The sequence below is a fragment of the Allorhizobium sonneratiae genome (assembly GCF_023700755.1).
GTDB classification, from domain to species: Bacteria; Pseudomonadota; Alphaproteobacteria; order Rhizobiales; family Rhizobiaceae; genus Allorhizobium; species Allorhizobium sonneratiae.
The window spans coordinates 57672-288357 of sequence record NZ_JAMKOJ010000006.1 but is presented as its reverse complement, the minus strand read 5'-3'; the positions used below and the strand labels follow the sequence as shown (position 1 = coordinate 288357).

182 protein-coding genes, 1 tRNA gene and 3 pseudogenes (1 of these 186 running past the window's edge) are annotated in these 230686 nt (G+C 57.1%); 107 read left to right on the top strand and 79 right to left on the bottom strand.

The features are described 5' to 3' along the window. On the top strand, positions 1-547 hold the 3' portion of the coding sequence (locus tag NAC44_RS13305) for a glycosyltransferase family 4 protein (RefSeq protein WP_250941457.1). The gene continues 530 nt to the left of window position 1, outside the view; 547 of the gene's 1077 nt are visible here — the last part of the coding sequence; its start codon lies off the left edge, out of view; its stop codon occupies positions 545-547. A gap of 3 nt (positions 548-550) precedes the next feature. Here the strand turns inward: NAC44_RS13305 and NAC44_RS13300 are convergent, their stop codons facing one another. The 6 genes from NAC44_RS13300 to NAC44_RS13275 form a co-directional block, all read right to left on the bottom strand. Further along, positions 551-1582, bottom strand: coding sequence for a glycosyltransferase family 2 protein (locus tag NAC44_RS13300; RefSeq protein ID WP_250941455.1), 1032 nt, complete (start codon positions 1580-1582; stop codon positions 551-553). Beyond that, positions 1579-3237 (bottom strand): Wzz/FepE/Etk N-terminal domain-containing protein, encoded by a 1659-nt coding sequence (locus NAC44_RS13295; protein WP_250941453.1) that lies wholly within the window; start codon positions 3235-3237, stop codon positions 1579-1581. The genes NAC44_RS13300 and NAC44_RS13295 overlap by 4 nt, the downstream gene beginning before the upstream one ends. Beyond that, entirely contained in the window at positions 3234-5291 is a 2058-nt protein-coding gene (locus NAC44_RS13290) for a glycosyltransferase (protein WP_250941452.1), read from the bottom strand. The genes NAC44_RS13295 and NAC44_RS13290 overlap by 4 nt, the downstream gene beginning before the upstream one ends. Next, positions 5288-6739, bottom strand: a complete 1452-nt coding sequence (locus NAC44_RS13285; RefSeq protein ID WP_250941450.1) for a hypothetical protein — start codon at positions 6737-6739, stop codon at positions 5288-5290. The genes NAC44_RS13290 and NAC44_RS13285 overlap by 4 nt, the downstream gene beginning before the upstream one ends. A 158-nt stretch (positions 6740-6897) precedes the next feature. Further along, the gene (locus tag NAC44_RS13280; protein WP_250941448.1) at positions 6898-7590 is read right to left on the bottom strand and encodes a class I SAM-dependent methyltransferase; all 693 of its coding nucleotides are present in this window, start codon (positions 7588-7590) and stop codon (positions 6898-6900) included. A gap of 84 nt (positions 7591-7674) precedes the next feature. Beyond that, entirely contained in the window at positions 7675-8400 is a 726-nt protein-coding gene (locus NAC44_RS13275) for a sugar transferase (RefSeq protein ID WP_250941446.1), read from the bottom strand. A 308-nt stretch (positions 8401-8708) separates the two neighbouring features. Between NAC44_RS13275 and NAC44_RS13270 the strand changes: the two genes are divergently transcribed. The 3 genes from NAC44_RS13270 to NAC44_RS13260 all read left to right on the top strand — a co-directional run bounded on the left by NAC44_RS13270 (position 8709) and on the right by NAC44_RS13260 (position 11928). Further along, entirely contained in the window at positions 8709-9917 is a 1209-nt protein-coding gene (locus NAC44_RS13270) for a glycosyltransferase (protein ID WP_250941505.1), read from the top strand. Further along, positions 9887-11269, top strand: a complete 1383-nt coding sequence (locus tag NAC44_RS13265) for a polysaccharide biosynthesis/export family protein (protein ID WP_250941444.1) — start codon at positions 9887-9889, stop codon at positions 11267-11269. The genes NAC44_RS13270 and NAC44_RS13265 overlap by 31 nt, the downstream gene beginning before the upstream one ends. Before the next feature lie 323 nt (positions 11270-11592). Next, a complete protein-coding gene (locus NAC44_RS13260) occupies positions 11593-11928 on the top strand; it encodes a hypothetical protein (protein ID WP_250941442.1) in 336 nt (111 codons plus the stop codon). Positions 11929-11959: 31 nt separating this feature from the next. On the opposite strand, the gene NAC44_RS13255 is transcribed toward NAC44_RS13260, so the two are convergent. Beyond that, positions 11960-13150: an ROK family transcriptional regulator gene (locus tag NAC44_RS13255; protein WP_250941441.1), complete on the bottom strand. Its 1191-nt coding sequence runs from the start codon at positions 13148-13150 to the stop codon at positions 11960-11962. 208 nt (positions 13151-13358) lie between these two features. On the opposite strand from NAC44_RS13255, the gene NAC44_RS13250 reads away from it, so the two are divergent. Continuing rightward, complete coding sequence (locus NAC44_RS13250) at positions 13359-14483, top strand: ABC transporter ATP-binding protein (RefSeq protein WP_250941439.1); 1125 nt, start codon at positions 13359-13361, stop codon at positions 14481-14483. Between the two features lie 70 nt (positions 14484-14553). Continuing rightward, complete coding sequence (gene nagB, locus NAC44_RS13245; protein WP_250941436.1) at positions 14554-15294, top strand: glucosamine-6-phosphate deaminase; 741 nt, start codon at positions 14554-14556, stop codon at positions 15292-15294. Positions 15295-15357: 63 nt separating this feature from the next. Here nagB and NAC44_RS13240 read toward each other — a convergent pair whose 3' ends face one another. Next, positions 15358-17115 (bottom strand): GH116 family glycosyl hydrolase, encoded by a 1758-nt coding sequence (locus NAC44_RS13240; RefSeq protein ID WP_250941434.1) that lies wholly within the window; start codon positions 17113-17115, stop codon positions 15358-15360. Between the two features lies 1 nt (position 17116). Beyond that, a complete protein-coding gene (locus NAC44_RS13235) occupies positions 17117-18106 on the bottom strand; it encodes an ROK family protein (protein ID WP_250941432.1) in 990 nt (329 codons plus the stop codon). Positions 18107-19133: 1027 nt separating this feature from the next. Between NAC44_RS13235 and NAC44_RS13230 the strand changes: the two genes are divergently transcribed. The 4 genes from NAC44_RS13230 to NAC44_RS13215 all read left to right on the top strand — a co-directional run bounded on the left by NAC44_RS13230 (position 19134) and on the right by NAC44_RS13215 (position 24006). Further along, a complete protein-coding gene (locus tag NAC44_RS13230) occupies positions 19134-20630 on the top strand; it encodes an ABC transporter substrate-binding protein (protein WP_250941429.1) in 1497 nt (498 codons plus the stop codon). A gap of 12 nt (positions 20631-20642) precedes the next feature. Further along, positions 20643-21593 carry an ABC transporter permease gene (locus NAC44_RS13225; RefSeq protein WP_250941427.1) on the top strand — a complete coding sequence of 317 codons (951 nt, stop codon included), beginning with the start codon at positions 20643-20645 and terminating at the stop codon, positions 21591-21593. Continuing rightward, positions 21590-22408, top strand: coding sequence for an ABC transporter permease (locus tag NAC44_RS13220; protein ID WP_420839933.1), 819 nt, complete (start codon positions 21590-21592; stop codon positions 22406-22408). Before NAC44_RS13225 ends, NAC44_RS13220 begins: the two co-directional genes overlap by 4 nt. A gap of 149 nt (positions 22409-22557) precedes the next feature. Beyond that, positions 22558-24006, top strand: a complete 1449-nt coding sequence (locus NAC44_RS13215; protein ID WP_250941423.1) for an aldehyde dehydrogenase — start codon at positions 22558-22560, stop codon at positions 24004-24006. Between the two features lie 38 nt (positions 24007-24044). Here NAC44_RS13215 and NAC44_RS13210 read toward each other — a convergent pair whose 3' ends face one another. Beyond that, positions 24045-25313 (bottom strand): D-amino acid dehydrogenase, encoded by a 1269-nt coding sequence (locus NAC44_RS13210; RefSeq protein WP_338022087.1) that lies wholly within the window; start codon positions 25311-25313, stop codon positions 24045-24047. Further along, the gene (gene alr / locus NAC44_RS13205; RefSeq protein ID WP_250941419.1) at positions 25313-26431 is read right to left on the bottom strand and encodes an alanine racemase; all 1119 of its coding nucleotides are present in this window, start codon (positions 26429-26431) and stop codon (positions 25313-25315) included. Before alr ends, NAC44_RS13210 begins: the two co-directional genes overlap by 1 nt. A 123-nt stretch (positions 26432-26554) precedes the next feature. On the opposite strand from alr, the gene NAC44_RS13200 reads away from it, so the two are divergent. The 3 genes from NAC44_RS13200 (at position 26555) to NAC44_RS13190 (ending at position 30475) form a co-directional block, all read left to right on the top strand. Beyond that, positions 26555-27007, top strand: coding sequence for an Lrp/AsnC family transcriptional regulator (locus tag NAC44_RS13200; protein ID WP_250941503.1), 453 nt, complete (start codon positions 26555-26557; stop codon positions 27005-27007). A 337-nt stretch (positions 27008-27344) separates the two neighbouring features. Beyond that, a complete protein-coding gene (locus tag NAC44_RS13195) occupies positions 27345-28736 on the top strand; it encodes an NAD-dependent succinate-semialdehyde dehydrogenase (RefSeq protein WP_250941417.1) in 1392 nt (463 codons plus the stop codon). Between the two features lie 257 nt (positions 28737-28993). After that, positions 28994-30475, top strand: a complete 1482-nt coding sequence (locus NAC44_RS13190) for a S10 family peptidase (RefSeq protein ID WP_250941415.1) — start codon at positions 28994-28996, stop codon at positions 30473-30475. A 9-nt stretch (positions 30476-30484) separates the two neighbouring features. Here the strand turns inward: NAC44_RS13190 and derI are convergent, their stop codons facing one another. From derI to NAC44_RS13155, 7 genes are read right to left on the bottom strand one after another with little or no spacing between them, the layout of a single operon-like run. Beyond that, the gene (derI, locus tag NAC44_RS13185; protein WP_250941413.1) at positions 30485-30940 is read right to left on the bottom strand and encodes a D-erythrulose-4-phosphate isomerase; all 456 of its coding nucleotides are present in this window, start codon (positions 30938-30940) and stop codon (positions 30485-30487) included. A 10-nt stretch (positions 30941-30950) separates the two neighbouring features. Then, positions 30951-31721 carry a triose-phosphate isomerase gene (locus NAC44_RS13180; RefSeq protein ID WP_250941411.1) on the bottom strand — a complete coding sequence of 257 codons (771 nt, stop codon included), beginning with the start codon at positions 31719-31721 and terminating at the stop codon, positions 30951-30953. Between the two features lie 5 nt (positions 31722-31726). Next, entirely contained in the window at positions 31727-32674 is a 948-nt protein-coding gene (locus NAC44_RS13175) for a sugar-binding transcriptional regulator (protein ID WP_250941409.1), read from the bottom strand. 31 nt (positions 32675-32705) lie between these two features. Next, a complete protein-coding gene (locus NAC44_RS13170; protein WP_250941407.1) occupies positions 32706-33854 on the bottom strand; it encodes an iron-containing alcohol dehydrogenase in 1149 nt (382 codons plus the stop codon). 11 nt (positions 33855-33865) lie between these two features. Continuing rightward, positions 33866-34801 carry a sugar phosphate isomerase/epimerase family protein gene (locus NAC44_RS13165; RefSeq protein WP_250941405.1) on the bottom strand — a complete coding sequence of 312 codons (936 nt, stop codon included), beginning with the start codon at positions 34799-34801 and terminating at the stop codon, positions 33866-33868. Positions 34802-34812: 11 nt separating this feature from the next. Then, entirely contained in the window at positions 34813-36321 is a 1509-nt protein-coding gene (locus NAC44_RS13160) for a glycerol-3-phosphate dehydrogenase (protein ID WP_250941403.1), read from the bottom strand. Between the two features lie 45 nt (positions 36322-36366). Beyond that, positions 36367-38001 carry an FGGY-family carbohydrate kinase gene (locus NAC44_RS13155; protein ID WP_338022086.1) on the bottom strand — a complete coding sequence of 545 codons (1635 nt, stop codon included), beginning with the start codon at positions 37999-38001 and terminating at the stop codon, positions 36367-36369. 835 nt (positions 38002-38836) lie between these two features. On the opposite strand from NAC44_RS13155, the gene NAC44_RS13150 reads away from it, so the two are divergent. The 7 genes from NAC44_RS13150 (at position 38837) to NAC44_RS13120 (ending at position 47477) form a co-directional block, all read left to right on the top strand. Beyond that, on the top strand, positions 38837-39529 hold the full coding sequence (locus tag NAC44_RS13150) for a DUF2291 family protein (RefSeq protein WP_420839932.1): 693 nt from the start codon (positions 38837-38839) through the stop codon (positions 39527-39529). Positions 39530-39542: 13 nt separating this feature from the next. Next, complete coding sequence (locus NAC44_RS13145; protein ID WP_250941402.1) at positions 39543-41090, top strand: sugar ABC transporter ATP-binding protein; 1548 nt, start codon at positions 39543-39545, stop codon at positions 41088-41090. Positions 41091-41125: 35 nt separating this feature from the next. Further along, positions 41126-42133: an ABC transporter permease gene (locus NAC44_RS13140; RefSeq protein WP_420839937.1), complete on the top strand. Its 1008-nt coding sequence runs from the start codon at positions 41126-41128 to the stop codon at positions 42131-42133. A gap of 210 nt (positions 42134-42343) precedes the next feature. Then, positions 42344-43291, top strand: a complete 948-nt coding sequence (locus NAC44_RS13135) for a D-ribose ABC transporter substrate-binding protein (protein WP_250941398.1) — start codon at positions 42344-42346, stop codon at positions 43289-43291. A gap of 126 nt (positions 43292-43417) precedes the next feature. Continuing rightward, positions 43418-44263, top strand: a complete 846-nt coding sequence (locus NAC44_RS13130; protein ID WP_250941396.1) for a DeoR/GlpR family DNA-binding transcription regulator — start codon at positions 43418-43420, stop codon at positions 44261-44263. A gap of 14 nt (positions 44264-44277) precedes the next feature. Next, on the top strand, positions 44278-45780 hold the full coding sequence (locus NAC44_RS13125; RefSeq protein ID WP_250941394.1) for an FGGY-family carbohydrate kinase: 1503 nt from the start codon (positions 44278-44280) through the stop codon (positions 45778-45780). 20 nt (positions 45781-45800) lie between these two features. Then, positions 45801-47477 (top strand): glycerol-3-phosphate dehydrogenase/oxidase, encoded by a 1677-nt coding sequence (locus NAC44_RS13120; protein ID WP_250941391.1) that lies wholly within the window; start codon positions 45801-45803, stop codon positions 47475-47477. Between the two features lie 3 nt (positions 47478-47480). On the opposite strand, the gene pcaF is transcribed toward NAC44_RS13120, so the two are convergent. From pcaF to NAC44_RS13105, 3 genes are read right to left on the bottom strand one after another with little or no spacing between them, the layout of a single operon-like run. After that, positions 47481-48686, bottom strand: coding sequence for a 3-oxoadipyl-CoA thiolase (gene pcaF / locus NAC44_RS13115; RefSeq protein ID WP_250941389.1), 1206 nt, complete (start codon positions 48684-48686; stop codon positions 47481-47483). A 9-nt stretch (positions 48687-48695) separates the two neighbouring features. Then, a complete protein-coding gene (locus NAC44_RS13110) occupies positions 48696-49385 on the bottom strand; it encodes a 3-oxoacid CoA-transferase subunit B (RefSeq protein WP_250941387.1) in 690 nt (229 codons plus the stop codon). After that, the gene (locus tag NAC44_RS13105) at positions 49382-50089 is read right to left on the bottom strand and encodes a 3-oxoacid CoA-transferase subunit A (RefSeq protein WP_250941385.1); all 708 of its coding nucleotides are present in this window, start codon (positions 50087-50089) and stop codon (positions 49382-49384) included. Before NAC44_RS13105 ends, NAC44_RS13110 begins: the two co-directional genes overlap by 4 nt. A gap of 147 nt (positions 50090-50236) precedes the next feature. Between NAC44_RS13105 and NAC44_RS13100 the strand changes: the two genes are divergently transcribed. Then, positions 50237-51004 (top strand): IclR family transcriptional regulator, encoded by a 768-nt coding sequence (locus tag NAC44_RS13100; protein WP_250941498.1) that lies wholly within the window; start codon positions 50237-50239, stop codon positions 51002-51004. On the opposite strand, the gene NAC44_RS13095 is transcribed toward NAC44_RS13100, so the two are convergent. Next, entirely contained in the window at positions 50910-51887 is a 978-nt protein-coding gene (locus NAC44_RS13095) for a helix-turn-helix domain-containing protein (protein WP_250941383.1), read from the bottom strand. The genes NAC44_RS13100 and NAC44_RS13095 overlap by 95 nt on opposite strands. Before the next feature lie 111 nt (positions 51888-51998). On the opposite strand from NAC44_RS13095, the gene pobA reads away from it, so the two are divergent. Then, on the top strand, positions 51999-53171 hold the full coding sequence (gene pobA, locus NAC44_RS13090) for a 4-hydroxybenzoate 3-monooxygenase (protein ID WP_250941382.1): 1173 nt from the start codon (positions 51999-52001) through the stop codon (positions 53169-53171). Here the strand turns inward: pobA and pcaQ are convergent. Continuing rightward, positions 53165-54082 carry a pca operon transcription factor PcaQ gene (gene pcaQ, locus NAC44_RS13085; RefSeq protein WP_250941379.1) on the bottom strand — a complete coding sequence of 306 codons (918 nt, stop codon included), beginning with the start codon at positions 54080-54082 and terminating at the stop codon, positions 53165-53167. The genes pobA and pcaQ overlap by 7 nt on opposite strands. Positions 54083-54173: 91 nt before the next feature. On the opposite strand from pcaQ, the gene pcaD reads away from it, so the two are divergent. From pcaD to NAC44_RS13060, 5 genes are read left to right on the top strand one after another with little or no spacing between them, the layout of a single operon-like run. Continuing rightward, positions 54174-54962, top strand: coding sequence for a 3-oxoadipate enol-lactonase (pcaD, locus tag NAC44_RS13080; protein ID WP_250941377.1), 789 nt, complete (start codon positions 54174-54176; stop codon positions 54960-54962). A 17-nt stretch (positions 54963-54979) separates the two neighbouring features. Beyond that, on the top strand, positions 54980-55396 hold the full coding sequence (gene pcaC, locus NAC44_RS13075) for a 4-carboxymuconolactone decarboxylase (protein ID WP_250941375.1): 417 nt from the start codon (positions 54980-54982) through the stop codon (positions 55394-55396). A 53-nt stretch (positions 55397-55449) separates the two neighbouring features. After that, on the top strand, positions 55450-56190 hold the full coding sequence (gene pcaH, locus NAC44_RS13070; RefSeq protein ID WP_338022085.1) for a protocatechuate 3,4-dioxygenase subunit beta: 741 nt from the start codon (positions 55450-55452) through the stop codon (positions 56188-56190). A gap of 1 nt (position 56191) precedes the next feature. Then, positions 56192-56809, top strand: a complete 618-nt coding sequence (pcaG, locus tag NAC44_RS13065) for a protocatechuate 3,4-dioxygenase subunit alpha (RefSeq protein ID WP_250941373.1) — start codon at positions 56192-56194, stop codon at positions 56807-56809. 7 nt (positions 56810-56816) lie between these two features. Further along, complete coding sequence (locus NAC44_RS13060; protein WP_250941371.1) at positions 56817-57869, top strand: 3-carboxy-cis,cis-muconate cycloisomerase; 1053 nt, start codon at positions 56817-56819, stop codon at positions 57867-57869. Between the two features lie 16 nt (positions 57870-57885). On the opposite strand, the gene NAC44_RS13055 is transcribed toward NAC44_RS13060, so the two are convergent. Further along, positions 57886-58881, bottom strand: a complete 996-nt coding sequence (locus NAC44_RS13055) for an MDR family oxidoreductase (protein ID WP_338022084.1) — start codon at positions 58879-58881, stop codon at positions 57886-57888. Here NAC44_RS13055 and NAC44_RS13050 point away from each other — a divergent pair. From NAC44_RS13050 to NAC44_RS13040, 3 genes are read left to right on the top strand one after another with little or no spacing between them, the layout of a single operon-like run. Then, entirely contained in the window at positions 58869-59168 is a 300-nt protein-coding gene (locus NAC44_RS13050; RefSeq protein ID WP_250941369.1) for a hypothetical protein, read from the top strand. The two genes, NAC44_RS13055 and NAC44_RS13050, sit on opposite strands and share 13 nt — an antisense overlap. Before the next feature lie 55 nt (positions 59169-59223). Further along, positions 59224-62238 carry a DNA translocase FtsK gene (locus NAC44_RS13045; protein WP_250941367.1) on the top strand — a complete coding sequence of 1005 codons (3015 nt, stop codon included), beginning with the start codon at positions 59224-59226 and terminating at the stop codon, positions 62236-62238. Continuing rightward, positions 62222-62380: a hypothetical protein gene (locus NAC44_RS13040; protein ID WP_250941365.1), complete on the top strand. Its 159-nt coding sequence runs from the start codon at positions 62222-62224 to the stop codon at positions 62378-62380. Before NAC44_RS13045 ends, NAC44_RS13040 begins: the two co-directional genes overlap by 17 nt. A 13-nt stretch (positions 62381-62393) precedes the next feature. Here NAC44_RS13040 and NAC44_RS13035 read toward each other — a convergent pair whose 3' ends face one another. Further along, on the bottom strand, positions 62394-64619 hold the full coding sequence (locus tag NAC44_RS13035; RefSeq protein WP_250941363.1) for a mechanosensitive ion channel family protein: 2226 nt from the start codon (positions 64617-64619) through the stop codon (positions 62394-62396). A gap of 315 nt (positions 64620-64934) precedes the next feature. Then, complete coding sequence (locus tag NAC44_RS13030) at positions 64935-65345, bottom strand: BA14K family protein (protein ID WP_250941361.1); 411 nt, start codon at positions 65343-65345, stop codon at positions 64935-64937. A 549-nt stretch (positions 65346-65894) separates the two neighbouring features. Between NAC44_RS13030 and NAC44_RS13025 the strand changes: the two genes are divergently transcribed. Continuing rightward, entirely contained in the window at positions 65895-67706 is a 1812-nt protein-coding gene (locus NAC44_RS13025) for an ABC transporter ATP-binding protein (RefSeq protein ID WP_250941358.1), read from the top strand. A 39-nt stretch (positions 67707-67745) separates the two neighbouring features. Here the strand turns inward: NAC44_RS13025 and NAC44_RS13020 are convergent, their stop codons facing one another. Both NAC44_RS13020 and NAC44_RS13015 read right to left on the bottom strand, forming a co-directional pair. Beyond that, positions 67746-69026 carry a HAMP domain-containing sensor histidine kinase gene (locus tag NAC44_RS13020; protein ID WP_250941356.1) on the bottom strand — a complete coding sequence of 427 codons (1281 nt, stop codon included), beginning with the start codon at positions 69024-69026 and terminating at the stop codon, positions 67746-67748. Positions 69027-69056: 30 nt separating this feature from the next. Further along, positions 69057-69740: a response regulator transcription factor gene (locus NAC44_RS13015; RefSeq protein WP_250941354.1), complete on the bottom strand. Its 684-nt coding sequence runs from the start codon at positions 69738-69740 to the stop codon at positions 69057-69059. 39 nt (positions 69741-69779) lie between these two features. Between NAC44_RS13015 and NAC44_RS13010 the strand changes: the two genes are divergently transcribed. Continuing rightward, on the top strand, positions 69780-70115 hold the full coding sequence (locus NAC44_RS13010; protein WP_250941351.1) for a DUF1275 family protein: 336 nt from the start codon (positions 69780-69782) through the stop codon (positions 70113-70115). A 156-nt stretch (positions 70116-70271) separates the two neighbouring features. Further along, positions 70272-70361 (top strand) — tRNA-Ser (locus NAC44_RS13005). Positions 70362-70515: 154 nt separating this feature from the next. Here the strand turns inward: NAC44_RS13005 and efeO (NAC44_RS13000) are convergent. The 10 genes and pseudogenes from efeO (NAC44_RS13000) to cyoA all read right to left on the bottom strand — a co-directional run bounded on the left by efeO (NAC44_RS13000) (position 70516) and on the right by cyoA (position 81375). Then, complete coding sequence (efeO, locus tag NAC44_RS13000) at positions 70516-71301, bottom strand: iron uptake system protein EfeO (protein WP_250941492.1); 786 nt, start codon at positions 71299-71301, stop codon at positions 70516-70518. Positions 71302-71485: 184 nt separating this feature from the next. After that, positions 71486-72808 carry an iron uptake transporter deferrochelatase/peroxidase subunit gene (efeB, locus tag NAC44_RS12995; RefSeq protein ID WP_250941349.1) on the bottom strand — a complete coding sequence of 441 codons (1323 nt, stop codon included), beginning with the start codon at positions 72806-72808 and terminating at the stop codon, positions 71486-71488. Continuing rightward, positions 72805-73887: pseudogene (gene efeO, locus NAC44_RS12990) on the bottom strand (iron uptake system protein EfeO); the annotation flags it as partial. The pseudogene efeO (NAC44_RS12990) and the gene efeB, both read right to left, overlap by 4 nt. A gap of 156 nt (positions 73888-74043) precedes the next feature. Next, positions 74044-74856 (bottom strand): annotated as a pseudogene (gene efeU / locus NAC44_RS12985) (iron uptake transporter permease EfeU); the annotation flags it as partial. 333 nt (positions 74857-75189) lie between these two features. Continuing rightward, entirely contained in the window at positions 75190-75999 is an 810-nt protein-coding gene (locus NAC44_RS12980) for a class I SAM-dependent methyltransferase (protein ID WP_250941347.1), read from the bottom strand. Positions 76000-76388: 389 nt separating this feature from the next. Continuing rightward, entirely contained in the window at positions 76389-77135 is a 747-nt protein-coding gene (locus NAC44_RS12975) for an SURF1 family protein (protein WP_250941344.1), read from the bottom strand. Between the two features lie 46 nt (positions 77136-77181). Beyond that, positions 77182-77565: a cytochrome o ubiquinol oxidase subunit IV gene (cyoD, locus tag NAC44_RS12970; RefSeq protein WP_250941342.1), complete on the bottom strand. Its 384-nt coding sequence runs from the start codon at positions 77563-77565 to the stop codon at positions 77182-77184. Further along, on the bottom strand, positions 77562-78179 hold the full coding sequence (cyoC, locus tag NAC44_RS12965) for a cytochrome o ubiquinol oxidase subunit III (protein ID WP_250941341.1): 618 nt from the start codon (positions 78177-78179) through the stop codon (positions 77562-77564). Before cyoC ends, cyoD begins: the two co-directional genes overlap by 4 nt. A 4-nt stretch (positions 78180-78183) precedes the next feature. Then, a complete protein-coding gene (cyoB, locus tag NAC44_RS12960; RefSeq protein ID WP_250941339.1) occupies positions 78184-80187 on the bottom strand; it encodes a cytochrome o ubiquinol oxidase subunit I in 2004 nt (667 codons plus the stop codon). A gap of 36 nt (positions 80188-80223) precedes the next feature. Further along, entirely contained in the window at positions 80224-81375 is a 1152-nt protein-coding gene (cyoA, locus tag NAC44_RS12955; RefSeq protein ID WP_250941337.1) for a ubiquinol oxidase subunit II, read from the bottom strand. A 406-nt stretch (positions 81376-81781) separates the two neighbouring features. Between cyoA and NAC44_RS12950 the strand changes: the two genes are divergently transcribed. Next, complete coding sequence (locus NAC44_RS12950) at positions 81782-82528, top strand: NnrU family protein (protein ID WP_274706888.1); 747 nt, start codon at positions 81782-81784, stop codon at positions 82526-82528. Positions 82529-82615: 87 nt separating this feature from the next. Here NAC44_RS12950 and NAC44_RS12945 read toward each other — a convergent pair whose 3' ends face one another. Then, a complete protein-coding gene (locus NAC44_RS12945) occupies positions 82616-83947 on the bottom strand; it encodes a dicarboxylate/amino acid:cation symporter (protein ID WP_250941333.1) in 1332 nt (443 codons plus the stop codon). A gap of 233 nt (positions 83948-84180) precedes the next feature. Here NAC44_RS12945 and NAC44_RS12940 point away from each other — a divergent pair, with 233 nt between their 5' ends. Continuing rightward, complete coding sequence (locus tag NAC44_RS12940) at positions 84181-86031, top strand: sensor histidine kinase (protein WP_250941331.1); 1851 nt, start codon at positions 84181-84183, stop codon at positions 86029-86031. Next, on the top strand, positions 86028-87413 hold the full coding sequence (locus NAC44_RS12935) for a sigma-54-dependent transcriptional regulator (RefSeq protein ID WP_274706886.1): 1386 nt from the start codon (positions 86028-86030) through the stop codon (positions 87411-87413). Before NAC44_RS12940 ends, NAC44_RS12935 begins: the two co-directional genes overlap by 4 nt. 43 nt (positions 87414-87456) lie before the next feature. On the opposite strand, the gene NAC44_RS12930 is transcribed toward NAC44_RS12935, so the two are convergent. The 4 genes from NAC44_RS12930 to NAC44_RS12915 form a co-directional block, all read right to left on the bottom strand. After that, entirely contained in the window at positions 87457-88173 is a 717-nt protein-coding gene (locus NAC44_RS12930) for a TetR/AcrR family transcriptional regulator (protein WP_250941329.1), read from the bottom strand. A 521-nt stretch (positions 88174-88694) separates the two neighbouring features. Further along, positions 88695-89606 (bottom strand): ROK family protein, encoded by a 912-nt coding sequence (locus NAC44_RS12925; protein ID WP_250941327.1) that lies wholly within the window; start codon positions 89604-89606, stop codon positions 88695-88697. Beyond that, positions 89603-90799: an N-acetylglucosamine-6-phosphate deacetylase gene (gene nagA / locus NAC44_RS12920; RefSeq protein ID WP_420839931.1), complete on the bottom strand. Its 1197-nt coding sequence runs from the start codon at positions 90797-90799 to the stop codon at positions 89603-89605. The genes NAC44_RS12925 and nagA overlap by 4 nt, the downstream gene beginning before the upstream one ends. Before the next feature lie 181 nt (positions 90800-90980). Further along, positions 90981-91730, bottom strand: coding sequence for a GntR family transcriptional regulator (locus NAC44_RS12915; RefSeq protein WP_250941325.1), 750 nt, complete (start codon positions 91728-91730; stop codon positions 90981-90983). Positions 91731-92120: 390 nt separating this feature from the next. On the opposite strand from NAC44_RS12915, the gene NAC44_RS12910 reads away from it, so the two are divergent. The 5 genes from NAC44_RS12910 (at position 92121) to NAC44_RS12890 (ending at position 97540) form a co-directional block, all read left to right on the top strand. Then, the gene (locus tag NAC44_RS12910; RefSeq protein WP_250941323.1) at positions 92121-93299 is read left to right on the top strand and encodes a Gfo/Idh/MocA family protein; all 1179 of its coding nucleotides are present in this window, start codon (positions 92121-92123) and stop codon (positions 93297-93299) included. An 8-nt stretch (positions 93300-93307) separates the two neighbouring features. Further along, positions 93308-94189 carry a carbohydrate ABC transporter permease gene (locus NAC44_RS12905; RefSeq protein ID WP_250941321.1) on the top strand — a complete coding sequence of 294 codons (882 nt, stop codon included), beginning with the start codon at positions 93308-93310 and terminating at the stop codon, positions 94187-94189. Then, on the top strand, positions 94186-95043 hold the full coding sequence (locus tag NAC44_RS12900) for a carbohydrate ABC transporter permease (RefSeq protein WP_250941319.1): 858 nt from the start codon (positions 94186-94188) through the stop codon (positions 95041-95043). The genes NAC44_RS12905 and NAC44_RS12900 overlap by 4 nt, the downstream gene beginning before the upstream one ends. Before the next feature lie 72 nt (positions 95044-95115). After that, positions 95116-96339, top strand: coding sequence for an ABC transporter substrate-binding protein (locus tag NAC44_RS12895; protein WP_250941317.1), 1224 nt, complete (start codon positions 95116-95118; stop codon positions 96337-96339). A 67-nt stretch (positions 96340-96406) separates the two neighbouring features. Further along, a complete protein-coding gene (locus NAC44_RS12890) occupies positions 96407-97540 on the top strand; it encodes an ABC transporter ATP-binding protein (protein ID WP_250941315.1) in 1134 nt (377 codons plus the stop codon). Between the two features lie 118 nt (positions 97541-97658). On the opposite strand, the gene NAC44_RS12885 is transcribed toward NAC44_RS12890, so the two are convergent. The 3 genes from NAC44_RS12885 to NAC44_RS12875 are packed head-to-tail and all read right to left on the bottom strand — an operon-like array spanning position 97659 to position 100720. Continuing rightward, positions 97659-98747 carry a D-TA family PLP-dependent enzyme gene (locus NAC44_RS12885; RefSeq protein ID WP_250941313.1) on the bottom strand — a complete coding sequence of 363 codons (1089 nt, stop codon included), beginning with the start codon at positions 98745-98747 and terminating at the stop codon, positions 97659-97661. Beyond that, a complete protein-coding gene (locus NAC44_RS12880) occupies positions 98744-100219 on the bottom strand; it encodes a M81 family metallopeptidase (RefSeq protein WP_250941312.1) in 1476 nt (491 codons plus the stop codon). The genes NAC44_RS12885 and NAC44_RS12880 overlap by 4 nt, the downstream gene beginning before the upstream one ends. A gap of 12 nt (positions 100220-100231) precedes the next feature. Further along, positions 100232-100720 carry a hypothetical protein gene (locus NAC44_RS12875; RefSeq protein ID WP_250941311.1) on the bottom strand — a complete coding sequence of 163 codons (489 nt, stop codon included), beginning with the start codon at positions 100718-100720 and terminating at the stop codon, positions 100232-100234. Between the two features lie 137 nt (positions 100721-100857). Between NAC44_RS12875 and NAC44_RS12870 the strand changes: the two genes are divergently transcribed. The 9 genes from NAC44_RS12870 to NAC44_RS12830 all read left to right on the top strand — a co-directional run bounded on the left by NAC44_RS12870 (position 100858) and on the right by NAC44_RS12830 (position 110800). Beyond that, on the top strand, positions 100858-101244 hold the full coding sequence (locus NAC44_RS12870; RefSeq protein WP_250941310.1) for a RidA family protein: 387 nt from the start codon (positions 100858-100860) through the stop codon (positions 101242-101244). Next, on the top strand, positions 101241-102125 hold the full coding sequence (locus NAC44_RS12865; RefSeq protein ID WP_250941309.1) for a MurR/RpiR family transcriptional regulator: 885 nt from the start codon (positions 101241-101243) through the stop codon (positions 102123-102125). Before NAC44_RS12870 ends, NAC44_RS12865 begins: the two co-directional genes overlap by 4 nt. Before the next feature lie 2 nt (positions 102126-102127). After that, entirely contained in the window at positions 102128-102907 is a 780-nt protein-coding gene (locus NAC44_RS12860; protein WP_250941308.1) for an SDR family oxidoreductase, read from the top strand. 11 nt (positions 102908-102918) lie between these two features. Continuing rightward, a complete protein-coding gene (locus NAC44_RS12855) occupies positions 102919-104838 on the top strand; it encodes a beta-N-acetylhexosaminidase (RefSeq protein ID WP_250941307.1) in 1920 nt (639 codons plus the stop codon). Between the two features lie 17 nt (positions 104839-104855). After that, a complete protein-coding gene (locus NAC44_RS12850; protein ID WP_250941306.1) occupies positions 104856-106304 on the top strand; it encodes a M81 family metallopeptidase in 1449 nt (482 codons plus the stop codon). A 30-nt stretch (positions 106305-106334) separates the two neighbouring features. Further along, positions 106335-107552, top strand: a complete 1218-nt coding sequence (locus NAC44_RS12845; RefSeq protein ID WP_250941305.1) for an MFS transporter — start codon at positions 106335-106337, stop codon at positions 107550-107552. Beyond that, entirely contained in the window at positions 107549-108277 is a 729-nt protein-coding gene (locus NAC44_RS12840; RefSeq protein ID WP_250941303.1) for a copper homeostasis protein CutC, read from the top strand. Before NAC44_RS12845 ends, NAC44_RS12840 begins: the two co-directional genes overlap by 4 nt. Before the next feature lie 82 nt (positions 108278-108359). After that, positions 108360-110273 carry a methyl-accepting chemotaxis protein gene (locus NAC44_RS12835; RefSeq protein WP_250941301.1) on the top strand — a complete coding sequence of 638 codons (1914 nt, stop codon included), beginning with the start codon at positions 108360-108362 and terminating at the stop codon, positions 110271-110273. A gap of 53 nt (positions 110274-110326) precedes the next feature. Beyond that, on the top strand, positions 110327-110800 hold the full coding sequence (locus NAC44_RS12830) for a chemotaxis protein CheW (protein WP_250941299.1): 474 nt from the start codon (positions 110327-110329) through the stop codon (positions 110798-110800). 58 nt (positions 110801-110858) lie between these two features. On the opposite strand, the gene NAC44_RS12825 is transcribed toward NAC44_RS12830, so the two are convergent. The 8 genes from NAC44_RS12825 to NAC44_RS12790 form a co-directional block, all read right to left on the bottom strand. After that, positions 110859-111242 carry an acyl-CoA thioesterase gene (locus NAC44_RS12825; RefSeq protein ID WP_250941297.1) on the bottom strand — a complete coding sequence of 128 codons (384 nt, stop codon included), beginning with the start codon at positions 111240-111242 and terminating at the stop codon, positions 110859-110861. 71 nt (positions 111243-111313) lie between these two features. Continuing rightward, positions 111314-112450: a Gfo/Idh/MocA family protein gene (locus NAC44_RS12820; protein ID WP_250941295.1), complete on the bottom strand. Its 1137-nt coding sequence runs from the start codon at positions 112448-112450 to the stop codon at positions 111314-111316. Beyond that, the gene (locus tag NAC44_RS12815; RefSeq protein ID WP_250941293.1) at positions 112447-113475 is read right to left on the bottom strand and encodes an ABC transporter permease; all 1029 of its coding nucleotides are present in this window, start codon (positions 113473-113475) and stop codon (positions 112447-112449) included. Before NAC44_RS12815 ends, NAC44_RS12820 begins: the two co-directional genes overlap by 4 nt. 43 nt (positions 113476-113518) lie before the next feature. Beyond that, positions 113519-115057: a sugar ABC transporter ATP-binding protein gene (locus tag NAC44_RS12810; protein WP_250941292.1), complete on the bottom strand. Its 1539-nt coding sequence runs from the start codon at positions 115055-115057 to the stop codon at positions 113519-113521. A 93-nt stretch (positions 115058-115150) separates the two neighbouring features. Further along, positions 115151-116080, bottom strand: a complete 930-nt coding sequence (locus tag NAC44_RS12805; protein WP_250941291.1) for a sugar ABC transporter substrate-binding protein — start codon at positions 116078-116080, stop codon at positions 115151-115153. 253 nt (positions 116081-116333) lie between these two features. Then, complete coding sequence (locus NAC44_RS12800; protein WP_250941290.1) at positions 116334-117665, bottom strand: sensor histidine kinase; 1332 nt, start codon at positions 117663-117665, stop codon at positions 116334-116336. Continuing rightward, positions 117665-118324, bottom strand: coding sequence for a response regulator (locus tag NAC44_RS12795; protein ID WP_250941289.1), 660 nt, complete (start codon positions 118322-118324; stop codon positions 117665-117667). The genes NAC44_RS12800 and NAC44_RS12795 overlap by 1 nt, the downstream gene beginning before the upstream one ends. A gap of 337 nt (positions 118325-118661) precedes the next feature. Beyond that, positions 118662-119267 carry a DUF1003 domain-containing protein gene (locus NAC44_RS12790; protein ID WP_250941288.1) on the bottom strand — a complete coding sequence of 202 codons (606 nt, stop codon included), beginning with the start codon at positions 119265-119267 and terminating at the stop codon, positions 118662-118664. Between the two features lie 586 nt (positions 119268-119853). Between NAC44_RS12790 and NAC44_RS12785 the strand changes: the two genes are divergently transcribed. The 6 genes from NAC44_RS12785 to NAC44_RS12760 all read left to right on the top strand — a co-directional run bounded on the left by NAC44_RS12785 (position 119854) and on the right by NAC44_RS12760 (position 126870). After that, a complete protein-coding gene (locus NAC44_RS12785) occupies positions 119854-121680 on the top strand; it encodes a bifunctional diguanylate cyclase/phosphodiesterase (RefSeq protein WP_250941287.1) in 1827 nt (608 codons plus the stop codon). Positions 121681-121851: 171 nt separating this feature from the next. Next, the gene (locus tag NAC44_RS12780) at positions 121852-122094 is read left to right on the top strand and encodes a PilZ domain-containing protein (RefSeq protein WP_250941286.1); all 243 of its coding nucleotides are present in this window, start codon (positions 121852-121854) and stop codon (positions 122092-122094) included. A gap of 31 nt (positions 122095-122125) precedes the next feature. Continuing rightward, a complete protein-coding gene (locus tag NAC44_RS12775; RefSeq protein WP_250941285.1) occupies positions 122126-122689 on the top strand; it encodes a DNA-3-methyladenine glycosylase in 564 nt (187 codons plus the stop codon). Positions 122690-122724: 35 nt separating this feature from the next. Continuing rightward, positions 122725-123381 carry an ABC transporter ATP-binding protein gene (locus NAC44_RS12770; RefSeq protein WP_250941283.1) on the top strand — a complete coding sequence of 219 codons (657 nt, stop codon included), beginning with the start codon at positions 122725-122727 and terminating at the stop codon, positions 123379-123381. Then, positions 123381-125789, top strand: coding sequence for an FtsX-like permease family protein (locus NAC44_RS12765; protein WP_250941280.1), 2409 nt, complete (start codon positions 123381-123383; stop codon positions 125787-125789). The genes NAC44_RS12770 and NAC44_RS12765 overlap by 1 nt, the downstream gene beginning before the upstream one ends. A gap of 40 nt (positions 125790-125829) precedes the next feature. Then, a complete protein-coding gene (locus NAC44_RS12760) occupies positions 125830-126870 on the top strand; it encodes a lipocalin-like domain-containing protein (RefSeq protein ID WP_250941484.1) in 1041 nt (346 codons plus the stop codon). A gap of 46 nt (positions 126871-126916) precedes the next feature. On the opposite strand, the gene NAC44_RS12755 is transcribed toward NAC44_RS12760, so the two are convergent. Then, positions 126917-127774: a 5'-nucleotidase, lipoprotein e(P4) family gene (locus tag NAC44_RS12755; RefSeq protein ID WP_250941278.1), complete on the bottom strand. Its 858-nt coding sequence runs from the start codon at positions 127772-127774 to the stop codon at positions 126917-126919. 223 nt (positions 127775-127997) lie between these two features. On the opposite strand from NAC44_RS12755, the gene NAC44_RS12750 reads away from it, so the two are divergent. The 7 genes and pseudogenes from NAC44_RS12750 (at position 127998) to NAC44_RS12715 (ending at position 137134) form a co-directional block, all read left to right on the top strand. Beyond that, on the top strand, positions 127998-129392 hold the full coding sequence (locus NAC44_RS12750) for an ethanolamine ammonia-lyase subunit EutB (RefSeq protein ID WP_250941275.1): 1395 nt from the start codon (positions 127998-128000) through the stop codon (positions 129390-129392). Continuing rightward, the gene (gene eutC / locus NAC44_RS12745; RefSeq protein WP_250941273.1) at positions 129389-130153 is read left to right on the top strand and encodes an ethanolamine ammonia-lyase subunit EutC; all 765 of its coding nucleotides are present in this window, start codon (positions 129389-129391) and stop codon (positions 130151-130153) included. The genes NAC44_RS12750 and eutC overlap by 4 nt, the downstream gene beginning before the upstream one ends. A 128-nt stretch (positions 130154-130281) precedes the next feature. Next, positions 130282-131013, top strand: coding sequence for a ParA family protein (locus NAC44_RS12740; RefSeq protein ID WP_250941271.1), 732 nt, complete (start codon positions 130282-130284; stop codon positions 131011-131013). A gap of 579 nt (positions 131014-131592) precedes the next feature. After that, entirely contained in the window at positions 131593-132849 is a 1257-nt protein-coding gene (gene repA, locus NAC44_RS12735; RefSeq protein ID WP_250941269.1) for a plasmid partitioning protein RepA, read from the top strand. Further along, positions 132846-133934, top strand: coding sequence for a plasmid partitioning protein RepB (repB, locus tag NAC44_RS12730; RefSeq protein WP_250941267.1), 1089 nt, complete (start codon positions 132846-132848; stop codon positions 133932-133934). The genes repA and repB overlap by 4 nt, the downstream gene beginning before the upstream one ends. Positions 133935-134939: 1005 nt before the next feature. After that, entirely contained in the window at positions 134940-136136 is a 1197-nt protein-coding gene (gene repC / locus NAC44_RS12725) for a plasmid replication protein RepC (RefSeq protein ID WP_250941265.1), read from the top strand. A 439-nt stretch (positions 136137-136575) separates the two neighbouring features. Then, positions 136576-137134: pseudogene (locus NAC44_RS12715) on the top strand (NADPH-dependent FMN reductase). A gap of 252 nt (positions 137135-137386) precedes the next feature. On the opposite strand, the gene NAC44_RS12710 reads toward NAC44_RS12715, so the two are convergent. Continuing rightward, on the bottom strand, positions 137387-138208 hold the full coding sequence (locus NAC44_RS12710; RefSeq protein ID WP_250941263.1) for a bifunctional allantoicase/(S)-ureidoglycine aminohydrolase: 822 nt from the start codon (positions 138206-138208) through the stop codon (positions 137387-137389). A gap of 419 nt (positions 138209-138627) precedes the next feature. On the opposite strand from NAC44_RS12710, the gene NAC44_RS12705 reads away from it, so the two are divergent. Further along, entirely contained in the window at positions 138628-140310 is a 1683-nt protein-coding gene (locus NAC44_RS12705) for an ArnT family glycosyltransferase (RefSeq protein ID WP_250941262.1), read from the top strand. Between the two features lie 326 nt (positions 140311-140636). Here NAC44_RS12705 and NAC44_RS12700 read toward each other — a convergent pair whose 3' ends face one another. Both NAC44_RS12700 and NAC44_RS12695 read right to left on the bottom strand, forming a co-directional pair. Beyond that, positions 140637-141602 (bottom strand): mannonate dehydratase, encoded by a 966-nt coding sequence (locus NAC44_RS12700; protein ID WP_250941260.1) that lies wholly within the window; start codon positions 141600-141602, stop codon positions 140637-140639. Between the two features lie 117 nt (positions 141603-141719). After that, positions 141720-142652 carry a LysR family transcriptional regulator gene (locus tag NAC44_RS12695; protein WP_250941259.1) on the bottom strand — a complete coding sequence of 311 codons (933 nt, stop codon included), beginning with the start codon at positions 142650-142652 and terminating at the stop codon, positions 141720-141722. A gap of 251 nt (positions 142653-142903) precedes the next feature. Between NAC44_RS12695 and speB the strand changes: the two genes are divergently transcribed. From speB to NAC44_RS12675, 4 genes are all read left to right on the top strand, one after another. Further along, on the top strand, positions 142904-143905 hold the full coding sequence (gene speB, locus NAC44_RS12690) for an agmatinase (protein ID WP_250941258.1): 1002 nt from the start codon (positions 142904-142906) through the stop codon (positions 143903-143905). 127 nt (positions 143906-144032) lie between these two features. Continuing rightward, positions 144033-145013, top strand: coding sequence for an ABC transporter substrate-binding protein (locus NAC44_RS12685; RefSeq protein ID WP_250941257.1), 981 nt, complete (start codon positions 144033-144035; stop codon positions 145011-145013). An 18-nt stretch (positions 145014-145031) separates the two neighbouring features. After that, on the top strand, positions 145032-145826 hold the full coding sequence (locus NAC44_RS12680) for an ABC transporter permease (protein ID WP_250941255.1): 795 nt from the start codon (positions 145032-145034) through the stop codon (positions 145824-145826). A gap of 14 nt (positions 145827-145840) precedes the next feature. Further along, on the top strand, positions 145841-146605 hold the full coding sequence (locus tag NAC44_RS12675) for an ABC transporter ATP-binding protein (RefSeq protein ID WP_250941253.1): 765 nt from the start codon (positions 145841-145843) through the stop codon (positions 146603-146605). A gap of 155 nt (positions 146606-146760) precedes the next feature. Here NAC44_RS12675 and NAC44_RS12670 read toward each other — a convergent pair whose 3' ends face one another. The 4 genes from NAC44_RS12670 to NAC44_RS12655 are packed head-to-tail and all read right to left on the bottom strand — an operon-like array spanning position 146761 to position 150301. After that, a complete protein-coding gene (locus NAC44_RS12670) occupies positions 146761-147738 on the bottom strand; it encodes an ABC transporter substrate-binding protein (protein WP_250941483.1) in 978 nt (325 codons plus the stop codon). 16 nt (positions 147739-147754) lie between these two features. After that, positions 147755-148630: an ABC transporter permease gene (locus NAC44_RS12665; protein ID WP_250941251.1), complete on the bottom strand. Its 876-nt coding sequence runs from the start codon at positions 148628-148630 to the stop codon at positions 147755-147757. Next, positions 148627-149520 carry an ABC transporter permease gene (locus NAC44_RS12660; RefSeq protein ID WP_250941249.1) on the bottom strand — a complete coding sequence of 298 codons (894 nt, stop codon included), beginning with the start codon at positions 149518-149520 and terminating at the stop codon, positions 148627-148629. The genes NAC44_RS12665 and NAC44_RS12660 overlap by 4 nt, the downstream gene beginning before the upstream one ends. After that, the gene (locus NAC44_RS12655) at positions 149510-150301 is read right to left on the bottom strand and encodes an ABC transporter ATP-binding protein (protein WP_250941248.1); all 792 of its coding nucleotides are present in this window, start codon (positions 150299-150301) and stop codon (positions 149510-149512) included. The genes NAC44_RS12660 and NAC44_RS12655 overlap by 11 nt, the downstream gene beginning before the upstream one ends. Positions 150302-150663: 362 nt before the next feature. Here NAC44_RS12655 and NAC44_RS12650 point away from each other — a divergent pair, with 362 nt between their 5' ends. The 6 genes from NAC44_RS12650 (at position 150664) to NAC44_RS12625 (ending at position 157108) form a co-directional block, all read left to right on the top strand. Next, the gene (locus NAC44_RS12650) at positions 150664-152190 is read left to right on the top strand and encodes an ABC transporter substrate-binding protein (protein ID WP_250941247.1); all 1527 of its coding nucleotides are present in this window, start codon (positions 150664-150666) and stop codon (positions 152188-152190) included. A 26-nt stretch (positions 152191-152216) separates the two neighbouring features. Further along, the gene (locus NAC44_RS12645) at positions 152217-153545 is read left to right on the top strand and encodes a GH1 family beta-glucosidase (RefSeq protein ID WP_250941246.1); all 1329 of its coding nucleotides are present in this window, start codon (positions 152217-152219) and stop codon (positions 153543-153545) included. Positions 153546-153559: 14 nt separating this feature from the next. Next, the gene (locus NAC44_RS12640) at positions 153560-154501 is read left to right on the top strand and encodes an ABC transporter permease (protein ID WP_250941245.1); all 942 of its coding nucleotides are present in this window, start codon (positions 153560-153562) and stop codon (positions 154499-154501) included. Continuing rightward, positions 154501-155373, top strand: coding sequence for an ABC transporter permease (locus tag NAC44_RS12635; RefSeq protein WP_250941244.1), 873 nt, complete (start codon positions 154501-154503; stop codon positions 155371-155373). The genes NAC44_RS12640 and NAC44_RS12635 overlap by 1 nt, the downstream gene beginning before the upstream one ends. Then, positions 155374-156579 (top strand): amidohydrolase/deacetylase family metallohydrolase, encoded by a 1206-nt coding sequence (locus tag NAC44_RS12630; protein WP_250941243.1) that lies wholly within the window; start codon positions 155374-155376, stop codon positions 156577-156579. Positions 156580-156640: 61 nt separating this feature from the next. Next, positions 156641-157108, top strand: a complete 468-nt coding sequence (locus NAC44_RS12625) for a RidA family protein (protein WP_250941242.1) — start codon at positions 156641-156643, stop codon at positions 157106-157108. 7 nt (positions 157109-157115) lie between these two features. Here the strand turns inward: NAC44_RS12625 and NAC44_RS12620 are convergent, their stop codons facing one another. Next, entirely contained in the window at positions 157116-157925 is an 810-nt protein-coding gene (locus NAC44_RS12620) for an IclR family transcriptional regulator (protein WP_250941241.1), read from the bottom strand. A gap of 97 nt (positions 157926-158022) precedes the next feature. On the opposite strand from NAC44_RS12620, the gene NAC44_RS12615 reads away from it, so the two are divergent. Both NAC44_RS12615 and NAC44_RS12610 read left to right on the top strand, forming a co-directional pair. Continuing rightward, complete coding sequence (locus NAC44_RS12615; protein WP_250941240.1) at positions 158023-159219, top strand: aminotransferase class V-fold PLP-dependent enzyme; 1197 nt, start codon at positions 158023-158025, stop codon at positions 159217-159219. Positions 159220-159636: 417 nt separating this feature from the next. Then, entirely contained in the window at positions 159637-163629 is a 3993-nt protein-coding gene (locus tag NAC44_RS12610) for an amino acid adenylation domain-containing protein (RefSeq protein ID WP_274706884.1), read from the top strand. A gap of 321 nt (positions 163630-163950) precedes the next feature. On the opposite strand, the gene NAC44_RS12605 is transcribed toward NAC44_RS12610, so the two are convergent. Then, positions 163951-164214 carry a hypothetical protein gene (locus NAC44_RS12605; protein WP_250941236.1) on the bottom strand — a complete coding sequence of 88 codons (264 nt, stop codon included), beginning with the start codon at positions 164212-164214 and terminating at the stop codon, positions 163951-163953. A gap of 779 nt (positions 164215-164993) precedes the next feature. Continuing rightward, positions 164994-165992: a bile acid:sodium symporter family protein gene (locus NAC44_RS12600; RefSeq protein WP_274706883.1), complete on the bottom strand. Its 999-nt coding sequence runs from the start codon at positions 165990-165992 to the stop codon at positions 164994-164996. Positions 165993-166400: 408 nt separating this feature from the next. Between NAC44_RS12600 and NAC44_RS12595 the strand changes: the two genes are divergently transcribed. The 9 genes from NAC44_RS12595 to NAC44_RS12555 all read left to right on the top strand — a co-directional run bounded on the left by NAC44_RS12595 (position 166401) and on the right by NAC44_RS12555 (position 177964). Then, a complete protein-coding gene (locus NAC44_RS12595) occupies positions 166401-166637 on the top strand; it encodes a hypothetical protein (RefSeq protein WP_250941232.1) in 237 nt (78 codons plus the stop codon). 163 nt (positions 166638-166800) lie between these two features. Continuing rightward, positions 166801-168918: a LuxR family transcriptional regulator gene (locus NAC44_RS12590; RefSeq protein WP_250941230.1), complete on the top strand. Its 2118-nt coding sequence runs from the start codon at positions 166801-166803 to the stop codon at positions 168916-168918. A 103-nt stretch (positions 168919-169021) separates the two neighbouring features. After that, positions 169022-170050 (top strand): ABC transporter permease, encoded by a 1029-nt coding sequence (locus NAC44_RS12585; RefSeq protein WP_250941229.1) that lies wholly within the window; start codon positions 169022-169024, stop codon positions 170048-170050. Further along, a complete protein-coding gene (locus NAC44_RS12580) occupies positions 170050-170910 on the top strand; it encodes an ABC transporter permease (RefSeq protein WP_420839936.1) in 861 nt (286 codons plus the stop codon). The genes NAC44_RS12585 and NAC44_RS12580 overlap by 1 nt, the downstream gene beginning before the upstream one ends. Before the next feature lie 2 nt (positions 170911-170912). Beyond that, positions 170913-172580, top strand: coding sequence for a nickel ABC transporter ATP-binding protein NikE (gene nikE, locus NAC44_RS12575; RefSeq protein WP_250941225.1), 1668 nt, complete (start codon positions 170913-170915; stop codon positions 172578-172580). A 21-nt stretch (positions 172581-172601) separates the two neighbouring features. After that, positions 172602-174152, top strand: a complete 1551-nt coding sequence (locus tag NAC44_RS12570) for a hydantoinase/oxoprolinase family protein (protein ID WP_250941224.1) — start codon at positions 172602-172604, stop codon at positions 174150-174152. After that, positions 174152-175276: a DUF917 domain-containing protein gene (locus tag NAC44_RS12565; RefSeq protein WP_250941223.1), complete on the top strand. Its 1125-nt coding sequence runs from the start codon at positions 174152-174154 to the stop codon at positions 175274-175276. Before NAC44_RS12570 ends, NAC44_RS12565 begins: the two co-directional genes overlap by 1 nt. Before the next feature lie 2 nt (positions 175277-175278). Beyond that, positions 175279-176358, top strand: coding sequence for a DUF917 domain-containing protein (locus tag NAC44_RS12560; protein WP_250941222.1), 1080 nt, complete (start codon positions 175279-175281; stop codon positions 176356-176358). Positions 176359-176389: 31 nt separating this feature from the next. After that, positions 176390-177964 carry an ABC transporter substrate-binding protein gene (locus tag NAC44_RS12555; protein ID WP_420839930.1) on the top strand — a complete coding sequence of 525 codons (1575 nt, stop codon included), beginning with the start codon at positions 176390-176392 and terminating at the stop codon, positions 177962-177964. Positions 177965-178015: 51 nt separating this feature from the next. On the opposite strand, the gene NAC44_RS12550 is transcribed toward NAC44_RS12555, so the two are convergent. Genes NAC44_RS12550 through NAC44_RS12540 form a run of 3 tightly spaced genes read right to left on the bottom strand, consistent with a single transcriptional unit; the run spans position 178016 to position 181750 of the window. Beyond that, the gene (locus tag NAC44_RS12550) at positions 178016-179233 is read right to left on the bottom strand and encodes a c-type cytochrome (RefSeq protein ID WP_250941220.1); all 1218 of its coding nucleotides are present in this window, start codon (positions 179231-179233) and stop codon (positions 178016-178018) included. Then, on the bottom strand, positions 179230-180996 hold the full coding sequence (locus NAC44_RS12545; protein WP_250941219.1) for a GMC family oxidoreductase: 1767 nt from the start codon (positions 180994-180996) through the stop codon (positions 179230-179232). Before NAC44_RS12545 ends, NAC44_RS12550 begins: the two co-directional genes overlap by 4 nt. Before the next feature lie 4 nt (positions 180997-181000). After that, positions 181001-181750: a gluconate 2-dehydrogenase subunit 3 family protein gene (locus NAC44_RS12540; protein WP_250941217.1), complete on the bottom strand. Its 750-nt coding sequence runs from the start codon at positions 181748-181750 to the stop codon at positions 181001-181003. A gap of 729 nt (positions 181751-182479) precedes the next feature. On the opposite strand from NAC44_RS12540, the gene NAC44_RS12535 reads away from it, so the two are divergent. The 4 genes from NAC44_RS12535 to NAC44_RS12520 all read left to right on the top strand — a co-directional run bounded on the left by NAC44_RS12535 (position 182480) and on the right by NAC44_RS12520 (position 191329). Then, positions 182480-183421 (top strand): dihydrodipicolinate synthase family protein, encoded by a 942-nt coding sequence (locus tag NAC44_RS12535; protein ID WP_250941216.1) that lies wholly within the window; start codon positions 182480-182482, stop codon positions 183419-183421. 269 nt (positions 183422-183690) lie between these two features. Next, positions 183691-185118, top strand: coding sequence for an efflux RND transporter periplasmic adaptor subunit (locus tag NAC44_RS12530; RefSeq protein WP_250941215.1), 1428 nt, complete (start codon positions 183691-183693; stop codon positions 185116-185118). After that, positions 185115-188225: an efflux RND transporter permease subunit gene (locus NAC44_RS12525; RefSeq protein ID WP_250941214.1), complete on the top strand. Its 3111-nt coding sequence runs from the start codon at positions 185115-185117 to the stop codon at positions 188223-188225. The genes NAC44_RS12530 and NAC44_RS12525 overlap by 4 nt, the downstream gene beginning before the upstream one ends. Beyond that, positions 188222-191329, top strand: coding sequence for an efflux RND transporter permease subunit (locus NAC44_RS12520; protein ID WP_250941213.1), 3108 nt, complete (start codon positions 188222-188224; stop codon positions 191327-191329). The genes NAC44_RS12525 and NAC44_RS12520 overlap by 4 nt, the downstream gene beginning before the upstream one ends. Here NAC44_RS12520 and NAC44_RS12515 read toward each other — a convergent pair. Continuing rightward, the gene (locus NAC44_RS12515) at positions 191277-194378 is read right to left on the bottom strand and encodes an alpha-mannosidase (RefSeq protein WP_250941212.1); all 3102 of its coding nucleotides are present in this window, start codon (positions 194376-194378) and stop codon (positions 191277-191279) included. The genes NAC44_RS12520 and NAC44_RS12515 overlap by 53 nt on opposite strands. A gap of 42 nt (positions 194379-194420) precedes the next feature. After that, positions 194421-195686 carry a Gfo/Idh/MocA family protein gene (locus NAC44_RS12510; protein ID WP_250941211.1) on the bottom strand — a complete coding sequence of 422 codons (1266 nt, stop codon included), beginning with the start codon at positions 195684-195686 and terminating at the stop codon, positions 194421-194423. Between the two features lie 682 nt (positions 195687-196368). On the opposite strand from NAC44_RS12510, the gene NAC44_RS12505 reads away from it, so the two are divergent. Genes NAC44_RS12505 through NAC44_RS12480 form a run of 6 tightly spaced genes read left to right on the top strand, consistent with a single transcriptional unit; the run spans position 196369 to position 202736 of the window. Further along, complete coding sequence (locus NAC44_RS12505; RefSeq protein WP_250941210.1) at positions 196369-197652, top strand: ABC transporter substrate-binding protein; 1284 nt, start codon at positions 196369-196371, stop codon at positions 197650-197652. Positions 197653-197656: 4 nt separating this feature from the next. Further along, positions 197657-198622, top strand: a complete 966-nt coding sequence (locus NAC44_RS12500; RefSeq protein WP_250941209.1) for a carbohydrate ABC transporter permease — start codon at positions 197657-197659, stop codon at positions 198620-198622. Then, on the top strand, positions 198615-199496 hold the full coding sequence (locus NAC44_RS12495; RefSeq protein WP_250941208.1) for a carbohydrate ABC transporter permease: 882 nt from the start codon (positions 198615-198617) through the stop codon (positions 199494-199496). The genes NAC44_RS12500 and NAC44_RS12495 overlap by 8 nt, the downstream gene beginning before the upstream one ends. Before the next feature lie 22 nt (positions 199497-199518). After that, positions 199519-200541, top strand: coding sequence for a Gfo/Idh/MocA family protein (locus NAC44_RS12490; RefSeq protein WP_250941206.1), 1023 nt, complete (start codon positions 199519-199521; stop codon positions 200539-200541). A gap of 12 nt (positions 200542-200553) precedes the next feature. After that, positions 200554-201624, top strand: a complete 1071-nt coding sequence (locus NAC44_RS12485; protein WP_250941204.1) for a Gfo/Idh/MocA family protein — start codon at positions 200554-200556, stop codon at positions 201622-201624. Positions 201625-201668: 44 nt separating this feature from the next. After that, positions 201669-202736, top strand: a complete 1068-nt coding sequence (locus tag NAC44_RS12480; RefSeq protein ID WP_250941202.1) for an ABC transporter ATP-binding protein — start codon at positions 201669-201671, stop codon at positions 202734-202736. Positions 202737-202814: 78 nt separating this feature from the next. Here NAC44_RS12480 and NAC44_RS12475 read toward each other — a convergent pair whose 3' ends face one another. The 5 genes from NAC44_RS12475 to NAC44_RS12455 form a co-directional block, all read right to left on the bottom strand. Then, on the bottom strand, positions 202815-203801 hold the full coding sequence (locus NAC44_RS12475; protein WP_250941201.1) for an ABC transporter ATP-binding protein: 987 nt from the start codon (positions 203799-203801) through the stop codon (positions 202815-202817). Further along, a complete protein-coding gene (locus NAC44_RS12470) occupies positions 203798-204772 on the bottom strand; it encodes an ABC transporter ATP-binding protein (RefSeq protein ID WP_250941199.1) in 975 nt (324 codons plus the stop codon). The genes NAC44_RS12475 and NAC44_RS12470 overlap by 4 nt, the downstream gene beginning before the upstream one ends. Beyond that, complete coding sequence (locus NAC44_RS12465; protein WP_250941197.1) at positions 204762-205736, bottom strand: ABC transporter permease; 975 nt, start codon at positions 205734-205736, stop codon at positions 204762-204764. Before NAC44_RS12465 ends, NAC44_RS12470 begins: the two co-directional genes overlap by 11 nt. A gap of 2 nt (positions 205737-205738) precedes the next feature. Continuing rightward, the gene (locus NAC44_RS12460; RefSeq protein WP_250941195.1) at positions 205739-206773 is read right to left on the bottom strand and encodes an ABC transporter permease; all 1035 of its coding nucleotides are present in this window, start codon (positions 206771-206773) and stop codon (positions 205739-205741) included. A gap of 129 nt (positions 206774-206902) precedes the next feature. Further along, positions 206903-208555 (bottom strand): ABC transporter substrate-binding protein, encoded by a 1653-nt coding sequence (locus NAC44_RS12455; protein ID WP_250941193.1) that lies wholly within the window; start codon positions 208553-208555, stop codon positions 206903-206905. 290 nt (positions 208556-208845) lie between these two features. Here NAC44_RS12455 and NAC44_RS12450 point away from each other — a divergent pair, with 290 nt between their 5' ends. From NAC44_RS12450 to NAC44_RS12420, 7 genes are all read left to right on the top strand, one after another. Then, a complete protein-coding gene (locus NAC44_RS12450; protein WP_250941191.1) occupies positions 208846-209751 on the top strand; it encodes a proline iminopeptidase-family hydrolase in 906 nt (301 codons plus the stop codon). 485 nt (positions 209752-210236) lie between these two features. Continuing rightward, positions 210237-212135 carry an FUSC family protein gene (locus NAC44_RS12445; protein ID WP_250941189.1) on the top strand — a complete coding sequence of 633 codons (1899 nt, stop codon included), beginning with the start codon at positions 210237-210239 and terminating at the stop codon, positions 212133-212135. 265 nt (positions 212136-212400) lie between these two features. Continuing rightward, positions 212401-213069 (top strand): amino acid ABC transporter permease, encoded by a 669-nt coding sequence (locus NAC44_RS12440; protein WP_250941187.1) that lies wholly within the window; start codon positions 212401-212403, stop codon positions 213067-213069. 10 nt (positions 213070-213079) lie between these two features. Beyond that, entirely contained in the window at positions 213080-213730 is a 651-nt protein-coding gene (locus NAC44_RS12435; RefSeq protein WP_250941185.1) for an amino acid ABC transporter permease, read from the top strand. 31 nt (positions 213731-213761) lie between these two features. Then, positions 213762-214592 carry a transporter substrate-binding domain-containing protein gene (locus NAC44_RS12430; RefSeq protein ID WP_250941482.1) on the top strand — a complete coding sequence of 277 codons (831 nt, stop codon included), beginning with the start codon at positions 213762-213764 and terminating at the stop codon, positions 214590-214592. 13 nt (positions 214593-214605) lie between these two features. Beyond that, positions 214606-215370, top strand: coding sequence for an amino acid ABC transporter ATP-binding protein (locus tag NAC44_RS12425; protein ID WP_274706881.1), 765 nt, complete (start codon positions 214606-214608; stop codon positions 215368-215370). Between the two features lie 42 nt (positions 215371-215412). Further along, on the top strand, positions 215413-216282 hold the full coding sequence (locus NAC44_RS12420; protein ID WP_250941183.1) for a shikimate dehydrogenase: 870 nt from the start codon (positions 215413-215415) through the stop codon (positions 216280-216282). A 9-nt stretch (positions 216283-216291) separates the two neighbouring features. Here the strand turns inward: NAC44_RS12420 and NAC44_RS12415 are convergent, their stop codons facing one another. Next, a complete protein-coding gene (locus NAC44_RS12415) occupies positions 216292-216990 on the bottom strand; it encodes a TetR/AcrR family transcriptional regulator (protein ID WP_250941181.1) in 699 nt (232 codons plus the stop codon). Positions 216991-217084: 94 nt separating this feature from the next. Here NAC44_RS12415 and NAC44_RS12410 point away from each other — a divergent pair, with 94 nt between their 5' ends. Next, the gene (locus tag NAC44_RS12410) at positions 217085-218980 is read left to right on the top strand and encodes a bifunctional sugar phosphate isomerase/epimerase/4-hydroxyphenylpyruvate dioxygenase family protein (protein WP_250941480.1); all 1896 of its coding nucleotides are present in this window, start codon (positions 217085-217087) and stop codon (positions 218978-218980) included. Here the strand turns inward: NAC44_RS12410 and NAC44_RS12405 are convergent, their stop codons facing one another. Further along, the gene (locus NAC44_RS12405; RefSeq protein WP_250941179.1) at positions 218981-220159 is read right to left on the bottom strand and encodes a PLP-dependent transferase; all 1179 of its coding nucleotides are present in this window, start codon (positions 220157-220159) and stop codon (positions 218981-218983) included. A 45-nt stretch (positions 220160-220204) separates the two neighbouring features. Further along, positions 220205-221320 (bottom strand): GNAT family N-acetyltransferase, encoded by a 1116-nt coding sequence (locus tag NAC44_RS12400; RefSeq protein WP_250941177.1) that lies wholly within the window; start codon positions 221318-221320, stop codon positions 220205-220207. A 233-nt stretch (positions 221321-221553) separates the two neighbouring features. Between NAC44_RS12400 and NAC44_RS12395 the strand changes: the two genes are divergently transcribed. The 4 genes from NAC44_RS12395 (at position 221554) to NAC44_RS12380 (ending at position 228222) form a co-directional block, all read left to right on the top strand. Next, positions 221554-225507, top strand: a complete 3954-nt coding sequence (locus NAC44_RS12395; RefSeq protein WP_250941176.1) for an amino acid adenylation domain-containing protein — start codon at positions 221554-221556, stop codon at positions 225505-225507. Between the two features lie 38 nt (positions 225508-225545). Next, on the top strand, positions 225546-226865 hold the full coding sequence (locus NAC44_RS12390) for a lysine N(6)-hydroxylase/L-ornithine N(5)-oxygenase family protein (protein WP_250941175.1): 1320 nt from the start codon (positions 225546-225548) through the stop codon (positions 226863-226865). Between the two features lie 253 nt (positions 226866-227118). Further along, positions 227119-227715: a sigma-70 family RNA polymerase sigma factor gene (locus NAC44_RS12385; RefSeq protein WP_250941174.1), complete on the top strand. Its 597-nt coding sequence runs from the start codon at positions 227119-227121 to the stop codon at positions 227713-227715. Positions 227716-227760: 45 nt separating this feature from the next. Next, complete coding sequence (locus tag NAC44_RS12380; RefSeq protein WP_250941173.1) at positions 227761-228222, top strand: GNAT family N-acetyltransferase; 462 nt, start codon at positions 227761-227763, stop codon at positions 228220-228222. 144 nt (positions 228223-228366) lie between these two features. On the opposite strand, the gene NAC44_RS12375 is transcribed toward NAC44_RS12380, so the two are convergent. Beyond that, the gene (locus NAC44_RS12375) at positions 228367-230559 is read right to left on the bottom strand and encodes a TonB-dependent siderophore receptor (protein ID WP_250941172.1); all 2193 of its coding nucleotides are present in this window, start codon (positions 230557-230559) and stop codon (positions 228367-228369) included. Positions 230560-230686: the final 127 nt, after the last annotated feature.

Here is a 230686-nt window from a genome sequence, read left to right as displayed (position 1 = left end):
TGTGTTTGTTGGCGGCCTGCATCCACGCAAAGGCCTGCCATTTCTGATTGAGGCCTTCAATCAGGTTTATCAGATCTATCCGCAGGCCAATCTCTACATCATCGGGGAAGGGCCGCATGAGCAGGATTATCGCCAAATGGCGTCGGGATTGCCATCGTCTTCGGCCATTCATTTTCTCGGGGCGAAAGAAGATCCGTTTGTCTGGATGGCGGCGGGCGATATTTTCGTGCTGCCATCTTTGGCCGATCCGGCCCCTCTGGTCATCTGCGAGGCCCGCGAGGCAGGCTGCGCGGTGATCGGCTCTTCTGTTGGCGGTATTCCGCAACTGCTGGAGCATGGAGAGGCCGGAATCATCGTGCCGGCGGAAAATGCTGGGGCCCTTGCCGAAGCGCTTGCTCTGCTTTTGTCAAACAATGCCGTTCTCAATGAGTGGAAACAGCGTAGCCAGACCCATATCGAGCGATTGACCATCCGGCGGGTGGCAGAGGAGACGCTGGTTGTCTATCGCGAGGCCTGCAAGGCACGCGGTCAATCCGTTCCGGGATAATCCTCACGGACCGTCGTGCTGAACGCGCAACATTGCCATGATCAGGCCGTGGCCGGATCTTTGTCCGGCCTTCAGCCGATAGGCAAGGCCGCTCCTTGCGTTGCGGTTGGGCAGCAGCGCCGTCAGCAAAAAGAACAGTGTGATGAACAGCCGTGTTCGGCTGGAAAAACGCTGTCGCCAGAGAGCCTTGAGAAGCTGAAACAGCATGATGCTCGAGATGCGCCTGCCTTCGGCCACGCTGAGATAGAGGCTGCGTTCAAGGTGAAAATAGGCTCTTTCGCTTTCGACCAGTTGATGATCCATACCCTTGCTGGACAGGAAGTGGCGCAGATGGGTCATTCTCTGCTCAAACCGCAACAGATCCCGCCTGAGGGAGCGTGCATCCAGTGGGCGGCCAAGGCCGGAATCATTGCGATCATGTACCCGATAGCGCACCAGCGTCCTGCTGAGACTGACGATGTCGCCGAAAAACGGGGCGGCAAACAGGATGACACCGTCTACCGCGCGATCGTAATCGACCTCATATAGCAGGTCGAGAACATCGCGACGGAAAACATTGCCGGAGGTTGGCGGTGTAGCATAGGTGCCATCGCGCAAGACGCTGTCCATAACGTTTTTGCGGTTGCGAAAATCGTCAAATGTGAGCGGTGCCAGCGGCAGGAGATGTCCGTTCTTGTCGATGCGGTTCATGGAAAACTGCAATTTGGCGACATCATCATCCAGCGTTTCGAGAAGCACGGCAATCGAACCCGGCTCCATCACATCATCAGCATCGAGAAACAGGATGAACGGTGCCGTGGTCTGTTTCAAGCCTTCGAGACAGGCGGAAAGCTGGCCACCATTCTCTTTCCTGACGGCGGGAATGCCGTAGCGGCAGATGATATCCCAGGATCCGTCCGTCGAACCATCGTCGATCACGATAAGCTCGCAACCGGCCTGTTTCTGGTCAAGTACACTTTCGATGGCCTCGCCGACATAGGCCGTATAATTCCAGCAGGTGATGATCACGGCCAGTCGCGGGGGCGTTGCTGTCATGCTTTGGCGTCCGCCATATCGGTCGTGCCGATCACCGTGCCAATGACATTGGCGCCGACATGACGGTAGCGCTGCATCACATCGATGACATCGTCTCGCGTCGTTTGTCCGGCAATGGCAACAATGATCACGGCGTCAGCCTGCACCGCGAGCGCCAGACCGTCAGCCGTATGCTCAAGCGGGGGCAGTTCGATCAGGACATTACCCTGCTGGCTGGCCGTATCCATGATGCGCCGGGCAAAGGAGCTGCGAAAATCGGCATAAAGATTGGCTTCGGCATTGTTGGAATGGATCGGCACCACGGTGATCTGGCTGTTGCTTCTGAAAACCACGTCGGAGAAGGGCGTGCGGTTGACGATCATATCGGCAAGCGTGGCGGCAAAGCCGGAAATCTTGTGCTGGCCTCGGGCGTTTTCCAGCATCACCGTAACATGTCTGCCGCTGCGGTTCACCAGTTCGGCAAGGCCGATGCAGACCGTTGAGGCTGCACTGGTGTCATCGCATCCGGCAATCGCAATAATGGTATTGCCCTCCCGGTCCTTCTGTGTTGTGGCAAGATCGACAGCGGTGCGCAGATCGCGAATGGCGGAAAGATATTTTGAGCCCTGCTGTTCTGAAAACAGGGCGACAATATCCTTCGGGCTGGCAGCAGAAAAATTACCATCCATGGGCGGCAGTTGAACGATGCCGAGGCAAGGCAGGCCAGTTTCTTGCGCAAGTTCCTGCCAGTCGCCCACCCGGCGATCGAAACTTGTCTTGAGCACGGCGGCACCGATCCCGGCAAACAGACCGATAAAGGCACCAAGGGCAACAATCAGGTTCCTGCGCGGTGCAGAAGGTCCAAGCGGCAATTGCGGCGCCCCGATCACCCGGGCATCCGCATCCGGTGTCGCCTGGGTGGGCAGTGTACCGCTTTTCAGCGCAGCCGTGGCGGTTTCCACTTCGCCCGCCAGGGCATCGATCCGCCCCTGCAGGGCCACCGCTCCGGCCACAGCCATGCGGTATTTGCTCTCGATGGCCTGAAGTAGATAGGCCGAAACGATGGCATTCGTCACCTTCTGCGCCATGGCCGGATCGGATGATGAATAGGAAATGGCAATGACATAGGACTGGCCGATCCGGTCTGCCGAAACATGCTGGGCAAAATTGGCAAAGGCCAGTTGCCGTTCGATATCGTTGGTGCGGGCAACGGCTTCACGCTTTTGCGAAAAAAGCCGCAGTTTCAAGCTTTGCAACAACCCGCTCAGGCCGCTCATCGGGCCGCGCGATTGTGTCTGCACATCCCGGTTGCCATAGAGATTGAGGCCATTGAAGACCGTTAACAGCAGCCGTTCCGAGCGAATGACGACCAGTTCGCTATCAACCCGGGCAAGATCAAGATCGCGTGGTGACGTATTCACGCCTGCCGTATCGAGCTGCCTTGCAGGCTCCAGCAGCAGTGTCGCTGTCGATTGGTAGACCGGCGGCAATGTCAGGGCATAAAGGGCCGACAGAATGATCCCTGCCAGGGTAAAACCCCCAAGGATCAGCCGGTGCCGCAGAACGAAACCAAGCGCAATGCGCAAGGGCGGCTCCTGATGATCCGGATCGAAGCCATCGATCTGACCATTCTTTCTGGCGGAAGGTTCATGCGGGGAAAACCGTGTGTCATTCATTTTTGCTGCTCCACCGCAGGACGATGTCCTTTGTCTTTATCCATGAAGAGTTTTGCTGCTTTTTCCGGTTGCAGCGTGCCGCGTAGCACATCGGCAAAGCCGGTCAGGTTGCCCTTGAGCCGACCGATCCGGTCGATATAAGGTTCTGGCTTCAGCGACAGGACGAGATTGCTGGCCACATTGCGGAAGATCTGTCCGCCTGCCTCCTGAAGCGAAATCGTGCCTTTGCCCAGCATGTAAAGCGGATTGATAATCTGTGAATAGCCAAGCCGCAGACCGCTGACGCGGCCCGACTTGCTGCCCATATGCACGCCAAAGGCCTGGCCGCATTGCACCAGAAGGCCGCCCTGTCGGGCAAGGGCGGCACCGAAATCGCGATCTTCCAGCCAGCCATAGAGAACCAGACGCTCATCGAAACGGAGCGATCCGATTGCAGCGTGGCGAAAGGCCATGTTGCAGCCGTAAGGACTGTAGGACGGCATCCATAATGCGTCTTTGGAGCTGGATTGTTCCAGAATGGATATGGCTTCGGCAAAGCTTAGACCCGGTCCCTTGATGCCATCGGCAACGACGAGGCCGGTAAAGCCGGCAAGACGGTTTTCATCCTGAAATGCCCGCACGGCAGCAGCAAGCCAGTTGCGGTCAGCGACGAAATCATCATCGAAGAACACGACGATATCGGTCTCGGACGAAAGGGCCGCAAGCGCCGTGTTGCGTTGGGCGGCAAGGCCGCCGGGGCCGGTGATGATCTCGACTTCGTCCAGTTGGCAGAGGTCTCCGGCATCGGCAGGATCGACTGTCGATAGAACCACGCGCTGTGGTTTCAGCGTCTGATGGGCAAGAAGATGGCGAACCGTTTCACTGACAACGGCAGGACGTCCGCGTGTGGCAATGGCGACACTGACCGACAATGCCGGGGCGGTCGCATAGTTGGCCAAGGCAGAAGGTGTTGCTTGTGAAAGCCTTTTGCCCGGCGTTTCGCACAGCGCGAGATAACCTTCTGCGGTTGTGCGCCAGGAGAAGTTTTTCATCTGGCGTCGCCCCTTTTCGATGAGGTCTTGTCGCAGATCCTGCGCGCCAAGCAGGGCCTTGATATGATCGAGCCATGGCTTCGCATCGAAAGGCGAGGCAAGCAGGGCAGCATCGCCGCAGACGTCCGGCATGCTGGCGAGATGGGATGAAATGATCGGGCAGCCTCTTGCCATGGCCTCGACCAGCGGCAGGCCAAAACCTTCCGTGAGGGAAGGAAAGACAAGGCAGAGGGCCCGGTCGAGAAGAAAGGCAAGGTCATCGTCACTGACCCGGCCAAGCAGGCTGACATTCGCATGTTGCTGCATCTGTGCCGCCGGGAAAATATCGCTGCCGCCGCCGGCAACCACCAGATCGATCCCCAGACGGTCAAGATCATCGGCCAGCGCCAGAAGCAGTTGCAGATTTTTGTGCTTTGCGCGTGAGCCGAGCAGAAGAATGAACTGACGTCCGGTCGCGGCGATCCGACGATCGTAAAAGGTGCGGGCAAGCTCTGCCCTCTCCGGGGACCAGGTCAGGGCATGTTCGTGTCCATTGGGCAGAATGGCGATATCACCGAGAGGTATCTGCAGATGGCGGGCAATCTGCCGCGCCGAGGATTGAGAGACGGTGGCAACCCGCAGGCTGCGTTTTGCGATCCATGGCTGGAGAAGGCGATAATAGGCCCTGAAGCCGCGGCTATAGCTTTCCGGCATGGTGAAGACATTGGCGTCATGAATGCACACGATCTGATTGCGGATGACGACAGGGGCAGTGTTGCACAGATTGAGCAGTCTGCTGCCATGCAGCTGTGCGGGGAGGACTGATTGTTCCCAGGCGTGACCGGAAAGCGGTCCCGTCTTCAGAACTGGAAACTGAGGCGCCTGTACCTGAGGCTTCTGGCGCGGCGCAATGATGCGGACGGTGTCTTTTTCTGTAACCAGACTTTCCATGGCTTTGAGCGTATGAAAGGCATAGCGCTGCACGCCGGTCTGGTTTTGCGACAGAAAACGTCCATTGATGGTAAGACCATGGTGCTTCGTCATCGCAATGCTCCTGCAGGTCGATGGCTTTGCCGATAGAGAATGTGTCGCGCATGAAAGGTGCTGGCGCTGCCAAGCCCCGCCAGAATGAAGAAAAACAGTCCCTGATCGATGGTGGGGCTTAAGACGAGATCGCCGATCAGCAGACCGAGGCAGCCATTGCGGCAGGCGATGTGCATAACATTTCTGTGGGTCGCTTGATCGGGATTGTCCGTGCGCTGTGCCGTTCTTTTGGTGCTGGCGACATGCAGCAGCGGCCGGCCGATCGCGCCATAGAGAAACGCCAGATAGAACAGGGTGCCGGGAATGCCGACACCTGCGAGGAGGGCGAGCGCAAAGCTTGAGGTGCGCACGGTGCCGAGACCGACTCCCATGCCAAAGCTGTCGAAAAAATTCTGCAGAGCGTAGTTGTTCCAGGAGCTGCGCTCCACCCCGGAATCCGACTGGGCCTTGTTGAGGATGACCATATCGATATAGTTGTAGATCGTCTGCCAGATCCTGGCGTCCAGCGCCAGGACGAGCCCGACCACGACGATCAGAACGGGTACGGCCAGCAGTGTCAAAAACCCGTAGGTCCGCAACCGTCTTTGCCAGATCAGTTCAAGGCCGGTTGCCATCAGCACAGCCAGCATCACCGGCAGACCTGCCACCCCGGTGGAGGAGGTGGACAGGACCAGCATCACCGCAGCCGAACCGGCCAGCAGGCCTGTCAGAGCGGGGCGGTATCCCGCCAGCCACAAGCTTCCGCAAAAGCCGAGAACACCAAGTGTCGAGCGGGAAAAAGACGAGGTCTCCGGAAAGGCGCCGACAATCCGCTTCAGACCGGCAATCGTTTCTTGCGTGTGCATCGTGTAGGTAGCATTGCGGATGATGGAGAGCAGATCCTGATGGCCAGTGTAAAAGCTTGCAAGGTCGAGCAGGGCGAAGATCAGATTGGCGAGGCTGTAGGCGAGAAGGCCTTTGATCACGGCAGCGCGTCCGGTTTCAGAGGTGGCAAGAGCAGCCGTAATGCCAAAACAGATCAGATCGGCAGTCATGTAGAGGCTTTGCGTCACATTGCTGGAAACAGGCGCCAGAGGAACCGTGGAGCCGGTATCGGCATAGATCGTCGTGCCAAGCGGCAGGATGTCGGTTGCGCCAGCCAGCAGGCGGGGGACAAAAAACGCGCTCAGAATACCGTAGAGGGCCAGCAGGAGCAGCCAAAATCCAGGTTTGCCCATCTCGAATTGACGAAAAAAACAGGCCAGGGCGCGCCGGTTCACAAGCAGCGGGATGACGAGAAATCCGAGCAGCAGATGACCGGGCAGAATATTGGCTGCACCGATCAGCATGGCGGAGGCAGACCCCAGAATACAGGTGATACAGAACCAGACGAAAAGAACAGACATGCTGCTGTTCAATCCGATCAGCCCGGCCAGGATCGTCAGGACACCAATGAACGCGACACTCATGAAATTTCCCTGACTGAAAACACGTTCGGATCAGGCCCTCTTCTTTGTGGCCTGGATGCCTTGCTGACGATTGCCCCGATTTGGACCGTCCTGTTCTTGCTGGTCCGCATGATGCGGCATGGACATCGCATAGCGCACCTGTCGTTTGAGATCCCTGTTCACTCGGCCAGAACAAGCAGGGAATATCCCCCCAGACTGCGCACCGTCAGATCTGGAAACAAACGGAAGAGAATTTTTCGCGGCCAGCGCATGATCTGGCTGGAGAGGGCCTGATTGGGCAATTCCAGTCGGCTTGCGGTATATTGATAATCGATAATGGAATAGCCGCAGTCCACCAGTGTCGCCAGAGCCGTGTCCTTGAAGAAGTAATGAAGATGACCGACCTGTTTTCGCAGATTGGTGATCGGCCATCCCCGCAGCACGGACTGCGCCGACAGATCCAGCGGGATATGAAAAATCTTGTAACGGCCAAGGGGCTTCACCCCTTTGATGAAGCCCAGATAATCGTCAACATGCTCGATGACATCAGCGAGCAGGACAACATCGGAATGAATGTCCTTTTCTTGAAGAACGTCACCGAAGTTGAAGCAGACCGACGCATTCTCCTTCAGTTTCGCCCTTTGAAACGCATGGGGAGAAATTTCATATCCGGTGAAATCAACATCAGGATAGTGTTTGTGCAAATTCAGCAAAATTTCACCCGTTCCGCAGCCGACTTCGAGAAAACTCCGGAAATCAATCCGGTTGCGCGATAGAATGTCGGCGACCCTGCCGGCTTTCCACGGTGAATCTTCCTCGTGCCAGCTTGGGTTGAGCTCGGCATACTGATCGGAGATATAAATATCCTGCACTTGAAACTCCCTACTGGCAAGGTATTGCTTTTGTTCATGCGGGGGGTAAGCGATATGATCGGGCCAAGCAAAAAACTTTGAAGATCAGTAACTTCCGTGACTTGCAAGAACAGCCGGCACCGTCTTTATGATGATCTGTATGTCACGCCAGAAATTCTGCTCCTCGACATAGCGCACATCCAGGGCAACGCGCTCGGCATAGCTGACATCGTTGCGGCCGCTGATTTGCCACAAGCCGGTCAATCCTGGCCGGACTTTCATGTAATCAGCAAATTTTTCGCCATAAAGGTCCGCTTCGGATACAGTAATCGGTCGAGGTCCAACGATACTCATTTCGCCACGAAGGATGTTAAACAACTGTGGCAGTTCATCAATGCTTGTTTTTCGAAGAATGGAACCAAGAGGAGTGATCCGCGGATCCTCTTTCAGCTTTCGTGTTGCATCCCATTCTGCACGGGCAGCGGGATTTGTAGCAAGATGCTTTTTTAATGCTTCATCGGCATCTCGCACCATGGTCCGGAATTTCATGCACGGAAACAGGACGCCATTCTGGCCGATGCGACGGTGAGAAATGAAGATGGGGCGTCCTTGAAGCGTCAGCAACAACGCACACATCATGATCATGAAGGGGCCTATAGCAATCAGCCCTAACACAGAAAAACTTATATCTAGCAGGTATTTCGCACTGAAAAACTTTCTGGAACGCGCAGCTTTCAACGTAAGCCCACGCGAAGAAATATTATCTTGCGAATTATAAATTCCGCTCCCTAAAATTGCATTTATTCTGCGGTCAATATCCAGCTCACTCATAGCAAACGTACCCCCGAAATCCCCACTATACACAACCTTAATATAGAAATTCCGCATTGCACATAGGATTTTACAAATAATTAACTATTTGACAAGCGGTAAATGTATGATTATGAATCAATTCGATAGTAGAATGCATGATATGCATGCGTTTGTGAGTTGGATTCGCTTTTTATATTGCGTGGGTTAGCTCATGCTGCAGCTGCGAGATGCATGGGTGGTGCCAAGGTCGTGAGGGCGCCCCTCACTTCGCAAATACCGTAGAATTGTTGGCGAAATGTTCTTTCTTGTTATGAACTGGGTTGATGATGCGTGTTGCGTTGGTTCATTATTGGCTGCTGGGCATGAGAGGAGGCGAAAAGGTTCTTGAGGCTCTCTGCGAACTCTTTCCGCAAGCCGATATTTACACGCATGTTTATGATAAAACTTCTGTTTCTCCGGTCATAAAACGTCACAAGGTGACGACATCTTTTATCGATCGACTACCCTATTCCCGAAAATACTACCAGAAATACCTGCCGCTGATGCCCATGGCGCTGGAACATCTTGATCTTGGCGATTATGATCTCGTCATCAGCAGTGAATCCGGACCGGCAAAAGGTATCATTCCGAATTCGTCAGCGGTCCATATCTGCTATTGTCATTCGCCGATGCGGTATCTGTGGAACATGTATCGCCAGTATCATGACGGAACCAGCGGGCTGACACGTTTGATGATGCCACCTCTTGCGCATTATCTACGCACCTGGGATGTGACCACCGCCCAGCGTGTCGACGCGTTCGCGGCCAATTCGCACACGGTTGCCGCACGAATCCGCCGTTATTATCGCCGTCCGTCAACGATCATTCATCCTCCTGTCGACACGGTTGGTTTTCAGCCGGTGCCGTCTTCCGAAATTGGCGATTATTATTTGATGGCAGGTGAACTCGTAGCCTATAAGCGCCCCGATATTGCCATTGAAGCCTTTAACCGGATGAAGGCGAAGCTGGTTGTCATCGGTAAGGGCGAGGAGTTGAGGCGTCTCACAGCGCTGGCGGGGCCGACCGTCACGTTGATGGGGGCGCAGCCTTTCGAGGTGCTGAAACATCATTATGCCCGCTGCAAGGCTCTTATTTTTCCTGGCGAAGAAGATTTCGGCATCGTTCCGGTTGAAGCCATGGCCAGTGGCCGACCTGTTATTGCCTTTGGCCGTGGCGGCGCGACGGAGACGGTCGTTCATGACAAGACCGGACTGTTTTTCGATGAGCAGTCGGTGGAATGTCTGATCGATGCGGTCGAGGCCTTTGAACGATGGTCCTTCAATCCTGCCGATGCACTTCAGCGCGCCTCGCTTTTCGCCGCAGGACAGTTCAAGCAGAATTTCAGTGCCTTGGTGGACAGTGTCATGCAGGGCGAACCGCACGTATATGACCATGCCGGCGGCCCTGTGACGGGGCAGGATGCAGGGCATGCCTGCAAAATTCAAGCAAGCTCGGGAGTGGAACCATGGCCGGATCCTTTGTCGCTCATGCACTGATGCGTTGGGGCAAAGTGCCTCAAGCTGGCTGGCTGGCGCGGTTAGCGATGGTTGTTCCGCTTTTTGCTGGTCTGTGGTTTCCCTGTGCGGCGTTTGCCCAGGATTATCTGGTCGGTCCTCAGGACAAGCTGAAGATCAGCGTCGTCGAGTGGCGGCCTGTGACGGCCACAGCTTACGAATGGCAGCCCCTGACGGGCCAGTTCATGGTGTCTGCGGCGGGCAATCTTTCCCTGCCGATCATCGGTATCGTTCCGGTTTCGGGCAAGACTGTCGAAAAGATAGCCGCTGAGATCAGCGAGCGTCTGCAAAAGCAGGTTGGCTTGCAGAAATCGCCGAGCACCTCCGTGGAAGTTGCTGAATATCGTCCCTTTTACGTTGTCGGCCTTGCTGCACGGCCCGGTAAATATCCTTTTGTTCCGGGGATGAGCGTGATTGAGGCGTTGAGCATTGCTGGCGGTGTCGCCGGTCCGGTCAATGGCGATCTGCTGGCCATCCAGCGTCAGGTTTTGACGGAGCGTGGAGAATTGCGGTCGCTTGATGTGGAGCGCCTGTCCTTGCTGGCGCGGGAGGCGCGGCTGAAGGCGGTTGTCGATCGTGCCGACAAGGTAACCTTTCCCAAGGAGCTTCTGGACAAGGCGAAACGGGCCGATATTGCCTCGATCCTTCAGAATGAAGAGAGCCTGTTCAAGAGCACAAAGAGCAATATGGACAGTGAAATTCAGACTCTGAAAAAAGCAAAGACTTTCGCCAGTTCGCAAATTCAGGTGCTGAAATCGAAGGAGGCGACGCTCAAGAACCAGTCTGATATGGCGGACAAGGAATTGGGCAGTGTCAACAAGCTTATTGCCCAGGGTGTTGCATCCGCCAATCGTCAATATGGTGCAGCGCAATATGTCTCCGAACTGCATAGTCGCTCGCTTGATGTCTCCATGGCATTGATTTCGGTTCAGCAATCGATGGAAAAGAGCGATTGGGAAATGAACACCGTGCAGGACAAATATCGTGTCGAGGCATTGGGACAATTGTCGCAGGTGCGTGACCAGCTCGCCGCCAATCTGCAGAAGAGCGAGACCGCGCGGGCTTTGCTGGCCAATCTCGAGGCCCATGCGCCGCAAATTGCGGCCACGGCTGAAAACGATATGGAAAGGCCGCTGATCACCACGATTTTGCGAACGGTTGATGGTGAAATGCGCAAGATCGCCGCCACGGAAGCAACGCCGATCCAGCCGGGCGACGTTATTCAGATCGAGCGGGAAAAGAGCGATCCGGCACAGTCCGGTATGACGATTGCACCCGCAGGCGATAAGGACGCTGCCGCCGATACAGCGCAGCCCGCCGTCAAACGGTTCTGATCGCCATGCGGTATATAAAAAATATGATAAGGCCTGCATTGCATTGTGCGGGCAACGGGTAGGGATGGATGTGGCAGATTCTGTCAGCGCTATCCCGCGTCCTTTCAGGCTTGGGCGCTGCTGCCGCCAAAAATACAGCTTTTACGGGTATTTTTGTTTGAGGCGCTTGAGTTAGCCTGCCTTGTCGCCTATGATGTTCCTGGAGCATAAGGCGAAAAAGCGGGAGCCGATTTTCGCCTGGTTGGAACCGTATTCTATCCTTGGCAAGGGTGGGGCTGGCGGTTGATACGAGGGGAAGCACGCTATTGGTTATCGCGAGTCTGATGATCGCCTTTGCGATCGGGATAGTCAGTTCATTGCGGTTCCCAGTGCTTGTTTTTGCCTTGATCGTGTTTTTGAGCATCTGCGTTTATGCTGTTATCCGACTCAGTCAGGGGGATGGTGTCTTATCGGTTATCCTCTGGTCGCTCCTTTATGAGTGTGCATTCGCTGCCGGGGTTATCGCCGTTGTGATGATACGGTTTTTCACTGCGCGTCTGAGGAGCGGACGGACCGGAGAGGGCAGAGTGAAATCGGAAAACGAGATCGGCTTGCAGCCATTTTTCACGATGGACATGCTGCTGATCCTGGGCAGCGCTCTGCTTGGGTTTTGGGATTGAAACCTTGCAGACCATGCGTTTCATCTGCGGCCTATTTGGGCAGGCGCATTTCGCCGGGCAGATCCTGTGGAGAAAACAGGGCGTTATGAGCCTGATTGAGAGCAATTGCGACCGCGCCGATCAATGTTGCGCGTGTTCCCAGCCTGCTGGTTTCCAGATCAATCCTGCGGCGGCTGAGCCTGGGCAATTCTTTTTCGATCAGATTGAAGATCAGAGGATGACGGCCCGTATTGCCCCCCAATACGATTTTTTCCGGATTGATCATCGCATCGACCGAGACAACGAGAAGAGCAGCAAGACGCGCTGCTGCAGTGATGACGGATAAAGCCGGCTCCTGACCAATCTCAGCTTCTGCCAGAAGGTCGCGTAAATTATCAGCCCTGCCGCCTTCCGCAGTGTAGCGGGCAAGAATGGCCTTTGCCCCCAGCGCGGTTTCGATCGCGCCACGCTCAAGGCTTTCTCTGGCGTAGGGGTCGAAACCGAAAGGCAGATAGGCAATTTCACCAGCTGCTCCTGTCGCGCCCTTGATCAGCTTGCCATCGATCAACATGCCAAGTCCAATCCCGGTGCCAAGGGAAAGGAAGGTGGAATTGGTCAATCCGGCGCTGCACCCTTTCCAGGATTCGCCAAGCGCTGCGGCGTTGATGTCGTTTTCGATCACAACATCACATCCCAGCGTTTCGCTCAGCCGATGGGTGATGTTGAGGCTGCCAATTTCGCCCATATTGGGCGCAAGCGACAGATGCCCGGTTACCGGATCGACAACGCCCGGCAGGCCAATGGCGGCCAGAAGAATTTTTTCACGGGGGATCTCCTGCTGCTTTAGGCCATCTTCAACCATGGTCTGCATGAGTTCGATCAGCGCTTCGCCTGTTCGCTTGTCTGAAGGATGTTCGCTTTCATAAACGATCGTGCCGGACATCGAGACGATGGCAATGCGCACCGTCGTCGCGCCAAGATCAATGCCAAGGGCATAACCACCGGTTTCTGCGACTTCATAGGTCACGGCGCTGCGTCCGACCTTGCCGCTGATGACCCCTTTGACCCTGACCCAGCCTGCGGCTTCCAGATTGCGGATCACTTCCGACATGGTCTGTTTGGAAAGACCTGTCTTTTTGGCGAGAGAGGCGCGGGAGGTTGGACCTTCCTGAAGCAGGACATCCATGACGGCGCGCACGGAAATCTGGCGAAGGACGGGAGGCTGCTGGCTGCGTTGCGTCATGAAAGATCCGGCTGGCGAGGCTATATGATTCGGTGGCTCGACAATCTCTCCTATGTAGCGCCGAACGCAAAGCTTGCGAAGCCTCTGCGTTTTGTCTACGGATGGTCTTACTATTTATGTTCGGCAGCTTGACGAACTATAATAATGCTCGCTACTGTCATGTCTATGATGGGCGTCCTGTCCTGCGGTTTGAAAAGAGGGGTTTTCCATGGCTGAGCTGACGCTCTCCGGTCTCAAGAAAAGCTATGGCACACATCAGGTCATTCACGGCATTGACTTGAGCGTCAGAGACGGTGAGTTCGTTGTTTTCGTGGGCCCTTCCGGTTGCGGAAAATCGACGCTTTTGCGCATGATTGCCGGTCTCGAAAGTGTCAGCGAAGGACGGCTTGCGATTGGCGGCGAGGATGTGACCGAGCGTGATCCGGGCAAGCGCGGCATTGCCATGGTGTTTCAATCCTACGCCCTTTATCCGCATATGACGGTCAGGCAAAATCTGAGCTTCAGTCTGGAAAACCTCAAACTGCCCAAGGCAGAGATCGAAGCGCGCGTGGCTGAAGCTGCACGAATGCTGGCGATCGACACGCTGCTGGAGCGTCGTCCGATGCAGCTTTCGGGTGGCCAGCGCCAGCGTGTGGCCATTGGCCGTGCCATCGTCCGCGATCCGAAAGTCTTTCTGTTCGATGAGCCCCTCTCTAATCTCGATGCGGCGCTGAGAGTTCAGACCCGCGGTGAGATCAGCCGTCTGCACAAGCGCTTGGGTTCCACGATGATTTACGTGACCCATGATCAGATTGAGGCCATGACCATGGCCGACCGGATTGCGGTGTTGAATGGCGGTCGGCTTGAGCAGTTCGGCGCTCCGCTCGAACTGTTCGAATATCCGGTCAACACCTTTGTCGCCGGCTTTATCGGCTCGCCGCGGATGAATTTTTTCGATGGTGTGATCGAGGCCGCAACGCAGGAGAGCGTAACAGTCCAAGTGCCTGGTTTTTCCCCGGTGACCGTGAAGGTCGATGGCAGCATGGCGAAGCCGGGCCAGAAGGTCATTTTCGGATTCCGCCCCAATCATGTGCGCTTGACGGGTGAGGCGAATGACGATTGCCTGCGTCTGCGGTTCTCCATTGGTTATACGGAATGCATCGGAACGGAAACCTATCTTTTCGGCCAGGTTGACGGCAATGACAAGGATACGGTTCTGCATCTGGCCGATCATCTGAGCGTGGCCGAGGGAGGGATGATGGATGTCCTGATCGATCCCGCCCGTTGCCATGTCTTTGACGCCGAAACCGGGTTGGCTTTTGCAAGGCGAAGAGCGGACGGAACCTTATATTAAGCCTTATAAACACGGTTTCCGTATCCATTGGCCCATGCCGTAGACCACCAGCCTCAAGGATCGATATCCCATGAGAATTGAGATTGCCAAGACACCGCAAGCGGCAGCCGAAAGCATTGCCGCGCGCATCATAAAGGTGCTGACGGAAAAGCCGGATGCGGTGCTGGGTCTTGCCACCGGCGCTACCATGGAGCCGGTCTATCAGGCATTGATTGCCGCGCATCGCCGCGGTGAGGTCAGTTTTGCCCAGGCCATGAGCTTCAATCTCGATGAATATTGCGGCCTTTCGCCGACCCATCCCGGCTCCTATCGGGCAACAATGAACCGGCTTCTTTTCGATCATGTCGATATCGATCACAGCCGCACCTTCGTGCCGGATGGAGCAATGGCCGATCCGGTTCTTGCTGCCGCTGATTACGAAGAACGGATCGCCGGGGCTGGCGGCATCGATCTGCAATTGCTGGGTATTGGCCGCAATGGCCATATCGGGTTCAATGAGCCGGGATCGGCTTTTGACAGCCATACGCGGCAGGTGAGCCTGCATCCGGAAACGCTCAAGGCCAATCAGGGCTTTTTTGCCGATGGCTCTGTGCCGCATCACGCCATCACCATGGGCATTGCCACCATCCTTGCGGCAAGATCCATTCTGGTTCTGGCAACCGGCGGCGCTAAAAGCACGGCGGTGTCGCAAGCGATCGAAGGGCCGGTTTCGGCAGAGTGCCCGGCTTCTGCCCTGCAGCAGCATGGCGATGTGTGCTGGGTGATGGACACAGCCGCTGCTGGGGGATTGAGCCGCGCAAAAGCATCCTGATCACAATTTGAATACGAGGGCAAAAGGACCGGGGTGACGTAGTTCACACCCGGTCTTTTTCTGTCACAGATCGGCCTTGCCGGCAGAAATTGCCGCTTCAATCGCGGCGCGGTGGCTGAGAATGACGGCGGCGTGCATCCCCGTCCAGCCTTGCAGCAGAGAGCCTCTGGCAAAGGGCGGCGAAAAATATTCGACCGATCCCATCCAGCCGTTCTCCAGACTGGTCTGCCACCAGCGCAGCATCGGATAGGTCCAGCCATCAAGACCGTATTTCAGCCGCTGTTCGGCATAAAGCGCCGAGAGATAGGGCCAGTCTGCACCATTGTGATAGCGATAGGCAAAGGCCGATTTGGCCCGCGTATCGGCAGGTCGTTTGAAGGGGGGCCAGGCGCACATCACGCCCCAGTCGCCATAGGGCTGACGGCTGTTGTTGCGGCTTTCCAGCAGGGTGGCGACGTGATCGAGCACGATCTTTGCCCGCTCCGGGCTCACTGCGTTGAAACGAAGCAGCGTCAGGCTGTCGAGTGTCAGGTGATCCTCGACGAAATCGCCCTTGACGCCATAATCGGCATACCAGCCCTGCGGCGTTAGCAGCACGTCATCGAGAGAGGCCCGAGCCTGCTCTGCCACTTTTGCGGCCTCTTCGGCCAGCGCCGGATCGCAATCGGAACCGTATTTCACCAGGCAATCGAGCGCGCCGATCCACAGGCCGATATTATAGGCGACGTAACCGTGGCGATAGACATTATCGGCCCAGTCGCGGTCGGTGCGCGGCTTTTGCGGCAGGCCGTTTCCGGCTGTGTCGAAGCGGCGATAGCGGCGATAGATCGTTTCCACCGTTTGCCAATGATCTTTCATCGGGCTGCGGTCTCCGGTGGCGTCGATATAGTCGCCGATGCACAGGATGAGAAACAGCGGACTGTCGAAATGGTCGCTCCACCAGTCGGTGGGGCGCAGATGTTCTTCCTTGTAAGTCTTGTTGGTGGTGCGGTATTTTTCCCATTCCAGCCCCTGTGCCGGACCGGTGAGAATGACGCCGCTCGGGGCCTCGCCGTCGGGTTGCACGCCTTTGGCCAAGAGGTCGATCTCATCGCGCACCGCCTGCGGTTCCAGCATCAGCAGTGCCTGAAGCGTCCAGTATCCATCGCGGAAATAGGTACGCGTGGGCGCGCTATAGGCCTGTCCGGCGGCAAGACCGAGAAAGCTGCCGTCTTCGGCCCGGCGAATGGAGGAGAGCGCCGCATGGGTGCTTTGCAGGGTCATGGAGCGCATCAGGGGCGGTGCGGCGGGCAGAAGGTCGCAGCGGGCGACATAGGCATTGCATTCCGCGATGATTGTTTCGCTGGACAGCGAAAGGCCGCGTTCGGCCTCCGTCATGCTCGCGCCTGTGGCAATGACGATGTCACCATCCTGACGGCTTTCCACCAGCGTGACACCCCAGGGCGTGGTGGCGATACGACGCTTGCCCTTGCGCTCCACTTTTTGCGGCGCGGTCAGTGCGCCCCACCAGGCACAGCGGCGACTGGGCCGCAGCGATTTGAGCTTTGCGCCGCGCAGCAGCACGGCGGGCGCCGATTGAGCCACATAGAGGCCTTTGTCACCAGCCAAGACGCGGTTCGGCGCATAGAGAAACGGACCGCTCCATGGTTCCAGAGAGAGATTGGCCATGCGGCCTGAACCCCAAAGAGAAATTTCCAGACGGCCCTCGGGGAAAAAATCGCCTTGCAGGCGAGGGGCCATGAAAGCGAGCTGTAAGGGCAGGGTGCTCTCGGCCTGCCCATCGGGGCGGGCAAGGGCGGTTTCAATGTGTGTCGCGGTCATGTCAGCCTCCCTGCTGATGAAGGACATTCGTCTGTTGGCATGCGTCCAAGGCTAGATATATGGCTCCGACCATGCCTGCTTCCGCGCCGAAAGCGCTCGGCTCCAGGCGACAGTCAAAGGGCAGAAGCGGGGTGAGATAATGCCTGAGCCGCTCAAGAAAGACCGGCTGGGAGCCGATGCCGCCGCCGATCACCGTCACGGCCGGATCGAGCAGAACGGCAATGGCGGCAAGGCCGAGAGAGGCGGTTTTGGCCAGCCGTTCGATATCCCCCTGACAGGCAGCGTCCCCTGCCGCCGCATGGGCAAACAGCTCGGCAACGCTGGACGCCCGGCCTTGATGCTGAGCCAGAATGCCGACGGTGCCAACCTGATCCTCGTAAAGCCCGTTTTCAGAATCGGGTGCGCGATCATGGGCGGCTTCACCCATCGGCAGGAAGCCGATTTCGCCTGCTCGGCCAAGGGCGCCGCGTAACAGTTGCCCTTCAATAACCGTGCCCATGCCAACTCCGGTACCGTAGGACACAAAGACCAAAGACTGCTCCCCTTGACCGGCACCCGCAACGGCTTCGCCATAGGCAGCAAGGTTGACGTCGTTTTCAACCGAAACCGGGAAAGGCAGGTGAGAGGATAAAAGCTCTGCAAGCGGCCGGTCAGTCGGCAAAGCGAGGTTTGGCGAGAGCGATGCAAGCCCTGTCTGCGGTGAAACCGTGCCAGGAACGCCGACCACCATGTGTGCCACATCCTTTGGCTGAAGACCGGTCTCGGCAATCAATGCCAGGGCCAGATCGGCAATCTGGCGGATCACCGGCACTTTGGTACCGTGACGGGTCGGTTCCTGACGCCTTGCCAGCACCTGTCCCCGTGCGTCTGCCAAACCGCCCAAAAGTTTGGTGCCGCCAAGATCAATGCCGATGACATAAGGATTGGCATGGGATGGCGCAGCCAGATCCGATGCCTGAACACGAATGGCGGCTGCGGTTTTGAGGGTCACGAGAATGGTCTCTCCATATTTGTTCGGCACGTTGACAAATTTAGTAGGAGACACCGGCTATCGCTGTCAAGCACTTGATGACGGTGAATTATGCCATAACGCATCCCGTGTGGGCTTTAGTGAAATCGTTGAAAATGGAGCGCTTGCGCTCCTGCCTACGTCCTGAATTGGCTCTTTTCAGCGTGTTCAGGACTTACGGTATCCGTTGAGCATTTCAGAACGTCTGCGCCATGCTATCATTGCTGCGATAAAAATCATGGTTGTGTAAACACTGACAAATTGCCAATCTTCAAGAAAATCATGCTAGAGCGGTTCCTGGAAACGTATGAAACGGTTTTCCGTCCGGACATGCGGAAAAACAAAGAGTTAGAGCATTTGAATGTTTCCGCGAAACAGTGAAGTGCTCTAGGGTCAAAACTCAATCAGGATGGGTGTTCTGTTGAACGGGATGGGATTGTATGGCAGCGAACAAGCGCTCGACAAGGCCGGTTGGCCTTGTCGAGCATTGTTCGCAATCAGGCGGCCCATCCCGTTCAACCCTTTGGGCAAGGCGTATTTTGTGCCTGCGGGCGTCGGAAAGGTTTGAAAATGGGGAGCATGTCCTGCACCTTTCCTTCTACTCAGACACAAAATACGCCTTGCAGAACAACCATCCTGATTGAGTTTTGACCCTAGTGGTTTGATTGTGACATTTGCTACCCGTTTGCGGAACGGTTGAGAGCAAATGTCACAATCATGAAAAACACTCTTAACTTTATGATTCTCCTGCATTATTCCTGAAATCGGGTAGGATTGAAGGAGAAAATGATGCAGCAGATGAAAAGTGTTACCGCGAGTTTTGTGCGCCATATTGGACGCACGGCGCTCTATTGGAATTGAAGGAATTTGACGCTTAACTCAAGCGCGTGAGGAAGCCGGGACACAAATGACACATACATTCCAATAGAGCCTTTGAGGAAAGTGAAGTGGCGGTTGTGCCGCCGGAAATGCCGATGGAAATGCGTCTTCTGAAAAAGGGACATCACATATGACGTTTTGGGCTGCCTTCAGAGTGCTCCTGTCTACGGTTTTCGGGTTTTGTCTGGTGACAGCGGCGATGGCTGCGCAAAAACCGCTGGTCATCGGCATGGCGACCGAGCCGACTGGTCTTGATCCGACCATTGCCGCGCCGGTGGCCATTGGTCAGGTCACGTGGCAGAATATTTTTGAAGGTCTTGTGACGATTGACGAACATGGCACAATTCAGCCACAGCTCGCAAAAAGCTGGGTCATTTCCGACGATGGTCTGACCTATCGATTCACATTGCGTCAGGATGTGCGGTTTCACGATGGAGAGGTTTTTAATTCGGCGGTAGCAAAAGCATCGCTTGACCGCGCACGAGGCGATGGATCGGTCAATCCGCAGAAACGGTTCTTTGCCACGATCACTGCAATTGAGGATCCGGATCCGGCAAGCCTGATTATACGACTGTCGAAGCCGACGGGAAATCTGCTTTACTGGCTGGCCTGGCCATCCTCATCCATCCTCGGCACCAAAAGTGCAGCCAATGACAGGACGGATCCCATTGGCACCGGACCCTATCAATTTGTGCGCTGGGACAAGGGTGACAAGGTCGTGCTTGCACCCAATCGCGATTATTGGGACAAGGCCCATATGCCGAAGCTGTCGGGAGTCACGTTCCGCTTCATCAGCGATCCTCAGGCCGAAGCCGCGGCGTTGAAGGCTGGCGATGTCGATGCCTTTCCTGAATTCATGGCGCCGGAACTGTTTGACAGTTTCAAGACCGATCCGAAACTGGTGACGGTGATCGGCAATACCGAACTCAAGGTGGTTGCGGCCATGAACAGTGATCTCAAGCCCTTTTCCGACAAAAGGGTGCGTCAGGCACTGATGATGGCAGTAGACCGCAAGACCCTGGTGGACGGGGCGTGGTCAGGCTATGGCACCGCTATTGGCAGCCATTATACCCCGAACGATCCCGGCTATATCGACACGACGAAAGTTCTGGCCTTCAATCCGGCGAAAGCCAGGGCGCTTTTGTCGCAGGCCGGCTATCCGAACGGGTTCTCCTTCACCCTGAAGATGCCGCAAATGACCTATGCCACCCGCTCGGCACAGATCCTGCAGGCGCTGTTTGCCGATATCGGCGTGACAATGACCATCGAGCCGACGGAATTTCCCGGCAAATGGATCAATGATGTGTTCAAGGCCCATCAATACGAAATGACGATCATTGCCCATGCGGAGCCGATGGATATCGATATCTATTCAAGACCCGATTATTATTTCAACTATCATAATCCGGCCTTCGACAATGTGATGAATGCAGTCGAGGCGACTTCGGATCCTGCCCGGCAGAAATATCTTTATGGCAAGGCGCAGACTATACTGGCCGAAGACGTTCCGGCACTCTATCTCTTCGTCATGCCCAAGCTCGGTGTATGGAACAAGAACCTGACGGGGCTTTGGAAGAATGAGCCTATCCCCTCCAATGTCCTGAGAGACGTTTCCTGGCAGGATTGACAGATATCAGCCATGCTGACCTTCATCATCAAGCGCATCGTCAGTCTGGTGCTGACGCTTGCGGTGGTCTCGCTTTTGATTTTCACGATCATGTCGGTGCTTCCGGGCGATCCGGCGGCCATCATGCTTGGCACCTCCGCCCGTCCTGACACGCTCATGGCGTTGCGCCACACGATGGGGCTCGATCAACCCTTGCTGGCGCGGTATCTACACTGGCTTGCTGGCGTTCTTACCGGCAATATGGGCGTGTCCTCCACCTATGGTGTCCCGGTCGCAGGGCTGATCTGGGTGCGCTTGCAGCTCACTTTACCGCTTGCTCTGTTTGCAATTGGGCTTGCTATGGCGATTGCCCTGCCGCTCGGTGTCGTGTCTGCCAGAAGGCGGCGTGGCCCGGTCGATTATCTCGTCGGGTTGCTCTCTCAAGCTTTTATTGCCATACCAGCCTTCTGGATGGGGCTGTTGCTGATCATGGTCTTTTCCCTGTTCCTGCCATGGCTGCCGGCCGGTGGGTTTCCGGGCTGGCAGTCCGGTGTGATCAAGGCATTGGCGGCGCTCGTTCTGCCGGCTATTGCTCTGGCCTTGCCGCAGGCCGGTGTGTTGACGCGGGTGACCCGCACGGCGGTGCTGGAGGTGATGCAGGAAGATTTCGTGCGCACTGCCATCGCCAAAGGCATGAGCGAGGGGGCGGCGCTCTGGCGGCATGGTCTGCCAAATGCGGCGATCCCGGTCGTGACTGTGCTCGGCCTGCAATTCACCTTTCTGATCGCCGGTTCCGTTATCGTTGAAAATCTCTTCGATCTGCCCGGTCTTGGTCGTCTTGCCTATCAGGCGCTGACACAACGGGATCTGATTGTCATGCAGGATGTGGTACTGCTGTTTGCAGCCATCGTCATTGTGGTGAATGGTCTCGTCGATATTTCATACCGGCTGATCGATCCGCGTGTGCGGGAGCAGGCGTTATGAAACAAGGCTTGCGTTCTCCACAGCTGTTGATCGGCAGCGGCTTTATAGGGCTTTTCGTTTTAATTGCCCTTCTGTCGCTGGTGTGGACGCCGGTTTCCCCGGTGAAAATGCAGATTTTACAAAGACTGAAACCGCCCCTTACCGACGGTCTGCTTGGAACAGACCAGTTTGGCAGGGACATGGCCGCGCGTCTCATGGCAGGGGCGTGGAATTCTCTGGTCGTTTCGGCAAGCTCCGTGGCTCTGGGCGGTCTGGCTGGAACAACACTCGGTCTGTTGTCGGCGGCACGAGGTGGAATGATTGAAGCGGTGATCATGCGCATCAATGATGTGCTCTTCGCCATCCCGCCGATCCTGTCGGCCATGATGCTGGCCGCGTTGATGGGCGGTGGGCGGATGACGGCCATTCTTGCCATCGCCGTCTTCATGGTTCCGGTTTTTGCCCGGATCACGGCCGGTTCGGCCCTGCAGATCTGGGCACGCGATTATGTGCTGGCGGCAAAAAGCATCGGCAAGGGGCGGCTGGCGATCACCATCGATCATGTCCTGCCCAATATTCTCGGCCAGATCGTGGTTCAGCTGGCCATTCAGCTCGGTCTTGCCATTCTGACGGAAGCGGGACTTGGCTTTCTCGGGCTTGGGGCGCCGCCGCCAACGCCAAGCTGGGGGCGGATGCTGGCCGATGCCCAGACCTATATGGCCACTGCCCCCTGGCTTGCTCTTTTGCCGGGTCTGGCGATCGCGCTTGTCGTGATTGGCTTCAACATGCTGGGCGATGGCCTCGGCGCGCTTCTCGATCCCAAAAGCGGGAGGTGAGGCTGAATTCAATCATGGATTGATTGGCATAATGGCAAGATAATTTTGTATGTATTGCAAACTGTTTGCGACACCCTTAGGGTGCCTAAAAGAAATCCCGAAGCTGCGGAGGATCGGGATGGGTTGGCGTAAGCAAGAGGAGGATTTTCATGGTTGATATTCAGCAGATCATCGGCGGCAAGAAGGTTGGCGCGCTGTCTGGCCGCACATTTGAGCGGATCGATCCTTTTACCGGCAAGGTGGCAACGCGTGCACCCGCCTCCGGTCTCGAGGATGTGAAAGCCGCTATTGATGCAGCCCAGGCCGTATTTCCCGCATGGTCGAAAACCTTGCCGGAGGAGCGCCGGACCCTTCTGCTGAAAGCGGCAGACATCATGGCCTCCAAGGCAGAAACTTTCGCCCAGTTGATGATTGCCGAGACGGGCGGCACCGCCCCATGGGCCGGTTTCAACACCATGCTCGCCGCTGGCATCTTGCGTGAAGCCGCCGGTATGACAACCCAGATCCAGGGTGAGGTCATTCCGTCGAACAAGCCCGGCACGATTGCCATGGCTCTTCGTCAGGCCGCAGGGGTTTGCCTTGGCATTGCACCGTGGAATGCGCCGGTCATTCTTGGCACCCGCGCCATCGCCATGGCGCTGGCCTGCGGCAATCCGGTCATCCTCAAGGCCTCGGAAGCCTGCCCGGCCATGCATGTGCTGATCGGCGAGGTGCTGGTGGAAGCCGGGTTCCCCGACGGTGTCGTCAATGTTCTGACCAATGCCCCGCAGGATGCCCCCCAAATTGTCGAGGCGCTGGTTGCCGCGCCTGAAGTACGGCGCGTGAATTTCACCGGTTCCACCAAGGTCGGTCGGATCATTGGTGAGTTGTGTGGCCGCCATCTGAAGCCGGCCCTGCTCGAACTTGGCGGCAAGGCACCCTTTATCGTGCTGGAAGATGCCGATATCGATGCTGCCGTCAATGCTGCCGCCTTCGGCTGCTATATGAATATGGGCCAGATCTGCATGTCGACCGAAAGGCTGATCGTGCATGAAAAGGTTGCCGATGAATTTGTCGAGAAGCTGGCTGCCAAGGCTTCGAAGCTTCCCGCTGGCGATCCGCGCGGCCATGTCGTTCTGGGTTCTCTGGTCAATCCGGAGGCTGCCGTCAAGATGCAGGCCTTTATCGATGACGCTGTTGGTAAAGGTGCAAAGCTGGTCGCGGGTGGCAAGGTTGAAGGAAGCGTCGTCGAAGCGACCCTGCTCGATCAGGTCATGCCCGGCATGCGCAGCTATGACGAGGAAAGCTTCGGTCCGGTCAAGCCGGTCATTCGCGTCAAGGATGAGGAAGACGCGATCCGTGTGGCCAATGATACGGATTATGGCCTGTCATCGGCCATCTTCAGCCGCGATATCAAAAGGGCCATGGATGTGGCCGCTCGCATTCAGTCCGGCATTTGTCATATCAATGGACCGACCGTCGGCGACGAGGCGCAGATGCCCTTTGGCGGCGTGAAGGATTCCGGTTATGGCCGGTTCGGCGGCAAGGCGGCGATTGCCGAATTCACCGATCTGCGCTGGGTCACCATCGAAGATCCAAACCAGCATTACCCCTTCTGAGACAGAAAAGCCTCCCGGAAACGGGAGGCTTTTTCCATTTATGCATAGCGGCTAAACGCCAGATCCTTGCTTTCGATCTCGGGCTTTTTGCCACTGACGAGATCGGCCATCAACCGGGCCGAGCCGCAGCTCATCGTCCAGCCCAGAGTGCCGTGGCCGGTATTGAGGTAGAGGTTTTTGAACGGGGTTGCGCCGATCACCGGCGTGCCATCCGGCGTCATGGGTCTGAGGCCGGACCAGAAGGTGGCTTGCGCCATATTGCCGCCGGGGAAAAGATCGGTGACGGAATGTTCCAGCGTGCGGCGTCGCGCTTCGCCGAGATCGTTGGTATAGCCGGAAATTTCCGCCATGCCGCCCACGCGGATGCGATCCCCCAGCCTTGTGATGGCGATCTTGTAAGTCTCGTCCATCACGGTCGATTCCGGCGAGCGGGCCGGATCGACGATCGGAATGGTCAGCGAATAGCCTTTGACCGGATAGACCGGAAGCGAAATCCCAAGCGGTTTTAAAAGGATAGGTGAGAAACTTCCCAGCGCCATGACGAAGGCATCTGCGCTCGCAAGCCCCCGGTCTGTTTCAACGCCGGTGATGCGCCCGCCTTCCGCCACGAGGCGGCGAATGCTGCGGCCATAGTCGAAGACCACACCGTTTTCCGCTGCCATCGCGGCCAGCGCATTGGTGAATTTGAAACAGTCGCCGGTTTCGTCCTTCGGCGTCAAAAGACCACCAACGATCTTGTTACGCGAGGCGGCAAGTGCAGGCTCGACCCTGATGCAGGTATCCGGATCGAGAACCTCATAAGGAATGCCGTCGGCGGCCAGCGCCTTCACATCCTTGGCGGAGGCCTCGAGCTGGGCCTCAGTGCGGAAGAGTTGCAGCGTGCCCTGCATCCGCTCGTCATACTGAATGCCTGTGTCGGTGCGCAGATCGGCCAGCGCCAGACGGCTGTAATCGGCCAGCCGCAACATGCGGCTCTTGTTAACGGCATAGCGGGCCGAGGTGCAGTTCGTCAGCATCTTCACCATCCAGGACAGCATGGCCCCGTCGATTTTCGGACGCAGGATGAGCGGTGCATGTTCCATGAACAGCCATTTGAGTGCTTTCATCGGAATGCCGGGCGCAGCCCAGGGCGAGCAATAGCCGAAGGAGACTTCACCGGCATTGGCAAAGCTGGTTTCCAGCGCCGGGCCGGGCTGGCGGTCGATCACCGTGACCTCGTGTCCTGCCTTTGCCAGATACCATGCCGTGGTGACGCCGATGACACCAGCGCCGAGAACAGTGACTTTCATGGGTTTTTCCCGAGATATCAGAGATAGATGCGGTGATAACGCTGGCCAAGACTGGTCAGGATTTCATAGGAAATGGTTCCCGCCTGAGCGGCGACCTCCTCCAGCGACTGCTGCGGGCCGATGATGTCCACCAGCGTTCCAAGCGGCAGCGCGCCTTCCGGCAGGGCAGAGATATCGACGGTCATGCTGTCCATGGAAACCCGTCCGACAATGGGGAGCCTGACACCGTTGAACCAGGCGGCACCCCGATCGCTCAAGGCGCGTGGCAGCCCGTCAGCATAGCCTGCGGCAAGGGTGGCAAGCCGGGTTTCCCGTGTCGTGACATGGGTCGCGCCATAGCCGACTTTGGTGCCAGCGGGAACCGTCCGGGTCTGAATAACACGCACCGCGAGCCTGACGACCGGCCTGATCGCGCCTTCAGCCAGATCAGAAGGAACACCGCCATAAAGTGCAATGCCGGGACGGACCAGATCGCCGGTAAAGCTTTGCCCCATGAAGATGCCGCCGGAATTGGCAAAGCAGAGCGGAATGCCGGGGAAAAGCTGCCTATACTTTTGCATGTCAGCCAGTTGATCGGCGTTCTGAACGCTTTCGCGCTCATCGGCAGAGGCCAGATGGCTCATGATATAGAGGCAATCGATATCCTGCATCAGTTCGGGATGGGCCGCAAGACGGGCGGCCTCATCCGGCGACAGGCCGAGACGCGACATGCCGGTATCGAATTGCAAAAGAGCGGGAAGCCGCTTTCCGAGCATGGTAGCAGTACGCTGCCAATTGGCCACCTGTTCCAGAGAGTTGAGCACGGGAATGAAGCCCTGAGCGCTGGCATAGGTTTCACCACCGGGCATCAACCCGTTGAGAATGAAAATCTGTGCATCATCCGGTAAAGCGGGTTTCAGGGCGGCTGCTTCCTTGAGATGGGCGACAAAGAATTTGCGGCAACCCGCCGCATAAAGAACCGGCGCGACCTTGGTGGCAGAAAGCCCATAGGCATCGGCCTTGACCACAGCCGATGTCTCGGCAGGTTCGGCCAGACGGCACAGGGTCCGGTAATTCTCGGCCAGAGCGGTAAGATCGATGGTGAGACACCCTGAAAGCGCCTCTGTATTCAAGGAAAGGCTGATTGGCATGTCCATTGCTGCACCCCATTTTTTCAAAGGATAACGCAATAATCGGGCAATGTTCTTCCAATATCGGTTATTTTATTGCAATATGGTGCTGTATTTGCAATTTTATCTCATATGTTTGAGGAAAATGCCATGCGCGGGCTGGACAGTATCGACCGGAACATCATTCGCCAATTGCAGCTTAATGCGCGCATCAGCAACAAGGATCTGGCGGAAGCGGTGGGGCTGTCGCCGTCTGCCTGTCTCAGACGCCTGACATCCATCGAGAAGCAGGGCTATATCCGCGGCTATACCGCCCTTCTTGGCCAGGGCGAGGACAATGACGGCATCACCGTGATCATCAATATCACGCTGGAACGGCAGGCTGAGGATTATCTGAGCCGGTTTGAGGCGGCGATCCGCAAATTTCCCGAAATTCAGGAATGTTTCCTGATGGCTGGCGGTCTCGATTATATGCTCCGGATCGAACTGGACAGTGCCCATGAATTCGAGCGCGTCCATAAGGATATCCTGTCGAAACTGCCGGGGGTGGCGCGGATTCAGTCGAGCTTTTCCATCCGCAACGTGCTGAAGGCACGACCTTGAAAAATGTGCTGAAGGAACGACCTTGAACGACGTGCTGAAGGAACGACCTTGAACGACGTGCTGAAGACGCGGCCCTGAACGGTGAATTTCAATAGCCTCTAAAATTACAGGGATTTATCCTCTTTTGATCAGGATCAAAGGTGGGCTGGTCGCGCGGGTCTAGTCTCTGATCATTGCCACAGCAGAGTGGCTCACAGCATAAGTCGACCGGCGTGGAACGAGGTCGATATATTATGCGGTTAACAAAAACTGAGAGCTTTGACGGCAAGACCCGGCAAGAATGACCTTTGCCGTGCGTGATGATCTGTGTCTGCCGTTGTCAAAACAGGAGGATTACATGGCTTACGCAACAATCAATCCTTATAGCGGTGAAACAGTCAAAAGCTTTGCCGATGCAACGGATGGTGAAGTCGATGCCGCCATTGCCGCTGCCGATCAGGCGTTTCAAACCTGGAAGACGAGTTCCTTCAAAGACCGCGCCGCCGTCATGCACAAGGCTGCAGACATTCTGCGCCGTGACTGCGATGCTTACGCGCGGCTGCTGACTTTGGAAATGGGCAAGCTGATTGGCGAGGCACGCGCTGAAGTGACGCTGTCTGCCGATATTTTCGACTATTACGCCGTCAATGCCGAACGTCTGCTGGCTCCTGAAAAACTCCCTGTCGCCGACAAGGCTGAAGGTGAGGCCATGCTGGTCTGTGAACCGCTTGGCGTGCTTTTGGCCATCGAGCCGTGGAATTTCCCCTATTACCAGATTGCCCGTATCATTGCCCCGCAATTGTCGGCGGGCAATACCATGCTTTTGAAACACGCTTCCAACGTGCCGCAAAGTGCTGCCGCCTTTGAAAAGCTGATGCTGGAGGCCGGGCTGCCCAAGGGCGCATTCCTCAATCTTTATGCCACGCGCAGCCAGATCAACCGCATTCTCAACGATCCGCGCGTGCATGGCGTGGCGCTGACCGGTTCCGAAGGGGCTGGCGCAACAGTGGCTGCCGAAGCGGGTAAAGCGCTGAAGAAATCCACCATGGAGCTTGGCGGTTCCGATGCCTTCATCGTGCTGGCGGATGCCGATCTGGAGAAAACGGTGAAATGGGCGGTGTTCGGTCGTCACTGGAATGGCGGTCAGGTCTGCGTGTCTTCCAAACGCATGATCGTCGCCGATGAAATCTATGATGATTTTGTCGAAAAATACCGCAAGGGCGTGGCTGGCCTGAAGGCTGGCGATCCCTTCGATCCCTCGACCACGCTTGCCCCTTTGTCGTCACAGGGCGCGGCCGATGAAATTCGCGAGAAAATCGCCGAGGCCGTTGGCTATGGCGCCAAGGCGGAAGAGGTTGGCCCGCCGGTGCCCAATCAGGGGGCCTTCGTTCAGCCGACCATCCTGACCGATCTCGGCGATGACAATCCCGCCCGGCATTGGGAGTTTTTCGGGCCGGTGTCCATGCTTTTCAGGGCAAAGGACGAGGATGACGCCATTCGCATCGCCAACGACTCGCCCTTCGGTCTCGGCGGCTCGATCTTCACCCACGATACACGCCGCGGTGCGGAACTGGCAAGGCGGATCGATACCGGCATGGTGTTCATCAACCATCCCACCATGGTCAAAGCCGATCTCCCCTTCGGTGGCGTCAAACGTTCCGGCTATGGTCGTGAACTGCTCGGCCTCGGCATCAAGGAATTCGTCAATCATAAGCTGATCGACGTCGTCGATATCGATGCGCCCTTCTGAGTTTAAGATTGTAAGCCTCATCTCGTAAGCCCGTCAGGCCCTGGCCGCGTCATGGATGATGCGGGCAGGGCCTATTTATCGTTTTTGTCGATCCACCGTCTCAGAAGAATTGAATTGTTTTCCCTCTTTGCCACCTGTACGTTCATACAGCGCCGTGCGCCATATATGGCGCACAAAACTCGCTGTAGCACTTTAAATTTGCTGCATAATCGAGGGTCAGATATTTGCGTTTCGTTGCTTGTTGTCTGCTTGCCGTCATGCTGACGGGTGTTTCCGCCTTTGCAAAAGATCATTCATCGCAAAATCATGGGGCAGATCACGCCGCCGCCGATGATGGTGAGGCAAAAGCGGCAGGTCTCCTCTCTCTTCTGCCACCGAACGCGGTGACGGAGCATGTGCTCAAGACGGAGACGGGAGAGCTTGCCTATACGGCAACCGCTGGAACGCTGGCGCTGCGCGGCGGCGATGGTGCGGTCACGGCAAAAATCTTCTACACCGCCTATCGCGCCAAGCAGCAGACAGCAAACAGGCCGATCACCTTTGTCTTCAATGGCGGGCCGGGTGCAGCCTCCGCCTATCTGCATCTCGGTCTGGTCGGGCCGAAAATCCTGCCCTTTACCGGTCAAAACAAGGATGGCACCCAGCCGCAGCTTCAGGACAACCCGGAAAGCTGGCTTGCTTTTACCGATCTGGTGCTGATCGATCCGGTCGGCACCGGCTGGAGCCGGGCGGCCAAGGATGACGACAATGCCGATTTCTGGAAGGTGCGCGAGGATGCCGAGGCGCTGGCGAAAGTCATTGCGCTTTATGTCCAGGACAATGATCTCGGTGCCCGGCCCAAATATCTGCTGGGTGAAAGCTATGGCGGATTTCGTACCGCCAAGGTGGCAAGGAGCCTGAAGGATCGTCAAGGCATTCTGGTGTCCGGCCTGATCATGCTGTCGCCGCTTCTGGATGGACGTTTTGTCTTTGCCGACAGTGAAGACCCACTGGCCGCTGCCCTGCAATTTCCCTCGCTGGCCGCCGCTGCGATGGAGCGTCGTCATGATTTCGACCTGACGGCACTTCATGCTGCGGAAACATTTGCCATGCATGATTTTCTCACCATCCTGGCCGGACCGACACCGACGGGCAAGGCGGCGGATGACTTTTTTGGCAAGATTGCCGCGATGACCGGTGTTCCCGAAGACAGCGTGCGCCGTACCCGCGGTTTCGTCGGCAAGGTTTATTGGAAAGAGGCCGCCGGTGAGGGGCATGTGGTCAGCCCCTATGATTCCGGCGTCTCCGACGTCGATGCCTATCCGGAAGACAGTTATCTGAGAAATGACGACGCCATTCTGGATGGCTATACCCGCGCCTATGGCGGCGCATTCGCCGATTATGCGCGCAATGTGCTGAATTTTAAAACCGGCATGACCTATAACCTGCTCAACGAGACAGTCGCCAGGCAGTGGAAATGGAATGGCAGCCATGGCGGCGAAAGCCGGGTGACGGCAACGATTGCGCCGGACCTTCGCGACCTGCTCTCCACCATTCCGTCGCTAAAAATCATGATCGCTCAAGGGTATAGCGATACGCTCTGCCCTTACAGCGCCGCCCGCTATCTGATCGACCATCTGCCGCCGGCGCTTGCTGAAAACCGGGTGCAGCTCAAGCTCTATCATGGCGGTCACATGTTCTATACGGATGAGGCCTCGCGCAAGGCGGTCTTTGCCGATGCCGAGCATTTTTATCCGTAAAAGAGTTCTTCAGCGGGCTGTATATTTCGCATCCACCGCATCGATGGCATCGACATTGCCCGCCGAACGACCGTTCGGATCGAAGCTCAGGTCGAGAAAACTGTCGGCAATCGCCTTGGCCAGTTCCGTTCCGATCACCCTTGCGCCCATGGTGATGATCTGGGCGTTGTTGGACAGTGCTGCCCGCTCGGCGGAATAGGTGTCATGGGTCAGGGCGGCGCGAATGCCCGGCACCTTGTTGGCGGCAATGCACACACCGATGCCGGTGCCGCAGACCAGTATGGCCTTGTCATAGGTCCCGTCGATCACGCCCGAGGCGACGCGATCGGCCAGATTGGCGTAAAACTCGTCCGGCCCCTTTTCGGTATGCGAGACCTCGTAGACCTCGTAACGGCTCTTCAGATAATCGGCCAGCAGGTGTGCAAGACCTTCGCCCGCGCTGTCTCCGGCTATGGCAAGTTTCATGATATCCTCCTCATAAATGCTTGGCGCAACGGTTCAGAATGTCCAGATAGCCCTCGACCGACCAGGCCGAGCGACCGATGAAAAGCCCGTCGATATGCGGGCTGGCGATCAGCTCCTCGCAATTGCCCGGATTGACCGACCCGCCATAAAGACAGGGAATGGTCCTCCCGAGCATGTCGGCGGCAATGGTGGAAATGTCGCTGTGGCGGGCATCGGCATAATCGGCGCTGGCGGGAATGCCGTGTTCACCAATTGCCCAGACGGGCTCATAGGCGAGGATGATCGGGGCGTTTTTCTGCGTTCCGTTCAGCTTTGCAAGCGCGCCGCGCACCTGCCGCGCCAGCACGGTGCTTGCCTGCCCCGCCTCACGTTCAGCAAGGTTCTCGCCAATGCAGATCAGCGGAATGAGGCCGTGACGCACCGCCGCCTGCACCTTCAGTCCGACGGTCTCGTCGGTCTCGCCGAAATGGCTGCGGCGTTCGGAATGACCGAGTTCGACCAGATCGAGGCCGCAATCGGTCAGCATGGGCGGTGAAATTTCCCCGGTCCATGCGCCCTGATCGGCCCAATGCATGTTTTGCGCGCCCACCTTGACCGGGCTTGCCGCAAGAGCAGCCTTGACCTGACGGGCGGCAGTGAAAGGCGGAATGACAAAGGGCTGAAGGCGAGGGTCGCCGCAGATATCGGCGCCTTTCAGGCCTTCGGCAAAGGCTTCGGCCTCGCCAAGTGTCTTGTTCATCTTCCAGCTCGTGCCGATCCAGGCAGGGTTTGCGCGCGTCATCTGGGTCATAGGTCCTTGTCGTTGATCAGGTACCGGGCGGTGGCCTCATCGGTGATCAGCCCGTACAGCCGGTTGCTCAGCAAAACGGCGCGGATCGCTTCGGCCTTCAGCCTGCCGCCGGCCAGCGCCACCAGTCTTTCGCCTTTTTTCTGCGGGAAATGGGCCGCCAGCGTCCTGTCCGTCAGCGCGGTTTCGAGCACGCGGCCTCTCACGTCGAAGAAATGGCCAAGCAACTCGCCGACACCGCCCTTGGCGGCGATCTCTTCGATTTCGGCGAGATCAAGCATGCCCGATTGCACCAGTTGCGCATGACGATCGACCGTGCCGATGCCGGTCAGTTTCAGATCGGCGCGGTTGGCCATGGCGAAAACCTCACCGACGCCGCGCTGGGCCAGAAGCACATCGCGGTCCTCCGCCGTATTGGCAAAGAAGGGAACCGGCATGACATAGGCGGCGGTGCCGGTTTTTTCCGCCAGCCGGTGCATCACGTCATAAGGATTGGCGGCATAATGGCGGGTAAGCCCGCCAAGCAGCGAGACGAAACGTACTTTGCCGCCATTCAGCCGTGGCAGGTGATCGACAGCAGCCGAGAGCGTGCGGCCATGGCCAAGGCCGATCACCTGATCCTCGCCGCGCTCGATTTCGCGTTTGAGAAAGCCCGCTCCCGCCAGCGCCAGCGCCTTGATCGCCAGCTCATCCTCGCCAAGATCAGGTACAACCTCGCAATAATCGAGACCGAAGCGGCGGCTGAGCTGCATTTCCAGATCGGCGCATTCGACGATATCGCCATCGATGATCACCTTGACCGCGCCATCCGCCACAGCCTTGGCAATCAGCCGATGCGCCTTGACCGAGGCAATGCCCAGACGCTTGGCAACGGCAGACTGGGTCAGCCCGCCGACATAATGCAGCCAGGCGGCGCGCAGGCTGAGAGAAACGTCCGGATCGTTCATCGTGCTGTTTCCTTTCCGCCCATGATCCGCCTCATGCCGCCTGTTCGAGTATGGAGAGCAGGACCTTTCGGGAAAGCGCCACCGGATTGGTCTTCATCGAGGAGGCGCTTTCGGCCATGACGGCTGCTTCATGGAAATGCTCGGGCGTAAAACCCAGCGCCGTGAGCGACCTTAAGCCATGCGCGTGCAGAAACTCCGTGAAGGCTTCGGGTGCTTGCTCTGCCGAAACGCCGAGCGCTTTGCCAATCAGACCAAAGACCTCATCAATACGTTGACGGATGCCCGCATCCTCAACGGCGGCCCGATTGGCCAGAAGGCCCGGCACCAGCAAAGCCCCGCAGATTGCCCCATGCGGTGCATCCATAAGCCCGCCCAGCGGTCCGGCGAGACCATGCACCACGCCAAGACCGGCATTGGCAAGCGCCAACCCGCCGCACAGGCTGGCAAAGGCCAGATCGTCACGCGCTGCCTGATCTTCGCCCTGCATAAGGGTGACGAAGGCGTTGATGCCATCTGGCAATGCACCACGCACCAGCGCATCGCTGATGCGATTGGCCGCATTGGATATATAGGGTTCGATCAGTTGCGTCAGCGCATCGAGGCCGCAATCGCGGGTAAGAGCTTTCGGAGCGTGATCGGTCAGGGCAGGATCGACAATTGCCAGTCTTGCCAGCATGGCCGGATCGCGCAGGCTGACCTTCCGGTGATGCTCCGGCACGCCGATCACCGCATTGCGGGTAACTTCGGCGCCGGTGCCGGCAGTGGTGGGGATGGCGATGAAGGGAAGGGGCGTCTCTTCAAGCGGCAGACCGGAACCGACCACTTCCAGATGATCGATGACCGGGCGGCCGCTTCTGAGAAGACCGGCAATGGCCTTGCCCGCATCGAGAACCGCACCGCCGCCGAGGCTGACAACCACATCCGGGCGATGGACACGGGCGGCTTCAAGCCAGGGCTCCAGCGCTGGAAGCGCCGGCTCGCCTTCAACATGCAGGCACAGAAGATCCGTGTCCTGCCGGTTCAGATCTGCAACAAGCCATGCCGCACGGGCGGCATTTGCACCGTGGACTAGCAGAATGCGGGAACCGAAGGCGCGAATGCGCCTTGCTGAGTCCCGCGCGCTACCGCGCCCGAACAGGATTTCTGTGGCTGTGCGAAAACTGAAAACGGTCTCATTCATCCTCGGCTCCTTTATGACAGGTGCAAATCACCTGCTCCGGTGTCGATGAATGGCGCCCAGAAGGCAATGCTTTCGGCAATCTGTGGGATAACCTCGCGGTCGTTCGGCTCCCTTTCCTTGAAGGACAGTTCGAGACAGATTTCATTGTTGACAGCGCCGCCAGTGGCAAAAGCCTCCAGAAGCGGTTCTGGCTGAATGCGTCCCCTGGCATTGAAGTCGGCGGTAAAGGGCCGGTGCCCGCCCTTGTCCATCAGGCTCTGTTTGATGTGGATGATCGGCGAGTGCTTCGGCACCGCCCGCGCCCAGGCATAGGGGTCGTAATCATCGGGATTGTCGGATGTAACATCGCCATGGTCGATATCGGCCATCATCCACATCGGCACGGCCATATCGGCTTGCTTCAACCGTTCCTGCAGCGCCAGACAGGACTGAATGGTTTCGCCAAACTCCCGGCCAATGCTCATCGGCTCCCAGAACAGGAAGGAAAGACCGGCGGCGCGGGCATGGTCGGCCACGTCGCGCCAGCAATCAATGGCGATGTTGATCAAATCTTCCCGCCGGATGGGATCATCGTAATCGCGATAGGTGAAGATGGCGAATTGCGTGCCGACCGATGTGCCGCCGAGATCGGCGATGATATCGGCAAAGGTCTTGAACCAGTCGATATAATAGCGGCGCACCTCGGCATCGGGATGGCCGAAATGGTTGAGACGGCCATAAGGCCCGGTCATGCCGGAGGTCACGCGCACGCCGGTTCTTGCCATCGCCGCCTTCATCTCCCGCGTCAGGCGGCTCAGCGTTGAGGCAGGCCAGGAGGGATTGATGAATTCATGGGTCAGTTGCAGATCGCGAATTTTCAGGTCGCGCGCCACGGTGTCGATCAGATCGTCCGGTTCGGCAAAGCGATTGACCAGCGGATTGGTGTTCAAGGAAAGCGTCAGTTCCATCACGTTGTCTCTTATGCTGCCTTGGCGACTTCGGTGTCGAACCATGCCCGGAAAGCGGCCAGTTCCGCCTCGCTCAGATGCAGTCCCTCCTTGGTGCGGCGTTTGAGCACGTCGTCAGCGGTTTCGGCCCATTCATGGGCGGCGAGATAGCGCACCTCGGCCTCATAGAGCTGTCCGCCGAAGTGACGGCCAAGACCGGCCAGATCCTGCGCAGTTCCAACAAGCGCGTGGATGCGGGTGCCGTAAAGCCGCCCATAATGCTGCATCAGCGCCCGTGGCATCCACGGATAATGGCTCTTGAGGCTCTCGCTGAAGGAGGCGTAATCGGCACCCGCGATATCGCCGCCGGGAAGCGTCGCCTTGGCCGTCCAGTCTTCTCCCATGCCGGGAAAGAAGGGGGCGAGCTTTTGCAGCGCATGTTCGGACAGTTTGCGAAACGTGGTGATCTTGCCGCCGAAGACATTGAGCAACGGGGCATCCCCGGTCCTATCGAGATCGAAGACATAATCGCGGGTGACGGCGGAGGGATTGCCCTTGCCATCGTCAAACAGCGGGCGCACGCCGGAAAAGCTGGTCAGCACATCGCTTCGGCGTAGCTTTTCCTTGAAATAGCGGTTGACGGCGGCAATCAGATACGCGATCTCGGCCTCATCGGCGCTGACGGCTTCGGGCGCACCGTCATAGGCAATGTCGGTCGTGCCGATCAGCGCCTTGTCACCCTCGTAAGGGTTGATGAAAATCACCCGCTTGTCATGGTTCTGCACCAGATAGGCCTGCTGGCCGGACCAGAATTTCGGCACGATGATATGGCTGCCCTTGACGAGGCGCACCTGACGGCGGCTGTTCGATCCGGCAACCCGGTTGATGATATCATTGACCCAGGGACCGGCGGCATTGACCACCGCTTTGGCCTTGACGCTGCGCACGGAACCGGTGCGGCTGTCGCGCAGCTGGCAGAGCCAGACGCCTTTTTCGCGCCTGGCGCTGAAGCAGGTGGTGCGGGTGAGAATGGTCGCGCCTTTTTCGGCGGCATCCACGGCGTTCAGCACCACGAGACGGGCATCATCCACCCAGCAGTCGGAATATTCAAAGCCTTTTGTGTAGCTGTCGAGCAGTGGCTCGCCTTCCGGTGCGCGGGTGAGATCCAGCGCCCGCGTGCCCGGCAGTTTTTTGCGCCCACCGAGATGGTCGTAGAGAAACAGGCCAAGCCGCACCAACCAGGCCGGACGGTCGCTCGGGCTGTGCGGCAGCACGAAACGCATCGGCCAGATGATATGGCTGGCGGAATTGAGCAGCACTTCGCGCTCGATCAGCGCCTCGCGCACCAGCCGGAATTCGTAATATTCCAGATAGCGCAAGCCGCCATGCACCAGCTTGCCCGAGCGCGAGGACGTGCCTTCGGCCAGATCATCCTTCTCACACAGGATGACCGAAAGCCCGCGGCCCGCCGCATCGCGGGCAATGCCCGCACCATTGATGCCGCCGCCGATCACCAGAAGATCGATGCTGTCAGGGTTCATGTGAGGCTCCATGGGCAAGCGTGTGAGAGGCGAAAGGACAGAGGTTCATCCATGCGCCTCCAGCAATGTTTCCGCTGTCTCTGTTCTGCCGGTCGTGGCCGGTGCGGACGAAAGATCCGACCAGACCGGCTGCAATGCCCGCCGTGTGGCGGCATAGGCGGCATAAAGCCGGTCGAAGCGGGCGCAATCCGCCATGACCGGAGGTTCCGGCGCATCAAGCAGCGGCGAGACCCAGTCTTCGATACAGTCGTCCATCATGCCATAGGCACCGATGGCGACAGCGGCCATCATCGCGGCACCGGCAGCGCCCGCCTCTTCGCGGCTCGATATGCGCACCGGTGCGCCAATGGCGGCAGCAAGGCTGCGGCGCAGCGCTGTGGAGCGGGCGGCACCACCGCTTAAACGCAATTCGGCGGGCATGTCGCCCATGGCGGCATAGCAGTCACGGGTGGCAAGGCTTAATCCCTCGATGACGCTGCGCACCAGATCGGCAAAGCGATGGCGGCTGTTCAGCCCGGTAAAGCCGGCGCGGGCATGGGGATCGACAAAGGGGCCGCGTTCGCCCGCCTCGGAAATATAAGGATGATAGAGAAGTGTGCCCTTCTGGCTCTGGTTGAACCAGTCATCGATCCGGGGAATAAGGTCGCTCAGGCTGGTTTCGAGACCGCACTCGCTGATCAGATCGGCAGCGAGTGACAAAAGCCAGTCGAGATTGATGGTTGCGCCCATATTGGTCTGGACCTGGGTGACGATGCCCGGCAGCGGCAAAGCGATGACATAGCCGGTGCGTGCCGTATTGAGTGTCACGCTCGAGACCGGCTTGGCTCTCAGATGCACCCCTGTCGAGCCAATGGCGGAGCAGGCGGCATTGGCTCGATGGCTGCGCACACCGGCGCCGAGCGCCGACATGGCCATATCGACATAGCCAAGTGCGACCGGCGTGCCGGTGAGCAGGCCGCAGGCGGCCGCCGCCTTTGCCGTCAAGGGATCGGTCTGCTGGGTTCCTTCAAGAATGGGCGGCAGCAGGGCGCGGCGATGAGAAAGGCCAAGTGTTTCCAGCACAATCGGATCATAGGCGCGCGTGCGGAAATTACCGAAGGTGAAGCTTGCTTCGGACGGATCTGTGGCGCGAACCCCGGTGAGTTTCAGATAGAGCCAGTCCTTGCAGTGTAGTGCCACCTCGGCCCGGTCGAGAAGCTGGGGACAATGGCGATCCATATGGGCCATATGGCTCCCCTGCTGGCAGGTGTTGAGGCCAGTGCCGGTCGCGCTAAAGCGCGCCTTGTCCATCTCGCCAGCGGCAAGCTGGCTGACGGTGGACGCGGCGCGGGCATCGAGCCAGAGCCATGCGTCACCCACAGGTGCATTGTCCTTGCCGACAAGCCATGTACCGTCGCCCTGGCCGGTGACCGCAAGGGCTGCGGTGCGGGCAGCAAGGCCGGGCAGTTTTTCACCAAGCGCCTTCAGGGCTTTACAGCAGTCTGCCCATGTCTGGTCGAGTGACTGGGTGACGGAGCCATCCTCGCCGGTCTGATAATGATTGCGCACGGATGCGACAGCCAGTTGTTGACCGGCAAGGGTAAAGGCCACAGCCTTCATCACCGAGGTCCCGGCATCGATGCCGATGATGACATCCGCTTTTGCCTGTTTCACCGCAGCCTCCTCAAACCGCTGTTTCACGCTCCTCCTCCGGAGCGTTGCCGATCCTCTGTCGGCCTCGTGGTCTGTCACTGTGATGGGAATGATCCCATGAGAGTGAGGTATTGATAACATAGAATTATCATAAGTCTCGTAAAAAATTTCTCTATGAGATAATTTTTGCGCATTGTCTGGAAGATATGTCGCGTCCCTTATCCGTGACAGCAAGAAGGCGGGGTGATGGATGGGGGCTGGTTGTTGCTGCTTCGCAATAGATTGGTTGCGGTTGCAATCGATCAATCATATCGCATGATTTGGGTTATATTGCTGTATTTAATAGATGATTTTTTAAATTTCATGATTTTGACCAAGCAATGGATGCTGAAGGCAAGGCTTTGCAGATCATCTGTCTGTTTTGTTGGGGTTGTGGATCGATATTTTGATATCGTCAAAAAATCTGATCAGAGGCAATTGACAGCTCTGATAAATTATAACATGTTTTGGATAATTTATAACACATATCTATCATTGATGGCGATATGGGTGAGGTCATAACCCTGAGGAGAGCGGGGGAATGGCGCAGACGGATACCGGCGTGTGATCTTCGGGTTCCGGCTGAATGGAGGTTTAAGCAGGTGGTCGTTGTCCGACACGGATCGCTTGTGCTTGAGGAGGAATATCGTGACAGGTTTGAGATTATGCAGCTCCGTACTGGCTGTCTTGTTTTCCCCTGTGCGTGAAAAGCGCGCAGGCCGCATCTGAACCCGTTTCTCTATCATCCTTCCCGCCTTGTCCGGCGTTTGCTGCGGCACGCTGACCGCGTGCTTTTGCGTTATGACGAAAAGCGCTGACTGAAATGCCTGGAGGTCTAGAACTTATGAATGCGACGACAGCCGGAAAGCAAAGCCAGGCAGCTCCTGCGGCGAAGCAGGAACGTGTCAAGCCATCCTCAAGAAAAACCCGGTCCTATGGTGTGATAACGGTTGCGGTGCTAGCCATTCTCGCGGCCATGGCGTTCGACACCAAAGTGGTCAAAATTGGCTCTGCCGACGATTTTCGCGCCAAGGTCTTTTCGCCGCAAACCTATGGCGCCGAAGCCTTTCCCAAGATCAAGGCCGATGTCGAGGCGCGCGCTGTCGATGCGGTGAAACTGGCGCAGGCGATCACGGCAGACAAGCAGGCGGCAACCAAGACCTATGGGGTGCCTGCGGGCATTGGCGCGGTCTTCCCGGTGAAATTCACCGGCACTGTGACCGAGCGCAAGGCCAATTACAATGTGGTCAAGATCGATGGCATGGATCCGGCAATCACCGTCAGGGTTCAGACCGGTCCGGCGTTGAACGGCACCGATCTGCGCGATGCCACCGGCAAGATCACCTTTGGCCAGTTCGTCAACCAGATCCAGTATCAGGATGCCGGTTCCGCCATCAACAACGAAGTGAAAAAGGACGTTCTGGCGACACTCAAGCCGGATGAGCTGACCGGCAAGACGGTGAGCGTTGTCGGCGCTTTCACCCTGATCAATCCGAAAAACTGGCAGGTCACGCCCGTCAGCATCGAGGTCAAATAGGATGGCGACGATGATGGCTGAGGAGACAGGCAAGACCGTCGTTCTGGCGGCGCGCAATATTGCCAAGTCCTATGGCAATATCCATGCCTTGAAGGGTGTGAATTTCGACATCTATCAGGGACAGGTGACGACGCTGTTCGGCGAAAACGGGGCGGGAAAATCGACCCTGATGAAAATCCTCTCCGGTGTGGTGCAGCCGACATCCGGCGAGATTGTGCTCGATGGTACAGCCGTCAGTTTTGCCAGTTCCTCCCATGCGCGCGACCTTGGCATTTCCATCATTCATCAGGAATTGAGCCTCGCGCCGAACATGAATGTGCGCGACAACATCTTCATGGGCCGGGAAATCATGACAGCGACCGGCGTCGATTTCGCCGAGGAAGAGCGTCAAACCCGCCTTTTGCTCGAAGAGCTGGAAGAGGATATCGATCCGCTCACCCCTGTCGAGGAACTGCGGCTCGGTCAGCAGCAGATTGTTGAAATCGCCCGCGCCCTGTCGGTCAATTCGCGCATTCTCATAATGGACGAGCCGACCTCGGCACTCAGTGCCTCCGAAGTGGCGGTGCTGTTCAAGGTGATCGGCGATCTCAAACGTCGTGGCGTCTCGATCGTCTATATTTCCCACCATCTGGAAGAGGCGTTGCAGATCACCGATCATGCCGTGGTGCTGCGTGATGGCGCGATGACCGCTTATGCCGAGCGCAAGGACATCGATCTCGAATGGATCGTCCGCAACATGGTTGGCGATGGCTTTGATCTCGGTTCGCCACCCACCGGCTATGACTGGGGTGAGGTGGCGCTTTCTGTCGACGGGCTGACGGTCATGGACCCGTCCGGGGCTGGTTTCAAGGTGGTGGACGATCTGTCGCTCTCGGTTCGCTCCGGGGAAATTCTCTGCATCTACGGCTTGATGGGGGCGGGGCGCACAGAGCTTATGGAATGTATAGCCGGGCGCCTGAAAGCCACAGGTGGACAGGTGAAACTGAACGGGCAGGACATCACCCATTTCAGCATTGCCGATTGTATTGCAAGCGGTCTGGCGCTGGTGCCGGAAGATCGCCAGCGCGACGGCCTGGTGCAGACGATGACGGTCGGCGCCAATCTGTCGCTTGCCAGCATTGGCAGTTTCGCCAGCCGGTTTTTCACCTCACCCGGTCGCGAGCGCAGCCTGATCGAGGATGCGATCCGCCGTGTGCATATCAAGACCGATGGTGGCGGGGCCGCGATCGGCTCGCTCTCCGGCGGCAACCAGCAGAAAGTGGTGATCGGCAAGATCCTGGCGACCAGGCCGGATGTCATCCTGCTGGATGAGCCGAGCCGGGGTATCGATATCGGCGCCAAGGCGGAAGTTTTCCGGCTTCTGGCCGAGGGGGCACGTCAGGGGCTGGCGGTGATCTACACCACATCGGAAGTCAGCGAATGCCTGGCAATTGCCCATCGTATTCTGGTCATGCGGCGCGGCAGGATTTCCGCCGAATTCGGCCCGGATGCGACGAAGGAACAGATCATGGCCGCCTCCGGGCAGGCTCTGGTCGCAGATGATGCGCAAGGGGAGCAATGACCATGGCCGCCATCACGACATCGGAGAAGAAAACCATGGCCCGGCAGGCAAAACGCAAACTCAATCTGGCGCAGATGCTGTTCGAAGCACGGGCATTTTTCGCGCTGATCGCCATCATCGCCGTGTTTTCATCGCTGTCGCCCTATTATCTGTCGGTCAATAATTTCCTGATCATGGCCTCGCATGTGGCGATCTATGGTCTTCTGGCGCTTGGCATGCTGCTGGTGATCCTGAATGGCGGCATCGACCTCTCCGTCGGCTCGACCCTTGGTCTTTGTGGTGTGGTCGCCGGTTTTCTCATGCATGGCGTCACCTTGAAGGACTATGGGATCATCCTCTATCCGCCCGTCTGGGTGGTGGTGGTGTTGACGGCGCTGCTTGGTGCTTTCGTCGGGGCGGTCAACGGGGTGCTGATTGCCTTCCTGCGGGTGCCGCCTTTCGTCGCCACGCTCGGTTCGCTTTATGTGGCGCGCGGTGCAGCGCTGCTGATGACCAACGGGCTGACCTACAACAATCTGAGCGGCAAGCCGGAGCTTGGCAATACCGGGTTCGACTGGCTGGGTTTCAACCGGCTTGGCAGCGTGCCGATCGGCGTTCTCATTCTGGCGGCCGTGGCCATCTTGTGCGCCGTGCTGTTGTCGCGCACCGCCTTTGGCCGCTGGCTCTATGCTTCGGGCGGCAATGAACGGGCGGCAGAGCTTTCCGGCGTGCCGGTGAAGCGGGTGAAGATTGCCGTCTATGTCCTGTCCGGCATCACCGCCGCTTTTGCCGGTCTGGTTCTGTCGTCGCAATTGACATCTGCCGGGCCGACGGCAGGCACCTCCTATGAGCTGACGGCGATTGCCGCCGTGGTGATCGGCGGGGCGGCCCTGACCGGTGGGCGCGGCAATGTGCTCGGCACCATGCTTGGCGCTTTCGTTATTGGCTTTCTCTCGGACGGTCTCGTCATCATCGGCGTCTCCGCCTATTGGCAAACCGTCTTTACCGGCGCGGTCATCGTGCTTGCCGTGCTGCTCAACAGCATTCGTTTCGGTCGGCGTTAGAGTTTGTTCTGAGAAAAAGTGGAACCCGATTTTCCCGAAAAACAAACGGAAACAAAGAAATAGAGAGTCTGCCACTTTTGATGTCTCCGGCTGCACGACGATTGGCCGGACATAAAGAATTCGCGCCGGGGAGGGGCTGCCCCACAGGCCGTCGCGGAAAGCCGCCGGGAAAACCGGCATCGCCTCTGCACATGGAAAGGGAGTGAGATCATGTTCAAGCAGGGAATGAAACTTATGATGGCCGCCGCCGCGGCTTTGCCGCTGATGGCCAGCGTCGCCTTTGCCGATGGATTGATGACAATCATCGTCAACGATCCGTCCAACCCCTATTGGTACACGGAAGGCCAGGTGGCGAAAGCCACAGCGGAAAAGCTGGGCTACACCGCCACCGTCAGCGCCCACAAGGGTGATACCAACACCGAAAGCCGCCTGATCGATACGGCCATCACCAACAAGGCCAAGGCAATCATTCTCGATCCCGCCAATGCTGATGGCTCGATCGGTGCGGTGAAAAAGGCGGTTGCCGCCGGCATTCCGGTCTTCCTCGTCAATGCCGAAATCAACCAGGAAGGTCTCGCCAAGGCTCAGCTCGTCTCCAACAATGCGCAAGGGGCAGCCCTTGGGGCGACGCAATGGGTGCAGGATGTCGGCGACAAGGGTAATTATGCCGAACTCTTCGGCGCGCCTTCCGACAACAATGCCGCCACCCGTTCCAACGGCTATGAAACCGTGCTGTCGCAATATCCCGATCTGAAGCGGGTTGCCAAGGAAGTGGCCAACTGGGACCGCACCCAGGGTCATGACAAGATGCAGTCCATTCTTCAGGCCCATCCCGATATTATCGGTGTGATCAGCGGCAATGACGAAATGGCGCTGGGCGCAATTGCGGCACTGAAGGAAGCGGGCAAACTCAGCCAGGTCAAGGTTGGCGGTTTCGATGGGTCTCCCGATGCCGTTGCGGCGATCAAGGCCGGTGAACTGCAATATACCGTGCTTCAGCCGGTGGCCGTCTTCTCCGCCAAGGCCGTGGAGGAAGCCGACAGTTTCCTCAAAACCGGCAAGACCGGCGCATCCAGTGAAAAGCAGCTGTTCGACTGCCTGCTGATCACCAAGGACAATGTGGCGAAATATACCGCCCCCTTCGTGCTGTCCAACTGAAACGGGAAGGGAAGCGGGCAAGCCCGTTTCCCTTTTTCGCAATGTTTTGCTGACAGGACCGGAATCGGTTACTGAGATATATATCTGATAGGACTGCGCCGATTGTGATCATAACCGGATGAAACCGTGAGCGAAAAAGCCAAAATCGAAACGCTGCTGGCTGAAGAACTGCCAAGCGACAGCCGCCATGCCAGGCAACTGGTGCGAAGGCAGCTGATTGCCGAGGCGGTGATGGCGGAAGGCTCGCTTCGTATCGAGGATCTGACGGATCGCTTCGGTATCAGCCTGATGACGGCGCATCGCGATGTCGATGATCTGGTCAGTCGCGGCCTGTTCCGCAAGACGCGCGGTATCGTTTCGGCCACACCGACCAGCCTGATCGAGGCCAGCGACGTTTATCGGGCCAGTCGGCAGGGGCGGGAAAAACAGCAGATTGCCGATGCGGCCCTGACCTTCATTGAGCCAGGGCAGGCGATTTTTCTCGACGATTCCACCACGGTCCAGCATATGGCCGGGCAATTGCCCGGCAAGGTGCCGCTGACGGCGATCACCAATTCGCTGACGCTGATCAACACGCTGAAGGATATCCGCGATCTGACGCTGATCAGCCTTGGCGGACAATATTACAATTGGTGCAATGCCTTTATGGGCCATATCACCATTCAGGAAATCGGTCGGTTGCGCGCCGATACGGCGTTCATGTCGATGTCGGCGATCTTGGATGATACGGCCTTTCACCAGTCGCCGGAAATGGTCGATACCAAGCGCGCCATGTTTGACAGCGCGGCAAAACGCATTCTGCTGGCCGATACGACCAAGTTCGAGCGGCGGGCGCTGCACTGTTTTGCCGCGCTTAAAGATTTCGATGTCGTCATTGTCGATGACACCATGCCGATGTCCGCTCTGGACCGGCTGCGCGACAAGGGGGTCAATGTCCTGGTTGCCGACGAGGTAAAATCTCAACGCGCCTGAGGGAGGGGAAAACTGTGCCAAGCCTGTTGGGGATCGATAGCGGTTTGACCGTGACCAAGGCAGTTCTGTTCGATGAAACAGGCCGCCAGCTTGCTGTGGCGCGGCGGCGCGTCAGCCAGTTGCTGCCAGAGCCGCGTCATGTCGAGCGGGATATGGCGGGGCTTTGGCAGGCAACGGCAGAGGCCATCCGTGAGGTGATGCGGCTTTCCGGACGGCCGCAATCCGATGTTGCCGCCGTTGCCGCAACCGCCCATGGCGATGGGCTCTATCTCCTCGACCGTCATGGCGCGCCCCTTGGTCCCGGCATTCTGTCGCTGGACAGCCGGGCGGGCGAGCTTGCGAGCCAGTGGTGTGACGGTGAGGCGGCGGATGCCATGCTGCATCTCACCGGGCAATTGCCGCATGCCTCAGCACCGTCCAGCCTGCTCGGCTGGATCGAGCGGCATCAGCCGGAACGCTATGCCCGTATCGGCCATATCCTGAGCTGCAAGGACTGGCTGCGTTATTGCCTGACCGGCACGGTCGGCACTGATCTGACCGAGGCGAGCACCTCCTTTACCGATGTCCGAACCCAGCAATACAGTCGTGAAGCGCTTGATCTTTTTGGTTTGCAGGATCTGGCGCAGGCCCTGCCGCCTGCCTATGCTTCCGATGCGATTGCCGGTTATGTGACGGAAGATGCCGCCAGACGGACGGGTTTGCTGGCCGGGACGCCGGTCGTTGCCGGTCTGCATGACGTGACGGCCTCGGCGCTCGGCATTGGCGGCTATGGCGAGGGCATTGCCGCTGTCATCGCCGGAACCTATTCGATCAACGAGACCCTGACACTGGAGCCGAAGATCGATCCCTCCTGGTTCTGCCGCAATGGTATTCAGCCGGGTGAATGGAACGCCATGGCAATTTCACCGGCCTCGACCACCAATTACGACTGGTTTCTCGACAGGCTTTGTGCGGCGGAACGGCAGGCGCGCGGCCAATCGATCCATGACCTGCTGGTGCCAGAGATCGAAGCAGCCTTCAGCCGCGCCTCTCCGGTGATGTTTCATCCTTACCTTTTCGGTTCACCCTATGGCTCGGAGGCCAGCGCCGGCTTTTTCGGCTTGAATGGCTGGCATGAGCGCGGCGACATGCTGCGGGCTGTGCTGGAAGGCATTGCCTTCAACCATCGCATCCATGTCGATGCGCTGAAGGGTGGTTTTCCTCTGATGCAGGCAAGGCTGACGGGTGGCGTTTCGCGTAATCCGCTGGTGGCGCAGCTCTTTGCCGATGTGCTGGCCATGCCGGTGACGGTGACGCAGACGGAAGAAGCAGCCGCCTGGGGGGCGGCACTTTGTGCCGGGGCGGGCGTCGGGCTCTTTGCCTCCCCCCTTGCGGACCCACGGGACAAGGCCGCAATAGAGCGGGTCTATCGGCCCGATCCGGGGCGGATTTTGACCTATCAGCAACGTTTTGATGTCTTTTGCGATCTTGCCGATGCGATGAAGCCCATCTGGCGGCGCTTGCAGACATTGGGGTAAAAGCGACCGGGGGAGCTATGATGATCGACACACTGTCACAGCAGACAAGGCCGGTCGATGTCGTTATTCTGGGAGCAGGCATCAATGGTGCCGGTCTTTTCCGCGATCTGTGCGAACAGGGTGTGACCTGTGTTTTGATCGACAAGGCCGATTTTGCTGCAGGCACCAGCGCTGCGCCCTCCCGCCTCATTCATGGCGGGTTGAAATATCTGGAAACAGGTGAGTTTTCGCTTGTGGCGCAATCGACGCTGGAGCGCAATCTTTTGTTGAAAAATGCGCCGCATTGCGTTGAACCTTTGCCAACCTTTCTGCCGGTGTTTTCGGTTCTGCGCGGCATTCCGGCTGCCTTGCGCACGCTTTTCGGCTCCACCACCGCGCCACGCAGCCGTGGTGCATTGCTGGTAAAGCTCGGCCTCTGGCTTTATGATGTTTACGGTGCGCGCCACCGGGTCATGCCGCGCCACCGTTTTCTTTCCAAAAAGGCGGCGCGGCAGCGTATTCCGGCCCTGACGGAGCGGATTGTTGCGGGCGGCATCTATTATGATGCCAAAATAAGCCGTCCCGAGCGTCTGGTCTATGAACTGGTGACTGATGGCCTTGCCGCCCATCCGGGGTCAGCTGCCCTTACCTATACCGATCTTGTCGATTGTGATCAGGGACGGCTGATGTTCCGGCTTGCCAATGGCCAGACCCTTGCGCTCCTGCCTCAGCTTGTCGTCAATGCTGCCGGTGCATGGATCGACCGGGTGAATGAAAAGCTGGGTGCGCCGTCAAAGCTGATCGGCGGCACCAAGGGATCGCATATCCTGCTCGATCACCCGGAGCTGCTCAAACAGCTTGATGGTCACATGATCTATTTCGAGGCCGATGACGGACGTATCTGCCTGGTCTATGACTATCTCGGTCTGGCATTGGTCGGCTCGACCGACATTCCGGCAGACGATCCCGAAAGCGTGCGCTGCGAGGCTGAGGAAACCCGCTATTTTCTTGAAAGCCTGCGGTCGCTCTTGCCGGGCCTGAGCTTCAGCGAAGACCAGATCGTCTACAGCTATAGCGGCATAAGACCGCTTCCGGCCTCGAATGCAGACAATCCCGGCCTGATCAGCCGCGACCATTCGGCTCCGGTGATCGAGCCTCAAGGCGCGCGGCGCTTTCCCATCATCTCGTTGGTCGGTGGCAAATGGACGACCTTTCGCGGCTTTGCCGAGGAGGTGGCGGATATGGCGCTGACCCGGCTTGGACGATCGAGACTAAAAAGCACCGAGGCCCTGCCGATCGGCGGTGGCCGGGACTTTCCGAAAACGCCTGAGGCGCGCGAGGCATGGATTGCCCAGACGATCCAGCGTTTCCGGATATCGCAAAGCCGGGCGGAGCAACTGCTTGCCCGTTATGGCACAACGGCTGCGATGGTGCTTGCCTTTGTCTCCGTTCATTCCGATGGAACCCGGCTGGCAGGCATGCCGGACTGGAGTGCGCGCGAAATCGACTGGATCGTCCGGTGTGAAAGCGTCGTTCATCTGGCAGACCTCGTCATGCGCCGCACCAGCATGGCGATTGACGGTTCACTGACCCGTGCCGGTCTGGATGACATGGCTTCGATTGCCGCCGAAGCACTGTCTTGGAGCGAAACGGAAAAAGCCCGCGAAGTGGAGGCGCTGCTCCAGCATCTGCGGGCTTTCCATTCGATAAGATTGTAAGGCTTAGACGCGCTCCAGCGCTACGGCAATGCCCTGACCGACGCCGATGCACATGGTGGAGAGCGAATAGCGCCCGCCGGTAAGCGACAGTTCCAGCGCCGCCGTGCCGGTGATGCGCGCACCTGACATGCCGAGCGGATGGCCAAGGGCGATGGCACCGCCATTGCGGTTGACGCGGGCATCGTCATCGGCAATGCCGAGCTGGCGCAGCGTTGCCAGTCCCTGAGAGGCGAAGGCCTCGTTGAGTTCGATAACGTCGAACTGGCTTTCGCGCATGTCAAGCCGTGCCATCAGCTTCTGGCTGGCGGGTGCGGGGCCGATGCCCATGACGCGGGGGGGCACGCCTGCGGTGGCGCCGCCGAGTATGCGGGCAATCGGTGTCAGCCCATGTTTTTTCGCCGCCGCTTCCGAGGCGATGATCAGAGCTGCCGCGCCATCATTGACGCCGGAGGCATTGCCCGCCGTGACGGTGCCGCCTTCCTTCTTGAAGGGCGTGCCAAGCTTGGCCAGCGTTTCAAGCGTTGTGGCGCGCGGATGCTCATCCTTGTCAACCACGACAGGATCGCCCTTGCGCTGGGGAATGATCACCGGAGTGATTTCCTTGCCGAGACGGCCATTGGCCTGGGCTTCAGCCGCCTTGTTCTGGCTGCGTACGGCGAATTTGTCCTGATCCTCACGGGAGATCTTGTAGTCCTCGGCGACGTTTTCCCCGGTTTCCGGCATGGAATCGACGCCATACTGTTTTTTCATCACCGGATTGACGAAGCGCCAGCCGATGGTGGTGTCGTAAATTTCGGCATTGCGGGAAAAGGCGGTCTCCGCCTTGGGCATGACGAAGGGCGCGCGGCTCATGCTTTCGACACCGCCGGCGATCATCAGTTCGGCCTCGCCGGCTTTGATGGCGCGGGCCGCGGCGATCACGGCATCCATGCCGGAGCCGCAAAGCCGGTTGATCGTCGTGCCGGTGACGGAGACCGGCAGACCCGCCAGCAGCAGCGACATGCGCGCCACATTGCGGTTGTCCTCGCCCGCCTGATTGGCGCAGCCGTAAATCACATCGTCAACTGCTTCCCAGTCGAGGCCCTGATGCTGTTCCATCAAGGCTTTCAAGGGCACCGCGCCGAGATCGTCGGCGCGCACGGAAGAGAGACCGCCACCGAAACGGCCAATGGGTGTGCGGATATAAGCGCAGATAAAGGCGTCTGACATGGTCTTTCCTTACAAAGCCGGGACGATGAGATCGGCGACCGGGCCGTCAAGATGCAGCTTCGCGCCGGTCATCGCCTGCAATTCGTCCATGGTCATGGCGGCAAGTTTTTCGCGCAGAACGAAGCGCTTTTCGACGATATCGATCACTGCATGGCTGGTATAGACGCGGGTAACGCAGCCAACGCCCGTCAGCGGAAAACTGCAGCGCTCCACCAGTTTCGGCTCACCGTTTTTGGTGACGTGTTCGGTGATGACGCAGACCTGTTTGGCCCCATGCACGAGATCCATGGCACCGCCGACGGCGGGCACACCCTTGGAACCGACGCGCCAATTGGCAAGGTCGCCGCTTTCAGCCACCTGATAGGCTCCGAGGATCGCCACATCGAGATGACCGCCGCGCACCATGGCGAAACTGTCCGCATGATGAAAGAAGGCCGCGCCCGGTTTCAACGTCACTGCCTTTTTCCCGGCATTGATCAGATCCCAGTCTTCTTCGCCCGCAGCAGGGGCTTCACCGAAATTCAGAATGCCGTTTTCGGTGTGGAAGATTGCTTCGCGGCCCGGCGGCTGGAATTTTGCCACCATTTCGGGAAAGCCGATGCCGAGATTGACGTAAGCGCCATCGGCAATGTCCTGCGCCGCGCGCCAGGCGATCTGGGCGTTGGAGAGCTTGATGTCGTCGCGTGTGTCGATGCTCATGCGTAGGCCACTCCCTTGCGGATCAGCTCTTCTTCCTGCTGCGGATTGGCGACTTCGACGACGCCATCGACGAAAATGCCCGGCGTGACGACCTGTTCAGGATCGATGCCGCCAGCTGGCAGGATTTTCGAGACCTGAGCAATGGTGGTGGCTGCGGCCATGCACATCAGCGGATTGAAATTACGGCCCGCTTTGCGATAGGTCAGATTGCCCTGCACATCGCCGAGATGGGCCTTGACGATGGCGAAATCCGCCTTCAGCCAGCGCTCCTGCACATAAGGGCGGCCATCGAATTCGGCAATCACCTTGCCTTCGGCCAGTTCCGTGCCATAGCCGGTTGGGGTGTAGAAGGCCGGAATACCGGCACCTCCGGCGCGAATGCGCTCGGCCAGCGTGCCCTGCGGCACTAGCTCCAGCTCGATTTCGCCGGCCAGATAGCGGTCGTTGAAGGCGCGGGCATCGGATGAGCGCGGGAAGGAGCAGATCATTTTCCGCACCAGCCCCGCATCGATCATCGCGGCAATGCCGATGCGACCGTTTCCGGCATTGTTGTTGATGACGGTCAGATTTTTCGGCCCCTTGTCGATCAGGGCGTGGATCAGCTCGATCGGCGCGCCGGAGCCGCCGAAACCGCCGATCATCACGGTCGCACCGTCGCCGATGGCGCTGACGGCATCCGCCAGGCTGGCAATTGTCTTGTCCATGAAAACTCCCGCTGTTTCTCATGAAGGCTGCCTGATGAGGGCAACCCACTCCTCCGCATCAGATAGGCTTGGTTTTCCCTCGACGGCAAGTAAAATGTGCGATATAAGAATTTTGTTCGATTATCGCACGTGGCATGCATGGCAGAGATCAGTGAGCGGGACAGGATGGGCGGTTTGGCGAAAGGTCTGAAGGTGATTGAGGCCTTCAGCCACGAGCGGCCACGCCTCTCGATCAGCGATGCCGCCAGTATCACCGGGCTTGACCGGGCAACCGCAAGGCGCTGTCTGCTGACGCTGTCGGAACTGGGCTATGCCGATTACGACGGCAAGTTTTTCCAGTTGACGCCAAAAATCCTGCGGCTTGGCCATGCCTGGCTGGAGGCGACGCCGCTGCCGGTGATCTTGCAGCCGCATCTTGATCAGCTCTCGGAGGCGGTGGGGCAAAGCGCCTCGGCCTCGGTTCTGGACGGGGTGGAAATCGTCTATATCGCGCGGGCGGCGCAAAAGCGGGTCATGTCGATCAATCTCATGCCCGGCAGTCGTCTGCCCGCCTGTTCCGCCTCCATGGGGCGGGTGCTCTTGGCCGCCTTGAGCGATGAGGCGGCCGCACAGCTTATCGATCGCTCCGATCTCAAAGCCCATACGATGCACACCATTACGGACCGGCAGGCGCTGCTGGCGCAGATCGCCCGCGTCAGGGCGCAGGGCTATGCGGTGATCGATCAGGAGCTGGAAATCGGTCTTTGCTCGATTGCCGTTCCGGTGCGCGATGACCGGGGCATGGTGGTGGCCGCGATCAATATCGGCGCACCGGCGGCGATCATCCCCGCGGGTCAGATGGTGGAGCGGTTTCTTGAACCGTTGCAGATGACGGCGCGGACATTGCAGCCGCTGCTGCATGGGCCTCATCGGTGAAATCCGTCAGTTTCTGCCGTTCCATCATGCGCCATGCCCGCGGTGTGACGCCGCATTCGCGGCTGAAAAAGCGGGAAAAATAGGCCGGATCGGCAAAGCCCAGAGCAAGGCCGATATCCTGCACGCTGGAATGGCTGAAGATCAGCTCCTGCCGTGCCGTTTCGAGAAGCTTTTGCGTGATCAGCTGTTGCACTGTTTTTCCGGTTCTGGCCTTGGCGATGCGGTTGGCATGGGTGAGCGACAGGCCGAGACGGTCGGCATAAAATCCGGCCAGATGCTGCTGACGAACATGCGCGGCAATCAATCCTGCCAGTGTTTCCATGCGCGCCGTATCGGGATCGAGCGCCGGTCCCTGGCCGCTTTGCGCCGCATCGGCGATGGTTGTCAGCATGATGAGCAGGCTGGAGACCAATCCCATCAGCAGCGCGCTTCTGCCAATTGCAGGCCTGTCGTTCAGCGTCTTGATCCGCCTGATCGTCTCGGACAGATAGGCTTCATCCGCATGGCTCAAAAGCGATAACAGCACCGGATCGGCAAGATGCCGCCGCAGCACCGTCTGCACCGCAAGCGGCAGGGCGGCAGGCAGAAGCGTAACGATCACGCCTTCGATATCGCGGGAAAAGCGAAAGCCATGTTCGAAACCCGCCGGCACGAGAATGGCGGTGGGCGGGGTGATGGCAAAGGTCTGCCCCTTTAGCACCGCTTCGCCATCCCCGGCATGAAAGTACAAGAGTTGTAGAAACGCCTCATGCCGGTGCAGGTCGATTTCAAAGCGATATAGATGGCTGCGGGCGTAAATTGTCTCGCAATGCATCCAGAAATCCGGCTCTGTATTAGAATTTTCGCCATAAAGGCGATAGGTCGGAATGGCCTTCTGCTGCATCGTCTTTCTCCTCCGTGTTCGGATAATGCAATTTCTGGATCGAAAAATCCATTGAGAACGGCCTCGGCCCGCGTCAGTTTTTTGACAGGAGACAAATTGGAGGAACTGATCATGCGCACACAGGTTGTTATCATCGGGTCTGGCCCGTCCGGTCTGCTGCTGGGGCAAATGCTGCATCTGGCGGGGATCGATGCCGTCATCCTTGACCGGGTGAGCAAGGACTATATTCTCGGGCGCGTGCGTGCTGGCGTTCTCGAAGAAGGCATGGTCGCCATGCTGGAGCGGGCGAAAGCTGCAACCCGCCTGCATCAGGAAGGTCTGCCGCATGACGGTTTTTCGCTGGCCTTTGATGGGCGCGATCATCGCATCGATCTTCATCATCTCACTGGCGGCAAGCGGGTCATGGTCTATGGCCAGACCGAGGTGACCCGCGACCTGATGGAGGCGCGCGAGGCGGCAGGCTGTCAGACCATCTATGACGCCACCAATGTCCAGCCGCATGATTTTGATGGACAGACCCCCTATGTGACCTATGAGAAGGATGGGGTGACGCACAGGATCGATTGCGATTTCATCGCTGGCTGCGACGGATTTCACGGTTCTAGCCGGAAAGCGGTGCCACAGGCGGCGATCAAGGAATTCGAGAAGATCTATCCTTTCGGCTGGCTCGGTATTCTGGCCGAGGTCCCGCCGGTGTCGCATGAGCTGATTTATGCCAACCACCCGCGCGGCTTTGCGTTGTGCTCGATGCGTTCCACCACCCGCAGTCGTTATTACGTGCAATGCCCGCTGGACGACAAGGTCGAAGACTGGAGCGACGACCGGTTCTGGGATGAGATCCGCCGCCGTCTTCCCGCCCATCATGCCGAGGCCATGGTGACGGGGCCATCCTTTGAAAAATCGATTGCGCCGCTGCGCTCCTTCGTCACCGAGCCGATGCGTTTCGGCCGTCTGTTTCTGGCGGGGGATGCCGCCCATATCGTGCCGCCGACCGGGGCCAAGGGCCTCAATCTCGCCGCCAGCGATATTTTCTATCTGAGCGAAGGCCTGATCGAGTTCTACAAGGACAAATCCACTGCCGGGATCGATGCCTATTCGGCGCGTGCCCTGTCGCGGGTGTGGAAAGCGGTTCGTTTTTCCTGGTGGATGACAACGATGATGCACCGTTTTCCCGATACCGGCGATTTCGGTCAGCGGATTCAGGAAGCGGAGCTGGATTATCTCGTCGGCTCGGTTGCCGCTTCAACCGCGCTGGCGGAGAATTACGTCGGTCTACCTTATTGAAGCAAGGCGGCGGCCTCGCGGATCGCTTTCATCATCACCAGATGCGCCGATGGCAAAAGCGCCTCGGCGCGGATGGTGAGGCCGACCGGTCCGCGCGTGGCCGAGCAATCGATCGGCAGTGCCGCCAGCACGCCATCGCCAATATCGCGGCTGACGACGCCTTCGGAAATGATCCAGACGGCATTGCTGCTTTTCAAAAAGGCGCGGCCGAAAGAATCGGACACGGTTTCGATCTGGTTCGGCAGAACCGGAACGCCATTGGCAATGAGGAAACTTTCGACGAAAGGGCGGATGATGGCGGTTTTCGTTGGCATCAGCACGGTATAGGCGCGAAGCCGCTCGAACAGCGCCGTCTTTTCCCCGATCAGCGGATGTCCGGCCCTGACGGCAAAAACCACCTGTTCGGAATAGAGATGTTCGAAGGAAAGGCCGGTCATCTTGTCGGGCGCGGCCAGCCGTCCGACCACCATATCAAGCTCGCCAAGGCGCAACTGGTCGAGCAAGACCGCATTGTCGCCGGTGACCACCTTGATCGGGCTGCCGGTCTCGGCGGCCAGAAAGCGCTGCATGGCGGCGGGCATGATGCGGGTAGAGACGCTGGGCAAAGCCCCAATGCGCACCGGTGGTCCGGTCTTTTCCGCCTCCTGCGATACCGAATCGACCGCCTGTTGCAGCGCCGAGATCGTAGCGCCTGCATGGCGCAGAAAGATTTCGCCATAGCGGGTGAGCTTGATGCCGCGCCCGTCACGCTCGAACAGCGCAACAGACAGGAGTTCCTCCAGCTCGCGTACCGTTTTCGTTACCGCCGGCTGACTGACATGCAGGCTCTCAGCGGCCTTCATCACGCTTTTTTGCCGTGCCACTTCGAGAAAGCTTTGCAGATGGCGGAATTTTATGCGCTGGTCGATCATCTATCATAACCTATAGGTTATTGATTGGGAAGAGAATGTCATTTTACTTAACCGAATTGCCAGAGCAATATCGATGTCAGGAGGAAAATCCATGGACTTTCTGCGCAAAGACGACGTGACCATCCATTATCGGGCAAAGGGTCTGTCAGAGGGCAAGCCTGTGATTGCCTTTGCCAATTCACTTGGCACGGATTTTCGCATCTGGGACGAAGTGATCGCGCTTTTGGGTGATGACTATGCCACCGTCTGCCATGACAAGCGCGGCCATGGTCTCTCCAGTCTGGGAAAGCCGCCCTATCGCATCGAAGATCATGCCGATGATATGATTGCGCTGCTCGATCATCTCGGGGTGAAGAACGCTTATATCTGGGGCCTTTCCGTTGGCGGTCTGATTGCCCAAGGGCTTTATGCGAAACGGCCCGATCTGGTGAAGGCGCTGGTGTTGAGCGATACCGCCCACAAGATCGGTACGCAGACGATGTGGAATAGCCGGATTGAGGCCATTCGCACCGGCGGGATTTCGCCCATGGTCGATCCGATCATGGAGCGCTGGTTCACGCCGGGCTTTCGCCGCGATGACAATGCGGTCTATCAGGGCTGCCGTGCCATGCTGGAGCGTCAGTCGGTGGAAGGCTATTGCGGCACCTGTGCGGCCTTGCGCGATGCCGATTTCACCGAGGCTGCTGACCTCATCGCCGTACCGACGCTTTGTGTCGTCGGCGATCAGGATGGCTCGACCCCGCCCGATCTCGTGCGCTCTCTGGCGGGTTTGGTGCCGGGCAGCCGTTTCGTCGAGATTGCCGATTGCAGTCACATTCCCTGCATCGAACAACCCGGCGCCTATGTCGAGGCGGTCAGGGCATTTTTGAACAGCGTTTAATCTGGAAAGGGGCAGACATGGCGGATGATGGTGAGGTGTCGAAGGCGTATCGTCAGGGCATGACAACGCGGCGTTCGGTGCTGGGCGATGCCCATGTGGACAGGGCGAGCGCTGCGGCAACGGCCTTCGATGCGCCGTTTCAGCAACTCATCACCGAATCCGCCTGGGGCACGGTCTGGGCCGGTACGCACTGGACCAAGCGTGAGCGCTCCATGGTGACGATTGCGCTTCTGGCCGCGCTTGGCCATGACGAGGAAGTGGCGATGCATATCCGCGCCACTGCCAATACGGGTGCGACCCGCGAGGATATCCGCGAGGCGCTGATGCATGTGGCAATTTATGCAGGCGTGCCCGCCGCCAATCACGCCATCAAGATCGCCAAGGGTGTTTATGCCGAAATGGATGCGGCACAGGCTGGGGAAGCCGCACGATAGGCCTGAAGCGGTTCATCATCATTGTTTGCTGCAGGAAATAAGGAGGAGACGATATGAGCAATAAACCACCGGAAACAGGCGGGTTTTTCGCGCGCGACCGCGCCATGCATCCACCGGCCTATACGCCCTGGTACAAGACCACGGTTCTGCGTGCGCCGCAGCGCGCGCTGATTTCGCTGGAAGGCACGAAAAGCGAGATCACCGGCCCGGTCTTTGGCCACAATATGCTGAATGAGCTGGATAACGACCTGATCCTCAACTATGCCAGGCCCGGCGAAATGGCGATCGGCGAGCGTATTCTTGTGCATGGCCGGGTGCGGGATGAACGGGGCGTCGGCGTTGCAGGCGCGCTTGTCGAGTTCTGGCAGGCCAATGCCGGCGGTCGCTATCGCCACAAGAAAGAAACCTATCTCGCGGCGATCGACCCGAATTTCGGTGGCGTCGGACGCACGATTACCGATGAAAATGGGTTTTACTGGTTCAAAACCATCCGCCCCGGTGCTTATCCCTGGCCGAATGGTGTGAATGACTGGCGTCCGGCGCATATTCATTTTTCGATTTTCGGTCATGGTTTTGCCCAGCGCCTGATTACCCAGATGTATTTCGAAGGCGACCCGATGATCTGGAATTGTCCGATCATCAAAACCATCCCGGACGAAGAGGCGATCCAGCGTCTTGTTGCGGCGCTCGATATGAACGCAACGATCCCGATGGATATGCGCGCCTATAAATTCGATATCGTGCTGCGTGGCCGCCGCTCGACCCTGTTTGAAAACCGTAAGGAGGGCAACTGATATGGTGCAATCGCTCGGTTACCTGAAGGAATCGCCCTCACAGACGGCAGGGCCCTATGTTCATATTGGCTGCACGCCGAATTTCTGCGGCATTGAGGGCATTTTCGAGAAAGATCTCGGCTCCGGTCCGCTCTATAACGACAAGACCAAGGGCGAACGCATCACCATTCGTGGCGCAGTTTTCGATGGCGGCGGCTATGCGTTGAAGGATGCGCTGATTGAAATCTGGCAGGCAGATGCGGACGGGCTTTACAATAGCCCTTCGGAAACGCGCGGCGCGGCGGACCCGAATTTCCTCGGCTGGGGCCGTAATCCCGGCGATATGGCCACGGGCGAGTTTGTCTTCCACACGATCAAGCCGGGCAAGGTGCCGTTCAAAAACGGTGTCTGGATGGCGCCGCACATTACCTTCTGGGTCGTGGCGCGCGGCATCAATATCGGCCTGCAGACGCGGATGTATTTTCCCGAGGAAGAAGAGGCCAATGCCGCCGATCCGGTGCTGGCGCGCATCGAGCACAAACCGCGTATTCCCACGCTGATTGCGAAGAAGGACGGCGATGACTATCGTTTCGATATTCGCCTGCAAGGCGAAAACGAAACCGTCTTTTTCGATATCTGAGAGCGTTATGAGCCTGTCCCTTTTCGAACATCCCTTCCTCTCCGGCCTGTTTGGCGACGATGTCATGGCGGCCCATTTTCAGGCCAAAGCCGATATTCAGGCAATGATTGCCTTTGAGATCGCGCTTGCCAGAGCGGAAGCGGAGGCGGGTGTGATCGAAAAGGCGGCGGCAGAAACCATTGCGGCAGCGCTTGCTCAGTTCGTGCCGGATATCGCTGCCCTGAAGACGGCCACCGCGAAAGACGGGGTGGTTATTCCCGAACTGGTCAAACAATTGCGCAAGGCTGTGGGCGGTGAGGCCGCTGCCAGCCTGCATTTTGGTGCGACCAGTCAGGACGTCATCGATACCAGTCTTATGCTTCGGCTGAAAGCTGTGACGGAGCTGCTGGAAAAGCGGCTTGCCGGTCTGATCTCGGCTCTGGAAAAGTGTGAGACAGCCCACGGGGAAAAACCGCTGATGGGGTATACGAGAATGCAGGCGGCAATCGAGATCACTGTATCCGACCGCATGCATGCCTGGCTGGAGCCGCTTCGGCGTCACAAGTTCCGTCTCGTGGAGATGACAAAGACTTTTCCGCTGCAGTTTGGCGGTGCGGCAGGCACGCTGGAAAAGCTCGGGAACAAGGCATCGAACGTCCGCGCAGTGCTGGCCCGTGAGCTTGGTCTGGTGGACACCCGCCAATGGCAAAGCCAGCGCGACCGCATCGCGGATTTCGCCCATGTCTTGTCGCTGATCAGCGGTTCGCTTGGCAAGATGGGGCAGGACATCGCCCTGATGGCGGAACTGGGCGGCCAGATTGCCATCACCGGTGGTGGGGCATCTTCCGCCATGCCGCACAAGCAAAATCCGGTGGCGGCTGAAACGCTGGTGACGCTTGCCCGTTTCAACGCCGTGCAGATTTCCGGCCTGCATCAGAGCCTCGTGCATGAACAGGAACGCTCTGGTGCCGCCTGGGCGCTGGAATGGATGCTGCTGCCGCAAATGGCCCTTGCAACCGGCGCGGCCACGAAAACCGCGCAGGCACTGGTGGATTCCATCCTCTGGATTGGCCGGGAATAACCTGCGCCAAACAGTCTCACCGCGTCACATCGATCACCACCCGGCCGCGTGTCTGCCCTGCCAGAATGGCTTCGGCCAGTTCCGGCAGGCGGGACATCGGCTCGACCGTGGTCATGGTGGCCAGATGATCGCGATTGAGATGCCGGTCGAGAAAATCCCAGGCGCGGATACGCTTGTGCATCGGCGTCATGACGGAATCGATGCCGAGAAGAGCAACCCCGCGCAGGATGAAGGGCATGACACTGGCAGGCAGATCCGCGCCGCCTGCAAGACCGCAGGCCGCAACCGCGCCATTATAGACGGTCTGGGTCAGCACATTGGCCAGCGTTGTCGACCCGACCGTGTCGATTGCCCCGCTCCAGCGCTCCTTTTGCAGAAGGCCGCCTTTTTCCGCGAGCACGTCGCGGGATACGCAGTCCCGCGCACCAAGACCTTTGAGATAGTCGTGGGTTTCTGTGCGACCGGTGGAGGCGGTGACACGATAGCCGCGTGTGGCCAGCAGGCTGACGGCCACCGAACCGACGCCGCCAGCCGCGCCCGTCACCAGCACGTCACCAGCATCTGGTGTGATGATACCCCAATCTTCCAGCGCCAGCACGGCAAGTGCTGCCGTATAGCCTGCCGTACCGATCGCCATGGCCTGTTGAAGATCGAACCCTTCCGGCAGACGCAGCAGCCATTCCGGTTTCACCCTCTGGTAGCGCGTATAACCGCCATCTTCCGTTTCGGTCATGCCAAAGCCATTGACCACGACCTTATCGCCCGGTTTCCAGTCACCAGAGCGGCTTTCCACCACGGTTCCGGCCAGATCGGCTCCGCCAATAACCGGAGTGCGCCGGGCAATGCGGCCCTTGCCGGTCACGGCAAGCCCGTCCTTGTAATTGAGGGTGGAATAGGCCACCTCAACCAGAACGTCATGGGCAGGCAGATCGTCAAGGCCAAGGCTGCGAAATCCACCTCTGGTCTTGCCGTCGGCTTGATCGATAACCATGGCGGTGAATGATGGTGTCACGCTTCTTCCTCCTTGAAGACATTCTCTCCAGCCGCGAGACTTGCATGGTTTACCCGTGCCCTCAAGGTCTGACAATCACGGCTGGCGACGCTTGGCAGCCGCTTTTCTACAGGATGCGGCAGATTTTAGCCGTTTTTGCAAAGCCTCTGGTTTTCCTCTGTATTTCATCGGGCAAAAGATTTCTGACTAGGGAATTTGCGATGAAAATCAAGCAAAAACAAGGAAATATGCCGGAATTTGCCGCTTTGCTCACCATTTTGGGACCGCGGCTGGCAAGGAGTGATTAACCTTTATTTTTTACTTCTATAGCGGAGAAGAGTCATTCCAAACCGCGTAGGCATCATGCGTTCCCCTATATCGAGTAGTCCGCAATCGAACGAGCAAACCGGCCATGACGGCCATGACGGTGAAAGCGCACATGTCGACCCGAGACATCGGGCGGAAAAGCGCGTCGGCGACGGCATTGTCTTGCCGAAGCCGGATCAGCCGCTGGAACCCTGGCAGCGTGCCTTTATTCTCGGGCCGAATGTACGTTTCACCCGAACGCCGGAAAGCGTTATCGCCAAACGCCGTGAAGAAGAAGCGGCGATGGAACAGGCGATGATGGCGCGCCTTGCCGCGGAACAGGCTGCGGCAAAGGAGCGTGCAGCACTTGCCGTCATCGAACAGCGTCTCGATGAGCAGCGCCAGGATGAGCATCGGGTTCAACTGCCGCCGCCGGTGCCGGTGTTTCTGGGTGTGCCAAAAACCGGCAATCCGCTGATCGTGCCGAAGCGCAACCCGCCGCCGCGTCCCGCTGAGAAGATGGAGACCGCAAAGCCTGTTCCTGTCTCGCAAGTCGCAGATGAAGCGCAAACGCCTGCCGAACCGGTGCAGCCTGTTATTGACCTTGCCCCGCAATTTGCTCCCACAGTGTCTTCTGTCGTGCCGTCTTCCCTTGCTGTTTCGTCCGCACCTGATGTTGTGGAAGCGCCTGTCGCTCCTTCGCCGGAGGCCATTCGCCTGCGCCAGGCGGCAGCCGCCATGCGCATGGCCGAAAGCATCGATCTGCATCTGACCGATGAAGATAGAATGCCAACCGCAGCACCGACACATGAGGAACTGGCAGGCATGCCTACAGCATCTGCGGCAGCATTGTTGCCGATTTCCGATTTCGCCTTTTTCGACCTGATGCCGGATCTGATCGTGCCCCAGGAAAAGCCTGACCCGGTTGCGGCCCCGGCTCCGGCAACGGTGACAGCGCAGGCCATGCCGGAGTCCGTCGTTGCGACTGTTGCCGTTGTTCCGGAGGTTGCACCTGTCGTCGTTCCGGCACAGAAAGAGGAAAAACCCTCTTTGTCTGTCGCGGAACTCTATCGTGAAATAAAGCTCCGCCATGGTTTCGGCCCCGCACCGGAGGTGACGCCGGAACAGAATAGGGCACAAGCGGAAGCTCAGCCGGTTGAGGCGCAATCGGCGTCCGACGAAGCCCCGGTTGTGCAGGAGCCGCCGGCAACGGTCGAGACTGAGCAACAGGTATCGATAGCGGCTCAGACGGCAGACCCCGAGCCTGTTCAGCCGGTTTCGCTTCTGCCGGAAGCTGCACCGATCGTGCTGACGCGGGTGATGGAAATTCCGGCGCTGACTCCTGCAAGCTTCTTTTCACCCATGCTGCCGCAAGCCGAACCCGCTGGCGAGCCGCAGCCTGAGCCGGAAACGGCCAAGCCGCAGGAGGCTTCCCAGCGCGTGAAATCCGGCGAGGATGCCCGCGCCAACCGTCTGCCGGGCGGCCTTGAAATCAACCGCACCCATCCGCGTGATGGCGATTTCGTCTTCCCCTCCATCGGTCTGTTGCAGGAGCCGCCTGCAAGCCGCGGCGAGGCGATGCAGCCGGAAGCGCTGGAACAGAGCGCCGGACTTCTTGAAAGCGTGCTGGAGGATTTCGGCATTCGCGGCGAAGTCATCGATGTACGTCCGGGGCCTGTCGTCACGCTCTATGAATTCGAGCCCGCGCCAGGGATCAAATCCTCGCGCATCATCGGCCTTGCCGATGATATCGCCCGCTCCATGTCGGCGCTCTCGGCCCGTGTTGCGGTGGTGCCCGGCCGCAATGTCATCGGCATCGAACTGCCCAATGCCGTGCGTGAAACCGTTTATCTGCGCGAACTGGTGGAATGCGAGGACTATTGGGAAACGCGCTACAAGTTGGCGCTTTGCCTTGGCAAGTCCATTGGCGGCGAGCCGGTGATTGCCGAACTGGCCAAGATGCCGCATCTGCTCGTGGCCGGGACAACCGGTTCGGGCAAATCGGTAGCGATCAACACCATGATCCTGTCGCTGCTCTATCGGCTCAAGCCGGAAGAATGCCGCCTGATCATGGTCGATCCGAAAATGCTGGAGCTTTCGGTCTATGACGGCATTCCGCATCTTTTGACGCCGGTGGTGACCGATCCGAAAAAGGCGGTCATGGCGCTGAAATGGGCCGTGCGCGAAATGGAAGACCGGTATCGCAAGATGTCGCGTCTCGGGGTGCGCAATATCGACGGCTATAACGCCCGCGCTGCACAGGCGCGCGAGAAGGGCGAGATCATCACCGTTAGCGTCCAGTCGGGTTTCGACCGCAATTCTGGTGAACTGCTCTATGAGGAGCAGGAACTCGACCTGTCGCACATGCCCTATATCGTCATCATCGTCGATGAAATGGCCGATCTGATGATGGTGGCTGGCAAGGAAATCGAAGGCGCGATCCAGCGGCTGGCGCAGATGGCGCGTGCCGCGGGCATCCACCTGATCATGGCCACCCAGCGCCCCTCCGTCGATGTCATCACCGGCACGATCAAGGCGAATTTCCCCACCCGCATTTCCTTCCAGGTGACGTCGAAGATCGATAGCCGCACCATTTTGGGCGAACAGGGGGCCGAACATCTGCTCGGTCAGGGCGACATGCTGCAAATGGTTGGCGGCGGCCGCATACAGCGCGTCCATGGCCCCTTTGTCTCGGATGCGGAAGTCGAGCATGTCGTGGCCCATCTGAAAACCCAGGGTCGCCCTGAATATCTCGGCACGGTGACGGAAGATGAGACGGCGGAAGCACCGCCTGCCATCGAAGACACCATGGATCGCGCCAGTGTTGGCAGCAGCGATGATGGCGACGATCTCTATGAAAAGGCGGTGAAAGTCGTGCTGCGCGACCAGAAATGCTCGACCTCCTATATCCAGCGCCGTCTGTCGGTCGGGTATAACCGGGCGGCCTCGCTGGTGGAGCGTATGGAAAAGGAAGGGCTTGTTGGCCCGGCCAACCATGTCGGCAAGCGCGAAATCATTGCCGGCAGTGCCGCGCAGGCACCCTCCGACATTGGTTATGATGACGGCGAGTGATCTCGCTGTCATCATTCTTCGCCTGTCATGTCAATCGATCGGTAAATTCCACAAGCCAATGAAAACCGCGCTGTTTGATGAAACAGCGCGGTTTTTTGATGTTTTCGCAGAGCCCTGGCAGGTAGAGGATCTCCTGCCGTGACCCGCGGTGTTCCTTACGGTATATTGGCCGCGGGTGGTGTCGCTATGACGGTGCTGGCAGCACCATCGATGATGGTTCCGGTGCCGGAACGCACCACAACCGCATTGGATGCAAGGTTCAGACCGGCATCCTTGAAGGCGGCCAGCAGTCGCTTGACGCCTTCGCGTTTAATCAGGCTCGGATTGCCCGGACGCGAGGTGAACTTGAAGCGGATGACCATGGAATTTTCGGTAATGTCCTGAATGCCCTGCATCTTCAGGGGCACAAGGAATTCGTGACCAAATTCGGGATGCTCCAGCAGGCTTTGGCCGACCTTTTTGGCGGCCTTGCGGATCACTTCAATATCGGCGTCCCGTTCAAAGCGGAATTCGAATTTAACGGTGCCCCAGTCACGGCTGAAATTGGTAACGGCGGCAATCTGCCCGAAGGGTATGGTATGCACCGGCCCATTGTGATGGCGAAGACGAACGGAGCGCAGCGAGATCTGTTCTACTGTTCCCTTCAGTTTGCCGGTATCGATATATTCGCCGATACGGAAAGCATCTTCGGCCAGAAAGAAAATGCCCGACACGACATCTTTTACCAGTGTCTGCGAACCGAAGGATACGGCGAGACCCAGAACGCCGAAACCGGCCAGCAACGGTGCGATATTGATGCCGAGGCTGGACAGGATGACCAGAAGGGCTATCGCCATGACAGCTCCCAGAACGAGATTGCGAATGACCGGCAAAACGGTGGAAAGACGGCTTGTCGTCTGCGTATGGCCGTCCTGATCCTGACCGGGTAGTTGCACCCGATTTGCCGGTGCAATAGCGTTGAAATAGCGCCAGCAGAATATGCAGACCGAAAGGGTGGCGACAAAGGTCAGTCCGAACTGCTGCACCTGCATCGGCCAGGCAGATGTGGACAGGCCCGCAGCACTCAGCCACGGGGTCCACAACACGATGATCATATGCAGACCGAGCAGCCAGACGATGCCGCCAAGCGGTACAGGCAGTGTGGTAATGAGTGCCTGAACGAGACCGTTCCCTTTGTTTGCCTTATAGTGGCCAAGGGCGCGAAAGGCCGATGCTATGCCATGATCGACGATTGGCAGGACAACAAAAATCAACTGGCTGGTGCCTGCAATCCTTGTCCAGATTTCATTCTGGGCCGTACCGGTGACGATCAATCCCACCGCCCAGAGGAGAATGGCGGTCAGTGCATAAAACACCATGATGAAATTGCCGTGCAGTTTTTGCACGAGGGTGGCGCTCCTTGCGGCAAAAACCGTTGAAATATCGGCGTGGAAGGTCAGGATCCAGACCAGCTTGTAAACGGTCAGAAGCGTGGAGACGAGGAAGAGCCAGCCATCCGTCGCCATTGGATCGATGCCGCGCACATCGGCCAGTCTGAGCGTGGTGGAGGTGAAGCTTGTGAGAAAGCCGAACCCCGCCATCATGACGAGATGATAGGGCGCATGGGGAATGGGAAGCAGGGAGCCGCAACGGCGGATATCGGCAAAGAGCAGCCGTCCGAAACTGATGAACAGTGCCGTTTCCGACAGGGTGTTGATCAGGCCCCAGACAAGCTGCCGGGTGAGGGAGCCGTGCAGTACCCACATGTGATTGCCGCTACGCGCCAGAAGCGTGAAAAGAAGGATCGCCAGGCAATCGACAATCAGGCGCAGCATGGCGGCCATGGCTTTTTGCAGCGGGCCGCGTTCAGGGTGAAGGGTTGGCAGCAGGCGCATGGCAGCCAGGTGGAACAAGGCGGCGCAAACAAGACCGAGCAGGATGGCAAGCGAAGCCGACACGGAAATCTCTGCCATGCCAGCTTGCTCGCCGGTCTGCTCTTTATCCAGATCCTTCAGGCTGTTCTGAAAGGCGGTCGGCAATTCCTGCAATCCGGTCAGCGCTACGGTGCCGCCCCGCGTCAGCGTGTTGATCAGGCTATCGTAAAAAGAGGCCATCATATCAACCGGCATCGCGGAAGGTGGCGGCGTCGGGGCTGTCGAGGTCGGGATTTTGCTGCCGGACGTCGTTATGGGGGCGGACAGGGGTGATGTTTTATCTGCGGTCGGGCTGTTATTTTTCGCCGCAGGGGTCTCGATCTCAAGGGTAATGGTCTTGCCGGAAGCCTGCAGCGCATCGATCACGGGGGCCAGATCGGCCTGATTTTGCCCTGCCGGGATTTTCAGAACATAGGCCTGACTGTCTGCCAGAGAGGTTCCGCCGCTGCAGAGAAGCATAAGCATCATCAAGCCGCCGGACAAAGCGCCTCGATCAGTCAGCCGTTCGGAGAACACAGTCTTAAAAAGGTTGAACATGCCATTCCTGGCGTGAGGCTGTGGCACTTTCTTTGAAATCCGCATGGTTCCTGCCCGTGTCGCCAAAACCCGTGTCCCCGAGACGAATGCGCCCCTCTCGTGTTTGACAGAAACCGGGAGAGTGTCATCACAGGCAAAGATATGACATGTCCGTCAATAATCGGCAAAGGCAAGCGGATAAGATTGCATCCGACCCTTGAGAAAAGGCCGGATGCACAATGAGATTATCCTGATTGGATTTTGCCCTTAATCATAGGGCGAATAACATTGCCGCCGCGGCCCTTCATAGGGCTGATAGGTGTTATCATAGGCGCGGTAAGAGCGGTAATGGTCGTAGCACCACTGCACATGCGCGTTAGTCCCGCGATAAACACGGGGTCGCTGATGCATGGCGCCTCCAAGGATTGCGCCTGCCGCCAGACCACCGATAATGGCGGCTGCTGCGCCATCTCCGTGATGACGATGGTGACGCCAGTGATGACGACGCGGCGGACCATGACGGTGATGGCGCCAATAAGGCGGTCCTGCCTGAGCCAGTTCCACGACGGGGGCCGATGGCCGTGCCGCAGGAGCAGGGGTGATTTCCGTCGCCGCCTGAACCGGCAGGGCCGCGAGGCTGGTTGTCAGGGAAAGGACAATGGCTGCTAATCTCTTCATGTCTTCACCTCATGTCATCAAGCCGACCGTTGATTGAACGCGGATAAGGAACAGATGCAAGGTTTCGGGCTTGCCTTCATCCTGCAACCAACGGCACAATGCTGCACGGCACGGAAACATCCCGGGCGCAGCACAGATCTTAATTTATGATCTGATAACGCATGTTACAGTTGAAAGGTTCCCGCAAACACAGGCGCTGATGCTTGGTGTAACGGTCGCCCTGTTGCAAGGCTGCATCACTGCGACCGAATTTTGAAGAGCGCAGATATTCTGTCTTGGCATAGACTGCCGTTTGGATATTCTTCGCTCAGTTTCAACACTAGCGAGGGAGTTTTCCATGATGTTTTCTGCTAGCTCCCGTTATGCGGGCTGAAAGAACATCTCTTTCACGATTGCCGGATCGGATTTTAACCGTCCAAAAGGCCCGTTAATCCCCCAGAATTGAATAGGCTGGTCGCTCGTTGGCGGCTTTTCCATTGATATTTTCGCGCGGTCGATGACATGTCACGGGTCTGCGCCAGATGAGGCCGGCTGACGCCGGGTAAAACTATGGCTCTTGGTTACAAGCCCCGTCAAACCGGGGCATTTCGCAGTGTTTTTCATTATTGCTGGCGTCATTGGCGTCTTCGTCCCCGGCAGATGACGGTGTTGATTGCCGGTTCCTTGCTGATGACGGTTCTCGATGTTCTCACACCTGTCTATTCCGGTCGGTTGGTGGATGCGGTTGTCAGCAGCGCATCGGCCGATAGTGAAGCCGTTCATGCCGCAACAGCCGCCTTTATCGCCTTGCTGGTCTTGTCCGTTGGCGCGGTTATTCTGCGTCAGATGACTTTTTTCACGATCATCCCGTTCACGCTCAACACCATGGCGGATATTTCCGCACAGGCTTTTTTCCGTATCCAGCGGTTCTCCAGCGACTGGCACGCCAATACGTTTGCCGGCTCCACGGTGCGCAAGGTGACGCGCGGCATGTGGGCACTTGATCTGCTGAATGATACGATTTTTCTGGCACTGATCCCGGCCATTGCCATGCTGGCTGGCTCCACGGCGGTCATGGCCTGGCATTGGCCTGTCATGGGCGCGCTGATCGGCGGGGGCTCTGCGCTGTTCATTCTGTTCACATTCCTGATGGCGCTGGGTTTCGTTGCGCCGATGGCCAGCATCGCCAATGGCTGGGATACGAAAATGGGCGGAGCGCTTGCCGATGCCGTCACCTGTAACAGCGTGGTCAAGGCCTTTGCGGCTGAAAGCCGTGAGGATCTCCGGTTGGCGCAGGTCATCAGCCGCTGGCACAACCGCACCAGCCGAACCTGGCAGCGTGGCACGCTGAATGGCACCATGCAGTTGAGCTTTCTGGCTATATTGCGGGCTGCCGTTCTGGCGCTGGCACTCTGGTTCTGGACGCAGGGCATGGCCAGCGCCGGAGATATTACCTATGTGCTGACGGCTTTTTTTCTGCTGCATGGCTATCTGCGTGAAATCGGCATGCATATCCGCAATGTGCAGCGCTGTGTCAACGATATGGAAGAACTGGTCATTCTCGATGCACAGCCTCTGGGGGTCGAGGATGTGTCGGGCGCGAAACCGATTGTTGTGCGGGAAGGTGCCATTGCCTTTGAAAATGTCACCTTCCATTACGGCGATCATACTGCACCGCTTTACCGGGATTTTTCCGTGACGATCCGTGCAGGTGAACGAGTTGGGCTTGTCGGTCACTCGGGCTCGGGCAAGACCACGTTCATCAAGCTCATCCAGCGACTGCATGATGTGAATGGTGGGCGCATCGTTATCGATGGCCAGGATATTGCGAAGGTGACGCAGATGTCGTTGCGCCAGCAAATCGCCATCGTGCAGCAGGAACCGGTGCTGTTTCACCGTTCGCTGGCTGAAAACATCGCCTATGCCCGTCCGGGCGCCAGTCAGGCGGAGATCGAGCAGGCGGCACAACTGGCCAATGCGCATGATTTCATCATGACCCTGCCGCATGGCTACCGAACGCTGGTGGGCGAGCGTGGCATCAAGCTGTCGGGCGGCGAGCGTCAGCGGGTGGCGATTGCACGGGCCTTTTTGGCCAATGCGCCGATCCTGATCCTCGACGAGGCGACATCGAGCCTTGATTCGGAATCGGAAATGCTCATTCAGGAAGCCATGGAGCGCCTGATGCAGGGACGCACGACCCTTGTGATCGCCCATCGCCTGTCAACGGTGCGCTCGCTCGATCGGCTTCTGGTGTTCGACCGCGGCAGGATTGTTGAGGAAGGCAATCATAACAGTCTGATCCGGATGAAAGCGGGCATTTATCGCGGGCTTTTCGAACGGCAGGCACTGGAACTGACGAAGGGATTGATGGCTGGCGCCTGAGCTGGCCATCAATGGCAGCCTATCTGCCTCTCCGGTCATTTATTGCAGATGATCACGTGGCAGGGTCAGCGTTACAGTCAGTCCGCCGGTGGCACGATTTTCGGCCCTGACTGTGCCGCCATGCCGTTCCACTGCCGATTTGGTGATCGCAAGACCCAGGCCATAGCCGGAGGAGGAGGTGCTGTTGCCGGAATAGGTGAAGGGGTTGAAAATAGCTTCCAGATCCGCTGCTGCGACTCCATCACCTTCATCGGAGACGGCAATCTCCAGACTGTGCGGCCTCACCATGGTTTCAATCCGCACGGTTGAGCCAGGGCGGGTATATTTTACGGCATTGCGGATGACATTTTCAATGGCTCTATAGATCAGTTCGCCATTGACGAGGGACACGAAGTGGCCCTGGCGCTGATAGGCAATGACGACATCCTTGCCATGTCCCTCAAAGGCGGCATCCTGAACGATATCGTCAAGAAGGTCGATGAGATCGAGAGTCTGCCATTGCGTCGCCTGATGATCCTCGTTGGTGGATAGCCGCGCCAGGGTGAGAATCTCGCCGACGAGCCGGTCAAGGCGAATGATTTCCCGCTCGATCCGGTCCAAAAGATCTGGCAGTCTTTGCGGATGTTTCTGCAAAATGCCGGTTACCGCCTGAAGTCGAGACAGGGGTGAGCGCAATTCATGGGAAATATCGTGAAACAGGCGCTGTCGGCTTTGCTGCAGCTGCTGCAACCTGCCAGCCGTCAGGTCGAAATCCTGGGTCAGCAAGGCAATTTCATCGTTACGCTTTTGCAGCGTGTCATGAATGCGAACGTCGAACTGACCGGCGGCCAGTGCCCTCAGTCCCTTTCTCAACGTCAGAACAGGAGTGAGAAGATAGCGGGTCAAAACATAAGCCGAACATAAGCCGGCAATGATGGCCGTGATCCAGGGCATGAAGTGAATATAAATATAACGCTTTTTGAAGACAGAGTAGGAAAGCGTCGTGATCCTGTAGCAGGCGTTACCATACTGAATCAGCGATTGATCATGTGAACGGGAAATGACCGAACAGTTGGTCTCAAAGGATTCGAGGGTAATATGAGACGGCCCGGTACGTTCGGCGGTGTTGTCAATTCTTGTCAGGAGGCTTTGAACGGCAGCCGGACCTTCTTTTTGCAGTGTATCGCTGAGCAGCAGCCGGATTGTTTTCCAGCTTTTCTCCATCTCGCCCTCAGGGGGCGCAATCTTGCGGGCGACTGTGATAGCCGTCACGCCTACAACAGTTGACAATGTCATCGTCAACCAGGTGATGAGAAAAAACTTCCAGAATAGGCGTGGCATGGTGCTCTGCTGTTTCGGGGACGGAAAGGATCAGATGTCCTGCAATAAAATATATCCTTGCCCTCTGACAGCCTGAATCCAGCTTTGTCCATCCGGTCTTGAGCCGAGCTTTTGCCGGACGCTGCTAAGATGCACATCAATGCGACGGTCGAAGGGCGTCAGTGGCCGGCCAAAAACAGTCTGGGAGATTTCCTGTTTCGAGACGACCTTGCCGCTCTGGCGGACCAGCATTTCCAGAAGATTGTATTCGGTGCCTGTCAGGGTGAGCGGACTGTTTTTCAACAAGGCCTGACGACTGCCGGTTACCAGCACAAGATCGCCATTCTGCAGGGTTTCGCTGAGGATCTGGCGCTTTCCTGTCCGGCGTAAAATTGCCTTGATCCGTGCCACCAACTCCGCTGGCGTACAGGGCTTTGCGACGTAATCATCCGCACCGAGATCAAGACCGTTGATCCGGTCGAGGTCGTCACCACGCGCTGTCAGCATCAGCACCGGAAGATCACTTGTTTCCCGGATATATCGCAGAACGGCAAACCCATCCATGCGCGGGATCATGACATCCAGCACAACGATATCTGCTTCATTATCGATTGCTTTTTGGGCGCCGCTTGCTCCATCATCGGTGCTGACGACAGAAAAACCCTCATCCGTCAGATATTCCGATAACAGCCCGGTGAATTCCTGATCGTCATCGATCAAAAGGACTTTTGACATGGCTCATCTCTATTTTTGACCAGCTATAACGGAAAAGAGGTGGCTTCAGACGAAATTTACATAAGTTTACATTATCAGGCAGATTTGTCCGACATCAGCAGTCTTGTCACAGATACAGGCATAGAACTGGGGAAGCTGTTCTACTGGAACCGTCCGTCACTGGTGATGCAGGAACCTCCCCCGGTGCGCGCAGACCTGCCAAAACTGTGGTTGCTGATGCCTATGGTTGTTCTGTTTTTTTCGGGTGGGGTCGCCGGGGCCATCCTGTTTCAGAAAATGGGCGTGCCTGCGGCCTTTCTGCTGGCCATTCCTGTCGCACTCCTGTCTCTTTTTCCGGTGCTTGAGGACTATCGAAGTCGACGTTTCAAGCGTTGAGCAGGTGAGAAAAAACGCGGTCGGGTATATCCATCATTTCCATCTGTTCAGACCTTGAGCTGTGGTTGACCTCTCAAACAAAACTGCTAAACAGAGCTAATGACAGTGACGAAGCATAACATCAGCCATCAAAGCTGAAAAATCTATGCTGTCTCAGGAAGAGTGTCCGAGTGGTTTAAGGAACCGGTCTTGAAAACCGGCGTGCGGGAGACCGTACCGTGGGTTCGAATCCCACCTCTTCCGCCAATTTTTTCCCTCAAACTGCCTTGGTTTAAGGAGAAAATGATTCATCAGATTCAAAAAATGACAGCGACCTTTGTACGCCATATTTGGCGCACAAGGTCGCTGTAAACGCCGTGCGTTTCTGTTGAAAGGCACGGCGTTGCAGGGTTGATTGGTCTCAGTTCAGACCGAGCGTGCCGCGCAGCTTGGACAGATCTTCGGCCAGCGTGGTCACCGGACCGACGAGCGCCTTGCGGTCGTTCTCGGTCAGCTTGTCATAGGTTTCGTAACCGGTCTTGGTCTTGTATTTGGCCAGAATGTCTTCAACCGTCTTGAAATTGGCATCGACCTTTTTCAGAAGGGCTGGATCTTCCTTCTTGATCAAAGGTGAGAACAGCTCAACGATTTTCAGGGCGCCATCGACATTGGCTTTAAAATCATAAAGATCGGTGTGGCTGTAGCGATCTTCTTCACCGGTGATCTTGGTGGAGGCCACTTCTTCCATCAGTGCGGCTGCGCCGCCAACCACCTTTTCCGGCGGTACGGTCAGGCCCTTGATCCGGCCTTGAAGTTCAACCACATCGGCATAGAGTTTGTCGGCGATGGGGCCGAGATCCTTCGTGGTGTTTTCGCTGAATAGCCCGTATTCGATCCGGTGGAAGCCGATGAAATCAGCCGATTTTTCCTTCTGCTCATGGTCGTCGGCGCGTGAATCGATGGCCGAATCGAGATCGGAAAACAGTTCTGCAATCGGCTCGATCTTTTCATAGGTCATGCGTGTCGGCGCATAGAGTTCCTTGGCTTTGGCGAGATTGCCGGCTTTGACGGCCTCGGTGAAGGCTTTTGTATCCTTGACCAGCTTGTTCAGGTTCTTCTGAACGTAAATCTTGTAATCCGCGATCGGCTGAACGAGATCCTCGGGGGACACCGTGCTTTTGGCGAATGCCGAACCGGCAAGAAGCATCACCGTCGTGGCGGCGATTATTGAAATATGTCTAACCATCAATCTATCCCCATTTCAAAGAGCTGTGGTATGTCGCGCTGCTGGATGAAGAGCCTGACATCCCGCCTTCATCCAGAAGAGACGGGATGCCTGCGGACAGCTTTGTGATGTTTTTGACTTCATCGGCTTTTCCGCATGGTAAAGGTCAAATGCTGCTGGCTTCGAGCATGCTGCGACCAAGATAATCCTTGGCATCGGTAATGCCGGGCAGCACGAAGAAGTAACCGCCGCCGATCGGCTTCAGGTATTCTTCCAGTGGTTCACCATTGAGCCTGTTCTGCACATGGATGAAACCCTTTTCCAGATCAGCCTGGTAGGCGATGAACAACAGACCCATTTCGAGCTGACCGGCTTTGTTCACGCCGTTGGAATAGTTGAACGGTCGGCGCAGGATCAGGTGTTTCTGGGCTTCTGCGTCACGCGGGTTGGCAAGCCGGATATGCGAATCGAGCGGCGTGATCTTGCCTTTCGGATCATGAGTGAAATCGGGAAGATCGGCTTCTACCTTGCCGTTGAAGGGAGCGCCGCTGGCTTTTTTACGACCAATGATCGATTCCTGTTCCTGAAGGGGCGTGCGATCCCAGCGTTCGACAAAATTGCGAATGATCCGGACGGCCTGGTAACTGCCATGAGCTGCCCAATCTGGTTCATCGCTACCGGGCTGCACCCAGACGACTTGATCCATGAGTGTGGTATTGGATGAATCCGGATTGCCCGATCCATCGCGAAAACCGAGAAAGTTTCTGGCGCTTTCCTTGGCCTTTTCCGAATGCGGCGGTTGGACAGGAACAGTGCCTTCCTGCTTCCAGCGCACCATCAGCAGATCCGGTGTGTTCTTGATGATGTCGCGCAGGGCGTGGATATTGGTGTCAGGCGTATTGGAGCAGATCTGGATGGCGATATCGCCATGGCACAGCTCATGCTGCAGGGCATCATTCGGGAAGGAAATCATGCGCTGCAAGCGGCGAGGTTTGACCGATTTCAAGCCGAAGCGATCATCGAAAAGCGAATTGCCGACGGAAATCGTGACCGTCAGATTGTCAGGGCTGACGACAGGGCCGAGGATTCCTGAATCGTCTGGGGGAAATTTCGGATCGAGCTCCGGAACCGGTCCACCCTTCATCAGAAAAGCGCAGCGTTCTGTCAACACACGGAAAAGCCGTTCGAGATCCTTGCGGTTCTGGGCAAGAACATCAAAAGCCACAACCAGACCCGCTGCCGGGCGCGGCGTGACAATGCCGGACTGGCGCTGGCCATAAAAGGGCTGGCTTTCATTCAGCTTGTCACTTTCCGGTGCATTGGTGACAGCACCTGGGGTCATCCCTTCTGTGGCAAGGGCGGTCGTCGGCAGGGCCGTGGCTTCGGCCAGTGCACCTGCTGCACCGATACCGGCGCCAATCAGCAATCGACGTCGCGCCGTTGAAACAGGCCTATCCTGATCAGGATTTTTTTCTGGTCTTTGGGTCATTTACTCAACCTCAGGCTATCGAGAAGTTTACCGAGTTCACTGGAGAGGGCGGCAGTCTGCTGCTGCAATTTGGCTCTCTGTGTGTCGGAAAGGGTAATGTCGGCGACATATCCGTTTGCGGCCTTGTGGGTATCCAGCGCGCTATGCACGGCGGAAAAATCCGCATCGATCTGCCGGATCAGCACGGGATCGGCTTTCATGATGACCGGCTTGATCAGATCATAGGCGTGCTCGCTGCCAACGAGTGTCGCATTGAAAGTGGCAAGACTGATATGAGCGTAACGGTCTTCTTCCTGACCTTTCGCTGCTGTGGAGAAGCGATCGAGTGCAGAAATCGAACCGGCAATCATGCGCTCCGGATTGATGCGCAGGTCATGGATACGCTCTTCAAGGGCGGTGGCATTGGTTTTCAACTGATCGGCAACAGCGCCGAGACCATCCAGACTGTTTTGGTGAAACAGCCCGTATTCGATGCGATGCAGACCGGTAAAATGCGGGTCCTGCTCCCGATTTTCAAAGAAATCAGCCCGGGCGTCTATGGCGCTGTCAAGATCGGAAATCGGCCCGGCAATGGGGGAGAGATGCGCATAGGCGATCCGGGCGGGTTCGTAAAGTGACTTCGCCTCATCCAGATGACCGGCATGGATGGCATCGGCAAGAGAGCCGACGGCCTCGATGAAACTGTCTGCTTCCCCGGCAAGATAGACCTTATATTCCGCCATCGCGCCAATATAGTCCTTGAGTGTTGGCTGATGTTTCGGCTGGGATGCACCGTTTGCCGAAGGAATAACATGCAAGGTCCCGTGCGGATTGGACAGAAGACCGCAGGTGATCTGATAGTTACCCGGCTCAAGCCGCGCCGTCAGTGTCTGGGAAAAACCCGGTGCGATGTTTTCCCGTTCCTCAAGCACCATGACGCCATCGAGAATTTCCCATTCCACGGCCCGATCCGAGGCATTGACGATCCTGAAGGTCGTCTGTCCTGCGGGGATGGTGATCTCATTCGGGTCGCAGGCCTTGCTTGCAATCGTCACCGTGATGTTCTGCTCATTGGCCGAGCGATGTGAAGCACTGCCAGCATTGGAGGCATAGTAAAAGGAGGCCCCGGAGAGCAGCATCAAGGCCAGCGATGCCGCGATGCCAAGCCGGATGCGCACGGGATCAAAACCGATAGGTCCGGTGTGACCGGCAGGCTCTGACATTGTTTCTGCGGCAGGGCCTGTTGCTGGTGTCTTGGCAGAGTGGGATGGTTTATGTGGCATCAGGAACATCAGCAAAGCAACAGCAAGGTAAACCCCATAGACGGTGGCTTCGCTGACGGTCGGCGCTTCGATATAGCCGAGAATGCCGCTGAGTACGGAACCGAGCGGGCTGTCGAGAGGCAGAATGCCGCTCAGATCGAAGACCACATGCTGAAAGTGGTTCCACACACCTGCTTCATGCAGGGCTTTCACCGCGTTGGCCAGAATGCCTGCTGCAACGACAAGAATGAACAATCCGGTCCAGCGGAAAAAACGGCCAAGGTTGAGTTTGATGCCGCCAATATAAATGCCGTAGCCGACAGCTGCTGCAAGCACAATGCCCAGCAAAGCGCCAAGCGGGCCATAACCGGAACCCGATTGCTGGAATGCCGCCATCAGGAAAAAGACGGATTCCAGACCTTCTCGCGCCACGGCCAGAAATGCCATGGCGGCCAGACCGTAACCGTTAGAGCGGTTGGTGAGCGCCGCATCGATAGAGGAGCGCAACTCGGTTTTGATCGAGCGGGCAGCCTTGCGCATCCAGAAGACCATGGAGGTCAGAACACTGACAGCGACGAAGCCGATGACGGCTTCGAACAGTTCCTGCGCTTTTTGCGGAAATTCGGCACTGATGATTTGAAGACCGGCGCCAACAGCCAGGGAGACCGCGATTGCCAGGCATATTCCAATCCAGACGATTGGCATGAAGGCCCCACGGCCCGTCTGCTTCAGATAGCTGGCAATAATGCCGACGATCAGCGCGGCTTCAACGCCTTCGCGGAACATGATGAGAAAGGGTACAAGCATTCTGCGGTATCCAATGCCGGTTATCGCGCATTGATGGATTGCGTACGGTTAAACAAGACTATTTTTATCGTCTTTTAAGGTTGGTCTTTGCCCTTGGCAAGGTAAATATGAATTTTATAATCATGTTAAAATGAGAAAATGCTTTATCAGACCCGCGAGCAAAGTCGCTGGATTTGCCTTTAACGAGACTAATCGTAGCCATCGGGTGCGCACAAAGCTAAAAATCAAATATACGTGAAGTGATAACCTGGCGCAGAGGCTTTTTCACAGGCGTGTGTGATTCATACGGCAGGACCGTATAGCGTTTTGGAATCCACGCTCTTAATGCAGTGCTCAAGAATTGAGAGCGTAAACAAACAATCGAGTACTGCGTTTGTCATCCAGATCGATGATTTGGTCAGGGTTGACCTCGGGGACAGGAAAACTGTTGGAGACGAGAATACTGCCAGGGCGCATTTCTCGTCCAGCTTTTTCATAAAGGGAGCGCATCGGTTCCGGAGACAGAAACGCATAAACAATGTCGGCTTCGCGGAGATTGTATGTCCACATATCCTTCAACAGAATGCGGCCACGACCTGTCAGCAGGGATAGGCTGGCTGCAACACACCAGACGAGTGGAGCCGTTTCGACACCTGTTGCCTGACAGTTTTTATTGTGGAGTCCGCGAACGACATCACCGAAACCAGCACCAAGATCCAGAAACGTGCTGGCCTTGCGCTCTTCCGCCAAGGTTTTAAGCGCGCTGATTGTCGTTCTATTCGTCAGATAAAGAGGCACGCGATCCCGCAAGCTATTGGAATAAAATAAGAAAATTAGGATAAAGCCGAAGAGGAAGTACCAGGACGGGATACTGGTCGCCTGCAAAGTGAGGCTGCACAGCAGCGGAAAGGCGAGATTGATCCAGATCCACCATACTGGCAGACCAAGCAACCATGATAAGGCTGCCGCTAACGCACCTTCGCCAACGACCAGCATGGCCCCTGCACCCTCATGGTAGAAAAGGTCGGAGAAGGTCAGTCTTGCCAGCATAAAAACCAGGAAGGCGATCATTTGCGCGAGAGCCGCCCCGGCAATGGGATAACGCTTCAAAGGCACGGCCCAGTCAGCGGATTTTCCCAAGAGGATTCGGCCGGGCTTCAACATGTTTTCATCTGCCCTCTGGTTAAACTTTTACAGCGTCTGAATCTGTCTTTGCTGAGGGCTGCACACACCTCGTAAAATCCCTGAAATCCGTTGTCCATAGAGTGATGGAGGGAAGGAGAAGGCAGAGCCACAAAGATAAGCAGGTTAAAGGGCTTATCACGAATGCAACATCACAATGCGCTTTCAAACAAGCCTCTGTTTTGGACCTTCATCAATCATAACACAGGGTGACGCTGCCAGTCTTGGCAGCGATTCTCAAGCAGAATGTGTCAGATATTGCTGCCTTTAGGCCATTGTCCCGAGAAAAGTGCGGAGCGGTTTTCCGTCCGGAAATGCGTAGAAACAAAGAGTTAGAGAGCTTCGGTTTCTCCGTGAAACAGTGAAGCGCTCTAACGGGCTCTTTCGCGATAGCGCAGAATATAGACGACAAAGCCAAGGCTCATGATGGCCATGGCAAACCACGTCAGCGCATATTGCAGATGATTGTTGGGAAAATGGACCTGAGTCAGGCCACCAACGGGAAGAGTATCAGATGTTGCCGACTTATCGGCATCGATAAAGTAAGGTGCGACAGGTGCCAAACCGTCCTTGCGCGCCATGGCAACGACATCGCGTGAGTACCAGCGGTCTTGATCCGGTTTATTGGCGCGCAGAAAGCCGCCTCCGGGTTCACTCATCCGCAAAAGTCCGGTGACTGTGACCGCTTTATCGATCTGACTTCCCGGACGAGTGGCAGGGTCTTTCTTGTCAAGAGGAACAAAGCCACGATTGATCAGCACATAGCTACCATCCGCCTGTTTCAGCGGAGTCACCACCCAATAGCCGGGGCCAAGGTCGGTTGACGCATAGACGAGGCGTTCATCCTGATTAAGATAGATCCCTGTGACCTTGACATGGCGATATTCGTCTTTGTCGCGGGTGATCTCAGGCCATTGTGCCTGTGCCGGCGCAGGCTGTGCAGTCGCGTGAATGCGGCTATCCACACGGGCAATGAGCGCCTCTTTCCAGCCAAGACGCTGAACCTGCCAGACCCCGAGGCCCACAAAAACGATAGTGGCAAAGAGCAGAAACAGAATGAGTCCAAGCTTATTCGGCTTCTTGTCTTCTGCGGTCGTGTTTGCCGGGGTCTCGGTCATGATCATATCCGGACGGAGAAGGCTCCGTCCGGTCCTTTATCGTCTATCAGGGCATGTTCCGCATCATTTCCGGGCTCATCGGCATCATATTGGTGTTCAGATGATGCATGACCCAGAAAGAGCCGGACAGGGCAATGACGATGATGATCATGGTGAAGACCAGTGCCATCACGGTCCACCCGCCTTCGGATTTGGTGTTCATATGCAGGAAGAAAATCATATGAACGACGATCTGAATGGCGCCCAGCCCCATGACCATGGCCGCGAGCAGAGCCTTGTTTTCAATGGCTCCGGTCATGACCAGATAGAAGGGAATAGCTGTCAGAATGACCGACAGGATGAAGCCGGTCATATAGCTTTTCATCGTGCCATGGGCGGCCTCATGGCCACCATGGTGATGTTCGTGAGGATGATGCATGTTCTGGTTCATCCGATCACTCCAAGAAGATAGACATAGGAGAAGACGCCGATCCAGACTACGTCGAGGAAGTGCCAGAACATGGAAAGGCACATCAGGCGACGGCGGTTTTCGGCAATAAGCCCGTGCTTGCTCACCTGAACCATCAGGGTCAGCAGCCAGATGATCCCGAAGGTCACGTGCAGACCGTGCGTCCCGACCAGCGTGAAGAAGGACGAGAGGAAGGCGCTGCGGGTCGGACCTGCACCTTCATGAATGAGGGCGGCAAATTCGTGCAGCTCCAGTCCGATGAAGATCGCGCCGAAGACACCGGTGACAGCCAGCCAGACAAGTGTGCCGGACTTGTTGTTCTTTTCCATCGCCAGCATGGCAAAGCCATAGGTGATCGAAGAAATCAGCAGCATGGCCGTGTTCATGGCTACGGTGGGCAGCTCGAACAGATCGGCAGGCGAGGGGCCGGCCGCATAATTGCGGCCAAGCACGCCGTAAACGGCAAACAGCATGGCGAAGATGAGGCAGTCGCTCATCAGATACAGCCAGAACCCGATGTTCGTGCTGCTTTCCGGATGGTGTTCTTCGGTAAGATAGAACTCCGGCTTTTCGGTTTTGAGTGTTCTCGGATCCATCAGGTTACCCCTTGCTGGCCAGAAGTGCGGTGCGCGTTGCTTCCGTATTGGTCACCTCTTCAGCAGAGATGTAGAAGTCGCGCTTGTAGTTGAAGGTGTGGCCAATGGCGACGACCAGGATGGCGATGAAGGACACCGCAGCCAGCCACCACATGTACCAGATGAGACCGAAGGCAAGCGCCACGCTCAGACCGGACAGGATAACCCCGGTACCGGTGTTTTTCGGCATGTGGATCGGCTTGAAGCCCAGAAGCGGACGGGTATAGCCGCGCTTCTTCATGTCGTCCCACGCATCATGGTCATGAACCACAGGGGTGAAAGCGAAGTTGTAGGCTGGCGGCGGCGACGATGTCGACCATTCCAATGTACGACCACCCCAGATATCGCCGGTTACGTCACGCAGTTCTTCGCGCTTTCTGATGCTGACGAAAATCTGCATGAGGAAGGAACCGATGCCAAGTGCGATCAGGAAGGCACCGAAGGCGGCAATGATGAACCAGATTTGCAGCGAGGGATCGTCGAACTGGCTCATGCGGCGGGTGACGCCCATCAGGCCGAGCACATAGAGCGGCATGAAGGCGAAGTAGAAGCCGACCAGCCAGAACCAGAAGGACATCTTGCCCCAGAACGGGTCGAGACGGAAGCCGAAGGCCTTGGGGAACCAGTAGTTCGTACCGGCAAACACCCCGAAGACCACGCCGCCAATGATCACATTGTGGAAGTGAGCAATCAGGAAGAGCGAGTTATGCAGCACGAAGTCGGCCGGTGGAACTGCCAGGAGCACACCACTCATGCCACCAATCACGAAGGTGACCATGAAACCGATGGTCCACAGCATCGGCACATCGAAACGGATGCGCCCGCGATACATGGTGAACAGCCAGTTGAACATCTTCGCACCGGTCGGGATCGAGATGATCATCGTGGTGATGCCGAAGAAGGAGTTGACACTTGCGCCCGAGCCCATGGTGAAGAAGTGGTGCAGCCACACCAGATAGGACAGGACGGTAATGCAGACCGTGGCATAGACCATCGAGTTGTAACCAAACAGACGCTTGCCGCTGAATGTGGATACGATCTCGGAGAATACGCCGAAGCAGGGAAGAATGAGAATGTAGACTTCCGGATGGCCCCAGATCCAGATCATGTTGATATACATCATCGAATTCCCACCAAGGTCATTGGTGAAGAAATGGGTGCCAACGTAACGGTCCAGCGTCAGAAGTGCCAGTGTTGCCGTCAGGATCGGGAACGAGGCGACGATCAGGATGTTGGTGCAGAGCGCGGTCCAGGTAAAGACCGGCATTTTCATCAAAGTCATGCCCGGTGCGCGCATCTTGATGATCGTGGCAATCAGGTTGATGCCTGAAAGCGTGGTTCCGACACCAGCGACCTGGAGGCCCCAGATGTAATAATCAACGCCAACGCCCGGGCTGTAATCGATGCCGGACAGCGGCGGATAGGCCAGCCAGCCTGTACGGGCAAATTCACCGATGAAAAGCGACAGCATGATGATGATGGCGCCAGCCGTGGTCATCCAGAACGAAAAGTTGTTCAGGAAGGGGAAGGACACATCGCGTGCGCCGATCTGCAGCGGAACCACAAGGTTCATCAGACCGGTGATGAACGGCATCGCCATGAAGAAGATCATGATCACGCCATGGGCGGTGAAGATCTGGTCATAGTGATGCGGTGGGAAGAAGCCGGGATTGCCGTTGAAAGCAATGGCCTGCTGGGTGCGCATCATCAGCGCGTCGGCAAAGCCGCGCAGCAGCATGATCAGGGCAAGAACGATATACATGACACCGATCTTCTTATGATCGATGCTGGTAAACCATTCTTTCCAGAGATAACCCCAGAGACGAAAATAGGTAATGGCTCCAACGACCGCTATGCCGCCAATGGCGACAGCGATGAAGGTGACGACCAGAATAGGCTCATGATAGGGTATCGAATCGAGCGTCAACCGGCCGAAGATAAACTTCATAAGGTCAGGGTTTGAAAACATGGGACGTCCCGTTTGGTTGTCTGTGGCGTTGACGGCTCAGTTGGTCTGAACCGTCTTGGCCGCACCATTGTCGCTGTCGGGCATGTTCATTCCCGGCATGGAGTGGTTCATATGTGTGTGCTGCGTTGTATCGTCAGCTTTGTTGGATGCAACCATCTTCGAAGGCTTGGTATCTGCCTGTGAGAGGGAGTCATTTCCGTTTGGAGGGCTGACACTCAGATCGACGCCACGATTGTCATATTGCAGCTTCTTGACGTTGCCTTCGCTATCCTTGCCGGCGCCGCCCATGCTGTCGATATGCATCATCTGGCTCATGCACATCTTGCCAGGCTCGACGCACAGATTGAGGATATCGTTGAACAAGGCCTTGTCTGTATATGCAAAGTAGCGAACCGGATCGCTTTCGCTCGGCTTGGCAAGTTTGAGATAGGTGTCGCGGTTCAGTGCGATCCCGTCATTCTTGACCTTGGCAACCCAGTTCTTGAAGTCGTCAGCACTCAGCCCATGGAACTTGAAGCGCATGTGTGAGAAGCCGGCACCCGAGTAATTGGCCGAAAATCCTTCAAAAACGCCTGGCTTGTTGATGACGGCGTGAAGTTCCGTCTGCATGCCCGGCATTGCATAGATCTGGCCAGCCAGTGCAGGGATAAAGAAGGAATTCATGACCGACTGCGACGTAATCTTGAAATCGATCGGAACATTCAGCGGTGCTGCCAGTTCGTTGACCGTTGCAACGCCGAGTTCCGGATAGATGAACAGCCACTTCCAGTCCATGGCGACCACGTCAACCTCGAGCGGCTTGACGCCGGCTGGCAACGGGGTTTGGGCATCGATACGGTCAATCGGACGATAAGGATCCAACTTATGGGTATAGATCCATGTCGCTGATGCCAGCACGATAATGATGGCAATCGGCGCAGACCAAACGACCAGCTCGATTTTCGTCGAGTGATGCCAGTCGGGCAGATAGGTCGCCGATGTGTTGGACGCCCTGTAGCGCCAGGCAAAGAACAGAACCATCAGAATGACGGGAACGATGATGATCAGCATCAGCACCGTCGCGAAGATGATCAGATTGCGTTGCTGCATGGCGATATCACCGGAAGGCGACATGACCACAAGATTGCAGCCCGACAACAGGAGAAGCGGGGCCAGCAGCAAAAAAGACGGAAGCGGGATTTTTTTCATTACATTGACTCTCATCAATCACTGCCTTGCGAATGACCTCTTTTAGCGCGCGAATAAATGCGCGATTTGTCGCAGGGCAACATGCTAATATAATCTCGGCGTGGAAATTTCTGTTGCGATCTGTCGTGGCAGTCGCCGTCTGCAGTTATTGAAAATGTTCTTTATCAGTAGGTTATGGATTTTATCATCTGTGATGGCCGCAAGAATCATCCTTTTGCTCGCCGGTCTACGGGCTCGATTTTTTGATGCTATTCAAATTGTCGCACCCTAAAAAATCCTCATTCCTGCAGAGAGCAAAGTGTGTGAATGGCGGGTGCGTCGGTTTTCCGGTGCGCTCATGCGGCCTCCCCATCTTGTGTGTTGCCGGCACATTGCTTTTGGAGACTGCATAAGCTCATGTGCGGCGATGGCTGATCGTGACCTGTCGATTTGGCGCTCGCAACCTGCTCTGGACCTTGTGATGTCGATCCTGATTCTTGTCTTTGTTGCTTTTCTTGTTTTGCACTCTTTGCCGTCGATGCCGGCACTTCGCAACCGATTGATCGCCCGTATGGGCCGCAGGGTCTATCTGCTGGTCTACAGCATCCTGTCGCTTGCCTCTCTTGCTGGTCTGATCGTGGCTTTCGCCATGGCGCCGGAAGTTGTGTTCTGGCCGGAATATGCCTGGCAGGCCTGGATTACGCTGCTTTTGGCGCCTCTTGGCCTGTTTCTGGTGGTGTGCGGATTGCTGAGCCCCAATCCGTCATCCATCAGCTTTCGTCGAGGGGAGCGCTCAGGTGCGATCGTGGCCATCACCCGCCATCCGGTCCTGATCGGCTTCTTTCTGCTGTTCGCCAGCCATATTTTCCCCAATGGCGAGGAAAGAGCCCTGATCCTTTTTGGGGGATTTTCTCTTTATGCGCTGGTCGGGATCATCATGCTGGAAAGACGCGGACGCATAAGAGCGGGGTCGGACTGGGGCAGGATTGTCGGCAAAACATCGATCATACCCTGTCTTGCCCTTCTTCGGGGTGATGTCCGGTTTACGATGGATCGGGAATTCATTTTGTCCTTTTTTGCAACGGCTGTTCTCACGTTCGGTCTGTTGTTTGCTGCTCATGAAGTCTTGTTTGGCGTCGATCCGCTGCTGCTGGCACTTTATGGGGCCTGGTGAACGTCTTTTTTAGACATGATAAGGCCCCAGCCTTCGCTGAGGAAGACTGGGGCCTTGATGTCTCTGCAGCCATGCGGCAGCACAAGCTTAGCTTGCTGTTGCCGTAATGGCCTGTACGTCGATTTCCTCAGGCAATTGACCCGACATGGCTGCGTTCAGCTTTTCCACATCGAGTTCGTTTTCCCAGCGGGCAACGACAATGGTGGCGACGGCATTGCCGACGAAATTGGTCAGGGCGCGGCATTCGGACATGAAACGGTCAATACCGAGAATGAGCGCCATGCCGGCGACCGGAACGGAAGGCACGACCGAAAGCGTGGCGGCAAGCGTGATGAAGCCCGCTCCGGTAATACCAGCGGCACCCTTCGAACTCAGCATGGCCACCAGCAGTAGCAGGATCTGATCGCCGAGTGACAGATGAATGTCGGTTGCCTGGGCAATGAACAGCGCCGCCAGCGTCATATAGATGTTGGTGCCGTCGAGATTGAAGGAATAGCCGGTCGGGATGACGAGGCCGACGACGGAGCGCTTGCAGCCTGCCCGTTCCATCTTGGCCATCAGGCCGGGAAGGGCGGCTTCCGACGAGGAGGTGCCGAGCACCAGCAGCAGTTCTTCCTTGATGTAGCGGATCAGCGCCAGAATGGAGAAGCCGTTATATTTGGCAACGGCACCCAGAACGACCAGCACGAAGAGCAGCGAGGTCAGGTAGAACGTGCCGATCAGATAGGCGAGATTGGCAATGCTGCCGATGCCATATTTGCCAATGGTGAAGGCCATTGCGCCGAATGCGCCGATCGGGGCGGCCTTCATCAGAATGGCGACCAGCTTGAAGATCGGAGCCGTCAGCGACTGCAGGAAAGTGACGACCGGTTTGGCGCTGTCGCCGACGATGGCCAGCGAAATGCCGAACAGCACCGAGAAGAACAGCACCTGCAGAATGTCACCGGTAGCAAAGGCGCCGACAATCGTGTTCGGAATGATGTTCATCAGAAAGTCGGTGACACTGGCATCATGCGCCTTGGCCGCATAGGTGGCGATGGACTTCGTATCCAGTGTGGCCGGATTGATATGCATTCCGCTGCCCGGTTGCAGGACATTGGAGATGACCATGCCGACAATCAGGGCAAGCGTCGAAAAGACCAGAAAGTAGATCATCGCCTTGCCGGCCACGCGACCGACCTTTTTCAGGTCGCTCATGCCAGCAATGCCGGTGGTGACAGTGAGGAAAATCACTGGCGCAATCACCATCTTGACGAGCTTGATGAAAGCGTCGCCCAGAGGCTTCATCGCCGCACCGGTTTGCGGGTAGAAATGTCCAAGCGCAATGCCGATGAGAATGGCCGCAACGACCTGGAAATAGAGGTGACGGTAAAAGGGCAGGCTGGGTTGTTGCTGGCTGGCAGCAGGTGCTATCTGCATAAGATCCTCCATGGTGCCCCAAACCGCTGACGGCCTCCCGGGGCTGAGATTTTATCGACATCATTTTGATGCTGCTTAATGGATAGCAAAGGGCGTGCCAGATTTTATCTTTCTGTAAGTCATTGTTATGACATATTTCTGCCTATCGTTTATGGTCGCGGGCCTTGTAATTTGTGCGGGTTTTCACATTCCTCCTTGCGCCTTGTGCGGAAAAATGCACAGATCAAACTCTGATGCAGACCTTTGCTGTTCCTCATTCGCCCGATTTTTCGCGCCGCAATCGGTATGGCTGGCTACAAATGCTTGTGGTTGGCCTGTTGCTGGCAGCCGGTTGTTTTTACGGTATCGGACTTTATGCCCGTCAGACTGCGCTGGCAGAGCTTGAAAAAGAAGCCCGTTCCAGCGCCAATCTCAAGCTTGCCTTTCTGCGTGCGGTTCTGGAGCGTCCGCGTTCCCTGCCGCTGGTCCTGGCTGAAGACCAGCAGGTGATCGATGCCCTAAGCCTGAAAACGCCGGAGGCGGTCGATCGCCTGAACCGGAAATTGGCGCGGCTCGTTGCGGGGACCAGTGCTTCCGTTCTTTATGTTACGGATGCCTCCGGTCATGCGATTGCGTCAAGCAATTGGCAGTCGCCACAAAGTTTTGTCGGGTCTGATTATGCCTTCCGGCAATATTTCAGCCGCTCCATGGCCCAAGGGGCGGCGGAATATTTTGCCTTTGGTACGGTGAGCAAGGTTCCGGGGCTCTATATTTCAAGGCGGGTCGGTCCGGCTGACAAGCCGCTGGGCGTGGTTGTTGTCAAATCGGAATTTCAGGATCTTGAAAATGACTGGCAGGAAGATCAAAGGGCCAGTCTTGTGGCGGATCAAAGCGGTGTGATCCTGATTTCAAGCATTCCGGCATGGCGTTTCAAAACGCTTGCTCCTTTGCCTGAGGCACGTCGTCAGAGCATTCATGACAGCTTGCAGTTTGGCGATGCTCCCCTTCAGCCGTTGTCCTTGACGACGGTGGCGCGCTTTACCGATGGTTTGCGTCTTGTTCGTGGCCGATTGCCGGAGATGATCCGCAAAGACTATCTCGAAATATCCCAGGATGTTCCGACAACAAACTGGAAATTTCTTTATCTCGTTCCGACGGAACCGGCCATTGACGCGATGACGCGCGAGATGCGTCTGGTGACGGTTTCGGTGCTGGCGCCGATTTATCTATTGGTCGCGTTCGTGCTTTGGCGGCGCCATGCTGCGTCCTTGCGCATGGCGCGTGTGCGGGCCAACCAGTTGGAACTGGAGCGGCGCGTGGCGGAGCGGACGCTTGATCTGTCCATGGCCCGAGACCGGCTGGAAGCTGAAATTGCCGGGCGAAAGGAGACGGAGGCCCGCCTTCAGGTGGTGCAGCAGGAACTGGTGCAGGCCAACCGGCTGGCCATTCTGGGGCAGGTGGCCGCCGGTGTCGCGCATGAGATCAATCAGCCGGTGGCAACCATTCGTGCCTTTGCCGAAAATGCCGAGGTTTTTCTGGAGCGTCATGATGTGGGCATGGCCCGCGACAATCTCGGCGCCATCTCCAGACTGACGGAACGGATTGGCGCCATTACCGAAGACCTGAAGGCTTTTGCCCGCAAAGGCCGTACAGCACCGGAACCCGTGGCTGTGGGCGATGCCGTTTCCGGTGCGATAGAACTGCTGCGCAGCCGTTTTGCCGGGCGACTTGATGCGCTGGTCTTTCATGCGCCATCGCAAAGGGTACTGGTCAAGGCCAACCGGCTACGCCTCGAACAGGTGCTGATCAATCTTTTCCAGAATGCACTTGAGGCGGTCGAAGCCCAGCCGGACGGCAAGGTCGAAGTGCATGTCGAGGTTGGTGACGGTCATGTCGACATTGTCATCGAGGATAACGGTCCAGGCATTTCAAGAGATATTCGCCCGCAACTCTTTACCCCGTTTACAACCTCGAAGGAAAAGGGTCTCGGTCTCGGTCTGGTTATATCCCGTGACATCATTCGTGATTATGGCGGCGATCTCACCGTCGAGAGCGGCGCTGCCGGAGCCCGTTTCACCATTCAACTGCCGAAAGCATCCGCATGAGCATTTCTCATTCTCCGGTCATCCTCATCGATAACGATGTCGATCTTTTGCAGGCCACGCGGCAGACACTGGAGATTGCCGGTTTCGCCGTAGAAGCCTATGCCCATCCGGTCGAGGCGCTGGCGCATGTCAGCAGTGCCTTCGAAGGCGTTGTCGTTTCGGATATCCGAATGCCGGATATCGACGGTCTGGAGCTGTTTCGTCGAATTCAGGCGCTGGATGCCGATCTGCCGGTCATTCTGATTACCGGCCATGGCGATATCGCCATGGCTGTTCAAGCGATCAAGGATGGGGTCTATGATTTCATCACCAAACCGTTTGCCACCGGGCATTTGCAGCAAAGCGTGGCGCGTGCGGCGGAAAAGCGGCGTCTCATCATGGAAAACCGAGCCCTGCGGCAAGCGGCGATTGCCGCGCAGGACGGTCTGCCGCTGATTGGTCAGACACCGGCCATGGAGCGGCTGCGCCGCACCTTGCGACAGATTGCCGATACGGATGTCGATGTGCTGGTGATGGGTGAAACAGGCAGTGGCAAGGAGGTTGTCGCCAGTCTTCTGCATCGCTGGAGCCGCCGCGCTGCGGCCAATTTCGTTGCGCTCAACTGCGGAACCTTGCCCGAAAGCATGATCGAGAGTGAGCTGTTCGGCCATGAGGCGGGGGCCTTTACCGGGGCGCAGAAGCGGAGGATCGGGCGCATCGAACATGCAAGCGGTGGAACGCTGTTTCTCGATGAAATCGAAAGCATGCCGGCTTCGACCCAGGTGCAGATGCTGAGGGTGCTGGAAATGCGCGAGGTGACCCCTCTTGGCACCAATGAGGTTCGGCCGGTAGACTTGCGGGTGGTTGCCGCGGCCAAGATCGATCTGGGTGATCCGGCCCGGCGCGGTGATTTTCGCGAGGATCTTTATTACCGTCTCAATGTCGTGACCCTGACGATACCGCCGCTCAGGGAAAGGCGGGCGGATATTCCGCTTCTCTTTGCTCACTTCGTCGAGCGGGCGGCGATGCGCTTCCGCCGGGAAGCGCCTTCCGTTTCAGACGGGGTCGAGCGTCACCTGCGCGAACATGACTGGCCGGGCAATGTGCGTGAACTGACCCATTTTGCCGAACGCTTCGTGCTGGGGCTTGAAGATGGCGAACCGGACATCACTGGCGCAACATCCATTCAGGCAGCAGGCCTGTCTCTTCCGGAGCGGGTCGAGCGGTATGAGGGTGAGATTATCCGTCAGGTTCTCAAGGAGAATGACGGAGATGTGAGGCGCAGTCTGGACGCCCTGAAAATTCCCCGCAAGACATTTTATGACAAGCTCAACCGCCATGGTATCAGCCGAAAGGATTTTTGCGGCGAAGACGAATTACTGTCTTCCCTTTCAGATCCATGAGGGCAAGGCGGCTGAGATTGGAACCTTGGACCAATGGGCCTGTTCAAGGATCAATTCTGCCGGTCTTCGATATGGAAGCCAGCAAAAGCGTCACGATATGATCTTCCCATGCCTGTAGCGCTTCCTCTGTTTCAAGATCGGTGCCATAGGCAGCCATCAGGGTGAAGCGGTTATGGATATAATAAAAGCAAAGGCCGCTGATGGTCATATAGGTGCGCAATGCATTGAGACCGCTGCGAAACTGCCCCTCGGAAACACCTTGTGTCAGCAAAGCTTTGAAGTTTTCAAGAAACGGGGCATGAGAACCGCTCATTCCGCTTTCGTCCAGCATGTATTTGCCCTTGAGATGATTTTCGCCGGAGACGAAGCTGACGAAATAGGGGTTTTCCAGGCAGTAACGCCAAAGAAAACGGGCAAATGCGCATATTGAATCCGATGCGGACGGATAGGGCGTTTGCAATTGTCGCAACTCTGCCTGCCTTAGATGGGTCACGATTTCGAGGAGTGCTGCCCTGTAAAGGCTCTCCTTGTCCTTGAAATGGTGATAAAGGATGCGTTTGTTGATATTCGAGCGCGCAACGATCGCATCAATACGGGCACCATGCAGTCCATTGAGCGCAAATTCATGGATAGCGGCCTGGAGAATGATTTTTTGCGCGGTTCTGGTCTCGGCTTGAGACTGCTGTCGCTGCAAGGCGGCGGCATTCTCTTCGAGGCTTTTGATGGCAAGATGGTCTGACACGCTTTCTTTGTCCCGCATGCTCGCTGCTGAAAAATGGTATGATGTTCCGACCATGTCAGCATCATGCGTTTTATCAGAGGCATGATGCGTCAACATGCTCTAGAGCATCGGATTTTTCCGAAAACCGGCTCCCACTTTTCGACCGATGCTCTCATTCTTTGTTTTTCGCATTTCCGGACGGAAAACCGCTATGCACTTTTCTCGGGACAATGCTCTAAGGGCTGTATAATTTTCTTAATGGATCAGGACCGGATCATGGAATCATGTCGAGGTTTTCTGCAAAACCTTTTTGGCTGATGTCATGACAATTGCTATACTATCTAATGTAGATTAAATTACTATAAAAAATTCAATTATAAAAATATAGTTATATACATAATTTATAATATTGTTTTTTAATAAATATAATATTTATGCTAATAGGGTAAACTTAATAATCAGATTGCGTTCTGCTCATTTCTATCATGTTATCTGGCTTCAATCATGGTTTGAAGGACGTGCTACCACACGTAACCGTTTCCTGGTTTGCGTGGTGACGGTCATTCTGGCTGATATGCCAGGCCTAACATGGCTGCCCCTATCAAGCCTGGCTCGGTGTGCAATTGGGCGGTGACAATCACAGGGCGATTATATCGGTGTAGAATACGTGCTCTCACAGCCAGATCGATAGCATTGATCAGTTCAATGGCATTGGAAAGGCCGCCACCGACGGGGACGATGCTTGCACCGGTGAGATTGATCGCCATGGCAAGGGGAGCGGATAGAAGGTCGATATAGATCTCTATCGTGCGACGAGCCTCTGGGTCATCGCTCAGCCAATCCGCAACGATCTGTTCACTGGTTCGGGTTTTGCCTGTCAGATGGGCGTGGATTTTCTCCATGCCGCGGGCGCTGCAGGTGGCATCGATACAGCCTTTCTGCCCGCAGCCACAGGCAAAGCGCGGAATATGAAGAGGTGGTTCGCCAGCCTCGGTGGCCGCGACCGCGCCGTGGCCCCATTCCCCGGCAAAGCCGCCCTGCTGGTTGATCAAACTGCCGTTGACAACGATGCCGCCACCAACGCCGGTTCCCAGAATGATGCCGAAGACCACGCGATGGCCGCGCCCTGCGCCACGCGCCGCTTCCGCCATGACGAAACAATCGGCATCATTGGCAATGATCACCGGCAGATCGAGCGCCGCCTCAAGGTCCTGTTGCAGCAAACGGGTATGAATGCAGGGAATATTGGCGACATTGGCGCGCTGGTCTTCCGGGTCGATGACGCCGCAGATTGAGATGGCAACGCAAGTTGGTCTCTCCGGTGCTTGTTCAATGACGGACTTCAACGCATCAACGAAAGCGGAAAAATCAGCTGAAGGGGTGGCAATACGCGGAAAGGGACGAATATCGTCGGGGCTGAAGGCAAGGGCCCCTTTGATGGCGGTGCCGCCAATGTCGAAACAGACAATCATTGCATAGCCTCTTCAGCAGGCATTGCCTGATGGACGCAAGCGCCGCCAATCCAGGTCGAATGAAGATCAAGGGTAGGAGTGAGCAACAGGAAATCGGCATCCGCACCCGGCGCCAACCTGCCTTTGCGTGTCAGGCTGATGGCGTCTGCAGGATAACGCGAGGCCGTGGCGAGTGCTTCGTCAAGCGGCAATCCCAGCCTGTTATGCACATAGCGAACGCAGGAGAGCATATCGATATCGGCACCCGCCAGCGTGCCGTCCGCCAGCGTCAACCTGCCATCGCGGCGATAGATCTGCCGCCCGTTGAGCATCATGCCGGTTTCATCGGTGCCGATGCAGGACATGGCGTCGGTGACCAGAAAAATCCGTCCCGGTCCCTGCTTGGCGCGAAGCGCGATCTGCATGGTCACCGGATCGACATGGAAGCCGTCGGCGATCAATCCGCAATGGAGCAGGGGAGAATGCAGCGCCGTTCCGACAAGGCCAGGTTCGCGATTGCCAAGCTGGCTCATGGCGTTGAAAAGATGGGTCACAAGCGTTGCGCCAGCCTCTATATAAGGCATAAGGGTGGCGTTGGATGCATCCGTATGGCCGAGACTGACCTTGTATCCAGCCGCAACCAGCGCCGTGACCTGATCGGCGCGGGTATTTTCCGGCGCGATGGTGATGAAGGCCAGACCGAATTCACCGGCAGAGGCAGTCAATGTCTCAAGATCTGCGTCCAGCATCGGCCGGATCAAGGCCGGATCATGGGTTCCCTTTCGCGCAATGGACAAATGCGGGCCTTCGAGATGCAGGCCGAGATAGCCGGGAACAGACTGTTCAAATGCATCGCGCCCGGCCGCAATGGCGAGATCGCGTATGTCAGGCCGATCGGTGATCAGGGTTGGCAAAAGACCGGTCGTGCCGAACCGCGCATGGGTTTCGCAGATGGTGCGGATACCTGAAACATCCGGCTGATTGTTGAACAGAACGCCGCCGCCGCCATTGACCTGGAGATCAATGAAACCGGGTGCAAGAATAAGGCCTTCGGCAGAGACGCTGCGATCGACATCAAGGTGCTGGTCGCCATCGACAAGGGCTGCAACCTGTCCATTTTCGATGAGCAGGGTTTTGCCATCGTGAAACGCCATACCATCGAAAATACGGCTGCCGGTAACGGCAATTCGGGCAGGTGGCGTCATCTTGTTCATGCGCATACTTTCTTGCAATGGCATAGCCAATTCACCGGTGTTCAGAATGTTTTCGGGTGGTTGATCGGCATCTCAGTCTGTGTGTGGATCTGTCATTCTATAGTCCCGGCATTTTAGAGCAGTTTTCCGTCCAGAAATGCGTAAAAACAACGCGTTAGAGCATTTCATTGTTTCCGTGACCCTAGCCGCCAAGGGTCAGTTCGGCCACGAGGTCGTAGACATCGCTGCGGTAGAGCGCGCGAGACACTTCCATGACGCGACCGGTATCGAGATAGGCGATGCGCTGCACTGAAAGCGCCGCCGCCCCGCTGGCAACGCCTAAAAACTCACTTTCCTCGTCATTCAGCACGGTTGCCGAAATGCGCTGGTTGGCGCGGACGGGGCGGATTCCGGCCTCGCTCAACACGGCGTAGAGAGAGTTTTCCACCTGGGATGGTTCTGGCAGCAGGTCATCCGGTAGACTGGTGCGTTCAAAGGCAATCGGCATGTCATTGGCGGTGCGCAGGCGAACAAGTCTTGCAACGCGTGCCTGACTGACAAGCCCGAGCGCCATGGTCTCTTCCGGTGTCGGCAGAAAAAGCCCGCGCTCCAGCCAGCGTGAGCCGCCGGTCATGCCCCGTCTTGCCATGTCTTCGGTAAACGAGGTGAGGCGGGTCAGGGGCTGTTGCAGACGCGGCATCTGCTTGACGACGAAGGTGCCGGAGCCGCGGCGGCGCACCAGCAGACCGTCCTCGACCAGATGATCGATGGCACGGCGCACCGTCACCCGGCTGATCCCGGCAATCTCGGCGATTTCACGCTCTGCCGGCAGGGCTTCGCCATGCTTGAGGATGCCGGCATCCATCGCCTGCTGCAACAGAGAGCGCAGGCGGATGTAGAGCGGTCCATCCTTGCCGGACTGCAGCTCGCTGAGGGCGAGTTTATCATACATGCCGTCTTCTCCGCAGGTCATGAGAAAACGTACCATTAAGATACCAATAAAGCAATTTCCTGCACTTTGGTATTTTATCCAGGACGTTCTGGCAGACAGAATGACAATTTTTCCAACATTAACAAGGGGATTTATTTTATTTTAGTTCGGATGCTGGACGATTGGCATTTTTTTGGTATCTTTTAAAAAAAAGAAAACGGGGGATACGGATTGCCGGTGTTGTCAGCACTCATTGCTGCTTATGCGCGAATGCTGCGCTTAACAGAATGATTCGATCAGGTTGTGAAAATTATTTTCATACTTTTGGCCGATATGACATTATCCGTTGACTGACACCCCTAAATTTCGCAGTCTTATGAAAATAAATTACGTCAAGTGAGGGTGTCTGCCGTGAAAGTCGCAATCATCGGTCTCGGATTTCGTCTTGGGTATCTGGCCAGAGCGTTGCAGGAGATCGATCCGCAGTTCGAGATCGTCGGTTATGTCGATCCGGCTCCTGCCGGTCTGCCGGGTTTGCAGGCGGCGGGCATTTCTCCCGGCAAGGCCTATGATACACCGGAAGCGCTGATTGCCGGGGAGAAATTCGATCTCTTGATGATCGGCTCGCCCAACCACCTGCATCTTGGCCATATCCGCGCCGGACTTGAGGCCGGGCTGACGGTTTTCACCGAAAAGCCGATCGTCATTTCCATCGAGGAAAGCCTTGAGCTGGCCCGTTTGCTCCATCGTTACGGTCATGACCGTCTTCTTGTCGGTCTGGTTCTGCGTTATTCTCCGCTCTATCAGGATTTGCGTGCCGCGCAGGCTGAAGGTCGTCTGGGCGATGTCGTCTCCATCGAGGCGTCCGAACATATCGAGCCTTATCACGGGGCGTTTTTCATGCGCGACTGGCGGCGTTATGGTCGCTATACCGGTGGCTTCATGCTGGAAAAATGCTGCCACGATCTCGACCTTTATAACGGCGTCGTCGGTTGCCGGCCGCGCTTTGTCGCAAGTTTTGGCGGGCGCAAGAGTTTTGTGCCGGAAAACGCGCCAGAGCTGGATGGCATCAACGACATGGCGGTCTATCACCGCAAGCCAAGCGGCTGGATGGGGGCGGACAAGGTGTTCGATAGCGATGCCGACATCATCGATTACCAGACCTCGATCATCGAATATGAAAACGGCGTGTCGATGACCTTCCACACCAATCTGAATGTGCCGGACCAGTTCCGCCGCTTCTGCGTGATCGGCTCGAAAGGCATGGCAGAAGGCGATTTCGTTCGCGGCTATCTCGATGTGCACAATGCCCGCACCAATGAGAAGGTCATCGCCAACACCTATAAGGCACCGTCGGAAAAATCCCATCACTATGGCGCCGACGAGCAGATGGCCGCTGATGTGCTGGCCTTTATCGTTGAGGGGAAACCGCAGCCGGTTTCCGCGCTCGATGCCATCGAGGCGGGTATTCTGGCACTGGCCATGGACGAGGCGCGACAGGCGCGTAAGGTGGTCGATCTGGCGCCTGTCTGGGCCGCCTATGATGCCTGCCTCAATGGAACTGAGGCGGCATCGGCCAAGAGCGCGTGAGGCCCGGCATGGAAACGAAAAACCGCACGCTCTGGTTTGTCTGGTTTCTTCTCCTTCCGGCGCTCATCTATATTCTGGCGATTGTTGCCTATCCGCTGATCGATACGATCAAGCTGTCCTTCACCAATGCGTCGCTGCGCCAGACCTATGATTGGGTTGGATTTTCCAATTATACCCGGATTTTCCATTCCGGTTTTGGCGAAATCATCATCCGCACCCTGATCTGGACCTTCTTTTCCGTCTCGATCAAGATGATCATCGGCACCAGCGGCGCGGTGCTCTTGAATGCCGCCGTGCCAGGACGGACCCTCTTTCGCGTGCTGACCATGCCGCCCTGGATCGTGCCGATGGCCATCGGCATCTTCATGTGGAAATGGATGTATAACGGCGAATTCGGCATGATTTCCGGTCTTCTGCAGCGCGCCGGCATTCTGCATGGACCGTTTCCGATCCTTGCTTATGGGGATACGGCCTTCTGGGCCACCATCGTCACCGATGTCTGGATCGGTGTGCCGTTTGTGACGATCTATCTTCTGGCCGCCATCCAGTCCATTCCGGGCGATCTGCATGAGGCGGCCTGGGTGGATGGGGCTGGCCGTTTCTACCGCTTCCGCCGCATCACCCTGCCGATGATTGTTCCGGCGATGATCACCATGTCGATCCTGTCCTTGATTTCCACCTTCAACTCCTTCGACATCATCTGGATCCTGACTCAAGGGGGACCGAACGGCGAGACGACGACCATGATCATCGACACCTACCGCACCGCCATCGGGGCCTATAAGTTCGGCGAGGGCGCAGCGCGCGCGGCATTGATCTGCGTGTTTCTCTCGGCTTTCACCTGGGTCTATTTCCGCCTCGTCAGCCGTTTTTCCGCGGAGGCCGCATGAAGACCATTGCCCGTATCGACCGTTTCCGCTGGTATGAAATGCTTGGCATTTATGCGGGGCTGGCGCTGTTTCTCACTTTTGTTCTGGCTCCCTTCGTTGAAGGCTTTTTCGTCTCGCTGAAGCCGCTGACGCATCTTTTTTCTTCGCCTTACCGCTTCTGGCCGGATGATGCCTCGCTGGAGGCCTATCGCACCATGTGGGTGCATGTGCCTTTGCTGGGACGCTATATCGTCAATTCCATCCTGATTTCCGGTGTCGGCACGGTGATTTCGGTCATTCTGGTCACACCTGCGGCTTATGCCTTTGCCCGCTTCGAGTTTCGCGGCCGCGGACCGCTTCTGGGCGCAACGCTAGCCGTCAACATGTTTTCCGGCGCGGTTCTCCTGATCCCGCTTTTCCGGCTGATGCGGACCATGGGCCTGCTCAACACCTATTTCGCCATGATCGTGCCGGGCGTGGCCTTTGTCATCCCGACGGGCATCTGGCTGCTCAGAACCTATATGCTGCGCATTCCCAAAGAGCTTGAGGAATCGGCGCTGGTGGATGGTGCCAGCCGTTTCTATACACTGCGCCGCGTTGTCGTGCCGCTGGCCATGCCGGGCATTGCCGTGGTGGCAATGCATTCCTTTCTGACGATCTACGCCCAGCAGTTCATTTACGCGCTGACCTTCAATTCCAAGTCTGAATTTATGCCGCTTTCGGTTGGGCTGTTTGCCTTTTTCGGACGGCAGGATGTGATCTGGAACGAGTTGATGGCGGCAAGTTTCGTCGGGATTCTGCCTGTCTTCGTCGTCTTCATCGTGCTGCAACGCTATCTCGTGGCAGGCATGACAGCGGGAGCGGTCAAGACGTGACATACAGGACGTGAAATACACGGCGTAAAAGGCGCCGTGGAAGTGGTCAACAGGGAAAAAGGGAACGAGACCATGACAAAACTGGGAAAAATCAGTGGTTTGATCGGCGTCGCCGCCTTGGCGCTGACAGCCGCCATGCCGGGGGCGAAAGCTGCCGACAAGACCGTCTCCATGATCCAGTGCGGCGATACGCTGGCGGAAGGCTATGACGGCTTCATCAAGGAATGGGAAGCAAAGAATCCGGGCTATAAGGTCAGCGTCGAAATCGTCGGCTGGTCGCAATGCCAGGACAAGATCACGACGCTCGCTGCTGCCGGAACGCCGGTGAGCCTCGCTTATGTCGGCTCACGCACGCTGAAGCAGCTGGCGCAGAACGATCTGATCGTGCCGGTACCGATGACGGATGCGGAAAAGGCAAGCTACTATCCGCATATCGTCGATACAGTCACCTTTGATGGCAAGCAATGGGCTGTGCCGGTCGCCTTCTCCACCAAGGCGCTTTACTGGAACAAGGACATTTTCAAGCAGGCCGGTCTCGATCCGGAAAAGCCGCCGAAGACCTGGCAGGAAATGTATGACATGGCCAAGACCATCAAGGAAAAAACCGGAATTGCCGGTTATGGTCTTTCCGCCAAAACCTTCGACAACACCATGCATCAGTATCTGCACTGGGTTTACACCAATAACGGTCAGGTGATCGATGCCAGCGGCAAGATCGTGCTCGATAGCCCGCAAAACCTCGAAGCGCTGAAATGGTATGGCAAGATGGCCGATGTGTCCGAAGCCGGTCCGACCGCATACGAGCAGGACGAACTGACGCCGATGTTCAACGATGGCAAGATTGCCATGTTTGAACAGGGTCCATGGGTGCGCAAGCGGGTGAATGCCAAGCTGAACTGGGGCGTCGCCAATCTGCCGCTCGGCCCCGACGCCAAAGGTCCCGGTACGCTGCTGATCACCGACAGCCTTGCCGTCTTCAAGGGAACCGGCACGGAAGAGCAGGCAATTTCGCTGGCGAAATGGCTGACCAATCCGGAACATCAGTTCTATTATGAAAAGACTCATGGGTTGACACCCCTGCGCCCCGTTCCGGGTGTGGCTGAAATGGTCAAGCAGGATCCGTCCTGGAAGCCGTTCCTTGACGGGATCACTTACGGTGGGCCGGAGCCGCTCTTTACCGATTACAAGGCCTTCCAGAACAGCATGATCGACATGGTCCAGTCAGTCGTCACCAAATCCGCCAAGCCGGAAGACGCGCTGAAAAAGGCAGCCGCAGACATCGAAGCGGATAAGTAAGACAGATGACGGGGGCTGATCGGATCGGCCCCCGTCCTATCACGGTCTGCCCGGCAGGAGAATGACATTGGGTCAGTTGAATTTGAAAGGGATTGGTAAATCCTACGGTCATTTCGAGGTCATCTCGAATATTTCGCTTGAGATCAACAATGGCGAATTTGTCGTCTTCGTCGGGCCATCCGGCTGCGGCAAGTCGACATTGCTCAGGATGATTGCCGGTCTCGACGACACGACAGCAGGCGATATCGTCATCGATGGTGTGCGGGTCAATCCGCTGCCGCCGGTCAAGCGCGGCATTGCCATGGTGTTCCAGTCCTATGCGCTTTACCCGCATATGACCGTTTTTGAAAATATTGCCTTTCCACTCCGGGTGGAAAAATTGCCGGAAGAAAAAATCCGCGAAAAGGTCGAGGCGGTGGCCAAGGTCCTGCTGCTCGACCAGCGTTTGCAGCAGAAGCCGGGCCAATTGTCCGGTGGTCAGCGTCAACGCGTGGCGATTGGCCGGGCGATCGTGCGCGAGCCGAAAATTTTCCTGTTTGACGAGCCGCTGTCCAACCTTGATGCCGCACTGCGCGCTGATATGCGCATCGAGCTGACCCGTCTCCATCACGATCTCAAGGCAACGATGATCTATGTCACTCATGATCAGGTGGAAGCCATGACCATGGCCGACCGGATCGTGGTGCTGAATGGCGGCCATATTGCCCAGGTCGGCGCGCCGCTCGAACTCTATCACAAGCCACAAAACCGGTTTGTCGCCGCTTTCATCGGCAATCCCAAGATGAATTTTCTCGATGTCGTCTGCAAGGGCGTGGGACCGGATGGTGTCACTGTCGATTTTCAGGGCCAAACGGCGATGATCCCGGTCAAAGGACGCCCCGAGCTTGTGGGCGAAAAACTGGCACTCGGCATCCGTCCCGAACATGTGCGGCTTGGCACAGGCGAGCTTGGTCTGAGCGTAACGCCAACGGTGATCGAGCGTCTCGGCATCAACACGGTTGCCTATGCCAGCCTTCCATCGGGCGATACATTCTGCGCCCTCTTGGATGGGACGGCGCCGGTGCAGGTGGACAGACCGATGCAGGCCGGGATCATGGCGGCAGACTGCCATCTGTTTGACGGCGAAGGACAGGCGCTGGAGCGCCATATCGATTGGAAAAGTGCGCTATTGCCAGCGGATTTTGCAACGATCGAGCCGTAAGACACAGTCCTCGGGCTTGCCCCGAGAAACTGCCAGTCTGATAAAGCCTCAACGAAATCGAAGCTTGGCAAATGCTCGCCTCAAGGGCGAGCATGACGGCTTGTGTTTGGTTCTTGCTCTACCAGACAAGACCGCGCGCTGCGACCTCTTCCACGCGGGTTACGAGACCGTTGCGGTGAAACACCATGCGGTCGAACAGGTTGGAGACGACACAGGTGTGGTTCGGCACGATGCGGATTTTTTCGCCGATTTCAGGGCGTTTTCCGGCAATCTGTTTGAGATCGACCACGGCATGTTCTTCCGACAGGCTGGTAATGACAGCCAGGGGATAGTCCAGAATGAGGCCATAATCGTTGAAACCGAGGAGATCGGAGGTCAGGGCCTTCGATCCTGCATCGAGAACGGCGCGGTCTGGCGTCGGTCGGGAGACGACAGTGGCCAGAATATGCATGGCGCAATCGTCGAGACTGCAATGCCCGGCTCCCACCATGGAGCGGTCGTTATAGATATAGGTCCCGGCGCGATGTTCGGTCGCAGACGGCACGAGATGGGCGGAAAACAGGCTGGGTGTGCCGCCGTTGGAGACGATAGGGCAGGGGATGCCCCGTTCTGACAGAAGGGTCAATGTCGCGGCAAAAAACTGCTCAACAGCCGCTTCCGTATGCGCCTTTGGATAGGTGAGGAGGCCGACGAAGCGAAGGCCTGACTTTCCATGGATCGCTTCCGCCAGAGTGAGCGCCTCATCGGGCGTCTGCACGCCGCAGCGCCCGCCGCCGGTGTCGCATTCGACCAGCACGGAAAGCGGCTTGCGACCGGAAAAATGGCTGGACAGCCCCTCAATCGTGACGAGACTGTCGGCAACGACTTTCAGATCGTCGATGCGCTCGTTCAGGGCAGCAAGACGTTCAAGCTTTTCGGTACCCAGAATGTTGAAGGTGATCAGAATATCCTGAAATCCGGCATCGGCAAAAATCTCCGCCTCGGTGATCTTCTGGCAGTTGATGCCGCGCGCTCCGGCCTCAATCTGTGCCTTTGCCAGCGCGGGTATCTTGTGGGTCTTGATATGCGGGCGAAAGGCAAGGCCCTGCGCATCCATATAGGTCTGAACGCGGGCGATGTTACTGGCTAGCCGATCCTCGTCGATCACGGGACGTGGTGTAGAGAGAGAGGCAAGAGGGGTGCCGATGGCAATGTCGAAAGGCGTCATGATGTCTCGAAATTCGGGCCGTGCGGATCGGCCATGATCGGCCAGATGTCACGGCGCACGCGCTGATAAGGATTGGTGGCCGGATTGTTGGGATAGGGCGAACCGGCCGAACAGTAAAGAATGTCCGTGGCGATTTTGGCAAAAGCGGCGTGAAAATGATTGGTGGATTTGACCACCAGTATGTGGCGTTCCAAGGGATTGAGCCCCAGGGCGGTAAAAAGCGAGGGGTCGTAACTCTGCACCCGGACCGAGCTTAGAATGATGTCGATGCCCTGCAGTTCAATCCAGGCGGCGTCGCCAAAGGGCGCGATGCTTTCGCCGAAGCGCATTTCCGCCTTGGGAACCACGGCTTTGACCGTGACAAGTCCGTCGATCGGTTGTCCCGTGCCCGGCGCGGATTTTGCGCCGAAACGCAAGGGAATGGTCGCGCCAGCGCCAGCCGCCATGCAGATCTCCACCGCAATCGGATCCCAGATCATCCCAAAAGCGGCGTTGGTGACTTTCTGTTTCAGCATTTCCGCCAGAATGACCGTTGCATCGCCTGCCGTGCCGCCACCGGGATTGTCCCAGACATCGGCAATCACCACCGGGCCTTCGGGGATGGCGAGCGCCTGTGCAATCGCCTGTTTTTCATCGATCTGCGGCATGATGAAGGTGCCACGTCGGGCAAAAAGCTCCATGCCGAGGGCCTGGGCCAGCGCTTTGCCCTTCTCCGGCACGCCATTGGTGATGGCGATGGTTTTCGTACCCATCTCCGGCACATCGCCCGCCATGAAACCGTGGATGACCGAGAGCGATAGCAGGTCCTTGTCCGCCGCTTCGATTGCCATCATCTTGTCGACAATGCCACGCATGGGCTGGCGCGAGGTGGGGAAGACATCAATCATCCGGCAATCGAACACCGACATCACCGGCTTCACTCGCCCTTCCAGCGTCTCGACGGTGATGCGCCACAAGTCATGTGCGCGGGCGACGAAATCGGTATGGGGAAATTCCTTGAAGGCGACGAAGACATTGGCCGCTGCAACCCGCTTGGCCGTCAGGTGACTGTGCGGATCAAGCTCGGCGGCGAGAAACACATCGGGGCCGATGATGTCGCGAATGCGGGTTAAAAAATCGCCTTCCGGGTCGAGATAGCCATCGGCGACCATGGCCCCATGCAGGCCCAGCACCACGGCATCGACCGGAAGCGCAGCCTTGAGCTGGTCGAGAATTTCATCGCGCAGGCTTTCATAGGCCTGCCGGTTGATCAGTCCTGCCGGATCGGCCCAGGCTGCCGTGCCCTCGATCAGTGTCCAGCCCTTGTCCGCGCAGACCTTGCGACCAACGGTGATCGGCGCGGTGCAGAGAGTCGGCGTTTCCGGATGCTCTCCGGGAGGTGCATAGAGTGAAGCTTCGAAGGCGCGGCGGTCGATGCAGATTGACGAAAACGTATTGGTCTCTGTGGCGAGAGCTGCGGTGAAAATACGCATCATCTGCGCCTTTCACGGTACGACAGGATAGGCAAGATAGCCGGTGAACCCGGAAATTTTCCAGCGGCCCTGATGAAGGCGGCAATAATAAAGCGTCTGCCATTGCATGGTGTCGAAACCGCCATCGGCGCGCTTGATGCCACCGTCGAATTTCTTGCGCACCAGAGCGGTTTCGCCCTGAATGTCGATCTCTTCCAGACGGGTGGCGGTGAAAATGGCCGTGCGGGGGTCTTCGGTATAGGTGGTTTGGGCAAAATCCTCTGCCTGCCGAAGCCATTCGTCGCGATAGGCCGTGAGGGAGGGAAAGGCGAGCGTCCAGTGGTCGGGGTTGAGCGTCTTGTTGCCGGAGATGCCGAGAAAGCCGTCCTCGATGAAATCCTCCTCCACCATCGACCAGTCCCGCGCCAGAAAGGCGTCGATGTCACGCGGCACCAGCATGGTCCAGATGGCGTGACGTGCTTCATCTTCCAGAGGGAAAGGGTTGCTGAAGGGATCACGCATGGCCGGTCCTTGTCGAGGAGTGTCGAAGTCGAAGATTGTCTAAATAATTTTCATCTGGAATGAAAAACTCTGGCAAAAATCGTCTCGTTATGGTGAATTGTCAACACTGGACGAAAATAATTTGCATGGAGGGTGATGTGGCAATCAAGCGGTATGGTGCCGTTGAGGCAGGTGCGGGCGGTCAGACGCTTCCCTTTGCCCGTGCCGTCGAGGCTGATGGCTGGCTTTATGTGTCCGGTCAGGTGGCGATGGAAAAAGGGGAGATCATTGCGGGGGGCATTGTCGAGCAGACACACAAGACCATTGCCAACCTCATCGCCATTCTGGAAGAGGCCGGTTACGGTCTCGAGCATGTGGTGCGTTGTGGTGTGTGGCTGGACGATCCGCGCGATTTCTGGAGCTTCAACAAGATTTATCAGAGCTATTTCGGAGCTCATCCTCCGGCGCGCGCCTGTGTGCAGTCCTCGATGATGGTCGACTGCAAGGTGGAGATCGATTGCGTCGCCTATAAACCGAAATCGTGAGCGGGGCAGACGTGCTCGATATCTTCACCATTCTTCAGGAAGATCGCAGCCTCTTTTCGGTATCTGAGCAGCGGATCGCCGATATTCTGTTGAATGATTTCGATTTTGCCGTCCGGGCATCGATCACCGATCTGGCGGAAAAGGCGGGCGTTTCGGCGCCGACCGTGACACGTTTCTGTCGTCGGCTCGGCTGCCGGAGTTTTGCTGATTTCAAGGTGAAGCTCGCCAAGACGGGCTTTGTGGGCGTGCGCTATCTCAACCCGGAAGCGCAGAGCACCGAACCTGCCGATGTGGCCGAAGACGTGATCACCAAGGCGCAGAATGCGCTTTATCTTGCCCATCGCAGTTTCGAACCAGCGGTTCTGGACAAGGTGGCGGATCGGCTTGCGCGGGCGGAGATGATCTATGCCTTCGGTTCGGGCGGCAATTCCGCCATGATTGCCAATGAATTGCAAAACCGCCTGTTCCGGCTGGGCTCACGCATCACCGCAAGCTGTGACCACACCATGCAGTTGATGATGACGGCAGCCGCCCGCAGCAATGACGTGCTTGTCGGCTCCTCTTTTTCCGGGCGCAATCGCGAGCTGATCCGATGCTTCGAACTGGCGCGTGAAAACGGCATTTCCACCGTTGCGCTCACCGGCAGCGGCAGTCCGCTGGCAGAAATGGCGGAACTGGTGATCGGTATCGATCTGCCGGAGGGCGACAATATATTTCGGCCCACATCGACACGTTTTGCCTATCTGGCAGTGGTCGATGTGGTGGTTAGCCTCGTTGCCTATCGCAATCGCAAACAGGCGACGGTGACGCTGCGTCACATCAAGCAGCAGCTTGTTGAACACCGTGACGGCAAGGACGACAAACAGATTCTGGGAGATTGACGATGACAAAGAAAAGATTGGCTGTCGTCACCGGTGCTGCGGGCGATATTGGCCGGGCAATTGCCGCACGGCTGGCGGAAAGCCATGATTGTGTCGTGCTGGCCGATATCGACACTGAAGCTGGCAAGCGCGCCGCCATCTCTCTGGGTGACGACGACCGGTTTTTCCCTGTGACGGTTGATGTGACGGATGCGGACAGTGTCGCCGCCATGGCGGCAATGCTTGACGATATGGGAGAGACGGTAACGCTTGTTAACAATGCCGGTGCTGCCCGCGCCGTCAGCCTGCAGGAGACGGATCAGGCCATCTGGCGCATGGACAGCGCGCTGAATCTGGAAGCGGCCTTTCTGATGTTTCGGGCATTGGAAGAGCCTCTGAAGCGCAGCCGGGGTTCGGTGGTCAATATCGCCTCCGTCAATGGCATGGCGGTCTTTGGCCATCCGGCCTATAGCGCTGCCAAGGCTGGCCTCATTCATCTGACCCGGCTGATGGCTGTGGAATACGGAAAATACGGTATTCGCGCCAATGCGGTCGCACCCGGCACCGTGCGCACGCAGGCCTGGGAAACGCGGGCGGCGGCCAATCCGCATGTGTTCGAGGAGGCGCGACGCTGGTATGCGCTGGGCCGCGTGGTGCTGCCGGAAGATGTCGCCAATGCCGTGGCCTTTCTGGTCAGCGATCAGGCCGCCGCGATCACCGGTGTCTGTCTGCCGGTGGATTGCGGCTTGACGGCGGGCCAGAGCGCGCTTGCCCGCACCTTCAGCCAGTCTAACGATTATTGAAAGGGCACGACATGAGCGGCAGCCTGTTTCGGCTTGAGAATAGCTGGCACCCGATCGAAGGCGATGAGGGTGGCGGCTTTGTGTTCACCATGGTCAATCTCTCCGATCACCCTGTCAGCGATTTCAAACTGGCCTATACCTCGTTGACGCGGGTGAAGGATGCACCGGCCTGCGGCAATGCCCGCTTTCTCCGCCGCAATGCCAATTTCCATCAGTTTGCCCCGCCGGAGGATCTGGTTCTCCACCCCGGTGAGGCGTGGCGTTTTACCGTTCAGGGTCTCTGGCGTCCGGCACGACACCGGACCGATGGGGCAAAATCTGCCTATCTGACGCTGGCTGAGGGCAGGCATGTGCCGGTGACGGTGGATGATCTGCTGCTGGAGGGCGGGAGAAGCGAAGCGGCCCCGAAGCTGTTGCCGGAAGGGCGGCTCGATCAGCCGTTTTTCATGCAGCCTTGGCCGGTCAAGGCCGAGCTTCAGCCGGGTCCGGCACTGCCGGTGGTGCTTTATCCGGCACACGGCAGCATGCTGGAGGATATGCGGGCGGTCGAGGCCGTCAACCAGCTCTATCATCGTCTGTTTGCAGTTGCGCATCAGCCATTTTGTCTGACGAAAACGGCTGATGCGCGGCCGATTGCCTTCACGCCCGAACCGGCTCTGGGCAAGGACGCCTATCGCCTGCATTTCGGTGAGACCATAACGCTTGCCTATGGCGATGCGGCAGGCCGCCATTACGCTCTGGTGACGCTGGCGCAGCTTCTCTTTGGCGCACGCCAGCCCGATGATAGATTCTGGTTCCCGGCCTCCGGTCTCATCGAGGATTGTCCGCGCTATGGCTGGCGCGGTTGCCATCTCGATGTCTCGCGGCAGTTTTATCCGGTCAGTGCAGTGGCCCGGCTTCTCGACATCATGGGCTGGCTGAAGCTGAATATCTTCCATTGGCATTTGACCGATGATGAAGCCTGGCGGCTGGAGATCAAGGCCTTTCCGCCATTGACCACGACCGGCGTTCTGCGCGGGCCGGATGAGCCGATGCTGCCGCAACTGGGCAATGGTGCAGAGCCGGTCGGCGGTTTTTACACGCAGGAGGATGTGCGGACGCTGGTTGCCCATGCCGAGCGTCTCTTCATCGAGGTCGTCCCGGAGATTGACATTCCCGGCCATAGCACTGCGATCCTCACGGCGCTGCCGGAACTTGCCGACGGGCAGGAAGCGCCGGACAGCTATCGCTCGGTGCAGGGCTATCCCAATAATGCGCTCAATCCGGCCATCGACAAGACCTATGATTTTCTCGGTACAGTGTTCGATGAGATGGTGAGGCTGTTTCCCTCGAAACTCGTCCATATCGGCGGCGATGAAGTGGCGGCCAACACCTGGATGGCCTCGCCTTTGGCGCGGGCGCTGATGGAGAGGGAGGGCCTCGACGGTACATTCGGCCTGCAAAGCTGGTTCATGAAAAGGGTGCAGGCCATGCTGAAAGCGCGTGGCCGGCAATTGGCCGGCTGGGATGAGGTTTCGCATGGCGGCGGCGTCGATCCGCAGGGAACACTGCTGATGGCCTGGCAGAAGCCCGAGGTCGGCATGGCGCTGGCCGAACAGGGCTATGATGTGGTGATGACGCCGGGTCAGGCCTATTATCTCGACATGGTGCAGGATGAGGCCTGGCAGGAGCCTGGCGCAAGCTGGGCTGGCACCGTGCCGCCGCATCACACCTATATCTATGAAGCCGAAGGTGACTTTCCCGAGGCGCTGAAACCCCGGCTTAAAGGCGTGCAGGCCTGTATCTGGTCTGAACATGTTCTGAGCCGGGATTATTTCAACCATCTGGTTTTCCCACGGCTTGCGGCGGTGGCGGAAGCCGCCTGGACACCAAAAGAGCAAAAGGACTGGCTGCGCTTTGCCGTCCTTGCGCCGCTGACACCGAAACTTTGATTTTTCAAGAGGATAGCATGTCTCTTCGCATCGCCGTGGGTGGAATTCATACCGAATGCAGCACGTCTTCACCTGTTCTGATGCAGATTGAAGATTTTCGTGTACTGCGCGGTGAAGCGCTTTTGCAGGCGGATTATTTCAGTTTTCTTGAGGGGGAGGGGCTGGAACATCTGCCGCTGCTTCATGCCCGCGCCGTGCCGGGTGGGCCGGTCGCACGGGCCGTTTACGAGGCGTTCAAGGAGGATTTTCTCGAGCGTCTGCACGCCGCTCTGCCGCTGGACGGGCTTTATCTTGCCATGCATGGCGCGATGAATGTCGAGGGCATGGACGATGCCGAAGGCGACTGGATCGCCGCGGCCCGCGCTGTCGTCGGCGAGACATGCCTTGTGGCGGCAAGCTATGATCTGCATGGCAATGTCACGCAAAAGATTATCGATCAGCTCGATATTTTCGCCGCCTACCGCACCGCGCCGCATATTGATGTGCGCGAAACCATGATCCGTGCCTGGTCCATGCTGGTCAGGGCGTTGAAGAGTGGTGAAAGGCCGGGTGTGGCCTGGGCGCCGGTGCCGGTGTTGCTGCCGGGTGAGCGCACCTCGACCGAGGATGAACCGGCGAAATCGCTTTATCGCCTTTTGCCGGAGTATGACCAGCGACCCGGCATCTGGGATGCCAATCTCATGGTCGGTTATGTCTGGGCTGACGAACCGCGCGCCACGGCCTGTGCTGTGGTGACGGCTGTCAACCGTGAGGCGGCTGGCCATGTGGCGGCAGAGATTGCCGACGGGTATTGGCAGGCGCGGCAGGATTTCCGCTTCGGGCCGGTCACAGGGCCGCTGGAAGAGATGCTCGATCTGGCGGAGACGTGTGAAACCCGGCCCGTCATTCTCGCTGATTCCGGCGACAACCCGACCGGCGGCGGGGTCGGCGACCGCGCTGATGTGCTGAAAGCCTTGATCACACGCCATTTCGACGGCGCGATCATGGCTGGCATCACCGATCGTCCTGCGGTCGATGCCTGTTTTGCCGCTGGTCTGGGGGCTAAACTTGTGGTGAAAATCGGCGGGTCACTCGATCCGGCCAGTCCGTCGGTTGAGGTGGAGGTTGAGGTCGTGCGACTGGACGATCCCGGCCATGCCGCCGAGCGGCAGGCTGTGGTGAAAATCGGCGGTATCTCACTGGTTCTGGCTGCCAAACGCCGTCCCTATCATAATCTCACCGATTTCGCCCGTCACGGACTGGATGTCGCGACGGCACGTCTGGTCGTGGTCAAGTCTGGCTATCTCTCCCCCGAATTGCAGCCACTTGCCAATCCCAATCTCATGGCGCTGACCGACGGGGTGATCAATCAGGACATCGAGCGTCTGCCATCGCATCGCCGCAGGCAGCCGAGCTTTCCTTTTGTCCGGGATTTCGAGTACAAGCCGGTTGCCTGCTTCTCCCGCCGCTGGTCGATCATGTCATAACCAGCAATAATATCCGAAAGTAAACCTGCCATGCCTGGCACCATAAAGACCATTCTCGGCAATCCCGGTATCCGGGTGAGTGCGATCGCCATCTTTTTCTTTGGTCTGTCCAATGCAACGATTGCGCCTTATCTTTCAATCATCGGTATTCAGGAACTGGGTCTTCGCAATCGAGATTATGCCCTGCTGATTTTTTGCGCCTCCTGCGTCAATGTCTCGGCCAGCGTGTTTTCCGGCATATTGGCAGATCGTATGGGCCATTTCCGCTTGCCGATGATGGTGATTGCGGCTTTCGGTATTGCCGGATACGGCATGGTCTATTTCTTCCCCGCGGCCGGGGTTTTCGTTGTCGCCGTGCTGTTCTTTCTGCCGGTTTACAATGCCCTGAATTCGATGATCTTCGCCAATGTCCGTTATAGCTCGGAAGGGATGACGGTCCGTGAACTGGTCTCGGTCAATTCCGGTGTGAGAGCGGTGATTTCCGCCTCCTGGGTTTTAGTGCCTGGGCTGGTCGGCTTTATCATGGCCGGGCGGCAGAACATGCTGCCCGCCTTTTTGTTTGCCGCCATGGGCTGTGTGGTTTGTTTTCTGCTGTTTCTCATCGTCATGCCGAAGACAGGGGCAAAGCATATCACTTCAACCGACTATGCGTTTTTTGCTTCGCTTGGAAAAATCTGGTCTTTATCCCTTCTGCTCAGGCTGTTGTCGATTGCCCTGATCTCCAGCATGATGCAGATGAGCGGTGTGGTGCTGCCTCTGGTGATGACAGGCATGGCAGGAGGCAGGCCGGGAGATGTCGGCATTGTCGTCGGCTCGATTGCCTTTCTGGAAATCGTCTTCATCATCTTCTGGGGGCAGGTGGAGAAGAAAACCGGCACTCTGCCGACCCTGATCATGGGCGCGTTGTTTTATTGCAGCTATCTTCTTCTGCTCGGTGTCGTCAGTCGTCCCGCTATGATTTACCTTCTCATTCCGCTCGCCGGGCTGGGAGCTGCGGCCATCATCAGCGTGCCGATCACCTATCTGCAAAATCTGATCGCCGATCGCGCCGGATTGGGCAGTTCACTGATCGCTGTGAATATTTTCCTCAGCGGCGGTTTGAATGCGCTTCTGTTCGGGCTGGGAACCCGTTTCAGCAGCTATTCCGGCACCGCGATGATTGGCGCTGTCGCAGGTATTTGCGGTGTTGTCCTGCTCAGCCTGCTGGAGCGCAAAACCCTGTTTGGTTCAAGGAGGCTGGCGGCATGACACACAACAATAAAAGGCAAGCTCTTCTGGAAGTATGTGTTGAGGATTGCCGCGGTCTTGAAGTTGCGGTGCAAAATGGCGCCGGACGGATTGAATTATGTGCCGCCCTCGACCAGGGTGGCGTAACACCTTCTGTCGGGTTCGTTGAGGTGGCGGCAAAGGCTCCCCTTCCGGTGCATGTGCTGATCCGCCCTCGAGGTGGTGACTTTGTCTATCGCGCTGATGAGGTTGACGTCATGCTGCGGGATATCGAGCGCGTACGCAATCTTGGGCTTGCCGGGGTGGTTATCGGTGCTGCGACACAGGAAAGGCGGCTCGATCTGCCAGTGCTGGCTGATATGATTGCCGCCGCACAGGGGATGGACCTGACGCTGCACCGGGTTTTTGATCTTCTATCCGACCCTTTTACTGGTCTTGAACAGGCAATTTCACTGGGTTTCAAACGGATCTTGACATCAGGCGCCGCTCAAGACGTAGGCCAGGGTATCGAACTTTTGTTTCAGCTTCAGCAGAGAGCCGAGGAACGCATTGCACTTATGCCTGGTGGTGGTTTGAAGCCAGATTTGCTGCCGGTCCTGCTCGAGAAAGGCTTTCGTCAGTTTCACGCATCTTGCCGTGTCTCGGATGCCGTGGATCCAGATATTCTGAGACTGGGTTTTGCTGGAAAAACAATACAAAGGATCGAGGCAAACCGTATACGTCAATATATCGGGTTTTTCAATTAGAAAGTCATAATCTAATAATTAACGAATATGTGATTACCTCCCTGCCCATGAGTTGTCATGCAATGCGGGGCAGGAGCACACCGTGAAGAATTTGCCAATCCTCTATAAAGTTATGCTGGTGATCGGTTTTTTCGGATTGTTCACCATTCTTGTGACAGGCTATGCCTCGCTACAGATCAAAAAGACGGATACGTCGTATAGTGCTCTTCTGGATCAGGAATCCACGGCCGCTCTTTATCTGGCTCGCGCAAACAGGACAATGCAAAGCATGAGAGCCACCATTGGCGATCTCATGATGTCCCGCACGGATCAGGAGAATAATGCAATTCTGGCAGAGCTGAAAAAGTCCAAAGAGAGATTTATCTCCTATATGGACATTGCAATAAAAGCGATGCCGGAGGTCAAGGATATCGCCAATCTGAAGGTATCTGTCCTTAAGATTGTTGATGACACTTGTGCCAACAGTGTCGATTTGGGTGCCAAGTCCTCGAGTGAGGCTGATATTGCGTCGAGTCAGCTTGTTTTCCTAAAAGAATGCAAGCCGGCTTTTGCCACGGTCGCCCCTGAATTTACCCGAGTGACCGACAATGCTGTCAACTCGGCCAACAAGCAAAGCGATGATTTGTCTGGCGGGACAAACCGCACCATCACAATTGCGCTCGGCATGACAGCCGTCGGCTTTATCCTGACCATCGTGTTGGTGGTGTTTGCTATTCGCTCATGGCTGATCGCGCCAATCACCAGGCTGGTAAACAGTATGGGCAATCTCGCCAATGGCGATCTTTCCACTGATGTTGGCGGGCGTGAGCGCGGCGATGAAATCGGTACGATGGCCAGAGCGGTACAGATTTTCAAGGACAATGGCCTGAAAGCCCGAGAGGTGGAAAAACAGGCAAATGATGCACGCAGCCAGACCGAGGCGGAACGCGAAAGATCAGCGGCCAGCGACCGTCAACGAGCCAGTGAAATGGCGCAGGCAACCAGCGGCCTTGCCGAAGGCTTGAAGCGTTTGTCCAGCGGCGATCTCACATTCGAGCTGAGAGAGCCTTTCGCATCGGATTTTGAAGGGTTGCGCACCGATTTCAACCGGGCCGTCGAACAATTGCGGTCTGCTCTTGCGGCTGTTGCAGGCGCAACCTCGGCCATCGATAGCGGTTCGCGTGAACTGAGCCACAGTGCCAATGATCTCTCCAAACGGACAGAGCAACAGGCGGCCTCTCTTGAGGAAACGGCTGCCGCTTTGAATGAAATTACCACAAATGTTGCCAATTCAACGAAACGTGCGGAAGAAGCCCGTTCCATGGCATCTGAAGCCAATCGTTCGGCGCGCCAGTCCGGCGAAGTGGTGGCCAATGCCGTCGATGCCATGCAGCGCATCGAACAGTCATCCAGTCAGATCTCTAATATTATCGGTGTGATCGACGAAATTGCCTTTCAGACCAATCTTCTGGCACTGAATGCCGGTGTTGAGGCCGCCCGTGCTGGCGAAGCTGGCAAGGGCTTTGCCGTCGTTGCTCAGGAAGTGCGCGAACTGGCACAACGCTCCGCCAAGGCGGCAAAGGAAATCAAGGACCTGATCCGCAATTCGGCTGACGAGGTCGAAAATGGCGTGCAGCTGGTGACGGCCACGGGTGAAGCGTTGAAAGTGATCGAAAATCACGTCGTTTCGATCAATGCCCAGCTTGATGCCATCGCCGTTTCGGCCAGGGAACAATCCGTTGGTCTGAATGAGGTCAATACCGCCATCAATCAGATGGACCAAGTGACCCAACAAAACGCCGCCATGGTGGAAGAGGCAACGGCTGCGACAGCAGGTTTGGCCCGCGAGGCGGACAATCTGCGGGATATGGTCGGTAAATTTCAGTTAGCGGGCCATAAACAAGGGGTTGTTAATGCAGTTGTAACCACGGATGGTGTATCCAATAGGGCAGTCCTTGCTCATGAACGCAGCAAACATGTAGACTCATCAGTCAGCCGCAGGTTTGGTCGCGCATGATGATGAGACATGCTGTTTCCTCCTTCTGAGATGATGATGCCGGGAGATATCCGATGGAGAAGTCTTACATGAGCCAGAATGAGAGCCTTGAAATCATTGCATTTCGGCTTCACCAGCAGGAGTTCTGCGTGAAAACGACTTCCATTCGCGAAATTCGCGGATGGGCGCCGGTCACGCCGCTTCCTCATGCACCGTATGAGGTGATCGGCGTCATGAATCTGCGAGGAACAGTCATCCCGATCGTTGATCTGGCGATCAAGCTGGGCATGGCTGGCACTGAAGCCAATGAACGAAGCGCCATCGTGGTCACCGATGTCAACGGCATGACTGTGGGCCTCCTTGTCGACGGTGTTTCCGACATTCTCACCGTCTCGATGGATAAGCTTCAGCCCTTGCCACAGGCAGCAGGCACCAGCTCGGCCTTTTCCGATGGCATCATCACCCAGGGTCAGAGCATGATCTGCTTCCTCAATCTGGAACGCATGTTCGGCAATGATGATGCTGCTGATTGGGGCATGGTTGCCTGATCAGGCGGTAACGTAAATCTTTGAAAAACCACGTTGATTGGATCAACGTGGTTGTTTCTTAACCGTTTACAAGCCTTGGATTTCCCGCTTCATCCAGCGCCACCATGATGAAAAAGGCGTCGGTGACTTTCTGACGTTCTTCGGAAAACTGTCGGCGCACCCAGCATTCGACAGAGAGTGTCATCGATGTTCTGCCGACGGACCTCACCGCAGTATAGACACACAGCGTATCGCCGACCTTGACGGGGCGTTTGAAATTCACCTCCTTGACGGCTGCGGTCACAACCCGGCCTTTGGCGGTTTCCGAGGCTCTGATCCCGGCGGCGGCATCCATCTGCGCCAGAACCCAACCGCCGAAAATATCGCCTGCCGGATTGGTGTCGGCGGGCATGGCCAGCGTGCGCAAGGTCAATTCGCCTTCAGGTTCAAAACCCTCGTCCATCATGTCTCTCATCGGCTCATTGCAATGATCCGTTTGTTAAATCAGGGGAGAGAAAACGGCAATGGGGGTGATTATTCAAACTCGCTCAGATCAACCCAGCGTCGTTCGGTATGGGCTTTTGCCATGGCGTGAATGGCCATTTCCACACGATATCCGGTTTCAAAATCGATCAGATGGGCAGGTTTTCCGGCGATGGCGACAAGGATTTCGCGGCATTCGATGGTCTTGAGATCGTTGAAACCAAGTCCATGGCCGGGTGCGGGGATAAACCGACCGTAAGGCGGATGTTGGGGACCGGTGAGAATGGTGCGGAACCCGGACAATGCTGCAGGGTCATCGGCAAGATACAGCTGAAACTCATTCATCCGTTCCTGATCATAGAGAATGGAGCCTTTCGATCCATAAATCTGTACGGCTATCCGACCCTTTCGGCCCCAGGCACTGCGATTGACGCACACTGTTGCCGAAAGCCCGCTGTCAAAACGGCAGAGCATGGAGGCAATGTCGTGATTTTCTACCGCGCGTCTGCCGCCCGAAGCCAGTGGCCGCTCGGCATAGGGTTTGACCATGTCGCAGGCGACAGACGCAAGCGGGCCGAACAGCGTATACAGCAAGGATAAGGGATGGACGGCAAAGTCATCCAGGGCGCCATATCCTGAGGCAGATTCACTTTTCCAGTAAAATGCCTGATCTGCATCCGCCATGAAATCCTCGTCCATTTCGACGCGGACATGGGTGATGGTGCCTATTCCGCCGCTCTCGATCAGGGACTTGATCTGCCGGAAAACCGGGTTCTGGATATAATTATAACCGATGGCGGCGATGCATCTGGCGGTTTGGGCGGCGGTTCTGGCGGCATCGCGCATGGCGCTTGCGCTTTCCAAACGCGGAGCCATCGGTTTTTCACACCAGACATGTTTGCCCGCCTGCAAGGCGGCAATGGCCATTTCGGCATGGAAGGCGTTGGGTGTGGTGATCGAGATGATATCGATGTCTGGATCGGCGATCAGGCTCTTCCAGTCGTCCGTTGCTTGATCAAAGCCGAACTCCTCCGCCCTTTGCCGGGCGAGATCAAGGCTTGCTTCGGCAAGCGCAACAAGGCGTGGCCGTGGCACATCGCCAAAAATGGCCGCGACATTGTTCCAGGCCAGCGCATGGCATTTTCCCATATAGCCTGAGCCGATCAGGCCGACGCCGAGCGTTTTCATGCTTTTTTCCGTTTCTTCTGCCGATGGACATCGACGATGACGGCGGCCACGATGATCACGCCTTTGACGATTTCCTGATAATAGGCGTCGATGCGTAGGAAGGTGAAGCCGGAGGTCATGACGCCAAGAATGATCGTGCCGATCACCGTGCCGGTAATGCGTCCGGCACCGCCGGCAAGCGAAGTGCCGCCAATGACCGCTGCGGCGATGGCATCCAGTTCATAACCCACTCCCATACCGGCCTGTGCCGTCTGGGCGCGGGCGGCGGTGACGATACCAGCGAGACCCGACAGAAGCCCGGCAATGGCATAGACCTTGATCAGATGTTTTTCGATATCGATACCGGAGACGCGGGCCGCCTGCGCATTGGCGCCGATGGCATAGGTGAATTTGCCATAGCGGGTATAGCGCAACGCAATGTGGAAGATGATTGCCACCACGAGGAACACCGCAACTGGCCAGATGCTGGAGCCGATAAAGTTGAAATCATGGGTGAGGCCGGAAATCGGCTGGCCTTTGGTGTACCATTTCGCCACGCCGCGGGCTGACACATACATGCCAAGCGTGGCGATGAAAGGCGGAATTTTCGTGCGGGCAATCAGCCAGCCATTGAGGACACCGGCAAGAAGGCCGATGACAAGGCCGACCAGAATGGGGATGATAAACGGCAGGTCTGTCAGAGCGGGATAGACCACCCGCGGCCAGGTCGATGCCTGGGCAAAGCTTGCTGCGATCATGGCTGTCATGCCGACCACCGAACCGGAGGACAGGTCGATGCCGCCGGTGATGATCACTTGGGTGACGCCAACGGCGATGATGCCGATCACCGACACCTGGAGGATCATGATGGTCAGGCGCTGTTCGTTGAGGAGAAAACTTTGACCGATGAAAATCCAGCCGAGAACCTCGTAAAACAGGGCGATGCCGATCAGAACCAGAAAAATGCTGGCCTCCGGCGGCATCCGTCTTTTCCGCTGGCGCGCGCCGGAAGGGGGTGCCACGGCCTTGGCCACATCATTGCTCATTTTATCCTCCCTCACTCTCTCGCCTGACAAGGCTTTTGTGCCGTCAGCGGGCTGCGAGATCCATAACCTTGATTTGTGTTGCCTCAGCGCGATCGAGGAAGCCGGTGACGCGCCCTTCATGCATCACCATGATCCGGTCGCTCATGCCGAGAACCTCTGGCATTTCAGAGGAAATCATCAGCACGGCGGCACCTTGTCGGGTCATTTCCGATACCAGCCGGTGAATTTCCGCCTTGGCGCCGACATCGATACCGCGTGTCGGCTCATCGAGAATGAGAATGCGTGGTTTCGTCAGCAGCCAGCGGCCGATCAGCGCTTTCTGCTGATTGCCGCCGGAGAGGTTTTCGATCCGCTCGCCAAGATCGGGCGTCTTTACCCGCAGGCGTCTGGCCATATCCTCACAGGCTTCAGTGATACGCTTTTCCTCGACGAAGCCGTGACGGACATAATCGTCCTGCAACACGGCAATTTGCATGTTTTCCAGAATGTCGAGAATGAGTAGACAGCCGGTATCCTTGCGGTCTTCTGTCAGAAAAGCCATGCGGTTACGAATGGCCGCCTGTGGGCTGTCGATGGTGACCGGCTTACCGTCTATGGCGATGGTGCCGGAGGAAGCGGGTGTGACGCCGAAAAGGGTTTCTGCCACGTTTGAGCGGCCCGAACCGACAAGTCCGGCAAGGCCCAGAATTTCACCGGCGCGCAGATCGAAGGACACATCGCGGAAGACGCCATCCAGGCAGAGATCGCGCACCGACAGCACCACTTCGCCGATCGGCACATCCTCCTTGGGGAACATCTGGGTGATTTCCCGCCCGACCATCATGCGGATAATATCGTCGCGGGTAACATCGGTAGACGCATGGGTGCCGATATATTTGCCGTCGCGAAATACCGAAAACTCATCGGCAATCTCGAACAGCTCATTCATCTTGTGGGTGATGTAGACGATGCCGATGCCGCTGGCCTTCAGATCGCGAATGATACGGAACAGATGCTCCACCTCGCGGTCCGTCAGCGCCGATGTCGGCTCATCCATGATCAGTACGTCGGATTCGTAGGACACTGCCTTGGCAATCTCCACCATCTGCCGGTTGGCGACGGAGAGACTGGAGACAGGCGCTTCCGGGTCGAGATCGATGTTCAGCCGATCGAACAAGGCTTCGGTTCGCCGGGCCATTTCACCGTGATCGACAAAACCAAAGCGGGTCAGCGGCTCGCGCCGGATCCAGATATTTTCGGCAATGGTCATGGAAGACATCAGGTTCAGTTCCTGATGGATCATGGCAATGCCGTTTTCCAGCGCATCCAGCGGTGATGACAGGCGGATATCGACGCCTTTCATCTGGATCTGGCCTTTATCGGGCTGGTAAATTCCGGCGAGTATCTTCATCAGCGTCGATTTGCCGGCACCGTTTTCGCCCATCAGGGCATGAACCGTGCCTCGTTTCAGCTGAAAGCGGACATCGTCAAGGGCGACGACACCGGGAAATTCCTTGCGAATGCCCTCGGCAGACAACAGGAATTCCGCCCCCGGTATGGCGCCGCTTTTGCGGATTGCAGCCATTGTCGTGGGACTGACCATGACGATCACCTCTCGCGTCGAATATCACGGTGATGGAAAGGGACGTGTCGGTAGGCTGCAGCAACGGAGCTGCCGTTGCTGCAGCGGTGCCGATCAGTTCTTCTTCTGGTATTTTGCCAGATTCTCCGGTGTCACCAGTTCGAAAGGTATGTTGATATCCTTTTCGACCTTCTCACCCTTGGAGAGTTTCAGTGCTGCATCCACCGCACCTTGGGCCTGACCCTTGGCATTCTGGAACACCGTTACCTTGAGATCACCTGCTGCCATGGACGCAAGCGCATCCTGTGTGGCGTCAACGCCGGCAACGACAACTTTGTCCATGGATTTGCCAGAGGCTTTCAGGGCTTGAATGGCGCCGATGGCCATTTCGTCATTGTTGGAGATGACGGCATCGAAGTTCAACCCGGCCGACAACCAGTTGGTGACAAGGTCGGAAGCCTGGGTGCGCGACCAGTTGGCCGTTTGCTCCTGAATGATCTTCAAACCGGCGCAGTCACCCTTTCCGGCGAGATCCTTGACGGCTTGTGTGCGCACGCGCGCGGCCTGGTTGGACAGTTCACCCATGATGATCACGGCATTGCCCTTGCCATGCAGGAGATGGCAGACGGCTTCGGTCTCAAGCGTTCCGGCCTGATGCTCATTGGAGCCGACAAAGGCCTGTTTGGCGGGCAGCTTGTCAACATTGACCGGGCGACGGTTGACATAAACCAGCGGAATACCGGCCTTTTCCGCCATGCTCGACAAAGCCGCCGTTGCGTCCGTATCCACCGGATTGACGATAATGGCGCTGACGCCGCCTGCGATGAAATTCTGGATCTGGCTTTGCTGGCGGGAAATATCGTTTTGTGCATCCTCGATCTGAAGGTTCACATCCTTCAAACCGTGGGCGTAATCCTGCATGCCGTTGCGCAATACGGTCAGGAAGTTGTCATCGAAGGCTGCCATGGACACGCCGATGCTTGCGGCATGAGCGGACGCAGCGAGAAGAACGGACAGCGCCGTTCCCAAAAACAGTTTTTTCATTGGTTTCCTCCACGCACGGGGCTCCGGTTGACCCCTCTCCTCCGGAACCGGCTCTCCCAACCGGCGCCTTGCATGAGCGGCTTCCCGCATATCAGAATATATGCTTCATCCTCATTGCTTGGCGGATCATTTATTCCATTTTAACCGTGCCTGGTCAATGGAGATTTCATCAGAAACAGAGTTTTTGCTGCAAAAAAGCGTTTGAAACGGCAACGGTGCGCTGGCTTGTGGAATTATAATTCCAAAACCGGGACTATGGCAGCAGAAGACGGCATTCCACGCCGTCGCTACGATCGCTGGCAGGCGATATCATGACAAAGCGTCCATTCATCTGTTCGGTGAGCCGCTCTATGATTGACAGACCAAGCCCGGTGCCGGGAGCATTGGCATTTTTGCGATGAAACCGCTTTCGGATGAACTGCAAATCCTCCTGACTCAGCACAGGACCGCCATTGGTGACTGAGATGGCGCCCTCAGCATTGATGGTCACCACGATGGGGGCATCGGCGCTGCCGTGACGGGCGGCATTTTCCAGCATATTTCGGATCGCAATGGCAAAAGCATCCGGATTGATCGGGCGTAAAAGCTCAAATTCATGGGAGTGTCGATAAATGATGCGATCGCGATCCGGTCGATTGCGCCGAAATTCCTCAACCAGCATATCCAGAAGCGGGACGAGATCATGTGCCTGGTCTGTCTGGCCGATGCCGGCCTCTGCGCGGGAGAGTTGCAGCAGTTTTTCAGCCAGGGCCGTCAATCGCAGCAGCGATGTTTCCACAAGCTGAGCCCTTTCCTTGAGCTTGGGCTGGTTCAGGCTCTGGATCAGCAACTGGATCTGGGCAAGTGCGCCAGCAATCGGAGTGCGCAATTCATGGGCACTGTTGGAGGTGAAATCTCTTTCTGCATCCAAAGCAGAACGCAGTCGCTCAAGCAGAAGATTGACGGAACGACCGATGGGCAACAGTTCTTTAGGCAGGCCCGAGAGCATTATGGGCACAAGATTGCCGCCATCCTTTTCACCAATGGCACGTTGCAGGGTTTCGACAGGTTGCAGCATGCTGCGAATAATCAGATAAGCGGCCCACAGGCTGAGAGGGATGAGGCCAAGGAGCGGTATGATCATGGTCAAGACCGCCTTGTAGGTCGATTTTCGCCGGTGAGCCATCATGTCAGCTCCCTGCACGAAAAGCGATCGATCAGCGGTCGCAGCGGTATAGACCCGGTAGTAGTCGTTTTGCCAGAAGCCTGGGATGAGCGGGGCTGGAAGCGGTGTGCTGCCATATCGTTCGGAATGCATCAGCACCCGACCGCTCGCATCGCGCACCTGATAGATCAGATGGCCATCCGATTGCAGGTCCTCGGGTGTCTCCATCTGAACGGGACTGTCATCCGGGTCCAGCTTTTTGGCATCATCAACGACCAGAGGCAGCAGCCGCTCTGTTGTTTCCTGAAGAGAACTATCGAAGATTTCACCAAATTCGTCATGCATGATCCATGCGCCAACGCAGGCGGCGGCAAGCCATAACAGGGTCAGGGCCGTAACGATCCAGAGCAGCAGATGCCGGGTCATGCTATTTGAAGTCATCAGGCTTGTCCGATGCTATAGCCGACGCCGCGCACGGTGATGAGCCGTTCCTTGCCGATCTTCTTGCGTAAGCGGCTGATATAGACTTCTACTGTATTGCTCTCGATTTCCGAGCCGAATGCATAAAGGGCTTCCTCGATCTGGCTTTTCGATACGACTGCGCCGGGCCGGGCGATGAGCGTGTCCAGCACAGCCCATTCCCGGCTGGACAGAAGAATAGACCCGGTTTCATCGACAATCCGCTTTTCGGCCTGATTGATTTCAAGATCGCCAATTTTAAGAACCGGATTGGGTTTTGCGGCGTAACGTCGCGCCACAGCGGCCATGCGCGCTGTCAGTTCTGTGAGGTCGAAAGGTTTGACGAGATAATCATCCGCGCCGCTGTTCAGTCCTTCGATCCGGTCGGAGAGCTGGTCATGGGCTGTCAGTATAATCACGGGAACTGGATTTTCACGGCTGCGCAAGCGTTTGAGAAAGTGAATGCCATTGCCATCCGGCAATCTGAGATCCAGAAGAATCAGGCCGTATTTCACCGTCTGTGTGCAGGCCTCGCCATCCTGTAGCGACTGCATCCAGTCAACTGCATGGCCTTCACTCGCGACGTGATCCCGTATGGCCTCTCCCAAAATATGGTCGTCCTCAATCAAAAGAATACGCATTGGCTTTCCTCACATCCCACCCACATAGGCTGGCTATTTTCCTGTGGGATAGGAAAACTTCAATAGACGTCTTCCTGACGCGAGCCTGAAGTGTTTGCTGCAGGTCAAAAAAAAGCGCCGCGTCTTGAAAACGCGGCGCAAGAAAGCCCGGAGCTCGAGGGGACGGCGACCGGGTGGCCGCAGGAAGAAGGTCTGAAGGAGGCCGAGGGTGTGCCGTAAAGTTCATTCCTTGCCTGCAGAGTGGAGATTATCGAGTGAATCTTACCGGTAGATTAACAATATCTAATGTAGATTTATATTTTAAAAATATTTCGCGCAGTGCGCCCTTCGATACACCTCATGATTTTGCCGGGCGCTTTCCCGATTCCAGCAGATCGATCTGAATCTGTTGAATTTCTGCCAGTCTTTCCCATTGTCTGGCCATCTGATGATCGAGCTTTTCATGAAGTTGGCGAATTTCCAGTTCGGCCCGCAAATTGATCATATAGTCGTTTTCCGCCCGCTGGCGGTCTTTTTCCTCCTGACGCTTCTGACTCATCATGATGATGGGAGCTTGCAAGGCTGCTATGCAGGAGAGCACGAGGTTTAGAAGAATATAGGGGTAAGGATCGAATGCGCGCTGCAGAAGGAAAAGAGAGTTGACCGCCATCCAGCACACAAGGATGGCGCAAAACATGAGAATAAATGTCCAGGAACCGCCAAAAGCTGCAACCGCGTCTGCGGCCCTGTTACCAAAATCCTCTTTCTGATTTGTCGCTTCATTGAGGGTCTTGACCGTACTGACATTGCTGGCGAAATCGTCGAGAACCTTGCGGTCCAGCGCTGAAAGTTCGCCCCGTTCTTCCTCAAGCAGGGTTTCCACCTGATGGCGACGCAGAGCGGATAAATGGTCCTCGCATATATATTGGTCTGCAATGGGCTGTTTTATCTGTTTTTCCAGCATGTCCTGCAAGGCGGGTCGTAATTGCGCCACAGCATGCAGTCGTCTGAGAGGAAAGGATTTTTCACAGACGCAACATGTGTTGGTCCTGTGATTGAGAGATGACATCGTGTTTCTCCGGATCGTGTGGAAAACGGTATGGTGCCTTTGACACTTGTTTTTGCCGAATAGGTGCTATCGTTCAATTGAGACCAATTTTATGGAGCAGGCTTTTTCATCGGCTTCACACGAGGTCTTGATTGTATGGTCCCATGATCATCAATATGACGGCTTAAATTTATAGTAAAAAACTAAATTGTTTTGGCTTACATCACCAAATATAAATATAGTTTACATAATATAAAAATTTTTTAAAATTTTATGTGTTAAACCCCGACCGTGTCTTTCCGTGCAGCTTTAATATATAATTTAAAATTAATGCATATACGTGTGTGCTTGTAAGCAGCTTAAGCTGATCTTCGCTTGCACGAAACACAAGAGATTATAACCGCCACAGTGTCGATGGTGTGATCTGGTCCTGTTGTGTTTTGTGTTCACGTTTGAAAACAGCGGCTTTTGAATGGTGTACTCGAATATCCAGGAGCGGGGAATGCTCGTTAAACTGCAAAATGATTTCCTGGAAAAAATTGCTCGAGACGAGCCGCTGCATGAAACGGTTGATTTTCTTTGTCGACAGGTGGAAGAGCTTATCCCCGACATTGCCTGTTCCGTTTTGATGGTCGATAATGACTTGGCTTTGCGCCATCTGGCAGGTCCTTCCATTCCCTGCAGCTATTCTGACAAGATCGACGGCTTGCTGATTGGTGAGGGTATGGGATCTTGCGGTACGGCTGCATTCCGTTCCGAACCGGTTATTGTCACGGATATTGAAACGCATCCTTTCTGGGAACCTTTCAAATCTCTTGCCTTACCGCTTGGTTATCTTGCGTGCTGGTCGACACCGATCATTGTCGGCAAAAGGGTGATGGGTACCTTTGCCTTTTATTATCATCGCAAACGGGGTCCAAGCGAACTGGAACAGCAGATTGTCGCAACCTGTGTTCATCTTTGCGCCATTGGGCTTGAGCGGCAGAAGCGGGAAAACGAACGTTATCGCCTTGCATATACAGATGCCTTGACCGGTCTTGGCAACAGGGCACGTTTTAATGAGGTGATTACACATCAGGGCCTGCTGGACAAACCCTGGGGGCTGTTGTTGCTAGATCTCGACAATCTGAAAATCGTCAATGACAGTCTTGGACATCAAGCTGGCGATGATCTGATCCAGGAAGTTGGGCGCAGATTGAAGAAACTGGGTCAGAACGACATGGTCTTCAGACTGGGTGGGGATGAATTCGCCATGATTGTCTGTGGCGAGGACTGTGTTGATTTGGGCTATCATGCTGCTTATGTCATGGAGAGCTTGAAGACCCCCTGCATCTGCGCTGAGCGGACGGTTTATCCTTCCGCTACACTGGGGGGAGCATCAGCCTTGCCGGGTGATAAAACCGGCGATGTGCGCCAGAAGGCAGATTTTGCCCTTTATGAAGCCAAGTCCAGGCAGCGAGGTGGATTTCTGGAATATTCGCCCGTCACGGGCACGCAGATCGCCAGGCGTTTCCGGATCATGAACCAGTTGAGAGACGGTTTACAGGAAAACGGGATCGTCGCGGTTTATCAGCCGGTTTTTGATCTGAAGACCTCTCAATTGCTTGGTCTGGAGGCGTTATGTCGCATGCGGCTTGCCAATGGGGATTTGCTTGCCGCCGCTCATTTCAAGGATGCCTTGCGGGATGCGCAACTGGCACGGGATGTGACACGGCGTATGCTGGACCTCGTTCTGTCCGATCTTAGCCGGTGGCTATGCATGGGATTGAATGTGGGGCAGGTCGCGGTGAATATCGCAACAGGCGATTTTCTGGATGGTTGTGTGCATGAGAGGATCCTTGGATTGCTGCAACACCATAAAATTCCGCCATCCCATCTTGTGATCGAAATCATCGAAACCGTTTATCAGGGGCATGCCCATGATCTCATCAGGCAGCAGGTAATGGGCCTGCAGGAGCAGGGTGTCAAAATTGCCCTGGATGATTTCGGCTCCGGACCCACCTCTCTCAACCATCTGCTGGCGATGAATTTCGACATCATCAAGCTTGATCGGTCGTTGCTTGAACATGCCGGGCAGGAAACCAAAGCCGCTTTTCTGGCAGAAGAACTGATCAAGATCGCCCGATATCTTGGAGCGCACGTCACCGCAGAAGGAATTGAACGGCAAGAGCAGGCCGACATGCTGCTTCGTATGGGATGCGATTCCGGCCAGGGATATTATTTCTCAAAGCCGATTCTTGCTGATGAAATCGAAAACATGCTTTGGACGTGGCAGAGCAAGCAATCGGGTTCATACGGAACTGAGATGAAATCGCTCCAGAAACCGTGACGTGTTGCGGTGCATAAATGACAACTGCCAATTAAAAGTATGTATTTTAAAATCGTATTCAAAATATTTTGAAAATAAGATTCAGAAAAACAAAATTTACTTATTTGTGAATTCATTCTCTGAAAATGATTGGTGATGATCATGATGTTTATATAAGAGGTTTATTCTTTTATGAATGAAAAACGTTCATCAGCGCGTGTCCGGACTTTGAAAGGGGGACGTATCTTATTAAACAATGGATATTCCACCTTTGACTGTGTCATTCGCAACCTTTCTGAAACCGGCGCCAAATTAAAACTGGATATGACGGCTCCTTTGCCCGATGCGTTTGAGCTTCTTATCCATGAGGGCCAGCGCTATCGTTGCGAGGTTCGCTGGCGTAAAGGTGCTGAAGTGGGCGTTAAATTTATCTGACAGCATATGTTTTGCATGGTATCGCAAAGACATGATCGGTTTTTCATACCCTGCTCTTGATGTTGCACCTCAGCTTATTGGTGCGCTTCTCATGTTTCACGGCTGTGGCGGGATTATTGTTGAGGTTGAGGCCTATGAACCGGATGATCCTGCCTCGCACAGTTTTTCAGGTCCGACACAACGCAACGCTGCCATGTTTGGCCCGCCTGCACATGCCTATGTCTACCGGTCCTATGGTATTCACTGGTGCTTCAATATTGTTTGCCGATCCGGCAGCGCAGTGTTGATCCGAGCTCTCCAACCGACAGCCGGTCTTGATGAGATGATCACGCGTCGTGGTGTCAACGATCTGCGGCTTTTATGCTCAGGTCCCGGTCGTTTGGCACAGGCGTTGGCGATTTCCGGTGCGCAAAATGGTGACCGGGTTGATACTCAACCTTTTTCTCTTGTTCCTGCAGCAGAGCCCGCGGCTGTTATCGCTGGACCGCGCATTGGCATCAGCAAAGCCAGGGATCTGCCCTGGCGCTTTGGCCTGAAGGGGTCTGCTTATTTGAGCAAGGCCTTCAAAAATCCAATCGACCTTTCTGTGCGTTGAAGACAAGGTTGCAGTCCCAAAAATAGGCCGCCCTCATGGTTCTGACGATTGATCGCCTGAAAAAAAGCTTCGAGACCACGGAAGGCCCACTTGATGTGCTCAAAGGCGTGTCTTTGGTTTTGCATCCTGGCCAGAGCATGGCGCTGACAGGGGAATCGGGCAGCGGCAAGAGCACGCTTTTGCACATTGCCGGCGGGCTTGAAGCCGCAGATAGCGGTGAGGTGCGTGTGGATGGCGAGGATCTGGCCAGTCTTGACGATCATCGACGTGCTGCCTTGCGGCGCGAGCGGATCGGTCTGGTGTTTCAGCAGTTCAATCTTCTGCCTTCGCTGGATGTGGCGGCCAATCTTGCCTTTCATGCCCGGCTTGCCGGGCGTCATGATCCGGTCTGGGTGGCGGAATTGACCGAGCGTCTGGGGCTTAAGGAGCTGCTCAAACGCTATCCGGAGCAATTGTCCGGCGGTCAGCAGCAAAGGGTGGCCATTGGTCGCAGTCTGGCGCTTCGGCCGAAACTTATTCTCGCCGATGAACCGACGGGCAATCTCGATGAAGCGACAGGGGATGCCGTCATGGAGGTGATGCTGTCTCTTGTCCGGCAGACGGGGGCCGCCCTGTTGATGGTGACGCATTCGCAACGGCTGGCGCAGCAGCTCGATCATCATCTGCATCTCAGGGCGGGGTTGATTGTCTGATGGCGTGGACGGCATTTGGTGCGCTTTTATCGCATTGGCGAAAACACAAGGTGCAACTGGCCATGCTGCTTCTGGGGCTGGCGCTGGCGACAGCGCTCTGGTCGGGTGTGCAGGCGATCAATGCCGAGGCGCGCGCCTCCTATGCCAAAGCTGCGGCCCTTCTCGGGCAAAACCGGCTGAGCGAACTGGTTCGGCGGGATGGTGGCACCATTCCCCTCTCGCTTTACGTCGATTTGCGCCGTCGTGGTTATCAACTTTCACCCATGTTGAGCGGCGATATCCGCATTGCCGGCAAGCCCATCCATCTGATCGGTATCGATCCTCTGTCCGTGCCGCATCAGGCCGCGCCGGAAGATTTCAGCGCTGCGGGCAGCCTCCCAGCCTTTTTGTCGCCGCCGGGGCTGATGTTGGTTTCCCAATCGACCGCCGATGCGCTGAAGGGAGAAGCCCCTCTTGCCGTCAGGGTGGTGAAGGATGTGCCATATGGCACAGCCATCACCGATATCGGGGTCGCAGCCAGGTTGCTGTCTCTGCCGGATGCAATCACGAACATGATCGTGTTGCCGGAAAATGCGGCACCACTCCGCGACCTTGCAACGATTGCGCCCGGATTGATGGTGAAAAAGCCGGATGGCGAAGGCGATCTTGCCCGGCTGACGGATAGTTTTCATCTCAATCTGACCGCCTTTGGCCTGCTGTCCTTCGTGGTCGGCCTTTTCATCGTCTATGCGGCGGTGCGGCTGGCTTTTGAGCAGCGACGGGCCACCTTCCGCACATTACGGTCTCTGGGCCTGCCGGTCAGAATGCTGCTTCTGCTGCTGTCGGCGGAAATGCTCTTGTTTTCCGTCATCGCCGGGCTCATCGGGGTGGCGCTTGGCTATGTGATTGCCTCCATGCTGCTGCCGGATGTGGCCCTGACACTGCGCGGTCTCTATGGCGCGGATGTGCCCGGCAGCCTGCAGTTTCGTCCGCAATGGTGGGCGACGGGACTTGCCATTGCCGTGCTCGGCGCGCTTGCTTCGGCGGGGCAGGGTCTTTGGTCGGTCTGGCGGATGCCGCTGCTGCAACCGGCGAAACCGCGTGCCTGGGCCATGGCGTCGGAACGCATATGGTGGATGCAGGCGGCGGTCGCAATTATGCTCTTTATCGCCGCTGCGGGCCTTGTGTGGTGGGGTCGGGGACTGCTTGCCGGCTTTGCCGCGCTTGGCGCATTGCTTCTGGCGGCGGCCCTGCTGTTGCCCGTGCTGCTGACGCCAGCCCTGAAACTCTTGCAGGTCTTGGCGCGAGGCCCGGTGATGCAATGGTTCTTTGCCGATACGCGCCAGCAATTGCCCGGTCTGTCGCTGGCGCTGATGGCGCTGCTTCTGGCTTTGGCGACCAATATCGGCGTCGGCACCATGGTGTCTTCCTTTCGCCTGACCTTTGTCGGCTGGCTCGATCAGAGGCTTGCGGCAGAGCTTTATGTTTCAGCACGCAGCGATGCCGAGGCTGCAAGGTTGCAGGCATGGCTGGCGGCCCGCGTTGATGCGGTCTTGCCGATCTGGTCGACGAAAGCGCGGATTGGCGGAAAGATCGTCACCGTTCATGGTGTGGTTGACGATCCTGTCTATCGACAACACTGGCCTTTGCTCGAAACCGCGCCAAAGCTTTGGGACCGTCTGGCGGCCGGTGACGGTGTGCTGATCAACGAACAGATGATGCGTCGGGAAAACCGGCATGTCGGCTCCATGATCACACTGCCGGGCAATCTGCGGGAGGAGGTGCTCGGCGTCTATTCCGATTATGGCAATCCCGAAGAGGATGTGATGATCGCGCAGTCTGTACTGGTCTCGCACTTTTCCGATCTCTCACGGCAGCGTTTCGGGCTGCGACTGGCGAAAGACAAGGTGGATGCGTTGAAAGCAGAACTCATCGACGACTTCGGCCTGCCAGCCGAGAATATCGTCGATCAGTCGGCTCTCAAGCGACGCTCGCTGGAGATTTTTGAAAAGACCTTTGCCATAACGGCAGCGCTCAACATTCTGACGCTTGCCGTGGCCGGTGTGGCGATTTTTGCCAGTCTCACCACACTTTCCACCATGCGTCTGCCGCAACTGGCCCCCGTCTGGGCCATGGGCTTGACCCGGCGGTCGATCATCACGCTTGAGCTTTTGCGCACGCTGGTGCTGGCCGCTCTGACCATGATAGCCGCGATACCGGTTGGTCTGGCGCTGGCCTGGATGCTGTTGGCGGTCGTCAATGTCGAAGCCTTTGGCTGGAGACTGCCGATGCATCTTTTTCCCGGGCAATGGCTGCATCTTGCGCTGTTGTCACTGGCGGCGGCCTTTCTGGCCGCGCTTTTGCCGCTTTGGGGGCTGGCGCGCAGGAAACCTGCCGATCTTTTGAGGATATTTGCCAATGAACGGTGAGGGAATCCTGCGTATACCCGTGCTTTTCAGGGCTTTTTTTATGCTGCTCTGTCTGGCTGTTGCTTTGCCCGGAGAAGGTCTTGCCCAGGGCTTTGCCGGGCTGGGCACAACAGTGCAGGGCTTTGCCTTGCCAAGGCCCGGTGTGGCGCTGCGCTTTCCGGGCGATCATGGCGCGCATCCCGATTACCGGATCGAATGGTGGTATGTGACGGCCAATCTCAAGGGCAGCGATGGCAAGGATTATGGGGCGCAATGGACCCTGTTCCGCTCGGCGCTTGCGCCGGGGGAGAAGTCCGGCTGGATGAGCCCGCAGATCTGGATGGGTCATGCGGCTCTCACCAGCCAGTCACACCATCTGGTGGCCGAAACGCTGGCGCGCGGCGGCATCGGCGAAGCGGGGGTAACGGTCAATCCCTTTTCCGCCTGGATCAATGACTGGAGCATGAGCGGCAAGGCCGATGAAAAAGGTGTTCTGTCGGGTCTGACCCTCAAGGCGAAGGGCAAAGGCTTTTCCTATGATCTGGCGCTTGACGTAGATGGACCATTGGTCGAGCAGGGCGATCATGGTTATTCAATCAAATCGGCATCCGGGCAGGCAAGCTATTATTATTCCGAGCCGTTTCTGACGGTCAAAGGCACCATCCAACTACCCTCCGGCCCCGTCGCGGTCACCGGCAAGGCCTGGCTCGATCATGAATGGTCATCGCAGCCGCTGGCCACCGACCAGAAAGGCTGGGACTGGTTTTCCCTGCATTTTGCCGATGGCGGCAAGCTGATGGGGTTTCGTCTGCGCGGGGCGTCTGGCGATTTTACCTCTGCCACCTGGATTTCTGCCGATGGCAAGGCAGAGGCGCTGGGCAATGGCGCCTTGCGGCTGACCGTTCTGGAAAGGGGGCGGGTTGCAGGCCGCGATATTCCCTTGCGTTGGCGGCTGGATCTGCCGGAAAAGCATTTTTCCGTTGAGACGACACCGCTCAATTCGCAAAGCTGGATGGCGGTATCCGTGCCTTACTGGGAAGGTCCGATCCGCTTTTCCGGCACGACAAGCGGCGTAGGCTATCTGGAAATGACGGGTTATTGAGGAGCGGGAAGGAGATATCCTGCCCGCACCGCCTCAACCAATCGATTTATTTCCCGTCCCAGGGTTTCAGCGCCTGTTCCTTCAGGGCGCGCTGTTCATTGGCCGGTAGTTTGTAATTGGCCTGATAGGGCGCGCTTTCAAACGAGCCATACATGGGGTTTGCCAGCGCAATCCAGTCATGCCCCCAATGGGAAATGTCGGCATCGAATTCTTTCTGGCGCTCAGCAGGCGTGCCCTTATAATTGTCGGTGAAATCACCGAAATTGTCGCCGAACAGCAGCAGGACGCGATATTTCTGCGCGATGAAATTGAAGCGCGTGCCCTTGGCCGAGCCCCAGTCCGGTCGCTCCTTTGCGGCAAGGAAGGTATCGACCTTGTCACTGAAGGGAAAGCCCATGGCTTTCATTTCTTCAATTGTCGCCGGTTTTTCCTCCGCAGATCGGTTGGTCACGTAAAACACGGTGACACCTTTCGAGGCGGCATATTTGGTAAAGCCAACGGCGCCGGGAATTGGAACGTCTTTCTTGGCTTTGACATATTGGGTCCAGCTCTTGGGCGAAAAACTGGTGCCAGCCGTGACATTCCAAGCCTGATAGGCCGAGGTGTTGACGATGGTGTCATCGACATCGAGAATGACGGCGGGCGGCAGGTTCTGGTAATCCGTCTTTTGCGAGGGCAGAGCCGTCCAGTTCTTGTTGGCGAGCGCCTCATCCAGACGCATTCTCCCGAGTGCATAGGCACCCAGGGCATTGGCCTGAAACTCAACCGATGTCTGGTTCCACAAAGTGGCGTTGAGATTGTCATTCGGCTGGGCTGCGGCATCTGCGGCAAAGGCCGCTCCGGACAACATGAGACAGGCAGTGCCGACAAGCAGCAGCCCCGATAAACGCGCATGGGCAGACATAAAACACTCCGCTTTTATAAAAGTGAGTTGCAATGGCATTATTCATGATTGTCCTGACGATGTCGTCAAGCGCTCTTTAGTGTTTCTCCATCACGACAGGGTGATGGTTTGCCGCGATCAATGGCTGCTGGCATGGCCTTTGCTTTGTCGATGCCCAGGGTGCAATTACACGCGACATGCCGCTGGACTTGCTCTATTCTGCGGTTACAACGGGAAACATATAATGGCTGCTTATTCGATCAGTCTCGGGCGTCAACGCCACGTCTTCAACGACCTGAAAAGCCTGATGGCTGCTGCTTCGCCGGAAAAATCCGGTGACAAGCTGGCCGGGATCGGCGCTGAAAGTCATGAGCAGCGGGTGGCAGCGCGGTATCTGCTGGCTGATCTGCCGTTGAAGACCTTCCTTGAAGATCTTCTCATTCCTTACGAGAGCGATGAGGTCACGCGGCTGATCATCGACAGTCACGACAAGGCCGCCTTTGCTCCCGTTTCTCATATGACGGTCGGGCAGTTTCGCGACTGGCTGCTTTCTTATGAGGCAACCACGGAGGCGCTTGTCACGCTGGCACCTGGCCTGACGCCGGAAATGGTGGCGGCCACCTCGAAGCTCATGCGCAATTACGATCTGATCACGGTTGCGGCGAAAATGCGGGTGATCACCGGCTTTCGTACGACGATCGGCCTGGAAGGTCGTCTCTCCAGTCGCCTTCAGCCCAATCATCCCACCGATGATCCCGAAGGCGTGGCCGGTTCAACACTGGACGGCCTGTTATACGGCGTGGGCGATGCGGTGATCGGCATCAATCCGGCCAGCGATAATCTGGATGCCTGCATGCGGTTGATGGAGCTTTTCGACCGTCTGCGCCAGCGTTTCGATATTCCTGTACAATCCTGCGTGCTCACCCATGTAACGACGTCGATCAAAGCGATCGAGGCTGGCGCCCCGCTCGATCTCGTCTTTCAGTCGGTGGCGGGCAGCGAGGCAGCCAATCGCGGCTTCGGTGTCGATCTGGCCATTTTGCGTGAAGGGCGGGAGGCGGCGCTGTCGTTGAACCGCGGCACGGTTGGCAATCATGTCATGTATCTGGAAACCGGGCAGGGCAGCGCCCTTTCCGCCAATGCCCATCATGGGGTGGATGAGCAGACGCTGGAGGCGCGTGCCTATGCGGTGGCGCGGGCCGTGGAGCCGCTGCTGGTCAATACGGTCGTCGGTTTCATCGGGCCGGAATATCTCTATGACGCCAAACAGATCATTCGCGCCGGGCTGGAAGATCATTTTTGTGGCAAGTTGCTGGGTGTGCCGATGGGCGTCGATGTCTGTTACACCAATCACGCCGAGGCCGATCAGGATGATATGGACAATCTCATGGTGCTCTTGACAAGTGCCGGGGTGAACTTCCTGATCGCGGTGCCCGGAGCCGATGATGTCATGCTGAATTATCAAAGCCTCTCCTATCACGATATTGTCGGGCTGCGGCATCAGTTCAACCGGCCGCCTGCACCGGAATTCGAAGCCTGGCTGAAGCATATGGGCATGATCGATCGCTCCGGACGGCTTGCACCGCTGACTGCCGCGAATGTTTCCAGAAATCTTCTCTCCTATAAGGCCTCAGCATGAGTGAACCGGTTGATCTCGATCCTTTTGCCCGGTTTCGCACGGTGACGCGAGCGCGTATCGGTCTTGGCCGGGCAGGCGACGCCATGCCGGTCAAGGCGGTGCTCGATTTCCAGCTTGCCCATGCACGGGCACGCGATGCCGTGCATGGCGCGGTGGACTTCGACCGCTTGCGTCAGGAACTCGCCCCTCAGGAATGTGTTGTCGTGCGTTCGCTTGCGGCGGACCGGGCCACTTATCTGACCCGTCCCGATCTTGGTCGGCAGGTCATGGTCGAAGACCTGCCGAAAGACAGGGGTGGTTATGACATTGTCTTCGTTATTGCTGACGGCTTGTCTGCTGCTGCGGTGGAGCGCCATGCAAGCGCCGTCTACAAGGCTGCAGTGAAACGCCTGGGTGGTTTAACCATCGGGCCTGTCATTCTTGGACAGCAGGCGCGAGTTGCCTTTGGCGATGAGATTGGCGCGGCGCTGAAGGCTGATCTGGTGATTATGCTGATCGGTGAACGTCCCGGCCTGAGTGTCCCCGACAGTCTCGGTGCCTATCTGACCTTTGCTCCAAAACCGGGCAGGATGGACAGCGAACGCAATTGCATCTCCAATATTCACGACGATGGCCTCTCCTATGAAGTGGCGGCAGACAAGATTGCCTGGCTGGCGAAGGAAGCCTTGCGGCTGAAGCTGACGGGTGTGGATCTCAAGGAAAACGCCTCTTCAGAGCGCCTGACGCAGGACGCGAAGCCCGTTCTGCCGTCATCTTCGTGACGTGGCAGGTTAAGCGTCTGATGATTGCATATACAGTTCCTTAACCATGATTAAGGATGATGGGAAGGGCCGATTCACAGGTCTTTGAAGGGCGATGATCTGCCCTGTGCATCACCGAGGTCAGTCTCATGCCCATCATCAGTTTCGCCAATTCCAAGGGCGGCGCCGGTAAAACCACCGCGCTGGTTCTGCTTGCCAACGAACTCGTCCGCCGCGACTACAAGGTGGCGGTGATCGATCTCGACCCGCAATACTGGGTGTCGCGCTGGTTTGCCGGGGCGGAGGTGTCGCCGTCGTTGCGGCTGGCAAGTTCGGTGACGGCACAAAGTTTCGCAGCTGTGGCTGAAGACCTCAAGGCGCGCTACGATTATGTGCTGATCGACCTGCCGGGCATGAAAACGCCTTTCCTGCCCACGGCGCTGAGCCTGTCCGATCATGCCCTCATTCCTGTTCAGGGCAGCGCCATGGATGCGGAAGGGGCGGCACAGGTTCTCGACCTTATCCAGATGCTGCGCCGTCGTGCCAGTCTCGATATTGCCCATTCGGTCGTGCTGTCGCGGGTCAATTCGCTGGTGACGACCCGCTCGCTGCGCACGGTCAAGGAGATGCTGGCCACGCAATCGGTCAGGGTGCTGAACACGCCGATCATCGAACGCGCGGCTTTCCGGGACATGTTTGAATATCGCTGTGCCGTTCACCGACTGGACCCGGAGCGGGTCAGTAATGTCGATAAGGCGGTTTTGAATGCCGAATGTTATGCCGACGAGGTTGAACTGCTTGTGCCTGCCATGCGCAAACTTCGCGCTGCCAATGCCGATATTGTCAACGATTTTATAAGGCAACAGCTTGCAACGGGCTGAGCCTCTATCTTTTTGATTGATCGTTCTGATCTAACCTGTTGGCGAAGGTCTGGTGAGCAAGGGCTCACCAGACCTTCGCCAATATTGCATGAAAACAGTAAGTTATGGCATTCTTGTGAAACAGTGAAATGCTCTAAGCCGTTCGATAGGAACGGTCGCCATATTTTTTCTTTGATGCTGTTCAGCGTATATTATTGCTCGGTTGAATTAACGAAATTTGACAGATTTTTGGAAAACCTCCGTTACCGAGCATAAAAGCTGTTATTTTTTTGAGGGCGCGTATATCCTTCTTGCAGGGAATCAGGCATTGGCCTGATTCAGTGTGACATGGCTGTTGACAAAATCCGCTTTTTTAAAAGCGGAAAAGGTCTCGGGCATCGTCATATGACGTGTAGACACGTGCCGGATTGAGAATTTTCGGGACCGGAAATGCGGGAAAACAAAAGCTTGGTGTGTTTCAGTGTTTTGATAAAGCCTTGAAGCTTTCAGCCCTGAAATGTCCGGGCTGGTCCATTATCCATGGACGGAGATTTTTCTGGTTTTGACGAAAGGTTCCTTCGGTGGACAGGTGATGGTGAAATGACGGCTTGGTCGCAGATCGCAACAGCAACACAGGAGGCAGGCTTGCGTCCCGCCGATGAAACCATTGCTGAAGATGCCCGGGTGCTTTCGGCGCAGTTGAAAGCCATGCGGGAAAGGCTGTTTCCGCCGGCGTCGATGAAGACCTTGCGCAGTTTCACCTCCGGTGAGGCAGCGCGTCTGGTCGGTGTCTCGGATGGCTATCTGCGTCAGTTGTCTCTGGCAGGTGAGGGACCCAATCCTGAAGTGGGTACCGGCGGTCGACGCTATTATTCTCTGGCCGATATCGATGCTCTTCGCCATTATCTCGCTGAGCAGGCGCGCGCCAAGGGTAATCTTGCCAAGGCCCGGTCTTATGTGAAGTGGCGCGACAAGGATGCCGGCGAACATCTTCAGGTCATTTCCGTGACGAATTTCAAGGGCGGATCAGGCAAGACCACGTCTGCCGTGCATCTGGCTCAGTATCTGGCGATGGCTGGCTATCGCGTTCTGGCGGTTGATCTCGACCCACAGGCTTCGCTTTCAGCGCTCTTCGGCTATCAACCGGAACTCGATCTTGTCGGCAATGATACCATTTATGGTGCGATCCGCTATGACGAGGAACGGCGTTCGCTGCGCGACATCGTGCGCAAAACCTACTTCCACAATCTTGATCTCGTCCCTGGAAATCTCGAATTGCAGGAATTCGAGCATTCCACGCCAAGGGCGTTGGCGGAGCGTAAACCGGGCGATGAGAATGCGTTGTTTTTTACCCGCGTTCAACAAGCGTTGCAGGAGGTTGCCGATGATTACGACATCGTCGTGATCGATTGCCCACCGCAGCTCGGCTATCTGACACTGTCTGCGCTGTGCGCTTCGACCTCGGTGATCGTGACGGTTCATCCGCAGATGCTCGATGTGGCCTCGATGAGCCAGTTCCTGTTCATGACATCTGATCTCCTGAGTGTTGTGCGCGAAGCGGGCGGGACGCTGAATTTCGATTTTCTCCGCTATCTCGTAACCCGGTTCGAACCGAATGACGGGCCGCAGGCCCAAATTGCCGGCTTCATGCGCTCGCTCTTTGGTGATCGGGTTCTGACAGCGCCGATGGTCAAATCCACTGCTATTTCCGATGCTGGTCTGACCAAGCAGACGCTTTACGAGGTGGGCCGGGAGAATTTCAGCCGTGGCACCTATGACAGGGCAATGGAATCGCTGGATGCGGTGAATAGTGAAATCGAACAACTGCTCCTTTCAGTCTGGGGGAGGAAAGAATGATCGGTAAGAACCGAAAGAACGAGCTTCGCGCTTTGTTTGCGGATTCGACCACGACCGCCAAGTCAGGCGAATCAAATCAGGCAGAGACGAAGCAGGATCACAGCGATAACCGGACGCCGCCGGAAAGTGGGGCAGGGCAGGAGGCTCAAACCTTGGGCAATGCACGCACGGCTTCGGGGGCTGTGAAGGCCATGGGCCTGACCTTGTCGTCGATTACGCGCGAAGCAGAAGAGGCGCGGGTTTTGCGTCAGGCCTTGCAGGAAGGGGAAAGGGTCATATCGCTCGATCCGGCGTTGATTGAGAGTTCTTTCATTTCAGATCGTCTCAGTGATCAGGAAAAAGACGATCCCGAATTTCTGGCCCTTGTCGACAGCATCAGGGAAAGCGGTCAACAGGTGCCTATTCTGGTGCGCCGTCATCCCGATCATCCTGAGCGGTTTCAGGTTGCCTATGGCCATCGGCGCCTGAATGCCGTTCGCCGTCTTGGTCTACCTGTCAAAGCGCTGGTGCGTGCACTCAGCGACAGTGAGCTTGTCCTGGCGCAGGGGAAGGAAAATGCAGAGCGGCGTAATCTCAGCTTTATTGAGCGAGCGCTGTTTGCCAAGGCCCTTGGCGAACGGGGGTTTGATCGGAAAGTCATCGGCGATGCCCTTTCCGTGCAAAAAAGTGAGCTGTCACGGCTGATGCAGGTGGCTGATGCCGTTCCCGAACATTTCATCCGTGCGATTGGCCCAGCCCCTAAGGCGGGCCGCGATCGCTGGATGGCACTTGCGCAACTGCTCGGGCAAGACAAGGACAGGTTGAGAGCAGACCAGCTCATTGTCGAGGCTGACTACAGGTTGGCTGGTAGCGATGAGCGGTTTCAGATGCTGTTTGAAGCTTTGAAGCAAAAGCCCGAGACAGAAAGAGATGCTTTTGACACGCTCACGGCGCCAGATGGTACTGTTTTTGCCAGGCTGCAACGGCATGGACGCAAGATCAAACTGGAATTTCTCTCAAACGTGGATCCAGGTTTTGTCGAGGCGTTTGAACATCGCCTGGCAACGGACTACGCATCATACCTTAACAATCGGTCACAGATGTAGGTGACCGATGTAAGTGACGGCATGTACAGGGTATGCACGTCAACCAAAAGCCACACTGCATGTCACCTTGGCACAGATGTCCACGGTGTAACTATGCAGGAAAAGCAAACGGTTACAGCATTTTACGTCTTTCTGATGAAAGGGATTGTGCTGTAGCATAAAATCGCGAAAGGACATCAAGCGAAGAAAAGAAAAAAGGCCTCCCAAACGTCGCCATTCCGGAAGCCCTCTTCTATGTAGCAATTCAAGAGAATCACTTCCAGCGATCAAAGTCAAGAGTCGAGCGCGATTTCGTGTCTCGTATGGCATGTTTCTGTCTTTGGATATGGGAAAGAGGCTTCGGCCCGGCATCACAGCGTCGTGCTTTTTAACGAGTGCACAATGGATGCTGCAACACTTTAAATCTGCTGCATAATGTTCCCTTAAACCGACTCCGATTTAAGGCATTATGCAGTTGTGCTGACTGCATGGTTTCTGCAAGTTTTCATGAAAACGGAACTTGATTCCGAAAAACATAGAAAACCAATAGATTTGAGGGACCTTTCTTTCAATTCGAACCTGAGAGGGTTTCAATCAATTGAAATTGAAGGTGTCAATGATGCAGCAGGGTGGTCGTGTTACAGCATAATGTGCGTTTGCGAAACGCAGGATATTGTTCATGCTAGCTGTCATTTTGACAGCATCCTATCCGTTGTGTGTAAGAGAAATTGTCTGTCTTGACGAAGGTCTACTGCATAATTCCATAGCCTGAAGATGCTGAAGCATCCTCGGAGCGAGTCTCTTTGACTATTTTAGGCGTCTCAATCGCGTAAGAGCGTCGAGAGTGGAGCAAGACGTGTCATTCTGAATGACATTTTCCGATAACGCCTTGTATTGTAGAGATTTGAGGCGAACATTATGCAGCAGATCCAGCTTTTACAGCCTCCGTCTTTGCCTTTGAGGGAATGATGCTGCTGTCGGCGACTGGTCTTGGAGCCTGTCTTTTCTTCCTGAGAGGGATGAAAAATGATGGAAAGACGCGCAACGACCCCTTTTGCAGGAAAAGTGACCGGCCAGATGCTGGCGCGGCAAGCCCATATTGCACGTCAGCAGGAAGATTTGCGCCGGGACGAAGGCAATAATAAAGGTGGCCCTGTCGATAAATGGCAACTCTTGCGTCACCTTACGGAAGCCCGGCATGTCTATGGCATCAGCGACCGAACGATTTCCGTTCTAGAGGCGATGATCAGCTTTGCGCCAGAGCGGCATCTGGATGGTAAAGCGCCTGTCATTGTTTTCCCCTCCAACCGCGAACTTGCGTTTCGTTCGCGCGGTATGGCCCCAGCAACGATCCGTAGACATGTAGCGCGCTTGGTTGAGCTCGGCTTTATCCTGCGGCGTGACAGTGCGAATGGGAAGCGGTTTTGCAGGCATGATCGGGCTGGTATGGTCGAGGATGCCTTTGGTTTCGACCTGGCTCCTTTTGTGCTGCGCGCAGACGAAATCTATGCTTACGCAGAAAAGATGCGTCAGGAAGCAGAGATGATGCGTAAATTGCGAAGTGAGATATCCGTGTATATCAGGGATATTTCCAAAATTATCGAGCTTGCGCTTGAGGAAAAGCGGCAGGGTGACTGGTTGGGCATGTACGAGCGCTATCAGGCCTTGAGAATGTCTCAACGTCACGACAAGTCGCTTACGGCGATTGCCGTGCTTGCCAAAGACTTGAAATCCTTACTCATAGAGGTGGAAAACCTTTATCTTTCAAGTCTTAATGATAATGAATTGAGCAGCAATGATGCTGATAATGAGCAGCACTATCATATTTCAAAAACAGAACTACATATTGATAATAAGGCAGAGAAAGAAAAGCAGGAAGATCGAACTCCAAAGGTAACCGTCGGCAAACGGCAAGTCGCTGTTACGGTCAATCGCCTTAAATCACTCTTCCCCTCAACCTGGGACTACGCAAAAGACGGCATCCAGGATTGGAAGGATTTTATTGTCACAACTGACATCATACGGTCAGTCCTGGGGGTTTCTTTTGATGCCTGGTGCAAGGCCAAGGATGCCATGGGTGATCAATCGGCTGCGATCTGCGTCGCCTTCATTCTCGAAAAGGCTGAAAACATACGATCGCCGGGTGGATATCTTCGGGTGCTGACAGAAAAAGCTGAAGCTGGACGTTTCAGCGTCTATGCACTTCTTTCTTCGACTGAGTAGGTTCATGACCTGACCGCTGTGTCGATGGGGTCGGTTCCGGCCGGGGGCGAAATGACACTCTGCTGCATGATGCCTTACAGCGGAATCGATTTAAGGAGAAAATGATGCAGTAGATTAAACGTGTTACAGCGACCTTTGTGTGCCATATTTGCCGCGCGGCGCTGTAAGCGTTACTTCTTTTGGGCCAGAGATATGTGCCAGAAGTTCTGGGCGGGCATCTTCAGCCTGATTTGAAAGCCAGTCCTGCAGATCACGAGCACCACGACCAGAGATGGTCTTGTAACCGTGTGTCTCACGCAACTATTTCATATGCTCCTGGCGGAGCTAGAGCCGGGCAACTTGCGGAAAAAGGCTTGAAGCACGTTGACTGAGGTTGATAAGCCGCAATACGCTTTAAGGGTTTACATACAAACGATTGCGGGTCGCGGTGGTTGAATCGATGAAGATACTCGCAATTTCAGGAAGCGCCCGCCGACTCTCCACCAACACTGCATTGTTGAAGGCAATGCAGGTCATAGCTCCGACAGGTATTGTCATCGACGTGTTTGATGGCATAGGGAATTTGCCTGTCTTTTCGCCCGACCTCGAAGGTTCTGACGAGCCGCTTGTCGTAAGGATTTTTAAACAGGCGATTTCGGAGAGTGACGGGTTGGTCATTTCCAGCCCCGAATACGTTCGCAGTATCCCCGGCGGTTTGAAAAATGCTATCGATTGGCTCGTTTCTGGTAATGAGTTGATTGGGAAAGCTATTGCTCTTGTCCATGCCTCGCACCGGGGAGACGAGATGCTCAATATGCTGCGAACGGTTGCTTTCGACGGTAAGTTCCAATTTCAATGAAAGCCTGTTCTTCCGACTTCCGGTGATGACGGACACGCCGGAAAAGATCCTTGAGATTCTCGATACCCCTTACAATCGAAAAAGGGTCGAAAGATTTCTCGTTGATTTCGCGACCTTCTGTCAAAATCAAAGTGTCGATGGTTCGAACATCCAACTGTGATCTCGGCGAGCGTAACCGACGGCGTTTATTGAGTGTGACCGGCGAAAATCAAATTACGTAAGGTATGTTATGGAACGTGTAGTCGCTTTTAAATCCTGTTATGCGGAAGTGTGGTGTGATGTTGCGAAAGACGTCAAAGCAAAGACTGATATGACGTTTCAGAAACCCAACAAATCGCCATCTGCTTTGGGTGTTTGCCTCTGCCATTGAGGAAACGGCAAAGGCAAACTCTTTTTGATCCGCGGCAGGTGTTTACCAGAGTTTCACGTGCCGATTGACATCTTTGTAGATAAGATAACGAAATCTGCCTGGTCCTCCGGCATAGCAGGCCTGCGGGCAAAAGGCGCGCAGCCACATATAATCGCCGGCTTCAACCTCGACCCAGTCTTCGTTCAGACGATAAACGGCTCTTCCTTCCAGGACATAAAGCCCATGTTCCATAACATGGGTTTCCATGAAAGGAATAACGCCACCCGGTTCAAACGTGACGATGTTGAGATGAAAATCATAACGTATGTCGGTGGGATCGATAAAACGGGTTGTTCCCCAGGCACCATTGGTGTCCGGCATCATGGTGATGGGATGTGCATCCTCGTGGGTCACAAGGGCTGGTGGCGGATCAAGTCCCTCTACAGGTTCGAAAGCCTTTCGGATCCAATGGAACTTGGCTGGTTGGGAATTGTCATTGCCGATCGTCCATTTCGCTCCGGCTGGTATAAAGGCAAAGGATCCTGGTCGAAGTTCATATCTACTCTCATTGACGGTGAGTGTCATATGTCCATCAACGACAAAGAGGCCAGCCTGAGCCCGAGGATCCGGTTCCGGTTGAGTGGAACCGCCGCCTGCTTCGATCTCCATGATGTAATGCGAAAAACTTTCAGCAAAGCCGCTGAGAGGCCGGGCAATGATCCAGCCTCTGGTCTTGTGCCAGTGCGGAAAGAGGCTCGTCACGATGTCACTCATGACACCTTTGGGAATGACAGCGTAAGCGGTTTTGAAGACGGACTTGCCCGAGAGCAATTGGGTTTGAGGCGGAAGCCCGCCCATTGGACTATAATAGGAATTGTGTGTCATTGCCTGTCTTCTGTTCAGGTGGTCGGGAGATGGTTTGCATCAGGGGCCAACTCTACCAGACGGTGGCGTTGCTTTTTCTTGCCTTTGCCATTTCGGATAGAGCCGTATCTGCTGTGTTTTGATGTTAGATCGGCATCGGCTATTTGCCAATCAGCAACCTGTTTTAAGGGTTCATGGCCCCTACTCTCTTCGTCAGCTTTGTCCGGGACAAACAAATTCTGCATTTTGGCAGGAGTTTCGGCTGGAAACCTTTTACAGGCAGGGCAAAGAGTGCAATAGAGCATGTCGCGTAAACACATGTAGCGGTTTTATGATACCGACATGCAACAAAACAAAGACTTAAGAGTGTCGTTTGATTCCGTCACATTTGGATGCGCTCAGGACACTCGATCAGCATCAGATGAAGTCAAGGCAACCCTATGGCGCAATCATTGAATCCTCAGGTCTCGAAGCTGACGATCAAGTCATTGCTGATGCTGCTTGTTCTGTCCTTGATCGTTTTTCTCCCTGGCTTGAGCACCATGCCGCCAACGGACAGGGATGAATCGCTTTTTTCTCAGGCCAGCAAGCAGATGGTTGAGACGCATAATTTTGTCGACATCAAAGTCAGGGATAAACCGCGTTATCAAAAGCCCATCGGAATTTACTGGTTGCAATCCGCCAGTGTTATGCTGACTCATCCTGCCCGGCTGAATGAAATCTGGGCGTATCGTCTTCCGTCCGCATTGGGCATGACCCTTGCCGTGATCATGACGGCTGCCACAGGCGCTGTGCTTTTTACGCCTTCGATCGGTTTCATGGCAGGCCTTCTGTTGATGGCCTGCACGATCGTCAATGTTGAAGCGCGATTGGCCACGACAGATGCTGCCCTGCTGGCCATGATCACGACGGTACAGTTTTCTCTGGCGCGAGCATGGCAGGGTGACAATCGTTGGCGGAATGGCCTGTTGTTCTGGTTTGCACTGGGCTTCGGCCTGCTGCTGAAGGGCCCTATCATTCTTTTGCCATTGCTGGGAACCTTGTTCTGGATGTGGCGATCACAGAAGTCACTCAGATGGGCTTTGAATCTGAGGCCCCTGCCCGGTCTTGTTATTCTTCTGCTTGTGGTCTGCCCCTGGTTGATTGCCATCACAATGGCAAGCCATGGCGCGTTCATGGAACAGTCCGCAGGCAAGGATCTGATGGACAAAATCTGGAATGGCCAGAACCGGGGTATGATTCCGCCCGGTTTTCATCTGCTGATTTTACCGGTCACATTGTTTCCGACATCGATCTTTGTCTATATGGCACTGCCCGATGTCTGGCAGAAGCGACATCAAGCTGCGATTGCCTTTTGCCTCGGCTGGCTTATTCCAAGCTGGCTTGTCTTTGAAATCTCTTTGACGAAGCTTGCCCATTATACAATGCCGACCTTCCCGGCTCTGGCGCTCCTTGGAAGCTGGGGGCTGGCTCAAGGATACCCTGCCCTGAAAAGCGTGTGGCTGAAGCGCCTGTTTTTCGGTTCATGGTTCGTTATCGGACTCATCTTTGCCGGTGCCTTTATTGCTCTCGATCTTAACTTCGGTGGATCGTTGCAGTCCTTGTCCAGCTGGTGTCAGATTGGTGCTGGTCTTGCGCTTATTCTTGCTCAAGGCCTGACTCTGTATTTTTTCAAGCGGGAAAGGCAATATGCGGCTCTTGCCAGTGTCGTGCTAGGCAGCGTGATCTTCATGACGGTGGTTTTTGCGGTTACACTCCCCGGTCTTAAGGGATTCTGGCTTGCGCCGCAGGTGGTTGCTGCAGTTGATGAAGCAAAACTCTGCGATCATCCGCAACTTGTGACTTACGGTTATGATGAGCCAAGTCTTGTTTTCCTCGGTGGCACCCAGACCTTGTCGATGGATACGCCGAACGATACGGCTGCGGCCGTTACAAGTGCACCTTGCCGCTTTGCTGTGGTGAATGTGCGTTTGCGCGATCATTTTGTCTCTGCTCTGGCAAGTCAGCTGCAGCAAAAGACTGTTTCGCTTGAACCGCTGAAACAGATTGAAGGATTCGATCTTGGCAGCGGCCACTGGTATGACCTGCTGGTTTATCCCCCTCCCCCAAGCGCTGAGAAGTAAAAGAAAAACCGTTTTCGGTGACCTTACAGCATCGTGCGTTTTATCAAGCGCATATAAGATGCTGTAACGCTTTAAATCTGCTGCATAATTTTCTCCTTAACCCGATTCCGGTTTAAGGAATGATGCAGTAGAACCGGTGCAATACAGATGTGGAACGAAATCGCCTGCCTTCACCCAGCATGAGCGGAGAACAACCGCGAGCTTATGGAGCGCAGTCCGTTAACGTTATAGTGCCCTCCTTGCACTATGGATTGGCTCCTTCCTTCTCGACCAGGTGACGCGATTGGACTATCTGGAAATTGCGGCTTCTCCCTGAGGCAAGATGCTCACCGGCATGCCTGAAGTGCTGCAGCGATATAGCCGTAGCAGAAGGCGAAGGATACGCCGAGCGGATCGCGACCATCAATGGTCGGCGCATGGTCAGGCATGACCATATAGCGGTAATCCACCTCGCGTAGCACCTGCATTACCCGGATCATGTCCAGACTGCCCTCATCAGGAAAGACCTCCATAAAGGAGAGCTTATGGCCGCGAATATTGCGATAATGAATATTGAACAGCTTGCCGCGCGTGCCGAACCAACGAATGACGTCATCGATCTCGCCATCAGGATCATCCAGCATTTCAGCAACCGTGCCGATGCAGAAATTCAGACCATGCCAGGGGCTTTCATGCAGGCTGACGAAACGCTTCATGCCCTCGACCGTGCCAAGAATGCGTGAAACGCCCTTGTAACCCGGCGGCGTATAGGGATCATGCGGATGGCAGGCGAGCCGCACCTTGACCTCGGAGGCGACTGGTACGACACGGCTCAAGAAATACGCCACCCGTTCCCAGATCACCTCTTCCGGGATAACGCCCAGAGGGCCGGGTTCATCCGGATCGGTCTTGTCGAAGCGAAAGGCCTCGTTGCGCGAACCGCCGCGACCCGGCTCCATCGGCGTACGGGGAATGCCGATATAATTGAAATTGTATTTGACGGACGGGATCCCGGCTTTAGCGCAATTGCGGATCAACTGGCAGATACCATCGATCTGCTCGTCCCGCTTCGGTCCGGCCGTTAAAATATCCTTGCAGGGGTTACGATCCCCCGGAGAGGAAGGCATCGGCAATTGCAGCATGTCGAGCGTGATGCCGAAACTTTCCACATGCTTCCTGTGCGCAATCAGATGATCGAGCGTCCAGTCTGTCCAGGGCCCGGGCGGATCGGCCGAGACATGATCGACCCCCAATTGTTTCATCACGATATAATCGCTGTCGTCGCGCGCCGGCAGCTGGGTTCCCAGATACATCGAATGTCTCTCCCGGTAGGATACGCAGAGTGCGCTCCTCCCCTGTGATTGCAGATTTTGTCGCCTTGGCACAGAAGGAGCATGGCCATACTGTGCCTGGAAATTCATAATGTCATATTATGACTTTGGCAAGCGGGCCTTGAAGCGATGAACCCGCACGACATGATCGCGAAAGATCCGGGTGGCGAGCGAAACCGACGTCAGAGGAAAATGCCCGATACAGACGCCGATCCTGAAGCCGATCAGATCAGGGCGAACAGCGCGCATCTCGCCCTTATCCACCCAGGCTTTGGCATAATGCACCGGCAGGAAGCCGAGATACCGGCCGCTCAGCACCAGATGCGCCATGCTTTCCATGGAATTCACCGTGGCGGCCGGAGCCTTGGCGAAGAGCGAATTATAGGCGGTGCTGACCGAATAGCTGCGTCGTGCATAGGCCTGATCGGCAATCTTCTCCAGCGTCAAAGGTCCCTGTGCCGGATCGAAGAGAGGATGGAGACGGCCGCAATAAAGACATTGCTCTTCCTGAAACAGGTTTTGCAACTGCACTGCCGCGTTCATCGGCAGGTTCGGCACCAGCGCCACATCCATCTGCCGGTTGATCAACGCCTGCTCGATCTGGTTTGGAGCGACGGTGGAAAGTGCCACATGCACCTCCGGCACCTCGGCCGAAAAGGCAGCCAGTGCCTCATAGAGCCGGCATTGCGGGTTTTCGATCACAGCGTCGACGACGCCCAACCTGAGTTCCCCGACCAGACGGCCGCGCATCACGCCAAGTTCGGCGCGGAAATGATCAAGGGCTGCAAAGCATTTGATCGCTTCGGCATAGACCCGATGGCCTTGCTCCGTCAGAGAAAAGCCCGAACGCCCCCGCTGGCAGAGCGTCAGGCCCAATCTGGTTTCCAAAGCCGCCATCTGGGCACTGATGGTCGAACGGGAAATGCCGAGGATCGCCTGCGCCCGGGTAAAGCCATTCTGCTCGACCACGGCGCGGAAAATGCGCAACTGACGCAGATCGACATCGCTGACCGGTGGAATGTGCTGGTTCATTCTCAACAGACCTTCGTTGGCAGGCCAAAGCTTCGCCTGCTTGGTTTTGTTTTGACACAGCTTCTTCTTGCAAAACCGTGTGACAGTTTTCCGGAACCTGCTGAGCCGGACCGGCACGGAAGAAAGGTTGAAAACTTCGGACGTGAAGGTTTGAACTTCGAGATTATCGGATGTTCCAGACTGTGGCAACCTTGCAGCATAAGGGGCGGTGAAAGCCGCGACCGATAGAGCCGACAGCAAAGGGAGCCGCCATGCCGCATGATACCCGCCAGACAGACACAACGCCGTCCTTTGAACCGGTTTCAGGCTTTGTCCTTCCCCGTTTTGCCGGCATTCCCACCTTCATGCGCCTGCCCTTTATTGATCTCGACGAGGCCGCCATCGACCATGTCGATATCGGCATTGTCGGCGTTCCCTGGGATGGCGGCACGACGAACCGGCCAGGTCCCCGCCATGGGCCACGCCAGTTGCGGGATCTATCCACCATGGTGCGGCGTCTGCATCCGGTCACCGGCATGGCGCCATTTTCGCTGCGCAATGTCGCCGATCTCGGTGATTCACCGGTCAATCCTGCCGATATTCAGGATTCGCTTGCAAGGATCACCGAATTTTACCGCAGGCTGACAGCAAAGGGCATCACCCCCTTGAGCGCGGGCGGCGATCATCTCGTCTCCTATCCGATCCTGAAAGCGCTGGGTGCCGCGCAGCCTCTCGGCATGATCCATTTCGATGCCCATACCGATCTGTATGACAGCTATTTTGGCGGCTTTCGCTACACGCACGGCACACCTTTCCGCCGTGCCATCGAGGATGGCTATCTCGATCCCAAGCGGGTGGTGCAGATCGGCATTCGCGGCACGATGTATGACGGCGAAGACATTGAATGGGGCCTGCAACAGGGGGTCCGGATCATCCGCATCGAGGAATTCGAGGATCGTGGTGTCGATGATGTCATGGCCGAAGCGCGCGCCATTGTCGGTGACACTCCCACCTATGTCAGCTTCGATATCGACAGCATCGATCCGGCCTTTGCGCCGGGCACCGGCACGCCGGAAATCGGCGGCTTCACCACGCGAGAGGCGCAAAGACTGGTGCGCAAGCTTTCCGGCCTGAATCTCGTCGGCGCCGATCTCGTCGAGGTTTCGCCGCCCTTCGATCCTTCAGGTGGCACGGCGCTGATCGGGGTGACGCTGATGTTTGAACTGCTCTGCGTTCTGGCGGCCAATCCGCAGACGAAACGCCCGCCTGTATGATGCCTGTTACACAACACATGCCCCGATAACGGCCCGAGCGGCTTTTGTCAGGTCCCCATAGACGCGAAAAAGAGGGCACCCCATATCGGGGAACGCTCCAGAACAAGAACCACCGGAGTTGGAACCCATGAAATCTGTCTGGAACATTCTGAATGCCGTATCCTTCACCCTGCTTGCCAGCCTGAGCCTCGCCTCGGTTGCGGATGCCGCAGAAAAACTCTCCATCGGCTTTTCCACCTGGGTGGGCTACGGCCCGCTCTACATTGCGCAAAAGCAGGGCTTTTTTAAAGACGAAGGTCTTGATGTCGATCTGATCAAGATGGAGGACGTCAAGACGCGAATGCCGGCGCTTGCCGCCGGGCGGATCGATGTGGCGGCAACCAGCGTCGATGCGGTGCTGAGCTTCAACACGCAAGCCCATCCGCTGACCTATCTCTTTGCCGTGGATGACAGCCATGGCGGTGACGGCATCGTTGCGCGCAAGAGCATCAAGACGATTGCCGATCTCAAGGGCAAGAAAGTTGCCTATACGCAGGGTTCGGTCTCGCAATTCTTCTTTGCCGTGCTGCTGAAAAAGGCGGGACTGTCCCTGAAGGACGTGGATTCGCTCAACATGTCGGCAGGCGATGCCGGTGCGGCCTTCGTGGCTGGCAAGGTTGACGCTGCCGTGACCTGGGAACCCTGGCTGACGCGCGGCAAGCAGGCAAAGGATGGCGCACTTCTGGTTGACAGCTCCACCACGCCGGGCCTGATCACCGACGTCATGGTGACAACCAAGGCTGAGCTTGCCAAACGACCCGAGGTCATGAAGGCGCTCTACAAAGCCTGGGCCAAGGCCGTCGCCTGGCAGAAGGCCCATCCGGACGAAGCCGACACGATCATGGCCAAAGGCGTGGGCGGCTGGCTGGACGATCCGAAAACCTTTGCCGAGACCCGAAGCGGCATCGTCTTCTACGATGACGCGATGAACAAAAGCTTCATGGACCCTGCCAACAAGGATGGCCTGATCAAAACCGTCACCAGCGCCAAGGAGATTGGTGAAGAGACCGGCCTGTTCAAGCTTGCGGTCAGCCCCGCCTCGATGATCGCCACCGGCATTGTTCAGTAACCCTTGAAGGACAGGCGCATGCGAACCAGGTCGCTTCTCTCACCCAAGGTCGACATCCCCGCCAGCCTTTACCTTGGGCTGAGCCTTGCCTCCTGCCTGATGATCCTGCTTGTCTGGTGCGTGATCACCTATGGCGGCTTCACCTCGCCGGATTTTCTCGCACCGCCCGGCGATGTCATCGCCGCCGGGCTGAAGCGCATCAAGGATCTGTCACTGTTCGACAATATCGAAGCCAGTCTGACCGTCATCCTGTCGGGTTTTCTGCTGGCTTCGGTTTTTGCCGTGCCGATCGGCATTCTGATGGGCAGTTTCCGCGTCGTTCAGGCACTGGTGGAGCCGATCACCGGCTTCATGCGCTATATTCCAGTCTCAGCGCTGATTCCGCTGCTCATCCTGTGGATCGGTATCGGCATCGAGCAGAAGATCATGGTGATCTTTCTCGGCACCTTTTTCCAGCAATTGCTGCTGATTTCCGATGTTTCCGCCCGCGTCAGCAAGGATCTGATCGATTGCGCCTATACGCTGGGCGCAAAACGCCGGCAGACAGTGATCAGCGTGCTGCTGCCAGCCTGTCTGCCCGGCGTCATGGACACGCTGCGTGTTACCATGGGCTGGGCCTGGACCTATCTGGTGGTGGCCGAACTGGTCGCCGCCGATAGCGGTCTCGGCTATATGATCCTCAATGCCATGCGCGGCCTGTTTACCGATGTCATCCTGCTCGGCGTCTTCACCATCGGCATGCTCGGCCTGCTGACCGATCTCATCTTCAAATATCTGCGGCAGCGGCTTTTGCCCTGGTCTGCCGATCTGTGAAAGTCCTGTGTCCCATGAGCCTGCTTGCCCTTGAAGACATCACCGTCACCTTCGGCCCCCGCAACAAGCCTCTGGTGACGGCGCTGGAAAACGTTTCCCTCAGCGTGGCGGAAAACCGGTTTTCGGTGATCGTCGGCCCTTCCGGCTGCGGAAAATCGACTCTGCTGCGCCTTGCCGCCGGGTTGGATGCGCCGACATCAGGCCGCCTCACTCTTGGCGGTCAGCCAATTGAAGGCCCGTCCGCCGAACGCGGCATGGTGTTTCAAAGCTACACCCTGTTTCACTGGCTGACGGTAAAAGAGAACATCATGTTTGGCCCGAAACTGAAAAAACTGCCGAAACAGAACTGCGAGGATATCGCAAAGCAGCTTATCAGGTCGGTGCATCTTGAAGGTTTTGAAGACGCCTATCCAAAGCAATTGTCCGGCGGCATGCGTCAACGTGTGGCGCTCGCCAGAGCGCTTGCCAATGATCCACGCATCCTGCTGATGGACGAGCCCTTTGGCGCCCTGGATAGCCAGACCCGCCAGCATATGCAGGAACTGCTGCTCGATATCTGGCAGGAGCGGCGCAAGACGGTGCTGTTCATCACCCATGACATCGATGAAGCCATTCTGCTGGGCGATGAGGTCCACGTCATGAGTGCGCGGCCCGGACGCATCGCCAAAACCATTCCGATCCATCTCGATCGGCCCCGTAGTATTGATCTGCTGACATCAGCGGATTTCATGTCCTACAAGCGTGAAATCATGGCATTGCTGCACGAGAAGACACAATAAACACCATGAGAGCGTTTCCGTATTCGTCGAAACACAGGAACGCTCCAAATTTTTGTTTTCCGTATTTCCAGACGGCAAACCGTTTCACACTTTTCTACGGACCAAACCCTATGAGAGAACAAGCGAACATGCCGCCTGTTCTCCAGAGAGTGTGGTTATTTCATCGCCGCATCGGTGATATCATGCGTCCAGGCGCCTTCCGGCTTCTTGGAGATGATTTTCTGGGCAAGCACAGCCTCTTCCGTCCGGTCATAAGCGGCCTTGTCCAGAACGCCATTGCCGAGCAGCTTGGCCACTTCATGCATCATATATTCCTGATGCTCCTTGGTCTGCGCACCGGTCGTGTCATTGTCGAGCACAATGTCTGCGGCTTCATCCGGATGCTCCTTGGCATAATTCCAGCCCTTCATCGAAGCGCGGACGAATTTCACCATATCGGCCTTGAATTTCGGGTCCTTCAACTTGTCCTGAAGCACATAAAGACCATCCTCGAGCAGATTGGCGTTCATTTTCGTGTAGTTGAACACCGTCAGCTTATCGAGCGTATAGCCGGCATCGATGGCCTGACCGAGCTCGTTATAGGTCATGACGTGAATGCAATCGGCCTGGTGCTGGATCAGCGGCTGGACGTCGAAACTCTGCTGCAGCACCTTCACGCCATTCGGACCGCCATCGGTGGAAATGCCTTCACGATGCATCAGTGCAAAGAAAGGCACTTCATTGCCGTAGAACCAGACACCGATCGTATGCCCTTTGAAATCGGCAAGCGTCTTGATCGGTCCATCCTTCGGACAAATGATCTCAAGGCCGGCCTTGGCATAGGGCTGGGCGATATTGACGAGCGGCACGCCCTTTTCGCGCGCTGCGAGCGCCGCACCCATCCAGTCGACGATGACGTCTGCGCCGCCACCGGCAATGATCTGTTCCGGCGCAATGTTCGGCCCACCGGGCTTGATGTCGACATCGAGCCCTTCGGCTTTGTAATAGCCCTTGTCCTTGGCAACGAAATAACCGGCAAACTGCGCCTGCGTCACCCATTTCAATTGCAGGGTGATTTTGTCGGCCGCCTCTGCCGAGACACCGGCCAGCGCCAGGCTTGCTCCCAGCAACAGCGACGCCATCTTCTGTTTCATCATGTTCTACCCTCTTTTATGATCTCTGCCCACCACGGACAGAGGGATGCCAGAACGTGACCCTGCGTTCGATCAGCGCCACAATGCCGTAGAAGAGCGAACCGGCTATGGCTGCGGCCAGAATTTCAGCCCAGACCATGGCGGTGTTCATCCGGCCCATTTCGGTGGAGATTCGAAAGCCGAGGCCCACCGTGGGCGAGCCGAAAAACTCGGCGACAATCGCGCCGATCATCGCCAGCGTCGAATTGATCTTCAAGGCATTGAAGATGAACGGCCAGGCAGCCGGAAGCCGCAAGGCAATCATGGTCTGCCACCAGCTCGCCGCATAGGTGCGCATCAGATCCCGCTCCATATGGCCTGCAGCCGACAGGCCGGAGAGCGTATTGATCAGCATGGGAAAGAAAATCATCGTCACGATGATGGCCGCCTTGGACGGCCATTCGAAGCCGAACCACATGATCATGATCGGGGCAAGGCCGACGATCGGCAGGGCCGACACCAGATTGCCAAGTGGCAGCAGTCCGTTTTTCAAAAAGGTCGAGCGGTCTATGGCAAAAGCACATAGAATCCCTGCACCACAGCCAAGCACATAGCCCGTCAGCACCTCCTTGAGGACTGTCTGGACAAAATCCTGTGCGATCACATCGAGCGACTGCAGCGCCGTCATGACGATCATGCTGGGCGCGGGCAAGAGAATGGGCGGGATCGGTAATCCGCGAGCCAGAACTTCCCAGACCAACAGCAGACAGACTCCAAAAATCGCCGGCACGGCAAGATTGACGCGGGCCGTCATGCTTCGGCTGCCAGGCCGCAGACGTACGAGATATTCGTTGAGACCCCAGCCGCCCAGCCAGAGCAAAACAGCAAACAGGAGAACAGCGATTTCCCTCATTGGCGCATCTCCGGCCGTACTCCCATCAGGCGATTGACGATCTGCTCAACCGCGCCGACCAGAAAAACCAGTAGTGCCGCACAGGCCGCCGCCACCAGCAGCGCTGCCCAGATTTGAATCGTCTGACCATAATAGGAGCCGGACAGTAGCCTTGCACCAAGCCCCGCCACAACACCGGTCGGCAATTCGCCGACAATGGCGCCGACCAGCGAAATGGCCACTCCCACCTTGAGCGATGCAAACAGGAACGGCAGGGCTGAGGGAAAGCGCAATTTCCAGAACAGCTGCGTCTGGCTGGCATTATAGGTATGCATCAGATCGAGCTGGATGATTTCCGGCGATTTCAGCCCTTTTACCATGCCCACAACCACCGGGAAAAACGACAGATAGGTCGAGATCAGCGCCTTGGGCAAAAGGCCGGAAATGCCGATGGCGTTAAGCACGACAATCAGCATCGGCGCCACCGCCAGGATCGGGATCGTCTGGCTGGCGATGATCCAGGGCATCAAAGACTTGTCCATCGCCCGGTTATGCACGATGCCCACGGCCAAAACTATGCCGAGGACCGTTCCAAGCACGAAGCCCAAAAGCGTGGCCGACAGCGTGACCCCGGCATGATAGATCAGGCTGCGTTTCGACGTTACAGCGACATCGACCGTCGATTTCCAGATTTCGGCAGCGATCTGATGCGGCGCAGGCAGCATCGGCTTATCGAGCGTATAGGATTTCAGCCACAGGCCCGAGGGCGTGAGCACCTCGCCTTTCAGTTTGGCCTGACTTTCGGCAAGCCCGTGATTCATCAAAAGCGCTGCTGCATACCAGACAGCCAGAAGTGCCAGAACCACGATCACCACAGGCAGGACATGTTTCTGCAACCGGTCAATCATCATAGGAGTGCCCCGCCTGCAATCCCTCACGCACCCGTCTGGCAATCTCGAGAAATTCCGGTGTCTCGCGGATATCGAGCGGCCGTTCTTTTGGTAGGGTCGAGGTGATCACATCGGTGACACGGCCCGGCCGCGGGCTCATGACCACGATCTTGGTCGACAGATATACGGCTTCCGGGATGGAATGGGTGACGAAACAGATGGTTTTGCCGGTTTCAGCCCAAAGGCCGAGCAATTGCTGGTTCAGGTGGTCGCGCACGATCTCGTCCAGTGCGCCGAAGGGCTCATCCATCAACAGAAGATCAGCATCGAAGGCAAGCGCCCGGGCAATTGATGCGCGTTGCTGCATACCGCCCGAGAGCGCCCAGGGATATTTCTTGCCAAACCCGGCAAGGTTGACGAGCGCTAGGGTTTTCTCGATACGCTTTTCCTGCTCGGCCTTTGAATAGCCCATGATCTCGAGAGGAAGGGCAATATTTTTCTCGATCGTTCGCCACGGATAAAGGGCTGGCGCCTGAAACACATAGCCATAGGCGCGGTTGAGGCGCGCATCTTCCGGCGTCGTGCCATTGACGAGAATTTCTCCCTCGCTCGCCCGTTCCAGATCGGCGATAACCCGCAGAAACGTGGTCTTGCCGCAACCGGAGGGCCCGATGAAAGAAACGAAATCTCCCTGTTTTATCTCAAGATCGACATTGGACAGCGCCTGAACAGGGCCATCATTGGTTTCAAAGGTCAACCCCAGCCGCCTCGCCGAGACGACTGTCTTTTTTTGCTCTGTCATGTGTTCCCGGTATCGTTGTTGTTCCCGGAGCTTTTCGCCCCTTGTTTTTGATGAACTCTTATCTCAGTCCACGTTTGGCAACAATGGCACAAACCGGTTGCGCAGCGCAATATGTCAAGACACACCCATGCACCAAAAGACAGTGCCTCCCCGGCACTGCCAGTTTCATTGCTGCCTGCATGTTCTGGTTGCGGTTCAGGCATCCACCCTTCTGTCATGACGGTGCTATCACACGCCCCGAACGCCTCCGACGCATATTCCCGTTTTATGCCCTCAGAGCGATTGACAGCCTGCATTCGGCTGATATTCTTTTATTGAAAAATAAATACCATAATTGTGGAACATAAAACTGGGAGCATCGCATGAAGCTGACATGGGCTTTGCTATTGGCTGCGGTTTTGATCGCGCCTGTCAATGGGGCATATGCGGATGAAAAGGGTGGGGTCATCAATGTTGCCACCATCGGTGAGCCACCAACGCTGGACCCGATGGCCTCCACAGCCGATCTGGTGGGCATGACGACCCAGCATATTTTTGAAACGCTTTATACCTTCGACGACAAATGGAATGTCATTCCGCTTCTGGCTGAAACCATGCCGTCGATTTCTGCGGATGGAAAAGTTTACGACATTCCGCTACGCAAGGGCATCCTCTTCCACGACGGCTCGACCATGACATCAGCCGATGTCGTCGCCTCGCTGAATCGCTGGATTGCCATTGCCTCGCGCGGAAAGCAGGTCGCTCCCTATCTCGACAGCATCACCGCCACCGGCGACAATTCCATCCGCATCACGCTGAAACAGCCCTATGCGCCGCTGATGTCGCTTCTGGCCTTTAACAATTCCGCCGCCGTGATCATGCCAAAGGTCGATCTTGCCGATCCACTGACCAAATTCATTGGTACCGGCCCCTATATGCTGAAGGCGCATGTGGCCGACCAATATATCCAGCTCGTTCGTTTCGATGGTTATAAACCCCGGTCAGAAGCGGCCAACGGTTTTGGCGGCGCGCGCAAGGCAATCCTCTCGGAAATCCGCTTCGTTCCGGTTCCCGATGCCAATACAAGGCTGGAAGGCGCAATTTCCGGTCAATTCGACTATGTCGACTCGCTTGCGCCGGAAAATCTCGACCGGCTGAAAGCCTCCTCCGCCTCGGAACCGGTGATCCTCAAACCTTTCGGCGCGCCGGTCTTCGTGATGAACACCAAGGAAGGCATGATGACCAGCAAGACGCTGCGTCATGCCATTCAGGTGGCGCTCAACCCGGAAGACATGCTGCTGGCAGCCTTTGGCAATCCTGAATTTTTCGCCGTCGATGGTGCGCTCTATCCAAAGGGCTATGTCTGGCATACCACGGCAGGCATTGAACGCTATGGCAAGGGTGACCCGGACGAAGCGGCAACACTGGCCAAACAGGCCAAATATGATGGCAAGCCGATCCGCATTCTCACCAGCCGACAATATGAATTCCATTACAAGATGGCGCAGGTCGCGGCCGAATATCTGAAAGCCGCCGGTTTCAAGGTCGATCTCGAAGTCTATGACTGGGCAACCCTGATCCAGCGTCGCGCCAATCCGGCGCTCTGGGATATTTTCGTCACACACGGCCCCTTCCCGCCCGAACCGGCACTCAATGGCTGGATGTCCGACAGCTATCCCGGCTGGTGGGCGAGCGCAGAAAAACACAAGGCGGTTGACCCCTTCCTTGCCGAATCCGATCCGAAAAAGCGGATCGAGGATTTTGCCGCCGTGCAGAAAGCCTTTTATGACGATGCGCCCGTGTTCAAGGTTGGCGATTTCAATGCGCTGTCGGCAAAATCCAAGAGCCTGAAAAACTTCCATCCCTCCCCCTGGCCGTTCTTCTGGAATGTCAGCAAGGCAGGACAGTAAGCCATTCGATCAGGCAGGACAGACTGATGATGCGTGCTTTTCCGAAGAATTTTCTCTGGGGTGTCGCCGCTTCCGCCTATCAGACGGAAGGGGCTGTGGAGAAGGATGGACGTGGCCAAAGCGTCTGGGATGTCTATGCCCACACGCCGGGCCGGACCACCAATGGCGACACCGCCGATATCGCCTGCGATCATTATCATCGCTATCCCGAGGATATCGCCCTGATGAGCGGGCTCGGGGTTAAAGCATACCGGCTTTCCACCGCCTGGCCGCGCATCTATCCGCACGGCAAGGGGCAGGTGAACCGTCGTGGCCTCGATTTCTACGACCGGGTGATCGATCTTCTGCTGCATGAAGGGATCGAACCGTGGATATGTCTGCATCACTGGGACATGCCGGTCGCCATCGAAGAAAAGGGCGGCTGGCGCAATCGCGACACGGCGCGAATCTTTGCCGATTACGCCGCCACCGTCATTGCCCATTTCAGTGACCGGGTGAAACGCTTTGCCCCGATCAATGAACCCAATGTCATTCCCTGGGTTGCCTATAATGTCGGTCGCCATGCGCCGGGCCAGCAGGATTATGCCGCCTGTCTTGCCGCCATTCATACGCTCAACCTCGCCCATGGCCATACGGTCAAGGCGGTACGAGCCGAAGCGCCGAAAGCGGAAGTCGGCAATATCGTCTCGCTCGGCCCCGTCAGGCCGCATTATCAGGATGCAGCCCACGAACAGGCGGTGGTACTGGGGGACTGCCTGTGGCGGCGGGTGACGGTCGATCCTCTTTGGCTCGGCATCTATCCCGAGCCGATCGCTTCTGAAATCGAGCCTTTGATCCAGGGCGACGATATGGACGTGATCAGCCAGAAAATGGATTTCTTCGGCCTTAACCATTACAATCCGGTCTTTGTCGGCCCCAACCCCACCACGAGTTTCGGCATCAGCGAAACCCCGCCACCCATCGGTATGGGACCCCTGACGGATGTGAACTGGGTGGTCGATCCCGACGCCTTTCTCGAACAGATCCGCGACACCAGCGCCCGTTACAACAAACCGGTGATCTATATCACCGAAAACGGCGCGTCCTTTGCCGATGCGCTGACGCCGGACCGCAAGGTGATCGATCCAGACCGGATCGCCTATTTCAACGCTTATCTCGGAAGGCTGCTTGATGCCATCGAGGAAGGTCATGACATTCGTGGCTATTTCGCCTGGTCGCTGATGGATAATTTCGAATGGGGGCGCGGGTTTTCCAAACGTTTCGGCCTCGTCTATGTCGATTATCCGACCCTGCAACGTATTCCGAAGGCCTCGTACCACTGGCTGTCCGGTGTTATCGGCCAGAATGGCCTATAGGAAGAGGTAAGCCGATGCTGACCTACATCCTCAAGCGTCTCCTCGGGATGATCGTTGTGCTGATGCTGGTGGTCACCATTGTTTTCCTGATCATCCGCGTCGCGCCCGGCGATCCTGCCGCCGTCATGCTGGGGCCGGATGCCACGCCTCAGGATATTGCCGATCTGAGAGCCCGGCTCGGGCTTGATCAACCGATTTCCGTGCAATTTCTGATCTATGTCGGGCAATTGCTGAGCGGCAATCTCGGCCGCTCGATCTTTCTCAACATTCCGGTCGGGCAGGCACTCCTCGAACGGGCCGAACCGACCTTTTTCCTCACCCTGTTTTCGCTGATCATCGCCACCGTCATAGCCGTGCCGATCGGCATTTACGCCGCTTACCGTCGCGGCTCGCTGGTGGACCAGTTGTCTACCGGCATCGGCATGTTCGCCGCCAGCATTCCCAGTTTCTGGCTGGGACTGATCCTCATGCAGGTCTTTGCCGTCAAGCTCAGGCTTTTTCCCGTCTCCGGCTATGGCGGGCCGGATGCCGGATTTTTCAATCGGATGACGCATCTGGCCCTGCCCTCCGTCGCCCTGGGGATCGTCTCCAGCGCACTTATCCTGCGCTTCACCCGCGCTTCGATGCTGGATGTGCTGGAGGATGATTATGTCCGCACGGCCCGCGCCAAAGGCTTGAAAGAGGGGCAGGTTGTGCTCGTCCATGCGCTGAAAAATGCGATGATACCGATTCTGACCGTGCTTGGCCTTACCGCCGCGGTGCTGATTTCCGGTGCTGTCGTCACAGAAACCGTGTTCGGCCTGCCCGGTATTGGCAGTCTGGTGGTGTCGGCGGTGCTCAGGCGTGATTATCCGGTGATTCAGGGCGCGCTTCTGGTGATTGCAGCCCTTTACGTGCTGATCAATTTCATCATCGACATGCTCTATCTGCTGGTCGATCCGAGGGTGCGCTACTGATGAGCCATTCCGAGACGCCCCTCCCCCCACCCTCTTTCGCAAAAAGCTGGCTGCGGCTTCTGTTGCAGCGCAAGACCATGGCCATTGGCCTCATCATCCTGATCCTCTTCGTGGTCATGGCAATCTCAGCGCCGTTGATCACTGCTTATTCGCCGTCGAAGTTGTCGATCGTCAGCCGCTTGCGACCGCCAGACGGTCTGCACTGGTTCGGCACGGATGATTTCGGCCGCGATATCTTCTCCCGCACGCTTTATGCCGGGCGGTTGTCGCTGCTGGTCGGGGCCGCCGTGGTGGCTCTCTCGGCCCTGATCGGCGTGACACTCGGCCTTTTGGCCGGCTTTTTCCGCCTGCTCGATACGCCGATTGCCCGGCTGATCGATGCGATGATGGCCTTTCCCGACATTCTCCTGGCAATTGCGCTGGTGGCCGCCCTCGGACCGTCGCTTGCCACCGTCATTCTGGCTCTCTCTATCGTCTATGCCCCGCGCCTTGCCCGCATCGTCCGCGCCTCGACGCTGGTGATCCGCGAACTGCCCTATATCGAGGCCGCCCGCACGCTCGGCATTTCCACTTTTCACATCATGACCCGGCATGTGCTGGTCAATCTGATGTCGCCCATTCTGGTGCAGGGTACGTTTCTGTTTGCCAATGCCATGCTGGCGGAAGCCGGCCTCTCCTTTCTCGGCCTAGGAGTCAGCCCGGAAGTGCCGACCTGGGGCACGATGATTGCCAGCGGTCGCCAATATCTCGGCGAAGCACCGTGGATGACCTATTTTCCCGGCCTTGCCATCGTTCTTGCGGTTATGTCGCTGCAGATGGTCGGCGACGGCTTACGCGACATGCTCGATCCCAAACTCAGAAAGGATGCCTAGATGATGGGCGAAGACACAGGCAAACCGCTTCTCATCGCGCATGCGAAACCGATGGCCTTTGGAGCGCATGAGGACGGCCTTTGCGATATCCTGATCGATAAGGAAGGCAGGATCGCCGCCATCGGCAGGGATCTGGTGATCGATGGCGAGGTTGAGCGGATCGATGCCAAAGGCGCCTTTCTTTCTCCCGGCTGGATCGATCTACATGTGCATGTCTGGTATGGCGGCACGGATATTTCGCTGAAACCATCTGAATGCGGGGCAGAACGCGGCGTCACCACGCTTGTCGATGCCGGATCGGCAGGTGAGGCAAATTTTCACGGTTTTCGCGACTATATCATCCAACCGGCCAAGGAGCGGATCAAGGCTTTTCTCAATCTCGGCTCCATCGGGCTTGTTGCCTGCAACCGCGTACCGGAATTGCGCGACATCAAGGATATCGATCTCGACCGAATTCTCGAATGTTATGCCGAAAACAGCGCGCATATCGTTGGGCTGAAAGTCCGGGCCAGCCATGTGATCACCGGCTCCTGGGGGGTGACACCGGTCAAGCTCGGCAAGAAAATCGCCAGGATCCTGAAACTGCCGATGATGGTGCATGTGGGCGAGCCCCCTGCCCTTTATGACGAAGTGCTGGAAATTCTTGGCCCAGGCGATATAGTCACCCATTGTTTCAACGGCAAGGCCGGATCGTCGATCCTTGAGGATGAGGATCTCTTCCGGCTGGCCGAACGCTGCGCTGGCGAAGGCATTCGCCTCGATATCGGCCATGGCGGCGCCTCCTTCTCCTTCAAAGTGGCTGAAGCGGCGATTAAACGCGGGCTCCTGCCCTACTCCATCTCGACCGACCTGCACGGGCATTCGCTGAATTTTCCGGTGTGGGATCTTGCCACCACCATGTCGAAACTGCTGTCAGTCGGCATGCCCTTCGACAAGGTGGTCGAGGCGGTCACCCATGCGCCCGCCGCCGTCATCGGGCTTGGCATGGAGAACCGTCTCACCATCGGCGCAAGGGCGGATTTCACCCTGTTCGACCTCGTCGATGCCGATCTGGAGGCCACCGATTCCAACGGGGATGTCTCCCGCCTGACCAAGCTGTTCGAGCCACGCTATGCGGTGATCGGTCGCGAGGCCATTGCCGCCAGCCGTTATGTGCCAAAAGCGCGAAAACTGGTGCGTCACAGCCATGGCTATTCCTGGCGGTGAGGTTTTGTTTTTTCACTGTGATCTACAAGAAGAGTTAGCTTTGTCTGTTTCCTCACGTCCTTTGTCATCGCCCATCTCAGAGCGGCTTGCAGCGCTCGGCATCGTGCTGCCGCCTGCGCCACAACCGATCGCCAATTTCGTCACCCATGTGCGCGAGGGCAATCTCATCTACCTTTCCGGCCAAGGCCCGCGCGAGGCCGATGGCTTTCTACACACCGGAAAGGTCGGACGGGAGGTCGATGTGGAGACGGCCTATGATCACGCCCGGCTGGTCGGCATCAATCTTCTGGCCGTGTTGCAGGAGGCCTTCGGTGATCTCGCCTGCGTGAAACAAGTGGTGAAACTGCTTGGCATGGTCAATGCCGATCCGGATTTTCAGGAGCATCCGCGGGTGATCAATGGCTGCTCGGATCTTCTCATCGCCGTTTTCGGCGAGGCGGGGCGCCATGCCCGCTCCGCCGTGGGTTTCGGCTCGCTGCCCGGCAATATCACGGTCGAGATTGAAGCCATCGTCGCCCTGAAAGAGTAAGCGAATGTCAACGCTCGCGCCATCCCATCTTTTTTTCGATCCTTGCCGCCGAAATCCGCACCTGGTCGGCATAACGGTCTTCATCCGCCAGCACCTTCTGTTCCGGCAGAACGATGGAGATCGTGGCGACACAGTGCCCGGCGCTATCGCAGATCGGCGCGGCAATACAGGCCACTGCATAATCGGACTCCGCCACCTGTATCGACAGCCTCTCGTTAAAGGCCTCCCCCGCTGCTGCCGAGAGAACCTGCGGATCGACCTCCGCCCGTCCTGTCGGCGATTGCCGCGCACAGCGGCGAAACAATTCCAGACGCTCGGTTTCCGGCAAATGGCCGACCAGAAGACGACCGGACGCCGTCCAGTTCAGAGGCACACGGGTGCCGACGCGCGAGGCCACCTGAAAATGGCTTGGCCCGTCCGCCATGGCCAGAACCAGCATATGGTCGCCGTCGCGCCCGCAAATCTGCACGGTTTCGCCCACCTGACGGCAAAGATCATGCATTTCATGGGTGGCAAGGCTGATGAAATCCAGAGACCGGGCATAAGCAAGGCCGTAATGATAAAGGCGCGATCCAAGCCAGAGACTGCCATCGCTCTGCCGCGTCAGCATGTTCTTTTCGACAAGATCGTCGATGATGACATAGACCGTCGACAGGGGAGCGGCGATTGCCTTGGCGATTGCGTAAGCACCGGCTGGCGTTCCGGTTTCATAAAGGTAATCAAGCACCTGCAAGGCCCGGTCCATGCCGCTGACACGCGAACGGCGCGCAGTTTTCCCGTCTTCTGTCGTGCTAGGGTCAATGGCAGATGACGTCATGGTGTTCAATTCATGGCTCCCGATACAACATTCTGGAGCCTATTACATTATTATGGGATAGCTGTCTATCTCCCCTCTTACAATGCGGAGTATGCGCATGACCGACGATATTCGCAGCCAATTGGGTCTCAGAGAGATTATCAATGTCTCCGGGACGATGACGAGCCTTGGGGCATCGATTGTGGTCCCCGAAGCCATAGAGGCCATGCGCGCTATCCTGCCGCAATTCGTCGAGATCAACGATCTACAGCGCAAGGCCAGCGCTGTCATTGCCCGTCTGACCGGTGCAGAGGCCGGCTTCGTCACCGCCTCATGTTCCGCCGGCATCAGCCTTGCCGTCGCCGGCACCATCACTGGCGCCAACCTGCTGGCCATTGAAAAATTGCCGGAAACTACGAACGAAAAGGCCGAAATCATCGTTCAGATGGGCCATATTGTCAGCTATGGCGCACCTGTCGATCAGTCGATTCGGCTTGCAGGCGGCAAGGTCGTGATGATCGGTCAGGCTACGTCCACGCACCGCTATCACATGGAAGAGGCGATCGGCGAAAAAACAGCAGCAGCCGTCTATGTGGTCTCACATCACGTGGTCAATTATGGCCTTCTGCATCTCACAGAATTTGTCGAAATCGCCCATGCACATGGCGTCCCCGTTATCGTCGATGCAGCCTCGGAATATGACTTGCGCGGATTTCTCGCAGCAGGGGCCAATATCGTGCTCTACTCGGGACATAAATTTCTGGGTGGGCCGACCTCTGGCATTGTTGCCGGGAAAAAAGAACTGGTTCGTCGTGCCTTCTTGCAGAATCTCGGCATCGGTCGTGGCATGAAAGTCGGCAAGGAAAGCATTTACGGCGTCATGGCCGCCCTTGATGCCTGGGAAAAGCGCGACCATGATGCCATTCGCGCCCGCGAAAAGGCGGCGCTTGCCCTGTGGCATGACGTGTTGGGAGGACGCCCCGGTGTCACGGCTCTGATCGAGCCCGACCCTACCGGTAATCCGCTGGATCGTCTGCGCGTCATCCTCGACTCCCAGGCCACCCACATTACAGCCTGGGATCTGGCGGCAGCACTTCGCAAAGGCACACCGCCGATCATCGTGCGTGATCACGAAGTGGAACATCATTATTTCTATCTTGATCCCTGCAATCTGCATCCCGGTCAGGCAGAGAGTGTTGCTCGAAGGCTGGCGGAGGAACTGGACAAGGCCCAGGCGTCCAACGCGATCATCGCAACACCGATCGAGGATTTGAGCCGGAATCGCTTCAATGGTCTGCTTCGCTGGCCGGATTGACACAGCAGCACGGGGGAAACTCGTCCCGTTTTCTGACAGCCTGATAAAATAAGAGTGGCGATTTGTGCAAAATCGCCCCTTTTCGGGACTTCGGCCCATTTCAAGCCAGGATCAATTTTGGCCTAATCCATTGCTCTCATTGTGATTTATGTTGCATAGCAAAAATTACACATTTTGGTGCTAAACAGTTATTAATAGTTCGAGAGCTTTCCGCTCTTTGCGCTTGCCTCTGGAAATTCCAAGGCTAAGATATTTGTCAGATAGACATATAACGCATTCAAGTTTGAAATTCATAATATAGATAGAAGCCATTTTATGGCTTCCAAGAATATCATCATTACAAAGCTTTGTAATTCGGCAACAGCATTGCCGAAGAGCGATTTTATACGTCCCATATTTGCATAGAAGGATAATTTTATGGAAAGATTCTATAAATCTCTTCCCCTTTCTGTCGCTCAAACGGGCATGTGGGTCAAAGAAAAATTCTCCCCTCCCGACCTGAGTTTTACTCTTGCCGAAGCCATGGATATCCATGGTCCTGTTGTGCCTGAGCTTTTCTGCAGGGCTCTGGAGCAACTGGGTGAGGAAGTTGAGGCGATACGTTCGCGTATCATCGAAACCGATGGCAAGCCGCATCAGGTCGTTCTCCCGCATCCTCGCAGTGAGTTCGACGTGATCGATTTCAGCGATGATGATCATGGGCGGGAAAAAGCCAGAGACTGGATGCAAGCCGAATTGCGTCGCCATCTTGATCTTGCCAGAGACGATCTCTGGTTCAGCGCCCTGATCAAGATCGCCGATGACCACTGGATCTGGTATCACAGGGTGCATCATATCCTGATCGACGGCTTTTCCGGCGGTCTGTTGGCGCGGCGGGTTGCCGACATCTACACCGCCCTGAAACAGGGTCGTGTTCCTGACGATTTCGATTTCGGCTCTCCTGAAGAACTGCTGGAAAGCGAAAATCAATACCGAAAATCCATCCATTTCGAACGTGATCGGTTCTATTGGCTTGAGCAGATGAAGGATGTGTCAACACCGGTGACGCTCGCACGGCGGGATGAAACGCCTTCCGGCGGCTTGCTGCGTTATCGCGCCATCATTCCGCAGGCTGATATCGCCACCCTTCAGGCAGAGGGAAAGAAAATGGGGGCAAGTCTGCCTCAATCCCTGATTGCCATGGTGGCAGCCTATTATGCTCGCGCCACCGATTGTGAAGATCTGACCATTGTCACTATGGTGACAGGGCGTATCAGCGGCGCGGTACGCCGTATTCCGGGTATGGTGGCCAATGCCGTACCGCTGCGCTTCAAAATCACGACGGATCTCACCTGGCAGGATCTCGTCAAACAGGTTTCGAGCCAGATGATGCGGGCATTGCGGTATCAACGCTACCGCTACGAGGACCTGCGCCGCGATCTCGGCTTTGCCGGGCAGGATGAACAGGTCGCCCGGCTGGGCGTCAATATCGAGCCCTTCGACTATGATTTGCGCTTTGACGGTCACCCGACCACTGTTCACAATCTGTCAAACGGCACGATGACCGATTTCACCATATTCGCCTATGACCGAGGTGATGGCGGCGATCTCACCGTGGATTTTGATGCCAATCCGGCGCTTTACACGTTCGAAGAACTACAGGAACATCAGGCGCGCTTCATCCACATGCTTGAAGCCATTCTGAAACAGCCGGACAAGCCGATTTCCTCCGTTTCTCTGCTGAGTGAAGACGAAAGTCGCAAGATCCTGTTCGACTGGAACGACACGTCCCACTCAATTGCCGAGACAAGCTGGCTCGATCTCTTCCGGCAGCAGGTTCAGCGCCAACCTGAAGCTCCTGCCGTGATTTTCGAAGATCGCAGTCTGACCTATACAGAGCTGGATCAAGCCTCTGATGATTGGGCGGCGGTTCTCACAGGTCAGGGCATCACAACCGGTCATCTCGTTGCGGTGGCCATGCCACGCTCGGAGCAGATGGTGGTCGCCCTCCTTGCGGTGATGAAATGCGGTGCGGCCTATCTTCCGCTTGACCCCTCCGATCCGGGACAGCGTCTGGCGATGATCCTGGAGGATGGCAGACCAAGCGCGCTTTTGACAACAGAAGCCGTCAGTGCTCTGCTTCCTCCATCCGACATCCTCTGCATCATGCTGGATCGGGCCGATGCAGGTATGGAGCGCGTCTCCCCGCCCCCGGCTGGACCACAGGCATCGGATACCGCCTATGTGATTTTCACCTCCGGCTCAACCGGACGACCCAAAGGCGTGGAAATCAGCCACGGCTCCCTGCTCAACTTCCTGCATTCCATGCAGGATCTGCTCAAACTCACGCCAGCGGACCGTATTGTGGCGGTGACCACCATCGCTTTCGATATTGCCACGCTCGAACTCTATCTGCCTCTGGCAACTGGCGCCGCGACTGTGGTGGCGACCCGGGATGTTGTGAAAGACCCTGAAGCGCTTCAAGCTCTCATCAGGAAGCAATCTGTCAGCATCATGCAGGCCACACCGTCGCTCTGGCGTTTGCTGCTGAGTGAATATCCGCAGACGCTCACAGGTCTGCGTCCCCTTGTCGGTGGCGAAGCCCTGCCAAGGGACTTGGCACGGATGATGGAACGACTGGGGCATCCGGTGATGAACCTTTATGGTCCGACCGAAACCACGGTCTGGTCCACGGTTATGCCGCTCACCGGCAATGATCTCGATAGCGTACCGATCGGCCGCCCCATCTGGAACACCCAGGTATATGTGCTGGATCGTATGCGTCAGCCGGTTCCGCCCGGCTACACGGGTGAACTTTATATTGGCGGCAAAGGTGTGGCCAAAGGCTATCTGAACAAGCCCGACCTGACAGCGGAACGGTTTCTTCCCAATCCCTTTGTCGGCGGTGAAGAGCGCATCTACCGGACAGGCGACCTTGCACGTTGGCGCTCGGATGGCGTTCTCGACTATCTGGGCCGGAACGATCACCAGATCAAGATTCGCGGCTTCCGCGTCGAACCCGGCGAAATCGAAACGGCCCTCATGGCGATAGAGCCTGTTCGACAAGCCGTTGTGGTCCTGCGGGAGGACCCCGGAAAGCACAAGCAGCTTGTTGCCTATCTGACATCAAAGCCCCAGCAGACCATCGATACCGGTTTGGTGGCCGAACATTTGGCTCAGGCCGTACCTCCCCAAATGATTCCCGCGGCATTTGTCGTGCTCGATGCCCTCCCCCTCAACACCAACGGGAAAATCGACCGGAATGCATTGCCAGCCCCGCAATGGCAACTATCCGAACAGCATGTCATGCCGCGAAATGAAACCGAAGCCACTTTGGCAAGCATCTGGTGCGATGTGCTGAAGATTGACATCGTCAGTGTTCATGACAATTTTTTCCAATTGGGCGGTGATTCTCTTGCGGCAGCCGCGATGGTTTCGGCCTTGCGGCGAAAATTCGACGGAACGATACCCTTAGCCGGCTTCCTTGAACATCCAACGATTGCCCACCTTGCTCAGCACATTGACACGAAGAAAAACCAGCCATCCCGAATTGCTCCCGTCTTGCCTATCCGTCGGCAGGGTAACAGAGCCCCCCTCTTTTGCATTCATCCGGTCATGGGACTGGGCTGGGCGTTCACGGTGCTTGCGCAGCATATTCCAGAGGATATTCCGATATACGCTTTACAGGCTGACGGCCTCAATGACCTTGCCGAGCTCCCCCACTCCATTGAGGAGATGGCATTACGCTATTTGAAGCGCATCAAGGACATCCAGCCGGAAGGCCCCTATTCTCTTCTTGGCTGGTCTCTTGGCGGTCTGATTGCTCATGATATAAGCCGCCGTCTGAGCGAGAATGGAGAGGAAATCACCTTCCTAGGACTGCTCGATTCCTACCCCTTCTTGCCCCCAACTGGGCCACGGTTCAGTGATGAAACGGTTCTGGCAAAAGCGGCGCTGGGCTTCCTTGGCTTTGATGAGGATTCTTTGGGAGATCGCCCTGCCCTCAGCCGTCTCGGGGATTTTCTCTATAATGAATATGGCTTGGCGGAAAACATATTTATAAAGCAGGCCAGCGATCAAGATCCGGACTTTCTCGACCGCGTGCAGAAAACCATTTTGCATCATCTCGATCTGGCACAGCGATATGTTCCAGGCAGAGCCGTTGTCGACATACACTTCTTCAGGGCGGAGCCGGGATCATCGGACAGCGTCAAGACAATCCTGAACTATAATGTTGATGTCTGGTCTATGCATATTGATGGTCGTCTGCACATTCATGACATGTCCTGTTCGCATCAGGACATGCTGGAGACTGACCATGCCGCTCAGATCGGAGCTGTTTTTGCTCACGAATTGCTGGGTGATATGGTCACACGCCTGACAACCGATCACGACTTAAGGCATGTTAGGATGAGGGGTACGGCCTTTTAATGGCGTGCTGCATATCCAACCTCTAGAGCATCATGCCGAAAATCGGGGCAGGCAGGATGCTCTCAGATTTTGTTTGCGCATCGGGGTTTTCCGAAAACCGGTTCCCACTTTTCGGACATGCTCTAAAACGCGCCGCGTTTTAGAGCATGTCCGGATTTCACAAAACCGCTCAAACACTCTAACGAACGGCTCTGGAGCATTTGCATATGGAAATGCTTAGGAACCAAGCCTGGTAACTTTTCATTGTTTCCGTAAAGAACGGAACAATCTAAACGGAGTGCTTCCCCAGAAAACAAAGACCACCCTTGCCTCGCTTTTGCGTCACGACGCTATGGCGGTATGATTGCTAACGACACTTTCCGCGACCTTCAAAACTTCTGACTGTTGCTGCCGAAGTTTCACATACCGATAAATATCTTCCGCAAAGTCGGGATTTTTCTTTGGATCATAAAAAGATCCGATATCCAGATGCAATTCACGACGCTTGTCTTCAAGAAGCTCTTTCAGCTGGGCTGCTTCATTGCGAAGACGAAAGAAGTCTCGCATCAGGTCCATCAATAGCTCTGAGGGGCCTGACTTATTCATCCATCGTACTCCTGACTGTTCATAGATATCCGACCTTAGAGCCCGATTCGTATGACCAAGTCATGGCCAATGTAAAAGTCATCACATAGTTCGTTCAAAAGTCTGTTGTAGCGCGAACGCAATACCCATCGCGCCATCGTCATTAAATCTCAATTTGGTAAATATGACGTTACTTAGGAAACAGGCTTGCCTCCTAAAACCGTCACCAGAGCATCGGCCGAAAAGTGGGAACCGGTTTTCGGAAAAACCCGATGCGGAAACAAAATCTGAGAGCATTGTGCCAGCCCCGATGTTCGGCACGATGCTCTTATGGTCTTGGCCCTCTGGATGTTGCCAGCTGTCAACATGCCGTTGTCTACTTGCCGTCACATCAGCGTAAGTGGGAATATAAGGCGCGCTTACAACAAAGTGCTCTGATTTCTTTGCACATGGCGCTTCATGAAAGGCAATTGAACGCGACATGCTTTAGTCGATCGTCGAATGCCGTGTTGACAGCTGTCAACGCTCTCATTCTTTGTTCTTACGCATTTACGGACGGAGAGCCGTTTAACACTTTTCCAGGAAGGGCTCTAACACATGACGCGTTTCATTGAGGCCAATAAAACGCGTCATGTGTTAGATTTCTTAACATGATTAAAATCTGGCTTTAATCAGGGAAAGGGAGATCTCGTTTATTCCTTTCCGTCGTTGCCGCCTTAATATTGGATGAGACTTCGCGGCAACCTTAAAAGTCAAAATTACCAAGGATTGACTTCACATCATCAGAGCAAGCCGCCAAACTAAACGGATCTCTCAGCAGACGCGACTGCCAGTTCCGATGGAGCAGGGGCTTTTCTGACGTAATGTTGCGCAATCATCGCACAAGCCATCAGCTGCATTTGATGAAATAGCATCAAAGGCATCACAATCGCGCCGATGGATTGGCCAGCAAATATCGCGCTTGCCATCGGAACCCCTGAAGCCAGACTTTTCTTCGACCCGCAAAAGGTAATGGCAACTTCATCTTCCCTTCTAAAGCCGATCATTCGGCTGCCGAACATTGTGAACGACAAGATGACCATGAGCAGAAATGCGTTCACGGCGATAACGATCAGAATGTCACCCAATGAATACTGCCTCCAAATACCCTCCATCATTGCCTCGCTAAAAGCGCCATATACGACCATGAGGATCGATCCTCGATCGATTGGTGTGAGCAGAGATTTGCGCCTTCTGACCCAATCTCCAATCCAAGGCTCCATCAACTGTCCGACTATAAATGGCAAAAGCAACTGAACGAAGATATCAAGAATTGCTTTTGCGGATATGCCGCCATGTCCTGAAGACGTTAAGATCAGTCCACACAGAAGGGGTGTAACGATCATTCCCAGAATGTTCGACGCGGATGCAGAGCATATTGCGGCTGGCACATTTCCATGTGCGACAGACGTAAACGCAATTGATGATTGCACAGTTGATGGCAAAACGCAGATATACAAAATACCGATTGCCAAGGTAGCAGGGATCATACCTTTCAGGAGATGAACCACTATGAGTCCAAGTACAGGGAAGATAATGAACGTTATCATCAGGATGACAATGTGAAGGCGCCAGTGCAAAAAGCCCGCAACCACGACATGACGTGACAGGCGTGCCCCATGCAGAAAGAAGAGCGCAGCAATGGCCAGTTTTGTTGCCACGGAGAAATAAGAGGCCGGCCAGCCATGAATCGGCATCACGGATGCCAAAAGAACCGTACTGACAAGCATCAAGGTGAATTTATCAGGCAAGTACCTCATTTCGTAACCTTACTTAAGTGATATGCCGAGCCATGGCTCGCCTGTGATTTCTTTGAAAAATGCATACACTTTTTGTGCGCGAGACGCAAGCTTTTGATGAACCGCAAGCGAAATTGTGTGGCTGCTTGATCCAGGAGATCCGCCTTCTGGTTAACGTATCGCTATTATAGCTCGGGGAAGGGTGCAGATGAAGCGCATCCTCGCATGATGATGTGCATGCTTTCAATATCGGCATCTCAGATGTGTAATCTGCCAACCGCAGGCCAGCCATCTTGAGGCAATTCCAAATTTGCCATCAACCAGTGTAGTGGGGACGTAATGCGTGCTGTTGCCAAAACCAAGCTGTTGCTGCTCTTAAATGAAAGTGTCTATACCGTGCGGCTTTATCCATAATGGCGCCAATCAGGAATGCTGAAACTTGATTCCGAGGCGTGGTGGATTTGGTGTTCGCCCTTGAACAAGATGGCAACACATTTGAAATTCGTGTTTGATAACGGAAAACGGCATGGATATGCTGTTGACAGCTGTCAACGTCAAACCCGTCAAGCTGTTTTCGACAGAATGAAAGTATGGGGCGGAATGAAAGAGGAAGACAGCGTTGGCAAAGCCATTCGGCAAGGGGCGGCACAAGTTTGCGGGGCATGACAGGCTTCTCCGCCGAATTCTGGAGGATTGCCGCCCGTTGACACTCATCATTGCTCCGGCCGGGTTTGGCAAGAGCGTGTTGTTGCGCAGTCTGAAAAAGAGGGTAGAGGAGGAGGGCGAGGGCGGCTTTCTTTGGCAGTTTCACGATGGTTGCGAGTCATATATGCCGCCTTTACATGTGGATGAGGCGCAGCGTATCATTTTGGCGATTCGCCCGGGCGAAACGGTTTCCGACCTTCAATCTCTTCGGCTTTACGATAAGGTTTTCCAGCTGACCGGCGATGATCTTCGCCTGAGCCGAAAAGATCTGACACCGGATGACTGGGATCGATGTGCCGGATGGCCGGTGCTGTTGTCGCCGGCTTGCGGTCGCGAGGGTGACGATCCTGACGAAAGTCAGCTTGCCGTTTATCTGGCCAGCGATTGCCTTGCCGATCTTGATGATGGCATTTTATCGAGTCTTTTGACCGATGACGGCACAATAGCATCAGGTCTTGCTGATCGGCTACCGCCGCTGGCGCATCCTGAAACGGCGGCGTGCCGCCGTCTGCGGCTTGCGCTGCCGGAGGCGGCAACCCGCCTGCTGCTGGAGCGGATGGCGGTCAAAGGTGGAGCGTCCCGAACCATCGCCGCAGCCTTGCGACGCAGGCCGCAGAGCCTGACGCTCTTTCTGCGCCAGCTTGTCGAACGGCAGAAACATGACGAAGCCCTGGCGCTGTTTTGCGCCTCCGGCGGCTGGTTTCTCTATTATCGCCTTGGTCCTGAGGTCTTTCACGACCTGATCCGCCTGCTGGAGGCCGATTGGCAGGAAATGCCGGAGGAACTGGTCATCAGCCGCGCCTTGTTGGCAATCAAGCGTGGCGAGGTGGCATGGGCAATTCATGCGCTGTCGCAGCGTTTTGGCGCAAACTTTCGCGATGCTCTTGCCGTATGTTCATCCGCTGATGGTTTTTCCCTGCGGCTTCGGTTGTTTCGCATGACGGTGCTGATCTATGAGGATGTCACTCCATCCGACCGGTTGTTGGAGGCGCTTTTCGCACTTGGCCATGACCTGCCGCCAGACGAGCCGGAGCAGCGCGGTTCCTTTTATAACGCCATGCTGGAATTTTTCCTGCGGCTGAGGCGTTACGAGGAGGCTGACGGCATGGCGGAAAAGGCAATGCAGGCCTATCGTGAAGCGGATAGCCCGCTTCTGTGTTTTTATATCGCCCTGCACCGCTCGGTTCTCGGCCTGCTGGTCAGTGATCCAGACCGCATCGCGACATCGCTTTCGCTGGCGCACCAGATGCTGGCGACGATCGGCTATGACAGTCCCGGTGACGAACGGCTTTTGCGGCTGGTTGCAGCCTGCGCCGCCTATGAGAATGGCGCGCCGGAGACCTTGCTTACCTTTCTCGATGGTGACATGCGGGTGCTGAGCGATGGCGAAATCTGGCCGAGCATGGTCGATATTGCCCTTTATTATGGCAGTCTGGCGCTCAGTGAGCATGGTGGCAGCCGGGCGGCCTTGCGCTTTCTCGACCGCTGGGGCGTCTATCAGGCGCTCAACCGCCAGTTTCGCCTGTCGCTGGAAATCAGAAAGGCGCAGATCCTGCAAAGCGGCAATCATTGGGGCGAGGCGGCCCGGATTCTGACGCCGCTTGGCATGCGCTACAATCGCGTCTGGATCGAAAGCGCCGAGGAGGCGCTTACGCGGCTGACAAGCCGGGACGATATCCTCATGGCCTTGAGCTGGCTGCGGCAGATTGTCTATGAGCGGCCTGACTTTCCCCATCTCGAGCGCAAGCTTGAGGCGATGCGGGCCAATCCGCGGCTGCTGCTGCGCCAGGAGATCGCCCTTTTGATCTGGCAGGCTTATGTGGCGCGGCAGATGCGCCAACCTTCCATTACCAGAACCCTGATGCGGCAAGTGTTCGAGCTTTGCGCCCGCCATGGTGGTCTGCCGGCACTTGCCGAGGAACGCCTGTTTCTCGACGTTTTGCTGGAGGACCGGCGGCTGGCTGACTTCCTTATGGCGGCCACACCGGCCCGCGGCATCCTGCGCCGGCTCGACAGGGGGCGGCACAACAGCCTTGCCGCCGCCAGAAGCAAGCTGACCCGTCAGGAGCTGAAAATCCTGCTGCTGCTTGCTGAAGGCGCCTCCAACAAGCTGATCGCCCGCAATTGCGGCCTGTCGGAAGCCACCGTCAAATTTCATCTGAAAAACATCTATCGCAAGCTTGGCTGTTCGCGCCGCAATGAGGCCATCGCCACAGCAAGGGCGCTGGGCTGGCTGAGATAAGCAAAACCTATCCCTTTTTGCTAAAAACCTATCCTTTGGCGCCATTGTCGCAGCCCCTTCACCTGCCCCACGATAGGGGCAGAAAAACAGGGAACTGCATGTCATGATCCTCTCCGTTGTCGATCAGGTCGTGCGACGGCTTGTGTCTGTCGTCATGGTCCTTTTCGTGCTGTCGCTGATGATTTTCGCCCTGGCGCGGGTGGTGCCGGGCGATCCGGCTCGCATGGCGCTCGGGCCTGCCGCCTCCCAGCAACAGGTGGAGGCGCTCAGGCGCCAGATGGGTCTCGACCAGCCGGTGATCGTGCAGTATGGCCGCTATCTCGCCCATGCCGTGACCGGCGATTTCGGCCAGTCGCTGGTCTCCAACCGGCCGGTACTTGACGATATCAGAAGTTTTCTGCCCGCCACCCTGGAACTGGTGATCGTGACGGTGCTGATCGATCTTGTGATCGCCATTCCGCTAGGGGTGATCACCGCGCGCCATCGCAATGGCCTGATCGATGTGTTCGGGCGGCTTTTTTCCCTGATCGGGGTAACGGTGCCCTCCTTTCTCTTTGCCATCGGGCTGCAGCTGTTTGCTGCGCGCTTTCTGTCCGGCTGGCCGCTTCTCGGACGGGTGAGTTTCGATTTGAGGCCGCCGACCGGGCCGACCGGTTTTCTGTTGATCGACAGTCTCATTGCGGCCCGGCCGGATGTGTTTGTCGATGCGCTGCGCCATCTTGCCTTTCCGGCTCTCGCACTGGCCATGGCCGGTATCGGCCAGATCACACGGATCATGCGCTCGGCGATGATCGACAATCTGCGCAAGGATCACGTGCTGACCCTCAGAAGCTTCGGTGTGCCGGACCGGGTGGTCATCTTCCGTTATCTGCTGAAACTCTCGTCCATTGCGCCATTGACGATCATGGGGCTGGAATTTGCCTCGCTGATCGGCAATGCCTTCGTCGTCGAAATGGTCTTCGGCTGGGGCGGTTTTGCCTCTTACGGCCTCAACGCCATCCTGCAGAAGGATCTGAATGCGCTGATGGCTGTGGTTCTGGTCTCCGGCCTGTTCTTCATTCTCGCCAATCTCGTCATCGATATCCTGATCGGGCTGATCGATCCGCGTCTTCGTTTGCAAGGGAGGGCATGATGGAGGATCGGCCTCTCCTGTCTGCCGGTTATATGAGCTGGTACCGGTTTTCCCGCAATCCGGCGGCCCTGATCGGTGCCTTCATCGTCCTGTCGGTGGTGGCCATGGCGGTTTTTGCGCCGCTGATTTCGCCCTTTCCGACCCATATCGGCTCTATCGTCGATTTTCGACACCGCCATGGCGCGCCAGACGCCGTTCACTGGTTCGGAACCGACAAGGCGGGTCGCGATCTCTTCACCCGCACGGTGTTCGGCTTTCGTGTGTCCCTGCTTCTGGTCATAGGCGTGCTTGGCATTTCGGTGCCGATCGGCACGGTTTTGGGGCTTGTCGCCGGTTATGCCGGTGGCTGGGCGGAATGGCTGATCACCGGCTTTACCAATGTCATGCTGGCCATACCGCCACTGGTCATGGCGCTGGCAATCGGCAATGTGCTGGAGCCCAATCTGATCAACGCCATGCTGGCCATCACCCTGCTCTGGTGGACCTGGCATGCGCGCCTCGTCTACCGGGTGACGGCCTCGCTTGCGACGGAGGATTTCATCGAGGCGGCACGGCTTTCAGGCGCTGGTCCCATCCATATCCTCTTTCGCGAAATTCTGCCCAATTGCATGGCGGTGATTTCGGTCAAAACCACGCTCGATGCCGCCTTCGTCATTCTGTTCGGCGCGACGCTGTCCTTCCTCGGTTTCGGGGTCAAGCCGCCAACGCCGGATCTCGGCTCCATGGTGGCCGATGGACGCCAGTTCCTGCCGGAAAAATGGTGGGAAGTGCTCGCCCCCGGTTTTGCCATCTTCTATGCCACGCTCGGCTTCAACCTTCTCGGTGACGGCCTGCGCGACATGTTCGATGTGGAGGCGTGAACATGGCTACTCCTCTGCTGAGCATCGACGATCTGACCGTGTCCTTTTCCGCCTATGGCCGTGTGACGGAGGTGCTGCACGGCATTTCCCTCACCGTCGGAGCAGGCGAGCGCGTGGCGCTGATCGGCGAGACGGGATCGGGAAAATCCGTGACGGCGAAAGCCATCCTCTCGACCCTGCCCGCCAATGCGGTCATAGAACGGGGCATGATTTCCTATCGTGGCCGGTCCTTGCTGCCGCTTACCTTTCAGGAGCGGGAAAAGCTCAAGGGAACGGCCTTTTCCATCATCATGCAGGACCCGCTCTCTTCCTTCAATCCGGTGTTTCGCATAGGCCGTCATCTCGATGACATCATGCATTATGCCGATCGCAATAACGGGATTTTCGATACGCCGAAAGGTCGCAAGGCGCGCATTTGCCAGACCCTGCGCAAGGTGCAGCTTGCCGATGCCGAGCGGGTGTTTCATGCTTGGCCCTTCGAGCTGTCTGGAGGCATGCGCCAGCGCGTGCTGATCGCCATGGCCCTGTTGCATCAGCCGGATCTTCTGATTGCCGACGAGCCGGGTACGGCGCTCGATGTGACGACGCAGGATGAAATCCTGCGGCTGATCAACCGGCTGGTGGCCGATGAAGGTCTGTCGCTTTTGATGATCACCCATAATCTCGGCGTGGTGCGCCAGACGGCCGACCGCGTCGTGGTGATGGAGCATGGGCGTATTGTCGAGGAGGGGGCGCTGAAGCGGGTGTTTCAAGCGCCGCAGCAGGCGTATACCCGCAGTCTGATGGGGGCTGTGCCGCCGCTTTACGGTGAAAATGTCACCGATCAGCCGGTCAGCGCCAAACCGCCGATCGTGACCCTGTCCCATGTTTCAAAACGTTATGGCGGTCAGGCGCTTTTCGGCGCAAAGCGCGGCCATCTGGCCGTCAATGATGTCTCACTTGCGGTAGCGGAAGGCGACATTTTCGGGCTTGCCGGAGAAAGCGGCTCGGGCAAGACGACGCTTGCCCGGATGATGATGGGGCTGATTGCGCCGAGCAAGGGAGAGATTGCCCTGCACGGTGCACCATCGCCGGGGGCAAAGCGCTTCAGCCAGATTGTCTATCAAAATCCCGGCACCTCGCTCAATCCGAAGCGCACGGTGGCCCAGAGCCTTGCCGTGCCGCTTGCCCATATCGGGCTTGAGCCTGCCCGGCGCAAGGCGCGCATGGCGGAGCTTCTCGATCTGGTGCGGCTGCCGTCAGGCTTTCTGGCGAAATATCCGCATGAACTGTCCGGCGGGCAGAAACAGCGCGTCGCGATTGCCCGGGCGCTGGCCGCCGATCCGCGTCTTCTGGTGCTGGACGAGCCGACCTCGGCGCTGGATGTCTCTGTGCAGAAAACCGTGATCGACCTGTTGATCGAGCTGCGGGCAGAGCTCGGCCTCACCTATGTGATCATTTCCCACGATCTGTCGCTGATGCGCAATTTCTGCTCGCGCATCGCCATTCTCTACAAGGGCCAGATCGTCGAACAGGGCCGGCCGGCGGAGATTTTCGCCGACGCCCGCCATCCCTATACCCGCGCTCTCATTGCCGCCATTCCGGTGCTGACCGAAGCGGAAGAGGCGCAAAAGCCGAACATCAGCGATGAGGAACGCCGCCGTTTTCTGGTGTCAGACGAAAACGGCTGACGGCGTTCGGAAAGGAAAAACGTGTACAGATTGGGGATAGATGTAGGCGGCACCAATACCGATGCCGTGGTGATGCAGGGTGGGAAGGTGCTGTCCGGCATCAAGGCGCCGACATCCGAGGATGTTACCTCCGGCGTGGTTGCGGCCATGCAGGGGGCGATTGCCGCAGCCGGTATCGACCGCGCCCTCATTACCAATGTGATGATCGGCACCACCCATTTTACCAATGCGGTGATCGAGCGGCGGCATATGACCGAGGTTGCGGCCATCCGCCTCGGGCTTCCGGCGACGGCCTGCCTGCCGCCCGCCATCGACTGGCCGGAGGATTTGAAGCCTGTGGTCGGCAAGCATGGCTATATGGTGCGCGGCGGCTATGAATTCGACGGGCGGGAAATTGCCCCGCTGGATGAGGCGGAACTGAAGCGCATTGCCGGGGAAATTCGCGCTGACGGTTTGAAGGCTGCCGCGGTTACCTGCGTGTTCGGGCCGATCAATGCGGCCATGGAGCATCGCGCCCGCGCCATCATGCAGGACCATTGCCCCGGCCTGCCGGTGGTGATCTCCACCGATATCGGCCGCATCGGCCTGCTTGAGCGGGAAAGTGCGGCGATCATGAATGCAAGCCTGCTGGCGCTGGCCGACAGGACGGTGCGCGCCTTCGCACAGGCGCTGAAGGATGCGGGTCTTGCCTGCCCCTTCCACATCACCCAGAATGACGGCACGCTGATGGCCGCCGAAACCGTCCGGGATTTTCCGGTGCTGACCTTTGCCTCCGGCCCGACCAATTCCATGCGCGGTGCCGCCTTTTTGACCGGCGTCAAGGAGGCGATTGTCGTTGATATCGGCGGCACGACCTCGGATGTCGGGGCACTGCATCTCGGCTTTCCCCGTCAGGCGGCGACCGTGGTCGATATTGGCGGGGTGCGGACCAATTTCAGAATGCCGGATGTGTTTTCCATCGGCCTTGGCGGCGGATCGCTGGTCAGGGGCGATGGGGCGGATGTCACCGTCGGACCGCAATCGGTGGGCTATCGCATTACGCAGGAGGCGAAGGTGTTTGGCGGCAAGACGCTGACGGCCACCGATATCGCCGTGGCTGCCGGTCACGCCGAGGTTGGCGATAAAAGCAGGGTCGCCGATCTTTCGCCGGAACTGGCATCGCAAGCCCTTTCGCGCATTCATGCCATGCTGGAAAACGCCATCGAACGCAGCCGGGTCTCGCCGGACCCCATTCCGGTGATTGCCGTTGGCGGCGGTTCGATCCTGATGCCCGACAGGCTTGGCGATTTTGACATCATCCGACCGGAAAATTTTTCTGTCGCCAATGCGGTCGGGGCGGCCATCGCCCAGATTTCCGGCGAGGTGGACCGGGTTTTCGCTCTGGAAAATGGTCTGACCCGCGAAACCTGCCTGAAAGCGGCGGAAGAGGAGGCGACGAAGAATGCCATTGCCGCCGGCGCCGACCCCGCAACCATTCAGGTGATCGAGCGCGAGGATGTGCCGCTGGCCTATCTGCCGGGCAATGCCACCCGCATCCATGTCAAGGTCGTCGGCGAGATGGGAGCGGCATGATGCAGGAGATCGTCTCGAAAAAGGATTATTTCGACCCGAAGGATCTGTGGATCCTCGATGAGGACGATCTCATTTCGCTGGAAATCGGCGCAGGCATTCTGGGCACCGGCGGTGGCGGCAATCCCTATATTGGTAAGCTGCGCGCCCGGCAATTGCTGCGGGAAGGTTATACGCTCTCCATCCTGCCGCATCAGAAAATCGATGACGAAGCGCTCTGCGTCTCGGTCGGTGGCATCGGTGCGCCGCTGGTCGGCATCGAGCGGCTGCGCGAGGGCCGCGAGGGTCTGCGCTGTGTGCGGGCGCTGGAGGCGCATTTCGGCATCTCCATCGATGCGATTGCCTGCGAGGAGATCGGCGGCTCGAATGCGATGGAGCCTTTGGTGGTTGCGGCGCTGACCGGCGTGCCTGTCCTTGATTGCGACGGTATGGGACGCGCCTTTCCGGAAATGCAGATGACCACCTATTCGATCTATGGCCACAGTTCCACGCCGTCTGCGCTTTGCGATGTGCATGGCAATGTGGTGCTGTTTCACCACGCCGTCTCCGAGCTCTGGCATGAGCGCATGGCGCGCGCCTGCGTCGTGGCGCAAGGCGGGGCCTCTACGCTTGCCTCCTCGCCGATGACCGGGGCCTTCATCAAAAAATTCGCCATTCCCGATTCCTACAGTCAGGCCATCGGTCTTGGGCAGGTGGTCAGGGCGGCGCAGAAAAACCATGAGGATCCGATTGCCGCCATCTGCCGCAAGGAAAAGGGCCGCAAGCTTTTCACCGGCAAGATCGTCGATCTGAAACGGCATCTGCGCGGCGGTTTCGTCCGTGGCGAGGTGCAGCTTGCCGGGATCGATAGTCATGGCGGCGAAACCGGCTCGATCCTCATCCAGAACGAAAATCTCGTCTTCCATCACGATGGCGAGATGGAATGCTGCGTGCCGGACCTGATCCTGGTGCTCGATGTCGATAGCGGCGAGGCGATCACCACGGAAATGCTGCGCTATGGCCAGCGGGTCGCCGTCGTCGCGCTGCCCTGTCATCCGCTGTTGCGTTCACCGGAAGCGCTGGAGGTGGTTGGCCCGAAAGGCTTCGGCCTCGATGGCATCGTCTATGCACCGTTGAAGGAGGCGTGACCATGGCCACTCTTATCCACGAAGAGGATCTCGATGCGATTGCGCTGGGCGGCGCCTTTTTAGGCACAGGCGGCGGTGGCGATCCCTATATCGGCAAGTTGATGGCCCGCGAAGCCATCCGCAGACATGGGCCGGTCACGCTGCTTGGCGCCGATGAGGTGGCGGATGAGGCGCTGTGCATTTCGGTCTTCATGATGGGCGCACCGACGGTGATGGTGGAAAAACTGCCTTCCGGGGCGGAAATTCTCAAGGCGCTTGCGGAACTGGAACAGTTTCTCGGTCGCAAGGCGGATGCGCTGATCTGTGTCGAGGCGGGCGGACTCAATTCGACCATTCCCTTCATGGTCGCCGCCTCAACCGGCCTGCCGCTGATTGACGGCGATGGCATGGGCCGGGCTTTTCCGGAATTGCAGATGGTCAGCTTTACCCTGCATGGCCTTGCGGCGACACCGATGGTGCTGGCCGACGACAAGGGCAATTCGGCGCTGTTTTCGGCGATTTCCAATCTCTGGACGGAGAAAATGGCGCGATCCGTGACGATCGAAATGGGCGGTGCTGCGCTGGTCGCTGCCTATCCGATGCCTGGGGCGGAGATGAAGACCGCGCTTTTGCACGGCACGATGACCCAGATCCGCAAGATCGGCGAAACCATTCAGGAGGCCCGCAACAGCGCACGTCATGCCGGTTCGGCCCTTCGGGACACGCTTGGCGGAACCCATCTTTTCACCGGGCGCGTTATCGATGTCGAGCGCAAGACGATTGGCGGTTTTGCCCGTGGCAAACTGACCTTGCGCGGGGTGGAGCGTTTTGCCGGACAGCAGTTCATCGTGCATTTCCAGAACGAATTCCTGCTGGCTGAAGACGAGACGGGCAAGACGGTCTGGGCAACGCCGGATCTGATCTGCGCGCTGGATGCCGATCTCGGCCTGCCGGTGACGACGGAGCAAATGCGCTACGGTCTGATGGTCGAGTTTACCGGTCTTGCCGCCGATCCGCAGTGGCGCACACCCGAAGGGCTGGCTTTGGCCGGGCCGGGCTATTTCGGCTATGGCGGCCCATCACAAGAGCGCATTCCGGTTTGATGCACAGTCCATGAACAACAAGGGGAAGGCTATGAAAAACATGCGCATTTCAACACACTTCGCCATGGCGCTTGCCATGAGCGGCATGATGATCGCACCGCAACTGGCTGAAGCGAAAACCTCGACGGTGATGAATGTCACCCAGGTCTTCGGCACCATCGATCCGGCCAAGATCACCGACTACACCCAGTATCTTGCGGCGGTTAATCTCTATGACGGCCTGACGACCGTTGACAGCAGCGGCAAGATCGTGCCGCAACTGGCCGAGAGCTGGGATGTGTCTGCCGACAACCTGACCTATACGTTTCATCTGCGCAAGGATGCGACCTTTCAGGATGGCTCGCCGGTGGAGGCCAAGGATGTCGTCTATTCGGTCCAACGGCTATTGGCGATCAACAAGGGCCCGGCGCATCTTTTTGCCGGTCTGCTCGATCCCGATCACATCAAGGCGATCGACAGCCATACGGTTTCCTTCACCTTGAGCCGGGTCTATGCGCCCTTCCTCTCCACGACGCCGCTGCTTCTGGTGTTGAACGAGGACGCCATCAAGGCCGGCTCGAAACAGCCCTGGGGTGAGGATATTGTCGGCGAAAAATCTCTGGGCGCCGGTCCCTATATGCTGACGAGCTGGACGCGCGGCGCGCAGATGGTCATCAGCCGTTACACGCATTATTACGGTGGCTGGCCGAAAAATCCGATCGATGAGGTTCGCTTCGTCCTGACCAAGGACGAGGCAACCGTCAAGGCACTGGCAAGCTCTGGACAATTGGGTATTTCCTCCACCACCCAGGCCAGCGAGACCTATGACGCGCTGGCGAAGATGGCGGGCTACACCGTGGTGAAAACGCCGACGGCCACCGGCTTTTATCTGAAGCTCAACACGAAGGTTGCGCCGACCGACGACATCCATGTACGTCGCGCCCTGCAATATGCCACGGATTACCAGACGATCCAGTCGCAGCTCCTGCCGGGAAGCCCGCTGGCCGGTCCGCTTGCGCCGGTGTTCGCCGAGGCCTATCTCGACAGCCTGAAAGCGCCGGTCTTCGATCTCGACAAGGCCAAGGCCGAGCTTGCCAAATCGAAATATGCCGGTCAGAAGATCAAGCTGACGCTGACCTATGTCGCGGGCCTCTCCTTCGAGGAGGATATCGCGCTTCTGATGCAGTCCAACCTGCAGCAGATCGGTGTCGATGTCGACATCAAGCCGGAGCCCTGGAACCGCATCACCGAACTTGCAGCCAAACCGGAAACGACGCCTGCGGCAACGGAAGTGTTTTACGGTCCGACCTATCCTTCACCCGACAGCGTCTTTTATGTGCAGTATCATTCGCAATCGGCAGGCACCTGGGCCTCGATGGAATGGTTGCAGGACAAAGAGGTCGATGCACTGATCGATCAGGCTCGCGCCACCACCGATCCGCAAAAGCAGAACGCGCTTTATAAACAGATCCAGCAGGCCATCGTCGATAAGGCGCCGGATGTCGATTTTCTGGTCAAGGAACAGCAGATCGCCTTCAGCAAATGCATTTCCGGGTACAAATTCGTGCCGATGCAAAGCTGGGACTATAATTTCCACAATTTCACCTGGACATGCCCGGAAAAATGACCGGACAAAAAAGAGGCCCGGAAACCGGGCCTCTTTCTCTGTTTGGCGACTTTATCGCTGTTGCTTGACATCCGCCGGTTTGACCGGTTCTGCCGCATTGCCCCAGCTGTTGCGGATATAGGTCAGCACATCGGCGGTCTGTTCATCCGAGAGCCGCCAGCTGAGGGAGGGCATGGCCGGTGTGGTCGGGCGGGTGGCAGTGGCAACGCCCTGGCTGCCATGCAGGACGACACGGATCAGGCTTTCCGCGCTTTTCTGCTGGACGATGGGGTTTTCGGCCAGAGCCGGGAAGAGCTGGCTCGCGCCCTGACCATTGCCGCCATGGCAGGCCATGCAGGTGTCGTGATAGACGGCCGCGCCGATTTTCATCCGCGCGTCGGAGGCATCAAGCGGCTGCGGCTTTTCCGTGTCGCCACCCTTCAGGCTCTTCAGATAGACGGCGATGGCCTTGAGATCGTCATCCTTCATCTGCGAGGTCGAGGCCTCGATGGCTTCCGCCATCGGCCCGGAGGCGATGGAGTGACTGTTGACGCCGGTTTTCAGATAGGTGACCAGATCGGCCTCGCTCCAGCTGCCAATACCCAGATAAGGATTTCCGGTGATGTTCGGCGCATACCAGCCTTGCAGAGATGCACCTTCAAGCGCAACCGACGTCTTGTCGGCTCCCAGCAAGGTTTTTTCCGTGTGGCAGGTGCCGCAATGGCCGGGGCCTTCGACCAGATAGGCACCCCGGTTCCATTCGGCCGATTGCGTCGGATCCGGCGCAAAGGGCTTCGGTGAGAAGTTCAACAGGTTCCAGCCCATCATCAACGCGCGGATATTGAAGGGGAAGGGGAGCTGATTGGCTTCGACCTGGTTGTGCACCGGCGTCACCGTTTGCAGATAGGCCCAGAGATGGGCAATGTCCTTGTCCGGCATTTTTGCGTAAGCCGGGTAAGGCATGGCCGGATAAAGCCGCTTTCCATCATGACCGATGCCGGTTTTCATCGCCTTGCGAAAATCGTCATAGGACCAGTTGCCGATGCCGGTTTCCTTGTCCGGGGTGATGTTCGGCGGGACCAGCGTGCCAAAGGGGGTGGCAAGCGGCGCGCCCCCGGCAAAGGGTTCGCCGCCCGGTTTGGTATGGCAGGCGGCGCAGTCGCCGAGGATAGCCTGATAATGGCCCTCGATCACCTCGAAAGCCAGATCCGGCGATGGCGACTGGGCTGCCGCAAGGCCTGAGACGAAGAGACCGGCGGTGAGACTGAGGGTAAAAGCGATCGTCTTCATGCCGACACCAGAGGTTGACCGGGGTTGCGCAGATATTGCTGGCGGATGGCTTCCGCTGCGTGGAAGGCAAGTGCGCCGACCGTTCCGGTCGGGTTCTTGCCGGCATTGTGGGCAAAGGCGGAGGCGCCGATGACAAACACATTCGGCACATCCCAGCTTTGCAGATATTTGTTGACGGCGCTGGTCTTCGGATCGGTGCCCATGATGGCGCCGCCGGTATTGTGGGTGCTCGAATAGATGGTCGAATCCCATTCTTTCTTCCGGCGATTGATGACGTGCTGGCGTCCGCCAAAGGCCTTGGCGATCCCTTCCATCTTGTCAGTCACCCAGTTCGACATGCGAAGATCGTTGTCGGAAAACTCGAACGTCATCCTGAGCAGCGGGCGGCCGAAACGGTCGGTATAGGTCGGATCGAGATCGAGATAGTTGTCGCGGACCGGATAATTCGATCCTTGAGAGCTGAAAACCAGCGAATTCTTGTAGTTTTCAGCCGTGGCTTTTTTCCATTCCTTGCCCCAGCGTGGCGTGCCGGGCGGGGTTGGCCGGTTGAGGATCGGCCGGCCATTGGTGGGAATGCAGTTGAGGCCGGCACCACCGATGAAATCGACATCGCCATGATCGAAAGCATCGCCATTGTAATCGTCCGCCGATTGTCCGAGCGCACCGGCGGCGATGAACGGATTGAAGTTCTTGTCGTCGAAAAACACCCGGGCGCTGGAATTGGTCTGGTAGCAGTAATTGCGTCCGACCACGCCCTCACCGGTATTGGGATCATACATCCTGCCAATGCCCGACAGCATCATCAGCCGGACATTGTGCAGGCTGAAGGCGCAGATCAGCACCAGATCGGCAGGCTGGAAAAAGACCTCGCCGGAGGTGTCAACGTAAGTCACGCCGCGCGCATGGGTTTTCGAGGTGTTGAGATCGACATGCAGCACCTCGCTATTGGTGCGCACCTCGAAATTCTTCTTTTTCATCAGCACCGGCAGAATGGTCGTCTGAGCCGAGGATTTGGAATAATTGGCGCAGCCGAAGCGTTCGCAGAAGCCGCACATGGTGCATTCCCCCATGGCGATGCCGAGCGGATTGACATAATCCTTCGACAGATTGGCTGCGGGCGTGGGGAAGGGATGCAGGCCCAGAGAGCGTGTTACCTCGGCAAACAGTGTCGGGGCATAAGTCATCGGCAAGGGCGGCAGCGGATAATCACGCGAACGCGGATCCTCGAACGGATTGCCGCCCGGCTGGATGACACCGTTGATATTGCCCGCCTTGCCGGAAATGCCAGCCAGATATTCAAACCTGTCGAAATGCTTTTCCATCTCGGCGGCGGTCACGCCCCAGTTCTGGATCTGGATGCCATCTGCCTTGGCGGCGCCGTAGCGATTTTTGATATGATCGGCGATCTGGAAATCGCTGTCCCAGAAGCGCCATGTATGGCCGTTCCAGTGCACGCCCGCGCCGCCGACGCCGTTGCCGGGCAGGAAGGAGCCGTAATCGCGCATGGGCAGCGCGGTCTGCGAGCGCGTATTGCGCATGGTCATCGCTTCGACGACCGGCTGGAGAAACAGGTCCTTGCGGATGGCGTAGCGCAATTCGTCCTGGGCATAGCCGATATTGAAATCGGTGGCAGTATCGCGCCAGGGGCCGCGCTCGATGGCAACGACATCGAGACCTTCCTCGGTCAGTTCATGGGCGAGGATCGAACCGGTCCAGCCAAGGCCGATGATGACGACATCCTTGCGGGGGAGAATTCTGGTCATGAGGTCAGCCTTTCATCCAGTCCAGCGTGCCTGCGATGGAAACCGGAGGCAGGGGGTAGGGCTGGTTATGCTTGGAAACGAAATCGCGGTAATCATAACGTGCGCCGGGGAAGCCGATCATCTTCCAGGCGACCATGTCCTTGTTGCCGCCATAGACCGGATCGGCAAAAAAGCCGGTCATGATGTCGTTGAGCATCTGATTGAACAGCGCCTTGGCTGGCACCTTGCCGCCAAGGGCAAGTTTTCCGCTTTCCATTTGCTTGAGAATGTCGTCCTGTTCGTCGCCGGACAGTTCGGCAAAGGATTTGCCACCCTTGTTCTGCCGCAGCCATGTCATCAGAGCCGACAGGCCGAGACGGTATTGATCGGCAGGCGTATAGGGCGACTGGTTGCCCTGGGTTGGCAGACCCGGCAGGAAAGGACCCTTCATGTAAAGACGGCTTGATGCGCCATAAGAACCCGCCAGTTGCCGGTCGAGATAGACCACACAACCGGCCTCCCTGCCGCCGATCGAAAGCTCGTCGGCGGGTATGAACCGGTCGGCGATGGCTTCCATCAGCCTTGCCTCATCGGGCGTAAAAAACACCCAGCCGCCGGGCTTGACCTGCACCGGCGGGTTGGCGGCATCGGCTTCCCAGGGCAGGCGCCCGGAAAAACTGTGCGCCAGCGCCTGAGAGCCGGTCATGACGCTGAACAAAGCGGCGGAGGCGAGAAACTGGCGCCGCGACGGGCGCAAAAGACAGTGTTTTTCCATGATGGTCCCTCAAAATGGAAGCGATAAAAGCCTGAAGGATAACCAGCTCAGACTCACTCAAGACAGCGCCGTGCAAGATCTAAATCACACAAGGCATGCCGTCGGATGGTTAAAGTAGGTTGCGGCTTATCCGCCGCGTCATCCGAAAGTGCATCATGGCTTCCGGCGTTGACAGTTGATTGGTTTGTGCCCCAGCAGCAACACAGGATAGGGAACACGAAGGAGAAGGTTATCGACGGCCTTTCTGAAAAGCATCTATTCCGGTTCAGAAACAACTCATGGAAAGTATAGGGTTCAATCGTCTGGCTGCAACCTCTGACAGCCGGTCATTTATCCTCTGCAACATGTATCCTCTGTCCGGTCCCTGCCAGGATAAGAATGTACAGCGCCATCCATAACGATCTGACATCTCGGATTCTTGTCAATAACGGTGTAAAAACAGGCAGTGTGGACGATTTTTCTGGCATCTTTCAAACAGCAATAAACGTTAAAATATAGTGGAGAAACAATATTTTTAGGCCTTGACCTGAAAAAATCATAGATGTCTTTCTGATGAGGAAAGAAGAAAGATATTCATGTTTTGAGGTGTTTATCTGACTTGCGCGTGCAAAGAGTGATGACCTCTGCTGTGCCAATCATGACATCGGCATGAGAATTCTCTGGCACCGGATCGCAATGTGATATATCACAATGCCATATCATCAGATTTGTCCAGAGGTTGGAGAGACCATGACACAGACGCCCTTCCGGGGGACCATCCCCGCTTTGATGACCCCCTGCACGGCCGATCGTAGGCCCGATTTCGATGCGCTGGTGCGCAAAGGCAAGGAGCTGATTGCCCTTGGTATGAGCGCTGTTGTTTATTGCGGTTCGATGGGCGACTGGCCTCTGCTGACTGATGAAGAGCGACAGGAAGGCGTGCGCCGTCTGACGCAGGCCGGTGTTCCCGTGGTTGTCGGAACCGGGGCGGTCAATACCCGCTCGGCTGTCAGCCATGCCGCCCATGCCGCAGCCGTCGGTGCGGCCGGTTTGATGGTGATCCCGCGGGTTCTGTCGCGCGGCTCTTCATCGGCGGCGCAGATGGAGCATTTTTCCGCCATTTTGGCGGCGGCGCCAGACGTGCCGTCGGTGATCTACAACAGCCCCTATTATGGCTTTGCCACCCGCGCTGACCTGTTTTTCGCCCTGCGCGCCTGTTTTGCCAATCTGGTCGGCTTCAAGGAATTCGGCGGCAAGGCCGATATGACCTATGCGGCGGAAACGATTACCCATGCCGATGAGAGCCTGACACTGATGGTCGGTGTCGACACAGGCGTTTATCACGGCTTCGTCAATTGCGGCGCCAAGGGGGCTATCACCGGCATCGGCAACGCCCTGCCGAAAGAAGTCCTGCATCTGGTGGCCTTGTGTGAGAAAGCCGCAGAGGGCGATGTCGAGGCAAGGCGGGCGGCGAAAGAACTGGAGGAGGCTCTCTATGTGCTTTCGGCCTATGATGAAGGTCCCGATCTGGTGCTGCATTACAAATATCTGATGGTGTTGAACGGCGAGAGCGAATACAGCCTGCATTTCAACGAGACCGACCGGTTGAGCGCCTCGCAGCAACGCCATCTCGAACAGCAATACCGTCTGTTCAAAAACTGGTACGCGGCCAGATATCCCGATTTGGCCTGAGATGTGATGGCCGAAACAGGATTCACCTGCCGGTCCTGATACCGGTGGGTGAAGCAGCCAAGATTGCCGATATTTAATGAGAACGGCACGAAAATACCGAATATAAGCATGAATCTGTCATTATCCTGACACGGCAGCAGTGCTTTTCCAGAAAGCGGCAAGTTGTCAGGCTGGGACGGGATGGTGAACCGTCTGAACGACTGCATATCCCTTTGAATCTGAAATGGGTTTTGAAGGATAGTGCAGCGGATTGAGTATGTTACAGTAACATGCGTTTGATCACAGCGCATGGTGCCGTATCAGTCGGGACGACTGTCGAGACCAATTGCGCTTCTCTTGACGAGTGTTTCATGACCCATGCCCGAAAAGCCGGTTTTATCGTGCTTGTTCTGATCCTGGCAGCCGCCGGGCTTTATTTTCTGCATCCGACATGGCTGCCGGTGATGGGCAGACATGACACTGGCAAAGGCGAGCGCGCCGATGCGGGTGATCGTTCGATTGCGGTGGTGGCTGCGCCCGTGGTGCTAGCCGATGTGCCCGTCTATGTCACGGGCGTTGGCAGCGTGAAACCGACCAATACTGTCGTGGTCAAGGCACAGATCACCGGCAAGATCGTCGAGATTGGCTTTAACGAAGGTCAGGATGTGAAGAAGGGCGATCTGATCGCCCGGCTCGATCCCGCCCTTTACAAAGCCCAGCTCGATCAGGCGATTGCCAAGAAGGCGCAGGATGCAGCGCTTCTCGATGCGACCAATGTCGAGCTTGCTCGTCTGGTCAAGCTGCTCGATAGCTCGGCCGGAACCCAGCAGCAGGTCGACAGCCAGCGCGGGCTGGTGGCGCAATATGCCGCCCAGGTCGAGGCCGATGCGGCGGCGATCGAAGCCGCGCAGGCGCAGCTCGACTATACCGTGATCAAGGCTCCGATCGACGGGCGCACCGGCATCCGCAATGTCGATATCGGTAATATCGTCTCAAGCGGCGACACGGACGGCATCGTTACCCTGTCGCAGATCCGCCCCATCGATGTGCTGTTTTCCATTCCCCAGCAAAATCTGGCCGAGGTGGTCAAGGCCAGTCAGGCCGGACCGCTTTCCGTCGAGGCGCTGGATCAGGATGGCCACACGGTGATTGCCGAGGGCAAGCTGACGGTGATCGACAATCAGGTCGATCCGACAACGGGTACGGTGAAACTGAAGGCTGAATTTGCCAATCAGGATGAGGCTTTATGGCCGGGGGCTTTCGTCAATGCCAGACTCAAGGTCAAGACGCTCAAGCAGGTGATGACGGTACCGGTGGCGGCGGTGCAGCGCGGGCCGGGTGGAACCTACAGTTATATTGTCAGGCCGGATGATACCGTCCGTATCATGCCCGTCAGCGTCACCCTGCAGGATGACAGGATTGCGGTCATTACAAAGGGGCTGAAACCGGGAGAGCATGTGGTGACGACCGGCTTTAACCGGCTGCAGGACGGCGCGCATGTGCGGGTTTCTACGCCTGAAGAGGCCGATCCTGCGAAAATGAAAGTGCCATTGGCCGAGCAGAACCATGGCCGTCATTCTGGTCGCAAGGGCAGCAACAGGGAGAAGAAACCGGCGGCAGAGACGGGTAGCGCTGCCGGAACGGCAGAAAAACCAGCGCCGGCGGCTGCAGCCGAGCCGGCTGACGCCAGCCCCAAACCGGCTGATGCCAGCCAATGAGCCTGTCCAGCCCGTTCATTCTGCGGCCCATCGCCACCTCGCTGCTTGGCATTGCCACGCTGCTTGGCGGGTTGCTCGGTTTTTTCGCGCTTCCGGTCGCACCCCTGCCGCAGGTGGCTTTTCCGACCATCGAGGTGACGACGCAATTGCCGGGCGCCAGCGCCGACACCATGGCCGCGCTGGTGACGGCGCCACTCGAGCGACCGCTTGGGCAGATTCCGGCTCTCGCCTCGATGACCTCGTCGAGCGCCTTTGGCATAAGCCGGATCACCCTGCAGTTCAATCTGGACCGTGACATCGATGGTGCGGCGCAGGATGTGCAGGCGGCGATCAACACCGCCAATGGCAGCCTGCCGAAAACGCTGCCCTATCCGCCCACCTATGCCAAGGTCAATCCGGCCGAAACGCCGATCCTGACGCTGGCGCTGCATTCCGATACCTATCCCATCCGCAATATCAGCGATTTCGCCGACACGATCATGGCGCAACGGCTGAGTGAGGTCTCCGGTGTCGGCGATGTCAGCATTCAGGGTGGGGTCAAGCCAGCGATCCGGGTCAAGGCTGATCTGGCACGGCTTGCCTCTTATGGGCTGACGCTGGAAAGCCTGCGCACGGCGATCTCCAATGCCAATGTCTCCGGTGCCAAAGGCGCCATCGATGGGTTGTCCCAATCCTTCACCCTTGCGGCCAACGACCAGATCCACGACCCGGACGTCTACCGCAACATCATCGTTGCCTACAGCAATGGTGCGCCTGTTCTGCTCAAAGATGTGGCCGATGTGGTCGAAGGGCTGGAAAACGAGCATGTCGCCGCCTGGTATCAGGGCCACCCCGCCGTCATCGTCGATATCATGCGTCAGCCGGGCGCCAATGTGATCGCAACGGTTGGCGAGGTGGAGCGGCAATTGCCCCGCTTGAGACAGGCTTTGCCAGCCGGCGTTTCGCTCGACATCGTCAGTGACCGGACGCAAACCATCCGCGCCTCCATTCATGACGTGCAGATAACACTTGCCATCAGTGTGGCTCTGGTCGTGCTGGTGGTCTTCCTGTTTCTGAGAACATTGACGGCCACGATCATCGCCGGGGTAGCGCTGCCGCTGTCGTTGATTGCCACCTTTGGTGTCATGTGGTTTTGCGGCTTCAGCCTCGACAATCTGTCGTTGATGGCGCTCACCATCGGCACGGGCTTCGTCGTTGACGACGCCATTGTCATGATCGAGAACATTGCCCGTCATATCGAAGAGGGCGAACATCCGATGCGCGCCGCGCTGAAAGGCGCGGGTGAGATCGGCTTTACGATCGTCTCCTTGACTGTCTCGCTGATTGCCGTCTTCATTCCGCTGCTGTTCATGACCGGCATTGTCGGACGCATGTTCCGGGAATTTGCCCTGACGCTCACCATCGCCGTGGTGGTGTCGGCTCTGGTGTCGCTGACGCTGACGCCGATGATGTGCGCGCGCATTCTCAAAGCCCGTCCGGCTGGTGACGAGACCGCGCCAGGTCCGGTGACCCGCGCCATCGGCAGGATGAATGAGGCCTATCGGCGAAGTGTCATCTGGGCTGTCGATCACAGCGGCCTGATGCTGTCCTTGACATTCGCAACGCTGGCGGTAACCGTCGGGCTTTATCTGATCATCCCGAAAGGATTTCTGCCGGCGCAGGATACCGGCCTGATCTCGGCCGTGGCCGAAAGCGAACCGACAGCCTCTTTCGACGCAATGAAGGCCGAGCAACGGGAGATCGGCGAGCGCCTGCGCGCTGACCCTGCCGTCCAGAGCGTGATTGCCTCGGTTGGCGCCAGCGCCTCCAATCTGACGATGAACACTGCGGTCTATCGCATCGTCTTGAAACCGCTTGCTGAACGTGGTCTTTCAGCACAGGATGTCATTGACAGGCTGCGTGCCCGTGTAGCCGGTCTGCCGGGCCTGGCGGTGACCTTTCAGAGCCTGCGGGATATTTCCATCAGCACCCGCCAAAGTCGGGCACCCTATCAATACACGTTGACAGGTACAGATTTGCAGACGGTATCGCTCTGGGCCAATCGTCTGGTCGCAGCGCTCCGGCAAAATCCGGCCCTGATCGACGTGTCGACTGACGCTGAATCCGGTGGCGGCCAGTTGTCCATCACCGTCAACCGCGAAACCGCCGCCCGCCTCGGCGTGACCATGCAGGCCATCAGCGATACGCTGTACGATGCCTTCGGCCAGCGGCAGATCAGCACGATTTACGGACAGGCCAACCAGTATCGCGTTATTCTGGAAGCGGCGGACCGATACCGCAACGATGCGAAATCGCTGGACAAGATCTATGTCGCCGGTTCTGGCAGCACGGTCGTTCCCTTGAGCGCCGTCGCCAAGGTTCAGTTTACGACCGCGCCGCTGGTGATCAGCCGCGATGAGCAGTTTCCAGCGGTGACGCTCAGTTTCGATCTGGCCCGCACCGCCTCGCTGAGCGAGGCGGTGACCGCGATCAAGGCCGCGGAAAAATCCATCGGCATGCCTGCTTCCATTGAGCGGCGCTATAGTGGCGATACGGAGGAATTCGACCGCTCTCTGGCGGGCGAACCCTGGCTCATTCTGGCCGCCGTGATCACCATCTATATCGTGCTTGGGCTCTTGTATGAAAGCGCCATCCATCCGGTGACGATCCTCTCCACCCTGCCGTCGGCAGGGGTCGGAGCGCTGCTGGCCTTGATGCTGTTCGGTCAGGATCTGTCGATTATCGCGCTGATCGGCATCGTGCTGCTGATGGGTATTGTCAAGAAGAATGCGATCATGATGATCGATTTTGCCCTCGACGCCGAACGCCATCAGGGGCTTTCGCCACGCGAGGCGATCATCCAGGCGGCAATCCTGCGCTTCCGTCCGATCATGATGACGACGCTTGCTGCGCTTTTCGGCGCCTTGCCGCTGGCGCTGGCTGAAGGGGCGGGGGCGGAACTGCGCATTCCGCTTGGCATTTCCATCATTGGCGGTCTGCTTCTGAGCCAGCTTCTGACACTTTATACCACACCGGTCATCTATCTGGCGCTCGACCGGCTTGGTGGCGGCAGGCGGCACAGGACGATCGGGGAGGAGACGGAGCAGGCGGCGGAGAACCCGTCATGAACCTGTCCAAGCCCTTCATCGACCGGCCTGTCGGCACGACGCTTCTGGCCATAGGCCTGATGCTGCTCGGGCTGGTCGCCTATCATTTTCTGCCGGTTGCAAGCCTTCCCGCCGTCGATCTGCCGACCATCCGCGTCAGCGCCAGCCGTCCGGGGGCCGACCCGGAGAGCATGGCGGCGAGCGTGGCCGCGCCGCTGGAACGGCATCTCGGCACCATTGCCGGCGTCACCGAAATGACCTCGGTCAGCGGTCTGGGCACCACCAATATCTTTCTGCAATTCGATATTTCCCGCAATGTTGACAGTGCCGCCCAGGATGTGCAGGCGGCGATCAATGCCGCTGTGGGAGACCTGCCAAGCGACATGCCGTCGATGCCGACACTGCGCAAGGCCAATCCGGCGGCCGCCCCGATCCTGACTTTGGCGCTGACCTCCGATACGGTGCCGCCCAGCGCCGTCTATGATGCGGCCGACAGCGTGGTGGTGCAGCGCATTTCCCAGGTCGAAGGTGTCGGCGATGTCAATGTCAGCGGGGCGGATCAGCCGGCGGTGCGTGTGCGGCTCAATCCCGACCGGCTGGCGGCAATCGGGCTTTCGGCCAATGATGTGCGCAACGCCATCGTCAATGCCAATGCGCTCGGGCCTCTAGGCTCGATTGACGGGCCGCGCGCCGCCTATGCTCTGTCGTTCAATGCGCAGCTCAAGACACCGGAAGACTATGGCAATCTGATCATCCATGCCGCTGATGGCACGGCTGTGAAACTCTCCGATATTGCCGAGGTGGCGCCAGGCGTGCGCAATCGCCGCTCCGATGCCTGGTTCAACGGCAAGCCCGCCGTACTCCTGAGCATCACCAAGGCGGCGGACGCCAATGTCGTGTCCACTGTCGATGCGGTGAAGGCGCTGCTCCCGGAACTCAAGCAGCTTATCCCGGCCGGTATCGACATTCATGTGTTGAATGACCGCACCGTCACCATTCACTCCAGTGTCGAAGACATGCAACTGACCCTGCTGGTGACGATTGCGCTGGTGATGGCGGTTGTGTTCCTGTTTCTCAGGCGGCTGGTGCCGACCCTTGCCGCAGGGGTGACGGTGCCGCTCTCCTTTGCCGGGGCGTTCGCCGCCATGTGGCTGACCGGGCTTTCCATCGACAATCTGTCTTTGATGGCGCTGGCGGTTGCCAGCGGCTTTGTCGTCGATGACGCCATCGTCATGATCGAAAATGTCTATGCCAATCTGGAAAAAGGCATGAAACCGCTTGCGGCAGCCCGCGAGGGCGCGCGCCAGATCGGCTTTACCGTGGTGGCGATCAGCCTGTCGCTGATGGCGGCCTTTATTCCCCTGTTTTTCATGGGCGGCGTCATCGGGCGGATTTTTCTCTCCTTTTCTTTGACACTGGGCTTCACCATCGTCGTCTCGACTGTGGTGTCGCTGACATTGACACCGATGATCTGCGCCCATCGGCTGAAACCGCATGATCAGGATGGCAATAACCGAAAATTTGACCGTGTGATCGAGGGCGGCCTTGCCCGTGTCGTCGGTTTTTACGACCGGACATTGCTGGCGGTGCTGCATCACCGGGTTTTGGCCCTACTCAGCATTATCGCCTGTGTGGTGTTGACCGGCTATCTTTATGCCAAGGTACCGAAAGGCTTTATCCCGAAAAGCGATACCGGCTTCATCTTCGCCAATAGCACAGGCTCCAGCGATATATCCTATCCGGCCATGGTGGCGCTGGAACGGCGTGTCATGGCCATTGTCGAACAGGACCCGGCGGTCGACAATATCGGCGCTTCGGTGGGTGGCGGCTGGCTTGGCACGCCCAATCGCGGGCAGATGCTGATTTCGCTGAAACCGCTCGACCAAAGACCGCCCATCGATACCGTCATTGCCCGCCTGCGCCAGGCGACGTCGGGCATTGCCGGACTGGACACCTCCTTTTATTCGCCAAGCGATATTCGGGTCGGCGCACGCTCTTCCGATTCGGAATATCAGTTCACGCTCTGGGATGCCGATTATCAGGAACTGATCGAATGGGCGCCGCGCATTCTGGCGCGGTTGCAGGACGAGCCGCTGCTGGCCGATGTGGTCAGCGACCGGATGCCGAGCGGGCTTCAGGCCACCGTCACCATCGATCGGGAGCGCGCCTCGCAACTGGGCGTCAGCATGACCAGTGTCGATACGGCCTTGAACAATGCATTCGCCCAGCGTCAAATCACCACGATTTACGACGATCGCAATCAGTATAAGGTCATTCTCGAAGCCTTTCCCGATTTTGCTTTAAACCCCGCCTCGATCTTGAAAACCTATGTGCCGGCAAGCGGCGGAACACAGGTGCCGCTTTCGGCCTTTGCCCGGATCGAGCGGACACTGGCGCCACTTGGCGTTAACCATCAGGGGCAATTTCCCTCGGTGACGATTTCCTATGACACACGCCCGGATGTGCCGCTGGCTGAGGCCAATGCCGCTGTGCGCCAGGCCGTGCTCGACATGCATCTGCCCGATACGCTGCATGCCGAATTTGCCGGCGATGCGGCAACCGTCAGCAGTTCCTCCGGCAGCCAGCCCCTTTTGATCGTGGCAGCGCTTCTGGCCGTCTATATCGTGCTTGGCATTCTCTATGAGAGCCTTGTCCATCCGCTGACGATCATTTCCACCCTGCCATCTGCGGGGCTTGGAGCGCTGCTGGCGCTCTGGATCAGCGGGACGGAACTGAGCATCGTCGCCTTTATCGGCATTATTCTGTTGATCGGTATCGTCAAGAAAAATGGCATCATGCTGGTGGATTTCGCGCTGGAGGCCGAGCGACGCGGCGGATTGACCCCGCAGGAGGCAATCCATCAGGCCTGTCTTGCCCGCTTCCGCCCCATTTTGATGACAACGCTCGCCGCGCTGATGGGGGCGGTGCCACTGATCGTCAATACCGGACCGGGCGCCGATCTGCATCGGCCGCTTGGCATCGCCATTGCCGGTGGATTGATCGTCTCGCAGGTGCTGACGCTTTACACCACCCCGATCATCTATCTTGTCTTTGCCCGGCTTTCTGCCCGCTTCAGTCGCAAACCTGACCGGGCAGGCCATGCCCTTGGAGCATTTCGAGGCTGACGATTTCGAAGGGGCGAAGGGCAAGGGTGAGACGGCCCTTGTCGAGAGCAAGCTCTTCCTGCCGCTCTTCCAGCAGATCGACGCGGAAGACCTGCGTAAAATCCGCATCGACGGCAATCTGGGCTATCCGTCTCTGGCCGGTGGTTTCAAACAGCCGAACGATGACACTGGCGCCTTCTTCCGCCGCCTTGATCGCTTCAAGCCCGACGCCCGGTGTTTCCAGCCTGATCAGCTGAGGCGAGGGAGCCTGGGCCTCAGAAGGTAAGTCATGCATGACAATCAGCGGCAGGTTGAAATCTTCTGCGGCCTCATGCACGTCGGCAATATCGCCATCATGGATGAAAAGCCCGTAGCGCAACCGATGTTCGCCCTGATCGGCCTCGGCCCAGGGATAGGTTGGAGAGCGCAGCAGCGTCAGGCGGATGGTGTTGTCACGGGCATCGTAGCCGTATTTGCAGTCATTGAGCAGGGCGACACCGCAATCCGGTTCACGCAGTCCGACCCAGCGCTGCATTGAACATTCAAACCGTGCCCGTTCCCAGGACGTGTTACGATGGTTTGCCCGGCGCACATGGCCGAACTGGATCTCAGCCTCGACGGCATCGGTTTGAAGATCGAGCGGAAAGGCGGTCTTAAGCAGCGTGTTGTGTTCATGCCAGTCAATGAAACAGTCGAACTCCACCTGACGCGCATCGGCTTCCAGCGCGATGATTTCCACGATTCGGGAGCGCTCATAGCGCCATTCGAACCGGATGGCGGCGCGCAGCGGTCCTTTCTCCACCACCTCGACACTGACGAGCCTGTCGATCTCGTAGCTTTGATCCTCGAAATCATCATCGATATCCCAGGCGTCAAACTGGGCGGGCATGTCGCGAAAGGCGGTCAAGCGGTTGGCAATTGCCCCGGCAGGCAGGATGTTGCGGCCTGTTTTGCGGTCGATAATCGCGACAATCCGTCCTTTCTCGTCGAAATCGAGACTGAGACGGGAATTGGCCAGACGGGTGGTGGAGACCGTCAGTTCCGGTGTTTCTCGCACGGGTTTGAGGCAGGTCCTCGGATCGGCAAGCGCCAGCGGCGGCAGGTCGGTGACGGCGATGGCATAGGGCCTGCTGCCATCGGCGGCAGTGAGGCGTTGCTCATGTTCGGCGGCAAAGCTTTTATCTGACAGAGCGAGACCGGAACGGGGCCGTGCCGTGGCGTTGAAAAGGCAAAGAGGCGCAGGGCTGAGGATGGCGAAAAGCGCGCGCCGCAGACGTTCGGCGGCCTCGAAAAACTGCTGATAATCCCGGTCGCTGTCGTCATAGACCGCGCCGATCGATGAGCCGGGCAGAATATCGTGAAACTGGTTGAGCAGAACGATATCCCAAAGCCGCCGGATCTCTTCAGCCGGATAGGGGTGTCCACAGCGCTCCCGGGCAATCACCGCCAGCATTTCCAGTTCGCGCAGTGCAAGTTCGGCCTGTCGGTTGTTGCGCTTGTTCCTGGCAACCGAGGTCAGCGTGCCACGGTGAAACTCGGCATAAAGCTCGCCCACCCAGACCGGATAGGCCTGCGGGCTTGCCTGCATCCGGGCAATCAGCCGCTCGAAGAAGGGTCGCATCGGTGCGTGATCGATCTTTGGGCAGCCGGGAATGCCACGCTCCATCCGCCGGATCGTATGCAGCATTTCCCGTGTCGGACCACCGCCGCCATCGCCATGGCCATAGACGAGAAACAGTTCGGAATTCGTCGCCTGCTGCCCGTGCCTGCGCCACGCGCCCATGACGTGGGTAGGTTTGAGATCCGGGCAATAGGTGGTGTTGAACCCCTTGGCGTCATAGGTCTGGGTGGTGAGGAAATAGGCGGGCACGCGGCTGCCATCGATGCCCTGCCAGAACAGGATCTCTTCCGGCATGCGGTTGGTGTCGTTCCATGACAGTTTATGGGTGACGAACATGTCCAGTCCGGCTTTTTCCATCAGCTGCGGCAGCGCCGCAGAATAGCCAAAGGTGTCCGGCAGCCAGATCATTCGGGGACGGACGCCGAATTTTGCAAGATGGTAGCGCACGCCGTAGAGAATATGACGCACCAGCGCTTCTGCCCCGGTGATGTTGACATCCGGTTCCAGCCAGAGTGCACCTTCGATCTCGAAGCGTCCCGCCTCGACCTCTGTTCTGATCCGGCTGAAAAGCTCCGGATAATCCTCTTCCAGATAATCGAGCAGCAGGCATTGGTTATACATGAAGCGGTAATCGGGAAAATCCTGCATCAGCGCCAGCGCGGTTGCCATGGAGCGGGCCATTTTCTGCCGTGTTTCGCGCACCCGCCACAGCCATGCGACATCGATATGGGTATGACCCGTGGCGGTCATGACCGGCTTTTCGGCAAAATCCACCGCGGCATAGATCCCGTCGGCGATGGTTTTCGCCCTTTCTACGGATTGATAAAACCTGTCTTCATCGCCGGGTCGCAGGTCGAGCCTGTCCAATGCCGCATTCAACCGGGCCAGAATGAAGTGGCGGCGTGGATCGTCCTCCGCCAGAAGCCGGGCGACATCGAGCGGCACTTTCAGATCGTAGTAAAGCTCTTCGACCGCAAGGTCATGGACATGCAGGGAACAGCCGAAACCAAGCTGGCGGCGATCCTCAATGGTGCCGGCTTCGATCAGAATGTCGAAATCCTCGCCGGGCTTTGCTTGCGCCGTCAGCAGAAATTCCCGGTGATTGCCGTCGCCGCCCTGCACGATCCGGCCATTGATCCGCACGAGACATTGCGGATCGCTGCGTCCCATGACCGAGCCGAAGGCGGCTTCAATGCGCACCGCCACTCGTTTTCCTGCCACCTCTTCCGGCAGGCAGACGCTGCCGGAGAACCAGTAATAGCCGTCGGGCTCACCCCAGATCAGGTCGCGATCGACCGGTCTCCAGCCCTGACGACCACCCGCCACCACCGCCTGCCGCTCCTCCGCCCGGGCGGGGCGGAAGACAAGCGGAACAGGGAGATCCAGAGGGATGAAGATCCGTTCCCGGAGGCGGCTCAAAAGATGATCGAGTTTACGAAAACGCTTCATGAAACGACGGTCCGTTCGGTCAATATGTCAGGGGAGAGGACCTCAATCGATCCGGTCCAGAAGGCCGATGCCGTTATCCTCCCCCCAGATCTCGGAGATGGCGACGGGAGAGCCTCGTTTCGAGCTTTCCAGCGCGGCAATGCCGCACAGCACCGACATGGCGCCCGCTCTGGAACCGGCGCGCTGGCGCAGTTCATCGTTGAGCCCCGGCTTCATCAGCATGTTGCGCAGCCGGTCGTCACCGCCATAATGACCGCCGGAAGAATGCGGCACCCATATGCGCTCTGCTGGCCCGAAATTGCGCATCACCACGATTTCATCGGCGGGCGGTTCCGTCCAGGGCTGTTTTTCATACTGACGCAGCTCAATGCGACCCTTATGCCCATTGAAGGCGATGTGATGGCCCTCGATCGGCATATAGGTGTTGAGCGAATAGGAGACGGTGACGCCGTTCTGATAGCGGACATTCGTCACCATCGTATCGGGAATGTCGATCTCCTCACGAAACACGCAGGCGTCGCGCACATAGCCGTCCAGTGCCGAAGGCTCTTCATAAAGTGCTTCGTAAAGCGGGTTTTCCCGCATATCGACATAATGGTCGCATTCCGCCTTGTGCGGACAGGTGCGACAGCGCGTTCCCCGGAAAGGCCCGTTCTTGCCGTAATGTTTGAGGTCGGCAAAGGCGGAAACCTGATCGGGATCGCTGTCGAGATACCAGTTCAACAGATCGAAATGATGGGTGGCCTTATGCACGAACAGGCTGCCGGAATGCTCTTTAAAGGCGTGCCAGCGGCGGAAATAATCCGCGCCATGGCTGGTATCGAGATACCAGTGGAAATCGACGGAGGTCACGTCACCGATCACGCCGGAATTGAGCAATTCCTTGATCCTGGCGGAAGTCGGAGCGAAGCGATAGTTGAAAGAGACGTCAAGTCGGCGCCCCGTGCGTTTTTCCGCCTCCAGAATGCGTTTGATCTTGGCGACCGTGGTGGTCATCGGCTTTTCGCTGATGACATCGGCGCCAGCCTCCATTGCCTTGACGATCAGCTCGTCATGGGTATCGTCGCGGGTGCAGACGATCACCAGTTCCGGCTTCACCTCCGCCATCATCTGGTCGAAATCGGTATAGATCGGCACCTGAACGCCGATATGGTCGCGCGACCGCTCCGCCCTTAACGGGTTGAGGTCGCAGAGTGCCACAAGGCCGACATAGTCGCTCCATCCTTCCAGAAGCGAACGTCCCCACATGGTGGTGGCGCGATGGCCCGTGCCCACAAGCGCAAAACGCCTGATCCTCCTCGTTGCCATGGATGTCTCCTCCCGCCATCAGCAACTGTTGTAACTGGTCGTCGCCGCAGCTACGAAAATCAACTCAAGATTGAATTTTAAAGAGAGAACCTATCCGTAGAACTGTTTCGGACGACGCAGGCACTACAAGCCGAAAGCATCGTTCTGTCAATTCCTCATGCAAGAATTTTTGAAAACCTTCTCTGTGTTCACACGCATTTTATAGGGTTAAGAGTGTGGAATATCGTCTTGTGAGAATAAATTCCGAGTGTCATATGGGCGTTAGCTTGGGTTTTGTGCGCTGCAAGCGAATTTGCTGCATATGCGACAAAAGTTTGATTTTTAACTGAATGCAGTGAGATGAAAATTATTTCATTAATTTTTCCCGAATCTCGGCCCATCTTATCTGTTTTGTCGCTTGACAGGGCGGCGTTTCCTAGACAACCTGAAACTGCGATGATGCTGTTGAGGGACGGTGTCTGGTAAGGTCTCATTCATGTCGATGAACGCATGCCGATAACACATATCGAGACTGGCTTTCCCGTTTGTTTTCAGTCGTCAGGAGGGATGGCTGAGGCGGGATCTATGAAAAGGGACAGCTTCAGCCTGTCCGTGCATGTCGTCTGAAATATGTGTCTGCTGTGACGGGATGATGAGACGCACGACTTGATTTGATCGTCTGCAAACTGGGGAGGAGACCAGAATGGCGATGATGACCGACAGGCGTGCCGTGTTGAAAAGCATGGCGGCTTCTCTTGTGTTCATGGGCATGGGACGCACTGCCGCGTCTGCCGCAACGAAAATGCGTTTTCTCTGGTGGGGTTCGAAAGAGCGTAACGACCGCAGCTACAAGGCGATGGCTGCCTATAAGGCGCTTCATCCCGATGTCTCCATCGAAGGCGAGGGCTTCGGCTGGGACAATTACTGGACCCGGCTTGCCACCCAGACGGCTGGCGGCAATGCGCCGGACATCATCCAGATGGATTATCGCTATCTCTTTGAATATGCCCGTCGCGGCACGTTGCTTGACCTCAATCCTTACATGGGCAAAAGCCTGAAAATCGAGGATTTCGGCGCCAGCAACATCGACCCCGGCAAGGTGAACGGTAAGCTTTACGGCGTCAATCTCGGGGTCAATTCCACCGCTTCCATGGTCAATATGGCTGCTTTCAAGGAAGCGGGGCTAGATGCGCCCCATACCGGCATCACCTGGGAGGATTATGGCGATGTCTGTGCCAAGCTGACGGCGGCGAAAAAACGCCGGGGCTTTTACGGCACGCAGGATGGCAGCGTCAGTGAAGGCATTCTCGAATGCTGGCTGCAGCAGCATGGCAAGCTGCTTTATACGGCAGATGGCAAGATCGGCTATAACGAGGCCGATATCACCGATTTCTTCAAATTCTGGGCGCATATGCGCCAGATCAAGGCCTGTCCGCCGGCCGATGTTCAGGCGCTGGACCAGCTGACGGTGGAAACCAATCTGCTGACCCTCAACAAGGTGGCGGTCGGCTTTGCCAATTCAAACCAGTTCATCGCCTTTCAGGGCGTGGTGAAGGAGCCGCTGGCACTGTCGGCCTATCCCGAAACCAAGGGCGGCAAGCCGGGGCAATATCTGAAGCCATCCATGCTGATTTCGGTGTCGGCCACCTCGGCCAACAAGGATGCGGCGGTCGATTTCATCAATTTTCTCGTCGAGGAAAAAGAAGGCGCCATGGCGCTCGGCATCGAGCGTGGCATTCCAGCTTCCAAGAAAATCCGCGATATGCTGACGCCCACACTGAGCGACGAGGGCAAGAAAATCCTGGCCTATATCGATGAACTGTCCAAGCATGTCTGCCCGCTGCCGCCGCCGCCGCCGAATGGTGCGGGCGAAAACCAGCTGACGCTGAAGCGGGTGGCGGAAGAGGTCGGTTTCGGTCGCCTCTCTCCCGAACAAGGCGCGGCCAAATTTGTCGATCAGGCCGCATCCAATCTGAAACGGGGTTGAACCCATGGCACCGCAGGCTTCAAGCATGGTTGGCGCGTCACGCGTCAACCAGACGGTTCCCTATGGCATCAGGACGCCGCGCTGGCGAAGCGCCCTTTCCCGCAATGGGCCGGGCTATCTCTTCCTGCTGCCCTGGTTTGTCGGCTTTCTTGGCCTCACGCTTGGTCCGGCATTGATCTCGCTCTGGCTGTCGCTGACCGATTACAACCTGCTGCAAGCGCCGAATTTCGTCGGCCTAGCCAATTATGTGCGCATCGCCACGGCGGATGGAAAATTCATCGCCTCCATGCAGGTAACCCTGCTTTACGTCATCCTGTCGGTGCCGCTGAAGCTGGTTTTCGCCCTGCTTGTGGCGCTGGCGCTCAATCGCGGCATTCGCGGTCTGCCGGTCTATCGGGCGATTTTCTATCTGCCGTCGCTTTTGGGCTCGAGCGTGGCGATTGCCGTGGTCTGGCGGCAATTGTTCGATGGCGATGGTCTTGTCAATGTCGCCTTGTGGAACCTCTTCGGCATCGAAGGGCCGAGCTGGATCTCCAACCCTGATTATTCGCTTTACACGCTGGTGGTGCTGGCGATCTGGCAGTTCGGTTCGCCGATGATCATCTTTCTGGCCGGGCTCCGTCAGATCCCGACCGATATGTATGAGGCGGCAAGCCTCGACGGGGCCTCGAAACTGCGCATGTTCTTCAAGATCACGCTGCCACTGTTGACACCGGTGATCTTCTTCAATGCGGTGGTGCAGACCATCGATGCCTTCAAGGCCTTCACGCCGGCCTATGTGATTTCCTCCGGCACGGGCGGACCGATCAATTCGACCCTGTTTTACACGCTCTATCTCTATCAGGAAGCCTTCGGCTTTTTCCGCATGGGCTATGCGGCGGCGCTGGCCTGGATTCTGGTGGTGATTATTGCGCTGTTCACCGCTTTCTCCTTCCTGTCCTCACGCTATTGGGTGCATTACGATGACTGATGCAAGCGTTTCCCTTGCCAGCGGACCGGATGGCGCAGCAAAACGTCATCCGCTCATGTCACTTGCCATCCATGCGGTGCTGATCGCCGTATCGCTACTGATGCTTTACCCGCTGCTGTGGATGATTTCCGGCTCGCTGAAGGATCAGAGCCAGATTTTCGGTCAGGCGGCACTTCTGCCGAAACATCTGGATTTCAGCGCCTATTGGCGCGGCTGGCATGGCACGCAGATCGGTTTCGGCACCTATTTCTGGAATTCCCTGGTGATTTCGGTGCTGTCGGTGATCGGCAATGTGTTTTCCTGCTCGCTGGCCGCTTACGCTTTTGCCCGCTTGCAGTTTAAGGGCCGGTCCTTCTGGTTTGCGCTGATGCTCGGCACCCTGATGCTGCCCTATCATGTCACGCTGATCCCGCAATATATCCTGTTTCTGAAGCTGGGATGGGTCAACACCATCCTGCCGCTGGTGGTGCCGAAATTCCTGGCGGTGGATGCCTTCTTCATCTTTCTGATGGTGCAGTTTTTCCGCGGCATTCCGCGTGAGCTGGATGAGGCGGCAATGATGGATGGATGCAGCCCCTGGCGCATCTACTGGCGGATCATGATGCCGCTGTCGCTGCCGGTTCTGGCCACGGCGGCCATCTTTACCTTCATCTGGACCTGGGACGATTTCTTCGGTCCGCTGATCTATCTGAGCGATACCAGTTCCTACACCGTGCAGCTCGGTCTGCGCTCCTTCGTCGATTCGACCGGCAGTTCCGACTGGAGCGGACTGTTTGCCATGTCCAGCCTGTCGCTCGTGCCGGTCTTCCTGATTTTCCTGTTCTTCCAGCGCCTTTTGATCAACGGCATCGCCACATCCGGTCTCAAGCGCTGAACATTATTCTAAGGAGTTATCCATGGACCCCATTCGTTTCGGCGTGATCGGCATCGATCATGACCATATCTTCGGTCAGGTCACCTTCATGCTGGAGGCGGGCGCCGAGCTTGCCGCCTTTCATGCCGCAGACAATGCGCTGACCGCAGAATTCATGCGCCGCTATCCTGAGGCAAAGCGGGTTGCCGATCCCTCCGGCATTCTGGAGGATGGCTCGATTGCGCTGGTGCTCTCCGCCGCCATTCCGGCAAAACGCGCTGGCATTGCCGTCACTGCCATGCGTCATGGCAAGGATGTGATGCTGGATAAGCCGGGTGCGACCAGCCTTGAACAACTGGCGGAACTGAGACAGGTGCAGGCCGAGACCGGGCGCATTCTCTCCATTCTCTATTCCGAGCATTTCGAGACCGCCTGCACCGTCAAGGCGGGCGAACTGGTCAAGGCCGGCGCCATTGGCGAGGTGATCCACACCACCGGGCTCGGGCCGCATCGCATCCGCAAACCGCAACGACCGGAGTGGTTTTTCGACCGCGCTTCCTATGGCGGCATTCTCACCGACATTGCCTCGCATCAATGCGAACAGTTTCTTTTCTTTACCGGGGCCGAGGATGCCGAAATCCTGTCGGCCACCGTTGCCAACCGCAACCATCCCGACAAGCCGGGTCTACAGGATTACGGCGATATTCATCTTACCACCGGGCGGGCCACCGGCTATATCCGCGTTGACTGGTATACGCCCGAGGGACTGCCGGTCTGGGGCGACGGGCGGCTCTTCATTCTCGGCACGGAAGGCACGATCGAACTGCGCAAATATATCGATGTCGAAGGCCGTCCCGGCAAGGATCATCTTTTCCTCACAGATAAAACCGGCACCCGCCACATCGATTGCAGCGCCGTGGAGCGGCCCTATGGGCGGCAATTGCTGGAGGATATCCGCAACCGCACCGAAACCGCCATGCCGCAGGCCCATTGCTTCAAGGCGATGGAGATTGCGCTGAAAGCTCAGGTCCTGGCTGAAAAAGCACTGGCTGCCAAAGCGGAATAAGGGAGAATTGCCATGTCGAAAATGATGAATGTCGCCCTTGTCGGGCTGGGCATCGGCCGCAGCCATATCACCGAAGGCTATGTCACCAATGCCGATCTCTTCCGGGTGAAGACGCTCTGCGATCTCAATGCCGAGCGGTTGCAGGCCGTGGGCGATGAATTTTCCATTGCCCATCGCACGACGGATTTCGACAGCGTGCTGGCCGATCCGCAGATCGATATCGTCGATCTTTGCACGCCACCCGGCACCCATTACGAGATGATCCTGAAAGCGCTGGATGCGGGCAAGCACGTCATCTGCGAAAAGCCGCTGGTCGGTTCGCTGGCGGCAATCGACCGGGTGATGGCGCGGGAAAAGACAGCCCAAGGCCGCCTGATGCCGATCTTCCAGTATCGTTACGGTGATGGCGCGCAAAAGGCGAAAAAAATCATCGAGGCAGGGCTGGCCGGCAAGCCCTATGTTGCCACCGCCGAGACCCATTGGCAGCGTCTGCCGGAATATTATGCCGTGCCGTGGCGCGGCAAATGGGCGACCGAGCTTGGCGGCGTGCTGATGACCCATGCCATCCATCTTAATGACATGCTGACCTATCTGATGGGGCCGATTGCGGCGATGTATTCGCGCATCGCCACCCGCGTCAACGCAATCGAGGTGGAGGATTGTGTCTCCATGAGCCTTGAAATGAAAAACGGCGCGCTGGCAACGATTTCCGCCACGCTCGGCTCGGTCGAGGAGATTTCCCGGCTTCGGCTCTGCTTTGAAAATGTCGTGTTCGAGAGCAATCATGAGGCCTATAATCCCGGCATCGATCCCTGGAAGATTTTGCCGACCACGCCGGAAACCGGCGAGAAGATTGCGGCGCTGCTGGAAAACTGGCAGCCGGTGCCGAACCGTTTTGGCGGCCAGTTCCGTGCTTTTCATCAGGCCCTGGTCACAGGCGGACCGCTGCCGGTGACGACGGCGGATGCGCGCGCCTCGCTGGAACTGATCACAGGCTGCTATTTCAGTTCGGACAATCGGCAGGAAGTGACCTTTCCGCTCAATGCCGACAATGCCTATTATCAGGGCTGGAGGCCGCAATGACGATCATGCCGGTCAAAGCGGAGGCGTTCAGGGAGGCGAGAACCATGGCAACAAGCGTAACGCTGCAAAAGGTGGTGAAGCGATATGGGGCGCTGGAGGTGATCCATGGGATCGATCTCGATATTACCCCCGGCGATTTCGTCGTCTTCGTCGGACCGTCAGGCTGTGGCAAATCCACGCTTCTCAGAATGATTGCCGGGCTGGAGCCGATCTCCGGCGGCAATCTTCTGCTCGATGGCCGGATGATGAATGATGTGCCCGCTTCAAAGCGCGGCATTGCCATGGTGTTCCAGTCCTACGCGCTTTATCCGCATATGTCTGTCTACAAGAACCTCGCTTTCGGACTAGAAACTGCCGGCATGAAGAAAAGCGAGATTGAGCCGCGCGTCATGCAGGCCGCCGAGGTGTTGCAGATCAAGCATCTGCTCGAGCGCAAGCCCAAGGCGCTCTCCGGCGGCCAGCGACAGCGGGTCGCCATTGGCCGCGCCATCGTGCGCGAGCCGAATATTTTCCTTTTCGATGAACCGCTTTCCAATCTCGATGCGGAATTGCGGGTGCAGATGCGGGTGGAAATCGCCCGGCTGCATAAAAGGCTAGGCAATACCATGATCTATGTAACGCATGATCAGGTGGAAGCCATGACCATGGCCGACACCATTGTCGTGCTGAATGGCGGCCATATCGAGCAGGTCGGCGCGCCGCTCGATCTCTATAACAATCCGCGCAATAAATTCGTCGCCGGTTTCATCGGTTCGCCACGGATGAACTTCATCGATGCGCGTGTGGCCCAATCGGGACTTGAGGTCAATGGCGAGACGGTCAGCCTGCCAAAGCCGATCACCGGGCTTACGGCGGGGCAGACCGTGAGTTTCGGCGCAAGACCGGAACATCTCAAGGTCAAAGGGCCAGGGGTGTCGCTCGGAAAGGCGCGGGTCGATCTGGTCGAACATCTCGGTGGCCAGACGATTTTGTACGTCTCGATGGCCGATGGTCAATCGCTAGCCATGGTGCTGGAGGATCAGCAGCCGGTGAAAAGCGGGGAGATGGTCGAGGTGCTGATCGACCCGGCCCGCTGCTATCTCTTTGACGACAAGGGCGTACGGCTACAGTGAGTTAACGGCATCCGACGTGATGCCGGATGCCGTTTTAAAGATCTGAAGCTTAACGTATCTCAGAAATCATTCAGTTTTTCAAAGCGGATAATGGCAGGCCACCTGCCGGTTGCCGCTCTGGCTGGAAAGCGTTGGCGCTTCGACCTTGCAGCGATCGGTGGCGATCGGGCAGCGGGTGTGGAAGCGGCAGCCGCTCGGTAGATTGGCTGGCGAGGGCAGGTCGCCTTGCAGGATGATACGCTCACGCCGATGTTTGGGATCGGTGCTGGGAACCGCCGAAAGAAGTGCCTTGGTATAGGGGTGGCTTGGACGATGGAAGACATCGTCGGTCGGTCCCAGTTCCACCACCGCACCGAGATACATCACCGCCGTGCGGGTTGCCATCTGCCGGACGACGCTGAGGTCATGGGCGATGAAGACATAGGTGAGGCCGAAGGTCTCCTGCAATTCGAGGAGAAGATTGACCACCTGCGCCTGGATCGACACATCAAGGGCTGAAACCGGCTCATCGGCAATGATCAGGTCGGGATTAAGCGCCAGCGCCCTGGCAATGCCGATGCGCTGGCGCTGACCGCCGGAAAATTCATGCGGATAGCGGTTCACATGTTCCGGCAGCAGGCCGACGACATTCATCAACTCGGCAACGCGCTCGGCGATTTCGGCCTTGCTGCCGCGATTGTGCACCACCATTGGCTCCGACAGGAGGTCGCCGATGCGGCGGCGCGGATTGAGCGAGGCATAGGGGTCCTGAAACACCATCTGGATGTGCTGGCGCATCGGGCGCAGCCGCGCATTGCTGTAGCGGGCAATATCCTGTCCCTTGAACAGGATTTCTCCCTTGGTCACGCTTTGCAGACGCGCCAGACAGCGGCCGAGCGAGGACTTGCCGCAGCCGGATTCGCCAACCAGCCCCAGCGTTTCGCCCGGCATGACCGAGAGGCTGACATTGTCCACGGCATGAATGGACTGACGAAATTGCGGCAGGATATGGTTGCCGACCTTATAGACCTTGGAAACGTTTTTCGCTTCAAGGATAGGGGTTTTGTCGATGACACTTGCGGTCATGGCGTTACCTCGCGAAAGCAGGCATAGGCATGGGGTGCGTTCGTCAGAACCGGTTTTGCGCTTATGCAGCGGTCATGAACGTAAGCGCAGCGTGGCGCGAAGGCGCAGCCCGGCGGCAGCCTGAGCAATGATGGCGGCGTGCCGCCGATCGAGGGAAGACGATGGAGCCGTTCGCCTTCCAGCGGCGGGATCGAGGTGAGCAGGCCCTGCGTATAAGGATGGCGCGGTGTATAGAGCAGCGCATCCTTTTCCCCGCTTTCAACGATACGGCCCGCATACATGACCACCACCCGGTCGGCGATTTCGGCAATCACGCCCATGTCGTGGGTGATCAGCACGATGGCCGAATTGAAATCCTCCCGGAGTTTCAACAGAAGGTCGAGAATCTGTGCCTGAACCGTGACATCAAGTGCTGTCGTCGGCTCGTCGGCCAGAATGATGGACGGGTTGCAGGAGAGCGCCATGGCAATCATCGCCCGCTGGCGCATGCCGCCGGACAGCTCATGCGGATAACGATCGACGGCCGCCTTCGGATTGGGAATGCCGACGGCAGCGAGAAGCTCGATGGCACGATCTCGGGCAGCTTTCTTGCTCAGTTTTTCATGCACACGGATCTGTTCGATGATCTGCGTGCCGACTGAATAGACCGGCGTCATCGCCGTCATCGGGTCCTGAAAGATCATGGCAATCTCACGGCCACGGATTGCGCGCATTTCGCCTTCGGAAAGACCGATCAGTTCACGGCCATTCAGCCGGATCGAGCCTTCCATGGTGACGCCACGCTTGCCGAGCAGACCGATGACGGAGAGCAAGGACACCGTTTTGCCGGAACCGCTTTCGCCAACGATACCGAAGACCTGACCGGCTTCGACGGTGAAGGAAACGCCATCGACGGCGCGAACGGGACCTGCTTCCGTCGAGAAAGTGACCGCCAGATTGCGGACATCGAGAAGGGGAGTGTCAGCGGCCATGGCGTGCCCTCGGATCAAGAATGGCATAGAGAATATCGACGACCGCATTGGAGACGACGATAAAGCAGGAGGCGTAGATCACCACCGCCATGATGGTGGGCAGATCGACTTCCAGAAGACCGTTATAGGTCAAACGTCCCACGCCCGGCAGGCCGAAGACAACCTCGGTCAAAAGCGCTCCGCCGCCGACGAGAGCGCCGAAATCGAGCCCGAACAGCGTGACGAAGGTGACCAGTGAGGTGCGCAGCGCATGGCGCAGCAACACAGCCGTTTCCGACAGGCCCTTGGCGCGGGCGGTGCGGATATAATCCTGCTGCATCGCCTCGATCAGGCTGGAGCGCAGCGTGCGCCCGTAAATGCCGATGAACATGACGGCCAGCGTGGTCGAGGGCAGGATCATGCCCTTGAACCAGAGGAAGGGGTCCTGCGTTATGGGCGTATAGCCCAGCGGCGGCACCCAGGAAAACATCCAGCTGTCATGAAAACGGCTCTGCGAAACCAGATTGACCAGTTCGCCCAGCCAGAAGACCGGCAGCGACACGCCGATCAGTGACAGCATCATCAACAGCCGGTCGAACACGGTGCCCTGAAAGGCGGCTGCCATCAGGCCGATCAGCGTCGATAGGCCAAGCCAGATGATGGCGGCCAGCACGACAAGCGACAGCGTGACCGGTGCTGCCTCCATGATTTCCGGCACGATCAGCGTGCCACGATTGGCAAAGCTCGACAGATCCTGCGTGATGAACAGCTTTTTCATGATGATGGCATATTGCACCGGCAGGGGCTTATCGAGACCGAAATCCTTGCGCACTTCGATCAGCGTTTCCGGGGATGCGTTGCGGCCTGCCATGCGGGCGGCGGGGTCGATGCCGGGGGTGGCGAAGAAGATCAAAAAGACGATAGCGCTGATACCGATCAGCACGAAAATCATCTCGCCGAAACGGCGGATCATATTGGAAAGCATGATTATTTTCTCCCGCCCTTGGCGCGCGGATCGAAGGCTTCCGAAACGCCGTCGCCGAAAATATTGAGGCTGAGAATGGTGGCGGCAATGCACATGCCTGGTGCGATCGACACCCAGGGACGGGTGTAAAGCAGGCTTTCGCCATCCTGAATGATCGTGCCCCAGCTGGCATCCGGCGACTGTACCCCGACTGACAGGAAGGAGAGCGCTGCTTCCGTCGACATGTTGAGAACCATCATCAGCGGCACGAAAACGATCAGCGTCGGCAGGATGTTCGGCAGGATGTCGCGATAGAGAATGCGCCATGGCGGCACACCGAGACCGACGGCGGCGGTGACGAATTCGGCATTTTTCAGCGTGATCACCTGGCCGCGGATCGGACGGGCCACGTAAGGCACATAGACGATGGCGATGATGAGGATCGGCAGCGCCAGACTGCCGGAGGTGAGGTGGATCGGGCCTATGGTCAGCCCCTGGATCAGCACGATGGAGAGCGAGATGGCCAGAAGATAGACCGGAAAGGCCCAGAGAATATCCATCAGCCGCGACAGCACCGAATCCGTCCAGCCACCGAGAAAGCCTGCGGCCAGGCCGACGATGGTAGCCATGATCAGACAGAGCACGGTGGAAATGCTGGCGATCATCAGACTGTTTCTGCCGCCATAGAGCAGCCTTGCAAAAACATCGCGGCCCTGCGTGTCAGCGCCGAGGAAATAGGTGGAAAAATCCCAGGTCGGACCGATCGGGGTGACGCCGAGGCCAAGCCCTTCGGTGTTCGGCTGCATGACCTGCAGATCCTGACCATCGACATGGATGGTGCCGTCGATATTCGAGTTGAACGCATCGACATGCGCAATCGAATGGGCATAGACCGGCGCCAGAAGACAGGCGATGACGATGAGGATGAAGAAGCCCAGTCCGATAATGGCGGAGCGGTTGCGCGACAGCCGGCGGAATGCCGTAGCCCAGGGGCCATTGCCGTTTGATGCCACGGCGGCCTTCGGTGGCGCTGTGGGAAGAACGTCGGATGTGGTCATGAAGATACCGCGAAAAATGACGATGCCTTGCAAAAGGCCGCGCAGTCGAAATGCGCATCATCGCCTGAAAACAGAAGTCCCGCCTGCTGGCCTGAAAGCCGAACAGGCGGGGGACGTTTGCTTTTGATCTTACTTCACGCTCGCCAGAGTGGGCATGAACAGATAGACCGGATTGAAGATGTAATTGCCGACATTCTTGCCGACAAATTCCACCTTCTTCGGGTTGAAGAAGGAAACCAACGGTGCCTTGTCGACCACAGCCTTATCGACAGCAGCCCATTGTTTCATCGCGGCTGCATTGTCGGTCAGCTGGGTCTTCATGGCTGCGTCCATCTGGGCGTCGATGCCCTTGTCGCAGAAACCGGCAATGTTCGGCGAAGAATCAGAACCCGGATGGAAGCTGGAGCAGCTGTACAGAATCTGCAGGAAGTCGGCAGGAGCCGGATAGTCCTGGAACCAGTCGCTGAGCGAGATCTGGGCCTTGTTGTTGGAGTTGTTGATATAGGTGTATTCGATGGAATGAGCGAGCGGCTTGATGCTGGCGTCGAAGCCAAGCTCGTTCAGAACGCTTTGGATATAGGCGCCCATATTCTTCCAGCCGGTCTTGTCTTCGGTGATGACCGTGACCTTCATGCCCGGCTTGATGCCGGATTCCTTGATGAGTTCCTTGGCCTTGGCCATATTCGGCTTGAAGTTTTTGCCGCTGGCATAGGGGCAATAGTCTTCATGGCCGGGGAAGTTCAGCGGCAGAACCTGGCAGGTCGGCACAGCAAGCTGCGGGCCACCCCAGATCTTCACCAGAGCATTGCGGTCGACGGCATAGTTCAGCGCCTGACGGACCTTTTCATTGTTGAACGGTGCGATATTGACGTTCAAGGCTGCATAATAGAAGGCTGCCAGCGGTTCCAGATGGATCTGCTTGGCGTTCTTGCTGGCCACTTCGGCCAGACGGTCGGCCGGAATGTCGTCAAACATCCAGTCGGCCTGACCGTTCTGAACGGCGGTGACCTGGGCTTCGTCGGTCATACCGAATTTGTAATCGAGTTCGTCGATATACCCGTCCGGCTGGGCGTCTTTGCTCCAGACCTTGAAATAGGGGTTGCGAACCAGCTTGAGGCCGGTGTTCGGATCGTAATCCTTGATCACATAGGGGCCGGTGCCGGGGATCGGCGTATTGCCAGCATCCTTGGAGGGGGCGTCAGCGGGCAGGATCGATGCGTGCGGCAGCGAGAGCTTGTCGTAGAAGTCGGAATCGGCTGCTGTCAGATGAATGGTGATCTTGTTGGTGGCCGGATCGACAACGACGCCCTTGTCGAGATTGCAGGTCGCAGGCGTTTTCAGACAGGCGTCAGCACCGACGATGCCGCCGTAGAAGCTGCCGGCCGTCGGGCTCAGCACCTTGAAGATGCGCTCGAAGGAGGCTTTCACATCGGCAACGGTAACGTCCTTGCCGTTCGAGAACTTGATACCCTTGCGCAGGGTGAAGGTCAGCGTCTTGCCATCGTCAGATACGGTGGGCATGGCTTCGGCGAGATCGGGAACGATCGTTGCGCCATCCTTGCCACTGACCTTCTTGAAGGACAGAAGCCCGTCATAGACCGAGGCGAAGAGCTCCCAGTATTCCTGCTGATAGTTGACAAGCGGGTCGATGGTGCCGGCAGATGCCGATGCAATCGCCCGGAAAACCCCTCCGCGATGGGGCTCGGCGGCCTGAACGGCCGTGGTTGCGGTCAAAGCCGCCAGAGACAGCGAAACAAGTCCGAGACCCATTAGTTTACGCATACGCATTCATATTGCCCTTCGTAGATCAAGCATCCTAGTCTGGACGTAAGAAACGGCAACCAAATCGACTTTCCAAGGTTATCCAAGGAAACGCAACCGGAAGTATTTTTACGAAGCCAGCATTTACTGCGGATGCAGTTATCCCCATTTATACTTAGTCGACGTGTTCACCATTTGAGTGATGCCGCCCCAGAAGAAGACAAGAACTTTGTATATGTTTGCTTGACCGATCTTTTTGCCGGTTCTAAACATAGCCCATTGAATATCTTCTCATTTAACGAGGCTATGCGATGGCAGAGATGTTGTCAAACACGCAAGGATATGCACCGTTCGGTGCTTATCAACTCTGGTATAAGGTGACAGGTGACCTTGGTGCAGCGAAGGCACCGCTTGTCGTCCTGCATGGCGGACCGGGCTGCACCCATGATTATGTCGACAGTTTCAAAGAGCTTGCCGCAAGCGGACGCGCGGTTGTGCACTTCGATCAACTCGGCAGCGGGCGCTCGACACATCTGCCCGAAAAGGGGCCGGATTTCTGGACGGTGCAGCTGTTTCTCGATCAGGTCGATGCACTGCTTGCTCATCTCGGTATTGCCGATCGCTATCATGTTCTCGGCCAGTCCTGGGGCGGTATGCTGGGGTCGGAACATGCGGTGCGAAAGCCGCGCGGTCTGAAGTCTCTCATCCTTGCCAATTCGCTGGCAGCCATGTCGCTCTGGATTGAAGGGGCGGCGCAATTGCGTGAAGAAATGCCAGAAAAACAAAGAGATGCCTTGATCCGTTATGAAGCTCTTGGGGACTATTCCAACCCGGAATACAAGGCTGCGGAGCGTGCTTTCTATGATCGGCATGTCTGTCGTATCCCCTGGCCGGAAGAGGTGGCGCGCACTTTCGCCGCCATGGAAGAGGACTCGACCGTCTATCGCAACATGAACGGACCGAATGAGTTTCATGTGATCGGCACCATGAAGGACTGGTCGATCATCGACCGGCTTGCTGCGATCGATGTGCCGACATTTGTTTTTCGTGGCGAATACGATGAGGCAACTCAAGCGTGTATTCAGCCTTTTATCGACCACATTCCCGATGTTCGCTGGACGGTCTTTGCCAATGCCAGCCACATGCCGCATGTCGAGGTCAAGGAGGAGTGCCTTGGTGCCGTTCAGGCCTTTCTGGATGAGGTCGATCCGGGTTGATCGGGCATTTTCATCCCGCCGCTTTCACTCGGATTTGAAGCGGTTATCCGAATACAAATTTTAGTGATGATTCCCTTCTCCTCGCAAGCGGGCTTGCGTTTTGTAGGAGAGGGGAATTTTGACCGATTATGATCTGGTCATGTCTGAGGTCGGCACGTCATTCCAGGGTGGAATCTAAGCAGGCATGACCCCGTGTTGTTGTGTTGCTCCGTCATGCCGTTCGAAGAAAGGCTGACGGTGCAGCATGTTGAACGAAAATGTGTCCAGGGGGCTGATCTGTTGCGCATTGGAAACATCAGATCCGGCGTCTGCGGCCAGGGTAGAGGGCCAGCCATTAACATGCTGAAACTTTAACGTATTTCTCTTGTCATGCCGTAAGGCTTGACTGTATGGTCCTGGCTGATCGGGATAGCTGTATCGCTCAGGATCATGGCGCCGGGCACAAGGCCAGATATGAATATGGCCAGACATGAAAAAGGTCGGACATGGAAAATGATCATTCGCTCGATCGCAAGGCCAGCGCTCTGGTGAGTGCCGCCACCGTGTCGCGTCATCCGGGCCTTGGAGCGGCGGCGGCCATGCGCCGTTATGCCCGTCGGCTGGAACTGCGTTCTTATGGCCTCAATCCCGAACATTTTGCGCTACAGGAAGGTTTGCGTGCTGCTCTTGCCGTGGCAGTGCCTTTGATCATCATTCTGTCTACCGGGCTTTATGCCTGGGGCTGGTCGATCTTTGCCGCCTTCTGGACCTGTCTTTGCGATGGGGCCGGCCCCGACCGGCAGCGGCGATGGGTGCCCGGTGGATTTGCTGTTCTGGGTGCGATCATTGCCTTTCTGGGGGCGTGGATTGCCTCTTTCGGCTCATCGGCGGCGTTGACGGCAGGGCCGTTCATGGTGTTCCTGATTGCGCTTTTGCCGGTGCGCTTGCCCAATACCAGCATGATGGCAACCTTGCTTGCTGTGGTGGCTGTCGTGGCCATCGGTTTTCCGCACAATCTTGCCGGTGCGGCGATGCTGGCGCTGACCTTTTTTGTCGGGGCGGTCTGGGCGTGGCTGTTGATCAACGTGATCTGGCGTATTGATGCCTGGCTTCCCGTCCAGCAGGCCTCGAAAGCCGTGCTGGCGCGACTGAGCGATATGGCCGCGGAACTTGTGGCCATCGATGATGGTGAGCACCGTGACAGTGAATGGCATTCCGAACATGGCGAGCACCGCCGCTCGGTGCGCACGGCCATGGAGCGACTGCGTCTGCTTCTGATCCGGTTTCAGGGTGAAAAGGGGCTGAAACTGGAGACTTATGGCAGGGTGCATGAGGCGGCTGAAATCGTCTTCAGCGCGCTGATTGCTCTCGACCATGCCTTTATCATTCGCCATGGACCGGTGGAGGAGCGGATTGCCACAGCCAAAACCCTGCTGAATGTGCTTGTCGCCTGGCAGACATCGATTGAACTCGACTCCTCCATTGGCCGCAAAATGCTGGAAAAACAGCTTGAGCGGCTGGAAAAGGTCAAAGCCGGCCTGGCGGATGGCCCGCTTATTGGCTGTCTGGCGGCTGTGGGCCGGGCGCTTTCGCCAGCGCGCGAGGAGCCGCTCTTCGTGCTGGGCGATGATGTTTCTGCCGCGCAGCAGGGGGCAGGTGGCTGGATGCGATGGAAAGCGGGGATCAAACAGGCGCTGAGGCTGTCCATCGGTGTGGTGGCTGTCTATTATGTCGCAACGATCTTTTCGCTGGGCTATCCTTATTGGGCCACCATGGCCGTGGTGGTCGTCATGCAGGGGGCTGCCCGCTCCACCTGGACCCGCGGCGTGGAGCGCATTCTCGGCAGTCTTCTTGGCGGTATCTGGGCCTTATGGCTGTTGCATGAGGTCGTCAATGCCGACGCCCGAACAGCCATTGCCGTTTGTTTGTCAGTGTTGACCATTGCATTGCGGGGGGTCAATTACAGTCTTTTTGTCGTGTTTCTGACGGCGCTCTTCATTATTATCACCGAGCTTCTGGAGCCGGGAGCGGGCATTGCCTCGGCACGCATGTTCGACAATACGCTTGGCTCTCTTGCCGCTCTCGTTTCGGTTCTGGCATTATGGCCAGATCTCGGGCCTTCTGTCGGGTTCCTCATCGAAAGGGGGCTTGCTGCCAACCAGGCCTATCTGGAAACCGTGCAAAGTGGTGCTGACCGCAAAAAAGCCTATGCCGCACGCCGCGCTGCCGGTCTTGCCAGTGTTGAGGCTGAAGTGGCCATGCATGATCTTGGTGGGCTTTTGCGTCGCCGTTATCGCTTATCGGACAAGGATGCCGCCACGCTGAAGCAATTGCGTTTCGTCGCAGGCGAGGCAGCCATGGCCTGGCATGGTCGTTTGTCCGGCGGTTTTCAGCCAAAGAGCTGATCGCTCGGGCGTTCAGATAACAACCCTTCCATATCGATATCTCATGCCTGTCGCACACAATGCTGGAGCGAAAAGGCTGGACTGCGTTCCCGAATTAACGAAACAGTACATTCGGATTGACAATAGTTAACTAACTGGTACAAACATTATCGGGAAGAGGGTGGAGCTTCAGCCTGATGGGAACATGCATGAACCAGCTGGTGATCATCTGATCCAGCTGGCGTGACGTGAGGTGGCCCATGCATTGCAGGGCCGGGAGGTGAATATGCCATACAGTCTTGATTTTTCGGTGGTCTATGATCGGCTGCCGTCACTGCTGGCCGGAGCTCTCGCCACAATCGGCCTTGCGCTGGCGGGCATGGCACTTGCCCTGGTCATCGGCATCTTCGGCGTTCTGGCGCGCAAATCCCGCTTTTCCGCACTGCGTTGGGCAACGCTTGCCTTTGTTGAGATTGTGCGCAACACGCCCTTTCTGGTGCAGATTTTTTTCATTTTTTTTGCGCTTCCGCAGTTTGGAATCAAGCTCGATCCGACCGTGACCGCAATTGTCGCCCTGGCGCTCAACGGCGGCGCCTATGCCATCGAGATTATTCGCGGTGGTGTCGAGGCGATCCCCAAGGGGCAGATAGAGGCCGGTCTTGCACTTGGCCTGCACCGGGGCGCAATCTTCCGTCACATCATTCTGAAGCCGGCGCTGAGAACCATTTACCCGTCGCTGACCAGCCAGTTTGTCATGCTGACACTGACCACATCGGTCTGCTCATCGATCTCCGCCTACGAATTGACCTCGGTGGCGCAAAAGATCGAGGCCGATACGTTCCGGTCCTTCGAGGTCTATTTCTCGATTACCGGGATCTATCTGGTGATTTCCGCGCTGATGATGGCGATGTTTGCGGCGGTCAATCGCATGTTTTTCAGCTATCCGGTGAAGTGAGGAGAAAACCATGTCGTCTATCGGGATCGATCAGTTTCTCTTCCTTCTGCAAGGGCTGAAATGGACGCTGGCGCTGACGGCCATCGGGTTTGTTGGCGGCGGTGTGGCCGGGCTGATCATTGCTCTGCTCAGGGTTTCGGAGCGTTCAGCGCTGTCGCGGCTGGCCTTGGCCTATATCGCCGTCTTTCAGGGGACGCCGCTGTTGATGCAGCTCTTCGTTGTTTATTACGGTGTTGCGCTCTTTGGCCTCAATGTCGATGCCTGGGTGGCGGTCGCTCTGGCCTTTACGCTGCATGCCAGCGCCTATCTCGGCGAGATCTGGCGCGGCGCCATTCAGGCCGTGCCGAAAGGCCAGACCGAGGCGGCACGGGCGCTGGGCTTGCACTATACCTCGCTGATGAAAGATGTCGTGCTGCCGCAGGCCTTCAAGATTTCCCTGCCTGCAACGGTCGGCTTTCTGGTGCAGTTGATCAAGGGGACATCGCTTGCCGCCATTGTCGGCTTTATCGAATTGTCGCGCGCCGGCCAGGTGATTTCCAACCAGACATTCCGCCCGTTGACAGTCTTTGCCATCGTGGGCGCGCTGTATTTTCTGATCTGCTGGCCTCTGTCTTTGTGGGGCGCAAGGCTTGAAAGACGGCTGCAGACGGCATCGCGATAATCAGAACAGGTTTTTAAAGGAGGAGACCATGATGAAACTGACAACGTTCAAGATTGCAAGGCGTGCCTTGCTGGCTATGGCAGCCATTTTGCCCTTTGCCCTGCCATCTGCCGCTTCGGCGCGCAGCGTGGCCGAGGCCAAGGCGGCCGGGACGGTGGTGATCGGCATTCAGGGAGATAATGCGCCTTGGGGCTTCATCAATTCCAGCGGTGAGCAGGATGGTTTCGATGCCGATATCGGTAAGGCCTTTGCCAAATATCTTGGCGTCAAGGTGCAGTTCGTGCCGTTGGCGGTAGCCAACCGCATTCCGGCGCTGATGACCGGCAAGGTCGACGTGCTCTTCGCGACTATGGGCATGACGCCGGAGCGGGCCAAAACCATCCAGTACAGTATTCCCTATGCCGGAAACGTGATCTCGCTCTATGGTCCGAAAGACAAGGTGATGAAAACCTTCAAGGATCTCGCTGGGATGACCATCGGTGTGCCGAAATCCAGCGCTCAGGACAATGCCGTGACAGCGGCGGTCGGCAAGACGGCGACTATCCTGCGTTTCGATGACGATGCCGCCACCATCCAGGCGCTGCTGTCGGGTCAGGTGCAGGCCGTTGGCGGCAACCAGTTTTATGGTGACCGGCTCGATCAGGCCAGCAAGGGCAAGTATGAAAGCAAGATCGATCTCGTTACGCTGTATAATGGTGCGGGCACCCGTCCCGGTGAGAAGGACTGGAACGAAACGGTCAATGCCTTCCTGAAGAAGATCATTTCCGACGGTGAGCTTAAGCCGATCTATACCAAATGGATGAAGCGACCGGTTCCGCAATTCCCCGCATCGATTCCGAACATTCCTTTCACGGTACAGTAAAGAGGAGGGCTCCATGGCACGGGACAATATGACCGAGCAGGCGCCCCTGATCGCGCTGAACGGTGTCGGCAAGTGGTATGGAGCCTATCATGCCCTGAAAAATGTCAGTTTGACGGTCGCAAAGGGTGAAAAAATCGTGCTTTGCGGGCCGTCCGGATCGGGAAAATCAACGCTGATCCGCTGCATCAACCATCTTGAGGATATTCAGGAAGGTGCGATCACGGTGGAAGGCGTCAAGCTCACCGACAGTGGGCGTGCCATCGACGCTGTTCGCCGCGAGGTGGGCATGGTGTTTCAGAATTTCAATCTCTTTCCACACAAGACGATCATGGAAAACTGCATTCTCGCCCCGATGCGGGTGAAGGGCTTGCAGAAGGCTGAAGCACTCGACATTGCGCGCACCTATCTCGAGCGGGTACGCATTCTCGATCAGGCCGACAAATATCCGGCCCAGCTTTCAGGCGGTCAGCAGCAGCGTGCTGCCATTGCCCGTGCGCTCAGCATGGAGCCGAAGGCCATGCTCTTTGACGAGCCAACATCGGCGCTCGATCCGGAAATGGTCAAGGAAGTGCTCGATACGATGATATCGCTGGCAAAGGATGGCATGACCATGATTTGCGTCACTCATGAAATGGGCTTTGCCCGGCAGGTGGCGGATCGTGTCGTGTTCATGGCCTCTGGCGAAATTCTCGAAGAGGCGGAGCCGGATATCTTTTTCCGTCAACCGCAGCATCCCAGAACCCAGGCATTTCTCGGCGAGATAACCGCCCATCATTAATGGGAGCCGGAGCTTTTGCCTCCTCTATCAGGTATATAAGCCATGACAGACATTCTTTCCTATCGCGTGGGCCTGATCGGGGCCGATATCCAACTTTCCAAATCACCAGCCCTGCATATGCGCGAGGGGGCAGCGCATGGGCTGGATTATACCTATGAGCTTATTGATATTGCCGCGCGGCATCTGCCGGAGACGGCACTGCCTGATCTTCTGAGCGAACTGGAAAGCCGCGGCTTTGCCGGAACCAACATCACCCATCCTTTCAAGCAGGCGGTGATGGCTCATCTCGACGATCTTTCCGAGGATGCGCGGATGCTGGGTGCGGTCAATACCGTTGTCTTCAGGCAAGGAAAACGGATTGGCCACAACACCGACTGGTACGGGTTTTATGAGAGCTTCAAACGTGGTCTTCCCCAGGCAAGACGAGACCGGGCACTGTTGATTGGCGCAGGCGGCGCAGGTGTTGCTGTGGCCCATGCCGCGCTGAAGCTTGGGATCGGGCGGCTCGATATTGTCGACCGCGACAAAGCTCGCGCAGACCATCTGGCGGCGGATCTTAACGCGCGATTTGGCGAGGACAGGGCCTTTGCTCTTGCCGATGCCGGGCAATCCTTGCCTTTTGCCGATGGGCTCATTCACGCCACCCCGATGGGCATGAAAAGCCATCCGGGCCTGCCGGTCGATCCTTCGCTTGTCGAGGCGCGCCATTGGGTGGCCGATATCGTCTATATGCCGCTGGTTACAGAATTGCTGGCGGTGGCGGAAAAGAAGGGCTGCCAGGTGTTGCCCGGCGGCGGCATGGCGGTGTTTCAGGCCGTCGGCGCGTTTCAGCTGTTTTGCGGGCGTGAACCGGATGCCGAGCGCATGACCGCGCATTTCGCCGATATGTGGCGGAGCGAACGGGCCGCATGAATGACCGCATCAGCTCCCGGACAGGCCTTCGATGAGATGGATATGGTCGGGCTTGAGCACATAGCGCAGCACCATGTCGGCGACATGCCGGGACAGTGTCTGCTGGCCCTCGGGCTCGAACAGGCTGTTGCCGAAGATGAAGGAAAAGCTCGCCTGATTGGAGACGTTGAAAAAGGAGAGCGCGCTGATATGCCAATGCAGTTCCAGCGCCTCGATATCGGGGCGGAAACAGCCGTGTTCGCGCCCGCGCAGCAGAACAGATTGCAAGGCTTCAATCACAGGCCGGTTCAACTGGCGGATGATGGCCGACTGGTTGATATACCGGCCCTTGTGAATGTTCTCGATCATCACCATGCGGATGAAAGCGGGGTTTTTGCGATGATGATCGAAGGTGAATTGCGTCAGCCGGTCGAGCGCTGTCACCGGATCGAGCCCCTCAAGATCAAGCTCGCTTTCACCCTCGCGCACATGGGCATAGGCCTGTTCCAGAACGTGCTGGTAAAGCCCTTCCTTGTCGCCAAAATAATAATAGATCATGCGCTTGGAGGTACGGGTGCGGGCGGCAATCTCGTCGATGCGCGCGCCAGACAGGCCGTTTTCGGAAAATTCCTCCATCGCCACCGACAGGATGTCGCGGCGAACGCCTTCAGGATCACGCCGGGCCGGGCGTATGTCGCGATTGTCCTGCGTCGTGCTGGCCTGTTTCATGCTTTTGATCCGATCAACTATTAACCAGTTCGTACATTAGCCGTCAGGAGAAGGCAATATGATGAAGACCGGCATTGCAGCTCCGCAAACACGGATCGAGACCTCGATTGCCACCGTTTCGATCAGCGGTGAGTTTCCCGAAAAACTGGCGGCGATCGCCAAAGCGGGTTTTACCGGAGTTGAAATTTTCGAAAATGACTTTCTCACCTTCGATGCCTCGCCGAAAGAGGTCGGTCGCATGGTCGCCGATCACGGGCTGAAGATTACGCTGTTCCAGCCCTTCCGTGATTTCGAGGGCATGCCGGAGCCGCAGCGTAGCCGCGCCTTCGACCGGGCGGAACGAAAATTCGATCTGATGGGCGAAATGGGCACGGATCTGATGCTGATCTGCTCGAATGTCTCGCCGATTTCTCTTGGCGGCATCGACCGGGCAGCGGCGGATTTTCATGCGCTGGGCGAGCGGGCGCAAAAACGCGGCCTGCGCGTCGGCTATGAGGCGCTGGCCTGGGGGCGTCACATTCACGATCATCGCGATGCCTGGGAAATCGTCCGCCGCGCCGATCATCAAAATATCGGTTTGATCCTCGATTCCTTCCACACGCTGGCGCGCAAGATCGAGGTCAACAGCATCCGCTCCATTCCCGGTGACCGGATTTTCATCGTGCAACTGGCCGATGCGCCGCTGATCGACATGGATCTGCTCTATTGGAGTCGCCATTTCCGCAATATGCCGGGCGAAGGCGATCTGCCGGTGGTGGACTTCATGCGGGCAGTGGCGGCCACCGGCTATAACGGTCCGCTGTCACTGGAAATCTTCAACGATCAGTTTCGCGGCGGATCGGCCCGCGCCATTGCCGAGGATGGGCATCGGTCGCTGATCCACTTGATGGACCAGGTGGGGCGTGCCGAACCGTCTCTTTCCCTGCCCGTGCCCGCCATGCCGCCTCGTATCGAGGCAAAAGGGGTGGAGTTCGTTGAATTTGCCGCAGGAAGCGATGAAAAGGCCAATCTCGAAGAGCTGCTCTGCACGCTCGGTTTCGACAAAACCGCACGCCACCGCAGCCGTGCTGTCGATCTTTACCAGCAGGGCGATATCCGCATCGTCATCAACACCGATACGGATGGTTTTGCCGGGTCTTCTTATGCCGTGCATGGGACCAATGCCTATGCCTATGGGCTGAAGGTTGGCGATGCCGCCGCAACCCTTGCCCGTGCCAGTGCGCTTGGTGCGCCTACCTTTGCCGAACCGCGCCGGGCGGGCGAGGTGGCGGTGCCGGCCATTCAGGGCGTGGGCAATGGCGTCATCTATTTTCTCGACGACACGCCGGAGCTTGCCGGGATCTGGGCGCAGGAGTTTCTGCCGGTCGAACAGGCGGAAAGCGCCATCGATACCGGCCTCTTCCGTATCGATCATCTGGCCCAGACGACCCGCTATGAGGAAATGCTGACCTGGCTGTTGTTCTACACCTCGATCTTCGCCACGCGACGCACGCCGATGGTCGATGTTATCGATCCGGGTGGGCTGGTGCGCAGTCAGGCGGTGGAAGGTCTCGACCAGCCGGGTTTCCGCCTGACCATGAACGGGGCGGACAACCGCAAGACCTTTGCCGGAAAATTTCTGGCCGAAGGGTTTGGCACGAGCATTCAGCATATTGCCTTTGAGACCAGAGATATTTTTGCCACCGCCGAAGCCCTGGAAAAGCGCGGCTTTCAGCCGCTGCCGATCTCGCGCAATTATTATGACGATCTGGAAGCGCGTCTCGGGCTGGAACCGGATTTTTCCGACCGGCTGCGCGCCCACAGCATTCTCTATGACCGCGATGACAATGGGGAGTATTTCCAGATTTACAGCCGGACCTTCGGTGAAGGCTTTTTCTTCGAGATTGTTGAGCGCCGCGGTGGCTATGCGGGCTATGGCGCGATGAACGCGCCATTCCGTATTGCCGCGCAACGGCGTTTTCTCAAACCGGATGGCATGCCGAAAGGCTAATCATCCGGCTTTTTGCAAAGCCTGCTGAAGATCGGCGATGATATCTTGGCTGCTGTGAATGCCGACATTCAGCCTGATCGTACGCGGGCTGACGCCAAAGCGGACGAAGACATTGGTTTCGGGGGAAATGCTCATCGCCGCCTTTACCGGCACGACAAGGCTTTCCGGCCCGCCCCAGCTCACGCCGATGCGCACCAGTTTCAAGGCATCGACGAAGGCGGGAATATCGATGTTTTCCGCTACCTCAAAGGAGAAGAGGCCGCCAAAGCCCTTGAAGCCTGCAAGACCCTTATGACCGCTGAAGGCGGGATGGAAGACCTGCGTCACGCTGTCCTGGTCTTTCAGCCAATGGGCAACGGCAAGCCCGGCCTCATGATGGTGACGCATCCTGAAGGGGAGGGTTTCCAGATTGCGCAGCACCAGCCATGCCTCGAAGGGAGATAATTTCGCGCCCGTATAAGGATAGATCTCCCGGTTGATCGCGCCGATGAGCTCTTTCGACCCGGCCACGAGGCCTGCAACCGTATCGCTCTGGCCGCCGAGATATTTCGAGGCGGCATGAATGACGAGATCGATGCCGAGCGCCAGCGGGTTTTGATAGAGCGGTGTGGCCCAGGAATTGTCGACGATGGTGACGACGCCATGCTGTCTGGCGCTCTCGGCAATGGCTTTCAGGTCCTGCATGGCAAAGACCATCGAGGTCGGATTTTCGAGATAGGCAAGGCGGGCGCCGGGCAGGGCGGCCAGCATGGCCTGGGTATCGCTGCCGTCGATATAATCGACAAGAACGCCGAAGCGTTTCAGCACTTTTTCAAAAAAGCGGAAGGCATCGCTATAGACGTGGTGAACGGTGACGATGCGGTCGCCGGGTTTGACGAAGGCGAGAACCGAGGCCGCAATCGCGGCCATGCCGGAGGAAAAGGCGCGGGCAGCCTCTGCCCCTTCCATGGCGGCCAGTTTTTCTTCGAGCAGCATGACGGTCGGATTGTCGCCACGTGAATAGATTGGCTTCGGCGAGCGTCCGGCAAAGACATCTTCGAGTTCACGATAGCTGTCGAACAGGAAGAGCGAGGTCTGGTAGATCGGTGGCACGGCGGCATCATAGGGATCGCCGCCCGGCATAGTCAGGCCCTGGGGAAGGTTCAGAGGCTCGGCATCGAAACGGGGTTTCTCGTTCATCGTCTCATCTTTTCGTTAAAGGATAAATCGTTTGATCGCAAAGATTTATGCGGCCGATTGTCGTGGCAGAGAACCGCAGGGCGCAGGTTCGCCATCAAGCCCCGTCAGATCGGGGAACAGCAGCCTGTCCATGAAGAATTTTTCCCGAAGCAGCATGACCAGCAGCGCCTTTTTGTGCGGAAAATCGATATGTTTGATCTTGGCAAAACCCGAGCGGTCGAGATTTTTGATCTGCTGGCTGTGATGGTGGATCGGCTCGCCGACAATGCGGCCTGTGCGCGCATCGGCAAGGAACATGTAATGCATCAGGGAAGGTAACCAGGCGCTGACAAAGGCCTTGCCGCGCACGTCATCCTCGCCAATGGCCACATGCCAGCCGCGATCATGGTCGTCCGCGTCATAATAGGGACCGATGCGGTCTTCCTTGGCCCAGTAAAGCTCGAAATAGCCGAAGGGCTTGCCGTCAAACGCGCCGATCAGCGGCAGGGTCCGCGGATCGGCAAGACGGCTCTCGATAAAATTCTGATGATAGGCAAGATCGCCCTGATCCTCCCAGATGGCGGAGACGCGCGGATCGTTCATCCAGCGGTGAAAATGCGGCAGATCGGCTTCAACATCGGCGACATGAAAGCTCAAGACCTTGCCAAGCCAGGGAATGAAGCGGGCATAGACACGGCCTTCCGGTTTGGGCGGGCGCAGTGGATGAACGACACCCTTGCCGATGACCGGCAGCGCCGGAAAGGCGGGTCCGCTGTCGCCGAGCCAGAGATCAGCGCACTGAAACAGCATTTCAGGGCGGCAGAGCAGCCGGTTTTCATCCTCAATAAGTAGGCCGTGTTGCAGAAGCTGGCGCGTCAGGCTTTCATCATCGAGATGGACCTCGACCCGATCCAGCATGGGATTGCAGGTGAAGAGCGCTTCAAAAAGGGCTGAAAGCGCCACATCGGAGGTTTGGCTGCTGCCCGACAGATGAAGGGCGAGATCCTGCCCCTGACCGCTGCTTGTCATGATCTCCAGCAACTGTCTGCCGTCGCGTGTCACACGCAAGCGCCCGGCATCATGGCTGACGATCAGCGGTGGATCGAAGGCCAGGGATTGGCTGACAAACCCGTCTTTCGGCAGCTTAAGGCTGAGACGGGACGAGGGGCTGGATGCATCCATGAAGGGTCTCCTGAAAACACGCCGCCAGCGGTGCTTGGTCTATGGTTCAACCATCCGCTCCATCGGCAATCTGGGTAAGGACGAATGAAGACAGCCAGAATTCATGCGGTTTGATCAAAATAAATTTCGTCATCGCCCTCTGAATTTCTCCGGCCCCATTCGTCATCACCGCAATGGTTTCAGTCTGTGCCCGCTCTCAAGTGGGCAGAACATGCGAGCAGGTGGAAGGCGATATGACGATCTATGAACGGGCAAAAGCGGTTGGTGGCGCGTTTACACCAGCCATGGAATGGCCTCTTTCCGTCTCCGATATGCGCATATGGCGGCTGTGCGATACCGGTAATGGCGGCGTGTTCGGCTGGCAGACCCTGGGTCTGGCCTGTGCACCGCAGGCTCTGGCCTGTGCGCCGAAGGCTCTGGAATGCGCGCCGCAGGATCTTTCCGCTTTCACACAGGCGCTGGCGGTCTTGCCGGAGCGGCAGGCTTTGCTGTGCCGCCATTTCGAGGCTCGTTCCGGCGGTCTGGTGTTTCAGACCATCGACCGGACTGCGCCTGTTCAAACCATCGAGCAGGTGCTGAAGAAGGGCGAGACGGTGGAGGCGGCGCTTTTCGCCCTTGCCGCCGCCGAACAGGCGCGTCCGCTGGAGCTGAAGGGCGAGGCTCTGCTGCGCTTCACCCTATTGACGGGCGACAACAAGGTGCAGGGTCTGTTGATTGCGGCGCATCCTTTGCTGGCCGACCCGCAGGCGCTGAACCTGATTGCTACGGCCCTTCTGGCGCCCGACAAGCGGCCGGGTGAGGAGGCCGCGAAGACCATTGCCGACGCGATGGACTGGCTCACCGAACAGGCGGCCTTGTCGCATCCCACCGAAGCAGAGGTGGAAGACTGGTATCGCCGCCTGACGGCGCAGGAGACCTTTGCCAGCCTCGTGCCGCTGGCGGCGCCTCTTGCTGGCGAAGAGAGCTGGCGGGAACTGGACGCCACGGTTGCGGACGATGTCGACGAAGCGGATCTGCTTGCCGCCCTTGCGGTCACGCTGCGGCGCTATTGCGGCTGCAATGCTCAGCGTATCGGCGTTGTCACCCGCCCTGAGGCTGTGCGCCTGGCGGTGCGGACTGAGGATATTCGCATTATCATGGGCGAGATCGATGGCGCGATGACGCTTATGGATGCCCGTTCGCATCTCTTCGATGTCTTGAAGAGGCAAGCCGCACACGCCTATCGTTTCGAAGCTCTGGCCGATGCCCTGCGCTGGCGCGATGAAAGTTTTGAGACCACGGCGCTGGTCAAGACCCTGCTCGATGTCCGTTCCGCGTCCGCAGAGCTTGCCGGAGTGGAACGATCGGTCGAGCCGCCCGCCCGCCGTGACGCCGGGCTGGTGGTGACGGTTTTCCCGGCACGAAAAGGCTTGCGGCGCATCTGCTTCGGTTTCGAGGCGAAGGATTGCGATGCCCGTCATGTCGCCCGTTTCATTGACGATTTTCTGAAAGCGCTGGCGGTTTTGAAAGAAGAGCCGCAGACAGCGATCGGCAGAATTGCTTTCGTGACGAAAGACACGCTTGACCGGCTTTCGGCCCCCTATCCGGACAGGCCCGAGGTCGATGACGGCATGCCGCTGCATGAGGTGATCGCCGCTCAGGCGAGACGCCGCCCGGATGCCTTTGCCGTGGCGCAGGGAGACAAAACCATCAGTCATGGTGCGCTGGAGGTGGCTGCCAACCGGCTGGCTCACCGCCTGATCGCACTTGGCATCGGGGCGGAAAAGCGGGTGGCGGTGGCGCTGCCGAAATCGATCGATGCGATCATTGCCATTCTGGCGGTGCTGAAGGCAGGCGGTGCTTTCACCCCTGTCGAGCCTGACCATCCGGAAGCACGCAACCGTCATATCCTGACGGCACCCGGTCTTGAACTGGTGATCTCGCGCAAACGCTTCATTGCCAGCCTGCCGGGGGATGTGAAAACGCCGGTGCTCGATCTGGATAATCTCGATCTTTCCGGCGAGAGCAGTCACTCGCCGCACAGGCAGATAGCGCCCGACCAGCTTGCCTATGTGATCTACACATCGGGCTCGACCGGCGTGCCAAAAGGGGTGGCGGTTGAGCATGGCCCGCTTGCTCATCACCTCAAGGCGACCCTGCGCATCTATGAGATGAGCGAGAACTCCTGCGAATATCCGGTTCTGCCCTTCACCTCGGATGGCGGTCATGAGCGCTGGATGGTGCCGCTGATGGCCGGTGGCGGCGTGGTGTTGAGCGACGACCGGCTGGCCACACCGGAAGAGGCCTATCAGTTGATGAGCCGCTACGGCGTCAACAATGCCAGCCTGCCCACCAGCTATGTGCGCGGCCTTGCCGAATATGCCGGGGATCATGTGATCCCGAAGCTGAGGCTTTATTCCTTCGGCGGCGAGGCGCTGTCGCAGGCGGTGTTCGACCAGTTGAGCGCCAATCTCAAGGCCGAGATGCTGATCAATGGTTATGGTCCGACCGAAACCATCATGACGCCGATGATCTGGAAAATCACGCCCGGAACCCGGTTCGAGGGTACTGTCGCCCCGATTGGCCGGGGTGTAGGCGACCGGCGTATCTATGTGCTCGATCAGGATCTGCAGCCGGTGCCGGTCGGGGTGATCGGCGAGATCTATATCGGCGGCAGCGGTCTGGCGCGCGGCTATCTCGGTCAGCCGGAGTTGACGGCGGAGCGCTTTGTCACCGATCCTTATGCCCCCTCAGGCGGTAAAATGTATAAATCCGGGGACCTTGGCCGCTGGCGTGAAGACGGGATCGTTGAGTTTGCCGGGCGGGTCGATCATCAGATCAAGCTGCGCGGCTATCGCATCGAGCCGGGGGAGATCGAGGCGGTGCTGCGCGCCGATCCGGCGGTGGCCGAGGCGGTGGTGCTGTTGCATGAGGAGGGCGGACGGCGGTTTCTGGTCGCCTATGTCGTGCCGCGTGAGGGGGAAGAGCTGACGGTGACGCAACTGCGCCGCGCCGCGCTTGCCGGCCTGCCGGATTATATGGTGCCGCAGGCCATCATGCTGCTCGAGCGCCTGCCGATGGGGCCGAATGCCAAGCTCGACCGTGCCGCCCTGCCTGCTCCGGTGATGGCGCGCGAGATGGTTGCGCCGGAAACGGCACGGGAGAAGACGATTGCCGCCGTCTGGTGCGAGGTGCTCGATCTGGCCGAGATCGGCGTGACCGAAAACTTCTTCGAGATCGGCGGCCAGTCTCTGGCGGCGGTGCGCATCGTTTCGAAGCTGAAAAGCCGGCATCCCGACTGGCCTTTGACCATTGCCGACATGTTCAACTATCCGACGGTGCGCGATCTGGCGCTGGCCACGGAAAAGAGCCGCGACGAAGGCACGCTCGACATGGTCTATCTGCGCCGCAGCGGCGAGCGGCCCTTGCTCTATTGCTTTCCCGGCTTGCTGGTCAGCACCCGCGAATATATGCGGCTCGTCGATTATCTTGGCCCGGATCAACCGGCCACCGGCTTCATCTGCTATTCGCTGACGGAAACCAAGACGCTCAGCACCCGTGTCGAGGACATCACCGCCCGTTATGCCGAGGCGGTGCGGCGTGAGGCAAAGGGACGGCCTTGCGCCTTTCTCGGCTGGTCCTGGGGCGGGCTGCTCGCCTATGAGGCGGCGCGGCAATTGGGCGATGATATCGATCTGAAAATGATCGGCATGGTCGATGTCTGCGATATGGACGAGGAATTCACCCTTGGTCTGATGCCGCGCTTTGCCCCGTGCGTCCGGGAGCAAACCCATGCAGCGGTGCAGGACTGGCTCAAAACCACGCCGATGCGCGAGGATTGGCAGAGACTGTTTTCGGCCATGGATGCGGAGGTCTATGAGCAGTTTCTCGCCCATATCATCAAGCACAAGGTGGTGCTGCCGACCGATGGTCCCGATATCGGCTCTGAAGAGCATACGTTCTGGATATTGATCGACAATGCGATGATTTTCCGCACTTACCGGCTGCAGCCGTCGCAAGACCGCATCCATGCCTTTGTCGCCGAGGATTCGCTGACGCGGGCGCTGAATGTCATCGACTGGCGGCGCTTTTCGCCAAACGCCACGGCGCCGGAACTGGTTACCGGCACCAATCACCTCACCATTATCGGCAGGACGCCCTTTCACCAGCGCTTTGCCCGACGGCTCGATCAGGCTTTCGAGGCCTGAAACAACCGCTTTTCCAGGACATATTCCGGAGTGATCTCATGACTGACGATGTTTTCGATCTCATCGGCGCCGGTATCGGCCCGTTCAATCTCAGCCTCGCTGCGCAATTCGATGCGGTGCCGGCGGTCTCGGTGCGGTTTTTCGACCGCCGTCCCGCCTTCGACTGGCATCCAGGCATGATGTTGCCGGGCGTTGAGATGCAGACCTCGATCCTGAAAGATCTGGTGACCGCCACCAATCCGACCAGCCCCTGGAGCTTCATTGCCTATCTGGTGCGCCACAAGCGCTTCTATCAGTTCATCAATGCTGAATATGAAGCGGTGCCGCGGCGGGAGTTCGCCGATTATCTCGGTTGGGTTGCCCGCGGCCTTTCCTCCCTCAGCTTCGGTGTCGGGGTCGAGACGGTGGAAGCAAAAGATCGTCTGTTTTCCGTGATGACCAGCAAGGGCAGGTCTTGCGCCCGCAATCTCTCCGTTGGCGTCGGCAAAGGGGCATCTGTGCCGGACTGGGCGCTGGCCCTGCCGAAGAGCCTTGCCTTTCACAGCAGTGAAGCGGCCCATCGCCTCGGATCGGTCAAGGCGCGGCGTGTGGCGGTGATTGGTGGCGGCCAGAGCGGGGCGGAAATCGTCGATGCGCTGCTTGATCTTGGCACGGTGGACAAGGTGGAATGGATCAGCCGCCGTCCGAATTTCGAGCCGCTTGATGCGACGCCCTTTACCAATGAACTGTTCACGCCCGGTTACATGGACCGGTTCCACGAACTGCCGGAAGAGCTGCGCCTTCTCCACACCAAACGGCAATTGCTGGCGAGTGACGGGGTCTCGGCCTCGACGCTGAAAAAACTCTATCGCCGCTTTTATGAATTGCGGGTGGCGGCTGAGGCGGGCGCGGACAATCCGCTGACCTTGCGGCCTTTCCGTGATGTCGTGGGGCTGGAGCGCAATGGCGCAAGCGTTCAGTTGACCATGCGCAATGGCTTTGACCGAAGCAGTGAAACCGTCGATGCCGATCTGATCGTGCTGGCGACCGGTTATCGCTATGTCATGCCGGATTTCCTGGCGCCGCTCAAAGAGCGTATCGCCTTCAATTCGCTTCAGGAACCGGTTCTCAGGAAGGATTTCTCGCTGGAATGGGACGGACCGTGCGAAAACCGCATCTTCCTGCTCAATGCGGGACGCCATAGCCACGGTATTGCCGAACCGCAATTGAGCCTTGCGGCATGGCGCAGCGCCGTCATTGCCAATGCGGTTATTGGAAGCAATTTTTTCGATCTCGACCAGCTCGATCCGGTCATCCTTTGGAACGAAACGCTTCCGGCGATGGGCTTTGCAACACCCTATGGAGAAGCTGCCGAATAAGGCAAACGATATGCAATCTTAGATTGATTTTCGTGGTCGTATTGTCACGATAGTGACTGAATAGCAGATGACAACATCAGACCCTGGCATGTTAGCTTAACGCAACATGGCGGGGTTCCTGTGTTTAAATCTAGCTAAATCAATAAATTAAACATGGTGATCCGGTTTCTGGAGACGTGAATTTTACGGTTTTTATCTTGACTTTAATAATCATGATTTTTAGGGTGTGCACACCTAAAAAGAGTAATGAGGCATGTCCATGATCGCTGTGTCTTCCCGGGAGACGGTCAACCAGCCGCTCCATGCTGCGCTTCAGGCCTATCCGAAACTCATCGCTGTGGCGCGGCGGATCACCGGCAGCCAGTCCGAGGCCGAGGATGTGGTGCAAGAGGTTCTGCTGTCGCTGACCGCCAAACCGCTCTCTGATGAGATTGGCCAGCTTACACCTTACATCCTGCGGATGGTGCGCAATCTGGCGACCGATCGGGTGCGGCGTTTACGCTATGAACGTTCGCTCTTCGTTGCCGAAGAGGCAGGCTGCTGCGCTTTCGGCTATGGTAGCCCGGAGGATCATATGCGCGAGGAGCAGGGCTACCGCGCCTTTCGCTGCGCCATGGAGGCCATGCCGGAGCGGACGCGGAATTTTTATGAAAAACATTACTTTGAAGGTGTGCCGCAAAATGTGCTGGCCCGTCAGGCTGGCGTGTCCTGTGCGCTGGTCTGCGGTCTGATCCGCGATGCCCATTCGCGCTGCCTTGCCGCCTTGTCGTCGGATATCCCGGATCAGACAGGAAAACGCGGCCCCTGCCGCGCGGATGCGCCGCTTTGCCGGAAAATCCTGCGCAATTGAATGGTACCGGCCCGGGGCCTGTTTCTCTTGTTTCAGAGTGAGATCATGTTTGATATTGTCGACGTCCGGCAGGATAAAGCCGCGCTTTGCCGCGACATACTGGGAGAGTTGACCGATTGGTTCACCCTTCCCGAGGTGATTGAGGCCTGTGCGCAGGAGGCAGACGATCTGCCGATGTTCGGCTGTCGGGATGAAACGGGCCTTGTCGGTTTCGTATCTTTGAAACCGCATCCGCCGCATGCCATGGAAGTTTTCCTGATTGCAGCGCGGCAAAACACCCGTGGAAAAGGCGTCGGCAGACTGCTTCTGAAACAGGCGGAGCAATTTGCGGCGGCCTTGGGTTATCGCTTGCTGACGGTCAAGACACTCGCCGAGCGCGGCCAAGATGAGCCGCATTTTGCCGAGACGCGGGCATTTTACGACAGAAACGGGTTTTTGCGGGCCGAAATTTTCACCACGCTTTGGGACGAAGATTATCCCTGCCAGTATTTCGTCAAGCTCTTGTAGGCTCGGACCGGACAGCGGGAACCGGGTCTTGCAACAATCCGATGCAAAACAAAATCTACACATCGTAGTGTAATAAAACGCACGAAGCTGTACGGGAAAGCCCCGAAAACCTTCCGGTTTCCGGGGCTTTTTGCCCGCTGGTTTTTACCAGCGATATTTGAGTGATGCTGTCATGTTGCGCCCTTGGCCGAGGTAGCAATAGCCGCTGTTGCAGATGGTGTTTCTGCGGTTGGCGATGTTGCGCACGTCAAAGGCGGCGGTCAGGCCCTTGTATTTCTGGTTGATGGCGCCGAAATCATAGGAAATTCCGGCATCGACATAGAAGCTGGACGGGTTTTTCGCGGTGTTGTCGGTGTCGGTGAAGTTCGAGCCGCTGAAGCGCAGCCCGCCGCCAATGCTCAGGCCATGGGCGACGCTGCCTTCCTGGAAGGTGTAATTTGTCCAGAGGCTGGCCATTTGTGCCGGGGTCACGGCCGGCTGGTTGCCGACATTGTCGCCGCCGGTGATTTCCGAATGATTATAGGTATAGCTGGCAATCACATCGAGACCGTCGGCAATCGTGGCTTTTGCTTCCAGTTCGATGCCCTTGTTGGTCACCTCGCCGAGCGAGTCGTAAACCAGCGTCAGCGGGTCGACCAGAACCGGCTTGTTGCTCTCGACCAGATGATAGGCGGTGGCGGTCAACAGAATGCTGGTGCCGGGCGGCTGATATTTTATGCCTGCCTCATATTGGGTTCCCTTGGAGGGGTCGAGAATGGCACCCGAAGCCGAACGGTTGGTGACCGGCTGGAACGAGGTCGCATAGCTGACAAACGGCGCAATGCCGTTGTCGAAGAGATAGAGCAGGCCGACCTGGCTGGAAAAGGCGTGCTTGCTGAGATCGTCATTGGTGGTGGTGCCATCGGAGACCAGCGTGGTGCTGCTCTTCTGGTTGACCCAGGTTTCGCGTCCGCCAAAGCTCAGATTCCACCGGCCCCATTCCACCTGATCGAGACCGTAGACGCCAAGCTCATGCAGATTGTTGTCTGTGGTGCTGTAATTATAGGGCGGCGTCGTGCCAGTAACACCGTAGACGGGATCATTCAGGTTGAGCGTATAATCGGTTGAGTAATCGGCACCATAGCCGAATGAGGATATGACATTGGTGTAATCGACACCGAACAGCGCCGTATGAGAAGCCGGGCCGGTGTCGAATTTCGCCTCCAGCTGGTTATCGATCTGGAACACGCTCATGGCATCGCGGATCGAATAGGCGTGGCGGTTGGCAATATCGCCGGTCCAGGAATCGGTTTGGAGATAGCGCGAGCGCAGATCCATATGCGAATAGCGCAGCGTCTGGCGGAAGGTCAGGCCGCCATCGAATTCATGTTCGAACTTGTAGCCGATCTGCTGCTGGCGGATTTTCTGATAATCATAACGCGGATCACTGTCGCGCAGATCGTAGACATTGCCATCCGGGCCGGTCAGCGCGCCGACATTGGCGTCGGTCTCGTCATACTGGGCATTGGCAAACAGGGTGAGCTTGGTTGTCTCATCCCGCTTGATGGTGATGGCGGGCTGGATCAGATAGCGGTCATCGGCAATATCGAAATTGGTGTCGCCTTTGCGGAACACGCCAACCAGCCGGTAGAGCACATTGTCATTGTCCTTGCTGATCGGTCCACCGAAATCGAACATGGTCTGACGGCGATTGGTGGTGCCCCAGAGGAAACCGACCTCGTGAATGCTTTCTTCCGTCGGCAGTTTCGAGGTCTTGTTGATGATGCCGCCCGGATCGCCCGCGCCGTAAAGCACCGAAACCGGCCCCTTGACCACTTCGACCCGATCAAGCGCGTAAGGATCGGTGCGGAAGGTGCCGTAATTCATATAGGGCTGCCACAAACCGTCGCGATAATCGCCGGTGGTGGTGATGTCATTGCCGCGGATGATGATCTGGTCGAAACGGGGATCGAAACCATAGGGCCCAGTCTGCACGCCCGCTGTATAGCGCACGGCTTCGATAATGTCCTGCGCACCACGCTCTTCGAGTTCTTTCTTGGTGATGACGGAAACAGAACGGGCGGTCTTGATCAGCGGCGTGTCGGTTTTCGTGGCGCTGGAGGCATCCTTGGCGGTGATTTTCGTGTTGTCGGCGCTGGCTGTGCCGGAGGCCTTGGAATTGACCTCGATGGTGGTCAGTTCCGTTGCCGATCCGTTGCCGTTTGCCGCCGTTTTTGTCTCGTCAGCGCGGGCCGATACGCCCATGGATAAAATCACGGCAAGCGCCGTGCTTGCGTAAATGAAACCTGATTTTGCGTGCTCAAATCGCGCTTGCCGGTTTTTAGGTCCCGTCTTCATGTCTGGCCAAGCCACCCCTGATGTTTAAAAGATGGCGAAAACTAGACTCCAAAACTCATCTTCGTCAACAATACATGAGTATTTTTCTCAATATTTATTGTGTGCAGCCATTGCCAGAGCCGCAGTG

Bases quoted from the DNA above. Each gene is read 5' to 3' on its own strand.
- NAC44_RS13145 (WP_250941402.1), top strand. From the start codon at position 39,543: ATGGCTGAGGAGACAGGCAAGACCGTCGTTCTGGCGGCGCGCAATATT.
- NAC44_RS12540 (WP_250941217.1), bottom strand. From the start codon at position 181,750: ATGGAAAAACACTGTCTTTTGCGCCCGTCGCGGCGCCAGTTTCTCGCC.
- NAC44_RS12520 (WP_250941213.1), top strand. From the start codon at position 188,222: ATGAACCTGTCCAAGCCCTTCATCGACCGGCCTGTCGGCACGACGCTT.
- NAC44_RS12765 (WP_250941280.1), top strand. From the start codon at position 123,381: ATGGCGTGGACGGCATTTGGTGCGCTTTTATCGCATTGGCGAAAACAC.
- NAC44_RS13225 (WP_250941427.1), top strand. From the start codon at position 20,643: ATGCTGACCTTCATCATCAAGCGCATCGTCAGTCTGGTGCTGACGCTT.
- NAC44_RS13020 (WP_250941356.1), bottom strand. From the start codon at position 69,026: ATGCCACGCCTATTCTGGAAGTTTTTTCTCATCACCTGGTTGACGATG.
- repA (WP_250941269.1), top strand. From the start codon at position 131,593: ATGACGGCTTGGTCGCAGATCGCAACAGCAACACAGGAGGCAGGCTTG.
- NAC44_RS12750 (WP_250941275.1), top strand. From the start codon at position 127,998: ATGGCTGCTTATTCGATCAGTCTCGGGCGTCAACGCCACGTCTTCAAC.
- NAC44_RS12555 (WP_420839930.1), top strand. From the start codon at position 176,390: ATGAAAAACATGCGCATTTCAACACACTTCGCCATGGCGCTTGCCATG.
- NAC44_RS12565 (WP_250941223.1), top strand. From the start codon at position 174,152: ATGCAGGAGATCGTCTCGAAAAAGGATTATTTCGACCCGAAGGATCTG.
- NAC44_RS13285 (WP_250941450.1), bottom strand. From the start codon at position 6,739: ATGAGTGTCGCGTTCATTGGTGTCCTGACGATCCTGGCCGGGCTGATC.
- NAC44_RS12600 (WP_274706883.1), bottom strand. From the start codon at position 165,992: ATGAGGTACTTGCCTGATAAATTCACCTTGATGCTTGTCAGTACGGTT.
- NAC44_RS13160 (WP_250941403.1), bottom strand. From the start codon at position 36,321: ATGAACCCTGACAGCATCGATCTTCTGGTGATCGGCGGCGGCATCAAT.
- speB (WP_250941258.1), top strand. From the start codon at position 142,904: ATGCCGCATGATACCCGCCAGACAGACACAACGCCGTCCTTTGAACCG.
- NAC44_RS13105 (WP_250941385.1), bottom strand. From the start codon at position 50,089: ATGGACAAGACAATTGCCAGCCTGGCGGATGCCGTCAGCGCCATCGGC.
- NAC44_RS12685 (WP_250941257.1), top strand. From the start codon at position 144,033: ATGAAATCTGTCTGGAACATTCTGAATGCCGTATCCTTCACCCTGCTT.
- NAC44_RS13015 (WP_250941354.1), bottom strand. From the start codon at position 69,740: ATGTCAAAAGTCCTTTTGATCGATGACGATCAGGAATTCACCGGGCTG.
- NAC44_RS12395 (WP_250941176.1), top strand. From the start codon at position 221,554: ATGACGATCTATGAACGGGCAAAAGCGGTTGGTGGCGCGTTTACACCA.
- NAC44_RS13165 (WP_250941405.1), bottom strand. From the start codon at position 34,801: ATGGAACTGACGCTTTCCTTGAACACCAATCCGCTGGTCAATCGCTTT.
- NAC44_RS12500 (WP_250941209.1), top strand. From the start codon at position 197,657: ATGGCACCGCAGGCTTCAAGCATGGTTGGCGCGTCACGCGTCAACCAG.
- NAC44_RS12705 (WP_250941262.1), top strand. From the start codon at position 138,628: ATGGCGCAATCATTGAATCCTCAGGTCTCGAAGCTGACGATCAAGTCA.
- pobA (WP_250941382.1), top strand. From the start codon at position 51,999: ATGCGCACACAGGTTGTTATCATCGGGTCTGGCCCGTCCGGTCTGCTG.
- NAC44_RS12805 (WP_250941291.1), bottom strand. From the start codon at position 116,080: ATGAAAAAACTGTTTTTGGGAACGGCGCTGTCCGTTCTTCTCGCTGCG.
- NAC44_RS12535 (WP_250941216.1), top strand. From the start codon at position 182,480: ATGACACAGACGCCCTTCCGGGGGACCATCCCCGCTTTGATGACCCCC.
- NAC44_RS12895 (WP_250941317.1), top strand. From the start codon at position 95,116: ATGACAAAACTGGGAAAAATCAGTGGTTTGATCGGCGTCGCCGCCTTG.
- NAC44_RS13025 (WP_250941358.1), top strand. From the start codon at position 65,895: ATGGCTCTTGGTTACAAGCCCCGTCAAACCGGGGCATTTCGCAGTGTT.
- NAC44_RS12915 (WP_250941325.1), bottom strand. From the start codon at position 91,730: ATGTATGATAAACTCGCCCTCAGCGAGCTGCAGTCCGGCAAGGATGGA.
- NAC44_RS12660 (WP_250941249.1), bottom strand. From the start codon at position 149,520: ATGATGATTGACCGGTTGCAGAAACATGTCCTGCCTGTGGTGATCGTG.
- NAC44_RS12480 (WP_250941202.1), top strand. From the start codon at position 201,669: ATGGCAACAAGCGTAACGCTGCAAAAGGTGGTGAAGCGATATGGGGCG.
- NAC44_RS12940 (WP_250941331.1), top strand. From the start codon at position 84,181: ATGCAGACCTTTGCTGTTCCTCATTCGCCCGATTTTTCGCGCCGCAAT.
- NAC44_RS13275 (WP_250941446.1), bottom strand. From the start codon at position 8,400: ATGAGTGAGCTGGATATTGACCGCAGAATAAATGCAATTTTAGGGAGC.
- NAC44_RS13135 (WP_250941398.1), top strand. From the start codon at position 42,344: ATGTTCAAGCAGGGAATGAAACTTATGATGGCCGCCGCCGCGGCTTTG.
- NAC44_RS12670 (WP_250941483.1), bottom strand. From the start codon at position 147,738: ATGAAACAGAAGATGGCGTCGCTGTTGCTGGGAGCAAGCCTGGCGCTG.
- NAC44_RS13040 (WP_250941365.1), top strand. From the start codon at position 62,222: ATGATGACGGCGAGTGATCTCGCTGTCATCATTCTTCGCCTGTCATGT.
- NAC44_RS12585 (WP_250941229.1), top strand. From the start codon at position 169,022: ATGATCCTCTCCGTTGTCGATCAGGTCGTGCGACGGCTTGTGTCTGTC.
- NAC44_RS12760 (WP_250941484.1), top strand. From the start codon at position 125,830: ATGCTGCTCTGTCTGGCTGTTGCTTTGCCCGGAGAAGGTCTTGCCCAG.
- NAC44_RS12655 (WP_250941248.1), bottom strand. From the start codon at position 150,301: ATGACAGAGCAAAAAAAGACAGTCGTCTCGGCGAGGCGGCTGGGGTTG.
- NAC44_RS12490 (WP_250941206.1), top strand. From the start codon at position 199,519: ATGGACCCCATTCGTTTCGGCGTGATCGGCATCGATCATGACCATATC.
- repB (WP_250941267.1), top strand. From the start codon at position 132,846: ATGATCGGTAAGAACCGAAAGAACGAGCTTCGCGCTTTGTTTGCGGAT.
- NAC44_RS12515 (WP_250941212.1), bottom strand. From the start codon at position 194,378: ATGAAGCGTTTTCGTAAACTCGATCATCTTTTGAGCCGCCTCCGGGAA.
- NAC44_RS13175 (WP_250941409.1), bottom strand. From the start codon at position 32,674: ATGAACGATCCGGACGTTTCTCTCAGCCTGCGCGCCGCCTGGCTGCAT.
- NAC44_RS12790 (WP_250941288.1), bottom strand. From the start codon at position 119,267: ATGCTGGAAAAACAGATAAAACAGCCCATTGCAGACCAATATATATGC.
- pcaG (WP_250941373.1), top strand. From the start codon at position 56,192: ATGGTGCAATCGCTCGGTTACCTGAAGGAATCGCCCTCACAGACGGCA.
- NAC44_RS12385 (WP_250941174.1), top strand. From the start codon at position 227,119: ATGTCCATGATCGCTGTGTCTTCCCGGGAGACGGTCAACCAGCCGCTC.
- NAC44_RS12830 (WP_250941299.1), top strand. From the start codon at position 110,327: ATGGAGAAGTCTTACATGAGCCAGAATGAGAGCCTTGAAATCATTGCA.
- nikE (WP_250941225.1), top strand. From the start codon at position 170,913: ATGGCTACTCCTCTGCTGAGCATCGACGATCTGACCGTGTCCTTTTCC.
- NAC44_RS12400 (WP_250941177.1), bottom strand. From the start codon at position 221,320: ATGGATGCATCCAGCCCCTCGTCCCGTCTCAGCCTTAAGCTGCCGAAA.
- NAC44_RS12415 (WP_250941181.1), bottom strand. From the start codon at position 216,990: ATGAAACAGGCCAGCACGACGCAGGACAATCGCGACATACGCCCGGCC.
- NAC44_RS12470 (WP_250941199.1), bottom strand. From the start codon at position 204,772: ATGGCCGCTGACACTCCCCTTCTCGATGTCCGCAATCTGGCGGTCACT.
- NAC44_RS12855 (WP_250941307.1), top strand. From the start codon at position 102,919: ATGAGCGGCAGCCTGTTTCGGCTTGAGAATAGCTGGCACCCGATCGAA.
- NAC44_RS12550 (WP_250941220.1), bottom strand. From the start codon at position 179,233: ATGAAGACGATCGCTTTTACCCTCAGTCTCACCGCCGGTCTCTTCGTC.
- NAC44_RS13035 (WP_250941363.1), bottom strand. From the start codon at position 64,619: ATGATGCTTATGCTTCTCTGCAGCGGCGGAACCTCTCTGGCAGACAGT.
- derI (WP_250941413.1), bottom strand. From the start codon at position 30,940: ATGAAACTTGCCATAGCCGGAGACAGCGCGGGCGAAGGTCTTGCACAC.
- NAC44_RS12445 (WP_250941189.1), top strand. From the start codon at position 210,237: ATGGAAAATGATCATTCGCTCGATCGCAAGGCCAGCGCTCTGGTGAGT.
- NAC44_RS12925 (WP_250941327.1), bottom strand. From the start codon at position 89,606: ATGATTGTCTGTTTCGACATTGGCGGCACCGCCATCAAAGGGGCCCTT.
- NAC44_RS12930 (WP_250941329.1), bottom strand. From the start codon at position 88,173: ATGCGGGACAAAGAAAGCGTGTCAGACCATCTTGCCATCAAAAGCCTC.
- NAC44_RS12700 (WP_250941260.1), bottom strand. From the start codon at position 141,602: ATGTATCTGGGAACCCAGCTGCCGGCGCGCGACGACAGCGATTATATC.
- NAC44_RS12615 (WP_250941240.1), top strand. From the start codon at position 158,023: ATGACCGACGATATTCGCAGCCAATTGGGTCTCAGAGAGATTATCAAT.
- cyoB (WP_250941339.1), bottom strand. From the start codon at position 80,187: ATGTTTTCAAACCCTGACCTTATGAAGTTTATCTTCGGCCGGTTGACG.
- NAC44_RS12755 (WP_250941278.1), bottom strand. From the start codon at position 127,774: ATGTCTGCCCATGCGCGTTTATCGGGGCTGCTGCTTGTCGGCACTGCC.
- NAC44_RS12775 (WP_250941285.1), top strand. From the start codon at position 122,126: ATGATCGGTTTTTCATACCCTGCTCTTGATGTTGCACCTCAGCTTATT.
- NAC44_RS12590 (WP_250941230.1), top strand. From the start codon at position 166,801: ATGCCGCCTTTACATGTGGATGAGGCGCAGCGTATCATTTTGGCGATT.
- NAC44_RS13200 (WP_250941503.1), top strand. From the start codon at position 26,555: ATGCGCGGGCTGGACAGTATCGACCGGAACATCATTCGCCAATTGCAG.
- NAC44_RS13190 (WP_250941415.1), top strand. From the start codon at position 28,994: ATGCTGACGGGTGTTTCCGCCTTTGCAAAAGATCATTCATCGCAAAAT.
- NAC44_RS12580 (WP_420839936.1), top strand. From the start codon at position 170,050: ATGGAGGATCGGCCTCTCCTGTCTGCCGGTTATATGAGCTGGTACCGG.
- NAC44_RS12980 (WP_250941347.1), bottom strand. From the start codon at position 75,999: ATGTTGAAGCCCGGCCGAATCCTCTTGGGAAAATCCGCTGACTGGGCC.
- NAC44_RS12405 (WP_250941179.1), bottom strand. From the start codon at position 220,159: ATGAACGAGAAACCCCGTTTCGATGCCGAGCCTCTGAACCTTCCCCAG.
- repC (WP_250941265.1), top strand. From the start codon at position 134,940: ATGATGGAAAGACGCGCAACGACCCCTTTTGCAGGAAAAGTGACCGGC.
- NAC44_RS13110 (WP_250941387.1), bottom strand. From the start codon at position 49,385: ATGAGCATCGACACACGCGACGACATCAAGCTCTCCAACGCCCAGATC.
- NAC44_RS13170 (WP_250941407.1), bottom strand. From the start codon at position 33,854: ATGAATGAGACCGTTTTCAGTTTTCGCACAGCCACAGAAATCCTGTTC.
- NAC44_RS12810 (WP_250941292.1), bottom strand. From the start codon at position 115,057: ATGGTCAGTCCCACGACAATGGCTGCAATCCGCAAAAGCGGCGCCATA.
- NAC44_RS12650 (WP_250941247.1), top strand. From the start codon at position 150,664: ATGAAGCTGACATGGGCTTTGCTATTGGCTGCGGTTTTGATCGCGCCT.
- NAC44_RS13045 (WP_250941367.1), top strand. From the start codon at position 59,224: ATGCGTTCCCCTATATCGAGTAGTCCGCAATCGAACGAGCAAACCGGC.
- NAC44_RS12935 (WP_274706886.1), top strand. From the start codon at position 86,028: ATGAGCATTTCTCATTCTCCGGTCATCCTCATCGATAACGATGTCGAT.
- NAC44_RS12875 (WP_250941311.1), bottom strand. From the start codon at position 100,720: ATGCGTGATCCCTTCAGCAACCCTTTCCCTCTGGAAGATGAAGCACGT.
- NAC44_RS12905 (WP_250941321.1), top strand. From the start codon at position 93,308: ATGGAAACGAAAAACCGCACGCTCTGGTTTGTCTGGTTTCTTCTCCTT.
- NAC44_RS12880 (WP_250941312.1), bottom strand. From the start codon at position 100,219: ATGCGTATTTTCACCGCAGCTCTCGCCACAGAGACCAATACGTTTTCG.
- NAC44_RS13095 (WP_250941383.1), bottom strand. From the start codon at position 51,887: ATGCAGCAGAAGGCCATTCCGACCTATCGCCTTTATGGCGAAAATTCT.
- NAC44_RS13050 (WP_250941369.1), top strand. From the start codon at position 58,869: ATGATGGTGTCACGCTTCTTCCTCCTTGAAGACATTCTCTCCAGCCGC.
- NAC44_RS13180 (WP_250941411.1), bottom strand. From the start codon at position 31,721: ATGACGCGCGCAAACCCTGCCTGGATCGGCACGAGCTGGAAGATGAAC.
- NAC44_RS12860 (WP_250941308.1), top strand. From the start codon at position 102,128: ATGACAAAGAAAAGATTGGCTGTCGTCACCGGTGCTGCGGGCGATATT.
- NAC44_RS13270 (WP_250941505.1), top strand. From the start codon at position 8,709: ATGCGTGTTGCGTTGGTTCATTATTGGCTGCTGGGCATGAGAGGAGGC.
- pcaC (WP_250941375.1), top strand. From the start codon at position 54,980: ATGGCGGATGATGGTGAGGTGTCGAAGGCGTATCGTCAGGGCATGACA.
- NAC44_RS12620 (WP_250941241.1), bottom strand. From the start codon at position 157,925: ATGACGTCATCTGCCATTGACCCTAGCACGACAGAAGACGGGAAAACT.
- NAC44_RS12545 (WP_250941219.1), bottom strand. From the start codon at position 180,996: ATGACCAGAATTCTCCCCCGCAAGGATGTCGTCATCATCGGCCTTGGC.
- NAC44_RS12665 (WP_250941251.1), bottom strand. From the start codon at position 148,630: ATGAGGGAAATCGCTGTTCTCCTGTTTGCTGTTTTGCTCTGGCTGGGC.
- pcaH (WP_338022085.1), top strand. From the start codon at position 55,450: ATGAGCAATAAACCACCGGAAACAGGCGGGTTTTTCGCGCGCGACCGC.
- alr (WP_250941419.1), bottom strand. From the start codon at position 26,431: ATGGACATGCCAATCAGCCTTTCCTTGAATACAGAGGCGCTTTCAGGG.
- nagB (WP_250941436.1), top strand. From the start codon at position 14,554: ATGAGAATTGAGATTGCCAAGACACCGCAAGCGGCAGCCGAAAGCATT.
- NAC44_RS13260 (WP_250941442.1), top strand. From the start codon at position 11,593: ATGATCGCCTTTGCGATCGGGATAGTCAGTTCATTGCGGTTCCCAGTG.
- NAC44_RS12420 (WP_250941183.1), top strand. From the start codon at position 215,413: ATGACAGACATTCTTTCCTATCGCGTGGGCCTGATCGGGGCCGATATC.
- NAC44_RS13030 (WP_250941361.1), bottom strand. From the start codon at position 65,345: ATGAAGAGATTAGCAGCCATTGTCCTTTCCCTGACAACCAGCCTCGCG.
- NAC44_RS12530 (WP_250941215.1), top strand. From the start codon at position 183,691: ATGCGTTTGATCACAGCGCATGGTGCCGTATCAGTCGGGACGACTGTC.
- NAC44_RS13290 (WP_250941452.1), bottom strand. From the start codon at position 5,291: ATGACGAAGCACCATGGTCTTACCATCAATGGACGTTTTCTGTCGCAA.
- NAC44_RS12510 (WP_250941211.1), bottom strand. From the start codon at position 195,686: ATGGCAACGAGGAGGATCAGGCGTTTTGCGCTTGTGGGCACGGGCCAT.
- cyoD (WP_250941342.1), bottom strand. From the start codon at position 77,565: ATGAACCAGAACATGCATCATCCTCACGAACATCACCATGGTGGCCAT.
- NAC44_RS12845 (WP_250941305.1), top strand. From the start codon at position 106,335: ATGCCTGGCACCATAAAGACCATTCTCGGCAATCCCGGTATCCGGGTG.
- cyoA (WP_250941337.1), bottom strand. From the start codon at position 81,375: ATGAAAAAAATCCCGCTTCCGTCTTTTTTGCTGCTGGCCCCGCTTCTC.
- NAC44_RS12475 (WP_250941201.1), bottom strand. From the start codon at position 203,801: ATGACCGCAAGTGTCATCGACAAAACCCCTATCCTTGAAGCGAAAAAC.
- NAC44_RS12630 (WP_250941243.1), top strand. From the start codon at position 155,374: ATGATGGGCGAAGACACAGGCAAACCGCTTCTCATCGCGCATGCGAAA.
- efeB (WP_250941349.1), bottom strand. From the start codon at position 72,808: ATGACCCAAAGACCAGAAAAAAATCCTGATCAGGATAGGCCTGTTTCA.
- NAC44_RS13255 (WP_250941441.1), bottom strand. From the start codon at position 13,150: ATGACGCAACGCAGCCAGCAGCCTCCCGTCCTTCGCCAGATTTCCGTG.
- NAC44_RS12375 (WP_250941172.1), bottom strand. From the start codon at position 230,559: ATGAAGACGGGACCTAAAAACCGGCAAGCGCGATTTGAGCACGCAAAA.
- NAC44_RS12430 (WP_250941482.1), top strand. From the start codon at position 213,762: ATGAAACTGACAACGTTCAAGATTGCAAGGCGTGCCTTGCTGGCTATG.
- NAC44_RS12710 (WP_250941263.1), bottom strand. From the start codon at position 138,208: ATGACACACAATTCCTATTATAGTCCAATGGGCGGGCTTCCGCCTCAA.
- eutC (WP_250941273.1), top strand. From the start codon at position 129,389: ATGAGTGAACCGGTTGATCTCGATCCTTTTGCCCGGTTTCGCACGGTG.
- NAC44_RS13060 (WP_250941371.1), top strand. From the start codon at position 56,817: ATGAGCCTGTCCCTTTTCGAACATCCCTTCCTCTCCGGCCTGTTTGGC.
- NAC44_RS12840 (WP_250941303.1), top strand. From the start codon at position 107,549: ATGACACACAACAATAAAAGGCAAGCTCTTCTGGAAGTATGTGTTGAG.
- NAC44_RS12495 (WP_250941208.1), top strand. From the start codon at position 198,615: ATGACTGATGCAAGCGTTTCCCTTGCCAGCGGACCGGATGGCGCAGCA.
- NAC44_RS12850 (WP_250941306.1), top strand. From the start codon at position 104,856: ATGTCTCTTCGCATCGCCGTGGGTGGAATTCATACCGAATGCAGCACG.
- NAC44_RS12460 (WP_250941195.1), bottom strand. From the start codon at position 206,773: ATGACCACATCCGACGTTCTTCCCACAGCGCCACCGAAGGCCGCCGTG.
- efeO (WP_250941492.1), bottom strand. From the start codon at position 71,301: ATGCTTCTTGCCGGTTCGGCATTCGCCAAAAGCACGGTGTCCCCCGAG.
- pcaF (WP_250941389.1), bottom strand. From the start codon at position 48,686: ATGTCAGACGCCTTTATCTGCGCTTATATCCGCACACCCATTGGCCGT.
- pcaQ (WP_250941379.1), bottom strand. From the start codon at position 54,082: ATGATCGACCAGCGCATAAAATTCCGCCATCTGCAAAGCTTTCTCGAA.
- pcaD (WP_250941377.1), top strand. From the start codon at position 54,174: ATGGACTTTCTGCGCAAAGACGACGTGACCATCCATTATCGGGCAAAG.
- NAC44_RS12740 (WP_250941271.1), top strand. From the start codon at position 130,282: ATGCCCATCATCAGTTTCGCCAATTCCAAGGGCGGCGCCGGTAAAACC.
- NAC44_RS12975 (WP_250941344.1), bottom strand. From the start codon at position 77,135: ATGACCGAGACCCCGGCAAACACGACCGCAGAAGACAAGAAGCCGAAT.
- NAC44_RS13265 (WP_250941444.1), top strand. From the start codon at position 9,887: ATGGCCGGATCCTTTGTCGCTCATGCACTGATGCGTTGGGGCAAAGTG.
- NAC44_RS12950 (WP_274706888.1), top strand. From the start codon at position 81,782: ATGGCTGATCGTGACCTGTCGATTTGGCGCTCGCAACCTGCTCTGGAC.
- NAC44_RS12435 (WP_250941185.1), top strand. From the start codon at position 213,080: ATGTCGTCTATCGGGATCGATCAGTTTCTCTTCCTTCTGCAAGGGCTG.
- NAC44_RS12900 (WP_250941319.1), top strand. From the start codon at position 94,186: ATGAAGACCATTGCCCGTATCGACCGTTTCCGCTGGTATGAAATGCTT.
- NAC44_RS12645 (WP_250941246.1), top strand. From the start codon at position 152,217: ATGATGCGTGCTTTTCCGAAGAATTTTCTCTGGGGTGTCGCCGCTTCC.
- NAC44_RS12560 (WP_250941222.1), top strand. From the start codon at position 175,279: ATGGCCACTCTTATCCACGAAGAGGATCTCGATGCGATTGCGCTGGGC.
- NAC44_RS12695 (WP_250941259.1), bottom strand. From the start codon at position 142,652: ATGAACCAGCACATTCCACCGGTCAGCGATGTCGATCTGCGTCAGTTG.
- NAC44_RS12770 (WP_250941283.1), top strand. From the start codon at position 122,725: ATGGTTCTGACGATTGATCGCCTGAAAAAAAGCTTCGAGACCACGGAA.
- NAC44_RS12680 (WP_250941255.1), top strand. From the start codon at position 145,032: ATGCGAACCAGGTCGCTTCTCTCACCCAAGGTCGACATCCCCGCCAGC.
- NAC44_RS12505 (WP_250941210.1), top strand. From the start codon at position 196,369: ATGGCGATGATGACCGACAGGCGTGCCGTGTTGAAAAGCATGGCGGCT.
- NAC44_RS13140 (WP_420839937.1), top strand. From the start codon at position 41,126: ATGGCCCGGCAGGCAAAACGCAAACTCAATCTGGCGCAGATGCTGTTC.
- NAC44_RS13195 (WP_250941417.1), top strand. From the start codon at position 27,345: ATGGCTTACGCAACAATCAATCCTTATAGCGGTGAAACAGTCAAAAGC.
- NAC44_RS12380 (WP_250941173.1), top strand. From the start codon at position 227,761: ATGTTTGATATTGTCGACGTCCGGCAGGATAAAGCCGCGCTTTGCCGC.
- NAC44_RS12640 (WP_250941245.1), top strand. From the start codon at position 153,560: ATGCTGACCTACATCCTCAAGCGTCTCCTCGGGATGATCGTTGTGCTG.
- nagA (WP_420839931.1), bottom strand. From the start codon at position 90,799: ATGAACAAGATGACGCCACCTGCCCGAATTGCCGTTACCGGCAGCCGT.
- NAC44_RS12825 (WP_250941297.1), bottom strand. From the start codon at position 111,242: ATGGACGAGGGTTTTGAACCTGAAGGCGAATTGACCTTGCGCACGCTG.
- NAC44_RS13120 (WP_250941391.1), top strand. From the start codon at position 45,801: ATGATCGACACACTGTCACAGCAGACAAGGCCGGTCGATGTCGTTATT.
- NAC44_RS12780 (WP_250941286.1), top strand. From the start codon at position 121,852: ATGAATGAAAAACGTTCATCAGCGCGTGTCCGGACTTTGAAAGGGGGA.
- NAC44_RS13220 (WP_420839933.1), top strand. From the start codon at position 21,590: ATGAAACAAGGCTTGCGTTCTCCACAGCTGTTGATCGGCAGCGGCTTT.
- NAC44_RS12390 (WP_250941175.1), top strand. From the start codon at position 225,546: ATGACTGACGATGTTTTCGATCTCATCGGCGCCGGTATCGGCCCGTTC.
- NAC44_RS12525 (WP_250941214.1), top strand. From the start codon at position 185,115: ATGAGCCTGTCCAGCCCGTTCATTCTGCGGCCCATCGCCACCTCGCTG.
- NAC44_RS13150 (WP_420839932.1), top strand. From the start codon at position 38,837: ATGAATGCGACGACAGCCGGAAAGCAAAGCCAGGCAGCTCCTGCGGCG.
- NAC44_RS13300 (WP_250941455.1), bottom strand. From the start codon at position 1,582: ATGACAGCAACGCCCCCGCGACTGGCCGTGATCATCACCTGCTGGAAT.
- NAC44_RS12465 (WP_250941197.1), bottom strand. From the start codon at position 205,736: ATGCTTTCCAATATGATCCGCCGTTTCGGCGAGATGATTTTCGTGCTG.
- NAC44_RS12795 (WP_250941289.1), bottom strand. From the start codon at position 118,324: ATGCGTATTCTTTTGATTGAGGACGACCATATTTTGGGAGAGGCCATA.
- NAC44_RS13215 (WP_250941423.1), top strand. From the start codon at position 22,558: ATGGTTGATATTCAGCAGATCATCGGCGGCAAGAAGGTTGGCGCGCTG.
- NAC44_RS12605 (WP_250941236.1), bottom strand. From the start codon at position 164,214: ATGAATAAGTCAGGCCCCTCAGAGCTATTGATGGACCTGATGCGAGAC.
- NAC44_RS12785 (WP_250941287.1), top strand. From the start codon at position 119,854: ATGCTCGTTAAACTGCAAAATGATTTCCTGGAAAAAATTGCTCGAGAC.
- NAC44_RS12800 (WP_250941290.1), bottom strand. From the start codon at position 117,665: ATGACTTCAAATAGCATGACCCGGCATCTGCTGCTCTGGATCGTTACG.
- NAC44_RS12815 (WP_250941293.1), bottom strand. From the start codon at position 113,475: ATGAGCAATGATGTGGCCAAGGCCGTGGCACCCCCTTCCGGCGCGCGC.
- NAC44_RS12455 (WP_250941193.1), bottom strand. From the start codon at position 208,555: ATGCGTAAACTAATGGGTCTCGGACTTGTTTCGCTGTCTCTGGCGGCT.
- NAC44_RS13230 (WP_250941429.1), top strand. From the start codon at position 19,134: ATGACGTTTTGGGCTGCCTTCAGAGTGCTCCTGTCTACGGTTTTCGGG.
- NAC44_RS12675 (WP_250941253.1), top strand. From the start codon at position 145,841: ATGAGCCTGCTTGCCCTTGAAGACATCACCGTCACCTTCGGCCCCCGC.
- NAC44_RS12820 (WP_250941295.1), bottom strand. From the start codon at position 112,450: ATGAAAACGCTCGGCGTCGGCCTGATCGGCTCAGGCTATATGGGAAAA.
- NAC44_RS13240 (WP_250941434.1), bottom strand. From the start codon at position 17,115: ATGACCGCGACACACATTGAAACCGCCCTTGCCCGCCCCGATGGGCAG.
- NAC44_RS12450 (WP_250941191.1), top strand. From the start codon at position 208,846: ATGGCAGAGATGTTGTCAAACACGCAAGGATATGCACCGTTCGGTGCT.
- NAC44_RS12485 (WP_250941204.1), top strand. From the start codon at position 200,554: ATGTCGAAAATGATGAATGTCGCCCTTGTCGGGCTGGGCATCGGCCGC.
- NAC44_RS13250 (WP_250941439.1), top strand. From the start codon at position 13,359: ATGGCTGAGCTGACGCTCTCCGGTCTCAAGAAAAGCTATGGCACACAT.
- NAC44_RS12425 (WP_274706881.1), top strand. From the start codon at position 214,606: ATGGCACGGGACAATATGACCGAGCAGGCGCCCCTGATCGCGCTGAAC.
- NAC44_RS12885 (WP_250941313.1), bottom strand. From the start codon at position 98,747: ATGACGCCTTTCGACATTGCCATCGGCACCCCTCTTGCCTCTCTCTCT.
- NAC44_RS12945 (WP_250941333.1), bottom strand. From the start codon at position 83,947: ATGCAGATAGCACCTGCTGCCAGCCAGCAACAACCCAGCCTGCCCTTT.
- NAC44_RS12595 (WP_250941232.1), top strand. From the start codon at position 166,401: ATGCTGAAACTTGATTCCGAGGCGTGGTGGATTTGGTGTTCGCCCTTG.
- NAC44_RS12635 (WP_250941244.1), top strand. From the start codon at position 154,501: ATGAGCCATTCCGAGACGCCCCTCCCCCCACCCTCTTTCGCAAAAAGC.
- NAC44_RS12440 (WP_250941187.1), top strand. From the start codon at position 212,401: ATGCCATACAGTCTTGATTTTTCGGTGGTCTATGATCGGCTGCCGTCA.
- cyoC (WP_250941341.1), bottom strand. From the start codon at position 78,179: ATGGATCCGAGAACACTCAAAACCGAAAAGCCGGAGTTCTATCTTACC.
- NAC44_RS12610 (WP_274706884.1), top strand. From the start codon at position 159,637: ATGGAAAGATTCTATAAATCTCTTCCCCTTTCTGTCGCTCAAACGGGC.
- NAC44_RS13295 (WP_250941453.1), bottom strand. From the start codon at position 3,237: ATGAATGACACACGGTTTTCCCCGCATGAACCTTCCGCCAGAAAGAAT.